The organism is Halomonas sp. GFAJ-1 (genome assembly GCA_002966495.1).
In the GTDB taxonomy this organism is placed as follows: domain Bacteria; phylum Pseudomonadota; class Gammaproteobacteria; order Pseudomonadales; family Halomonadaceae; genus Vreelandella.
Map to the genome: position 1 here is coordinate 1,266,042 of CP016490.1, position 230,686 is coordinate 1,496,727.

Genomic DNA, 230,686 nt, shown 5'->3' on the forward strand with positions numbered 1-230,686 from the left:
CGCGAATCACGCCCTGCTGGCGAGCTTCTTGCCAGGGCACGTGGTGGGCGTGGCACCACGCCTGAACGCACTGGTCGCGCTCAAAGCTCCAGGCGTTGCCGGTCTCTTGGTGGGAGTGCAGCACCAGTTCGCCGTAGTGGGCTTTGAGCGCGGCCAGGCATTCCACTATATCGCCCTGCCACAGGCAGAGCGGCAGGCCCAGCGTGTTGAGTGCTTGGGCAAGGTCTACCAGCGAATCGGCGGCAAACTGCCAGTGGCGCAGGGCGCTGTCGGGTGCTTGCCACTGCCCAGGCTCGATGGCAAATAGCGGCAGCACTGGGCCTGCCGCTGCGGCGTTGGCCAGCGGTGCGTGATCGTGAATGCGTAAATCGCGTTTGAACCAAACGACCTGAAGGGGTGCCTGAGCCATTAGCCGTAACGCCTGTTCGTCACTTATCTATTCGTTATGCAGTGATGACGTTACCATCAAGCGATTGTTTGCGTAACCAACTGAGTCACACCCACCCACAGGAGAACCACTATGTATATCGCCATGAACCGTTTTCGGATTGCCCCAGGCCGCGAAGAGGATTTTCTAGAGGTATGGCGCAACCGCGATTCCCACCTGGACGAAGTGCCGGGCTTCAAGCAGTTTCAAATGCTGCAGGGCGAAAGCCAGGAAGACCACACCGTATTTATCTCCCACAGCGTGTGGGAATCCGAAGAGGCCTTCCGCGCTTGGACGAAGTCAGACGCCTTCCGCAAGGCCCACGCCAATGCCAAAGCGCCGGAGGGTATCTACTTAGGGCCGCCTAAGTTTGAAGGGTATGAGGTAGCGCTTACATAGTCCGGACACAGGCGGATTGTTTTATCGCCCAGTCAGAAAAAGGCCAAGCCAACAGAAAGCAGCACGCTATAGAGCAGTGTTGAAACGGCTGTTTTCTTCAGCATGTTGGTCAGAATTTTGCCATCTCGGGTATGGCGTAACATTCTGGCCGCATCAGTGAGCGGCTTGGCCACGAGTAGGCAGCTCCACCCCAGCAGTGGCACTGGCTGCGCCACTAGGTAGATCAAGGTGAGCAGTAGCGCTAACCCGAGCAACGCCCAGTGATACAAAATCGCGCCTTCGCGGCCTAGCCTTACCGCTAGAGTGATCTTGTCGCAGCGTGCATCGCTTTCGATGTCGCGCACGTTGTTCACGTTGAGAACGGCAGTTGCCAGCAGCCCGCACGTCGCGGCTGGAAGAAAGGGCAGCCAGTTTAGCGTGTGGGTATGCAGGTAGTAGGTGCCTAATACCCCGAGCAGCCCGAAAAACATAAAGACTGAAATGTCCCCTAGCCCACGGTAGCCATAAGGGGCGCCCCCTAGCCCAACGGTGTAGGTCACCGCGGCCAATAGAGCAGCGGCGCCTAACAGGATGAAGACGAGAATTTGCCCCCACTGATTCCCAAAAGCGGCGACCAGTAACAGTAGCCCCAATAATGCGGCTACGATTGCCGCGACGACCATGCCGCCGCGCATTGCTTTTGGAGTCAGTAAGCCAGAAGAGACAGCCCTTACCGGGCCGCTACGTTTCTCGTCGTCAGCCCCTGAGGCGGCATCGCCATAGTCGTTGGCTAAATTAGACAGCACCTGAAGGGTGATTGCGGTTAGTAACGCAAGCACCAGCACAGTGGGGTTGAAAGCCTGTGAGTGCGCTGCAAGCCCACTGCCCAGCAGAATAGATGCACACGCCAGTGGTAGCGTTCGCGGGCGTGCGGCTAATACCCAGGCATGGTGCGTGCTGTGCTTAGCGATTTGATCCATTACGTCGATATTCCTATGGGCTTTCGTATGAACTGTTTTATGAACTGTTTTATGAACTACGTCTGTTTAAAAGGCGGTTAGTGGGGCAGTTAACGACCGGTTAGGTAAGTAGCAGCAGCCAGGGTAGGCCTATGACTAACCAAGCCACTAGGAAGATTAGCCCGAAAATTGCCCCAAGGCGCCAGAAGAGCGCACTAGGCAAGTAGCCGCTGCCGTAGTAAACCGGGCTTGGCCCTGTGCCGTAGGGCGTGAGAATGCCCATAAAGCCAAGGGTGGGCAGCAGCAGTAGCACAAACAGCTGCATATCCAGGCCAGCGATGCCTGACGCCGCTGCCAAAATAACCGGTAATAGGGCCGTTACGTGAGCCGTAATACTCGCAAAGAAGTAGTGCAACGCGTAAAACAGCACCACCAGCGCCACCATGGCGACCATCGGGTTAAAGTGACTTACCTGCCCGCCGACCACATTCCCAAACCAGCTCACAAAGCCCACTTGGCTTAGCCCGCCTGCTAGCGCCACCAAGGTGGCAAACCATACAAAGGTATTCCAGGCGGCATGGTTATTAAGAATATCATCCCAGGTGACGATGCCGGTTAGCAGCATGCCGCAGATCACTACCAACCCAACCAGCGAGGCGGAAATAATGCCGCCGCCAAAAATCCACAGCAGCAGGGCCGTTACGACCATTACGACCAAGAGAATCTCGTTGCGGGTGAGCGTGCCTAACTGCTTTAGCTCATCTCTGGCCCAGTCAGAAATTTCATGGCCCGCTTTTACCTCGGGGGCGCATAGCCAGTAGCAGAGCAGCGGCACTAATAACAGCAGCAAAATGCCGACCGGGGCAATCGCCATAAACCACTGCCCCCAATTAATTTGGATGCCGGTTGTGCTTTCGGTTAAGGCAACGGCTAATAAATTGGGGGCCATCGCGGTTAGAAATAGCGAACTGGTAACGCAGGTAGAGGCCAGCGCTGTCCACATCAAAAAGCTACCCATACGCTTCATGCTAGGGTCGTTAGGGTGCGAATCATAAAGCGGTGGCAGGTTGCGAATCACCGGATAAATGGTGCCTGCACTGCGCGCCGTGTTGGAGGGCGTAAAGGGGGCAAGAATGGTATCCGAGATCATTACCGCGTAGCCAAGCGTCAGCGTGCGCTTACCCATAGCGTTGACCAACCAGAGAGAAATACGCCTGCCAAGGCCGGTTTTTTCGTACCCCAAGGCAAACATAAAGGCACCGAAGATCAGCCAGACGGTGGAGTTAGTAAAGCCCGATACCGCCCAGGAAAACGCTTGGTTAGCGGGATTAAAGCCCTCAGCAGCCAGCTGCTCTGGGGAGAACAGTACCCAGCGCGAGAGCAGCGCAATAAGGGTAACGCCTATTAGCCCAATGACCGCACCGGGCAAGGGTTCAAGAATCAAGCCCACCACACAGCCAAGAAAGATAGCGAAGAAGTACCACGCATGGGGCGCGACTCCATCAGGCGTGGGTATTAACGCAACAATAATGGCGATAATAAGCGGAGCGAATAGCTTCCACCGAGGCGTGGAGTGAGTAACACTGTTCATGCTGCCTCTCTTGTCTATTTTCTAGATATTTTTTGCTAGATATTTTTTGATAGGAAAACCAAGCCAAAACATCTCTGTTACGTAGCTCATTAGGAATTGCTAAAAAAATTGCCTTATTAGTTAAGTTATCTAGCTCAAATACTTGGTGTTGTTAGTGATTAGTTTTTCAGTGCTTTCATAAAAAGCATTAAAAACAGTTTTTAAATCTTTATTTTAGGTTTTTTTAGCACTCGAGATTAACAGTTAACTATTTATAGAGTAGATGCTGTGTCACTAAGGTAAAGTGATATAAAACTTATTTCTGCCTTTGTTGATATATGTCAATAGCCCTTTAGAGTTATGCCAAGGGCAACGTGCGGGTATGGTAAATTCAAGTAAAGAAGACATTGCTCAAGTGCGTCACTCTTAATGTGGTGTTGCTTGGCTAACGAAAGGAAATGTTATGCAGCAGCGAGATTTCGATATCGTTATTGTGGGAGGGGGAGGAGCGGGTTTGCGCGCGGCCATTGGTGCGGCTGAGCAGGCCAAAGCCCAGGGTACTCCCCAGCGTATTGCGCTGCTGTCTAAAGTTTACCCAATGCGCTCACACACCGTGGCCGCAGAAGGCGGTGCTGCTGCGGTTACCAGTGCGGAGGATTCACACCAAGCTCACTTTGATGACACCGTATCTGGCGGTGACTGGCTGGTGGAGCAGAACGTCGCCGACTACTTTGTCCATCACGCTTACCAAGAGCTGGTGCAGATGGAGCGCTGGGGCTGCCCCTGGAGCCGTAAAGACGATGGCCAAGTACAGGTGCGCCGTTTTGGTGGTATGAAAACTGCCCGCACTTGGTTTGCTGCCGACAAAACCGGCTTCCATATGCTCCACACCCTGTTTCAGACCTCGCTGAAATACCCTGAAATCGAGCGTTTCGATGAGTTCTTTGTGCTTGATCTGGCGGTACACGACGGCGCGGTCATTGGCGTGATTGCCCTGCAGATTGCCACCGGCGAACTGACCCTGCTACGCGCTAAAGCCGTGGTGTTGGCTACCGGCGGTGCTGGGCGCTTGTTCCGCTTCAATACCAACGCGGGCATTGTCACTGGCGACGGCATGGCAATGGCTTACCGTCACGGCGTGGCGCTGCGGGATATGGAGTTTGTGCAATACCACCCCACTGGCCTGCCAGGCTCCGGTATTTTGATTACCGAAGCGTGCCGGGGCGAAGGCGGTATTCTGCTCAATAAAGAGGGCTATCGTTACCTGCAGGATTACGGCCTTGGCCCGGAAACCCCGCTGGGCAAGCCGGAAAACAAATACATGGAGCTGGGGCCACGGGACAAACTCTCCCAGGCATTTTGGCAGGAGCAGCAGGCAGGACGCACCGGCAAGTTTGGCGACAGCGATGTGGTTTATCTAGACCTGCGCCACCTAGGTGAAAAGACCATCCTAGAGCGCCTGCCGTTTATCTGCGAACTGGCGAAAGCCTATATCAACGTCGACCCAGTAAAAGAGCCAATCCCCATTCGCCCAGCGGTTCACTACACCATGGGAGGGATTGAGACCAATCCTCAGTGCGAAACCTCTATTGCTGGGCTCTATGCGGCTGGGGAGTGCGCTTCAGTCGGTTTACACGGTGCTAACCGCTTAGGCTCTAATTCACTCACCGAGCTATTGGTGTTTGGCCGTTTGGCCGGTGAGCAGGCCAGCCAGCGCGCAGCACACACCGAATGGGCCGATATGCCCCTGCTGGAAGCTCAGGGCGACCGCCAGCAAGCCAAGCTGCGGCAGCTCTGTGACGGAACCGGAAGTGGTGAGAACTGGGTAGAACTCAAGCACGCCATGGTGCAGGCCATGGAGAGCGGCTGTGGTATTTATCGCACCGAAGAGGGCATGCGTCATTCTCTGGAGACCATGCGCCAGCTACGGGCGCGCTTTACTAAGGTGCGCGTTAACGATACCAGCAAGATCTTCAATACCGAGCTGCTGGAATGCCTTGAGCTGGAGTGCGGCCTGGATATTGCCGAAGCCTCTTGTTTAGGCGCGCTTGAGCGCCGTGAATCCCGCGGCGCCCATCAGCGCCTGGATGAAGGCATGCAAAAACGCGACGACGTTAACTACCTCAAGCATAGCCAAGTGTTCTACCAAGGCGAAGCGAATGCCGAGCTGCGCTGGCAGGATGTGGATGTACGGTTTTCCGCCCCGGCTGAGCGGGCCTATGGCGATGCGGGCAAAGGGGCAAAAGCATGAACACCGAGCAGACCAGCACCAAGCGTGTTAGCACTAATAACATTCGCACCAAGCAGGTCAGCGTCAAACGTTACCTGCCCGACAGCTCGGCTGAACCCTATTGGCAGCAGTTTGAGCTGCCGGTAGACGACAGCACCTCGCTGCTGGATGCCCTTAACCATATTAAAGAGCAGCTTGATAGCACGCTGAGCTATCGCTGGTCCTGCCGAATGGCGATTTGCGGCTCTTGCGGGGTGATGGTTAACGGCATTCCCAAGCTCGGTTGTAAAACTTTCCTACGCGATTATGAGGGTGAAATACGCATCGAGCCGTTAGCCCACTTCCCCGTGCAGCGGGATCTAGTGGTGGACATGGAGATTTTCCTTGAGCACTTGGCAGCGGTTAAACCCTATTTAATTGATGACAACCCAGTAAAACCTTACGACCCAAAGGCGCCGGAAACTTATCGACAGTCCCCCGAGCAGCTCGCCCGCTACAAGCAGTTTGCCAACTGTATTAACTGCGGCCTTTGTTACTCGGCTTGCCCGCAGTTTGGGCTGAACCAAGAGTTTCTCGGCCCGGCAGCGCTAACCTTGGCCCACCGTTACAACCTGGACAGCCGCGACCACGGCAAGAAGCAGCGCATGGCACAGCTTAACCGTCACGAAGGGGTATGGAGCTGCACCTTTGTCGGCTTCTGCTCCCAGGTATGCCCAAAAAACGTTGACCCGGCCGCCGCGGTCAATCAGGGCAAGGTGGAAGCGGCTAAGCACACGCTCATTGCGCTGTTTAAAGGCTAGGGGAAGGAGAGAGTATGGATAAGTTATCACCGCAACGCTTGCCGCCGCTGAAACGTAACTGGTGGCTCAAGCACCGCTTTTTTAAGCTCTACATGCTGCGCGAAGCCACGGTACTGCCGCTGGTGTTTTTCACGCTCTGTTTACTGGCCGGTATAGTCGCCCTGCTACAGGGGGCGGAAAGCTGGCAGGGGTGGATCGCCTTTATGGGCTCCCCCATTGTTCTGCTGCTAAACCTTGTTGCGCTGGTGGCTAGCCTGTTTCACGCCGCCACCTTTTTTGTGCTGTTTCCGCGGGTAATGCCGTTACGCATCGCGGGGCGAAGCCTGCCTGATCAAGCCATTGTCGCGGCACAGTGGGCCGGGGTCGTGGCAGTGGTGGTGCTGTTTATCTGGCTATTAGGGAGTGCATAAGATGAGCAAGCCAAGCATGGATAGACCCAGCATGAACAAACAGGGTACACCGCATAAACAAGCCTTTGATGAGCCGCTCTGGTGGGGGCTGTTTAGCGCAGGCGGCGTCTGCTTTGCGGTTATTCTGCCTGCCGTGATTTTATTTATTGCCGTATTACTACCTCTCGGTTTGCTGCCCCCCGAGGCGCTGAGCTACGAACGGGCATCCGCACTGCTGTTCAGTGTGCCGGGCTTTCTGTTTGTTGGGGCGGTCGTCTGCTTGCCGCTGTTTCATGCTGCCCACCGCCTACGCCACGGGCTGTTTGATATCAGCGTGGGCAAGGACGCGCTTAACAAAAAGCTGATGTACGGGAGTGCCGCGCTGCTGAGTATTGTCGCGCTAGGGATGGTAATAGTAGGGATGTTGGGTTGAATATCTTCTCCTCCTCATCGAGGCCAAGTGCATGAATATATTTATTTTTGTGAAAATGATTGAATAATTTAGCAGTTAGGTGGTGCTGGTGGCGGCAAATAGCGTTCAAGTAACTGGGCCGCATGTAGCACCTTGAGGTCTTGATATTTCCCCGCCACTAAGTGCAAACCTACCGGCAGCCCCTGTTTATCTAGCCCGCAGGGAAGGGAAGCCGCGGGCTGCTGGGTTAGGTTGAAGGGATAGCTGAACGGCGTCCAGTCCATCCAATCTCGATAGTGCTTGCCCGGTGGTACGTTGTGGCCCGCTGTAAAGGGTGCAATGGGCATCGTAGGCGTTACCAACAAGTCATAGCGTTCGTGAAAGGCGGCCATGTGGGCGGTCAATTCGCTGCGCTTACGCCGGGCGGCTAGGTAGGCAGAAAGCGATACGCCTTGCCCGCGCCGTGCAATCTCCAGAAAGCCAGGATCGAGCGCTACCTGTTGCTGTTCGTCGAGTTTTTCGAGTGCCTGCGTGGCCCCAGCAAACCAGAGCGTATTAAACGTTTTAAGCGGATCGCTAAAGCCAGGGTCAGTGCGTTCTACGGTGGCACCCAATGCTTCTAAATAAGCGATGGCTTCCTCAACTCGCTGGGCAATATCCGGAGCGACGTCTACGTAACCCAGGTTAGAGCTAAAAGCGATTCGCCAGCCTTGAAGGCTCGCTGGGGGCGGCGTGAGCCAGTCTGGCCCTGTTGGGTTTCCAGCGTAACCATCCCGGGCATCGGGCTGGGCCATAACGCTGAGCATGAGGGCGCTATCACCTGCAGTGCGTGTCATGGGCCCTAAATGAGACAGCGTGCTCATGGTGCTGGCAGGCCACTGAGGCACCCAGCCGAAAGTGGGTTTAATACCAAACGTGCCGGTAAAGCTGCACGGAATACGTATGGAGCCACCCGCGTCGCTGCCCTGATGAAGCAGGCCCAGGTTAAGCGCCGCGGCAGCCCCCGCGCCGCCAGATGACCCTCCCGGCGTTAGCTCAGTATTCCATGGGTTGCGGGTGATGCCGTGCAGCGGGTTATCGGTGACGCCTTTCCAGCCAAATTCAGGCGAGGTGGTTTTGCCAACCACAATGGCCCCGGCATTGCGTAGGTGACGGCTAATGGGCGCATCTACCTCCCAGGGGCCATCCGGAACCGTGGTGGTGGAACCCAGCCGTGTAGGCAGGCCTTTGGTTAGGGTTAAGTCTTTAATCGTCACTGGAATGCCGTCTAGCGAGCCGCAGGGAGTGCCTGCTTGCCAGCGTCGCGCGGATTCAGCTGCTAAACGGCGGGCCTCTTTACCGTTAATACAGGTGAAGGCATTCACCTTGGGGTTATCTCGCTCAATACGCGTTAAGCAGTCCTCCACCAGCGTTTCCGGCGAGAGCGAGCCCTCGCTGAAACGTGCCAATGCATCAGTTGCCGTCAGGGTTTCATAGGTATCCGCCATGGTTACTCCTCACTTTTCACACCGGCCGCATTGAGCATGGCGTGCAGTAAGACGTTACAGCCTGCGTGTACGTGCTCGGGGGTGGCGCTTTCGATCTCGTTATGGCTAATGCCATCTTTGCAGGGAATAAAGATCATGGCGGCGGGGGCGACACGGCCAACAAACATCGCATCGTGCCCGGCTCCGCTGATGATATCCATGTGTGACAGCTGCAGCTTTTCAGCGGCTTGTCGCACGCTATCCACGCATGCTTCATTGAAATGCTCAGGCGCAAAATCTGCGGTGGGGGTGAGCTCGTATTCCAGCCCGTGACGTTGGCAAATGTCTTCAACGGCGGTAGTCACCGCTTGGCCCATAGCGATTAGGGCTTCGGGTTCCCAGTGGCGCATATCCAGGGTCATTTTGACTTGGCCGGGAATCACGTTGCGCGAACCTGGGTGTAGCGTCATACAGCCCACTGTGCCGCGCCCGTGGGGTTGGTGCTCATGGGCAATCCGGTTGAGTGCTTGGGTGACTTCTGCGGCCCCCATCATGGCATCCCGGCGAAGGTTCATCGGGGTGGGGCCCGCATGGGCTTCAAGCCCTGTGAGGGTTAAATCGAACCACTTCTGACCAAGCCCTCCGATAACGACGCCAATGGCGGTGTCGGTATCTTCGAGAATGGGGCCTTGCTCAATGTGAGGCTCGAAATAGGCTTTGATCTCGTTGGGGGAGACCTCATCACTGCCGCGATAATGAATCGCGTCTAAGGCATCGCTGACCGTGACACCATCGGCGTCGGTGCGCGCCATCATGGCGTCAAACGCCAGCTCACCGGTGAATACGCCAGAGCCCATCATACAGGGGGGGAATCGGCAGCCTTCTTCGTTCGTCCACGCGACCACTTCAATCGGCGATTGCGTGGTGATGTTGTGCTGGTTTAGGGTGCGAATTACTTCAAGGCCAGACATGACACCGAAGCAGCCGTCGTATTTGCCGCCGGTGGGTTGGGTATCTAAATGACTACCTGCCATGACTGTTTTGGCTCTGGGGTCGCTACCTTCACGCCGGGCAAAAATATTGCCAATATTATCGATGCGAATCGTGCAGCCCTCAGCACGGCACCACTGAATAAACAAGTCGCGGCCCTGGCGCTCTAAGTCGGTCAGCGCTTGGCGGTTCACACCGCCCTTCGGTGTGGCCCCTAGCTTGGCCATCTCCATGAGCGACGCCCAAAGGCGATCGCTGTCAGTATGTAGGTTGGACTCTTTGATGGGGGTAACGTAGGTATTCATCTCACTCTCCTCGCAAAGTTAAACGGATGTGTGTTCCGTTAGTAAGTCATGTAGCTTGGAACGGTGATTCTGATTATTGGATGAGTCATTGCTGACCAGCATCTGCTCAGCCATTTCTGCTTCCAGCGCACTCATGTGATGTTCAGCATCGGCCATGTGCTCGGCCATGATCTGTCGCACATGCGGGGCATCTTCAGCGCGGTAGGCATCCACTAGCTGGCGGTGGTAATCCTGATTGGCGTGGTCGAACTTCTTTCGCTCCGGGACGTACGCTTTTTTAATCACCACCAAATCGCGCAGCATGTCGTTTAAGAACTGGCACATAAACGTGAGCAATGGGTTCGGGCAGGCGCGAGCCAGCAGCTGGTGAAACTCCAGCTCTAGAAAGCGCTGGTGTCGGTGATCCTCTTCATGACTCGCGCAGCAGGCGCAGGCCGACATATTGGCTTCCAGCTGTTGGAAGTCCTGCTCAGTGAGCTTACCCACCACGGAGGCCGCCAGTTCTACTTCCAGCAGTTTGCGTAACTGATATACCTGCTTGCCATCCAATTGCTGGAAGTGCAGGAAGTTACGCAGCATGCGGCTGGCAGGCTCCATGCTAGGCTGATTAATGACTGCGCCTCCTTTAGGCCCGGTTTTTAATGTGATGAGCCCCTCAACCTCTAAGATCTTGAGCGCTTCGCGCACGGTGCCCTTAGCGCTACCGTAAAGCTCCATCAGCGCTTTTTCGTTGGGCAGCCGATCTCCTTCTCCCAGTGACTCTGCGGCGATCCAGCGCTTAATGTCATCGCTAATCAGCTCGGCAAGCTTGGGTCTGCGCGGTGAGGTTGAAACAGGGGCTTGAGTCATCAACCCACTCCTTATTGGTGGTTAGCGGTACTGGTGATTTCTTGCGTATAGGCGGGTAAGCGCTCGGGGTGGTATTCGGCATCATAGTCATGGCGTGCTTGGGTAAAGCGTTCCACAACCGCTGTATCGCGGCGATGCAGTGCGTGGCTTAGCCCAACAAATAGCGCAGTGTTCAGTAATAAACCCCAGATACCTGCATGGTATCCAAACGGTGCGCTTAGCGGGCCAAAGGTCATGAGTAGCACGCAGGCAACGCCCGCCCACAAACCCGCCAGTGCAGCAGTGGGGTGAGCTTTTTTCCAGGTGATGGCCCCTATGGTGGGAATGATCAACTGCGCGGTACCCGCCAATGCTGCAATACCAATCGTGACCAATACGCCTGGTACGGTAAGAGCCATGACATAAGCCACTAACGAGAAGCCTACCAGCGATAAACGTCCGATATATACAATGCGCGCTTGGCTAGCATCACGATCGATATAGCGTTTGTAGATATCCATCGTCACCACGGTGGATACGGCGTGGATCTGCGAGTTGGCGGTGGACATAGCAGCTGACGCACCCGCTGCCATGATCAGTGATGCGAGTAGGTAAGGCGCATACTCCATCAGCATAATGGGCAAGATCTGATCAGGGTTTGCTATGTTGGGCTCAAGCAGCACGCCTGAGTAGCCAGACAGCACCGAACCGATATAGGCAAAGGCCGCCAAACCCAATAAAAACGGCATCAAGTTAAATAGCTTGCCGTGTTTAACCGAGTACATGCGTAGCCAAATTTGAGGGCCCATAAAGGCACCAATAGCGGTAATAGCAAACAGCGAGAACCACATGGAGTAGCCCATTGTGCCGTTAGGCCCAGGCAGCGTGAGATGGTCAGGAGAGGTTTGCTGAAGCTGACTAAATAATGCTGTGGGGCCACCTACCTGGGTGGAAATGTAGTAACCGGCATAGAGCATGCCGAAAAATAGCAGTGCGCCATAAATAACGTCAGTCCAGGCGATAGCACGGATACCACCAATCCATACGTAGATAATAATAATGAAGTAAAACAGCAGCGCGGCGAGCCAGAAAGGAATCAACCCACCTGAGGCAACCTCGATTAAATAAGCGCCGCCGGTTAGCTGGATCTGGAGATAAGGTACGGTGAAAATCAGCGTAATAGCGGCAACGGTAATGCGCAGTGCCTCGCTATTATAAAAATCGCCAATTAAATCTGAAGGTGTTAAGTAATTGAAACGTTTGCCTAAAAACCACACCCGTTTGCCTATCCAGTAATACATAAAGCCAAACAGGAGGTTCCAGGCCAGCGCTGTGAGAAAAACTGGCCCGTTGGTATAAAACGTGGCATTAGAGCCGAGGAACGCAAACGCGCTCCACCAGGTTGCCGCGACGGTGAAGAAGACCGCGATACTTCCCATGGCACGACCTTGGACAAAAAAGTCCTCGCTGGTTTCTTGCGATTGACGTGCCGATAAAACCCCTACCATCAAGGGGATAATCATAAAAGCTGCAATAATTAATAAGCTGCCAGTCATGGTTAATCCCCTTGGTTACAGCTGTTTAGCTGCGTGGATAGTGGATGGTTCGGGGCTGCCCCAATTGGTGAAATAAGCCACCAAAAACAGCGCCGTTAATGCAAACCACCAGAACAAGTTCCACACCAGAAGGAAGGGGAGACCCATCACCATGGGCTCTATGCGGTTAGCCAGCATAATGATGGGGCTTTCCAGCATAAAAAAGCTGAAAAGCATGCCGCTATAAATAGATAGCTTTAAGGGTGTTAAGTATTTCATAGCAAGATAGCCCTTTGTTTATGTTGGATTTGTGAGCATGAATGACAGTGCACCCAGCCAATAACAGCGCTGTTGGTGCGCATGTGCTATGCGGGTACTGCTTAGGCGTGTTCCACTGATTTTTTGTATTTATTCGTATAAATATAAGAATTAGGCGTTTTAAATCGCTACGTCAAGGTGGGTAAGCGCAATTTGGTTCTCTGTTACGTATAAATTATCTAACGTGAACAAAAGAAAAGCATAATTTTATAAACGTGTTTGGTGGCGCATGCTGTGGCTATGTCTCATAGGGCCGGAGCTGGACACCATGTTTAGTTTAAAAAGCAATACAATCTCGCAATCCTCAGAGGGGGCTATTGAAGACCGCCCCTCCCATTCTGCGCTGAATCAGCACTACTGGATGCCGTTTAGCGCCAACCGCGACTTTCATGCGAACCCGCGTGTTATTACCGGGGCGGAAGGGCGCTATTACATTGATGACCAGGGCCGTAAGTTATTCGATTCGCTTTCCGGACTATGGACCTGCGGCGCGGGCCATAACCGTGAAGAAATTCAAAAAGCCGTGGCGGCGCAGTTAGGCAGCCTCGACTTTGCCCCTGGCTTCCAAATTGCCCACCCGTTGGCGTTCAAACTGGCGGAAAAGATCGCCAGCTTAACGCCTGCTGGGCTGGATCACGTGTTTTTTACCAACTCAGGTTCAGAAGCCGCCGACACCTCGGTCAAGATGGCCAAGGCGTACTGGCGGCTCAAAGGTAAGCCGGAAAAAACCCGCATGATTGGCCGCGCTAAGGGCTACCACGGGGTGAATATTGGCGGCACCAGCCTGGGTGGTATTGGCGGCAACCGTAAACACTATGGCCAGTTGATGGACGTCACCCATCTGCCCCATACCCTTCAGGCGGACCACGCCTTCACCCGTGGCCAAGCGGAAACCGGCGCTGAGCTTGCCGATGCACTGCTGGAGCAAATTGCGCTACACGATGCCTCCACCATAGCGGCGGTGATTGTAGAGCCGATGTCAGGTTCTGCAGGGGTGATCGTGCCACCCAAAGGCTATTTAGATCGGCTGCGCGAGATTTGCACCGCCCACGATATTTTGCTGATTTTTGACGAGGTTATTACCGCCTTTGGGCGCAGCGGCGCAACCACCGGCGCTGAAGCCTTTGGCGTGACGCCGGATATCATGAACGTGGCCAAGCAGATCACCAACGGCGCGATCCCCATGGGGGCGGTGATTGCCTCTAGTGAAATTTTCGACACCTTTATGCATGCAGGCGGCCCCCAGCACGCCGTTGAGTTCCCCCATGGCTATACCTATAGCGCCCACCCGGTGGCTTGCGCCGCGGGTCTGGCGGCGCTTGAAATGATGGAGCGTGAGAACTTCCCCTCTCAGGTCAGCGCCATTGCGCCTACCTTTGAGCAGAAGCTGCATGCCCTGAAAGGCCGCAACCATATTGTCGATATTCGTAACTACGGCTTAGCCGGTGCGATTCAGCTAACGCCCCGGGATGGCGACCCAACAATTCGCCCCCGCGATGCCCACATGGCGCTCTGGGAAGCGGGCTTCTACGTTCGTTACGGCGGCGACACGCTGCAGTTTGGCCCCCCCTTCGGCACCACCGAGGCTGAGTTAGAGCGGCTGTTCGATGCCGTAGCCACCACCTTGGATTCATTAGCATAAGATGCGTTAGCGTCACCTTCACTGCCATAACCTGTTTTGGAGTTACCGTATGAGCGTTGTTTCCCACCTGATTAACGGCGAGTTAGTTGAAAGTAAGCGCACGCTGGAGGTCACCAACCCCTCAACGGGCCAAGTGATTCGCCAAGTCGCTGATGCGGATGCCGCCGATGTAGAGCGTGCCATTTCCGCTGCCCAGGCGGCCTTTCCCGCCTGGCGCGATACACCGCCTGCCAAGCGTACCCAAGTGATGTACCGCTTTAAGCAGTTACTGGAAGAACACGCCGACCGCTTGGTGCAGTTGGTCAGTGAAGAGCATGGCAAGACGGTGGAAGACGCCATGGGCGAGCTTAAGCGCGGCATCGAGAACGTCGAGTACGCCTGCGGCGTGCCGGAGCTATTAAAAGGCGAGTACTCCCATAACGTGGGGCCGGGCATTGATGCCTGGTCTAACTTCCAGCCGCTGGGCGTGGTGGCGGGCATTACCCCGTTTAACTTTCCCGCCATGGTGCCGCTGTGGATGTACCCGATGGCGATTGCCTGCGGTAACACCTTTATTCTGAAACCTTCCGAAAAAGACCCATCGGCGGCCATGGCCGTGGCCGAACTGCTGCAAGAAGCGGGGCTGCCTAAAGGTGTGATGAATGTCATCCACGGCGGGCGCGAAGCGGTGGAAACATTGCTAGATGCCAAGGCGGTTAAAGCCATTTCGTTTGTGGGTTCCACGCCCGTGGCGGAAGCGATTTATTCCCGTGGCTCGGCGGCGGGCAAGCGCGTTCAGGCCTTGGGTGGGGCGAAGAACCATGCGGTGGTTCTCCCGGACGCCGACCTGGAGAACGCCGCCAATACGCTCATGGGCGCCGCCTACGGCAGCTGCGGCGAGCGCTGCATGGCGATTTCGGTGGCGGTATGCGTAGGTGATGAGACCGCCGATCGGCTAGTTGAAACCCTGCTGCCTAAAATTGCCGAGCTCAAGGTGGGTCCCGGCACCGATAAGGGCTTGGATATGGGGCCGCTGGTCACCGCAGAGCATCGCGATAAAGTGCTCGGCTTCATCGAAGATGGTGTTAACGCCGGGGCAACGCTGGTTGCCGACGGCCGCAGCCTGAAAGTGTCCGGTCATGAAGAGGGCTACTTTGTCGGTGGCTGCCTGTTCGATAACGTCACCGCTGAAATGCGCATTTATCAGGAAGAGATCTTCGGCCCGGTACTCTGCGTGGTGCGGGTTGGCAGCTTAGATGACGCCATGCAGCTGATCAACGACCACGAATACGGCAACGGCACCTGCCTGTTTACCCGCGATGGTGAAGCTGCCCGGCGCTTTACCGATGGCATTGAAGTGGGCATGGTGGGGGTAAACGTACCGCTACCGGTGCCTGTGGCCTATCACAGCTTTGGTGGTTGGAAACGCTCGCTGTTTGGGGACCTCCACGCCTACGGGCCAGACTCAGTGCGCTTCTATACCCGCCGTAAAGCGGTCTCCCAGCGCTGGCCTTCGGCGAGTGAAGCCACACGGGCGGAGTTCTCGTTTCCTACTAACCAGCGTTGACGCCGCAGGCTAACTGCGCCATCTTCTCTGCACCACCGCTGGGCGGTGGTGCATTTTTTTGTGCGTATTTTTCAGCGGTCAGGGTCGCAAGGGACGAGCAGCGTGGCGAGAACACAGGACGAAATCCGGCAAACGAACGTAAAAAAGATTCTACAAGCGGCGGAGCAGCTGTTTGCTGAGAAAGGTTACGCCGGTGCCTCGATGGGAGAAATCGCCCAACTGGCAAATATTCCCAAATCTAACGTGCACTACTACTTCTCTACAAAGAAAGCGCTTTACCAAGAAGTGCTGCTGGCGCTGTTAGAAGTGTGGAAGCAAGACGCGCTCTGTTTCGAGCTATACGATGATCCTCGCGTAGTGCTCACCAGCTACATTCGCGCCAAGATGAATCACTCCCGCTACCGTGCCCACGGCTCCAAAATCTGGGCAGCGGAGGTCATGCAGGGCGCTCCGATTCTGAAAGATCGCCTGCGCGATAATCTTTATGAATGGGCCAAGCTGAAAGAGTCGAAAATCCGCGAATGGATCGAGTCCGGCCAGATTACCCCCGTCGAGCCCTCTTACCTGCTCTATATGATCTGGGCCTCCACCCAGCACTACGCCGACTTCGACTATCAAATTGCGTTGCTGAACGACGATAAACCGCTGGACGATTTGCAGTTTGAAAAAGCCGTTCAGTCAGTGACCACGGTAATTTTAAGAGGCATTGGGCTGACGGCTTAGCCCTGTAACGATGGCTTTTCTTGAACAGTACGCCAAACGCACATCCCCGCGAAGTAAACAGAGGTCAAGCCTAAGCCCCACAGCGCCCAGACGGCGTGATCAGTGCTTGAGAGAATTAACGAGGTCGTGCACACACACCACAACAGCGTGACGGCGATATTGAGCGGCATAAATAGACGCACGCGAAACGGGTGCAGAAACTTCATTTTGGTCACGGTCAGCACCGCCAGGACGAGGATCGCTGCAAACGTGATGAAGGGGGGTAAATCAAGAATATAAAAATAGGCCGCGGCAATATTCCAAGCGGCGGGAAAGCCAACGAAGTAATTATCCTGGCTTTTCATATCGACGTTGCAGAAGCAGAACATCGACGATAGAAGAATAATAAAGACGGAGATCAGCCCTAAATAGGGTGGCAACTCAATGAAGTAGTAAATAAACAGAGCGGGAATAAACGCCCAGGTGAGGTAATCAATCACCATATCCAGCGTCGACCCATCGAAGTGGGGCAGTACGGACTTCACCTCATATTTGCGTGCCAGGGTGCCATCAATCCCGTCGATCATCATCGCCGCCCCTAGCCAGAGTAGGCATGCGACGGGATTATTGTCGATCAGTGAAAGCAGCGCCATTGTGCCAAGCAGCACCCCGCTGGCGGTAAATACGTGCACGCTCCACGCCTTATATATCGAAGCGCGGGATTCGGTATTTGAAGAAAGCGATTGGACCACGGTAACCCCAGTGGGAACGCGTCGTCCCCTTGCTGTTAGATGGATTAATAAGCGTTTAAAAGACGATACACTACTATAGTTAAATCGTCAGGAAATACACGGCGCAGCACTAAGCGCTGTGTCGAAACATTGCTACGGTAAGTTAGCGCAAAAAACAGGAGAGTTAGCGCATGACCCACGTCCGCTCTGCCACGATTCATGATCTTGATGCATTAACCGAGCTGTTAGATGGCTATCGGCAGTTTTATCAACAGCCAAGTGATATTCAAGCAGCGCGTGACTTTTTGCGCCAGCGCTTTGGGCAGGCGGACTCCCGCATTTTGGTGAGTGAAGGCGTTGATGGCGCGCTCACAGGGTTTGTTCAGCTCTATCCAGGTGTTTCCACCGTAGGCTTGAATGCGCGCTGGACGTTGAACGACCTCTTTGTGCTGCCTGAGTGTCGTGAAAAAGGAACGGGCCGAGCGCTCATGGAAGCCGCCACCCAGCTTGCCCGTGAGCATGGCGTGGCACGCTTGATATTAATGACCCAGGTAGAGAATGAGCGTGCACAACACCTTTATGAATCGCTGGGCTGGCAGCGCAACACGGCGTTCTACGGCTATTTACTGGACGTTAACGCATAACCGTCTAGAAACGCCTTGAGCGGGTGTTCATTGGCATTAGCCAAGCCACTGGGGCGTGGTGATTTTGGCTGGCTCGCGCTGCATGATGATCTCGCCCTGGCGTACCGAAAGCAGCACTTCGCCCTGGGTGCGTAGCACGCTGTAATCATCTTCGCCGTCCAGCAGGTTGAAGCTGGCGGGTTTGCCGACCTCAATACCGTAACGCTCCTCAATATTCATTGTGCGGGCGCTGTTGTCGGTAATCAGCGAAAGCGCCTGGCTGAAGTCCTGATAGCCCATCATTTGGCAGATATGCAGGCCAAAATCGAGCGTTCTCAAAAGCTTGCCATTACCCAGCGAGTACCAGGGGTCAAAGATGGAATCCTCGGCAAAGCAGACGTTAATGCCCGCTGCGTTGAGCTCTTTTACGCGCGTCACGCCGCGCCGTTTCGGGTAGGTGTCAAAGCGCCCCTGCAGGTGAATGCTTTCGGTAGGGCAGGATACGAAGTTGATGCCCGAGCGTTTGAGCAGCAGAAACAGCTTGGAGCAGTAGGCGTTGTCGTAGGAGTGCATGGCGGTGGTGTGACTGGCGGTCACGCGGCTGCCTAAGTCGTTAAATAGCGCTTCGCAGGCCAGCACTTCTAGAAAGCGTGAATTGGGGTCGTCAATTTCATCGCAGTGCACATCCACCAAGCGGTCGTACTTAATCGCCAATTCGATCACTCGCTTCATGGAGGCGACGCCCAGCTCCCGGGTATATTCGAAGTGAGGAATACCGCCGACAACGTCAGCGCCGAACTCCAATGCCTCTTCCATCAGCTTTTCGCCGCCAGGGTAAGAGAGCAGGCCATCTTGTGGGAAAGCGACGACTTGTATGTCGATTTTATCTTTCAATTCATCGCGCAAGCCGCATAGGGTTTTAAGCCCGATCAGGCTCGGGTCGCTGGTATCGGCGTGGGTGCGCACAAACTGCACGCCGTTGCTAATCAGCAGGTTGAGCGTTTTAAGTGCCCGCTCGCGAATATCCGCTTCGGTCAACATAGGCTTACGTTCGCCCCAGCGCTCAATACCTTCAAATAGCGTGCCGCTCTGGTTCCAGTGTGGCTCGCCTGCGGTGAGTGCAGCATCCAGGTGGATATGCGGCTCGATAAAGGGGGCGCAAACAAGCTTGCCACCCGCATCAATCTGCCTATCGTCTGCCTTCAGTGGCGAATCTTGTACGGTAATGGCGCTGAACGTACCGTTCTCAATCTCAAGCCGATAAAGTTCAGGGCGCTGGCGAATGCGGGCGTTAATGATCTGCATGTGAATGCTCACTTAGTGCATAGCTGTTAAAAAGACGTATTGCTTAGCGTAGCGTGCTTTAAGCGTAGCAGCACAGCGTTGACCGCCCTCGTGAGATGAGGGCGGGGGTTGATCGGCTAACAGGGCGATTAAGAGGCGACGCGGAAAGGGTTACGCGGGTCGTTGTCCCAGGCGAGGAAGGGCTTGCCGGTCTCTTGAGGTACCATGGTGATGCAGTTTTCTACTGGGCAGGTGATTTGGCACAGGTTACAGCCTACACACTCATCCTCGATTACCTCGTAACGGCGTGCGCCGTCCTGCTCGGTGAGTTTGGCAATCGACTGGTGGGAGGTATCCTCGCAGGCGATATAGCAGCGGCCGCACTCGATACACAGATCCTGGTCGATGTGGGCAATGGTCTTGAAGTTGATATCCAGGTGTTTCCAGTCGGTGGTTTGGGGCACTGCCTTGCGGGAGAACGCTTCAATTGAGTCGTAGCCTTTCTCCGCCATCCAGCGGGAGAGGCCGTCTTTCATCTCTTCCACAATCCTGAAACCGTTCAGCATCGCCGCGGTGCACACCTGCACGCTGCCAGAGCCGAGGGAGATAAACTCCGCCGCATCGCGCCAGGTGGAAATGCCGCCGATGCCGGAAATTGGCAGCGTTGCGGTGGCGGGGTCGCGGGCGATTTCCGCCACCATATTCATCGCAATGGGCTTAACCGCGCTGCCGCAGTAGCCGCCGTGGGTGCTCTGGTGGCCCACGGTGGGCATGGCGACCATGTTGTCCAAGTCAATGCTGGTGATGGAGTTGATGGTGTTGATCAGCGACACCGCATCCGCGCCGCCACGCAGCGCCGCCTGAGCACCTACGCGGATATCGGTGATGTTGGGTGTAAGTTTCACAATCACCGGCTTGGAGTAGTGCTTTTTACACCAGTAGGTGACTTTTTCGATCAGATCCGGGTTTTGGCCCACCGCGGCGCCCATACCGCGCTCCGGCATGCCGTGGGGGCAGCCCAGGTTAAGCTCGATACCGTCGGCACCGGTAGCTTCCACTAGCGGTAAAATGTACGCCCAGGCCTCCTCATTGCAGGGCACCATGATGGAGACGATCAGTGCGCGGTCTGGCCAATCCTTTTTCACTTGGGTGATCTCTTGAAGATTGATCTCCAGTGAACGGTCGGTAATCAGCTCGATATTGTTAAAGCCGATGACCTCGCGGTTTTTGCCGTAGTGGGCCGAATAACGTGAGGAAACGTTCACCGCCGGCGGCTCTTCGCCGAGGGTTTTCCATACCACGCCGCCCCAGCCCGCTTCATAGGCGCGCACCACGTTATAGGCTTTATCCGTTGGTGGGGCCGAGGCCAGCCAGAACGGGTTGGGGGCTTTGATGCCGGCAAAATTTACCGAAAGATCAACGCCATTAACCACGCTGTCGCCGCTGTTTTTCTTGCCGGGTGGGGTAAACGGTAAGGTGCTCATGCGGCCTCCTGCTTGGCGGTAAGCGCTTGATGAATGGCGTGGGCCGCCAGTTTGCCGTGCTGCACGGCCTGTACGGTCAGGTCTTGGCCGGGTTGAACGCAGTCGCCCCCGGCATATACGTTGGGCATCGAGGTTTGGAACATCTCGTTAACGTGAACGCGCTCGCCGTCGCGGGCGAGTTCTGCCGCCGTGGCATCATGCAGGCTCTTCGCGTCAAAGCCCTGGCCAATGGCCTTGAAGATCGCATCAGCAGCAATCTCAAACGTCTCACCCGTGGGTGCTAAGCGTCCTGCCTGCTCAGAAGTGTTGGCAAAACGCATGCCTGCCACTTGCCCTTGCTCATTCAGCAGTATCTCATCGGGCTGCGCCCAGATGACCATGCGCACGCCGTTGGCCTTAGCGATCTCTTGTTCGTGATCGGTAGCGGACATCGCGTCTACGCCACGGCGGTACACGAGGGTTACTTCGCTGGCGCCTAAGCGGGCCATTTGAGTGGCCATATCAATCGCGGTGTTACCTGCGCCAATCACGATGCAGCGCTTAGCGACCGCAAGAGTGCCCAAGTCATCGGTTTGGCGCAGGGTTTTGATGTAGTCCACCGCAGGCATCAGGCCAGGGGCGTCCTCACCGGTAAGCCCTAACGCTCGGCTGGCACCAAGACCTAACCCGAGAAAAACGCTGTCATACTGCTGGTGCAGGGTGTCGAGGGTCAGGTTATCGCCCAGACGCTGGCCGTACTGGATGTCGATGCCACCGATTTCGAGCAAAAACTCGACTTCCTTGCGGGCGAAGTCGTCGGTCATTTTGTAGCGGGCAATACCGTACTCGTTGAGACCACCAGGCTTCTGTTCGGCTTCAAATATCGTTACTTGGTGGCCCAGCATGGCGAGGCGATGGGCGCAGGAAAGCCCAGCAGGACCCGCCCCCACCACGGCAATATGGCGGCCAGTGGTGGCGGCGCGTTTGAACGGGTGGCTCTCAAACTGCATGTTGTCGGTGGCGTGGCGCTGTAATAAACCGATGAGCACCGGCTGACACTCGGCATCATGGTTACGCACACAGCTGCGTTCGCAGAGGATTTCCGTGGGGCACACGCGGGCGCAGCTGCCGCCCAGAATGTTGGCCTCCAGAATGGTTTCAGCCGCGCCGTTGATGTTGCTTTCGCTGATTTGGCGGATAAAGCTTGGAATGTCGATTTCCGACGGGCATGCTTCCACGCAGGGCGCATCATAGCAGTAGAGGCAGCGCTGGCTTTCGATGATGGCTTGGCGCGGCGTTAGTGGTGGGTGCAGGTCGCTAAAGTTATGCTTCAGCGCCTCAGGGTCGTAGGTGCCGACCTCTTTTGCGCTGGGTAAATGATCAAGTGAATGGGTCACGGTCGTTTCTCCATTGCTCTGTTCTTTAGTGAGGGCGAGTTAGCGTGTTACCGCGACGGGCGCGTTTAACTCAGCGCGTTTGGCGAGCAGTTCAAATACGCCGGGGTAGGCGGGGCGCTCTAAGTAGCGGCCTGCACCACGCTCGGCGTGTAGCTCGCCGTCGCGCCATGTCCACTTGCCTTGGCTGATGGTGTGGCGGGCGATGCCGCGCACCGTTTTGCCCTCAAAGATATTGAAGTCGACGTTCTGGTGGTGGGTTTTGGCAGAAATCGTCCGCGTACCGTTCGGGTCCCAGACCACAATGTCGGCATCGGAGCCGACCTGAATCGCACCTTTGCGCGGGTAGAGATTAAAAATTTTGGCGGTATTGGTGGAGGTCACAGCGACAAACTCCTGGGGCGAGAGCTTGCCGGTGTTCACGCCCTCATCCCACAGCACCGCCAAACGGTCTTCCACCCCGGCAGTGCCGTTGGGAATCTTGGTGAAGTCATCTTTACCGGCGGCTTTCTGCTCTTCGCAGAAGCAGCAGTGGTCGGTGGCGGTGGTTTGCAAATTGCCGGATTGCAGGCCATGCCAGAGCGCTTCTTGATGGCCTTTGGGGCGGAAGGGCGGGCTCATGACGTGAGCGGCGGCGGTTGCCCAGTCGGGGTGCTGATAAACGCTGTCGTCGATCACCAAGTGACCCGCTAAGCATTCGCCAAACACCGGGTGGCCCTGTTGGCGGGCGTAGGCGATTTCGTCTACCGCATCTTTGGTGGAAACGTGGACGAGATAGACAGGGGCGCCAAGCGTGCTGGCAATGCGAATCGCACGGCTGGCGGCTTCGCCTTCCACTTGGGGTGGTCGAGAAAGCGGGTGGGCTTCCGGCCCGGTAATGCCCTGGGCCAATAACTTCTGCTGCATGTGGTAGACCAGCTCGCCATTTTCTGCGTGAACAGTGGGCACGGCCCCTAGCTCCAGGCAGCGAGAAAAGCTCTCTACCAGAATGTCGTCGGTGGCCATGATCGCGCCCTTGTAGGCCATAAAGTGCTTGAAGCTGTTAACGCCGTGTTCGCGCACTAGCGTACCCATCTCCTCTTTAACGCTCTCGTCCCACCAGGTAATTGCCACGTGGAAGGCGAAGTCAGTCGCCGCTTTTTCCGCCCAGCCTTGCCAGGTTTCAAAGGCTTCCAGCAGCGACTGGCCGGGGCTTGGAATGACAAAATCGATAATCGTGGTCGTGCCACCTGCCATGGCCGCGGCGGTGCCGGTGTAGAAGTCTTCGCTAGCGACGGCGCCCATAAACGGCATCTGCATATGGGTATGGGGGTCAATGCCGCCGGGCATGACCAGCTGGTCGCTGGCATCGACGATCTCGCAGCCTTCAGGGATGTCTAGGTCGGTGCCAATGGCGTGGATTTTGCCGTCAACACACAGCACATCTGCGCGGTAGGTATCAGCGTGGGTGACAACGGTGCCGCCTTTGATCAATAGGCTCATGGTTTGCTCCTGCGTAACGTTGACTAAGAGGGCTTATTCGCCGTCGGTGAGGCGGGTGTAGGTCTCAGGGCGGCGGTCACGGAAGAACTGCCAGTTGTTGCGCACCTCACGCACCATGTCCAAATCGATCTCGTGTACCAGCAGCTCGTCTTCGGTTTCGCTGGCCTGGGCCTCGATTTTGCCGCGCGGGTTAACGATGTAGCTGGAACCGTAGAAGTCGCCGATGTTCCACGGCGCTTCAGTACCCACGCGGTTAATAGCGGCAATAAAGCAGCCATTGGCGGCGGCGGAGGCGGGCTGTTCAAGCTCCCACAGGTATTGGGAAAGCCCGGCCACAGTGGCGGAGGGGTTGAAAATTACCTCGGCGCCGTTGAGCGCCAGCGCCCGCCAGCCTTCGGGGAAGTGACGGTCGTAGCAGATATAAACGCCGATTTTGCCGTAAGCCGTATCAAACACGGGCCAGTTGGATTTGCCCGGCTTAAAGAAGAATTTTTCCCAAAAGCCCGCTACTTGGGGGATATGGGTTTTATGGTATTTGCCCAGGTAGCTGCCGTCGGCATCGAATACCGCAGCGGTGTTGTAGTAAACGCCGGTCTCGGTCTCTTCATAGATGGGCACGATGATGACCATGCGGTGTTTGGCCGCCAGCTTCTGCATCATTTGGCAAGTGGGGCCTTCCGGCACCCGTTCGGCGGCGGCGTACCACTTTGCATCTTGGCTAGGGCAGAAATAGGGTTGGTTAAATACTTCTTGAAAACAGAGTACCTGCACGCCTTGTTCGGCGGCCTGCTCAACCAATGGCAAATGCGCTTCATTCATCGCGTCACGAATGGCGGCAGGTTCTAAGTCAGTGGTGGTTTTAAGGCCCATCTGAATTAAGCCAATCTTCATTTTCTGCATGTTACAGCCCTCTCTTCTCATACGCGCCAACCGCATGCGGGCGCATGTCGGTTCGTTTCCGGTCATGTGAGGAGTCGTGGATTAACGCCTCTCAAACGATGGCTGCGTGGCGTGCAGTGGTGCTCCCCTTTGCTTTTTGTAAAGCATAAGATGGAAGCGATTATTGTTGTTTTATAAAAGTTGTCATATTTGACAGCTTTTTGAACATAGACCGTTATGGTGTGCTATTTCAAGATTTTTTTGAAATTACTTTAACTCTTTGATTTGTTAAATGTTTTATGAGTTTTATGGGTTTTTTGACTAAATTGGTGACTGCCTGCACTGTAATGGTGTTTTTATTTTATTTTTATAAAACAATGTCTTGATAACTTTTTTACATTTTTTGTGAGATTTTGAAGCCTCGTTTTGGTGCGTTTTTTTATGAAAGAACTACGCTAATTAGTGGTTTGTAAAACCATAAGGCGAATAATAACAATCACGCTAACAGTGTCTGTATGTCTGTCAGATAAGTCAGCTTCTTGATCAATAAGTTAATAGCTTAGTGGCTGGTTTAGGCACGCTTATTGCTGCACATAAAGCGATACCGTGAATACAACGGGCAACAGCACTGCTGAGGAGAACACTATGACCGAGCGAACCTCCCAAATGGTGGATAGAGAGGGGCTAATTGAACTTGATGTCGAAAACGATGTTCGTGATAGCCCACGCTTTAACGAGGATATTGCCCCCACAAAGGCGGCTGAAAGAACCTGGAGTAAATGGAACATTGGCGCGCTATGGGTAGGGATGTCGATCTGTGTACCGACCTATACGCTGGGGGGGGTACTCACCGCCTATTTTGGCTTAAGCGTAGGGGAGGCACTGTTTGCTATCCTTCTGGCCAATATCATCGTGCTGATTCCGCTCACCTTAAACGCTTTTCCTGGCACGAAATTTGGCATTCCCTTTCCCGTCGTACTGCGCTCATCGTTTGGTATTTTAGGCTCTAACGTGCCGTGTTTAGTACGGGCGTTAGTAGGCTGTGGCTGGTTTGGTATCCAAACCATGTTTGGCGGTCTCGCTATTCACCTGCTGCTCTCTGCGTTAATTCCTGCCTGGGCAGCCTTGGGTGGCGTTGGTGAAGTGATCGGCTTTTTTGTCTTTGGGGCGATGAATCTGTATGTGGTGATTCGTGGCGCTGAATCGATCAAATGGCTGGAAACACTGGCCGCGCCGTTACTGTTGGCGGTGGGGATTGGGCTGATGATGTGGGCATGGCCGCATATGTCGATGACAGAGCTGCTGGCTCAGCCGCCATCGCGCCCTGAAGGTGCGTCGGTTTATGGTTACTTCTTTGCTGGCTTAACCGCTATGGTAGGTTTTTGGGCCACGTTGTCGCTGAATATTCCCGACTTCAGCCGTTTCGCGAAAAGCCAAAAAGACCAAATTGTAGGGCAAGTGATGGGCTTGCCGCTGACCATGTTCTTCTTTGCAGCACTTGGGGTGGTACTCACCGCTGCATCTGAGTCACTGGTGGGGCAAACCATTGCTGATCCGGTCAACTTGATTGGCATGATCAACAGCCCTTTCTGGGTGGTGCTGGCGATGGTGTTTATTATTATTGCGACGCTTTCCACGAATACGGCCGCGAACATTGTATCGCCTACTAACGACTTCCAAAATATTGCACCTAAGTGGATAAATCAGACGCGTGGCGTGCTGATGACAGGGGCGGTAGGCGTGCTGCTGATGGGTTATGACCTGTTACAAAAAGCAGGCGTGATCACCCAAGGCGTATCCTTAGAGCAGATGTACGCTAACTGGTTGCTTGGCTACTCCAGCTTGTTAGGCCCTATTGCAGGTATTATGGCAGTTGATTACTTTTTGATTAAAAAGCAGCGTCTAGACGTGCCCAGCCTCTATATGGATAACCATGCGTACCCTGCGGTGAATGTAGCGGGATTTATCGCTTTCGGTGTGCCTGTGGTGCTGACGTTGCTTTCACTATTAACCGGCACTATGAACTGGTTCTATGACTACGGCTGGTTTACTGGCTCAGCGTTGGGCGCGATTGTTTATTATGTTGCAAGCCAAGCGTTAGCCACCTCATCTCAGGTGGGTCCTACGCCGCTAGACGCAAGTGAAGTGATAAAACAGCCATAAAACGTTACTAACGCTTGGTCAGCAAAAACAGCGCCCGGCCTTTGGCTGGGCGTTGACGGTTTAGTCTGGCTGTTTGAGAAAGCTTAAAAATGCATTAACCACTCGGTTGGGGCGGCGGTCGCGGCGGGTGATTAACACAAAGGGCGTTAGATAGTGGAGGGTGGCTGCATGGAGCGTGCGCATTTTGCCTGCGGCGACCCATTGGGCGGCAACGTGTTCCGGTAAAAAGCCGATAAAGCGTCCGGTGAGAATCAAAAAGGCAGCGCCTTCGCGGTCGGAAGCCGACGCCTGTAGGTTAAGCGAGTCGTGGGCTATACGCGCATCGCTGGGCAGTGGGTAGCGGGGGGTGATGGCGGGCGCAAGGGCAATCTCTGCAGCGCTTATGGCGTCGTCAGGCTGTTTATAAAGCGGATGATCGGCTGAGCAGTAAAGGTAGGAGGGCTCATCATAAAGTAGGCGAGTTTCCAAACTGGTGGGCAGGTTCACCGCAGGCACCACGCCAACCTGCAAGTGGCCGTCCATTACTCCTCGGATGACCGCATCCGAAGGCTCCATGTGAATATTAACCGTAACGCTGTGATGGGGGGCGGTCAGCTTCGCCAGTGCATGGGTAACGTGCATGTCGGGCAGCGTTACTAAGTTGTCGGTAATGCCGATATTCAGCTCACCTTTGATGCTGTGGTGCAGGGCGTTAACGTCGCTTTTAAACGTCTCCAGCGCCGTCAGAAGCGTCAGGCCTGCCTGATAAATCTCTTTGCCCTCTTCGGTTAAGCTGAACCCTCCGCGCCCGCGCTGGCAGAGTGAAAAGCCTAAACGGCCTTCTAGGTCGTTCATGTGCTGGCTAATGGCTGAGCGGCTAATCCCCAGGGCAGTTTCGGCCGCGGTAAAGCCGCCGCACTCCACCACGGTTTTAAAAATACGCACCAAGCGTATTTCATAGTCGCTCATTTGGCCTAGAGTGGGCATGGTGCTTTTATATCCTTGAAGAAACCTAGCAAAATTAGCTCTTTAATGGCTCTATTACATTGTAAACTAAGCCTATATCCAATTTAATCGTAGATAGAGCTGTACGCTTAACGTTATTCAGTGGGCTATTGTCCCTGTGCAAAAGAGGGCCTGCATTCCCGTTGCGAACATAATTATAAGGATTTTAAGGCACCATGCCGCAGAGTTTGCCGCCGTCATCGTCTTTGTCTTCCAACGCTTTTCCTTTATACCGGCGTCAGCGCTGGGGGAGCATTGCGCTTTATTATGCAGCCATGGTGGGGCTGCTGGTGCTGTTTACGTGGGTATTAAGTGATCAATACCATCAAGAGGTCAACGCCTCCCGAGATCGCAGTGCGACCCGTGCGGAGCTGGTAGGGGAGTGGGTAAGCACCACGTTTTCCCTGAGCGATCAGGTGTTAATGGATGTCTCTCAGTTGCTAGAGCCTCCCATGCCCCCTTTTCCTACTGAACACCGCCATTTTGAGTCGCTGCTTCAAAAGCGCCGCGATAGCCTGCCGATGGTCGAAGAGATAAGCATCATCGATGAGCATGGGCAGCTACTGGTCAGTTCGAACTTGAGTCATCCTCCCGGCTTTGATACCCGTGGCACGGCGTTTTTCCAGACGTTTCAACAATCGCCGCGGCTTGAGCAGCTGGTGACCCCTCTCTATTGGTCAGCCTTTTCACGCGACTACCACATTTCCCACGTGCGTCGACTGCGGGGCTTAGAGGGACACTTCAGCGGGTTGGCGGTGGTGCAAATTGCTCCCCGTGTTTTGGACAGCGCTCTGCAGCGCTTAAGCATGGGAGCGGGTGAGAGCATCGCCATCATTGATACCCAGGGGCAATTAGTGGCGCGCCGTCCAGGGTTAGATGATCAGACTGCGCTGGGGACGCCTATTGATCACGCGCGTATTACCCAGTTTTTAAACAGCGCTATGCCTCGCGAAAGCATGCGCATCGTCTCGCCGCTGGAAGGCGATGATCGCTTGTTCTGGCTGCACCGCGTTGAGGGATTGCCGTTTGCCGTGGTGGTGGGTGAGAGCATGCAGCAGGTGCTGGCGGGCTGGTGGCAGCGGCTATGGATACTCAGTGCCATTTTGGTGTTGATTGGCCTGCTGGGGGGTTGGGGCTTGCGCCACTATCTCAACCGCCTACAGCTTGAAATGCAGCTTTATCAGCGTATGCAGGAGCGAGAGCTGGCACGGGCAGAGGCGCAGCAGCGAGAAGCGCGGCTACAGGCGTTAGTCTACTCCATCCAGGATATGATCTTTGTGTTTGATAGCCAGGGGGGCGTGATCTACGTTCACGCGATTCATCAGCACCGGCTGCTTAAGAGTGTTCATGACATTACCGGAAAACACTACAGTGATGTGTTGCCTGAGGAGGTGGCGAAGGCATTTTCCAGCGTCTTTTATCGCGTACGGCGCCATCGGCGTGCTGAGGAGCTTGAGTATTCGCTGACATTTGAGGACGAAGTGAGATATTTCGCCGCCACTGTCAGCCCGTTAAGTGATGCTAGCGGTGGTTTTGATGGGGTGCTGGCGTTGGTGCGAGATATTACCCAAGCGAAGCTGGATGATGTGCAGCTACGCATTGCTGCGACTGCGTTTCAAACCCACCTGGGGATGCTGATTACCGATGCCCAGGGGTGCATTTTAAAAGTTAACCGAACCTTTACGCGCATTACAGGCTACCAAGAGAGCGATGTGTTGGGGGAAAACCCGCGCATGTTCAGCTCAGGCCGTCACGATGCTGATTTTTACCGCACGCTGTGGGGTAATGTCGCTAAATCAGGTAGTTGGGAAGGTGAGGTTTGGAACCGGCGTAAAAATGGCGAAGTATTTCCTGAGTGGCTCACCATCAGTGCGGTTAAAGATAATGACGGTGTACTGACACATTATGTCGCGACGCTTAGCGATATTACCGAGCGTAAAGCGGCGGAAAAAGAGATCCACAAGCTAGCGTTTTACGACCCGTTAACCGGGCTTGCGAATCGCCGTTTGTTTAAGGATCGCTTGGAAGCCATGATGAATGCTCGCCCGCGGAACCCGCATCACGGCGCGCTGCTATTTATTGATTTAGATAATTTCAAGCAGGTCAACGACACCCTGGGCCACTACGCCGGTGACCAGCTGCTTCAGCAAATGGCCTCGCAGCTGCAGGCGGTACTACGGGAAACAGATACCCTGGCGCGTTTAGGGGGTGATGAGTTTGCAGTGGTGATTGATACGCTCAACGAAGATGCTGAGCAAACGGCGCTGCTGGCGGAGGGAATTGCCCAAAAGCTGCTGGTCGCTATTCGTCGCCCGGTACTGCTGCGCGATGAGACTGTGATGGTCACCGGGAGTATTGGTATTACGGTGGTGGATGGCAGTGCGCCAAGCGTCGATGACTATCTGCAGCAAGCGGATATGGCGCTATTCCAGGCCAAAGAAGCCGGGCGCGATACGCTGAGCTTCTTCGACCCCGCCATGCAGTCAGAGCTGGTGCAGCGTGCGCGGCTTGAGGCAGACCTTCGCCATGCCTTGGCCAATCAGCAGTGGCGGTTGCACTATCAGCCCCAAGTCGACCGCGACGGCGTGCCAACGGGGGTAGAAGCGCTGCTACGTTGGCAGCACCCTGAGCGCGGCATGGTGTCGCCCGGGGTGTTTATTTCACTACTTGAGAGCACGCGGTTAATTAACGAAGTAGGCGACTGGGTGCTGGAAGAGGCGTGTTGCCAGCTGGCCGAATGGGCGCAGCAGCCGCAGTACGCACACTTGGAAATGGCTGTGAATGTGAGCCCACTGCAGTTCCGTGAGCCAGATTTTCTCGCCCGCACCCAAGCTGTTTTGCAACGCACTGGCGCGCCGCTGGAAAAGTTGAAACTTGAAGTGACTGAAAGCCTGTTTTTAGAAGCCCGCGATGATGCCCGGGCTAAAATGGAAGCATTAAAAGCACTCGGTGTACGCTTCTCTCTGGATGACTTTGGCACCGGCTACTCATCGCTTGCGTACCTGGCAAAACTGCCGCTGGATCAGCTGAAAATTGACCAGAGCTTTGTGCGTGAAATTCTGCAAAGCCCTGCCAATGCGGCGATCGTGGAGAGTACCATTGCACTGGCCAAGAGCTTAGGGCTTGACGTGATTGCTGAGGGCGTAGAAACCGGCGAACAGCAGCGCTGGTTGGCCGAGCACGGCTGCTACTGTTATCAGGGGTATCTGTTTGCACGGCCGATGGCGTTGTCTGCGTTAACCCAATGGGTCAGCCAGCAGAAGGGGTAGCTGAAGGCGGGTTGCTAGCGCGTCGGGAACAATCACTTCCAGGCGGGAATCCTGGCGCCAGGCGCAGCCCTCTACACTGAGTTTACCGTCGGCGCGATTAAGGCGCTTCCAACCGCTGTCGGTATGAAACACCCCTTTTACCCGAGCCGCCGCGGGGAGTTCGCCCAACCACGCTGCTAAGCGGTCGAGGTCAAAGCGCTCACTCGGGTGCCAGCGCACACCGGTACTGGTGTAGCCAAGGGCGCTAGCGGTTTCTTGCTGGGGTTTGCCAGGCGGAGGTAGAAAGTCAAAAAAACCGCCTTCTAGACTAGGAGGAGAGGTGGGCTGTTGATGGGCCACGGGTACGTCGGCACGCGTCGAGGTGGCTTTACCGCTGTTAAGTAATCGGGAAATAGGCAGTTGTCCGGCGTTAGCGTGGTGAATCCATTTGCGCGTTGGCCAAAGCGCGTTGGCGAACTGCTGAGCATTTTCAAGCTGCTCTGGGGCTGACTGTTCTCGCATGGTAATCACCACCGCGTCGGCCATGGCCAACTGGTCTTGAAACGTTTCGTGGGCGCGCACGCGCGCTTCATCCAGGCGGCGAGGGTCGAGCGTGGCGATAATGTCGTGGACATCCACGACGTCTTGAAACGCCTCGCCTCGCAGTAGGTCAAGTAGGCCCGCGGGATGTCCCAGCCCCGAGGGCTCGATAATCACGCGGTCAGGTTTGCTGCGCGCCAGTAGGTTTATCAGCGCTGCCTGGAGCACAAACGACAGCTGGCAGCACAGACAACCGCCGGGCAGGCCTTTCACTACCACATCCTCACGATGGTCAAACATCGCTTGATCAATGCCAATTTGACCAAACTCGTTGACCAGAATCGCCCACGTTTCATCCACAGGCTTTTGTTCAAGCAGGCTGTGGATAAGCGTGGTTTTTCCGCTGCCTAAAAAGCCGGTGATGATATGCACCGGTACTTTTTTTAAAGCTGCCACGCCCTAGCCCCCCGTCATGTTCATAAAACGTACCACCTGAACGTCGCCATCGGTGGTGAAATGATGGCGTTCAGGCTTCAGCGGCAGCGCATTGATAATAGCCGTTTTCAGTGCCTGCATATCCCCTGGATAGCGGCGCAGTACAGCGCGTAGATCTACCGAGTGCTCGTTGCCCAGACAGAGCAGCAGGCGCCCTTCAACGGTGACGCGAACACGGTTGCAGGTGTCGCAAAAATTGTGGCTGTGGGGCGAGATAAACCCCACACGACTTTCGCTATCGGCCATTTTAAAGTAGCGCGACGGGCCGGGCGTCTTTTCTGTGGTGGGGATTAGCGGATAGCGCGTTTCAATCAGTGCCTGTACATCGTCGCTGGAGTAGAAGGTCTCTGCCCGGGAGTGGTCAGAAACGTCGCCCAACGGCATCTCTTCGATAAAGCTAATATCGAGACCTTCCTCACGGGCGAAGGTGACGAGGTCGAGCACTTCATCGTCGTTACGGCCTTTTAAAATCACCGCGTTGAGCTTAATGCGCTGGAAACCAGCCTCTTTGGCGGCGTGGATGCCGTCAATCACTTTGGCTAAATCACCGGTGCGGGTGAGCTGCTTAAAGCGTTCCGGGTCGAGTGAGTCCAGGCTTATGTTCAGCCTGCGCAAGCCTCCCGCAAACAACTGTTTCGCGTGTTTGCGTAGGCTGGCGCCGTTGGTGGTCATGGTGAAGTCGTTAAGCCCTGGCAGCGTGCCTATTTCATCCACTAACTGCTCAATGCCTTTTCGTACCAGCGGCTCGCCGCCGGTGAGGCGGATTTTCTCAACGCCTAACTCGGTAAAGGCGCGGGCTACCATCGCCAGTTCTTCCAAGGTGAGCACTTGCGCACGAGGCAGAAACACCATCTCCTCGCTCATGCAGTAGACGCAGCGGAAGTCGCAGCGATCAGTGACAGAAATCCGCACGTAGCTGACACGGCGGCCAAAGTCGTCAATCAGTTGTTTGGCAATCTGTGGATCGGTCATTGCCACCCCGTTAGTGGTTGAATGGATACCGTTTCACCAGGCTGAGCACCTGCCTGATCATCGCCCAGCTCAATCAGGCAGTTGGCCGCTACCATCGAGGTCAAAATACCCGACCCCTGAGCGCCGGTCGTGCGCACGTGCAGTGTTCCCTGCGAGTCGCAGCGATACACGCCACGTAAAAAATCGGTGCGCTGCAAGCGGCTTTTTAGCGGCGTTTCCGCAATGGCCGTTAAGCGCGCAGGTGGTGAAGGCATTTGCCCTTGCAGGCGTTGCAGCAGCGGGACCACAAACTGGCTAAAGGTTACCATGACCGCCACCGGGTTGCCGGGCAAGCCAATAAACGGCGTGTGCGATTGGCCAAGCCTGCCGCAGGCCATGGGCCGCCCTGGGCGCAGCGCCACCCGCCAGAAAGCTAACTGCCCAAGCTGCTCTAACGCTTGGCGAGTGAAGTCGGCATGGCCGACGGAAACGCCGCCGCTGGTAATCACTAAATCGCTGTTTTCGGCAGCGTCTGCCAGCGCATGCTGAATGACGGTTTGATCATCGGGCAGAATTCCTAGGTCGACGACCTCAGCGACTTGTTCGGCGAGTAGGCCCATCAAGGCAAATCGGTTGGTGTCGTAAATAGCGGCGCTGGGTAGCGCCTCGCCAGGGGGCGTCACTTCATTACCGGTGGAGAAAATTGCTACCTTGGGGCGTTTAAAGACCGCAACGTTGGCATAACCCAGCGAGGCAACAAGCCCCAAACTAGCGGCATCAAGGCGAGTGCCCGCGGCCAGGGCAACTTCGCCAGCAGCGATATCTTCCCCTGCTTGGCGAACGTGCTGGCCGCGTAACACCCGCTCAGGCGCATCAATCACCACGCAATCAGGGTGCTCTACTAGCTGCTCCCGCATAACGACGGTATCAGCGCCTGCGGGTAGCGGGGCGCCGGTAGTAATGCGCACGCACTGGCCTACACGCACTTGGCCTGCAAACATGTGCCCCGCAAAGGCGTCGCCTGCAATGGGCCAGCGGGTCTGGCAAGGCGTTGTTTCGGGCCAAGCAAGCGCTACCCCGTCCATGGCAGCATTGGTGTTTTGCGGCACATTAATAGGGGCGGTGATATCGACAGCGAGTCGCCTGCCATAGGCCTGACTGAGCGCGATGTACTCACTCCCCACTGGGCGCTCAACCAGTGTCATAAGCGCTTCCCGCGCGGTGTCAACGGGGAGCATCTGTTCGCCTAGCTCAAAGCACGACAGGCTCATAGTCTCTCCTGGGGGGCAGTCGCTAGCGCTAGCTCCAAGCGATGTTTTTCTTCCTCAGTATTTAAGTTGGCAAACGCCTCAGGGCAGTCGGACATATCCACCTTGCACCACGCGTGGCGGGCGAACCAGCGGTCGATTTTGCGCTCGCCCTGGGCAAGGGCGTCGGCAAGGTCGTCAGCTAACGAGGTGCGCAAGAGGACGACAACCGGGTGAAGGCGCTCACCGTCGAAGGCGACGGCGATATCCTGCTCGCCGCTTTCCGTCATAATGCCCGCAAGCATGCGCGGCACGAGGTCGTTGGGTAGAGCAGGGGAGTCGCAAGGGGCGACCAGAAGCCAGGGCGTTTTAGCCGCCCGTAGCCCGCTATAAATGCCCATCAACGGCCCTTTAAAGCCGCCCTCTGCATCTTCTATCACCCGGTTAGCGAATGGCGCGTAGCCGTCACTATTGCGGTTGGCATTAATCAGCAGCTCAGCCACGCGGCCTTCCAAGCGCTTTGCAACATGGGCCACCAGCGGCAGCCCGGCGAAGGGTTCAAGACCTTTGTCGCGGCCACCCATCCGGCGACCTTCACCGCCGGCCAAAATCATGCCGGTTATGTCGTGTGTTGCGATCATACGCCCGCCTCCTTTGATGTGCGCGCAGTCGGTGGTTTGTCGGGGATGGCGTCAAGGGTTAAACGGCCATTAGCATTGATCGCCTGAAAGTTTTTTCCCTTAGCGCGGCCAATCAGCATCACGCCGAAGCGCTCGGCCAGCTCCACGCCTTTTTGGGTGACGCCGGAGCGTGAGACCAGCACGCTAATGCCCATCTGCGCTACTTTTAGCACCATCTCGGAGGTCAGGCGGCCCGTGGTGTAAAAAATGTCGGCGTTAGCACTCTCCGCTTGCTTAAGCCACTGGCGGCCTGCCAAGGTGTCTACGGCATTATGCCTGCCAACATCCTCGACAAAATCAAGCACCTCGGTTTGGCGGCATAGCGCACAGCCGTGTACCGCGCCTGCGCTGCGGTACGTCTCGTTGTAAGCGTTAAGATTGCTCAGTAGCTGGTAGAGCGTTGACTGCGTAAGCAGTGTTTCAGGCAGGGTGGTTAATGAGGTTTGGGCGAGCAAGTTGCCAAACACCGTTCCTTGACCGCAGCCGGTGGTCACCGTGCGCGTACTTAAACGCGCCTCTAAATCTTCCGGCAGGTGGCGTGTAACCACAACGGCCGCTTCCACTTCCCACTCCACTTGAACGGCGGTTAAGTCCTCGGCCGAGCGCAGCAGCCCCTGATTACGCAAATAGCCCACCACCAGGGCTTCTGGGTCGTCTCCCAAGGTCATGAGCGTAACGATTTCGCGTTTATTGAGGTAAACCGTCAAAGCGCGCTCGGCGGCAATCGCCTGCTGGCGTGTTTCGCCATAGGCATCCATGACGTTGATAGTGGTGGTCGCTGGTAACCGGGCTCGGCTTAATTGAAGGGCGGGCATCCGCAATCCTCGCTGGTACTTAATCAAGCGCCTGAACAGCAATACCTGAAAAACAGTACCTAAAAACAATAATAGTTGAGTAAAACACTCTGAGTTGACGATGATGGCGCTCGGGGGGCTTACTTGTCTACCCATTCTAAGTCTAAGGTAATTAGCTAAGAGGTCTCCCGCTATGACGGATAATTTACGCGCATTGAGTATTACCTTGGTCGCTGAGCCTAAACAGGTGAAGGGTTTTACCCTGACACAGTGGCGCATTGCTAGCCTAGCGCCCGGAGATCAGGGCGAGTGTGTGCTAGCGCTTCAGCTTTCGATGACTGAGCGTGCTGCCTACCGCTTTAATCTAACGTCGGCTTCTCCTCGGCTATTCGTACGGGCAGGATTTAGTGGTCAAACGCCTAAGCCGGATGCCATCACCGCGAGCCAGGATGTGGCGGCCGGCTGGCTGGATGGCGAGCAGCAGGTGCTAGAAGCGCCGATGCCCATGGCGATTCAGGTATGGATTGAAAATTACCTTGCCCGCCATGGCGAGGCGCCACTGGAAATGCGTAAGAAAAAACGTAAAGGGGCCGGGCGAGCAAAAGAACTGCCCACCAAGGAGCAGCCGCAGTGAGCCGATTAGAGCGCTGGTCGCGCAAAAAGCGCGGTGAAGAAGTTGATGAGCAACCGCTGGAAAGCGCGGCATCAGCAACAGTGGAAGAACGGCCCCGGGAGAGCGCACCGATAAACGATGGCGCAGAAGAGCAGGCTGCGCCCAGCGAGTTGTCATCACAGCAAGCGGTTGATGAGACGCCCGCACCGGGCAGCTTGGACCATACGTTACCTGACCCTGATGCGTTGCCCCCAGGCAGTGACTTCAGCGTGTTTATGGCTTCTGGCGTTAGCGCTGCGCTACGTCGTCGAGCGCTCAAACGGCTATGGGCTACGGGTAACTACAACGTGCGTGATGGCTTAGACGACTACGATGCCGACTACCGTCAGCAACTCAAGCCCATGGCGAGTGAGCTAGCGAGTAAATTGCGGCGTTGGGCCAATAAGGCAGAAGAGCACGTCGCTACTAATGAAAATGTCGTAGATGAAACGATCACAGAGGAAGAAAAAACGGGTGTGGAAGAGCATTCAGCTGCGTTGAATGCCTGTGAAGATGAGGAGCATTTAGCGCAAAATGGCGGTCTAGACGACCAGTCTGATAGAGTAAGTGCCCCATCAGGAGCAACACACGAAAAACAATAAAATTATTTTTATACAATGGGTTATGAGTATATAGATGGCTTAGCGTTGACGTTTCAGTCGCTAAGAGAGTGGCAAAAAAGACCATAGGCCCATACGCTCAAGGAATAGAAAGCGTTAAGATAAGCGTCTGAAATTAAAAAATGACATTTCATTATAACAAAAATGACTTTCTGACCGTGAGCATGCATGAATCAACGTATCCAACTGGCGTCGTTAGACGACCAGCGCAATGTCGCCGCCCGTGAGGCGGTGCGTCAGCGCATCTCGTGGCCGGCCAATTTAACGCCGGCTAATGTGACCTACCATAGTCGTGGCCATGTGCTGTTAATTGGCAGCGCTCATACCGCGTACTCGGCCGCCCGCCTTTTACAAGGTCGCGGTCTTGCTTCGCTGACCCTGCTGATGACGGATGAGCCTGAGCAGCAGAGCGCGCTTACCGTCGGCAGCGAGCCATTAATAGAGCGCCGCTTCTCCATTGAACAGTTGCAGCAGCTCCACGTTTCGGGCCACTTAGGGGCTTTTCACGTTGAGCTTCGTCCCGTTGAAGGTGACGTACTTAACCTGGCCCAAGCGCTGATTGAGCGAAGTAACTTTGACGTGGTGTTGGACATGACCGGGGCCGAGTGTTCGATTAACACGCCTCCCTGGGAGTTGCCGCCGCCTGGCTACGTGGCGCTTGATTGGGCAACGGCCAGCAACCCTGGTGAAGTGCTAGACAGTGTTGCTGAGCTAATTGGCGAGTTTGATAAACCACGTTACTTTCAGGTCAATAGCGACCTGTGTGCCCACTCATCCAGCGGTAATATCGGCTGTACGCGTTGCCTGGATGTTTGCCCTGCAGACGCCATTTCCAGCTATAAAGGGCGGATCGAGTCGCGCATTGAAATTGACCCCTTTCTTTGCCAGGGCGTTGGTAGCTGTACCAGCGCCTGTCCTACCGGCGCCATTGAGTTTCGCTTGCCAGAAACCCGCCGGCAGCAGGACACCTTGTCGACATGGCTGGCCGCCTATCGCGAGGCCGGTGGGCAAGTGCCGGTAGTGCGCTTTATCACCCAAGACTCCCTCGACGCTGAACGCCAAACGGGCGTCGTCACGCCGGGCTTCATATTGGATGCGCCTCTTGAAGAGCTTGGCGCTGCGGGTCACGACCAGTGGCTCACCGCGCTGGCCAGTGGTGCCGCTGAAGTGCGCATCCATCTGCACGAAGCAATGCCTCCACGCTTAAGCGCTTTTTTAACTGATCAGCTTACTCAGGCCCGTAGCCTGCTTGAAGCGCTGGGTCATGATGCCGCGCGTATCCAGCTCATTGAGCCAGGCGATAGTGACGCCCGCGATGCGCTACCCGTCTTAACGCCGCTAACCGATGCTGCACTGGCCTTGCCTGAACCAGATAAGCGCCAGCGGTTAAATCGTGTGCTGGAACACTTAGCCACGCTTGGAACACCCAGTGGCGAACGCCACCCGATGCCAAGCGGTGCTGCTTATGGTGCTATCGAAGTAGATAGTGTCGCCTGTACGCTCTGCTACGCCTGTGTTAGCAACTGCCCAACCCCTGCGTTGAGTGCCGGTGGCGATACGCCTTCGCTTAGCTTCCGCGAAGCGGATTGTGTGCAGTGCGGCTTATGTGAAAAGGCCTGCCCTGAAGACGCCATTAGCCTGTTGCCTGGATTTTTAGCCGCTCCTGAGCGGCATGTGCGGCATGTTTGCCATGAAGAGGCGCCGTTTGAGTGCATTAGCTGTGGCAAAGCCTTTGCAACGGCCAGTACCGTGGCGGCGATTAAACAAAAACTCGCCCACCACCCTTACTTTGCTGGTGAGGCGATGGCACGTTTAGAAATGTGTGAAGACTGCCGGGTGAAGGACGTTTGGAAAACCATGATCCGCGACCCTGACGCGCAATTAAAGGTGTAAAGCCATGAGCCATGCGATGCCCACGCTGAGTGATTCAGAGGCACTGAGATCTGATATTTATCAGCTACTAGCCAGCTTATTGCGCCAAGCGCCGGACACAGAGCTGCTGCAATGGTTGGCAGCGCTTGAGATCGAGCAGGATGGCAGCCGACTGGCAGAGTGCTGGGCGGCGCTATCAAGCACTGCCCGTGACACTACGCCTGAGGCGTTACAGCGTGCTTATTTTCGCCATTTGGTGGGCGTCATTCAGGGCGAGATAGTCCCTTATGGCTCCTGGTACTTAAACGGCGAGTTAATGGAAGCGGCGTTGGTGGCGCTGCGCCACGACCTGCGCGCATTAGGCTTTGAACGTCGCGAGTCGGTCCATGAGCCAGAAGATCACCTAGCCGCTGTATGCGAAGTCATGGCAATGCTGGTGGCCTCGCAGAGCCAAGAGCAAGGCTACTTTTTTCAGCAACATATCAAGCCCTGGGCCGGTAGCTGTTTTGCTGACCTTGCCAAGGTAGACACCGCTTTCTATGCAGCGCTTGGGCAGTTGGGTGGCGCTTTTATGGAAAGCGAACAGGCTAGCTTGAGTGATCAAGCGGCCTATCAGCCGGTTCGTATTGTTGAGCCATAAAAAGAAAGGGCATGAAAGAGGAGACCCCCCATGCAAACGTCACATAACTCTGAGCGCCGCCGGTTTATCAAGACCGTAGGATTAGGAACCGCTGCCGCGGGCGCGGCCGCTGCTGTGGGCCATGTAACCTTGGCTCAAGCTGATAACAACAAGCCGGTGGAGAGCGAAAAAGCGTCAGTTAATTACCGTGAGACTGACCATGTTCGTGCTTACTACGCGTCGCTGCGCGACTGACGGCTAAAACGCCAGGAGAATTGCCATGCGTCTAACACGCAAAACAACAGCCCCCAAGGCCCCAGGTCTTGGAATTTCCCGCCGTCAGTTTTTGCAGCGCACGGGTGTCGCGACCGGTGGCGTGGCGGCCGTAGGCTTTATGGGCGCGCCGATGATGCAGCGTGCCGAGTCGGCCCAGAAAACCCCGGTGCTGGACTCCCCTGTAGAGACTAAGCGCACTATCTGCACGCACTGCTCTGTAGGCTGTGGCGTTTATGCTGAGGTTCAAGAAGGTATTTGGACAAAGCAAGAACCTGCCTTTGACCACCCCATTAACCGTGGTGCCCACTGTGCCAAGGGTGCTTCGCTGCGCCAGCATGGCCACTCCACCCGCCGTCTGAAATACCCGATGAAACTGGTGTCAGGTGAGTGGCAGCGCATGAGTTGGGACGATGCGGTCAACGAAATTGGTGACAAGCTGCTTGAGCTGCGCGATGAGCACGGCCCGGACAGCGTTTACTGGCTAGGCTCGGCCAAGTTCAATAACGAGCAGGCGTATTTAATGCGCAAGCTCGCCTCCATGTGGGGCACCAACAATACCGACCACCAGGCGCGTATCTGTCACTCCACCACGGTGGCGGGCGTGGCGAACACCTGGGGTTACGGGGCGATGACCAACTCGCTCAACGATATGCAAAAAAGCAAATCCATCCTGTTTATTGGCTCTAACCCGAGTGAAGCCCACCCGGTGGCGATGCAGCACATCTTGATTGCCAAAGAGCGCAATAATTGCGACATCATCGTTGCCGACCCGCGCTTTACCCGCACGGCGGCGAAAGCCAATAAGTACGTACGCCTGCGCCCCGGCTCGGACGTTGCCTATATCTGGGGCTTGTTGTGGCACATTTTTGAGAACGGCTGGGAAGATAGCGAGTACATCAGCCAGCGCGTTTACGGCATGGACGAAGTCCGTGCTGAGGTGGCCCAGTTTACGCCCAGGGTCGTAGAAGATATCACCGGCGTGCCGGAAGCAGAGATGTTCGATGTGGCCAAGCGGTTGTCGGACAACCGCCCTGGCTGCGTAGTGTGGTGTATGGGGGGTACTCAGCACACTACCGGGAACAACAATACCCGTGCGTACTGCATCTTAGAGCTGGCGCTGGGCAACATTGGTAAATCTGGCGGCGGGGCCAACATTCTGCGCGGCCATGACAACGTGCAAGGGGCTACCGATCTTGGCTTGGGCAGCGACTCTCTACCTGGCTACTACGGCTTGGCTGAAGGCGCCTGGGAGCACTGGTCAACCGTATGGGACGTTGACTATGAGTGGCTGAAAGAGCGCTTTGATGACACCGAATATGCCGATGGTAAACCCATGTATACCAGCGGTATTACGGTATCCCGCTGGGTGGACGGCGTGCTGGAAGAGGATGAAAACATCTCCCAGCGGACCGCGCTAAAAGCAATGTTCTACTGGGGGCACGCGGTTAACTCGCAAACCCGCGGCGTTGAAATGCAAAAGGCGATGCAGAAGCTTGAGATGATGGTCATCGTTGACCCTTATCCCACCGTTGCATCCGTTATGCACGACCGCAGCGACGGTGTTTACTTGCTGCCTGCGGCTACCCAGTTCGAGACTACCGGTAGCGTAACCGCCACCAACCGCTCCATCCAGTGGCGCGATAAAGTGATTGAGCCGCTGTTTGAGGCTAAGCCCGACCACGAAATCATGTACCTATTCGCCCGCAAGCTGGGCTTTGGAAATGAGTTCGTTAAAAACTTTGAGATGAACGGCAACGAGCCGCTTATTGAAGACGTACTGCGGGAAATCAATCGCGGCATGTGGACGGTGGGTTACACCGGACAAAGCCCTGAGCGGCTCAAAGAGCACCAGAAAAACTGGCATACCTTCAGCTTTGAAAACCTGCGTGCCCAGGGCGGCCCCGCTGACGGTGACTACTATGGCTTGCCGTGGCCCTGCTGGGGAACGCCGGAGTTTCGTCACCCTGGCTCACCCAACCTGTATGACACCAGCGTGCCGGTCATGGAAGGCGGCATGGGCTTCCGTGCCCGCTTTGGCATTGAGCGAAACGGCGTCAACCTGCTGGCCGAAGGTTCGGCACCTGTCGGTGGAGACATCGACGATGGCTACCCCGAGTTCAACGATCAGTTGCTGAAAGACTTAGGCTGGTGGGATGACCTGACCGACGTTGAGAAAGTGGCCGCTGAAGGTAAAAACTGGAAAACCGACTTCTCAGGCGGTATCCAGCGGGTAGCGATTGAGCACGGCTGCGCCCCCTATGGCAACGCCAAAGCGCGCGCTGTGGTGTGGACCTTCCCCGATGAAGTGCCAAAACACCGCGAGCCGCTTTACACCACGCGCCGTGACTTGGTTGAACGCTTCCCCACCTGGGACGACTTCGACTCCATTATGCGTCTACCTACGCTGTATAAAACCATTCAGGATCGGGATAACAGCGCCGACTACCCAATTATCCTGACCTCAGGCCGGCTGGTTGAGTACGAAGGCGGTGGTGAAGAGACGCGCTCCATGTCGTGGCTAGCGGAGCTCCAACAAGAGATGTTTGTCGAGATCAATCCGGCCAATGCCAACGACATTGGTGTGCGGGATGGCGATGATGTCTGGGTAGAAGGTGCAGAAGGCGGGCGGGTAAAAGTTAAAGCCTTAGTCACGCCTCGCGTTGATCGTAACGTTGCGTTTATGCCATTCCACTTCGGTGGCATGTTCCAGGGCGAGAGCCTGCGCGACCGTTACCCGGACGGCTCTGATCCGTACATCATTGGTGAAGCAGCGAACACCGCCACCACCTATGGCTACGATCCGGTGACACTAATGCAAGAGACTAAGTGCACCATTTGCCGCATTGAGCGCGCCTGAGGCTTGAAAAAAGGCCGACCGACCTGACAGCACGGCGGTGCGGGAGCCATCCCGCACCGGCATGAGGAGAACACCATGGCTCAAATGAAATTTATGTGTGACGCCGAGCGCTGCATCGAATGCAACGGCTGTGTCACCGCTTGTAAAAACGCTAACGATGTCGAATGGGGCATTCAACGTCGTCGTGTCGTCACGCTGAACGACGGTGAAGCAAGCGAGATGTCTATCTCAGTGGCCTGCATGCACTGTGATGACGCCCCCTGCATGGCCGTTTGCCCCACCGACTGCTTCTACAAAACCGATGACGGCATCGTGCTACACGATAAAGACCTGTGCATTGGCTGTGGCTACTGCCTGTACGCTTGCCCCTTCGGTGCGCCCCAGTTCCCCAAACAGAATGCCTTTGGTGAACGTGGCAAGATGGACAAATGCACCTTCTGCGCTGGCGGCCCTGCTGAGAGCAAAGAAGAGGAGTATGAGAAGTACGGCTCTAACCGCATTGCCGAGGGTAAGCTGCCGCTATGTGCAGAGATGTGCTCTACCAAGGCGCTACTGGCGGGTGACGCCCAAGACGTGGCTGATATCTTCCGTCAGCGTGTAGTGCATCGCGGCCACCCAGACGGTGCTTGGTCTAATAATCCTCAGGCCAGTGCCGATAACTTAGCCTATGATGCTACCCGTAAAGGGTGAGGAGGCGTGTCATGAACCTGTTGACTGCACAGGCACCCGTCAGGGTGCCGCGCTCAGGTAAAGGGCTCGCCCTGGGCATTTGGCGCTTGGTGATGGTAGCGCTGGTAGTGATGCTGAGCCTTGGGTTCACCCAGGTAGCGGTGGCCCAGGCGGAACCTGACCGCGAAATGAGAACCGCTGCCCCCGGCATTACGGCTGATCAATGGCGCCAGGTGCGTAGTGGCGAGACGGATGCAAATTTCCGAGATTCTCGTCATGACAGCAACTACAACCTGATCAATGCCAGTGGTGAAACATGGCGCACGCTGCGCAACCGCTGGGTGTCGCCATTTGGCCTAATCGCAGTGTTTGGCATGGTGAGCATTATCACGCTGTTCTATCTGATCATCGGCCGTAAGGAATTAGCAGAGCCGCGTACTGGCCGCAAGCTGTTCCGCTGGTCACTATTTATGCGCTCGTTGCACTGGACCGTGGCCACCCTGTTTATCACCCTGGCGTTGACCGGTTTGAACTTACTGTACGGCAAGTTCGTATTCCGGTCGCTTTTCGGTGATGCTTTTTGGGGGTGGATGATTTCGGCCTCGAAAGTGTTACATAACTACCTGGGGCCGCTATTTGGCATTCTGCTGGTTGTACTGCTAGTGAAGCTGCTTAAAGATAACATTCCCAAAAAGCACGACCTGCAGTGGTTCAAGCAGGGCGGTGGGCTTGTAGGAAAAGGCCATCCGGATGCAGGTTTCGCTAATGGCGGGGAAAAAGCTTGGTATTGGTTGCTGGCTACCGCAGGCATTGTGGTGGTTGTTAGTGGCTTTGTACTCGACTTTCCTAACTACGGCCAAAGCCGTGACACCATGCAGTGGGCGAATATTATCCATGCGGTGGGTGCCCTTGGCTTAACCGCAGTAGCGCTTGGCCATATCTACATTGGCACGGTGGGTACCGAAGGGTCGCTTGAAGCCATGACCACGGGTTACGTGGATGAAGCTTGGGCGAAAGAGCACCACAACCTTTGGTATGAAGAAGTGAAGGATCAAGCAATCTCGGAAGAGGAGGTTGCTGCTCGCAAGTCGGGTGACAGCAGCAGTGACGTTTCAGCTTCTCGACCTAGCTAGCGACGTATAGTAATGCCCTTTGACACCGCCTACGGGCGGTGTCTTTTGTTATGCTGCCCTTAACGCACTTTAAAGAGAAATCAACATGGCAACATTTGACGAACTGGATACTACCGCGCGTACCGAAATTGAAGCAGCCGCTTTTCGCCGCCTACTGAAGCATTTAGACGACAACAAAGACGTGCAAAATATCGACCTGATGATCCTGGCTGACTTCTGCCGTAACTGCCTCTCCAAGTGGCTGGTCACGGCGGCAGAGGAGCAGGGTACTTCGCTTGAGATGGAAGCCGCCCGCGAGTACGTGTATGGCATGCCCTATAGCGAGTGGAAAGCGCACTACCAAGGTAAGGCAACGCCCGAACAGCTCGCTGCGCTAGAGGCGCGTCACGCTCAGAAGAAAACCCAGGAGTAGCCCATGGAAAGCATGGTGGCGTTAAACGTAGCGGTGTTAACGGTGTCGGATACGCGCACGGAAGAGACCGATCGTTCGGGCCAATTCCTAATAGAGCGGCTCACCGGCGCGGGCCATACCCTGGCTGAAAAGCGCATTGTGCAGGACGATGTGTATCAACTTCGCGCGGTGGTGGCCCAGTGGATTGCCGACCCTGCGATTCAGGTGGTGATTACCACGGGGGGGACAGGCTTTACCGGGCGCGACTCCACCCCCGAGGCTATCTCGGTGCTGCTGGATAAGCGCATCGAAGGCTTTGGTGAGCGCTTTCGCCAATTGAGCGGCGACGAGATCGGTAGCTCCACGATTCAAAGCCGCGCTTTGGGTGGGTTTGCCAACGCCACTGTCGTGTTCTGTTTGCCCGGCTCAACCGGTGCGTGCCGCACCGGCTGGGACGGCATTCTGGCCGAGCAGTTGGATAGCCGCCATAAGCCGTGCAATTTTGCCAACTTAGTGATTCCAGGCCGGGGGCAGCATGGCTGATTTACAGCCGATCGAAACAGCCCTTGAGGCGCTGCTGGCAGGGGTGGTGCCGCTGGAGGCTGAGCCAGTGCCGCTAGTGCAGGCGGCGGGTCGCGTGCTGGCCGACGTTGTTTATGCCCAGTTGGACGTGCCGCCGTTTGATAATAGCGCCATGGATGGCTACGCCTTGCGCGCCGCTGATGCGGGGCAATGGCTGCCGATAAGTCAGCGCATTGCCGCAGGCACCCAGGCCCAAACGCTTGCGCCCGGCAGCTGCGCACGTATTTTTACCGGCGGTGAGATTCCTGCTGGCGCTGACTGTATGGTGATGCAAGAGCGCGTAGAGATTGACGGTGAGCGCGCACTGATTCCAGCGGATATTCCGGCGGGGGACAATGTGCGCCGTCAGGGGCGCGACGTGCAAAGTGGTTCTGTGCTGCTAAATGCCGGTGAACGGTTGGAAGCTGCTGCATTAGGTCATTTGGCCGGGCAAGGCGTCACCGATGTGAGCGTACGCCGTCGGCCCCGTGTGGCATTACTCTCCACTGGCGATGAGATTGTTGACCCCGGCACACCATTAAAGCCCGGTCAGCTCTATAACTCTAACCGGCCAATGCTCAAGCGGCTGTTAGAAAACTTTGGGGCTGACGTCGTGCAACTGGTTAGCGTGCCGGATGACTATGCTCAAACCGTTGAACTACTGCGCCAAGCGGGGCTAAACGCTGACGTGGTTATCAGCACCGGTGGTGTAAGCGTGGGCGAAGAGGATCATGTCAAAGCCGCGCTGGAAACGCTGGGCCAGCTCGATATGTGGAAGCTGGCGATTCGCCCTGGCAAGCCGCTGGCACTGGGCCGTTTGCCCCGCAACGATGGCAGCCACGCACGCTTTGTAGGGCTTCCTGGGAACCCTGTGTCTAGTTTTGTAGGGGCATGGCTATTTTTGCGGCCACTAATGGGCGCACTGCTTGGCTGCCCTACTTTAAAAGCACTGCCCAATATGACTGCTAGCGCTGGTTTTGCCACCTCAACCGGCCCCCGCGAACACTATATGCGCGTGACGCTAAACTTTACGCCAAGCGGTGTGACGGCCAAGGCTTTTGACGATCAGAATTCCGGCGTGCTTTCGTCGTGCATCAACGCCGATGCCTTAGCGGTGATCCCGCCTAATAGCGAAATCGCTAAGGGCGATAAGATCCGCTGTTTATGGTTGGCAAGTTAGGGGATGAGAAGGCTAAGGAGTCAGCTTGCGCGCGTCCAACAGCAGTACGAGTTGCTGCTGTTCAAACGTAAAGCCGCACAGCGCCATTGAAAACCGTCGGGAACGCAGCAGCTTAGGTAGCGGGTAAAGCGTGTTGGCAGGCAGTTGCCGAAGGGTAATGTCGCCGCTTACGCCTAGCTGCCAAGTGCTGTTTTTTTCGCTCCTTACTTGAGCGTCGCGCAGGGTTAGCCAGCGGCTAGGTGGCGTAGGTTGGTCGCGCCCTTCATAAAGCAACGAGTGGGCGCTGGCGCTGCGCAATGCCGTCGGTTGATCGGCCATGGCGATAACATGACACGCTTCTAGGGCGGCACGGTAAGGCCCTACGCGAAACAGCACCATAGCCACCTGAGCTTGCTCGTCATGATCTTGATGCTGAAGCACGTTAACCCAGCCCCTGCTGGTAGGCGTTGAATAGCGCCTCTGGCTCAAGCAGTGCAAGCGCTTGGCGATCATCTATCTGCCACAGCGCGCTAACATAAGGGTGCAACGTGCTGGGAAGCGTTTCGGGAGGCGCTTGCAGCATGCTTTGGGCCACGTCGCACACATCGTCTAGCTGTTCTATTCGCACGCCGCTGCTCATGCCCGCTGCGTTGACTAACAAAATCATGCCGTGGGTTGGGTTCTCAGGCGTGGGCAGGCCGAGTAGCTGATGCAGGCTAATGACAGACTCAATGTGGCCACGCAGGTGCAGTACGCCTTCAGTAGAGACAGGTAGCCCCGGTACGTAATAAACGGGCTGATCGCTGGGTAAAATCTCGCTCACTGCGCTGCCGGGTAGTGCAAAGCGCTGGCCATTGAGCCGAAAAAGCACTAGCTGCTGGGTGGGCTCATCAACATCGACCACTGTATTAGCATCGCCGTGTGCCGCTAACGCCTCTTCCAAAGAGTGGCTGTCGCGTGGCGTTTCAGCGCTCATCGGCTTGCTCCATTGATACGACGACCTGATTGCGTCCCTGGTCTTTGGCAAGGTAGAGCGCCTGATCAGCGCTTAAACGCAGTGACTCGGTAGAAGGCTGCGCGGGGAAGCTGCTGATACCTGCGCTGAAGGTGCAGCGAAAGCGGACATCACCGGCGTGGAAATCGACCAGTGCAAAATCCTCGCGCAAACTATTAATTAATGTGGCGGCCTTCTCGGCGTTGATACCTTTTAGCAGCACAACAAATTCTTCGCCGCCGTAACGGCCGATAATATCTGAGAGCCGCAGGCGGCTCTTTAATAGCCTTGCCAAGGTGATAATCACTTGATCGCCCGCCAAGTGGCCGTGGGTATCATTCACATGTTTAAAGTGATCAATATCAATCATCGCCATGGCGTGCTGGCTGTTTTCGCGGTGTGCTTGGGCGAGGGTTTTATTGATGAGCTCGGTGGTAGTGCTGTGGTTATACAAGCCGGTCATACTATCGCGGGTCATTAATGAGCGCAGTAGGCGTAGGCGTTCAGCGCGCAGCCGCACCGCCGAGACCAGTTCCTCTGCCTGTACGGGCTTGGTAAGAAAGGCTTCAACACCCGCGGACATCGCGGAAATTTGCTTTTGGCTGTCGGTTTCACTAGAGAGATAGATGATCGGTAGCCCTAGATACTCCGGCTGCTGACGAATAATCGTCGCCAGCTCTTCCCCTGAACACACCGGCATATACACATCGACCAGCAGTAAGTCGGGACTAAAGCGCTCCATCGTAGTGAGTGCATCGGCGGGATGGTGAACTTGATGAGCCATCATGCCGCCCTCTTCAAGCAGTAAGGCATGGTAGGCAGCTACTTCAGGCTCATCATCCACCACGAGTACCTTTAGCGGCTCTTCCGCCGCCGGAGCGGTGAGCTCATCCACCGCCAACATAAGATCCAGCGGCTTCACTGGCTTTATGAAGTAGCCGTCGCAGCCTGCGCGAACGGCGCTCAGGCGTGAATGAAAGTCGCTGTGGGCCGACAGTACGATGGCAGGCAGCGGTTGGTCGGTCAATTTGTTGAGGCTGGCCAGGGTTTCCGTGCCGGCTGTCTGGCCTTGGGGGAACTGCACATCCATGATCACCGCGTCTGGCCGACGAGTGAGCACGGCGTTAAAGAACGTTTCTGTGTCGATAAAGTGCACGACCTCATGACCAAAACAGCGGAGATGGTGGATTAGTTGATCGACCTGCTCGGGCTCATCGTCGCACAAGTAAATTAACCGCTGGCGCTTATTGCGCATCGGCTCCACTTGGCCGGTCAGCTCAAAGCTGTGCACCGCGGACAGCGCTTGCTGCTGGCCATTATGCGAACGCAAGTGTTGCTGTTCGCGCCCCAGCTTATGTAGCAGCTCGCTGATATAGGTGTCGATATCAGCACGCAGAGGAGAGGAGGTGAGCGACTCCTCAGCCTGGTCTGCTAGCTGGGCAAGCCGCTCAAAGCCCAACGACCTCCCGGTTCCTTTCAAACTATGAAAGAAGCGGTGCAGCTCCGGCGCGAGTCGCGTTTGCTCTTCGGTCGAGGCGCGGCTCTGCTCCCACAGCTTGGCGGTGTGCGCTAAGCGGGCTGGAAGCTGCTCAATAAAACGCGCACGCAGCTGATTGAGCTTTTCGTGCAGCGAAGGGGCGGGCTGAGACATCAGACTACCTAAGTGATTGGTCGAAAGCGGCGATCCGTTCCATTTTATCCATTCCATCGCATCTAACATTGTTTCGGAGCATGCTTAGCTGTTGAGTGCCTGTTGAACGGCGGCTTCTAGATTACTTGCCAGCTCGGCATCTTTACGCAAACAGGCGTTCAGGCCCGGTGTCTGGCGTAGTGCTTCATCCGGGGTGTCCCCGGTAAGTAAAATAAACGGCAGGTGATTGCCTTGCTCGCGCAGCATCGCTAGCAGTACTGTGCCGCTGACAAGGGGCATGTGCATATCGCTGACAATCAGTTTGATATCGCTGTGAGAATCTAACTGCTCGACGGCGTCCATTGCATCATTGGCCATCAGAGTATTATGCCCTTGCGATTCAAGCAGTGCCGCCGTCATTTCACCCGCTAGCGGATCGTCGTCTACGACCAGAATATGCATCCATGACCTCTTGAGTGTTGTGTAAGTAACCCGCGCTTTAACCCAGCAGGGCCTGGAGAGTTTCTACTAAATTGTTTTGATCAAAACTGCCCTTGACGATATAGGCATCGGCACCAACCTCAATGCCGCGTCGCCGATCAGACTCTTTTTCCCGCGAGGTGATAATAATAATCGGCCGATAACGATAAACCTCATTTTCGCGCAGTCGGGCAGTCAGCGCAAAGCCGTCCATTATTGGCATCTCAACGTCGGTTAGTACTGCATCAAATGGCTCCGCCAGTGCTTTGGCTAACCCATCGCGACCATTTTCGGCCAGCGTAACGTGGTAGCCCCACGCTTCGAGTACGTCTTTCTCTATTTCCCGGGTATTCAGTGAGTCATCGACTACCAAAATGCGCTTCGCGAGAGTGGATGAGGGACGCTCATTACCAAGGTGCTGGACATTGTGCCGGGTAGCCTCCAGCAACGCAGGTATGTGCAGTAGGCTCACCAGCGCATTACGCCCCATGGAAACCATGCCCGAGACCAGCGGTAAGTGACGTAGATGCACCGGGAGCGGCTTAATCACCATATCGCGCTCATCAATCAGTGAATCAATTATCAAGGCGAGCTTCTGGTGTCGCTGGTGGACGACCAGCAGTAAGGTATTATCGGTGTCGGACGTTGTCTCAGGTAGCTCAAGCAGTTGGGCTAGTGATACCACCGGTACAAATTCATTGCGCAAAATCAGCGTGCGCTGTCCAGCAGCATCAATGAATGAGCCAGGTGAACACTCCACCAGCTCGGATACGTAAGGCGCGGTTACCCCTAGGGTGACACCGCCAACGCTGATCAACAGCACGCGCATCATGGCCAGTGAGAGTGGCAGGCGCAGGGTAAAGCGCGTGCCGCTGCCGCGTTCGCTGGTAAGCTGTAAGTCGCCGTTAAGCTCGTCCATAACCGTGCGCTTGACCACATCTAAGCCCACGCCGCGCCCAGAAAAGTCGGTAATCATGCTTTTAGTAGAGAAACCCGGCAGGAAAATAAGCTCCAGGGTTTCCTGCTCACTCAGTGTATTCAGCTGCTCTTCACTGACGAGCTGTTTGGCAAGCGCTTTCTGACGCACCGCGTCTAACGCAATACCTGCGCCATCATCATGCATCTCAACCATTACCCAGTCCGCATCTTGCCACGCTTCAATCACCAGCTTCCCCCGGGGTGATTTACCCGATGCCACGCGCTCGGCAGGTGGCTCGAAGCCATGATCCAGGGCATTGCGCAGCAGGTGAATGAGCGGGTCTGACAAGCGATCAATCATCTGGCGATCAAGCTCTATTTCGGCGCCTCGTAAGCGGCAGTCGACCTGTTTGCCGAGTGATTGAGCCAACTCACGGGACATGTGCGCGAGCGGATCAAACACTACGCTTAGCGGTAGCATGCGCATTTGCAGTGCCCGGTCGTGCAAGTCGTTCATCAGCGAATCGTGACTTAAAACGCTATCTTTCAGCTCACGGTGAAAAGCGTGAAAGGGCGCCTGCTGCTCGGCAGGGAGCGTGGTGCTTAACGCGCGGGCTTGGTCAACCAAGGTATGTAAGTGGTGGTGGCCGGAAAGTACTTCACCCATCAAGCGGATAACATCGTCTAGCCGGTCCAAACGAACCCGCACCGTATCGCTGAGGCGTAGTTCGCTCTCGGTGGTCAGCGCAGTGGAAGTCGAAGGTGCTGAAGGCGTAACAGGAAGCGGGGGTGCAGGTGTGCTGGGCAGGGGTTGGGTTTGAAGAGCCGCCTGTTCAAGGGCGTTACACAACGCCTCATCCGTGGCCGGTAAGTCATCGCCTGTTGCCCCTTGGGCTAGCTGACTGACAAAGTCAGAAAGCCCATCAACGGCTTGGTTAAGCAGGCTGGTAACTGTCGGCGATGCGGTTAGGGTGCCGTCGCGCAGGGCGCTGAGCAGTTCTTCCGTGCTATGCGCCAGTGCCGTAATGGGCGCCAGCTTTAACATACGCGACGAGCCTTTGAGCGTATGCGCTGCGCGAAACAGCTCATTGATCTGCTCTCGGTCAGCATAGCCCTGCTCTAATGCACTTATCCCTTCGCGTAAGCGCGGCAGGTGGTCGGCGGCCTCTTCCACAAAGCGCTGAATAAAGCGGCGAATATCCAGCGCCATGTTAACTCACTCCCTGTGAGAGGTGAGGGGATGCCAGCGTGGTGCTGTCCGCTTCTAAATAACGTTCGGCAAGGAAGCGCGCATCGCCAGGTGGCAGCGGTGGGACGATAGTGTCTAACCCGCCGCTTGAGGTGGGCGCAGTGGTCAGCAAACGCACCACCGCGGCATAGCGTTGCTTGCGTTGTAGCGGCTCGTCGGTCAATTCACCCTGGCGATACAGTTCAGCTAAGTAGAAGTGCGCTGGCCAGCACTCTGGGGCAACGTAAATAGCCCGTTTAAAATAGTCGTAGGCCACATGGGGCTTTTGCTGCCAGCGGGCGACTAGCCCGGCTAGTACTAGCGTATCGATTGACCACGGCTGTTGTTTAAGAAGCGCCTCAAGCAGCGTTGCGGCCTCGTTAAAGGCATTTTGATTGAGCAACTGATGGGCGGTATGCAGCTGATCAGCGGTGCTATCTGCTTGTTCGCTATCCGCTGTTTGGGCAAGAGGCGCATCGGGCGCTAAATCAGTGCTGCTTGCTAGCCCTAGCGTTTCACGGGCGCTCTCACGGATGTCACTACTGTCATCAGCCTTTGCGCGCATCGCAAGCATGGGCGGCTCAAGGGGAGCCGTTGGCACTGCGGCGGATTGCTCAGCGCGGCGAAAGTAAAATATGCCCTGATCTTCGACCAGCTCAAAAACGCCGAGATCGTTACCCAACGTTTCGGTAACACCGCAGAGTAAGATGCCATTCGGGGCCAGCAACTGGCTCAGCTGATGGTGAATACGCCGCCGCGTCTGCGGGTCAAAGTAGATCGATACATTGCGAAACAGAATCACATCAAAGGGGCCGCCTGGATGGCTTTCATGGGCGTTTAAAAGGTTAAACGGACAAAAAGTTACCCATTGGCGAAGAGATTCGTGAAGCTTAAAGCGGCCCTGGAAAGGGCTAAAGTAACGCGCTTTGAAGTCGGGTGAGAGCGCGCGAAACGCCATGCCGCCATAAATCGCCTGGCGTGCCTTGGCGAGAATTTGGTGATCCAGGTCACCGCCGGTGAGAGTAAACAGCGATTTAGCGCGCTCGCCAAAGCGCTCAAACAGCATCATCGCTACGCTATAGGGCTCCTCGCCGGAAGAACAGCCTGCGCTAAAGATGGATAGCGGTGGCCCCCTTGCCGCTAAGCGCTCAGGCAGATAGGTGCTAACCAACCAGTTCAAGGCATCCGGTTCACGGCAAAAATAGGTTTCGTTAACCGTTAACTGGCTGACAAAGTGATCGAAGAGCACTGTGTCGCTGGTTAATTGTTTAAGAAGCTGGGTGTTATCCGCTAGTCCTGTGAAGGCTTGTAAGCTGGCGACCGCTCGTAATAGCCGAGCTTCGGCCAAGCCCTCTAGGTGTAAACCGCAGCGCTGATGCACAAGGGCTTTAAAGGGCGCTAACGCGCTCATGCTAGAGGCTCCGGTCGGTTGTTATTTAGGGAGCCGCGCACATCGCGCAATAGACGTCCCGCCAGGCTATCTAGCGGTAGCTCATACTGAATAACACCCGCTTTAACGGCTTCCTGGTTCATGCCATAAATAACTGAGCTGGCTTCATCTTGCGCGAAGGTGGTGCCGCCTGCCTGATAAATAGCCCGCATGCCAATAACGCCATCGCGGCCCATACCGGTCAGGATAATGCCGATGGCATCTCTGCCGTAGACCTCTGCGACACTCTGCAACAGCACATCGCAGCTAGGATGATACAGAGAGCTTTGGGGGCTGGGCTGAAGCTGGAAACGGTGGCGGGGGGAGACACATAAATCACGCTCTGAAGGTGATAGGTAAATGTGCCCAGGCTGAATCTGCTCGCCCTCTTTGGCAACACTGATCGGCATGGCGCATAGCGATGCTAGCCATTCAGCCATACCATCAATAAACCCATGGCTGATGTGCTGGGCGATCACAATAGGCGCTGGAAACCTAGCCGGTAGCGTTCGCAACAGGCGCACTAAGGCTTGCGGGCCACCGGTCGAACAAGCGATCGCGACGACGTGTTGAAAGTTCCGCGGCACGCCACTTGAGGCCGCGGGCAGGGTAGGCAGGGTGATAATGGGAGCCGGTGTTGTGACGCGCCGCCGTAGGCGAGTAATCACCGCAACACCCGCAAGCAGGCGAACACGTTCCAATAGGCGATCTGCGTCGGCCCCTTCTAATGTGGGTTTAGGCATTACTTCAAGCGCACCCACTTCTAAAGCCTGATAAGCCGTTTGAGCATCGGAGCGGTCACTGACCACCAGGATGGGCACGCCCCTGCTATACATAATCTCTTCAATAGCGCTTAGGCCGTCCATCACCGGCATGTTGAGGTCCATGGTGATCAGCTGCGGTGCAAGGCGTTTGACCAGCTCTACTGCTTCGCGGCCGTTAGTGGCTTCACCTACGACCTCAATATCATCGGCTCGGCTAAGGATATCGCGTAGCACGTCGCGGGCTACTTGGCTGTCGTCGGCAATGACTACCCGAATTACACTCATCCGGTATCCTTATCAGCGATCTTTATGGGTAAGGGTGAACTCCTGCACCAGCGCGTTAAGCTCTGTCGACATTTGAATCATATCTTGGCTGATATCGGTAATGCTGCGCACCGAATGGGCATTGCGTGAACTGGCTGTGTCGATGTCGCGCAGCGCCATGACCACCTGGCTACTGGCAGTTTTTTGTTGCTGAGTAGAGAGCGATATCTGCTGGGCGGCACTGCTGGTTTGACTGGCCGCTTTGAGCAGTGCTTCAAGGTCCTGGGCAGTGCTCATGCTGGCTTCAACGCCTTGCTCGATGGAGGAGGCGCCTTTTTCAGACGCCACAACTAAGCGATTAATAGCCGTCTGAATATCATCGGTGTGCGCTTCGATTTCTTGGGTAGAGTCGGTCACGCTGTCAGCCAAGCGGCGTATCTCGCTGGCCACAACCGAAAAGCGTCGGCCCGATTCCCCCGCGCTGGAGGCTTCCAGCGCGGCATTAAAGGCGATCAGCTTGGTCTGGGCGGCTAGCGTATTGATCAACTCCATGACTTTATTGATCTGCTTAGATTTAGCCCCCAGCGTCATGATCTCGGTCAGGCTCTGCTCGCTGTCGCTGCGGATATCCTGCATTTTTGACTGTAGAAGCTGCATGGCCGCACTGCCTTTGCGGCTGCGCTCCAGAGTTTGGTTGGCAACGTCGACCACTGACTGGGAGTGGTCAGCGATTTGGGTAGATGAGGTAGAAAGTTCTTCCATGGTGGAGGTGATTTCAGCCACCGAAGAGGCCATCTCTTCGACGGCTGCGGCCATGGTTTGGCTTGCTTCATTGTCAATATCGCTGCCGTGCACACCGGAAAGGCCAGCGGTTTTTGCCAGCCGATCGGCGACGTGTGTTAGCGCCATTGCGTTCTTGGCCACCGCCGCAATGGCGCGGGAGAGACGCTCAAGGAGCTCGTTAGTTTGATGGGCTAAGTCGCCAAGCTCCGCTTTGTCGTCGGTGCTGACGCGCCGCGAGAGATCTAAACTGTGGGTGATATCTTTCAACTGGCGCTGGAAATCAATGAGTGGACGAATAAGACTGCCGGTCAGCGGATAGAGAATCAGCAACCCAACAAGCAGTATGAGTAAACCTACACCGCTAGATTCCAGAAAGCGCTCACGCGTGGATGCCAAGTACGCCTCTTTATCGACCTCAACCATGAGGTAGCGCTGCAGCTCGGGCAGCCAGCGTGTGTTAACCAGCAGTGTGCTGCCATCGCGCTCAATTTCGTGAACCTGGCGCCGTTCATCGGGCTGCAAGCGCTGGGACATTTGATCGGGCAGAGGTTCCGATGTTATTACGCCCTCACCGCTGTGAATGAGCAGTTCACCTTCGGCGCTGATAAGCGAAGCGCGTCCGGTATTCCCTAAGCGGAAGTCACTAATCAAGCTGGCCATTTGGGAGAGATCAAGCCCCGCTCCAGCCACTACCAGCGGTCGTCCGTTGGCGGCATCGACGGCACTGCGGTAGTTAACATACACAAAGGCATCTTCGGGTGAAAAAGTATCGCTATCTAAATTTAACTCGTAAGCGTTATCGCTTTCAGTAAAACGGTAGTACCAATCATCGTCACTGCCTGGCGGCTGGATAGTACGTTGCAGGAGTTCGCCATTGCGCAGTTGGAAATAGTAACCGCGGCCCTGGTGCTGAGCGGCGATAAACAGTAGCTCGGTGTCTATCTGTTCCATCAGGCGCATAAGGTAGCGGGTAATATCGTTTTGTTGTGCTTCAGGTAATCCGTCGCTAATCCACTGTTCAATAAAGTAGCTATTGGCAAGGCTTTTGGAAATGGCCAGATCCTGGCTAAGGTTAAGGTTTATATGCGCAGCTAATCCTTCGATCTGTGCCGGTAGCTCCTGATTAAGCAGGTTATCAAGCCGCGCCTGGCTGTGGGAGCGCGCTTGAAGATAGAGCGCTAGAAGCATTGCCAGCGCTAAGACGATCCCAAAGGATGAAAATAGCCGAAGCCTTAAAGGTAGGGATTTCCAGCGCGCCATCATGTTCGCCGTTGCTCCAAAGTAGATGGTGGCCCTGAAGACGCAACGGCATTTAGCATTAACGCTGTTAGGCAACGCTCAGGGTATAGAAGATGAAGGGTCGATGGCCCCTCTACTCGCGGAAGTAATACTCCCGGTAGTATCAATCAGTAATACCAACGATTTCAGCTTTTTTAGGGAGCAATGTCCAGCGCTAATAAGTTGAATTTGGTACTTCTGTTTATACGATCGCGTGGGGAATAAAGCACGAGGTGTCTTTGGTGATGCGGCCCATATCTTCACGAATGCCCATGCCGCAGGCGCGGTCACCCACTACCCAGCTACCGACTAGGGCATGATTGTCACCAAAGCGCGGCATCGGGTGGTAAGCCTGACGAATCCAGGGGCTGTCAGTGTAAGGGCCATCTACGGCCTCGCGCTGGCCTGATGGGGTAATCAGCTCTATGTTACTGCCTTCCCGAGAGAAGAACGGTTTGCGCACCCAGCCCGCTGGTAGCGGTGGGCTGTTAGCATTTTCGAAAAAAGCCGGTAGCAGGTTAGGGTGGCCCTCAAAGTGCTCCCAAAGCAGCGGCAAAATACCTTTATTGGATAGAATCGCTTTCCAGGGAGGCTCGAACCAGTGCGTGTCGAGCAACGGCAGCTGTTGGCCAAACGCATCGTCAGCCATCTCTTCCCAGGGGTAGAGTTTGAAGATCGCTGTAATGGGCTGGTTGTCTAAATCGACAAAGTGAGTGGCACCAGGCTGCAGGCCTATATCATCGGTATAAATAAAGGGTGTATTCAGCCCCGCTTGAAGGGCAATATCTTGCAAGTAGCTCACCGTTGCACGCTCTTCATCGCTGCCTTTTACGCAGGAGAAGTAGAGCGTACGCCTTTCCAAGCGGTCGCCTAAATGGGCCATGGCGTTGATTAAGCGCTCTTGAATCGAGTTGTACTGGTCTGCCTGACGAGGAAGAATGCCCTGCTCAATGGCTTGTTCAAGCCATACCCACTGGAAAAATCCCGCTTCATAGAGCGATGTGGGCGTATCGTAATTTAGCTCTAACAGCTTCGCTGGGCCGTTACCGGTATAGGCAAAGTCCATACGACCATACAGGTGCGGCTGGCCCGTTTTCCAGGAGTTATGAATGGTGTCCCACATAAACTCAGGAATCGCTAAGCGCTGCATCAACGCATTGGAGTGGCAGACTTTGTCGACCAACTCCATACACATTTCATGCAGCGCTTCAGTTGGAGCCTCGATGTCCTGTTCTACCTGCTCCAGGGTGAACTGGTAGTAGGCGTCCTCTTTCCAGTACGGTGCACCATCAATGGTGTGAAAATGAAACCCTAGCTCGTCGGCTAGGGCTTTCCACTCTTTACGTTCAGGTATATCTACCCGCAGCATAGCAATCCTCGAATACTGGCTATGAACCCCAGGAGGCTGAACGTGTGCCCAGACCGCGTCGTGTCGTTGCTTGGCGGTTCTGAACCACCGAGCTACGCATGGCCTCATTGCGCTGATTAACACGCTGGGTTGCTTGGGTGGAGGCGGTATTCCAATTGCCTTGGTTTTGGCGATTACGGTAAACCGGTTCTTGATAGACCCGCTCAATAGAACGACCACGGTTGGTGTTCGACAACATGCTGCCCATCATGTAACCCATCATGGCGGGCATAAACCAACTGCCGCCACCGCTAGTGGCTTGGGCTTGTTCCTCGGTAGGTGCTGTGCAAGCGCCTTCGCCGTGCTCTGCTTCGCAGGCTTCTAGTGTGTCAAAGCGGGGAACAGACTCAAGCGATGCAGCGTGAGCATCTTCGCAGGCGCTGCGGGTATAAACGTTAGCAGCAACGCACTCCTCAACACTTTGAAAGCTTCTGGGTTCATCGAAGCTGACCTCGGTTACGTGCTCATCAGGCGCTGATTCAACACAGGCAGTTAAGCCAAACGCGCTGGTGCCCATCATCGCCAGGGTCAGGCGAGCGCTGCGCTTGCGACGGGGTAAATGTGCCGGGTGGTTATGTGTATCCAATGTCACTCTCCTTTACCACGTCATTGAGGCTGCGTTGATCAAGCCGACCGCAATGGAAACGCTGCCTACCAACGTGCCGTAGGCTTGGTGGCCTTCGTTAATATGCTGGGAAAGGCTTTCGCCCTGCTGACGCAGAAACAGCTTCAACCCAAAGAAAGTCGCTAACTGAACACCAAAGGCAATAATGCCCCAGAGAATAAAGTCGATATAGCTGACAGAGTTCGCCATGGCGCTATACAGCGGAATGGTAAAACCCAGAATAGAGCCGCCGTAGGCGCGGGCGGCAGCAGCGTTGCCTTCACGAATCAGTGTCCACTCGTGGTGTGGCGTAATGCGGCTATAGCAGTACATAAAGGCAACTAACAGCCCAAGAGCGCTGATCAAGTAGCCAAAAAAATGGGGTAAACCTTGTAAGTAGTGAAACATGGCCGGTGTCTTCCTTGTTAAGTGCGTCGTATCGATTGCCCCATTGTGTCATAGCATTCCGCTTAATGGGTGGCTCTTAGGGATGTTTGATTAAATAGTGATCGGGAAAGAAGTCTCGCAAGTACTGCTGGATCTCGTGCGCTAAAGTCAGGCGGTTTCATCAAGAGGGCGCGGCGTATTTATGCGAGTATGGGCCGCTGAAAAATCTAACTGAGTATATGCAATGCTAGATAGCCTAAGCCACAGTGTTCTGGCGGGTCAGCTCTTTGGCTTGGTGGCGCTGGTGATATGCGTAGTGGCTTTTGCCAGCAAAAACGACAACAGATTATTAGGGCTGCTGATCTCCGCCAATGTGGCCTTTGCGCTGCAGTTTGTCTTTTTTGGAAGTTGGACGGCGGCCGCGCTCACCGTAATGGTGATTGTGCGAATTGTGCTGGCCCGACGCTATATGGGTAGCAAAGCCGTTATGGTGGGCGTGCTGCTGGCCAGTGGTATTGCTGCCGCTTTCACTTGGCAAAACTGGGTGGATGTTCTGCCCATGGCGGCCATGGTAATGGGAACCGTTGGCATGTTTTTGCTGCGCGGCATCGCCATGCGGGTATGCCTAGGGCTGGCCGCCTTAGCGTGGATGCTGAACAACCTGCTCATTGGTGCGATCGGCGGAACTATTGCGGAAGGGCTGATTGTGATCACCAATATCGTCACCATCATTCGTTTAGTGCGGGCCAAGCGCAGATATCCTGAAGTATTCGAAGATCCAGATGGGCTTGATCCCATCACTACGAAAAACCGCCCGACCTAGCATCGCCCAGCAGTCAAGATAGCCTGCTGCATTAACGCTACTCGCCTTCCTGCTGCGCCAGAATAACTGTCAGAAAGCCCTCGCCGTAATCTGCCAGCTTGCGCGCGCCAATGCCGGAGATTGCCCCCAATGCCTCCAAACTCTGGGGTTTCTGTTCGATCAGTTCGGCAAGGGTGGCGTCGTGGAAGATCACATAGGCGGGCACGCCCTGGGCTTCGGCAAGCTCCCTGCGGTGCTGGCGCAGTGCCTCCCACAGTGGGCCGTGGCTGTGCGTGGCAGAGACTTTGCTGCCCCGCCGAGCGGCTTTAGCCTTACTGGGTTTGTTGATTGGCTTGCGCAGGGTGAGGTCATGCTCGCCGCGCAGTACCGGCTTTGCGTTAGCAGTCAGCTTGATGCCGCCATGGCCCTCCATATCCACGCTTAAAAAACCGCTAGCAATCAGCTGCCGAAAGAGCGCCTTCCATTCGTTGGCAGAGAGGTCTTTGCCTATGCCGTAGGTGCTGAGTCTGTCGTGGCCAAAGCGGGTGATTCGTTCGTTGCTTTTGCCCAACAGTAAATCCACCAGATAGGTCACACCAAAGCGCTGCTCGGTGCGGTAGACGCAGGAGAGCGCCTTTTGTGCCGCCACGGTGGCGTCCCAGGTCTCGGGTGGGGTGAGGCAGTTGTCGCAGTTGCCGCAGGGCGCGTCTAAGTGATCGCCAAAGTAGTGGAGCAGCGCCTGGCGTCGGCAACTAATGATTTCACATAGCCCCAGCATAGCGTCGAGCTTCTGCTGCTCAATGCGTTTTTGCTGGTCAGCGGCGCTGGAGCCCTGCTGCATCTGGCGCAGGGTGATTACGTCCTGAAGCCCATAGGCCATCCAGGCATCGGCGGGCAGGCCGTCGCGCCCGGCACGGCCAGTCTCTTGGTAGTAGGCTTCGATACTCTTGGGCAGGTTGAGGTGCGCCACAAAGCGCACGTCTGGCTTGTCGATGCCCATGCCGAAGGCGATAGTGGCGACGATTACCACGCCATCTTCACGTAGAAAGCGGGTTTGGTGGTGCTGGCGCTGCTCGGCGGGAAGCCCCGCGTGGTAGGGCAGCGCGGTGAGCCCCTGGCGTTCCAGCCAAGCGGCAGTCTCCTCTACTTTGCGCCGGGAAAGACAGTAGACAATGCCTGCCTCGCCATTGTGGTGCTCGCGAATAAAGCGCAGCAGCTGTTCCTTGGCGTTGCCCTGATTTTCGGCGATATGGTAGCGAATGTTGGGGCGGTCAAAGCCGCTGTTGTATAGCGCCGCGTTTTGAAGCTGCAGGTGCTCCATGATATCGCCCCGGGTGGGCACGTCGGCGGTGGCGGTCAGGGCGATGCGCGGCACCTGGGGAAAGCGCTGATGCAGGTGGGAGAGCTGGCGATACTCCGGGCGAAAATCGTGACCCCACTGGGAGACGCAGTGGGCTTCATCAATGGCGAACAGCGCGATCTGGGTCTGTTCCAGCAGCATCTGCATGCGCGGCATAGCGAGCCGTTCGGGGGCCACATACAAAAGATCCAGCTCGCCCGCCCGCAGGCGATTTTCCACATCAACCGCCTCGTGATAATCGAGGCTTGAGTTGAGGTAGGCTGCCCTAACCCCGTTCTGTTCCAGCGCTGCTACTTGATCCTGCATCAGCGCGATCAGCGGCGAAACCACAATCGCGGTACCTTCGCGCAGTAGCGCGGGGATCTGATAGCACAGCGATTTGCCACCGCCGGTGGGCATCAACACCAGCGCATCGCCACCAGCAATCACATGCTCAATAATTGCCTGTTGCGGGCCGCGAAAACTGTCGTAGCCAAAGACCTCCTGCAACACCTTGAGGGCTGCCGGATGGGCGTCGCCGTGCATCAATGCTCTCCTTGTCGCGTGCGTGAGGGAGAATTGTCGCACGAAACCCTAAGGAATTTTGCCTAGCGAATCCCCGCTCTTAAGAACGACTGCACGAACTGGCGCTGAAAGAGTAGAAAAGCGATGAGCAACGGGGCAATGCTTAACAGCGTGGCGGCGCTAACGGTGGCCCAGTTAACGCCGGTTTCGGGCGCTGAGAAAACCCCTAAGCCTACCGTTAACGGACGACTCTCTACCGAATTGGTGACCACCAGTGGCCATAGAAAGTTATTCCAGTGGTGGCTGATCGAGACAAGCCCGTAAGCAAGGTAGGTGGGTTTGGCCAGGGGAACGTACACCTTCCAGAGAATTTCTAGCCAGTTACAGCCTTCAATACGCGCAGCGTCTTCAAGCTCCCTGGGTATGGTTTTAAACGTCTGACGCAGCAGGAAAATACCGAAGGCGCTGGCCACGTAGGGCAATCCAATGCCAGTGATGGTGTTGATCAGCCCCAGCTCGCTGGCGATGCGGTAGTTCTCGACAATCAGCACTTCGGGGAACACAAACAGCTGAATTAGCACCAGCATAAACAGCACGTTTTTGCCTGGGATGGGAAAACGCGCAAAGGCAAAGGCTGCCAGGGTGCAGACTACAAACTGAGCAAAAACAACGCCGGTAACCAGGGCAAACGTGTTCAGGTAGTAGCGGGCAAAGGGCGCCTGCGCCCAAGCGTTTTTAAAGTTATCCAGCGTAAGGGGGGCAAATAAGTCGAAGCGCACCATATAGGCCGGGGGATGAAAGGCGGCCCAGAACGCATACAGTAGGGGAAATACCCAGATAATCGCCAGCAACCATGCTGCCACGGTTTCCAGCGATGGAATGGAGAGGTAACGATAGCGGGACGCATAGGTTTTTGAAGGCGATAGGGTTGAACTCATTGGTAATGGGTCCTGCGGTCTAAAATCGTGAACTTAAGCGTGGCAACGACGGCGAGTACCAGCAAAATGACCACTGTAATAGTGGCCGCCGTGGTGCGGTCAAAGAACGAAAACGCATTCTCATAAACGTAATAAAGCAGCAGGTTGGTGGCGTTATTGGGCCCACCTTTAGTCAAAATAAACAGGTGATCGACGACCCTTACCGCATTAATCAAGGCGTTAATGAGCACGAAAAGCGTGGTGGGCATTAACAGCGGAAAGGTGACTCGCCAGAAGAAGCTCCAGCGGCTGGTGCCTTCAAGGTCGGAAGCCTCTTTAAGCTCGGGGGCAATACCCTGCAATGCCGCTAAGTAGAAAATCATAAAAAAGCCGGCTTCTTTCCATACCGACATCACAATCACTGACCCCAGCGCCATGCTGGGATCGCCAAGCCAGTTAACCCCAGAAAACCCTAATGCGCCGAGCAGTTTATTAAATAAGCCAATCTGTGGGGCGTAGAAGAACATCCAGATATTGGCAGCGGCGATCATGGGCAGGATGGTGGGCGTAAAGTACGCCATACGCACAAAGCCGCGCCCCGGAAGTTTACCGTTAACGAACAGCGCCATGCCCAGTGCCAGTGCAATGGACGTCGGAATCGTACCCACGGCATAAATTAAGTTGTTGCGCGCTACCTTCCAAAACGTGGGGTCATCAAACAACACCTGATAGTTTTCGAGCCCCACAAATTCGGCGGGCGCACCGCGAAAGCCGGGCAAAAACAAGCTGTTGATAACGGTTGTGATCGTAGGCAGGTAGGCGAACGTGGTTAACAGCACTGCGGCAGGCAGTAACAACAAGCCGCCATATAACTGCATTCGCCGATAAGAGGTTAAGTTCATAGGGGTGTACCGCAGGAGAAAAAGCCGGGGCGTACCCCGGCGAGCATGGCAATCGGGCAAGTGTTACAGCGCTAGTGCACTCAGCGTGCGTAGCGACGAAGCACGCCATCGGCTTCTTGCTGCGCTTGGCTTAGCGCTTCTTCCGGCGACATCTGGCCGGTTAGCGCGGCTTGCACGGCGTTGTCCAAGGCGCGGCGCACGCGGCCCCCCTGGTAGGTGGAAAGCTCCGCAGTACCGTGTTCGAGCTGGTCACGGGCTACCGCTGCTGGTGAGAACTCTTCCACGTAGCTTTGCAGCGCGTCGGTCTCATAAGCGGCAGAGCTAACGCCCATATAACCCGTCTCAATGGACCATGCAGCGGCGCGCTCGGGGTCTGTCATCCAGCGAATAAAGGTCATCGCTGCGCGCTGTTCTTCTTCGGTCGCGTCTTCAAAAATATAGAAGTTGCCGCCGCCGGTGGGGCTACCCCGCTGGGTATTCATGGGCAGCATGGCGACGCCAAAATCAAAATTGGCCTCACTCCGCACGGCGGTTAAGTTCCCCGTGGTGTGCCACATCATAGCGGTGGACTCTTCAAGGAAGTTCTGGCGCAACGTGCCCCACTCAATGGTGCCGTCGGGCATGGCATTGTGCTCAGTGGTTAGCGATACCCAGTATTCAAGCGCTTCAATGGCCGCCGGATCGTCAAAGTAGACCTCGGTGCCATCTTCGCTCATTAGACGATGGCCGTTTTGAAAGGCGAAGGCCTGAAACATCCAGTAGGGGTAGCCAGTGGAAGGTACCATCACGCCCCACTGATCGCCGCCGGAGGCTTCACGCACGGTAGCGGCCATGTCGGCCATCTCTTCCCAGTTCTCGGGAGGCATATCGGGGTCTAGGCCCGCGGCTTCAAAGGCATCTTTGTTCCAGAACAGCACGATGGTAGAGCGCTGGAAGGGTATGCCGTAGGTTTTGCCGTCTAGCTGGCCGTTTTCCATCAAGCCAGGATAAAAACTATCTAGCCATTCGCGCTCTTCGTCAGTTTCGATTAAGTCGTCGAAAGCGACGATGGCATTCTGCTCAATCAGCTCGTAAAGGTCGATGGAGAACAGTACCGATAGTTGCGGTGCATCACCGGCCTCAATGGCCGACATTGCCCGTACGCGGGTGTCGTCGTAGTTACCGGCGTAAATCGCTTCCACATTAATCTCAGGGTGTTCGCTCTCAAACTCAGCGACCAAGTTGTCGATGACATCCGTGAGTGCACCGCCCACCGAGACGGGATAGTACATGGTGAGATCAATGCTATCGGCGTTTACCTGAGCGGCGCTTAATAAGCCCGCTGCCAAAGCAGTCATTGCAAAAGGGGTACGCAAACGCATAAGAGACTCCGCAAGTGTCAGTACTGAACCAGGTTTAGCGATCAGTGTTGGAAAGAGCCCACTGCCGGTGGGCGAGGAACAGCTCGAGAGGCGTTGGGTAAAGCGTGTGGCGTTATGTCATCTCGGCGCAGGCCGTCACTGCCAAACAGGTGAGCGTGTTGGCTTGCCCAGCGAAGGCGACAGGGCTGACCCGCTAGCGCGTGTTTACCGCTCATGCGAACCCTCACGGTATGACTGCCAACGGTGACATGGGCAATCGTATCGGCACCCAGGTACTCATCGCTGACAACTATGGCGGGTACACCTGTGGTTGACGTGGTGCTTAGCTCAATATCTTCTGGGCGGACACCCAAGTGACCACCTGCCGCTTCCATAGGGGCTACTGGCGTGCTGGGTTCGCCTTCGATCACAGCACCATTCTCGCCTAGCAACAGTGGCAGCAGGTTCATGGCGGGGCTGCCAATAAAGCTTGCCGCAAAGGCACTAGCGGGGCGGTTATAGAGCTCGTCAGGCGAGTCATCCTGAACGATTTTGCCGTGCTGCATTAAAATAACGCGATCGCCCATGCTCATGGCCTCGACTTGATCGTGAGTAACGTAGATAACCGTCATGTTCAGGCGGCTTTGCAGCGCTTTGATTTCCCTGCGCATATCGCTACGCAGCCGGGCGTCCAGGTTGGAGAGTGGCTCGTCCATCAAGCAGATCGGGTGTTCAGAAATAACCGAGCGCGCCAACGCAACCCGCTGGCGTTGGCCGCCGGAAAGTTGGGCAGGTTTGCGGTTCAGGTAGTCGGTTAAATCGACCAGCTCGGCGACTTTCGCCAGCCGCTGACGCTGTTCATCTTTGGGCACTTTGCGGCTGCGCAGGCCAAACACGATATTGTCGGCCACGCTTAAATGCGGAAACAGCGCGTAGGATTGAAACACCATGCTGAGCCCGCGATCACCGGGCGGTAGGCGCGTAACGTCGCGTTCGCCAATATGAATGTGGCCGTCGCTGGCTTCTTCCAAGCCTGCGATCATGCGTAGCGTGGTGGATTTACCGCAGCCTGAAGGGCCCAGCAGAATCACAAATTGCCCGGGGGTGACGTCGAAGGAAATGTTATCGACAGCGGCGGTTGCACCCCAGCGCTTGCTGACACTTTCCAAGCGGATTCGCGATTGATTTGACATGGCACACCCATCACCGGCTGCTAGCTGTAATGGGTAAATCTTGTTATGAAGATGTTGCCGTTGTGTGACGCTTGTGTGGCAGGTGTATTACGTGAGCGGCATTAAGCAAAAACTCACTTGGTAATTTTGATGCCGTAGTGCTGCAGCCGCCGCACCACGCTGGATTGGCTAATGCCAAGTCGCTTCGCAATGGCGTAGGTGCTGGGGAGTATGTTGCTGAGTTCTTCAAGGGTTTCCCGTTCCAGTCGAGCAAGATATTGCTTAAGCGTTTCGTGGGGTTCAAGTGTAACTGCCTGTGCGGGTGAAGCGTTCGGTAAATTGACGGGGAGCTGCTCGGCGTGAGGGAGCACGGCGGGTTCCTCGATCTGGTCGGTGGGGCTTGAGAGCCAGGCTCTTTCTAACCAGTTTTCCAGCTCGCGGACGTTACCCGGCCATTCGCTGCCCATCAGCGTCGACCAAACGCGGGTATCAAGAATTTTTCGTCGGCCATAGCGCTGGTTGAGCCGATTTAACGACGCTTCAACTAGATCAGGGATATCCTCCCGGCGGTCACGTAGTGGTGGCAGGGTGACCGGGATGACATTAAGTCGGTAGTAAAGATCCAGACGAAACAGTCCGGCTTCTACCTGTTTTGCCAAGTCTTGGTTGGTGGCCACTACCAAACGAAAGTTGACCTTGCGAGCACGGGTGTCACCCAGTCGGGTCAAGCTGCCGTCTTGAATCACTTTGAGCAGCTTGGTTTGCATCAACAGCGGCAGTTCACCAATTTCATCCAGAAACAGCGTACCGCCTTCGGCCTGCTCTAATAGGCCCGCTTTTCCCTGCCGCGCGGCCCCGCTGAAGGCGCCGGGTTGATAGCCAAACATCTCCGACTCAAATAAGTTTTCAGGTATCGCTGCACAATTAACGTCAATAAAGGGGCCATCACAGCGCTGGCTCCAGCGGTGTAGCTGCTTGGCGAACGCCGTTTTACCTACGCCGGACTCCCCTAGCATCAGCACATTGGCATCCGATGGGGCGACCCGCTTAAGCAGTAGCGCTATTTCGCGCATTACGCTGCTGCGCACCTGCAAATTGTCTAAGGCGTCATCCAACGCCTGCTCCTCGGCATCCGGGGCTGCCTGGCTGCGTTTTAAGTGTTCGCTAAAGCGTTTTTGCAGCAGCGCGTATTCGTCCTGCAATAGTTGCAGGTCGGTTAAATCCCGCGAGCGGCTAATAATGCGTTCCAGCTTGCCATCGACGAACACAGGGTAGGCTTCGGCAATGACTCGGCGACCTGTCCCGGTTATCTGCATAAGCTGTGCAGGCTTGCGGGTGCGCATCACTTCCAGGGTAATAGACGGTTTAAGCACGCCGGCCGCTTGTAGCTGATGAACACTGCTGGAGAGAAGCTCTTCCCGCGAAACGCCGTAAACCGCTTCAGCGCCTGGGCTAATATCGACTATTTGCCCATCGCCACTGACGATAAAGAAGTGGTCGTTGGCGGTCTCCACGATGGTTTGCAGTACGCGCTTGTCTATTTCACTCATTTTATTTCTCAGCTCTCTCGTTCTATCTCACTCATTAAGTGCCACTCACGTGAAGCCAATGATGTCGGCTCTTTTTTAAGTCATTTTTGAATTATTGATGCATAAATGAATTGTATGGGCGCGCATTCGATTCATTTTTGCATCAATTGGCTGGTAATCCTACCTGTTTAGGGCATCTACGACTTGGCATGGTCTGTGCAATGTTTAAAAGAGATAGCTAAGGCAGTGCCTTAGTTAAAGATGCGTCAACCACGCCAGAGCGTCACAACAAATCCAAGGAGATGTTTATGTCGGAGTTTAATCAGCCCCTAGGTGGCAACACCATGCCACGCTTTGCAGGCCCCGCCACTATGATGCGCCTGCCTACCCAAGCCACTGCCGAGGGCTTAGACGCTGCGTTTATTGGCATCCCCATGGATATCGGCACTTCCAACCGCCCGGGTACACGCCTTGGCCCGCGTCAGATTCGCGATGAGTCGCGTATGTTGCGCCCCTACAATATGGCAACCCGCGCCGCGCCGTTTGAAAGCTTACAAGTGGCGGATATCGGTGACGTACCTATCAATACCTTCCACCTGCCGAAAAGCGTCGACATCATCACCGCCTTCTACGATGACGTGCTTAAGCACAACTGCATTCCGCTAACGCTGGGCGGTGAACATACGCTGACGCTGCCGATTCTGCGAGCCATGGCCAAAAAGCACGGCCCGGTGGGGCTGATTCATATTGATGCCCACGCCGATGTTAACGAGCACATGTTCGGCGAGCCGATTGCCCACGGCACGCCATTTCGTCGCGCTCAAGAAGAGGGCTTGTTAGCCCACGGTAAAGTAGTGCAAATCGGTCTGCGCGGCACTGGCTATGCCGCTGAAGATTTTGACTGGTGCCGCGATCAAGGCTTTCGCGTCGTGCCCGCCGAGGAGTGCTGGTACCGCTCGCTAGCGCCGTTGATGCAAGAAGTGCGTGAACAGATGGGCGATATTCCGGTGTATATCAGTTTTGATATTGACGGCTTAGACCCCTCTGTTGCCCCCGGTACCGGCACTGTTGAAATGGGTGGCCTGACGTCTGCTCAAGGATTGGAGATTGTGCGTGGTGCCGCTGGCCTCAATATCGTTGGCTGTGATCTGGTAGAAGTGTCACCTCCCTATGACCCCAGCGGTAACACCGCCTTGATGGGCGCCACGCTGCTGTATGAAATGCTTTGCGTACTGCCGGGCGTTAAGCGTAGCGATTAATGCCAACCGAATAGCTAACTCATAAATAGCTAACAAATAAAAAAAGCGCCGACCTAACAACGCCGCCAGCCCACCTCCAATAATCACTTCCAATGGGTGACCCCTATGTCGTATAGCAATGATAAAGCGGAGCAGCCGTCCCCTCCGGCACCGATACCCCGCGCGCATTTACTGAAGTTTCTGATTCCTTCATTGATTGGGGTGCTGCTGTTTCTAATCCCCTTTCAAGTGGGTGACTCCATTAATATTGGTATGGGCCTGATGGCCGATGGCCTGCAAACCCTGCTGGGCTCGGCGCTGCCTGCCATTGCCGTGGTGATACTCTGCTTGTCCGTCGTGGTAACGCTGTACGCCAAAATCGCCCAGCCTGCCTGGATAAAAAGTGGCCCCTTTCACGATATGTTTGATGTAGGGCCTATTTGGGTGGTGATGCGCGTACTAGGCGCCATTTTTGTCCTGATGACCTATTTCCAGTTTGGGCCAGAGTTCGTCACTGCTTCCTTTACCGGTGGCGTGATGCTCAACGATTTGGCGCCGGTGCTGCTGACGTTCTTCTTCTTTGCGGCGGTGCTGCTGCCGTTTTTGGTTGAGTTCGGCTTTATGGAGTTTATCGGCACCATGGTGCGTAAACCGTTTAGGGTGATTTTTAATCTGCCTGGGCGTAGTGCTATCGATGCCACAGCTTCGTGGATGGGCTCGGGTACCGTAGGTGTTTTGATTACGGCTCAGCAGTACGAGCAAGGCTATTACAATGGCCGCGAAGCGTCGGTGATTGCCACCAACTTTTCGGTTGCCTCTATCGCTTTCAGCCTGTTGGTGATCAACTTTGTCGGTATTAACCACCTCTTTGTGCAGTTCTACTTTACGGTGGTGGTGTCCGGGCTGATCGCCGCGGTCATCGTGTCACGAATTCCGCCGCTGTCGCGCAAAACCAACGACTACTATGAGCCGGTCGGCTGTCAGTTAAGCGAAGAGCGTCACGACAATGTAGGCCTGTTCCGCTACAGCCTTTTGCAAGCTACCCGCCGGGCAGGCAGTGCGCCGGGGCCACGGGAGCTAGCCCGCCTAGCGCTACTCAATGTCATTGATATCTTCCTCACGCTGCTGCCGCTGGTCTTTGCAATCGGCACTGTTGCGCTGATTTTGGCCGAATTTACGCCGCTGTTTACTTGGCTCTCTTACCCGATGGTGCCTGTGCTGGAGCTGCTGCGTATTCCTGAAGCTCAGGCGGCGGCCCCTGCTACGCTGGTAGGGTTTGCCGATATGTTCTTACCGGCGGTATTGGCGACCAACATCGAAAGCGAGCTGACCCGCTTCGTGATTGCTTGTCTTTCCATGACGCAGTTGGTGTATATGTCGGAAATTGGCGCGCTGCTGCTCAAGTCGAAAATTCCCATTAAGTTCTGGGAACTGGCGGTCGTTTTCCTACTGCGGACTGCCATTACGCTGCCGATCATTGCCTTTATGGCCCATACGTTTTTCTTCTAAGGGGCCTGCAATGAACGCTAATGCAAAGAACTCTGATGCAACGAACGCTGATGCAAAGAAAAATCGTGCAACCATGACCTGTGCTGAGCTACTGATTCGCTTGCTGCGCGATACTTACGGGGTGCGTACCCTGTTCGGCATCCCCGGCGTGCACACGGTGGAGCTGTATCGCGGCTTGGAAGGCAGCGATGTAAGGCATATCACCCCGCGCCATGAGCAAGGAGCGGGGTTTATGGCCGACGGTTATGCCCGCGCCAGCGGCCAGCCTGGGGTGTGCCTGATTATCACCGGGCCGGGGATGACCAATATTGCCACCGCCATGGGCCAAGCCCTGGCGGACTCTATCCCCATGCTGGTGATCTCCAGCGTGAACCGCCGTGACACCCTGGGCTTAGGCCAGGGGCGGCTGCATGAGCTGCCCAGCCAGCAGCAGATGATCAGCGGTGTGGCGCGGTTTAGCCACACGCTGCTGGATGCCAATACGCTACCTGACGTGCTGGCCCGCGCCTTTGCTATCTTCAATGGCGCGCGTCCAGGCCCGGTGCATATCGAAATTCCTATCGACCTGTTCAATGCACCAGTCCATCTGCCGACTAGCTGGCACGCGCCCACGTTATATCGGGCAACGCCTGATCCAGATGGGCTCGCTGAAGCCGCTCGCTTGTTACACGCAGCGAAGCAGCCTTTAGTGCTGTTAGGCGGTGGCTGTGTTTCAGCGCCAGCGGCAGCGCGGGCATTGATAGACAAACTCGATGCTCCGACGGTCACCACCATTAATGCCAAAGGGCTGCTAGGCCGCGACCATCCGCTGGACTTGGGCGCGAATGCGGCGCTGCCCGCGGTACGTGAACTGGCGGCCAACGCCGATGTGATTCTGGCCATAGGCACCGAGCTAGGTGAAACCGATTACGACGTAGTGTTTGATGGTGGCTTTCACCTCAACGGCACGCTGATTCGTATTGATCTCGATCCTGAGCAGTTGGTGCGCAACCAGCGTACAACGCTTGGCTTAGTGGGCGATGCTGGGCGTAGCCTGGAACTGTTGCTAGCTCACTTCCCTGACCCATTGAAGCGGAACGGCGTTGAGCGAACCGCTGCAGCTTTGAGCGCTTTGAATCTGGCAAACGATCCTGCCTTTAGCGACTTTGTGCCGCTTTATAAAACCCTGGCTGATTATTTGCCTGAGGCGATTTTGGTGGGCGATTCCACCGCTCCGGTATATGCCGGTAACCACTTGGTTAGCCAGCCAGCACCAAGGCGCTACTTCAATGCATCTACCGGCTACGGCACCTTGGGTTATGGGTTGCCGGCGGCGCTGGGAGCACAGTTGGCGCAGCCGGATCTGCCGGTGGTGGCACTGGTGGGTGATGGCGGCGTGATGTTTACGCTTTCGGAAATGGCAACGGCCGTAGAAGAGCGCCTGCCCGTGGTGATTGTGCTATGGCACAACGCTGGTTACGAAGAGATTCGTCGCTATATGGATGCCAACGGCGTGGCCCGCTTGGGTGTGGATATTCAAGCGCCCAACTTCCTCACCCTGGCCGAAGGCTTTGGTTGCCCCGGCGTACGGGTAGAAAGCTCCGCTGAACTTGCCAAGGCGCTCGCCAACCGCGAAACCAACGGGCCGTTAATGATCGAAATTGACGCCGCGGCCTGGCAAAAAAGCCTGCTAAAACCAGGAGATAATAATGAAGAATAATAGCGTGTTGGGCCAAGACACCCTCTCAGCGGATAGCGTTGAGCACAGCCTTGGACTACCGGGAACCTTTGCCCTGTGGCTGGGGGCTAATGTGGTGGTTACTACCATTCTTACCGGCATGTTTTTGGTGCCCGACCTAACTTTTCAGCATGCCATGCTGCTGATTGTCCTGGGTTCAGCGATCGGCATTATTCCTTTGGTGTTAATCGGTGTAATGGGGCAGCAAACTGGCATGACGACCATGGTGCTGGCGAGGGGCACGTTTGGCCGCAAAGGCGCTAATTTCCCCGCCTGGGTTAATTTGCTAGCGCTCATTGCGTGGAGCTGGATTCAAGCGCTTTTAGCAGGCATGAGCCTGGATTACGCGGTTGAAAGTCTCACCGGTTACTCCAATGTGGCGCTGTTTACGGTGCTGTGTGAGTCGCTGGTCGTATTGATCGCCTTACGCGGTCATTTAGGCATCGAGAAGGTAGAGAAAATAGCGGCGGTTCTGATGGTAGGGCTGTCGGCCGTAGTGCTTTTTGCGCTGAGTCGTCACTATGATTTACCCAGCATTACTCAGATTCCTCCTGAAGGCGTGCTAGGCGGTGGCGTGGTGTTCGACATTGTGGTGGCGACCGCTTTTTCTTGGATACCATTAGCCGCGGATTACAACCGTCACTGCCGCTCGCTGAAAGCTGCCGTTGTGGGTACGTGGGGCGGTTACGTTACTGCCACATTAATTGCGATGGGGTTGGGGGCCACGGTGTCGGCACTCTCAATTACGGTGGGTATGGAGCAAACCTATGACCCTACTGCACTGCTCAGCGGATTTGGTTTCGGCCTGCCCGCCGCCTTGGTGATTTTCTTTTCGGTACTGACGACCAACGTCATGTGTGTCTACAGCGCAACGCTTTCATTTATGAGCGTGCGGCCTAAAGTACCGTTTTGGAAACCGGCATTAATCATTGGCGTGGTATCTGTAGTAGGCGCGCTGATCCCCGGTATTCTTGACCAGTTCCAGACCTTTCTATTAATTATTGGCAGCGTGTTTATTCCGGCCTTTTCCCTGATGATCGTGGATTACTACCTGCTGGGTCGCCAGCGCTATACCTCGGCACAGTTAATCCAGGATGAAAATAGCCTACCCGCCTTCAACTGGCTGGCGCTCGGCAGCTACGCAGTCGGGGCGTTACTGGCTTACTACTGGAACTGGGTCGCACCGCTGGACTTTGGCGCGTCGCTGCCGGTTTTCGTGATTACGGGGGCGCTCTATTTTGTAGTTAGTAAGGTTGCTTTCGCGAAGCGGGTAGCCGTATGAGCCTTCAGCGCATCAATGAACAGCAGTGGTACCGTACCGTCCCCAAGGCGGACGGTATCACCCTGATTGACGAACCGTGGATCAAACCGTTTTATCGCTGCAATATCTGGCATGTGCAGGGCAGCAAGCGGGGCATGGTCGTGGATTTTGGGCTGGGGGCCGTGCCGCTGCGTCAACACGTGGCGCTGCTTAGCGAGCGTGATCTTTTGGCGGTAGCGAGCCATACGCACTTTGATCATATCGGCGCCGCCCACGAGTTTGGCTGCTGTCATGTACATGCCGACGAGGCAGAGATTCTTGCCTCACCCGACAACGCGCGCACCCTGGCAGAGCAGTTTCTTAGCGATGAGATGTTTGAGGCGCTACCCGCAAAGCCATACTCCCACGCGGGCTACCGCATTACGGCGCCGCAAATGGTATGCCCGCTAGAGGATGGCGAGATACTGGATTTAGGCAATCGTCAGTGGGAGGTGATTCACACGCCGGGGCACTCCCCTGGGGGGTATCGCCTTGTGGGAAGCCGCAACCCAAACGCTGATTTCGGGCGATCTGATTTACGATGGCCCGTTAATCGAAGACCTCTGGCACAGCGATCTTACCGACTACGCTGCCAGCATGCGCAGGCTGCGTAAGCTGCCCGTTCGCACCGTGCACGGCGGCCATTTCCCTAGCTTTAGCGGCCAGCACCTAACCCAACTTATCGATGATTGGCTTCGCCAACACGATCTTTAAAGGAGCCACGGCAATGCCCATAACCTCCCAGACCGATTACCCTTCGGTGGTTGACCACCAATTCATCAACAATCAGTGGGTGCCCTCGGCGGGCACCCGCCTGCTTGACGTGATGAACCCCTATCGCGAAGTGCGGATTGCTCAGGTAACCGCCGGGGATGCGGCGGATGTCGACGCCGCGGTAAAAGCGGCTCAGCAGGCGCAGCCCGCTTGGCAGGCGCTGGGCGGTGCTGCACGTGCAGCGTATCTCGATGGATTCGCTGATGCGCTGGAGGCCCGCCGAGACTCAATTATCACGCTTTCAGCGACCAACAACGGTAAGCCGCTCGCAGAAGCGGAGATCGATCTCGACGACGCGATTGCCTGCTATCGTTACTACGCCGGGCAGGCCAAAGCGCTAGATGCCCGCCAGGGCGAGTTAGTCAGCGTAGACATGGAGGGCGTTGAGGCGCGCACGTATCACGACCCCGTTGGCGTCGTGGGGCTGATCGCGCCGTGGAATTTCCCGCTGGTGACCAGCGCCTGGAAGCTGGCGCCTGCGTTGGCGGCCGGCTGTACCGCGGTGCTCAAACCGTCGGAAGTGACGCCGCTCCCCGAGCGGGTGCTGGCAAAGATAGCCTTGGAAATTGGCCTGCCCGCAGGTGTGCTCAACCTGCTGAATGGCGACGGTGAGGGCATTGGTGCGCCGCTGACCAACCATCTTGGCGTGGATAAAATTTCCTTCACGGGCAGTAACCGCGTTGGCGAAGCGGTCATGCAAGCCGCCGCCGCTCGCACCGCCAGCGTCTCTCTAGAGCTAGGTGGAAAGTCTCCGATCCTAGTGATGGAAGATGCCGACCCAGACCAGGCCGCTGACTGGGTAATGGCGGGTATTTACTTCAATGCTGGGCAAATTTGCTCTGCGACCTCACGGTTATTGGTGCATGAAGACGTAGCAGAAGCACTCTATACCGCCCTTGCCGAGCGGATGGATGCGCTAACGCTAGGCGACCCACTTGCTGAAGGCACCGACTTAGGGCCTTTGACCAGCGCCAAGCAGCGTGATGCCGTGCAGCGCTATTTGGATATTGCTGAACAGGAGGGGCTTTCAGTCGTGCGCGACGGCAAACACCGCACGCTACCCGCTCAAGGCTACTTCCTCGCGCCCACGCTTTACCGTGACGTGCCGGTCGAGAGCCGTTTATGGCAGGAAGAAATTTTTGGCCCGGTGCTCTGCGGTCGCAGCGTGGCAAGCGAAGCCGAGGCTATCCAGCTTGCCAACGACAGTGCCTATGGTTTGGCGGCAACGGTAATTAGCGGTGACCCTGAGCGGGCAAAGCGTATTGGCCGCCAGCTTAAGGCAGGCAGCATTTGGTATAACAGTGAGCAGCTAGTGCTACCCGAAACCGGCTGGGGTGGCTTCAAGCGCAGCGGCATTGGTCGTGAGCTTGGCCCCTGGGGGCTAAGTGCTTACCTGGAAGTGAAGCATATCGTAGGGCCTGCATAAGGCGAACGCGTCAAATCAGTGGGCTTTATCCTCCTTTAGAGGTTGAGATAAAGCCTGTTTCAATCTCTAAGACGTTGCGGGGCAACGTCTTAGATCTCGATTTTGGTGGGGCATGGGCTTGGCGGGTTCACGTTAAGCACGCTTCTTAGATGATGCCCGCTTGGCGCAGTTTGGCGCGGGTTTCGTGATCAATGCCCAGCTCATCCAGCACGTCGTCGGTATGCTGACCAAGCGTTGGGCCGCCGTCGCCAATTCGCCCAGGGGTAGCGCTAAGCTTTGGCAACACGCCGGGTACTTTGAGCGTTTTGCCGTTGGGGCGGGTAAAAGTTTGAATCATCTCCCGCGCTAGGTAATGGGGGTCAACGGCAATATCTTCGGCGGTATACGGATAGCCTACTGGCACACGGGCACCGTCCAGCGCCTCTAAGATGGCCTCCCGAGGGCGCTCTTCAGTCCAGGCCTGAATAGCGGCATCAATCATCTCGGCGTGCTGGCTGCGCCCATCGTTATGGGCCAGTGCTGGGTCGCAGCCGAGATCATCCCGGCCAATGACACTCATCAAGCGTTTGAAGATGCTATCGCCGTTACCGGCAATCAGCACGTAATCGCCGCCCTGACAGCGGTAAGCGTTGGAAGGGGTAATGCCGGGCAGGGCGCTGCCGCTGGGTTCGCGAACCTGGCCGCCGGCATCGAACTCCGGCAGCAGGCTCTCCATCATCGCAAACACCGATTCATACAGCGCCACGTCGATCTCTTGACCCAGGCCACTGCGGTTGCGCTCCTGGAGTGCCAGTAGGGTGCCGATGACCGCGTAGAGGGCAGAAAGGGAATCGCCAATGCTTACGCCCACGCGTACCGAAGGCTCCCCCGGTTGGCCTGTGAGGTAACGCAGCCCTCCCATGGCTTCGCCAATGACACCAAAGCCGGGCTTGTCGCGGTACGGTCCTGTCTGCCCGTAGCCGGATATATGCGCCATGATCAGCCGGGGGTTGAGTTTTGAGAGCGCTTCATAACCCAGTCCCCAGTTCTCAAGCGTGCCGGGGCGGAAATTTTCAACTACCACATCGGCCTCGGTGGCAAGCTGGCGTACCAGACGTTGGCCCTCTTCACTGCGTAAATCCAGGGCCACCGAGCGCTTGTTGCGGGTCTGGACGTGCCACCACAGCGAGGTGCCGTCTTCAATTATTCGCCACTTGCGAAGTGGGTCGCCGGTACCGGGCGGCTCAATCTTAATCACATCGGCACCGAATTCACCCAGCAGTTTGGTGGCGAAAGGCCCGGCAATCAGTTGGCCGAGCTCAAGCACTTTTAAGCCCTGTAGCGGAAGCTGGCGCGCTTCGGAAACATTCATGAAGGCCTCTCTCTGTGCGACTAATGATGATGCTGAAACGGGTGGCTTGGCTGCCAAAACGATGGGGTATTGAGAAGAGAGAAATAGGTTTACTTCGCCCCATCATATAATCTGAGCCAGGGGCGAAGCATATTACGGGTGGAGATTACCCATCAGCATTAATGCGCTCAATAATGCCAGTGAGTGCACTTTCAGCTTGGTCGTTATCTATTTGGCAGGTTCCCGCATTTAAGTGCCCGCCGCCGCCGTAGCTAAGGCATAGCTCACCAATATTCGTGTGGCTTGAGCGGTTGAGTATCGATTTACCAATCGCCAGCACGGTGTTCTGCTGCTTAAGCCCCCACATAACATGAATAGAGACATTGCACTCGGGGTATAGGGCATAAATTACAAAGCGATTGGTGGCGTAAATCGTCTCTTCGTTACGCAGGTCTAGCACCACTAAATTGCCATGTACGGTGGCGCAGCGCTGAATCTGTTCTTTCGCTAATTGTTCGTGCTCACGGTAGAGCGCTGTGCGTTCTTGAACATCATCAAGGGCGAGAATCTCGTCGATGGTATGTTCACGGCAGTAGTCAATCAGCTTCATCATCAATTGATAGTTGGAAATGCGGAAGTCGCGGAAGCGACCCAGGCCCGTGCGCGCATCCATGATGAAATTAAGCAGTACCCAGCTCTGAGGGTTTAAAATTTCCTCTTTGTTAAACTGAGCTGAGTCGCCTTTATCAACGGCTTCCATCATATCGTCCCATCGGGCGGGAAAGGCGTCATGGCCGCCGTAATACTCCCAGACCACACGAGCAGCGGATGGCGCATCGGCGTTAATGATGTGGTTGTCTGCCCGCTCCACATTACGCACGGTCTCGCTTAAATGGTGGTCGAAGGCCAAGTGGCAGCCGGGTACATAGGGCAGGTTGGTTGTGATGTCGTTGGCATCGATATCAATCTTGCCATCCTGCATATCTTTTGGATGCACGAAGGTGATTTCATCAATAAGGCGTAGGTGCTTGAGCAGTGCACCGCATACCAACCCATCAAAATCGCTGCGGGTAACTAAACGAAACGTGGAGGCTTGTTGCGTAGGCATGGTTTTTCTCATGACGATGAAGGTCAACAAAAGATACCAGTAGTCACTAAGGGTTAAAACAAACCATCCAGGCTTATCGTCGCTTGCTCCAACGGTTTAGCCAACGTACAGCGGAGTATCTTGGCATGGGCACCTAGGCCCCATGTGTCATTAGTAAACAATTAAAAGCGCCTTAAACATTAACTAGGCGCAGAGTTGGCACAGTGTTTTTGTTTTTAAACTATTGATTTTTATAATTTATATTTTTTATTGGCACTTTTGGGTATGGCCTGTGCAATGACTTGGGTAAGAGCGAAATGTCAGGAAGGCATGACGCTTTTACCAAGAAGCCATATGAGGAGGCATGATGATGAAGAAGGATTCTTTAAAGAAACTCGGCATCCTAGGTGTATCTTTCGGCCTGATGGCCAGCCCATTAGCTTTCGCTGGAATGGAAGGCAATGACGAGTACGAGCCGACTCCGCAAGAAGAGACCATGCAGGACGATCAAGGCTCTTTCAACTCTTACGACACTGAGCATGAGCACGACGCGACTACTGAGTTTGAAGAGGAAGAGCAAGAATTTACGTATGAAGAGGACGATGAGCAGGATCAGTGGGAAACTGAGGAAGAAGATGATACCGCTTGGTAATCTCTAACCTGCTAAAGGATTAATCGCTTCAACGTCTCATGGATGAGATAAAAAATGCCCCGCCAGCTGCGGGGCATTTTTGGTGCGCGCGTTACCTACCCTCTGTGTGCTGTAAATATTATCGATAGCAGGTTTTAAAGCTCATCCCATTTTCCATCCAGGCATAGCGATAGCAGATATCGCTAATTAACCCATATTACGGGTATAGTCCTCCTCCTTATTTATTAGCTGCGGTTAGCGCAGTGTTTTATAGGTCGTACAGAAAAAGAGAAGAGAGCCATGGAGCAGGAACAAACACCGCGCTGGTGGGCGGTGGTCGCCGTGATGACCGGTATTTTTCTATTGGTGACTGCAGAACAACTGCCGATTGGTTTGCTTTCTCAAGTCTCTTATTCAATGGGGGTTACGCCGGGCATGGCGGGGTTGATGGTGACGGTGCCTGGCGTGGTTGCTGCGTTTTCAGCGCCTTTACTACCCGTCGCTGTAGGGCGCTTAGATCGACGCATCATGCTCACGGTACTCATGGTTGTCATGGTGGTGGGGAGTTTACTCTCGGCGTTTGCGAGCAGTTTTGGTCAGCTGTTGGCCGCCCGTGTGCTGGTGGGACTAAGCATTGGTGGCTTTTGGGCCGTTGCAGGCGGTATCGCACCACGCTTAGTGCCTGAAGCTCAGGTGCCTAAAGCGATGACAATGATTTTTGGTGGCGTTGCGGCGGCATCGGTGCTCGGCGTGCCATTAGGCACGCTGCTGGGGGACTACAGCAACTGGCGTGTGGCCTTTGGAGCGTTAGGGGGCTTTAGTTTATTAACGGCTATTGCGCTATGGTGCTGGCTGCCGCCACTACCACCGCGCGAGCCGGTGCGCCTGCGGGTGCTTGCTCAGCAGTTTAGCAATCGCGGCGTGCGCGTGGCGGTCTTAACCACGGGTTTTGTGGTGGTTGGGCACTTCGCGGCTTACACTTTTATCAGCCCGATTCTGCAAGAAATCAGTGGGATTTCTCAACGCCATGTGGGCAGCCTACTGCTGCTTTATGGAGCAGCGGGCATCATGGGTAATATAGCGGCGGGTATGTTTGCTGGGCGTCACCCTTATCGCGCCGTGCTGGTTATTCCTAGCCTGTTGCTAATTGTCGTAGCCGCTTTTCCACTGTTAGGCGGGCAGCCGAGCAGCGGTGTGATGCTATTGATGGTGTGGGGAGCGGTATTTGGCAGCGTCTCGGTCAGTATTCAGACGTGGATTATACGTACAGCGCCAAACACCGAGGCGGCCACTGCGCTAATGGCGTTTACGTTTAATATGTCGATTGGCCTGGGGGCCATGTTGGGTGGGCAAGTGATGGATAGCACTAGCTTACCCATTGCCATGTGGATAGCGTCTGGCTTGTTCTTAGTCGGCGCATTACTGGTGCTGAGGACACCCAGCACGGTGGTAGGCGTAAAAGCTCGCTGAAATGGCCGTGCTGTTTTACACGAATAAACATTAAAAAAGCCCTGGTCGTTTGAAATGACGAGGGCTTTTTCATAATTGCGAAGAGGGTTTAAGCCGGTAGGTGATGCCTAGGCGTTAAGGGCGTTCAATCGCCAGCGCAACGCCTTGCCCGCCGCCAATACACAATGTCGCGAGGCCTTTTTTGGCGTCACGCGCGATCATCTCATGCAGCAGAGTAACCAGCACACGGCAACCGGAGGCGCCGATCGGGTGGCCCAGGGCAATCGCGCCGCCGTTGACGTTGACCTTGGACGTATCCCAGCCAAGCTCTTTGTTTACCGACAGTGCTTGGGCGGCAAAGGCTTCGTTGGCTTCAACTAGATCCAGGTCGTCCAGGCTCCAGCCCGCTTTTTCCAAGCAGCGGCGGGTGGCCGGTGCGGGGCCAATGCCCATAATCGCGGGGTCAACGCCAGCGTTCGCGTAGGCAGCAATGCGCGCTAGTGGCTCAAGGCCAAGTTCTTTGGCTTTTTCTGCGGAGCAAAGCATGACGACGGCTGCGCCATCATTGAGTGATGAAGCGTTACCCGCGGTCACGGTACCGTCTTTTTTAAACGCTGGGCGCATGCCGCCAAGCTTTTCAGCCGATACTTCGCGTGGGTTTTCGTCGGTATCAAACACCACCGGATCGCCTTTGCGCTGTGGAATTTCCACCGGCACGATTTGCCCTTTGAACTTGCCCTCTTTGATGGCGGCAGCTGCTTTCTGCTGAGATGCAGCAGCGAACTCGTCCATGGCTTCGCGGGTGATGCTGTATTTCTCAGCCAGGTTCTCAGCGGTAATGCCCATGTGGTAGTTATTGAAAGCGTCCCACAGGCCGTCGTGAACCATGGTGTCGATCGCTTTCCAATCACCCATTCGCTGGCCGTTACGGGAATTAGGCAACACGTGGGGCGATGCGGACATATTCTCCTGGCCGCCGGCCAAAATGAGCTCGGCATCGCCACAGCGGATCGCCTGGGTGGCTAGGTGAAGCGCTTTCAAACCGGAGCCGCAGACTTTATTAATCGTCATGGCGGGAACAGATTCAGGCAGGCCTGCTTTAATCACCGCTTGCCGTGCCGGGTTTTGGCCAACACCTGCGGTAAGTACTTGGCCCAGCAATACTTCGTCAACTTGATCCGGAGAAACGCCGGTGGAGGCGAGAATATCTTTGATCACTAAGGCGCCCAAGTCGCTCGCGGGAATACCTGCGAGGGACCCACCGAAAGCGCCTACGGCGGTGCGGCGTGCCGCAACAATGACTACTTCTTGCATAAAATGACTCCTGGAGTAAATAACAGACACTCTGAAACCAGTTGCCTGATAGGCGTACTCTGCTAGCCGTATCTCTCAGCCGTATCTTCAGCATAGGGGAAGGTTGTGCGTTGCGGCAATACGCAATTTTGGGTAAATAAAAACGGGCCGATCAACGGCCCGTTAATAAGTGCGCTTACTCAGTGATTCTGTTTAAGCTAACTGCACAGGAATGGCGTTGCTGGTATGGCTAACGTGATTGCCTTCTTGCAGATACACCAGTGCGGGCTGGTGGTTGTCCAGCTCAGCGTCGGAGTAGTGAGCATAGCTGCAAATAATAATACGATGCCCTGGGGCCGCTAAGTGCGCAGCCGCGCCGTTAATGGAAATTAGCCGGGAGCCCTCTTCACCGCGAATAGCGTAGGTAGTGAAGCGCTCACCGTTTTCTACGTTATAAATTTGAATCTGTTCGTTTTCGCGAATCCCCGCCATATCGAGAAGGTCGCCATCGATAGCGCAGGAGCCTTCGTAGTTGAGTACCGCGTGAGTAACGCGAGCCATATGCAGCTTGGCTTTGAGCATAATGGTATGCATGGTAACTCCTAAATAGTGAAGCTAGCCTAGCGGCTAGCGTCAGTAGTCGTGCTTGGCAGCTGCACGCTGAGGTTGTCGATAAGCCGGGCAGGGCCTAGCTTCGCGGCAGCTAGCATTACCGCTTGGCGCGTGGTGGCGGTTACTGGGCCAAGGGTGGTATCGCGCAGCTCAAGGTAATCGGGCGTAAAGCCGGCATCATACAGGGTCGTTTTGCCCTGTTGTAGTACCTGTTCGATGGATTCGCCGCGTTCCAGCGCGTCCCTAAGTGTACAGAGAGTGCGATAGAGCATCGGAGCCGTGGTGCGCTCTTGCTCGTTTAGGTATCCATTCCGCGAAGAGAGCGCCAAGCCGTCCTCGGCACGCACAATAGGCACGCCGATAATCTCAATGGGCATATGCAGGTCGCTCACCAGCTTACGAATCACTGCTAGCTGCTGGTAATCCTTCTCGCCAAAGCAGGCAACGTCTGGCTGTACGAGGTTAAACAGCATGCTGACGACGGTAGATACGCCGTCGAAATGCCCAGGTCGTGAGCCACCGCACAGGCCTTCGCCGACCTCTGGTACGTGTACTTTGGTTTGAGCCGTCAAGCCGTTTGGGTAGAGCGCGCTAACCGTCGGGGCGAACAACATATCGCAGCCTGCATCGCTCAACTTTGCGTGATCTGCCTCAAACGTGCGTGGGTATGCATCAAGGTCTTCACCGGGACCAAACTGCATGGGGTTCACAAACAGGCTGGCGACTACGATGTCGGCAATTTGGCGGGCCCGCGCGACGAGCGCCAGGTGGCCTTCATGCAGGTTGCCCATGGTGGGCACCAGTGCAATGCGCTGGCCGTCTAAGCGGTGCTCGCCTAGAGCGCTACGTAGTTCGTTGATGTCTCGTAAAGTACGCATAAGAGAAGTTTCGTCGTTCACAGGCTACAAAAGTGAAAACACCGCTTAAAAACAGTGTTCCGGTGCTGGGAAGGCGCGAGTTTTGACCGCTTCATGGTAGTCCTGAAAAGCGTTCTGAATGCTATCTGCGTCGACCATAAAGTTTTTCACAAAGCGTGGTGTGCGACCGTGGGTAACGCCAAGGACATCGTGCATTACCAGAATTTGCCCATCGGTATCGGGGCCTGCACCAATGCCAATGACCGGTACGTCCAGGGCCTCGGTAACCGCTTTGCCTAAGCTTGCCGGGACGCACTCAAGCAGAATTACCGAGGCACCTGCTTCAACCAGCACTTTGGCATCGTTGATAATTTGCTCAGCCTGGGCGGCTTCGCGGCCCTGCACTTTATACCCGCCCATTTGATAGACCGTTTGCGGCGTTAAGCCGAGGTGCGCGCAAACCGGCACGCCGCGACGAGTGAGTTCGCGGATGCCTTCAGCCATCCATGCCTCGCCTTCTACTTTGACCAGCTCGGCGCCCGCGCGCATCAAGGCAGCCGCATCTTCCAGCAGGCGTTCAGTAGTGGCATTGCTCATAAACGGCAAATCAACCATGAGCAGGCTGTGCCCTTTGCCACGCGCCGCACAGCGGGTGTGGTAGCAGATATCGTCGATGGTTACGGGGAGGGTGCTGCTGTGCCCTTGCAAGACCATGCCTAGGGAGTCGCCCACTAGTAAGACATCAATGCCTGCATCGCTGGCAGCATGGGCAAAGGAGGCATCGTAAGCGGTCAGGCAGCTGAACGTTTCGCCGGCGCGTTTGTACGCCTGCAGAGTGCTCAGGGTGACGGTTTTCATGGCGTGCTCTCGTTTTCTACGTGGGGCCGATACATCACTAAGGAAGCCGACCGTTATTAACGCTGCATCCTTGCATGCGTGAAGTGGCGTAACCGGTAATTGTTACCTGAATGGGGGCGTGGTGTCGAGATTTGTGTCAGCTGGTAGCAGTGACGGTGACACTTTTGGGGGCTTCAGCGTTAGATATGCGTTTTATAGCAGAGTGATCTAATTGAGTAAGCCATTTATCCAGCGTCTGCTGGTGCAGCATCAGCGGTTGTTCGGCAGCAGCGGTGGATACTTCCGCTAAAGGTACTAGAACAAAGGCACGTTCGTGCATATGCGGATGGGGTACCCGCAGTCGTGGGCGCTCAATCGTCTGCTGCCCGTAGAGTAGTAGGTCTAAATCCAGCGTGCGGGGCCCCCAGTGACGTAAGCGCTGGCGGCGATGGCGCTGTTCTAACGCTTGAAGCTGGTCTAGCATCGCCAGGGGGGAAAGCGCTGTTTTGATAACCGCCACGGCATTAATAAAATCAGGCTGGTCTTGCGGCCCTAATGGGGGCGTTGCATAGAGCGATGACTGGGCCACTAGCGAGCTGAGAGGCAGGCCACCGAGTTCGTCAAGGGCTTGGCGTACCTGCGCGACCGGGTTTTCCAGGTTGCTGCCTAAGCCGATATAAGCAAGCGCCATCGGGATGCTCACGGGTCAGTTTTGCGTGGCTTGCGGCGTTTTTTACGGCGGCGGTCACCTTGGCTTGCCGGGTCGCTGCCAACTTTTTGCAGCAGCCGGCGCTGTTCGTGTTCATCACCATGCTGGAACGCGGTCCACCAGTCGCCCAAGCCACGCGGTATTTCGCCCGCCTGTTCACGCAGTAATAGCAAATCATAAGCGGCACGGAAGCGCGGGTGCTCGCGGGTCTGAAAAGCGCGTTTGCCACGGCGCATGGGCAGGCGTGCCTGTAGTTCCCAAATCTCACGCATCGGCATCCCAAAGCGCTTGGGAATTGAGATGTGTTGAAGCTGACGAGAGACCACTTCTTGGGAGGCAGTTTGCAGCGCAGGAATGGCAGGCATGCCTTCGCGCTCAAGCTCTGCCTGGCGATGTGCCACCGGTGCCCACAAAAATGCGGCGAGCAGGAAGGCCGGCGTAACTGGACGGTCTTCCGCAATGCGCTTATCGGTATTGGTAAGTGCTTGTTCAATGAGTTCTTCGGCCCAGGCCGCGTCCGCCATGGCTTCTTCCGCTTCAGGGAAGAGCATGCCAAACAGGTTGTAATGGCTGAGTAGGCGGAAGGTGACTAACCCATGCCCCGACATAAACAGTTTCAGCACCTCATCAAACAGACGGGCAGGCGGAATCTGTAGCAGCAGTGGCGCTAGGTCAAACATCGGCTCTTCGGTCGCCGGGTCGATGGTGAAATCTAGCTTGGCAGCGAAACGCACGGCTCTTAGCATGCGCACGGGGTCTTCTCGGTAGCGTGTTGCCGGGTCGCCAATCAGACGCAGGGTGCGTGATTTAATATCCTGGGCGCCATTGGCGAAATCATGAATAGTGAAGTCGGCAATGTTGTAGTACAGCGCATTGACGGTGAAGTCGCGGCGTAGGGCGTCCTCTTCAATATTGCCCCACACGTTATCACGCAGCAGTAGGCCCGCATCGGACTGCTGGGCGATATGGTCGCCGTGCTCGTCCTGGGGCTTGCCACGGAAGGTGGTGACCTCAATCACCTCACGGCCAAACCGCACGTGCACAATGCGAAAGCGTCGACCAATCATGCGTGAGTTACGGAACAGGTCGCGCACTTGTTCTGGCGTAGCGTTCGTCGCGACGTCAAAATCTTTAGGCATTTTGCCTAGCAGTGCATCGCGAATGCAGCCACCTACCAAGAAAGCATCGAATCCGGCGCTGTTAAGGCGATGTAGAACTTTTAAAGCGGCATCGCTGATCTGCTGACGAGAAACAGGGTGCTCGGAGCGCGGGATAATGCGGGGGCTGAGAGGCTCAACGGCGCTCTCTGGGGAATCGAGCAGGGATTTCAATTGCTCTCCCGGGCTATGTAAGAAACGGGTAAATCCTTTGAACATGCGGCGATATCGACTCGCAGGGTATAGAAAAAGTGGCTGTACAATTAGCAGTAAGTTGCTGAGTGTAGCCGACCCCTTAAGGCTTGCAAAGCGTCTATGGTGGGTTTGGTAGATGCTAAGGCCTATAAACGCAGAAAGGGGAAGCTAAGCAAGCCTCCCCTATAAAGCAGACAATCAGCGTCCATGCTGCTGTTTTTCTTCATGATGGCACATCGCCCTGAATACGCACCGCAGTCGGTAGGCGTAAGAACCAGTCTGATTCCGACCGCCTCGTATTCAAAACAATAATCCAACCGCGAACTTTGTCTACCCGGCTTATTGTTGTTGGCTCCGGGGTGTACACACGACCTGCTGTTATTTTTGTTTGGTTGCAGGTAACTCGTTGTACGTCGCGTCCATTTGGGCACTTGCTGGCGTTGTTATTGTTATTCGCTGCGCTTGTTCTATCTATCTTTTGCTTAGCGCAAGCAAGTTGTGAGACACAAGCCTGTTGTTTTTGTTAGTGCTGTTATCTCTACCTGGCCCTGTTGTTTTTGTTTTGGCTCAGGTCGGGGCGGTGTCATGTTGTTTTTGTTAGCGACTTACCGCGCTGCCCAGTTTGTTTTTCTTACCCAGTAATAGTGCACTCACCGTGCCACTCATTGGATATGTCATACATTTCATAAACTTGGCGTTTTAGCGTGATGCCAGGGAACTAATAGCAACAGAAAGTGTTACCCCGCTTGCGAGGTTTTTTAACGGTGGTTGTGTGGGAAGGTAACAGTCGTGAGGTAACGATTTTTGGATGTTTCTTATTAAAATCAGTGTATTAGACATTGGTCGTAGGCGCAGGCATTGATGCCGCTGTGAGCACTGCCTAACTAGGTCGGCGGGCGGTTTTCTTGCGTGGAATGCCCAACCGCTGGCGGCGCTCCCAAAGATTTTTTCGGCTAATGCCAAGCTTTTGTGCCAGTTCTGTTTCACTCATTTGATCCTGGTGCTCTAGCACAAAGTGCTGAAAGTAATCTTCTAGAGAGAGATCGTCCTCTTCGGTAGGCGTTTGGACGTCGTTGCCAACGGGCGCCGGATGGACGGTGGGTGGGTGGGGGCGGTTAGTCACTGGCCCTAGGCCAAGATCATCTGGGTGAATCAGGTGCCCTTCAGCCAGAATGACTCCGCGTTCTAGTGCGTTCTCCAACTCCCGTACGTTTCCGGGCCACGGGTAGTCCTGTAAATCTTGGCGCGCTGCCCGCGATAGCCTTAGCCCTTGGCGCTCGTGGCGCTTACAGGCTTTGTCTAGCAGGATATCGGCGATTTTTAGGACGTCTTCTTCGCGCTCACGTAGGGGCGGCAGTTCGATCTGCATCACGTTCAGGCGGTAGTAAAGGTCAAGACGAAACTCGCCGCTTTTTGAGAGTGCGCGTAAATCCCGGTGGGTAGCGGCGATCAGGCGGACATCCACATGGCGGGTTTCGACAGAGCCGATTTTACGAATTTCACCTTCTTGCAGTACGCGTAACAGGCGTGCCTGGGCATCCAACGGTAGCTCTCCAATTTCATCAAGGAAAAGCGTACCGCCGTCGGCGGCTTCCACTAGCCCAGTGCGGGCAGCGCTGGCGCCGGTAAAGGCGCCTTTTTCGTGGCCGAACAGTTCCGACTCAATTAGCGTTTCAGGAATTGCCGCGCAGTTAACGCAGATTAGGGAGGCTTTTGCGCGTTTGCTTTGCTGGTGAATGGCGCGGGCCACTAGCTCTTTGCCGGTACCAGACTCCCCTTGGATCAGCACGGTAACATCTGCCGGTGCGGTTTTGCGGATGCGGGTGTACACCTGCTGCATGGCGGCGCAGTTGCCAATCATGGTCTGGCGCCCACCCCCTTCGTCAGTAATATCCGGCGGGGTGCCTTGCTGCATCGACTGCTTGTGCAGGATACGTTCAACAGTTTCTAACAGCTCGGTGTGATCAAACGGCTTTGCTACGTAGTCCACGGCCCCCTGTTTTAGGGCATCTACGGCAGAGCGCATGCTGGCGTAGCTGGTCATAATAAGCACCGGCGCAGGCGCTGCCGCCGTGATCAGCGTAGTGCCCGGCTCCCCTGGAAGGCGCAGGTCGCTGATGATGAGGTCAAATTCGTTAAGCGGCAGAGCAATTGCTTCTTCAGCGCTGGCGGCTTCGCTCACGGTATAGCCATGGCGGTCGAGTAAGCGTTTTAGAGCGCTGCGAATAATCGCTTCATCTTCAACAATCAGTATCCGGGGCATGGGGTGAAAGATCATCCTGTTGGTAGAGCGGTAGCCAGAGGGTAATGGCGGTGCCGCAAGGCTGGCCGGGAGGTGGCGAGGCCACGTCTATTTTGCCTTGATGTTCGTTAATAATTTGATACGCCAACGATAGTCCAAGCCCAGTGCCTTCACCCGCAGGCTTAGTGGTCGTAAACGGCTCGAAAAGGCGATCTTTAACGCTGGGTGCAATGCCGTGACCATCGTCGCTTACGCGCCACCAGGCATGGCTGGCGTCTGTACCCGCTTCAATGCGGATATTGCCTTGCGGCTGGCAGGCATCCCTGGCGTTACTTAGTAAATTAACCATTACCTGAGTTAAGCGCTGGTCATCGCCGCGTACCACGATATTGCCAGGGCAGTGGTTAGTGAAGATAACATCCTCTCCTGAGCGGGCTAAGTGGATCAAGTGCAAGGCGTCTTCGCTAATAGTCTTAAGTGTCACGGGCGAAGCCGGCAGTGGCACGGTTTGACGCCCGCCGTGAGCAAAGCCTACCAGTGAGTTGACGATTTTAGTAACCCGCTGGGTAAGCTGTTGAATTTGATCCGCGGTTTCCAGTAATGCGGGATCCTCGGTATCGTAGCGCAGGTTTTGTGCCAGCGATGAAATGCCGGTAATGGGATTGCCGATTTCATGGGCAACCCCTGCGGCAAGCTGGCCGATAGAGGCTAGCCGGGCCGCGTGCACCAACTCATCTTCGAGCCACTTCATCTCAGTGTGGTCTTCCACCAGAATAACGCTGCCGCCCCGGCTGTCGTGGCCACTAAGCACCGCTTGATGCAAGGTTAGAAAGTAGTCTCTACCGTGCAATGCTACCGCTTGCTTGTACAGGGGGGTATGGGTGGCGCTAAGCACGCTGCCCAACAGGGTAGGCCAGGGAGCTGGCAGGCTATCTCGGTGGGAGCCAATCACGCTATCACCGCTAATGCCCGAGAGTTTAGAGAGTGCTTGGTTCCACATAAGTAGCTCATCGTCATCCCCCAATACGCATAGCCCGACGGGTAGCTTGGCCAGGGTTTGGCGGTGGTGGCGGCGCAGCCCGTCAAGCTCGCGGGCAAGTCCCGTTAAGCGTGAGCGGTAGGCTTCAAGTCGGCTTTCAACAAAGTGGATGTCATCGGTAAGCGGCGCGTCGTTGTGGCGATAGGGAAGGTAGCGATCAACGATATCCCTGGCTACGGATGGCCCCATTAGGCCGGAGAGGTTGGCCTGAATCCGGTCGCGAAGGCGGCGCAGTGCGTAGGGGCGTCGCTCCTGAGGGGTAAAATTAAGCGCCTTTAGGGCACGCTCAACTTCACGCTCAGCAGCTTCATCCCCCACTGCTTGAGCAAGATGCGCGGTAAAATCACCGGCCGTCGCAGCTTCTAGCGGCAAGCGCTTGGAGCGGATGACAGCATCTACCGAACAGGCTTCAGCCGCTGAACGCTCGCCCTCTGAAGTGCGGGTAAACAGTGATACCAGGATGAGTAGCAAAATATTAACGGCAAGGGACGTTAGTGTGACGTTATACCAGTGTGGCGAATCGGTCGGCAGTGAATGCATGAAAAAAAGCGTTGTCACCGAGATATCAAAAAGCAGTGGCAGCCAAACGCCCGCTAGCCAGACTGAGATACCGCCAATCAATCCTGCCACCATGCCTTTACGATTAGCGCCTGGCCAGTAAAGCAGCGCGAGCATCCCAGGTAGGCATTGGGCCATGCCCACAAAAGCGGTTAATCCAAGGTTAGTGAGTGAGTGGTAGCGGCCAACACTTTCGGCAAATAGCCAGCCCCCGAAAATAACGGCCACCACTAATCCGCGTCTAAGCCAAAGTAGCCAGCCGTATAGATCGTTTTGTGCTTCGGGGGGGCGTGCGACGAGTACCACGTGATTAAGCAGCATGCCGGAAAGCGCCAGCGCAATCATCATCATGGTGCCGCTGGCGGCCGCTAAGCCGCCAATAAACGCCAGCGCCCCGACCCACCAGTGCTCTGTCATGACATAGGCTGCATAAGCGGCCATAGGGACTGACTCATTGGTGGACTGCGCTGCCCACCAAATGAGCGGTACCGGCAGTGCCATCAGCAGTAAAAATAGCGGTAGCGACCAACTGGCCTGCAGCAGCGTATGGCGGGAAAGGCTTTCGGCAAAGGTGATTTGAAAGAGGTGCGGCATCATAAAGGCGGCGGCAAAAAACAGCAGTAGCAACGTGCGCCATTGCGGTGCTTCCAGCTGTGGGGTCGCGGCCTGAGCCGCTGCCCCCGGGCCTTCTAGCCACTGTTGTAAATCTTGTGGGCCATCAAACACCCACCATAGCGCAATAGCGCCTAGCCCAAGCATGGCTAAAAGCTTAATGATGGATTCAAAGGCAATCACGCTAAGCAGCGTATCGTGGCGGTGTCGGTGGCTATGCCGTGCGCCGAACAGCACGGCGCAGCCCGCAATCACGGCGCAGAATAAGAGGGCCACCGCCGCGCTAAAACGGCTATCGGTTAGCAGGTGTATTGTATCGCTAAGGGTTTGTACCTGAATGCCCAGCAGCGGCATTACCGCCAGGAGGCTAAGCAGAGTGACCACAGTGCCGACCCAGCGCGAGCGAAAGCGAAAAGCAAACAGATCGGCCAGTGACGAGAGCTGGTAAGTGCGAGTGATGCGTTGAATAGGCACGAGCAGCACAGGCGCAAGCAAAAAAGCGCCCGCAGCGCCCAGATAGTAGGCTAAATAGCCAAACCCCGCTTTGGAGGCGAACTCAATACTGCCGTAAATGGCCCATGCGCTGGCATAGACGCCTAGCGCCAGGGTATACACCACGGGGTGACGGGTAACGCGTACTGGCACCCAGCCGCGCTCTACGGCCATGCCACAGCTAAACAGGAGCGCGAGGTAGCCAAGGCCTAGAAGCAGTACACCGAGTAACTCAACGCTCATCTAACTTCCTCTTTTGCTCTAGCCACAGCGTTAGCGCAATCAGGCCGCCCCAGATAGCAAACGGTCGGTACCAGGCGATACTGGGGTCGCCCCAGCCGTCCATGAGCAGTGGCGAGAGCAGGTAGCCCCCAAATACAAGAAACAGCATGATGCGATAAACGTACATGTCAGTGCTCCGAGGGTAATGCACGGTGGTGGAAAGGCCTTAACTGCTCAATCGACCAGTGTGCTATTGCCCAGTTTAACTGCGTTTCAGGGGCTTCCTGGGCCAGCTCGGCGGGCGGTGCTTGGTCAAGCGCTTGAAGCGCTTGAAATAGCTGGCGACGAATATCATCATCACGCTCTGCCAACGCGGGGGCCATATTCTGCTTAGAGAGCTTTTGGCCTTCATCCGTCACGATCAGTGGTAGGTGGAGATAGCGCGGTGTCGGTAAGCCAAGTGCTTTTTGTAGTTGGCCTTGCCAAGGGGTGTTGTCCAGCAGATCGTAGCCCCTGACGACATCGCTAATCGCCTGCTCGGCATCGTCCACCACGACGGCAAGCTGGTAGGCCCAGAGGTTGTCTTTACGCTTTAAGACCACGTCGCCCTGTGTGGCGGGATCGAACTGCTGGTGGCCAAATAAGCGGTCGTGCCACGTAATGGGGCGTTTGGCTAAGTCGCTGCGTAGTCGCCAGGCGACGGGCTTGTTGGTCTCGCGCTGCCCGTTGCGGCACCAGCCAGGATAAATCGCGAACGCTTGCCACTGCTTACGTGAGCAGCTGCAGGGGTAGGCCAAGCCCTGCGACATCAAGCAGTCTAATGCGTGCTGATAGGCAGCCTGGCGGCTGTGTTGCCACGTTACCTCTTCGTCCCAGTGCAGGCCAAAGGCTTCAAGCTGGCGCAGAATAGTGCTGTCGGTGCCCGCTGGACAGCGGGGTGGGTCGATGTCCTCAATGCGTACTAGCCACGTTCCCCCCGCTGCTCGGGCATCTAGAAAGCTGCCTAAGGCTGCGACTAACGAGCCAAAGTGGAGAGGCCCTGATGGCGTGGGAGCAAAGCGCCCCCGGTAGCAAGCGGTCTGTATCATGGGTGCCAATAGCAATTTCAATTAAATGACCAATAAAAACGGGCACCCTAAAGGTGCCCGGCTTTTATTGTAGCGTCTAGTGCATTACCGCTGACGACATTAGCCGCCGAGCTGTTTTTCTTTAAGCTCTGCCAGTGTTTTACAATCAACGCACAGCGTTGCCGTGGGGCGAGCTTCAAGGCGACGAATGCCGATTTCTACGCCACACGCTTCACAGAAGCCGTAGTCGTCTTCATCGATTTTGTCGATTGTCTCGTTAATCTTTTTCAGCAACTTACGCTCGCGGTCCCGCGTACGCAGTTCAAGGCTAAAGCCCTCTTCCTGGGTAGCGCGGTCAGCGGGGTCGGCGTAGTTGTTAGCGTCTTCCTGCAGGTGGCGTACAGTACGGTCCACCTCTTCCATGAGATCCTGTTTCCAATCCAGGAGCAGCTGCCGAAAGTGCGCAAGCTGCTTCTCGTTCATATACTCTTCACCCGGCGCTGGCTCGTACGGGGTAAAGGACTTGGACGCTTCCGGTTTCTTTTCCGCTACTGGCATGGGAGTGCCCCTTACGTATGTGACTGCTGATCGACCATGAGCGTGTGTCACGATCTCACGCCAAAGGGATGCTTGTTTAGCTGAAAACTGACCGTGTTGCAAGCATAATGATCGGTCTTATACTAAGGTATTACAGTTTATTTGGCCTCGCCCATGCTTCTCTACTGGGCCTTTATAACTGCGTTTTTATGGACATAAGGTGAAGGAGACACTATGGCCTGGAATTCCCGCGTGAGTCATGTCGCACCCTTTCGCGTGATGCACTTATTGGAGATGGCTCAGGCCCGCGAGGCCCAAGGCCATGATGTGATTCACTTGGAGGTGGGGGAGCCTGATTTTGCGACGCCTGAGCCTGTTGTGGCGGCGGGCCAGCAAGCCCTGGCCACAGGCAAAACACGCTATACACCGGCGGCTGGTTTAGCGACGCTGCGCGAAGCCATTGCAGGCCACTACGCCGAGCACTTCAATGCCAGCGTTGATCCTTCGCGTATTCTGGTAACCCCTGGAGCATCAGGCGCGCTGCTGTTGGCCAGCCAGCTATTGGTAGAAACCGGCGACCGGGTTCTTATGGCTGACCCCAACTATCCCTGTAATCGCCATTTTATGGCCTTGGCAGGGGCGGAGGTGGATGCCATACCGGTAGGTCGCCAGAGCGGCTGGCAGTTGAACGCCCCGCTGATTGAGAAACACTGGCAAGAGAAAACGCGGCTGGCGATGCTGGCAAGCCCGTCGAATCCCACCGGCCACACGCTCGGAGCAGAAGCGCTAACGGCCGTCTTTAAAACGGTAGCGGCCAGAGGTGGCGAGGTCATCGTTGACGAGATTTATCAGGGTTTAAATTACGACGATGCGCCGTTGTCTGCGACATCGCTCTCTGATCAAGCCTTTGTGGTTAACAGCTTTTCAAAATACTTTGGCATGACCGGCTGGCGCTTGGGCTGGCTGGTGGCGCCGGAACATGCGGTAGAGCCGCTAACCCGGTTAGCGCAAAACGTTTTTCTGGCTGCGCCGACGCCTTCCCAACATGCCGCACTTGCCGCCTTTACGCCTGAATGCCGAGACATTCTCGAAACACGCCGTGCAACGCTAAAGCAGCGCCGCCAAGTGCTGCTTGATGGGTTAGCGCAGCTGGGCCTAGCGCCCGATCTTCCTCCTCAAGGGGCATTTTATCTATGGCTAGACATCTCCCGCTATAGCCGAGATAGCCAAGCGTTTTGCGAGCGGTTACTGATAGAGGAAAACGTCGCTATTACCCCTGGCATTGATTTTGCCCTTGAAGGCGGTGAACACCACGTGCGCATTGCCTTCACCAATGATGTGGCGCGGTTAGAGGAGGCTGTGGTGCGGATTGCCCGCTTTGTGAGTCGATTATGATCGCCTATGAGGGGTTAGAGCCCGGCGTACTGCTGCGCCGCTACAAGCGCTTTTTGGCGGATGTACGTTTGGAAAGTGGCCAAGAGGTAGTCGCCCACTGCCCGAATACTGGCTCAATGAAAGCCGTCAATGTGCCGGGCTGTCGGGTGTGGCTTTCGCCCAGCGACAACCCAAAGCGCAAGCTGGCCTGGACCTGGGAGTGGATTGAGTTGCCCCAGTTAGATGGCACCACGGCGCTGGCCTCGGTGCATACCGGGCGGGCAAATCGTATTGTGGAAGCGGCGATTGAGGCAGGCGATATTACGCCACTGGCGGGCTATCAAACGCTCAAGCGGGAAGTGAACGTTGATGATGCTCGGCTCGATTTTCGTCTGGACGACCCAGAACGCGGTGTGGCCTATGTCGAAGTAAAGCAGGTAACGCTGAAAGAAGCCGATGGTCAAGGCTACTTTCCCGACTCGGTAAGCGTTCGAGGTACCAAGCATTTGCATACGCTAACAGCGCTTGCTGAGCAGGGCGAGCGGGCAGTGCTGCTATTTTGCGTCGCCCATGAGGGTATTGCCGATGTAGCACCGGCTGCCCATATCGACCCTGTTTATGCGGCAGCGCTAGCCAAGGCGGTGAAGGCGGGGGTAGAGGTGTTGGCCTATGGCATTACGCTACAGTGGAGCGCCGAAAAACCGGTCGCGGTGCGCTTAACGCGGCGGCTACCGGTTCGGCTGTAGGGCTTACCGCTCGATATAGAAACGCTGGATAAAGTTGACCGATTCAGGCGATTCATTACGGTCGTAGCGCACGTCGAGTTCAAAACGCATGGCCTCGTCATGACGCATGGTGAACGGGGCTAAGTGATAGGTCGCATCCCCGTCGTGCACGGTGCGAAAGCTCAGCGGCTCTTGGGTGCCGGTAAGGCCGCTGACATAACCCTGTATGCCCGCACTCACTGGGCGAGTGCTGCCGTCGTCCCTACGCTCACGTACGCTTACATTAACCAGGCCGCGGTTAGCGCTGCGCTGGATGTTGTGTGCCTGAGCAACGTCCGGTGTCAGGAAGCTAGTGCTTACAGCGCTGTAGTGGATCTCGTAGTCACCTACCTGAACGAACTGCTCAGCGCTGGCGCTGGTAGTGACCATTAGTGTTGCAGCTAAGCTGACGCTGAGTAGTAGGCTGCGCAACATGGCAAGCTCCTCCTGCTATTTTATCTAAGCCGCGCTTAGCGGCGACGTACTCTGAAAATCGCGATTTCACCGAATAAGTTAGGCCACCATTTGGATGTCCAGTGGCCTCGATGGTCGCCAACGCCCACCGCACGGTCAACAATCACTAGCCCTTTTTCCCGGCACAGGTGTTCAAAGTCGTTGAAGGTTGATAAGTGGATGTTAGGGGTGTCGTACCAGGCGTGAGGCAGTGACTTGGAAACCGGCATGTAGCCGCGCAAGCCAAGATGAACGCGGTGACGCCAGTAAGCAAAATTAGGAAACGTAATAATGCCCTCTTCTGCTACCCGTAGCATTTCATCAAGCATTTTATCGGGGCGCCGAAGTGCCTGCAGCGCTTGAGTCATGATGACTTGATCATAGCTGTTATCGCAAAAGCTACCCAGGCCATCATCCAGGTTATGCTCAATCACGTTAACGCCACGGGCAACGCACTGAGTGATGCCTGCTGGGTCGATTTCCAGCCCGTAACCAGTGACGTTTTTTTCCTGCGCCAAACTCTCCAGGAGCTGCCCATCGCCACAGGCTAAGTCTAATACGTGAGCCCCCTGGGGAACCCAGTCGTAAATCAGTTCTAAATCAGCGCGCATTATCGTATCTCCTCTTCAGTCGTTTCATGGATCGCTAGCTCATGGGCAACGCGACCCATAAAGGCGCTGAACAGGGCGTGATAACGCGGTTCGGGGAGTAAAAAAGCATCGTGCCCGTGAGGGGATTCGATATTGGCATAGCTGACGGATTTGCCAGCGCGGGTTAAGGAATCGACTAATTCGCGGGAACGAGACGGCGGAAAGCGCCAGTCGGTGGTAAAGCTAACGATCAAGAAAGGGCATTGAGCAGGGGCTAGCGCGCTGGCTAAGTCGCCTGCATGGGCGGCAGCGGGGTCAAAGTAATCCAACGCCTTGGTCATTAACAGGTAGGTGTTGGCGTCAAAAGCGGTAGAGAAAGTATCGCCCTGATAGCGCAGATAGGACTCCACCTGAAACTCAACATCAAAGCCAAAATTCAGATCATTACTGCGCAGGTCGCGGCCAAACTTGCTACCCATGGCGTCTTCTGAGAGATAGGTGATATGCCCCACCATACGCGCCAGTTTTAAGCCCCGCTTAGGTACAGTGTCGTGTTCGGCATACCAGCCGTCGAAAAACTCAGGGTCCGAGCGAATCGCTTGCCGGGCAACCTCGTTAAAGGCGATATTTTGTGCAGACAGCCGCGGCGTCGCCGCAATTACCACGGCGTTGGCAATGCGTTCTGGGTAGGTAATCGCCCACTGCAGCACCTGCATGCCGCCTAGGCTGCCACCCACCGCCGCTGCCCAGCGCTTAATGCCAAGGCGGTCGGCTAGGCGCGCTTGGCTGGCTACCCAGTCGCTGACGGTGACCATAGGGAAGTCTGGCCCCCATTGGCGGCCCGTTTCCGGGTTATGGCTCACCGGCCCCGTACTGCCATGGCAGCCGCCTAAGTTATTAAGCGACACCACAAAAAAGCGGTTGGTGTCGATGGATTTTCCAGGGCCAATGTGAGCATCCCACCAGCCAGGTTTACGGTCATCGGTGCTGTGGTATCCCGCTGCATGGTGATGGCCTGAGAGTGCATGGCAAATTAATACCGCGTTAGTGCGTTCGGCGTTCAGCGTGCCGTAAGTCTCATAAATAAGCTCGTATTCTGGCAACACCTTGCCGCAGGCAAGCGACAACGGCGTGTCGAACTTGGCGACGTGGGGCGTGATAAGGCCAACAGAGTCTGCTGGCCGCTCGCTAAACGCGAGAGTGTCTGAATCAGGCATCGAAAGCGCTAGTCCTGCAAAAATAAGTCCTGCTGAAAATAAGTCCTGCTGAACTTGGCGTTAAAATTAAAGGCCTACCAATGACCCTGGCATGCCAGCAGCGCGTATTAATGACCCCACCACTAAGCCATCTATAATGTTAATGGCGATGAATACGATGATCGGCGATAGGTCAATCATTCCCAGAGGCGGAATAACTTTGCGCACAGGCGCCATAATGGGCTCAACCAGCTGCATTACCAGTAGTGCGCCAGGGTGGCTAGCGTTGGGCGCTACCCAGCTCAGGATGATCATTACGATCATGGCAAAGAAGTAAATCTTCAAAATAGCATTTGCCAGCGCGGCAACGCCTGCAATTAACACCCCTGGGATGGGCGGCATACCCATACCAATCACCATGAAGATGGCAATAATGCTGGCTACTTTAAGCACAAAGCCTGCCGCCAGCGTTGCCAAATCAAAGCGCCCGCCCACCGGGCCTAAAAAGCCTTGGAATAGGCCAACAACCGGCTGGGTTATTTTGACTACCGACTGGCTAAGCGGGTTGTAGTAGTCCGCTCGCGATGCCTGCAGTAGAAAGCGCAGCATCAGTAAGAATAAATAAATGTTGATCAGGGTGTTCACTAGCATTAACCCGGCACTACCCACTTGGTTGCCCATGGCTGCGTCTCCGTTGCGTTAAATTTTGCTTAGCTTGCGCTGAGTTCCTTGGCCATTGCCTCGGCGCGGTCGGCGCAGGCTTGCATGGCATCGGCAATGGTGGTGCGCAGCTGCGCATCTTCCATGTGTTGTATGGCGCGTTCGGTAGTGCCCCCCGGCGACATCACATTTTGTTTAAGCGTGGCGGGGTCTTTGTCACTCTGCTGCGCCATAGTGGCAGCACCTAAAGCAGTTTGGATGGCTAGGCGTCGTGCAGTGGCAGCAGGCAGGCCAAGCTTGACGGCGGCTTCTTCCATCGCCTCAAACATTAAAAAGAAGTAGGCCGGCGCGCTACCAGAGACAGCGGTGACCGCATCCAGCAGGTGTTCATCTTCCACCCACTCGACAATGCCAACCGCTTCCATAAGTTGGGTAGCCAGCGTGCGCTGGGCATCGCTAACAGCCTTGTTGGCGTACAGGCCGCTTGCGCCTATGCCGACGAGCGACGGAGTGTTGGGCATGCAGCGCACCAGCGCAGTGTTTCCGCCTAGCCATTGGTTAATAGTGTCGGCATCAAGGCCAGCGGCAATTGAAATAACCAGTGGAGCTTGCTGTTGCACGCTTTCGCTCATGGCGTCACAAACGTTGCGCATAATTTGCGGTTTAACTGCGAGTACGACCACATCGGCATCTTTAACCGCAGCGTTATTATCGGTCTGGGTATTTACCCCTAGGCGCTGCTTTAATGAGGCAAGCTCGCTCTCGTTAGGTGCTGTTGCGGTAATGTCTGAAGGGGCAACGCCGCTTTCGATAAGGCCGCCGATAATGGCTCCGGCCATATTGCCTGCGCCAATGAAGGTGATCTTGCTCGCCATAGGGGTATCCTGTGTTGAAAAGGGGCCGCACTCAGCGGCAATGTTTGTAAGAGTAACGGTTGGTACCATCAGAGTGCACTAAGCGCTTCACCGGGCACCAAAAATAGCCGTTCCTAAGCGTACCAGAGTGGCGCCCTCTAAAATGGCCGCTTCTAGATCATCGCTCATTCCCATGGAGAGCGTGTCCAGAGGCGTCTCTGGCAGCGCGGATTGCAGTTCTATGAGGAGTTGGTGCAGCTCCGCAAAGGGTGCCCGTTGCGCAGAGAGGCTATCAGCGGGGGCGGGAATTGCCATTAAGCCTCGTAGCTGAAGCCGTGGTAGCGCAGCAACCTCATGAGCCAGTGCTGCGACCTCTTCGGGCATAACGCCTGATTTAGACGCCTCACGGCTGATATTAACCTGTAGGCAGATATTGAGCGGTGCGAGATGCTCTGGACGCTGTTCACTTAAGCGCTTGGCGATTTTTAAGCGCTCGACGCTATGCATCCAGGCAAAGTTTTCTGCCACTGACCGAGTTTTATTGGACTGTAATGGGCCGATGAAATGCCACACGATATCGTCTAAGTCGGCTAGCTCGGCCTGTTTTTCCAGCGCTTCTTGGAGGTAGTTTTCACCAAACTCCCGCTGACCAAGCTGCCAAGCCTGCCGGATCAGTGAGGCCGGTTTGGTTTTGCTCACCGCTAGCAATGCCGCACTGTTAAGCAGGCGGTCAGCGTTTTTTAGCGCCCGGTGCAGACGCTCACGCGCAGTGGCGAGTGACTCGGGGAGTGCGATGTCTGTCATACTCAAGCACCTTACCGCAGCTGGGAAAAGAGAGATGGATATTACCGAACTGCTGGCATTCTCGGCAAAGCAGAATGCATCGGACCTGCACCTTTCTGCGGGTTTGCCGCCCATGATACGTGTTGATGGCGATATTCGTCGGCTTAATGTACCGGCGATGGATAACAGCGAAGTCCGGCGGTTGATCTACGACATCATGAACGATCAGCAGCGCCGCGACTACGAAGAACACTTGGAAACCGACTTCTCTTTTGACGTGCCAGGAGTGGCGCGTTTTCGGGTCAATGCGTTTAACCAGGCGCGAGGTGCTGGGGCGGTTTTTCGTACTATCCCTAATGAAGTGCTTTCGATGCAGGCCCTGGGCCTAGGCGAGGTGTTCGAGCGCTTAGCCATGCTGCCCCGTGGCTTGGTACTGGTTACCGGGCCAACAGGGTCGGGTAAAAGCACCACGCTTGCCGCGATGATTGACTACATCAACGACCACCGCTTTGAGCATATTTTAACGATTGAAGACCCGGTGGAGTTTGTTCATGCCAGTAAGCGTTGCCTGATCAATCAGCGCGAAGTGCACCGGGACACGCGTAGTTTCAACAGCGCATTACGCAGCGCCCTGCGTGAAGACCCGGACGTTATTTTAGTAGGTGAGCTGCGCGACCTCGAAACAATGCGCTTAGCGCTAACCGCTGCTGAAACAGGCCATCTAGTATTTGGAACCCTGCATACTACTTCTGCAGCAAAGACCATCGACCGAATTATTGATGTCTTCCCAGGGGAAGAGAAATCCATGGTGCGCTCAATGCTGTCGGAGTCGCTACAGGCCGTTGTGTCGCAAACGTTGCTAAAACGCCAAGGCGGCGGGCGCGTAGCGGCTCACGAAATATTGATTGCCACCGCCGCTGTTCGCAATTTAATCCGTGGAGATAAAGTGGCACAGATTTATTCGGCCATTCAAACCGGCGGAAACTTGGGCATGCAAACCTTAAACGCGTCGCTTGCAAGGCTAGTAAAAGAGGGCGCGGTGAGTATGGAAGACGCTCAGGCGCGGGCAAAAGGCACGCTTTCACTGGGGGATGAATAAGTAATGAGCGAGCCCAAAAGCGGTATGACGGCCTCCCAGTGGTTGCATCAGTTGCTGGCTATTATGGTTGAGCAGCAGGCGTCCGACCTGCTGATTTCGGTCGGCGCGCCGGCAAGCTTAAAAACGCCCCAGGGGTTAGTGCCCCTGGGGCGGCAGCCGCTTTCCTCAAGCCAAGTGCGCAGCCTGGTGGTCAATGCGATACCCGATATGCAGCGTGAGCGGTTTGCGTTAGAGCACGAGGCGAATTTCGCCATAAGCCTTGAGCAAAAAGGCCGCTTTCGGGTCAGCGCTTTTCAGCAGCGTAATGAGCCTGCCATGGTGGTGCGCCGCATTGCTCAAGAAATTCCCACACTCACGGCACTGGGTGTGCCCAGTCAGCTCGCTGAACTCGCTAACGCCAAGCGCGGGCTGGTACTGGTGGTGGGAGGAACGGGCACGGGTAAATCGACCACGCTAGCAGCCATGATTCAAGAGCGTAACGTCTCGGTGGGTGGGCATATCATCACCATCGAAGACCCTATTGAGTATTTGCATCCGCACCAGCGCGGTATCGTCAATCAGCGCGAGGTGGGGGTAGATACAGAGTCGTTTGAAGTGGCGCTCAAGAATACGCTTCGCCAGGCGCCCGACGTGATTCTGATTGGTGAGGTGCGCACCCGGGAAACGATGGAGCACGCGCTGACCTTTGCTGAAACAGGGCATCTTTGCCTTGCCACGCTACACGCTAACAATGCTAATCAAGCGTTGGAGCGCATTCTCCACTTCTTTCCTCACGAAAGGCATGAGCAAATACGGATGGACTTATCGCTCAACCTTCGTGCGGTGGTGGCGCAGCAGTTGTTGCCTACTCAGCAGGGCGGTCGCTGTGCGGCCATTGAGATTATGCTTTCGTCACCGCGCGTGGTGGATCTGATACGCAAAGGCCGCATCGACGAGTTGAAGTCGGCCATGGCAGCGTCCCGAGACGCAGGCATGCAAACCTTCGACCAAGCGCTCTACGCGCTCTATCAAGCGGAGCAAATCAGCCAGCAGGTAGCGTTGGCCCATGCCGACTCGGCAAACGATTTACGACTGATGATTAAGCATGGCGACGCGGCTGCCAGCGGCACACCGTTGGCAGCGCAGATATCTCCCCATTTGGCGCTGCGTGATGGGGATGATTACTGATGCTCAAAACGGGTAACGCAACCTTAACGCGCATACACGCCGCCCAGTACTCGCGGGCCGCTGGCGCCGGTAACGGATGGTAAGTTGCCCGGCAAATGGTTCAGGCGCTGGTGGGCAAGCCAGGCAAAGGCGCCGGCTTCAATCCAGTCCTCTGGCCAGCCGTACGCGCTGGGTGACGTAAGGGCTGCGTTAGGTAAGTGATACGCGAGCCGCTTCATTAAATACGAATTATGCGCTCCCCCTCCGCCTGTAATTAATGTGGTGCGTTGGCGGCTTAGCGGCAGCTGCTGAATACCCTGTGCAACGCTCACGGCGGTAAGCTCTGCCAGCGTTGCCTGCACATCTTGAGGCGCTTCGTTTCCAGTTAGCTGGTTTTCCAGCCACGGTAAATGAAATAGCTCTCGGCCAGTGCTGCGCGGCGGCGGCTGATGGAAGAAAGGTTCTTGAAGCAAGCGTTCCAAGAGGACGTTATCGACGTTGCCGCTGGCGGCCCAGTTGCCGTTGTCATCAAAGCGCCCTGGGTGGTGCTTTGCGAACCATGCATCTAGCAGTACATTCGCCGGTCCTGTATCAAAACCGACCACGGGCTTGGCAGAGTCGCTGGGTAGCCACGTTATATTGGCAAAGCCACCTAGGTTTAAAATCAACTGCTCACCCGCTTGGCGACCAAAGAGTGCTTGATGGAACGCGGGAGCGAGCGGCGCGGCCTGACCGCCTGCGGCTAAATCGCGGCGGCGAAAGTCAGCCACAACGGTACAGTCGGTTAATTCTGCTAAAAGGCTTGGGTTATCAAGCTGTAGTGTGTAGGCAGGGCCGCCATGATGGCCATGGGGGGCGTGCTCTATGGTTTGCCCATGGCTGCCAACGGCGCTGACTTGGTCGGGCGACATGCTTTGCTGGGCCAGTAGTGCTTTCACGGCGTTTGCTTGAAGTTGACAAAACGCAGCTTCTGCCTCTGCTAATTTGGCAAAACTCACGTGCTCTGCGTGACACAGCGTTAGCAGCAACGATCGCAATGTTTCTGGCATAGGTGCTGCATGGGTACCCATCAACTTAGGCTGTGAGTCGGGTGCGATGGCGACGAGGGCCGCATCAACACCATCCAAGCTAGTGCCTGACATCAAGCCAATATAGTAACGCGGCGAAGCAACGGGTGTTTTCATAAAGTGACTCATTTGAAACGATTTGAAGGCTCAACCAAGACCGTTGGGCATGGTAACATCGTCGGCTATTTATCATCTGGCGGCTCTTAAAAGAGCGCGCATTTTGTGGAGAGAGGCAATGAGTGAGGTGGATCAGACGCTAGCGCTGCTAGCGCGGGGTACGCACGAAATCCTGGTTGAGGACGAGCTGAAGAAGAAGCTGGCCTCTGGCCGTAAGCTGCGTATTAAGGCTGGCTTTGACCCCACCGCACCTGATCTACACCTGGGGCACAGTGTCTTATTGACCAAAATGCGCCAGTTCCAAGATCTGGGGCATACGGTTATCTTCCTCATTGGTGACTTTACGGGGCGCATTGGCGACCCTACCGGTAAAAACGTAACGCGTAAGCCGCTGACCGAAGCCGATGTAAAAGCCAACGCGGAAACGTATAAAGAGCAGGTGTTTAAAATCCTCGACCCTGAGAAAACCGAGGTGCGTTTTAATGCTGAATGGTTTGGTGAACTTACTGCCGCCAAAATGATTGAGTTAGCGGCGCAGAGCACTGTGGCTCGGATGCTTGAGCGCGATGATTTTGAAAAGCGCTATAAAGCTAATCAGCCAATTGCCATTCATGAATTTCTCTACCCCCTCGTGCAAGGCTACGACTCAGTGGCCCTTGAGGCAGACGTGGAGCTGGGTGGTACTGACCAGAAATTCAACCTACTCATGGGCCGCGAAATTCAAAAGCACTTTGGTCAAGAGCCGCAGGTCGTTATTACCATGCCGCTGCTTGAAGGCTTGGACGGCGTGCAGAAGATGTCCAAGTCATTGGGCAACTATGTCGGTGTCGATGAAACGCCAGGGTCGATGTTCAATAAGCTCGTCTCTATGCCTGACAGTTTGATGTGGCGCTACTTCGAGCTGCTCTCTTTGAAATCCAACGAAGAGATAGAAACGCTTAAGCAGAGTGTCGAGCAGGGGGCGAACCCTCGTGATGTGAAAATGGAGCTGGCCCGCGAGCTAATTGCCCGCTATCACGGTGATGAAGCCGCTGCGAATGCCCACAAGTCGGCGGGTAACCAACTGGCTGACGGTGAATTGCCGGAAGACCTGCCTGAGGTAGAAGTAGATTTCGAAGGTAGTGAGCAGGCACCCATTGCAGCAGTGCTCAACCGCTCTGGCCTCACCAAGAACAGCGCTCAGGCCAAAGACATGCTGAAAAACGGCAGTGTCAAAGTGGATGGCGAGGTGGTTGCTCAAGACACAATGTTGGCGACTAATAAGGTGTACGTTATCCAGGCAGGCAAGAAGCGTTACGCCCGTGTGACGCTTATTTGAACTTTTTGATAATTTTTCTCTCTAAAGCCCTTGCCAAGTCGGCAGCGAATCCGTAAAGTACGCATCCGCTGCCGGGGACGCCAAGCGTTACCAGCGGTGAATGAAGGTGAAAACCTTCGGTTTGTCAGTAGGTTAGAGCGGTTGTATGGCTCGCCTCGTTCGCTGAATCCAGTCATTGAAAATAGCGGTTGACAACCACCAGGAAATGCGTAGAATACGCCTTCCTCGCTGAGGCAAGCCAATTCAACGGCAAGCCAGTTATTAGCGAAACGCTCTTTAACAATTTGATCAGGTAATTCATGTGGGCGCTTGCCGATGAGGGTGATAAATCACCAAATATCAAGGCAAGCGGTCATGAAAACGTAAGTTTGAATGAATTCGTTTGAACCTTGAGCCAAGTTTGATGCGCTTTTGTTGCTTTCGGCTAGTCCTTAAGCAACGAGTAAGCATCACAATGATTTTAAACTGAAGAGTTTGATCATGGCTCAGATTGAACGCTGGCGGCAGGCCTAACACATGCAAGTCGAGCGGTAACAGATCTAGCTTGCTAGATGCTGACGAGCGGCGGACGGGTGAGTAATGCATAGGAATCTGCCCGATAGTGGGGGATAACCTGGGGAAACCCAGGCTAATACCGCATACGTCCTACGGGAGAAAGGGGGCTCCGGCTCCCGCTATTGGATGAGCCTATGTCGGATTAGCTAGTTGGTGAGGTAATGGCTCACCAAGGCAACGATCCGTAGCTGGTCTGAGAGGATGATCAGCCACATCGGGACTGAGACACGGCCCGAACTCCTACGGGAGGCAGCAGTGGGGAATATTGGACAATGGGCGAAAGCCTGATCCAGCCATGCCGCGTGTGTGAAGAAGGCCCTCGGGTTGTAAAGCACTTTCAGCGAGGAAGAACGCCTAGGGGTTAATACCCCCTAGGAAAGACATCACTCGCAGAAGAAGCACCGGCTAACTCCGTGCCAGCAGCCGCGGTAATACGGAGGGTGCAAGCGTTAATCGGAATTACTGGGCGTAAAGCGCGCGTAGGTGGCTTGATAAGCCGGTTGTGAAAGCCCCGGGCTCAACCTGGGAACGGCATCCGGAACTGTCAAGCTAGAGTGCAGGAGAGGAAGGTAGAATTCCCGGTGTAGCGGTGAAATGCGTAGAGATCGGGAGGAATACCAGTGGCGAAGGCGGCCTTCTGGACTGACACTGACACTGAGGTGCGAAAGCGTGGGTAGCAAACAGGATTAGATACCCTGGTAGTCCACGCCGTAAACGATGTCGACCAGCCGTTGGGTGCCTAGCGCACTTTGTGGCGAAGTTAACGCGATAAGTCGACCGCCTGGGGAGTACGGCCGCAAGGTTAAAACTCAAATGAATTGACGGGGGCCCGCACAAGCGGTGGAGCATGTGGTTTAATTCGATGCAACGCGAAGAACCTTACCTACTCTTGACATCCTGCGAACTTGTGAGAGATCACTTGGTGCCTTCGGGAACGCAGAGACAGGTGCTGCATGGCTGTCGTCAGCTCGTGTTGTGAAATGTTGGGTTAAGTCCCGTAACGAGCGCAACCCTTGTCCTTATTTGCCAGCACGTAATGGTGGGAACTCTAAGGAGACTGCCGGTGACAAACCGGAGGAAGGTGGGGACGACGTCAAGTCATCATGGCCCTTACGAGTAGGGCTACACACGTGCTACAATGGCCGGTACAAAGGGTTGCCAACTCGCGAGAGTGCGCTAATCCCGAAAAGCCGGTCTCAGTCCGGATCGGAGTCTGCAACTCGACTCCGTGAAGTCGGAATCGCTAGTAATCGTGAATCAGAATGTCACGGTGAATACGTTCCCGGGCCTTGTACACACCGCCCGTCACACCATGGGAGTGGACTGCACCAGAAGTGGTTAGCCTAACGCAAGAGGGCGATCACCACGGTGTGGTTCATGACTGGGGTGAAGTCGTAACAAGGTAGCCGTAGGGGAACCTGCGGCTGGATCACCTCCTTAAACGATGCATCATCCTCGCGGTAAGCGCTCACAATGAATTACCTGATCAGAATGCTGTTGATGAGCAGTGATAAACGCTCTTTCACCTTAAAAAAGAAGAAAAGACCTTTCTTTTAGACCTTTCTTTTTCGTTTAACGTTGAAAACACGACCCGTTTATCACTGCTTATAGCAGTCGCTCTTTAACAATGTATATCATGCTGACATAAACGCTTCGTAGAAGTGTTTATACGTAATTGTTTTGTGATACGTCTCAAGCGTATCCGGCAATCGTTATTATTGCGAAATCCAGACTCCTTCGGGTTATAGGGTCAAGCAATTAAGCGCACACGGTGGATGCCTAGGCAGCCAGAGGCGATGAAAGACGTGGTAGCCTGCGATAAGGCTCGGCGAGGTGGCAAACAACCTTTGACCCGGGCATTTCTGAATGGGGAAACCCACTCATCATAAGATGAGTATCTTACGCTGAATATATAGGCGTAAGAGGCGAACCAGGGGAACTGAAACATCTAAGTACCCTGAGGAAAAGAAATCAACCGAGATTCCCCTAGTAGCGGCGAGCGAACGGGGACCAGCCCTTAAGCATGTGACTGATTAGACGAACGCGCTGGGAAGCGCGGCCGTAGCGGGTGATAGCCCCGTAGTCGAAAATCTGATCATGTGAAATCGAGTAGGTCGGGGCACGAGAAACCTTGACTGAAGACGGGGGGACCATCCTCCAAGGCTAAATACTCCTGGCTGACCGATAGTGAACCAGTACCGTGAGGGAAAGGCGAAAAGAACCCCGGAGAGGGGAGTGAAATAGATCCTGAAACCGTGTGCGTACAAGCAGTAGGAGCAGACTTGTTCTGTGACTGCGTACCTTTTGTATAATGGGTCAGCGACTTATATTCAGTGGCGAGGTTAACCGTTTAGGGGAGCCGTAGGGAAACCGAGTCTTAACTGGGCGACACAGTCGCTGGATATAGACCCGAAACCGAGCGATCTATCCATGAGCAGGGTGAAGGTTGAGTAACATCAACTGGAGGCCCGAACCAGGATCTGTTGAAAAAGATTTGGATGACTTGTGGATCGGAGTGAAAGGCTAATCAAGCTCGGAGATAGCTGGTTCTCCTCGAAAGCTATTTAGGTAGCGCCTCACGTATTACCGCCGGGGGTAGAGCACTGTTTCGGCTAGGGGGTCATCCCGACTTACCAACCCGAGGCAAACTCCGAATACCGGTGAGTATCAGCGTGGGAGACACACGGCGGGTGCTAACGTCCGTCGTGAAAAGGGAAACAACCCAGACCGTCAGCTAAGGTCCCCAAATCCTGGTTAAGTGGGAAACGATGTGGGAAGGCTCAGACAGCTAGGAGGTTGGCTTAGAAGCAGCCATCCTTTAAAGAAAGCGTAATAGCTCACTAGTCGAGTCGGCCTGCGCGGAAGATGTAACGGGGCTAAACCAGGTACCGAAGCTACGGGTGCATTCTTAGGAATGCGCGGTAGAGGAGCGTCGTGTAAGCCGATGAAGGTGAATTGAGAAGTTCGCTGGAGGTATCACGAGTGCGAATGCTGACATGAGTAACGATAAAGGGAGTGAAAAACTCCCTCGCCGGAAGACCAAGGGTTTCTGTTCGACGCTAATCGGAGCAGAGTGAGTCGGCCCCTAAGGCGAGGCCGAAAGGCGTAGTCGATGGGAAACGGGTCAATATTCCCGTACCGGACATGATTGCGATGGGGGGACGGAGAAGGCTAGGTGAGCCAGGCGTTGGTTGTCCTGGTGAAAGTGAGTAGGCCGAGGTGCTAGGAAAATCCGGCACCTTAAAGCCGAGACACGAGATGAACTGACCACGGTCAGGAAGTCACTGATGCCACGCTTCCAGGAAAAGCCTCTAAGCTTCAGATCATGTGCGACCGTACCCCAAACCGACACAGGTGGTCAGGGTGAGAATCCCAAGGCGCTTGAGAGAACTCGGGTGAAGGAACTAGGCAAAATGGTGCCGTAACTTCGGGAGAAGGCACGCCGGCGTAGGGTGATGAGACTTGCTCTCTAAGCCCGAACCGGTCGAAGATACCAGGTGGCTGCAACTGTTTAGTAAAAACACAGCACTCTGCTAACTCGTAAGAGGACGTATAGGGTGTGACGCCTGCCCGGTGCCGGAAGGTTAAATGATGGTGTTAGGCTTCGGCCGAAGCTCTTGATTGAAGCCCCGGTAAACGGCGGCCGTAACTATAACGGTCCTAAGGTAGCGAAATTCCTTGTCGGGTAAGTTCCGACCTGCACGAATGGCGTAATGATGGCCACGCTGTCTCCACCCGAGACTCAGTGAAATTGAAATCGCCGTGAAGATGCGGTGTACCCGCGGCTAGACGGAAAGACCCCGTGAACCTTTACTATAGCTTCACACTGGACGCTGATGTTGCCTGTGTAGGATAGCTGGGAGGCTTTGAAACCCGGACGCCAGTTCGGGTGGAGCCAACCTTGAAATACCAGCCTGGCATCATTGGCGTTCTCACTCAGGTCCGTTATCCGGATCGAGGACAGTGTGTGGTGGGTAGTTTGACTGGGGCGGTCTCCTCCCAAAGAGTAACGGAGGAGCACGAAGGTACCCTCAGCACGGTCGGACATCGTGCAGTGAGTGCAAGAGCATAAGGGTGCTTGACTGCGAGACAGACACGTCGAGCAGGTGCGAAAGCAGGTTCTAGTGATCCGGTGGTTCTGTATGGAAGGGCCATCGCTCAACGGATAAAAGGTACTCCGGGGATAACAGGCTGATACCGCCCAAGAGTTCACATCGACGGCGGTGTTTGGCACCTCGATGTCGGCTCATCACATCCTGGGGCTGAAGTCGGTCCCAAGGGTATGGCTGTTCGCCATTTAAAGTGGTACGCGAGCTGGGTTTAGAACGTCGTGAGACAGTTCGGTCCCTATCTGCCGTGGGCGTTGGATGTTTGAGAAGAGCTGCTCCTAGTACGAGAGGACCGGAGTGGACGACCCTCTGGTGTTCCGGTTGTCACGCCAGTGGCATTGCCGGGTAGCTATGGTCGGACAGGATAACCGCTGAAAGCATCTAAGCGGGAAGCCCCCTTCAAGATGAGACATCCCCGAGGACTTGATCCTCCTAAAGGGCCCAGCGAGACCAGCTGGTTGATAGGCACGGTGTGGAAGCGCTGCAAGGCGTTGAGCTAACGTGTACTAATGGCCCGTGAGGCTTGACCCTATAACACCCAAGGGGTCTGGTCGTAGTAATAACGAGAACCGGATACGCAGCAGCAAGCCAAGGCGCTTGCTGACAAGAGACGATCACAAAACACGTCATCGACGACATCAGCATGATGTACATTAAAAGTTACGCCTGACGACCATAGCGAGCGTGAACCACCTGATCCCTTGCCGAACTCAGCAGTGAAACCGCTTAGCGCCGATGGTAGTGTGGGGTCTCCCCATGCGAGAGTAGGTCATCGTCAGGCACTTATTAAGAAAAATCCCCCGGGGCTGATGCCTTGGGGGATTTTTTTTGCTTAGAAATATTAGTTAAATATTAGTTAGCCGCAAATAAAAAGCCCTACTGCGAGCAGCAGTAGGGCTGAAAAGGTTCTAACAGGGAGCGCTTGGATTAGCGGCAGATCGCTTCCAGTGCCTCTATTAAGCTATCCATTTCATCATCGGTACCGATGGTGATGCGCAGGAAGTTGTTGAGTATGTCAGTGTTGAAGTGACGTACCAGTACTCCCCGTTCGCGAAGGCCTGCAAACAGCTGTGCGCCCTCAAATTTGTCATGCTGAGCTAGCAAAAAGTTGGCTTTTGAAGGTAGCACCTCAAAGCCGAGGTGCTCAAGCCGTTGGCGGGTGCGTTCGCGTGTGGCAATCACATTATCCCGGCAGGCGTTAAAATGCTGTGTGTCTTTAAGCGCCTCAATTCCCACTAAACTCGCCAAGCTATCTACTGGGTAGGAGTTAAACGAGTCTTTCACTCGCTGTAGGCCCTCAATCAGCTCAGGCGAACCAATGGCGTAGCCTAGCCGTAAGCCTGCTAGGCTACGGGACTTTGAGAATGTTCCAGTAACAAGTAAATTGGGATAGCGGTTAATTAAGGCCACCGCACTCTCTGCGCCAAAGTCCACGTACGCCTCGTCCACTAACACCACGCGATCTCTCACTCGCTTGAGCAGTGCTTCGATAGTCTCAAGGGAGTGGGCGTGTCCGGTGGGTGCGTTGGGATTAGCAAAAATAACGCCGCTGCGCTCGGAGGCGTTGGCAAGGGCATCGGTGTCAACTTCCCACTTAGCGTTCAGCGGGTGCTTGCGCAGCGTGATACCGTATAAATTGGCGTAAACAGGATAGAAGCTGTAGGTGATTGACGGTACGTCTAACGGCGCGTCGTGGCAGAAAAAAGCCTGGAAGGCAAAAGCCAGTACTTCATCAGAGCCATTGCCTACGAATGTTTCCTCTACGCTTACGCCATAGGTGGTGGCAAGGGCTTCACGTAGCGCTCTTGAGGTGGGGTCTGGATAAAGACGCAGGTGATCAGTGGCGTACTCACGCAGCGCTTCGCTCACCCCAGGGGCAGGCGGGTACGGGTTTTCATTGGTATTCAGCTTGATGACACGTTCACGGGGTTGTTCACCCGGCACGTAAGGGGTTAATTCCCTAACGGCGGGACTCCAGTATTGGCTCATAAGGGTAACCTGATTATCCTAGCAGTAATGGCAACATGGTCGCCTGATGGCTGTCAGAGCGCAAGCATTCCAATATCGGAGGGCCATAACCTCTCATCCATCTTGACTAGGGGTGGGCGTTGCACCTTGTAGCGGTTATGCTGTCATAAGCGCGCGAAAAAAATGTATGTCCAACACGATAAGGAGACACCCAATGCAATTCAGGAGTTTGCTAGCCGGTTCGGCTATGTTGGCACTGCTGGTGGGCTGCGCAGCTGGCCCAACGGAACAGCGCGAAGAGGCAGGTATCAGCGGATCACAGGTTAACTACCAGGGCACACTGCCGTGTCGTAACTGTGACGGCATCGACCTAGATGTACACTTGACGGGCGAAGAGGCGAGCGCTCCGGAAGAAAGGACGTTCACGTTAGACGCAACTTACCGTAACCATCCCCAAACACCCCCGGATGAAAACTATGCGGGCAACTGGGAAGTGCTGAGGGGGACACCTTCTGATCCAGATGCCACGGTATATGAGCTGACGCCAGATGGCGATGGTCAGATCTATTACTTCATGCGTATTGATGAGCGCACGCTTGAGCTAATTGACCCTGAGCGTCGTCGTTTTGAAAATGGAGAGATGCTGCAATTACAGCGTCAGTAGTGCGAATGTAACGTGTAAAGGCGGCCACTGGCCGCCTTTTGTTTTTCTGCCCGCAGAGAATTCGACAGGAGCAAAATGGCGGTGGCGAAAGCGAAAAGTGCCTTTGTATGTACCGAATGCGGTGCTGAGTATCGAAAGTGGCAGGGCCAATGCAACAGCTGCCAGGAGTGGAATACGCTTAGCGAGATTCGTTTGGCCAGTGCGCGGCCTGGCAGCGGTGCTGCCACCGGCAGGAGTGGTTACGCAGGCGACTTATCCCGGGACGTCGTAGATCTGAGCAATGTAGATCTAAGCGAAGTGCCACGCTTGTCCTCAACCTTTGCCGAGTTTGATCGTGTCTTGGGCGGTGGTTTGGTGCCTGGCTCTGCAGTACTGCTGGGGGGCAACCCTGGGGCAGGTAAGTCCACGCTGCTGCTTCAGACGGCCTGTAAGCTGGCTCAGCAGCGGCGTATTTTATATGTCACTGGTGAAGAGTCGCTTTCTCAAGTTGCCATGCGAGCACACCGTCTGCAGTTACCCACTAGTGGGCTGCAAATGCTGGCTGAAACCAGCGTCGAAACTATTTTGGCCGTGGCGGATCGCGAAAATCCTGAGATTTTAGTCATCGACTCTATCCAAACGATGCACCTTGAAGATATCAGCTCGACACCGGGTGGGGTGGCTCAGGTGCGTGAGTCTGCGGCTGCCTTGACGCGCTTTGCCAAGCAAACCAATACCGTCCTGCTGCTGGTAGGCCATGTGACCAAAGACGGCACTCTCGCGGGGCCTAAAGTGCTTGAGCATATGATTGATGCTTCGCTACTGCTTGAAGGCGGTGCCGACTCACGCTTTCGTACTCTGCGTGGGCAAAAAAACCGCTTTGGTGCGGTGAATGAGCTAGGCGTCTTTGCGATGCTGGAGCAAGGCTTAAAAGAGGTGAAAAACCCCAGCGCGATCTTTCTTTCTCGCCCGGAGCAGCAAGCGCCAGGTAGCCTGGTGATGGTGGTTTGGGAAGGCACACGGCCTATTTTGGTTGAGGTACAGGCATTGGTAGACGAGTCTGCACTGGGTAATCCTCGCCGCGTGGCGGTAGGGGTAGATCAAAATCGCCTAGCAATGCTACTGGCGGTGCTTAATCGCCATGGCGGACTATTTACGGGCGACCAGGATGTCTTTCTCAATGTCGTGGGTGGGGTGAAGGTACTTGAAACCAGTGCTGACCTTGCAGTGCTGCTCGCAGTGGTCTCTAGCCTACAAAACCGCGCCCTGCCCAAAGAGCTGGTGGTATTTGGCGAAGTGGGTTTGTCAGGAGAGATCCGCCCTGTGCCAAGCGGCCAAGAGCGTATTTCCGAGGCGGCAAAGCACGGATTTTTACGCGCTATTGTGCCCCGGGCCAATGCGCCAAAACAGGCTCCAAAGGGGATGGAGGTTATCCCGGTCGATAAATTGAGCGATGCCCTAGACGCGCTCTAGCGTAAGCTATGCTGAATGTGATGGCTTTGTTGAGTAACGGCTACGAAGCTAATGTAAGGATTAAGTTAAAGAATAAGGAGAGGCATCATGAGCACGATTCGGTTAACCCAATATAGCCACGGAGCGGGCTGCGGCTGCAAAATTGCCCCTGACATACTGGACAGCATACTTGCCAAAGCGGGGCCAGGGGCTGGCAATAAGCGGCTAATTGTGGGGAACCAGGGGCGTGAAGATGCCGCGGTGTATGACCTGGGCGATGGCCGGGGCATGATCGCAACGACCGACTTTTTTATGCCCATTGTCGATGACCCCTTCGATTTTGGTCGGATAGCCGCCACCAATGCGATTAGCGATGTTTATGCCATGGGCGGCACACCGGTCATGGCGCTGGGTATTTTGGGCTGGCCGTTGGATAAGCTCAGCCCTGAAATTGCCGGCGATGTAATAGCCGGTGCCCAGGCAGTCTGCCGTGAGCTGGGTGTTGCTCTGGCAGGGGGCCACTCGATAGATGCCCCAGAGCCAATGTTTGGCCTAGCGGTCAATGGGTTGGTAGACCTCGCTAACTTAAAACTCAATAGCCAGGCTAAGCCCGGCGATATGCTGTTCTTAACTAAATCCCTAGGGGTTGGGTTATTAACCACCGCTGAAAAACGTGGCTTATTGGAAGCGGGGCATCACGGCCTTGCCCGTGAAACAATGCTCAAGCCTAACAATATTGGTATTGATCTAGCCAAGGTGAAGGGGGTCAATGCGATGACCGATGTGACCGGCTTTGGCTTAGCAGGGCACTTGGCAGAAATGTGCAGTGCCAGCGGGGTGATGGCTCAAATTGACTTTCGCCGCCTTCCACGTCTAGCCGAAGCTGAAGCCTATCGTCGCCAGGGGGCGGTGCCCGGAGGTACGCAACGTAACCGTGACGCCCTTGGGAAGGCGCTGCCTGCGATGGACGACCCCCACTGGCAGTGGCTATGCGACCCACAAACCTCGGGCGGTCTGCTGATTAGCGTTGATCCGGCCTGGGAGGACGATGTTGAACGTATCGGGCGTGATCATGGCATAACCCTAGTGCCCTTTGGCGTGATGAAAGCACCCCAGGGAGACGCGCAAATAGAGGTTATTGGATGACCCTCCCTACCATCCCAGCATCGTTAGATCTTATTGGGGAAGGCCAGCCGTTAATTGATGTACGCGCCCCGGTAGAGTTTTCCCAGGGCAGCCTGCCCGGTGCGGTTAATTTACCGCTAATGGTCGATGAAGAGCGTCACCAAGTGGGCCTTACTTATAAACAGCAGGGTCAGGCTGCTGCGATTGCGCTAGGAGAATGCTTGGTCGGCGGGGAGGCAAAGCAAGCGCGTATTGCCGCTTGGCAGGCCTACCTTGACCGCTACCCAGACGCCGTTATTTATTGCTTTCGGGGCGGGTTACGTTCGCAAATTGCACAGCAATGGCTAGCGGAAGCAGGTGTTCAAAGGCCGCGTATAGACGGTGGCTGGAAAGCGCTGCGCCACAAGCTCTGTCAGCGCATAGACGCCGCCGCTGAGCAGCCTATTTTAGTGGTTGCGGGGCTCACCGGCTGCGCCAAAACACAGCTGATCAACCAACTGCTTAATGGCATTGATTTAGAAGGATTTGCCAAGCACAAAGGCTCCGCGTTTGGGCGTCAGCCGGAAGAGCCCGCCACCCAAATCGATTTTGAGCACGCCTTAGCCAAGCGTTTAATCGGGTTGCCAGATAAGCTGGTGGCAGAAGATGAGTCGCGCCAAATTGGCAACGCTAATATTCCACTAACGTTTTGGCAAGCACTGCAGAAGGCACCGCGTATCCGTATTGAAATGCCGTTGGACTGGCGACTGGATCAGTTGCGGCGAGACTATATTGAAGCCCTTGAGCAGGGTTATACCGCCCATTATGGGCAACAAGAAGGGTGGCAACGAATGCAGAACCAATTAGCCAACGCCCTTGAGCGTTTAGCTAAGCGGTTAGGCAACGCCCGTTTACAGCGGTTGCAGCGGCTACAGCGTATGGCCTTCAGTGCTCATGCAAAAGGCGATGTGCAGGCTCACGAGGCGTGGCTTGCCCCGCTGCTCACCGAATATTACGACCCGCTTTACCGCTATCATCTTGAAAAGCAGCGCGATAGCTTGCCCGTTGAGCTGCACGTGGGTGACTGGGAGAGCTGTTTAGACGCCGCTAAGCAGTGGGGCGTGGATCAGTAGAGTGCTTAGCGGCGGGGGCTTTGTCTCTGACGGGTTATTTAGGCGGCTTTCAGCCACTGAGTCATCACGCGATCAAGCAGTGGTGCTAAACGGATAAAGCGGGTGGGATCTTCGAATATTTGTTGGTCTGTTTGGATAAAGTAGCCAGTAGCACCGCTTTTTGGTTGGGGACGTTGAGCGTGTTCAAGCAGGGCTGCTACGCTAGCGCGCGTAACTTCTAAGTGGCACAGAAGGCCCACCACGCGCCCTGCATCCCACGAAAACCCTTGCAGCGGTGCCGCTGCACTCCCCCCTAGCGGCAGCGCCTCATCCGGCAGGCTAAATACATAGCGGTGCCATAAAAACGCTTCGAACTGCTCAGGTAAGTCGATGGTGCTCTCTGGGGCCAGGATGATCTGATGCCAGCCAGTTTCAGGGTAGGTGCCGGGCGCTACCACCGCGCCGAGAGCCTCCGCTGTCCACAGTGCTCCCAATCCGATACCCAGCAAGGGTTTTTGGCCATCCAAATAGCGGTTGATCAGTTTCTTTTCGGCTTTAAACCAACGGGGTGGCTCACTTAACAACTGCTCTGGGCCATCGAGTACAATAAGGGCATCGCATTCACCAAGGCGTGGTGTAAGTTCGCCCGCATAAAGATGAAAGACGGTGTAACTATGACCCATGCTCTCAAGCCAGTCGGTAAGACGAGCGGGGCCATGGTCAGGGCCGTGCTGTAGCAGATGAATATGCATAATAATCTCCTCGCCGGCCGGCACATCAAACGCGGTGGGGCTTCCCGTCGCGACTATACGACGATAACGTATAGCGTTCATTTCACCAATATCGTGAATCAGGAAATCAGCATGGTGGCTAAACCTTTAGGATTTTATCAGCGGCTGCAACTCTTGCCGTTGCCCGCTCAGCAAGCCTTTATGGCCGCACTTTGCGAGCGGCTGCTGCCCAATTATGCGCTGTATGAGCAAACCACGGGCCATGGCGACGGCCACACGCTGCGTACAGTGCTCAGTTTAGTATGGGAGCGCCTAAGTGTACCCAACGCTAGCATCGACTTTGCACGCCAGGCAGAAAAACTAGCCGAATGTGAGCCGCCGGAAGAAGACGACAGCTTTGGTGCCCGCCGGGCGTTAGATGCCGTGGTCTCGCTTTCTGCACTGCTTGATACGCTGCAGGGCGAATCCGCCGAAGCCGTGCTGGATGTTAGCCGTACTTCTCGGGCTGGGGTGCGTGCTTTTATTGAGCTGACCGAAGGCGAAGAGGATGCCCAGGCGCTTGCGCTGATTATTCGCGACCACCCACTCATGGCGGATGAAAATGACTACCAGGATGCAGTGCTTGAGGCCGTAAGTGAGCCGATCACCAAAGCATCGCTCAAAGAGATTCGTCAGTTGGGTCGCAACGGCGGTATTAGCAACTTAGGGTTGTCACTCAACGAAGAGGACGAGTAGCCGGTTGATTAAAAGCGCCAGCCTGCCACTACCATCATGCCTGCAGTGCCAAAAACGATAAGATCCGATTCAAAATGCCCCCACTGTATGCCAATGCTAGGCAGTGCAGCTGGGGCAATTTCATAACGGTTAAAAGGGATTTTGTCGCGATACTCACCTTTATAACCGCGCAGCAAGCCACCCGTTAGTTTGGCTCTTAGCTGAATGTTCTCGGTTAACTGGCCCAGCGGGAATTCACGGCCACCGTAGAAGTACCACGTTGGCTGGTCGAAGGAGTTTTTAAACCACGCAGCCCCGGCTAACCAACGGTCAGGGTTGTGCAACTCAATACTCACTAAGTTTTGTTGATTCGTGTGTTCTGGGTCTGGATCGAAGTGGCGCGTTAATAGGCTGGTTTGTACCAGCATATGATCAAGTTCCAGTGCGGGGGGCCAGTCGGGCATAGAGAAGGCTGAGGCAGTCGCACTCAGCCAAATTCCTGCCAACCCACCTATCCATGGATAAGCGCGGGGCATGACAAACTCCTAGAGCCGCATTTCAATGCCGCGTTCCGCCATATAGCGCTTTGCTTCGGGAATTGTGTATTCACCAAAGTGGAAAATGCTCGCTGCCAGCACCGCATCAGCACCGCCTTTGAGTACACCATCGACAAGGTGATCCAAGTTGCCCACGCCGCCAGAGGCAATCACCGGTACGCTCACCGCTTCGGAAATCGCATGGGTAACCCCCAGGTCAAAGCCAATTTTCGTGCCATCGCGGTCCATGCTGGTGAGCAACAGTTCGCCTGCGCCAAAGTCGACCATTTTTTTGGCCCACTCAACGGCATCCAGCCCAGTAGGTCGCCGTCCACCGTGGGTAAAAATTTCCCAACGGTCTGGTTCGCCGTCTTTGGAGACCTTTTTAGCGTCAATGGCGACCACAATGCACTGACTGCCAAAGCGCTCAGCGGCTTCCCGAACAAACTCTGGGTTGGTCACTGCGGCGGTATTGATTGAGACCTTATCGGCGCCCGCGTTCAGCATGGTGCGAATATCATCGCAAGTACGAATACCGCCACCAACAGTGAGGGGAATAAACACTTCGCCAGCGATGCGTTCGACCATTTCAACCGTTGTCGCGCGGTCTTCGTGGCTGGCGGTAATGTCTAAAAACGTAATTTCGTCGGCGCCTTGCAGGTTATAGCGCTGAGCGATTTCAACGGGGTCGCCTGCATCGCGAATACCTATAAAGTTAACGCCTTTCACCACGCGCCCAGCATCTACATCCAGGCAGGGAATAATGCGCTTGGATAAGCTCATTTGTGGCCTCCCGTCAGTTGATCGCTCAAGCGCTGGGCGTCTGCTACATCTAGGCTGCCTTCATAAATGGCGCGGCCGGTAATGGCGCCTAGAATGCCGCTATCCGCTACGTCGCAAAGCGCGTGAATGTCATCCAGGTTGGTTACGCCGCCTGAGGCAATCACCGGCAGGCCGCCTTCGCGGGCAAGCGCGGCGGTGGCTTCAACGTTCACGCCCTGCATCATGCCATCCCGGGCGATGTCGGTATAAACAATGCTGGAAACGCCGTCGTTAGCAAACCGCTTGGCAAGCTCGGTTGCCTTAATAGATGAGACTTCTGCCCAGCCGTCGGTGGCCACATAGCCATCTTTAGCATCTAGACCAACAATAATGTGGCCGGGGAAAGCGCGGCACATTTCACTAACGAACTCCGGCTCTTTAACAGCTTTTGTGCCAATAATGACGTAAGAGACACCCGCGCTGAGGTAGTGCTCAATGGTTTCAGCGGTGCGAATACCGCCGCCAATCTGAATGGGTAGGTTAGGGTAAGCGCGGGCAATGGCGGTGACCGCATCACCGTTGACCGGCTTGCCTTCAAAAGCACCGTTGAGGTCTACCAAGTGAAGGCGTCGAGCGCCCGCTTCAACCCAGCGGGCAGCCATTGCTACTGGGTCATCGCCGTAGGACGTTGAGTCTTCCATGCGGCCCTGTTTTAAACGCACACACTGGCCGTCTTTGAGATCAATCGCGGGAATTATCAACATAGTGAAACCTCTCAGGGCGTCCAGGTGACAAAATTTTCTAGCAGGCGAAGGCCTGCACGGGAGCTTTTTTCTGGATGGAACTGCACAGCAAAGGTGGCGTCTCGGCCAATCGCCACGTGGGCGTTAACGTTGCCATACTGGGTGGTGCCGAACATCTGAGCGTCGTCAGCTGCATTTACGAAGTAACTATGCACAAAGTAGAAGTGCTCGTAATCGTCAATGCCTGCCCATAGCGGGTGGTCATGGTGCTGGGCAACAAGGTTCCAACCCATGTGAGGGACTTTTAAGCGCTGGTCATGCTCGTCGCGCATATTGGCTGGAAAGCGGTCAACGCTACCTTGAAAAAAGCCTAGGCAGTCTACGCCACCATTCTCTTCGCTGCGCTCCATCAACATCTGTTGACCAACGCAGATGCCCAGCAAGGGTTTAGCTTGGCGGCTAAGAATATCGTCCACTAAACCACGCAGTTCGGTGCGCTCAAGCTCGCCGACACAGTCGCGAATGGCGCCCTGGCCGGGTAGCACTAGGCGCGTGGCGCCAAGAATGCGCCGTGGGTCGCGGGTGATAATCACATTTTCATGGGTGACGTGTTCAAGCGCCTTTGCCACAGAGTGCAGGTTGCCCATTCCATAATCGATTACCGCAATGGTCATGAAGCGCTCCTTATTGTTGCGGGCAAGCAGCCACTAGCAACCAGACCGTTAGAAAGCGTGCTCAGCATTATAAGCTTCCTTTGGTAGACGGCATTTGGCCCGCCATGCGTGGGTCTTCTGCCACCGCCATGCGCAGCGCACGGCCAAAGGCTTTAAAAATAGTTTCAGCCTGGTGGTGAGCATTAAAGCCTTTTACATTGTCGATATGCAGCGTGACACGCGCATGGTTCACAAAGCCCTGGAAAAACTCCCAAAAGAGTTGAGTATCCATCCGGCCAATAGTATCCCGGGTAAAGTCGACATTCATGAAAAGCCCTGGACGGCCAGAAAAATCAATCACTACCCGAGAGAGTGCTTCATCAAGCGGTACATAGGCGTGACCGTAGCGGTAAATGCCGCGTTTATCGCCGATTGCTTGGTGAAACGCTTGGCCTAGGGTAATGCCCAGGTCTTCAACCGTGTGGTGGTCATCAATATGCAGGTCACCGTTAGCCTGAATATCGAGATCCACCATCCCATGTCGCGCCACTTGATCAAGCATGTGGTCAAGAAACGGGACGCCGGTTTCACAGCGCAGGCGGCCTTCGCCATCAAGGTTGACGCTGACCGTAATCTGCGTTTCGTTGGTGTCACGGCTTACCGTGGCAATACGCGCTGACATGTTGCATCTCCTGCGCTGGGGCGCACTCTGAGGGGGTGTCGGTGGCTAGTAGGCGACTTCACCGCCGTATAATCAAGGCATAACCTTCGGCCAAAGCGACCATTATAGAGAATCGGCGGCCCCATCCGCTACAATGCGCGAAATGTAGCCGCCTTTTGAGGCGGTAAAATAGCAGCCTTGCTGCGTTGGCAAAGAGGATTTCACCATGCCGGTGACACTGCAGTATGTCGACCAGGCCCGTTGGGAAGCTGAAGAACAGGTGCGGATCGACTTGGTGCGCATTTACGAAGATGCCCCTCAAGAACGTATGCCTGCCCCAACGGTCATGCCTTTCATAGAGCAGTATTTAAAAGAGCCACGTTTTTTTGCCTGCGCACATTTCAACGACCGCTTGTTAGGCGCAGTAGCCGTACAAGATGCCGCTGACCGTGCGTGGTGGCTTTCTCAGCTGTGTGTACGAAAAACTACCCGGCGCCGAGGGGTAGGCACACGGCTAATGGCTTTATTAGGCGAGCAAGCAAAACAAGAGGGGCGGGTTTTGCGTATCGCCACCACAACGCTTCCGCTTGCTGACCGTGTTCTGCTCTCTAAAATGGGTTACCGGCCAGTGGCCAGCGAGCAGCCCCCCGAGCCAGGCGCCCCGGCCACCAGCGACTTTGTTGAGCTAGACCCACAAGGAAAAGGGTAAATGAGACAGCTATTACGTATTTTGCTGGCGGCGATTGGTATTCTCGCCATCGCCGCAGTGGCGGCTGTGGTGTATGTCACCACTTTTTTAGACCCAGAGGACTTCAAGCCCCGTTTAACCACTGTTGTGGAAGAGCAAACGGGGCTTAACCTGTCACTTGAAGGCCCGATTAGTTGGTCATTTTACCCACGTATTGGCGTTAGCGTTGAGCGCGCGCGCGCGTGGCTGCCAGAGCAGTCGCCCGATGATGCTTCCTTTGCTGCCATTGAACGCGCAGAGGTGAGCGTTGCCTTTGCGCCATTACTAAGAGGTGAGATCGCCGTTGATGGGTTAACCCTCGACGGTATGCGGCTCAACCTTGAGCGTAATGCAGAGGGTGAGGGTAACTGGCAGCCGCTGCTTGACCGCTTAGCTGAACAAGATAACGACGCTGCTGAAACCGTGCTGGCGCCAGCAAGTGCTGGCCCCCATGCTGATGCGGGCAACCTTTCCGTGGTACTTAATATTGCAAACGTAGAAGTAAAAGGCGCCGACATTCGCTTCCGTGACGAGCAAAGCCAAGCACTGTGGCGGGTGCAGCCCCTTAATATTTCCGGTAGCAACGTCAATCCTGTGCGCTCGTTTCCATTAAAAGCGATGTTTACCCTCACCAAACACAATCGTTTGGATGCGGAAGCGTTAGAGCGTACGCCCGAGCTAACCAGTGAGGTGAGCCTGGAAACTCGCCTGCGGTTGGCGTTAGATGAAGAGCGTTTAACCTTTGAAAATACCCAGCTAACCACACGCACTCGGCGCGCTAATGAGAGCGACCCACAGCAGCTAAGTTTAAAAGCGTCGGAAATGGTTGCCCGCATGGGCGAGCAGCAACTTACCATCAATGAAGGTGTGTTAGAGGCCGGGCTGCGTCACCCGGAAAACTGGCAGGGCAGCCTTGCGCTTTCCCTTGCCTTTGGCTTGGAGAGTAACTGGGGCGCACAAACGGCTCAGTTAAAAGATGCTCAGCTTACCGGGCCAGATGGCCTACGGGTGAGTGGTCACTTGAATGTTGAGCAGTGGCTGGAGGCGCCGCAGTATCGGGGGCAGCTGACCGCCGCGCCCTTCACTCTGAGGCCTTGGCTCTCACGGGCAGGTATTACGCTTAATACCACCAATAAAGCAGCGCTTAGTGATGTGGCGATGACCAGCCCGGTTGAAGGCAATATGCAGCAAGTTTCCCTGCCTCGCCTCTCCTTAGTAGTGGACAGCAGTACCTTCACCGGCGCCGCATCCGCAGCGCTTGACGGCACGCAGCTAAACTTCAATTTAGAAGGCGACCAACTCAACCTGGATCACTACTTGCCAGGGCGGGTGACGGCTCAGCAAGCCAGCCGTGGTTTGCTGCGTAAAGCCTTTGCCCAAACAGAGGGCGCACTGCTGCCCCAGGAGTGGCTGCGTACGCTGGACTTGGAGGGCGACCTGCGCCTTAGCCAACTCCAATTGGCTGGGCTAACGTTTGATGAGCCGCGCCTTCAGCTACGGGGTGCCGATGGCGTTCATCAGCTATCCGCATTCGAGTCGCGCTTTTATGGCGGCGAACTCAATGCCACTGGGGGGCTTGATGCCAGTGAGAGCAGGCTCCAATGGCAGTTCTCCCCCCGTATTGTCAACGTGCAGGTTGCGCCACTCATTGAAACCTTTAGTGAGGGCGATTCGCCGCTGCGTGGGCGCTTCAACTTGGAAGGTGCGCTCACCACCCAAGGCAATACCCGCGAAGTGCTTACCAGTAACCTTAATGGCGAGCTAACCGCTAGGCTAAATGATGGCGCAATTTTAGAAACCAATATCTCCCGGGAAATGTGTGAACTTGTGGCCCAGTTAGAGGGAGAAGGCACGCTACGTGACTGGCATACCGATACACGCTTTGAGCGCTTTGATGCCACTCTGAACGTGCGCAATGGCGTAGTGGCTAGCGATGATCTGCTGATCACGTTGCCAGGTATCAATGTCCAGGGTGAAGGTGAGTTCAACCTTACGAGCATGGATTTCGTTACCCGCGCGAATGCTCGTTTGGTCGACACTGCCGACGCCGCCTGCCAAGTGAACCCGCGTTTAGCAGACCTGCCCCTTCCCATGCTATGTGAAGGCCACATAGGGGATGACAAAGCCCAATGGTGCCGCTTTGACCGTGACGCCTTCCAAGCTTCGGTAGTGGGCCTGCTGCGTGATGAAGCCGGTAGCCGAGTGTCCGAAGAGCTTGAAGGGCGGTTAGGCGACTCCCTAGACCGTATTGATGAGCGCCTAGGAGAAGGCGCTGGCCAGGAACTGCGAGAAGGTATTCGCCGCCTGTTCAACTAAACCTTCAGGCACCGTCTGAAGATGCAATAGATGCTGCGCCGGCCCTAATCATGCCGGCGCTTTTTTTCGTAGTTATCGTCCCAAGGAATTCGTATGGCTGATATTCCGACGCCGTGCATAGAGGCGGAAGCGTTCCAACGCCGCTTGCTCAACTGGTTCGATCAGCATGGCCGTCATGACTTACCGTGGCAGACGCCGCGCAGTGCCTACCGGGTGTGGGTATCAGAAATTATGCTGCAACAAACCCAAGTTGCCACGGTAATACCCTACTTTGAACGGTTTATGGCGCGCTTTCCTACCTTAGAGGCGCTAGCGAAGGCGCCCCAAGATGAGGTACTGCACCTGTGGACGGGGCTTGGCTATTACGCCCGTGCCCGCAACCTGCATAAAGCAGCCCAAGTCGCGCTACACGAGCATAGCGGCGCGCTACCCACTGAAAGTGTTGAGGCGCTGATGGCGTTGCCTGGCATCGGCCGTTCTACCGCTGGCGCCATCATTGCCCAAAGTACTGGCCAACGAGCGGTGATTTTAGATGGCAACGTCAAACGCTCGCTCACTCGCCTGCACGCTATTGCCGGATGGCCAGGTAAGCCCGCGGTTGAGCGCGAACTTTGGGCCCTTGCCGAGTACTACACGCCCAAGACACGCCTAGCTGACTTTACTCAAGCAATGATGGATTTCGGCGCAACGCTGTGTAAGCGTAGTAAGCCGGACTGCCCGCTTTGCCCGTTTAACGATGTATGCCGTGCCTATGCCCAAGGCGAGCCGCAGCGATTTCCTGAATCCAAGCCTAAAAAAGCCCTGCCTCAGCGTGAAACCATCATGTTAATGCTGAGCGACAGAGAAGGGCGGGTGTGGCTAGCACAACGGCCGCCTAGCGGCCTGTGGGGCGGCTTATGGAGCCTACCTCAATTTGAGACACACGCTGCGCTGAACGACTGGTTAGAAGACCATGTGGTAGCCCCTGAGCGCCATGCAGCGCTGCCGAGCTTCACTCATACGTTTAGTCATTTCCGTCTCGTTATTACGCCACAGCCGGTCAGTTGCGATAGGCTAGGCGGTATTCGTGAAGACGGCGTATGGTATGACGTCAATCACCCACCTTCGCTAGGTTTAGCCGCACCGGTAAAAGCGCTGCTAAGCCAGCGGGTGCCGTTTGCCCTAGACCCAACGCCGGGGCCATCGCGCTAACGCTACGTGCCTTTACGCGTTGTACACGGCCATTATTTCCTTAACACCATAAGTAGGAGCACCTCATGAGCCAGATGGTTTTCTGCCGCAAGTACCAAAAAGAGCTGCCCGCGCTCCCATTTCCACCGCTACCAGGTAAGCAGGGCCAAGAGATCCAGGCCACGGTTTCCAAACAAGCGTGGGAAGAGTGGCAGGCGCTACAGACGCGCCTAATCAATGAAAAGCACTTAAATATGTTGGAACCCGAGGCGCGCGCCTACCTGATGGACCAAATGCAGCGCTACCTGGATAACGAAACAACCGACCAAGCAGAAGGCTACGTGCCACCCACGCAAGCCTGATGCAATAAGTACTATGCGACTTCGCTGCTAACAAAAAGCTCTAAAAGCCACGAATGGCGTGGCTTTTATTCTTTTATCACCAGAAATAAGACTGCCCTAACCGTGTGACTAGAAAGAAAGTTTCACAAAGGTGTTGACGAAAAGCGGCGTTTTTAGTTTAATACGCACCGTTGGCAGCGGCCAGATAGCTCAGTTGGTAGAGCAGGGGATTGAAAATCCCCGTGTCGGCGGTTCGATTCCGTCTCTGGCCACCAAATGTTGGGGTATCGCCAAGTGGTAAGGCACCGGTTTTTGGTATCGGCATTCCCAGGTTCGAATCCTGGTACCCCAGCCATTGCTAACAAAATTTCTTGTTGACTGACTAGCTTAAACGTAAACCAGTCAAATTCTCAAGAAAACGTGAAGCGCCGACATAGCTCAGTTGGTAGAGCAACTGACTTGTAATCAGTAGGTCCCGGGTTCGACTCCTGGTGTCGGCACCACTTAAAGTGGTTATAAAGCAAAGCGTTAGAGATAATGATCAAGCCGCCTTAATAGGGCGGCTTTTTCGTATGTGCGAAATACGCTTCTACTGTTCGTGTACTCTGTATCCCCTTGTTTCCCCATTGCTAGGCCTCTTCCACGCCAAGAGGCGACTCCTGCTTATATTCCCTCGAACGAGACTGCGCGCGCCTCTATACGCCGCTGGCAAGTGTGTTATCGTCTAAGCCAACTACGGGCCTAATTGGGCATTCTCAAATAAAAAACGATGCGGCTAAATAAGCCCCGATATAGAGAGGGCACGCAGCACGTTGAAGAAAACGGGAACGGATACCGACTAGCCCAAAGGGTTGTGGATAGATGGTTCCAGGGAGGAAGGGATTGTGGATAAAAGGGAGCAGGGATAATGGGTGCTGAAGATGCAATGAAGGAAATCTTTTATACGGTAATTAAAATGGTTATCCCACTTACTGGGATAGCCATTTTTTATATCTGGTTGGAAAGTAAGCTTTTAAAAAAATGGAAAAATAAACGCAGGGGGCGCAAGTGATGGAAGGGTTTGATCGGGGATTTGCAAGCATACTACGTGAGCTTGAGGCTGGATTACAGCAAGCCATATATTATGCGATTTTTATTGATCTGGTTTTGTTATTGGCGCTTGGTGTTTTTATATGGTGCTGTTGTGTATATGTGATCAATTACAAATTTTTTGTAGAAGAAGATATAATAGTAAAGAGAGCCGAAAAGCAGTATTTTTCTGCTAGAGCTGAAAGGGAAAGGCTTGAGGCTAAGCGGTTGAAATTGGAACTGGGACTTGCAGATGATTTAAACAAGATGCAGAGGGGGTTGTATGGTGAGTGAAAAAAGCCTTACTAATGTTCTTGAATGGTGTGTCAGGTCTTTAACGCCAGGAGGAGTTTTTTTTAAAACCGAAAAGAATGAAGAGGTTAGCTTAAAGAGCTGTTTGGAATTGATGCTTAAAAATTTAAATTACCTGAATGAAAATGATGGTTACGAAGATTGGGAGTGGCTTAAGAGTAGTTTCAAGGACAAAATTGAGCTTAGTGTTTCAAATAACATGGATCAACAGTATGCAAATTGGGAGGAGGTCTTAGACTTTTGTTTGATTTTTGTTTTTGAAATACATTACATAACTGGTAATGATGAACTAGAGTCTTTGTTAGACAAGCTTTTGAGTGCCAGAGAATACTATTTAAAGAATTGCAAAAATAAAAAGTCGGTTGACTATTTTGATAAGTATAATAGTGGTGTAAGAAAAAGTTTAGATCTTTATAGAAAGGCTCAAGCATCGGAGTCAATAATTAATAATGAAATAAGCAAGAGATTAAAAGAGCATAAAGATAAAGAGGAAGAGTTAAGTTATCATCTTGATTATTTGAAGAAAAACTTGTCAGCGCTGAAAGGGGAAGCTAGCTTTTTATCCTCGTCAAAAGTATTTAATAAGATGGAGGGTAATGCTAGGGCTAAAGAAAATAAAGCATTATGGGCTTCTTTTGCTTTTGCCATGATAACTATTTCTTATCTTTTATTGATTGCAATTTATTTGATTGATAATGATAGCTTCTCCTTTTCATTAACCGCTGATAGTGCTCCGGGTAGGTTAATGTTTTGGGAGGAGGTTAGGCTGTTAGATATTAAGCTGCTTATGATTTCATCGACCTTTGTTTTTTTGGGAATCTATTTTTTTAGAGTTTTTTTGTCTATCTATCAAGAAAATAATAAATGGCTTAAGGAGCTGGAGTTGAAGTCGGCAATGTCGTTTTATATAGAGGGGCATGCTAAGTTTGTTAAAGAGTATGGAGGTGACTGTGATAGCAGTATAAGTAAATACGAGGATTTTATTTTTGAAAGTAGGAGTGTTGATTACTCTGATGTTAATAGCCCTAGACCGACTGATACGCTGAAAGATGTAGGCCAAGTGGCTGAAAAATTGGTGAAAGCAGGTAGGGGATAAAAGTGTCCACACAAATATGCTTTAGTGTGCTAAAACGACTGTTAAAGGCTGTGTAAGTGTTTGATTTTTATTTTTAAGATGCTGCTGTGAGTAAGCAGGTGAGGTTTTTGCAGTCAGTAAGCCTCGGCTCCCGGTGTCGGCACCACTTAAAGTGATTATAAAGCAAAGCGTTAGAGATAATGATCAAGCCGCCTTAATAGGGCGGCTTTTTCGTATGTGTCTACAGCGTAGACACTGCCGAAAGATTTAGTCTGGCGGCTTCTTCCAGGCAATCCGGTGCAATGTGGACATATCGCCTGCCCATGGTGATCGACTAATTCCTTAGTATCTGCTGAAGTACCAGCATGTTGCCATGCTCATTTGTGGTAAGAGGCGCACGTGAACAAGCCCTGGGCGGAGCGATGAAGTGGTGAATAGAGCTATTACTAGCTATGTTTTTGAGTGTTTTGAAATGGATAACTACAGGTCATTAATCCAAGCAGCTGAGCATGACAGTCAGCCAGAATTAGTGCGCGTGAGTAAGTGAAACCTTCAGGGGTTATGGCAGTCAGGCTAGCCGAACATCTTGAGGAAACCACTGAGCCGTTTTTACAGCGTTAAGAAAACAGTGTTTTGAATGCTAAAGGCTTAGACTAATCTGCTAGCTTTATAACGCTGTACGCTGTTTTGGATGACGAATATTTGACCAGTGCCTCGGTGTTTAGTGTTGGGGTTTTTCATGATTAAAAATTTTTTATAATCATTATTTTTTCTTAATAAATTATGTTGATGATAAAAAGTGCTTAGTATTAAAATTCCCGTTAAGGCAGTTTGTATGTTATTTTTAATAATGTAAATCATCCCTTGCTGTTTTAGCTATGTTTGACTATATTTTCTGATCGTTATTTTAATTTATGTTTTATGTTCGTGGATATATTTATTTGATGTATGGTTTTTGTCTAAATACAAGGAAGTGTAGAAATGGATAAAGTAACAGCAGATGAGTATAAGTGGCCAGGTGATGAAAATAAAGGTGCCAGGTTAGCAGGCTTAGGTGGCGACAATTTAAATATTCGTTTAGAGAAAGTTCTTAGCCTTTACGGCCCCCTTAATGAAGAGTCCATAGAAGCCCTGTCCCGCGTGTATAAAAGAGACGTGGAGCTAAAAAAGAACCAGAAGGTTTTTTCGTTATGTAATGAAAAGTCAGATCTTTTTTTAGTAAAAGAGGGCTGGGTTAGCTTGGCGCATGCTGCAATTAAAAGAGGTCAAGATATATGTAATATATTTATGCCCGGCGACATTATTGGGCTGCGTGAGAGTTTTTTTGATAATCATGATGTCGCGATGTTGGCATTAACTAACTGTAAGTTAGAAAGGTTTTCTGTGAGTGACTTGCATCAGCTTTTTAGGGAGCGTGATGAAGTGAGGGAAGCTGCTACCTCTTATGTGCTTGTGAATGACAATATTTCAATCGAACGGCTTAGAAGCTGCACACATCACCGGTCAGAAGAGCGCGTAGCGCATTTTTTACTTGAAGTTTATGAAAGGTTTAAATTTAAAGGGTTGTTAACCAGTAATGTTTTTTCATTTCCCGTGACGCAAAATGTAGTGGGGGAGCTTCTTGGAATGACCAGTGTTCACGTTAGCCGCTGTATGACAGCGCTGGAGCAGAAAAAACTCATTCGTAAAACGCGCAGTAGCATCAAGATAATACAGCCCGAGGAGATGGCAAAAATTACAGATTTTGATAAGGCGTTTGTTTATGGGCATGTGTGTTTGCATTAATGGTTAAGGTAGGGCACTTTGAGAAAGAATTAACCGTTGTTTCGCTGTGGTCTATTGGTTTTCAGATGATAGGTGTATTTTTAATTTTTGTTAAAGTGATTGGGGTTGTGTTTTAAGTGTTTGTTTTTAAACAGTTTTTTAGCGATCTTTTGCGGCCCGCTATTAATTAAATAGTTGATGTTATAACTTGGGTTATAAAGCGGCTACGTGTAGGTTGCAAGCTTGCTTGTAATGGCTACATTAATCGTTGTGCTAAGTTTTCATGAAAATCAGCTTATGCACAACGGAAGTCGTTTATGTTTTAACGGTATTACATTTGGCCTGAAATTTAATCATACAAGGAGTGGATTAGGTTTTGTACGAAAAGTTGGCTCGCAAGCAACGGTCGATGCACGCCACGCATACCATCGCCTTAAAGCTACTTGCCAGCTTTTCATAGCGTGTGGCGATCCGGCGACATTCTTTAAGCCAGCTAAAGCAGCGTTCTATCACATTCCGTTGCCGATATTTCGGTTTATCGAACCGTCTAGGTAGCCCAGGCCGGGTTCTTCGGTGCATATTGCGCTGAGCAATCACGGGTTTCATGCCGTGCCTGTCGCAATAATGACGCAGCTCATCGCTGTCGTATCCTTTGTCAGCCACCACATAGCGACTACGTTTGCGAGGACGCCCGACGCCACCTGGTAGATGAATGCTCTCTAATGTCGCAACGAAGTGACGAGAATCTGCCTCTTGACCAGGAGACAGTGTGAACGCCAGTGGCCAGCCATGACGATCACAAACCAAATGAATTTTGGTTGTTAAACCGCCGCGGCTACGGCCGAGCGCGTGGTCTAGCGGTTCTGTTGAACCCCCTTTTTACCGCCTCCAGCGGCAGCGCGTGTGGCTCGCACGGAAGTGGCATCGATCATCCACGTGTCTAGATCCATAAGCCCATCTTCACGTAACTTAAGCTGCAAGCGAGAAAGTACCGCTTCAAAGGTGCCGTCATCACGCCACTTGCGGAACCGGTCATAAACCGTCGACCAAGGACCATATCGCTCGGGTAAATCACGCCATTTAGCACCAGAGCACAGTACCCAGAAGACACCATTGAGCATTTTCCGGTCATCCCGCCTGGGTCTGCCCATGGTTTGAGGAGGAGCCACGATATCTTCGATCTGTGCCCAGCCGTCATCAGAAATCTCGTAACGTCCGACCATTGTTTTCCCCTATGCTGCTTTTGCATAGGTAAAGTTAGCAGATAAGGCTTTTCGTACAAAACCTAGATGACAGTCAGAAGCACGCCCTTCAACGCGGTCACCGCTCACAAGCAGTACAGCGAAATGACCGACATGCCATCCGCCCACAGCATAAAGGCGCATGATAAGTATCCTACGCGCTTATCCAGCGCTCCTGCGTCCCTTACCCTGCCGCGTCGCGATAAGGTGGTAAAGGGACGTCATTTAGCTGGTCCATTGACCCAGGCTCAATTAGATGAGTTTGAGCGACAGGGATTTTTATTTATCCCTGAGCTTATTAGTGGTGACGAGCTGGAGTCATTACGCCAGGAAATGAAGGCGTTAATGAACAACGATGAGTATCGTGACAAGGACTTCAGCATTACCGAGCCAGAGAGCCACGAAATTCGCTCGCTGTTTGCGGTACATTTGCTTTCTGAGCGCCTGGGTAATCTTGCACACGACGAGCGCGTAGCTGGGGCTGCCCGTCAAATTATTGGCGATGACCCCTACGTGCACCAGTCGCGGATAAATTACAAGCCAGGCTTCGCCGGTAAAGGGTTTAATTGGCACTCTGATTTTGAAACCTGGCACGCGGAAGACGGTATGCCGGATATGCACGCCGTCAGTGCTTCGTTGATTCTGACTGATAATCACGAGTTCAATGGCCCGCTGATGTTGATTCCTGGCTCGCACCTGCAGTTTGTGCCTTGCCTGGGTGAAACCCCAGAGGACAACCACAAAAGCTCGCTAAAAGCGCAAGAGGTAGGTGTCCCAAGCTCTGAGGCGTTAACGAAGCTAGTGGATGAGCACGGCATTGAAGCCCCAAAGGGTAAAGCGGGCGGCTTATTGCTGTTCGATTGCAACACGCTGCATGCGTCAAACGCGAACCTTTCACCAGATCCACGCAGTAATGTGTTTTTCGTGTTTAACCGCCCCGATAACCGCTGTATTAAACCGTTTGCGGCGCCAAAGCCGCGCCCTGACTTTCTAGCCCACGGGCTAGAAGGCCGCTAGCTGCCGGGGCGGATAGCCAGCAGCCAAGTAAAAAGCCAGCGTTAGGTTGTGGAACATACGTATAGGTGGGGTAGACTAATGCGCCTGTCGTTGCGAATGCGGCACGCATAATGAGAAGGAGAGTACCCGCCATGCGTTTTGTTCCACAATTTACCGATGGCCAGGAGTTTCCCCACGCGCTGGGTAAAGTCGTATGCGTCGGCCGCAACTATGCCGACCACGCCAAAGAGCTGGATAATCCTATTCCCAGTGAGCCACTGCTATTTATTAAACCAGCGACGAGCGTTGTTGATTTAACCAAGCCGCTGGATCCGCCTTTTTCTAGGGGTGATGTACATTACGAAGTCGAGTTAGCGCTTCTCATCGGTGAAACGCTTACCCATGCTACCCACGATGAAGCTGAGCGGGCGATTACCGGTATCGGTCTTGCTATGGATCTCACGCTGCGCGATGTGCAAACGCAGCTAAAAGAGAAAGGCCACCCCTGGGAAATCGCCAAAGCGTTCGATGGCGCTTGCCCGCTTTCGCCGTTTCTTCCGCTAAGCCGCGTACCTAACTGGAATGCGCTGAGTTTTACGCTGGAGCTTGATGGGGAGCAGCGTCAGCACGGTGAAGGCGCCGACATGATTTTTGCTATCCCTACCTTGGTAGCGGAAATGAGCCGCCACTTTACCTTGGAGCCAGGCGATATCATTCTCACCGGTACGCCTGCTGGCGTGGGTGTTTTGCCACGTGGTGCCAAGCTACGTTTAACGCTGACCGGTGGTCTGGACATTACCACTAGCGTGGTAGAGTGAGTCGCTAAGTGATGAGCGTGTGAGCGTTACCCCTCGACGCGCTAGCTAATTGAGCCACCCCATCAATTAGCGATAGAAAACGCCCCGGTGCTGTATCCAGCGCCGGGGCGTTTGGTTTTAAAGCGCGTTCTTGAAGGAGTACTAAGAGCGGTACTAAGAGCGGTACTAAGAGCGGTACTAAGAGCGGGTTGGGGCTGCCTCACTCCAAATACGTATAGCCCTCAAGTCCTTCATTTAAGCTAGCGGCAAAGTGTGCCTGCTCCTGGGGGGAGAAATTAGCCGCCTCAAGCTGCGCAAAGAGTTTTCGCTTAAGCACTTTAGCGTCAAAGTTGACGTAAGCCAGCACATCGGCAACTGAATCACCGGCCTGGGCGTTAGAGGTCACCCAGTTGCCATCGGCATCAAGCGCAGCATCAACCGAGTCAGTATCGCCAAATAAGTTGTGCAGGTCGCCGAGAATTTCTTGATAAGCCCCCACCAGGAAAAAGCCAATCCAGCGCTCATCTTCACTCTTCCACTCTGGTAACGGCAGCGTGCTTTCCACGCCTTGGCCATCCACATAGCTGTCGATACGGCCATCGGAGTCGCAGGTAATATCCTGGATAACGGCACGTCGCGTTGGCGCTTGATCTAACCCGCTTAGCGGCAGCACTGGGAAAATTTGCTCAATCCCCCATACGTCAGGCACCGATTGGAAAAGCGAGAAATTCACAAAAAGTTTGTCGGCCAGTTTTTCAGCTAACTCATCCAAAATTTCACGGTGAGCGCGGTTGCGGGTATCCAGCTGGCCCCGCAGCCTTGCGCAGGCAGCCATGTAGAGCCGCTCGCCTATTGCACGGGCGTTGATGTCGCTTAGCCCTAGCACAAAGCGGTCTTGAAGCTCACTCACGGCCTGCAGCAAGTCGTGCCATGCCTCTACGAGTACTCTCGGTTCTTGAACCTCGGCCAGCTGCTCAAAAACTCGCCACAGGGCTTCTACCTGTGGGTCATCCTGAGGCGTTCGCTCCGGGGGGGTATCATCGATACGCTCTTCGCCAATGACGTTGGTTACCAGTACTGCGTGGTGCGCGGTCAGCGCGCGCCCTGACTCACTGATCAAGTGAGGCTGGGGCAGGTTGGCTTCTTGGCACAGCTGGGCAAACGCGTTCACGACGTTACGGGCATATTCACGCATGGAGTAGTTGGCTGAGCAGTAGCTGCGCGAGCGAGTGCCCTCATAGTCGATGCCCAGACCGCCGCCCACATCCACGGTATCAATAGGCGCGCCCAGGGTAATCAGGTTCTGGTAGAAGCGCGCACACTCACGCAAGCCGCGTTGAATATCGCGGATATTGGCAATCTGAGAGCCAAGGTGGAAGTGAACCAGCTGTAGGCTTGCCAGGGCATCCTGGGCACGAAGCGTTTCCACAACCTCAAGAATCTGGCTCGCGGTCAGGCCAAATTTAGACTTTTCGCCGCCGGTATTTTGCCACTTGCCTTTGCCCACCGAGGCAAGCCGTGCTCGTAAACCAATGCGCGGCATAACATCTAGTTCACGGGCTTCTTCCAGAATGACCGTTAACTCAGAGAGCTTTTCAACCACCAGGTAAACGCGGTGCCCCAGCTTTTCGCCTAACAGGGCAAGGCGGACGTATTCACGGTCTTTATAGCCGTTGCACACAATCAGCGAAGAGCCGCCGTCTGACAGGGCAAGCACGGCCAGCAGCTCTGGTTTGCTGCCGGCTTCCAGCCCTACGCGGCCATTGCCACGCTCTGCGGTGGCTAAAATTTCCTCTACCACGCGGCGCTGCTGGTTAACCTTGATGGGGTAGACCGCGGTGTAGCCGCCCTGGTAATCCGCATCTTGCATGGCGGCATCAAAGGCGCCGCAAAGTTGCTCTACCCGATCGTGGAGAATGTCGCTAAAGCGTACCAGTACCGGCAAACGTAGCCCGGCTTTTTGAAGCTGGCGCACCAGACCGCTAATGGGCAGCGCAGGCCCTGCTGCATCGTTGCCAAGCGGACGTACTAACGCTTGGCCGAGATCGTCTACATCAAAGTAGCCGCTGCCCCACTGGTCAATATTCCACGTGCGACGTGCGCGAAGCGCGGGGCTGCTACTGGTGACCGTTTCGCTCATTAAGAAGCCTCTGGAAGCGGTAGCGCACCTAATAAGATGCGTGCCTTTAAAATAGTTCGAAAACGCGCAGGGTCGTGGGGCGTTAAGTCGTGGGCCGGCGGGTCCACATACACCACTAGCAAACGCGAAAGCCAGTAGCGTAGCGCCGTCATGCGCAGCATGGTTGGCCACAACGCTTTTTCATCGGCGGTGAGCGGTCTACGCGCCTGATAAGCGCTAAGAATCGCATCATGGCGCTCTACATTTAGCGAGCCATCCGCATTAGAGGCCCAGTCGTTAATCACAATCGCTAGGTCGAACAGCAAATCCCCGGTGCAGCCATTATAGAAATCGATGATGCCGCCCAGCTTATCGCCGTCGTAAAGCGTGTTGTCGCGGAATAAATCGCCGTGCAGCGCGCCCTGGGGTAGTTCGCCATGCTGGCTAAAGGCACTCTCGAAGTCATCCACTTCATCCTTCATCAGCGCCTGGTCTTCCGGGCTGAGGTAGGCGAGTACCTTGTGGTGTACTGCCCGAAGCCAATGCAGGTCACGGGGGTTCGGGCGCTGGCCTTGAAAGCGCTGAGACACCCCGTGTAAACGGCCAAGCGTGTCGCCCAGTACTTGGCACTGGGTGATGTTTGGTGCTTCAGGATGACGGCCTGGTAGGCGCGGGAACAGCAGCGCAGGCTTGCCCGCTAAACTGTGCAGCGCAATGCCTTCACGGTCGTGTATGGTGCCGGGCACCGGTAAACGGTGTTCATCCAGGTAATCTAATAAATCGACAAAAAACGGCAGCTCTTCATGCTCGCCTTGTTCAAACAGGGTTAGCACCAATTCGCGACGGTCGGTGGTGACAAAAAACGTCGAATTTTCCGTGCCGCCCGCAACACCCTGAAGTGAAACGAAGCTACCTACATCAAACTTTTCCAAAAACGCGGCGACCTGTGCGTCGCTAAGCGGGGTGAATACAGCCATTTGAGTCTCGCCCAGGTTGCTAAGCCCATTATTGTAGCGGCTTGCCGCGTCAGTTGGCAGCGTTGTTACGCTTTCAAAGCGGTTATTAGCAGTGGTTGTTTCTGCATCGGCTGCTATGAACGCGTATCATAACCGGCAGACTTTTTACCTGTTTTGCTAACAATGGAATTTGGTTATGGCCCGTGCCCCAATCGTGCTTGTTGATGGCTCTTCCTACCTGTACCGCGCGTTTCATGCGCTGCCGCCGCTAACCACCTCTAACGGACAGCCGACCGGTGCGGTGAAAGGCGTTATCAATATGCTGAAGCGGCTGATCAAGGACTACCCTGAAAGCCCCATGGCGGTGGTATTTGATGCGCCGGGTAAAACCTTCCGCGATGAGATGTACAGCGAGTACAAAGCGCATCGCCCGCCGATGCCTGATGAGCTGCGCAGCCAAATTAAGCCGCTGCACGCCTGTGTGAAAGCGCTGGGCTTGCCGTTGTTATGCATAGAAGGCGTTGAGGCAGATGACGTCATTGGCACGCTAGCGCACCAGGCAACGCAAGCGGGGCGCGATGCCGTCATTTCTACCGGCGATAAAGATATGGCGCAGTTAGTCAATAGCCACATCACGCTGGTTAACACCATGAAGGATGAAACCCTGGACGAGGCGGGTGTGGAAGAGAAGTTTGGCTTGCCTCCCGCACTGATTATCGATTTTCTCGCCTTGATGGGAGATAAGGTTGATAACATCCCTGGGGTACCGGGAGTGGGCGAAAAGACTGCTATTGGCCTGCTACAAGGCATGGGCGGTGGGTTAGACACTATTTATGGCGATTTAGAACGGGTGAAAACGCTCACCTTCCGGGGTGCGAAAACCTTGCCTAAGAAGCTAGAAGAGCACCGAGAACAGGCGTTTCTTTCGTATCAGCTGGCGACCATTAAAGTCGACTGTGATCTGCCGGTCGGTTTGGATGATCTGGATATCGCCCACCCTGACCGGGAAGCGCTGGTTGAGCTTTATAAAGAGATGGAGTTCCGCCAGTGGCTGAGTGAGCTGCTGGAAGGTAACGACGCAGGCGTGGATGACGTAAAAGGTGGCGAGCCAGTACCTGAAGGTAAGTATGAGAGTATGCCTGACGATAGCCCCGTCGCCGCGCCTGCTGAGCGTCACGACCACGTTATTGTTGAGCAGAGCGAGTTTACAACCTGGCTCGATCGCCTGAACCGCGCTGAGCGTTTCTGTTTTGATCTGGAAACCACCAGCCTCAACTACATGGACGCCGAGATTGTTGGTATTGGCTTGGCGCTTGAGGCTGGTGAAGCGGCGTATATTCCGCTAGCCCACGACTACCTGGATGCCCCCAAACAATTAGACCGCAAAGCGGCTCTGGCCGCGCTAAAGCCGCTGCTGGAAGACCCAAACAAAACCAAAATTGGCCAAAACCTGAAGTACGATATTTCGGTGCTGGCCAATTATGAGATTGCCGTAGTAGGGCCATTGGCCGACACCATGCTGGCCTCCTATGTGCTCAACTCTACCGCCACACGGCATGATATGGATTCGCTGGCGCTGAAGTATTTGGGCGAAAAGACGATTTCATTTGAGGACATCGCCGGTAAAGGGGCAAAGCAGCTCACCTTTAATCAAATTGCTCTAGAGCAAGCGGCGCCTTACGCCTGCGAAGATGTTGATATCACGCTACGCCTTCAGGAAATCCTGAGGCCCCAGGTCGAACGGGAAGGTCGCCTAGCCGACGTGCTGGACAACCTTGAGCTACCGCTGATCAACGTGCTGTCACGCATCGAGCGCAATGGCGTTGCGCTCGATGCTGAACGCCTACACGCGCAAAGCCAGCAGCTTGAAAGCCGTATTCGTGAACTGGAAAGCCAAGCGTTTGAATTGGCAGGGCGTGAGTTTAATCTAGGGTCGCCCAAACAGTTGGGGCAGATCCTGTTTGAAGAGCAGAAGATTCCGGTCATCAAGAAGACGCCGAAAGGGGCACCCTCCACGGCGGAGGCAGTGCTTGAAGAGCTGGCGCTGGATTACCCGTTGCCCAAAGTGATTATGCAGCACCGTGGCCTTGCCAAGCTGAAATCTACCTACACTGACAAGCTACCGCGCCTGCTCAATAAAGCCACTGGCCGGGTGCACACCAGCTACCACCAAGCGGTTACCGCCACTGGGCGGCTGTCATCGTCTGATCCGAACTTACAAAACATCCCTATTCGTACTGAAGAGGGGCGCAAAATTCGTCAGGCGTTTATCGCTCGCCCTGGCTACCGCATTGTCGCGGCCGACTACTCGCAAATTGAGCTGCGTATTATGGCGCATCTTTCCGAAGATAAAGGGTTGCTAGACGCATTTGCCGATGGGCGCGATATCCACACGGCCACTGCCGCGGAAGTCTTTGGTACCTCGCTAGACAAGGTATCAGGAGACCAGCGGCGCAGCGCCAAAGCGATTAACTTTGGTCTGATTTATGGCATGAGCGCCTGGGGGTTATCACGTCAGCTGCATATTGACCGCAACCAGGCGCAAACCTATATCGACCGTTACTTTGATCGCTATCCCGGTGTGGCCCGCTACATGGACCGTATCCGTGCACAAGCCGCAGAAGATGGCTTTGTGGAAACTGTGTTGGGTCGGCGCCTGTATCTGCCGGAAATTCAGTCGCAAAACCGCAACCGCCGTCAGGGTGCCGAGCGCACCGCGATTAATGCCCCCATGCAGGGGACGGCCGCTGATATTATCAAACAGGCAATGATCGACGTGGATGCCTGGCTGGCCGAGGGCGAGTTTGATGCGCTTATGGTCATGCAGGTACATGATGAGCTGGTGTTTGAGGTGGCCGAAAAACAGGTCGATGCGTTTATCGAGCAGGTGCAACAACGCATGCAGGGAGCAGCAGAGCTGAAAGTGCCGCTGATTGTGGAGGCAGAAAGTGGTGCTAACTGGGATGAGGCACACTAGCCTTTCAACACACCAGGCCCTGGGTAATCGCTAGGCATAACGCAAATCACCCGCAGCTAAGCTGCGGGTGATTGTTTAGCGTTGGACTATCCTAATCCTGCGCCTAACGATAGGCGGCTAGGCTTAGCGCCAATCAACACGGTCAAAAATGCGAATTGCTTCCGGGTTGTTTTCACCCAGGATGCTGATGTTGATATCGTCTTTAGCAAAATCGCCCCATGATTCTAGTACCGGGTTTTTCTTGATGCCTCCAACGACTGGGAACTCGTAGTTACGCTCAGCCAACACTTCTTGCGCGCTTTCTGACGCTAAGAACTCCAGGAAGCGAATGCCGTTTTCTGCATTCTGGGCGTTAGCTACTAGGCCTGCACCACCAACGTTAATGTGGGTGCCGCGGTCGTCCTGGTTGGGGAAGATGACCCCCACTTTGCGTGCCGCTTCACGGTCGGATTCGCTATCCGAGTGTAGTAAGCGAACGTAGTAGTAGTGGTTGGCAATCGCTAGGTCACACTCGCCACTGGCAACCCCGAGGATTTGGTCGGTATCGCCACCTTCAGGAGAGCGCGCTAAATTGCTCACAATACCCTTTGCCCACTCTTCTGCACCCTCTGCGCCGTGGTGCTCAATCATTGAAGCAAGCAACGACTGGTTGTAAATATTGTTCGATGAGCGGATACAAACCTGGCCCTCAAACTGGGGGTCGGCTAGGTCTTCATAGCTAGCGACGTCGCTGGGGTCAAAATTTTCGCGGTTGTAAAAAATGACCCGTGCACGCTGGCTGAAGCCAAACCACTTGCCTTCCGGGTGGCGCATGGACTCGGGGATGCGCTCATTAAGTTCCTCAGAATCAACGGCTTGGAAAAGACCGTCTTGCTCGGCACGCCAAAGACGACCTGCATCCACTGTCAGCATTACGTCGGCGGGGCTGGCGATGCCCTCGCGGCGCATGCGTTGCATCAACTGGTCAGAGTCACCTTCCAGTACGTTCACTTTAATACCGGTTTCTTCTGTGAACGCACTATAAAGAATCTCGTCTGAGTCGTAGTGGCGCGCTGAATAAATATTGACCTCATTGGCCAATGTACTACTAGCGAAGGCAGCGCCCGCCATGATGGCAGCGACAGAGACGGAAAGGCGTGTTTTGTTCATTAAAATACCTCTGAATGCTTATGAGAATAAGTTGCATTATCGTGATGGGTATTCAAGCGCTTCTTAGCGTCGGCGTCAAGCTAAATGGTAACTAAAATCATTCAATGTATGGATGAGGCGTGCATCTCATCGCAATAGAAATTAGAATGCAAATAACTTTCAACCGTGTTCGTAACTGTATTGCGTTAGCAATACGATGGTCGAACGAAACGATGGTCGAATAAAGCAATGGTGAAAAAATGACGGCAACTGTGTCACTTACCGATGTTGCGGCCCCCGCACCGGCCCTGTCTCTGCGAGAGGTCCATCATACGTTTGCGACTAATCAAGTCGTCAAAGGGATAGATTTAAACATCGCCCCAGGGGAGGTGGTTTGTCTATTGGGGCCGTCGGGCTGTGGGAAAACCACCTTGTTGCGCATTGCTGCGGGGTTGGAAGTGCTACAGGACGGCGCGGTTAGCCTGGATGGAAATCCCATTGCTGCGCCCGGTAAGCGCCATGTGCCGCCGGAAAAGCGTAATGTCGGCCTCGCCTTTCAAGACTCGGCGCTGTTCCCGCACTTAAGCGTGCTGGAAAACGTTACCTTTGGCCTTAAACACCTGCCCAGCCGCGAGCGCCGCGCGAGGGCGGTAGAGTTGCTTACTCAGCTGGGTATGGCCAACTACATTGAAACTTACCCGCATATGTTGTCGGGTGGTCAACAGCAGCGCGTGGCGCTGGCGCGCGCCTTGGCACCTACGCCAAAGTTAATGCTGCTGGATGAGCCGTTTTCAAGCTTAGATGCCCGGCTGCGGGATCGCATTCGCGACGATACGCTTCACGTGCTTAAGAAGTTGGGGTCTGCCACCTTGCTGGTTACCCACGATCCTGAAGAAGCCATGTTTATGGCGGATCGTATTGCGCTGATGCGTGATGGCAGAATTATCCAAACCGGCACCCCGCGTGAGCTTTATTGCGCACCGATTGACCCGTTTGTGGTGACGTTTTTTGGGGAGGTTAACGAGCTAAGCGGCACGGTTCACGATGGCAAAGTGCAGACCCCGGTGGGTGCGGTAGACGCCAGTTGGCTGGAGGAGGGGAGTAAAGCGCAAATCATGATTCGCCCCGAAGCGCTGCGCATTAAAGAGCGCGACCTACCTGCTGAGGCCCACAGCCACAGCCACGTGGTGATGGCAAAACTGCTGGGCCGTACTAGCTTAATTCACCTATGTGCCCACTGCGAAGATGGTCAGGAAGCGCACTTACACGCCCGCGTGCCCGGGGTGTTTCTTCCCCAGGAGGGCCAGCCGATTGATATCGACTTGGACCACTCCCAGGTGTTTGTCTTTCCTCGCTAACCCATTCTACTGGGCTACCCAGCCCACATTACTCAGCTTGGCTGCCGGGCCGTGCCCGGCGCATTGCCAAGCTGAGTAGTATGACCGGCAATATCCCCACCACCACAATGGTAAGTGACGCCGTGGATGCTTCTGCTAAGCGCTCGTCGGAGGCTAGGCTGTGGGCGCGCACGGCTAGCGTATCGAAGTTAAACGGACGTAGTATCATCGTAGCGGGAAGCTCTTTCATCGCGTCTACGAACACTAAAATACCCGCCGCCAGCAAGCTGCTGCGCATTAAGGGAGTATGTATCTTGCGCAGCGTGCCGCCAGCGGTCTGACCCAAGGTGCGCGAGGCCGCGTCCATACTCGGCGTGACTTTCCCCAGGCTTGCTTCTACGGCATTGAACGACACCGCTAAAAAGCGTACTACATAGGCATAAATTAAAATAAACGCCGAGCCGCTAAACACCAGGCCGATGATTTTTCCGTAGTGCTCATGTAGCCAAGTATTAAGGGTGTTATCCAGCCAGGCGAAGGGAATCAAGATCCCCACTGCCACCACCGAGCCTGGGATCGCGTAGCCCATGGCGGCCACGCGGGTGAACAGCCGGGCGCTTGCTGAGTTGTGCAATCTAACGCCGTAGCTAAGTAGCACCGCCATGCCCACCGCGATTAAAGCCGCCACCAGTGAGAGGCTTAGGCTGTTGGTGGCGAAGCGAATAAAGCGGGTACCAAATAGCGTGTCGCCCTGGTGAATGGCTAAATTCAGCAAGATGCCGCTGGGCAGTAAAAAGCCGATCACGATAGGCAGTAAACACACCATGGTTGCGCCAAACGCACGCCAGCCGCGTAGCTGGTACTCTGGCAACTGCTGGTAACGGTTGGTGGTGTGGAAATAGCGGCGTTTACCACGGGAGTAGCGCTCAAGTAGCACCAGCACAATCACAAAGGTAAGCAGACAAGCCGCCAACTGAGCGGCAGCCACCGGTTCACCTAAGCCAAACCATGTTCGGTAGATGCCGGTGGTAAAGGTATCCACGCCAAAAAACTGCACGGCGCCAAACTCATTGAGTGTTTCCATCAGCACCAACGATACTCCGCCCACTAATGCGGGGCGCGCCAGCGGCAGGGCAACGCTACTAAACAGATGCCATGGGCCGCGGCCTAACGTGCGGCCCACATCCAGCACGCACACCGACTGTTCAAGAAAAGAGGCGCGTGCGAGCAGGTAGACGTAGGGGTAGAGCACAAAGGTGATAAGTGTGGCGGCCCCGCCTAGCGAGCGTATATTGGGAAAGTAATAATCGCCGAACTGCCAGCCAAACCACTCGCGCAGCGCGCTTTGCAGCGGCCCCGCTACCTGCAAAAAGTCAGTGTAAGCATAGGCGATCACGTAGGTGGGTACCGCCAAGGGGAGCAGTAAGGCCCACTCAAAGATCCTCTTGCCAGGGAAACGGCACATTACCACCAGCCAGGCAGAACTAGCGCCGATAATCAGCGTACCCAGCCCTACCCATAGCACCAGCCAAAAAGTATTAGAGAGATAGCGGGGAAGCACGGTGCTGGCAAGATGCTGCCACACGCCCTCCGTGGGTACCAGGATATGCCCAAACACCACGAGGATAGGCAATGCCACCGACAGGGCTATTAAAAATAGCGCAATCGACCAAGGGTTTAGCGAGAGCGTAAAACGCGAGGCCAATCCTGAAAGTAGAGCCAGCGGTGAACGGCGAGCAGGTAGCGACACGTCGTTGTCTCCTAGGTCGAGGCGGGCAATGACCGCATTGCAAATGCGAACGTCAATGCGAAAAAGTTACGGGTGCAAATAGTATCACTTGCGCATGTTGGCTGCAGCTAGCCTTCCATGGATAATAAAAAACCCCCATGGAAGAGGGGGCTAAGAAGTTAGGGGAGTAAGGCAAGTAGTGGTCAGAACATAAAAATGAGCAGTATGCTAATAACCGACCATTAAGCTAGGTAGGCCTGTCACCAACCAAGGGAAAAAGGCCATTAACGTGCAAGCGAGCAGTATGAGCGCGACAAAAGGAATCACTGCTTTGTAAAGGTCGACGATCTCTATGCCGGGGGGAGACACGCCCTTTAAGTAGAACAGCGCATAGCCAAATGGCGGCGTTAGGAACGAAGTTTGTAATACTACAGCGACCATCACTACAAACCAGAGAGGGTCGACACCCATTTGCTGAACGATGGGCAGCATAATCGGGAAGCTGAGTAGCACAATGCCTGTCCAGTCTAGGAACATCCCCAGAATAAACACTAAGAACAGCATCATAATCAGCGCGCCGGTGGTGCCACCCGGCATGGCTAGCAGCAAATCTTGAATTACCTGCATACCGCCGCCGCGCGAGAACACCCCGGTAAATGCCGTGGCCCCTACCAATACCAGCATGACCATGGTGGTGGTCTTGCCAGCCTCAATCAGCGTGTTGTAGCAAGTTTTGATCTTACGGTCGCCAAAAATCATAAACAGGATAAAGGCGATAAAAACCCCAATGGCGGAGGCTTCGGTGGCAGTAGCGATGCCGGTGAACAGCGCGCCTAGTACGCCTAAGATTAATGACATGGGAGGAACAACATACTTACCCAGCATAATCAGCAACTGCTTGGTGCTCACTTCCGCACGCTCCTCCTTAGGCACTGGTGGGCCGTAAGAAGGCTTAAAATGGCAAATAAGCAGTACGTATAGGGCGTACATAACGCCGAGCATTAAACCCGGAACCATTGCGCCAGCAAACAGCGCGCCAACAGAAACAGGCGAGTAGCTAGCCATTAAAATCAGCATTATGCTGGGGGGGATAAGGATGCCCAAACAGCCGCTGGCCATAATGACGCCGGCACTTAGCTCTTTGTTATAGCCATACTTAAGCATCGGCACTAAGGCAATCATGCCCATCACCGCAATGGATGCCCCAACGATACCGGTGGTCGCCGCCAGCAGTACCGATACAATAACGACCGTCAGCGCCAAGCCACCCCGCAGGTTAGCAAGCAGCAAGCGCATGGCATCGAACATCTTCTCCGTGACGCCTGAGTCGTTAAGAAACCTCGCCATTAATACGAATAGGGGAATAGCCACGAGGACATAGTTGTCCATGGCATTACCAAAAATATTGTTAATCAGCGTGCCCAGTACGCGCTCACCCGGGCCTAAGAACGCGCCGATCACGGCCACGCCGCCGAGTACAAAGGCCAACGGATGGCCCATAAAAAGGCCGATGAGCAGCCCGCCAAACATGACTAGCGCCAGCAGTTCAGGGCTCAGGTTCATACTGATTTCTCCTCGCGCAGTTGCATAATCGCACGCAACACAATGGCAATTGCCTGCAGCAATAGAAGTGCCGCGGCTACCACGATGACGCCCTTAACAGGGTATACCGGGATCGACACCATGCCATAGGTGGTTTCACCACGGCTGAATGAGCGTTCAAAGAAGCGCCAGCCGAAGGTCAGTAGCATCCAGATAAAGGGAACAAAGAAGACCAGATAACCGATTACCTCAACTAATGCTTGGCGCTTACGGGACAGCAATCGCTTGATGACGTCTACTTCAACATGGGCGTGGTGGCGTAACCCATAGGCAGCCATCAGCATGAAGTGGGCACCAAACAGCATTTTGGTTACATCGAACGCCCAGTCGCTGGGGCGGCCAAAGAAAAAACGCGACGCAATGTCATAGAGGACAATCAGGGTAATGATGGCAATTAACGGTGCGACAATACGGCCAAACAGCTCGTTAATTGCATCAATTGCCTTGGCAATTGCATTCATGGAAGCACTCCGCAGTCAGCACAAAAAAACCGCCCCGGTGATCGGGGCGGCGTAGAAGCGTCTTACAGGCAGGCTTCTATTTCTTCCAGAGAGGGCAGGTTGTCCATCGTGCGGCTCATGTTGAACGGCACGGTGACATCGCGCCATACGGCGTACTCTTGGAGGTAGGTGATCATGGAATGGTAAACTTTGGCATGGTCGGGGTGCTCGCAGGCACCGCGTACAATAACATCGTTGGTGATATCTTGGATGCGCGCCAGGTCTTCTTCTGAGAATTGGTTAATGGTGACGCCAGCATCTATAAACTTCTGGGTAGCATCGGTAGACTCGCGTTCAGACCAAGAGAGTGACCAAGCCATGGTGGCGTCTGCTGCGATCCGGAGCTTTTCTTGCGTCTCTTCAGAAAGCGCATCCCACGCATCTTTATTAATCATGACGCCGAAAACGCTCGCTGACTGGTGCCAGCCTGGCGTGGCCCAGTAGTCGGCCACTTCTGCAAAGCCTGCTTTGAAATCAACGCCCGGCGTTGAGAACTCGCCAGCGTCGATAACGCCACGCTCAATCGCTTGGTACACTTCGCCGCCGGCCAGTGTTACCTGGGAACCGCCTAGTTGCTCAAGTACGCGGCCTTGGTCACGGCCAGATAAACGCAGTCGCTTGCCTTCTAAGTCGGCAAGGCTCTCAATGGGGGTGCGCCCCATAAAGCCTGATTCGTTGTTGGTAATGCCGTAAGGTAAATACATCATGTCGTACTGGCCGTAGATTTCTTCATACAGCTCACGACCGCCCCACTGCTGAATCCAGTTTAGGTAATCTACGCCGTTAAATAGGCTAGTAGTGGTCGCAAGGGGTGAGAAAGCAGGGTTTAAGCCCGCCCAATACCCTGGCCAATCGCCTGCAGCTTCGATACTGCCTGTTTCAGTGGCATCAAACACCTCTGTGCCAGGCATCAGCGTGCCGCCAGCCCGGAAGTTGATTTGCAGCTCATCCCCGGCCAGTTGGTTTACTAAATTAGCCCAGTGCTGATCGATTTTAATAAGATCCAGGTTGTCGGGCCAAGTGGAGGTCATTGTCCACTGTTCTTGTGCCTGAGCGGTAGTGGTGAGTGCGGCGAAGGCAACGCCAGCCGCGAGGCCTGTAAGGGCGAATTTTGCCATTTTTTTCATGATGATTTCCTGGTTTGGCGTACGGATTTATTAGTGTTTGATACCTGGAGACAGGAAAGTAATGAGCGGTAGGTGACGTTTACGTAAGCGATGCCCCTGTCCCGCTACAGACGTAAGCTATCATAATCTACCCGCTGCGGCGCAATATCAGTGTTTAATAGAACAAACGCCATGCTTATTAGTTGCTTGGTTGTAATTGTTAAATTTAACAAGCATTTATGACGTCACCATGGCAGTAAGAAGAAGAGTTTTAGCGTTGAAAAGCAGTGTTTTCAATACCAAAGTTGTAAGCATAACGCCCGTTTGGAAGCTGATATGACCTCATTGAGTACTACGCGTCCCCGTCAGGTTCATGCACTGGCTTGTCACGCAGCGCGCTTGCAGCGCCGCCGCTGGCGGCAGCTCGTGTGGTTATTTGGGCCGCCAAACGAGTGCCGTCAGCAGGCCCTGCAGCTTTGGCAAGCCGCACCTTGGCAGTCGCCGCTTTGGGTAGGTGATGTACAGGAAGCACCGGTTACTCCCTGCGTAACAGCACGCAAGGCGCGTACCCGGCTAGGTGCCGAGCATCAACTGATGGTGATTGATGCCAGCGGTGCCCAGGGGCTAGACCCGGATGCCTTGGGCGCATTAGCAGGCACCGTGACGGCAGGCGGTCTGTGCGTTGTGATCACGCCCGCGTGCTTTGGTCGTCATCCTGACCCTGATTACGCCCGTTTTGCTGATCACCCCTGGCACTGGGAGTCCCTTACTGCGCACTACCTAGCGCGTATGGCGCGTTTGCTGTCATCTCCCGGCATTATTCACTGGTCAGTCGATGGCGGGTTGAAGCTACCTAAGCTATCCGCCAGCGCACAGCGTATTGCTTATGCCGATGACGCCGACTGCCTAACGCTAGATCAAGCCAGGGCCGTTGCCGGGTTGGTGGGGCTTAAGCGGCGCCGACCACTGGTGATTACTGCTGACCGGGGGCGCGGTAAAAGTGCTGCGTTGGGGATTGCTTGCGCTCGGCTGTTGGCCAAAGGCGTAGCACAGATTGTGGTGACAGCCCCCCGGTTAAGCTCCCTGGAAAGCTTTTTTGCCCGGTTAGAAGCGCTCTGCCCCGACGGTCTGCGGGAAGCGCCAGGTCGCTTTGTGATGCCAGGCGGTGCCGCCGTGGATTTTTTACCGCCAGATTTGCTTACTGAGTCTGTTAACGACCAGCGCCTTGGCGGTGACGGCAGCTACCTGCTGGTTGATGAAGCCGCCGCCATTCCTGCGGCGCTACTAGGGCAGTGGCTGGCTGCGTTTCCGCGTATTGCCTTTGCGACCACGGTACATGGTTACGAGGGCTCAGGGCGAGGCTTCGCTTTGCGCTTTCGTGAAGTGCTCAATCACCAAGCGCCTCAGTGGCGAGCAATTGAACTCACGGAGCCTGTCCGCTGGTCGTCATCAGACCCTCTTGAAGCGGCGATTCAGCAACTACTGCTGTTAAAGGCGCCTCTGCCACAAGCCAAGCAGGGCGAAGGAAGCAGTGTTCTTTTGGTTCAAGCCGAACTCGCTCAGCAAGAGCCCCGGCTAGAAAAGTTATTCGGCCTTTTAGTGCAGTCACACTACCGCACCACCCCTAGCGATGTACGCCAGCTATTGGATGGCCCAGGCACGGGGCTTCGTATCATCACCCATGACGATGAGCCTCAGGCGGTGCTAGTTACCCGCGAGGAAGGCGGTTTTGCAGCGGTGCTTGCTGAGCAGGTGGCGCGTGGCGAACGCCGTCCCCAGGGGCACTTGCTTGCCCAGTCGCTGGCAGCGCACAGTGGAAGCAGGGAAGCGCTGACCGCCCGTTGGCGTCGGGTATCACGAATTGCGACTCACCCTGAGCGACGACGGGAAGGGCTCGCGGGACGGCTTTTAAAAGAGGATACCGCTGACGCCGCTCAGCAAGGGGTCGCGCTATATGGCGCTACCTTTGGCGCCGAGGCGTCACTGCTACGCTTTTGGCTGGCGTTAGGATTTGTCCCTGTGCGGCTGGGCGTTACCCGCGAAACAGCCACCGGAGAGTATGCAGTGATGGTGGCGAAGGCGTTAAATGCGGAGGGTGAAGCGGTGCTTAAAGCGCTGCAGGATCAACTTGCATCTTCATTACCGAGCCTCTTGGCATTTGAATTGGCCGCGCTGCCTGCCGCTGTGCTGGTGCTTTTATTACCGTCGTTCCAGAGCGAGCCACTTAACCAGGTTGATAGGCAGGCCGTTGACGACGTTGCGTATGCTTACCGTGACCCCGCGCTTGCCCGGGCGGCGTTGCAGGCGCTGGCCCGGGAAGCAAGCCGCTGGACGTTGGATGAGCAGGCAAGCTTAGCCCATCAGCAGCTGGCCGCCTGGGCGTTTCAGAACCAGCCCTTGGCAAAAGCTCACGGCGAGGCGATTAGACGACTGCGTCAAGCCGTGCAGCGCATACTTAGTCAAGAGGAATAGGTAAGTAGATAGCTGAGGCGGGGGAGGCAGTCAGATCATATATAGTTGAACAGATAGAAAGCACACGCTTTCCTGACGTGGTTCAGAGCGTTAGGATAGATCGGTTATCGATAAATAAGAGCTCCCATGAACGCACATTTAGAAGCGCTCGCACCAAACCTTGTTTGGCGCCACTTCCGTACGCTATGCAACACGCCGCGCCCCTCTGGTCATGAAGCCGCGCTGGTAGCTACCCTTGAAGCCTGGGCCGATGCCCAAGGGCTTGCCCACGACCGTGATGCCTTTGGCAATTTGCGGCTTCGCAAGCCGGCCTCGCCGGGCTGCGAGCAGGCGCCGGGGGTGGTGTTGCAGGGGCATTTGGATATGGTGGCCCAGGCCAATGCTGGCAAGGAACACGACTTTACCCGCGACCCAATCAGCACCTACGTTAATGAGGGGTGGTTACATGCCGATGGCACTACCCTGGGGGCTGACAATGGGTTGGGTGTGGCGGCGATTCTTGCCGTACTAGAAGATCCGGCGCTTACCCATGGGCCGCTTGAGGCGCTGTTTACCTTAGAAGAAGAAACCTCCATGGGGGGCGCATTAAACCTGGCCGAGCATTGGTTAGAGGGTTCACTGCTGCTCAACCTGGACAGCGAAGATCGTGGCCAAGTCTATATTGGCTGTGCAGGTGGCGCCGATGTTGTGGTGGATGCTCAGCTACCCAGCGCCGAGCTGCAGGAAGATGAGCAGGTGATATCACTAGCGCTGACCGGCCTAAAAGGCGGTCACTCGGGTATGGATATTCATAAGCCTCTGGGCAATGCCAACCGCTTGCTGGTACGGGGGCTACGCGCGCTGGAAACCTTTGATGTACGGCTTATCAGCTATCAAGGTGGCACCTTACGCAATGCGATTCCCCGGGAGGCATTTGCCCAGGTGGCCCTACCTGCCGACGATATAGAAGCGGCGTTAGCCGCAGTAGCAAGCTTAGAGCGTACCTTAAAAGCAGAGCTTGGGAGCGGTGACAGCGGCCTAACGCTAACGGCCCAGCGTATAGCGCCTCCTGAGGCAGAGCCGCTCACCCGAGATGCCAGCGCTATGCTGCTCGCCACCCTACATGCGGCCCCCTGTGGTGTTGAGCGTATGAGTGCCGACGTGCCGGGCGTGGTAGAGACCTCGAATAATCTGGGTGTGCTGAGTTTGGAGGCCGGGCGTTTTCATCTATGCGCGCTAGTACGCTCGCTGCACGATAGTGCGACGGAGGCGATGGCCGACCGCTTTCAAGCGCTGTTTGGGCTGATGGGCGCACGGGTGAAGGTGGAAAATGGCTATCCTGGCTGGGCGCCTAACCCAGAAAGTGAGCTGCTGGCGACGTTTAAACAGCGCCATGCTGAGCTTCTTGGCCGTGAGCCTGAGGTAAAGGTGATTCATGCGGGGCTTGAGTGCGGTATTTTAGGCAGTAAGTATCCGCATCTGGATATGATTTCGTTCGGCCCGCTGATTCGCGGCGCTCACTCCCCAGATGAGCGAGTGGAGCTGGATTCAGTGGCGGAGTTTTGGGACATGCTGCGTGCGCTGATTGAGCAATTAGCGACGGCGCGTTAACGGCTTCGTTAGTCCGCCACAAAAAAAACGGCACCGCGGAGGTGCCGTTTTTCGTGTTTAGCTTGCGATTAACGCTTACTTGCCTAAGTAAGCATTCAGCATCCACACCGTTTTTTCCTGCTCACGGATGTAGTCGCCCGCTTGGGCAGCGGTGCCTTCGTCGTCAGCATCTGAGGCGAGCGACAGCAGCTCGCGCTGGAGCTCAATTAGCGTTTGGAATCCAGTCAGCACCCCTTTCACGCAGGTCTTGCCGTCGTGCACATCTTTATCTTCCTGAATGTGCGATAGCGTTATGTAGTCGCTATATGCGTGCACCGGCTTATGGCCTAGCGTAAGGATACGCTCGGCTACTTCGTCTACCTTGGTGAGGAGGTCGGTGTAGAGCTCTTCGAATTTAGCGTGCAGCTCAAAAAAGTCGCTGCCTTTTACGTTCCAGTGATAGCCACGGACGTTCATATAAAAAATTTGGTAGTTGGCCAGCAGGTGGTTGAGTTTTTCGGCGAGTTGGCTGGCGCTGCCTTCGTGCAGGCCAATGCTATTGGTGTCGGTCATGTGATGCTCCTCCATGGTTGGAGCCGCGTTAGTATTTAACGGCCATCAAATCATTTGATTTAGCTTAAGACGCTTGCCTTAAGCTGCAAAACAAGTTTTTTGCATCGCGGCAATAGCGCCATAACATAGTGCTGGCAGCAAGCTGATACAGCTTGCGTCTAGCTTAGAGATGCAGGCGCTAGCCCGGTTTTTCAAGGGTTAGCGCTCAGCTAAGATATATCTAGTCATCTATGGCCTATCTCGCGCTATCCATAAGCGAGCAATGCTCTCGCAGCGCGCCGCTAGTAACTCTGCGGTGCGCGGTAGGGCTTGCTCAAGACTCATAGGGCCATCTGCCAGGGCAAAGGCGGCGGTGACGCCTTCTTCAAAGCAGGCCTGCCAGCCATCGCCTAAGCTACCGGCTAAAATAATTACGGGCTTACCCTGCCGGTGTGCTGCGCGGGCAACGCCAATCGGCGTTTTTCCAGCAAGGCTTTGGCCATCTAAGCGGCCTTCACCGGTGATGACCAAATCAGCCTGAGCGAGCAGCTCAGAAAGCTTGGCTTGCTGCATAATCATTTCAATACCCGGCGTGAGCGTGGCATTGAAAAACATGCGCGCCGCAAACCCCATGCCACCGGCAGCCCCTGCCCCTGCAAGCGCTCGGTCATCGCGGTCAAGCGCGTCTGAACATATATCAGCGAAGTGACTAAGGGCACGATCCAGCTGCGCGACGTCATCATGAGAAGCGCCTTTTTGTGGGCCAAACACGGCGCTTGCTCCCCGTTCGCCCAGCAGGGGATTGTCTACATCCACCGCCGCCTCAACCTGGAGTGTGGCAAGGCGCGGGTCCAGCGTTGCAAGGTCCAGGGTAGCCAGTTGCTGGAGCGCTGCTCCCCCAGGGGGCAGTGGGGAACCCTGCTGATCCAGCAATTGAGCACCTAACGCTTGCAGCATGCCTGCACCTGCATCGTTAGTGGCGCTACCGCCGAGCAGCAAAAGGGCCTTTTCGGCGCCCGCATCTAAAGCAGCTGTAAATAGCTCGCCTACGCCGTAGGTAGAGGTGTGCAGGGCGTTTCGCTCTTGAGCAGATAGATGTTGTAGCCCGCTGGCTTCTGCCAGTTCGATAAACGCGGTACGCTGTTGGCCGAGCCAGCCCCAGGAGGCTAGACGGGGGCGCCCCAAGGCGTCTTGTACGGTTAACTCGCGCCGCTCGGCGCCGGTGGCGGCAATCAGGGCTTCAAGGCTGCCTTCGCCGCCATCGGCCAGTGGGCAAACCGTTAGCGTGACGGCTGGCGTTGCGCGCTTGACACCGCTGGCCATTGCCCGAGCTGCCTGTTCAGCGCTCAAGGCATCTTTAAAGCTATCGGGGCAAAGCAGTACATTCATCGCACAACCTCCATAAATGATGGTCTCTAAAACGCTGTCTTTGAAAAACGTCTGTGAAAAACAGTCTCTGAAGCGCAATCTTTGAAACACTGCCTTTGAAATACAGTCTTTGAAACACGCTATCTAAACTATTGTCCCAGTTTGCTGCTATTTAGTGATCGCTGCTGGCGAGCTTAGCGTGCTACCCGATGCCACACCAGCCATGACGACAGTTAGAGGAACTAACATGAAGATACTTACTCTGGGTATGAGTTGTCTGCTGCTGTTGGTGGGCTGTCAGACCCTACCTGATCGGCTGCCACAAGCCGATCCTGCCCCAGCGGCATCGTGTTACTTTCCTGTAGGCTCGGCAGCAGTGCCACAGGCAACAGGGAACGGGCAGGATCATGAGGCGTTGGCGCAAGAAGTGCTGGCCCAAAGTGTTGCAGTGTTGGAAGCGTGGGGCTTTGAGCTTGCTTCTACGGATATCCATTTGGGGCTAGTAAGTGCTAGTCGCCAGCGAGACCTGATTGGTTATTACGATCCTTACGATAACGCCTATGGGTACGGGCGTGGCATGCGGGTATTTGGAGGTATCGGGTTGGGTGGGCGTGGCGGTTCCAGCATCGGTTTAGGGGTTGGGACAGGGTTTGGTGGTGGCGTCGGCCAGCGGCCGGTTGAAGTCGAGCGGGTTTCGCTGTTAGTAAATGACGGTTATGTGCGCATTTCGCGGGATATTCGCCGTTATGATCACTTAAGGGATCTTCGCGAGTCCTATAGCGCTAGTAACAATGATTTTTGCCAGCGCTTCCAGGCAGCGCTATCGCAATCCTCTAGCATTGAGAGCGCGCCATGAAGAGACTTCGCTGTATGTTAATCGTCAGTGCCCTGCTGGTGTTGGCTGGCTGCGCTACCCAACAACCGGCTGAAACCCGAGAGCTTCGTTACGCTGCGTCAACAGAGCAGACATTTCGTCAGGCCGTAGAGCTGATGATGACCCAAGGGTATGTGGTCAGGCATGCGGATTTAGCCTTAGGGCGTGCGGAAGCCTCCCTTGCCCGCTGGCCGGAGTACCGATTACAGCTCCAGGTTAGCGAAGAGGGTGGCGGCAGCCGGGTACGCGTCTCAGCCCTGCGGGGAAACCAACCGCTGCCGCCCTACTTGTTGGATCCATGGCTAGTCGAGCTACAGAATAAGTTGGGAGAAGCACCGTGACAGCAGTAACACCCAGGCTTACCGATCTAAAAAGTAAAGGACGCGCCTGGCGTGGCGCGTTAGCCATTGGCTTTGCTGGACTCTGTATAAGCCCAAGCGTGTTAGCCCACCCTCACGGTTGGATAGATCTAAATGTGCGGGTGGTCACCGATGATCAGGGAGTAGTGAGCGCTCTGCATCAAACGTGGCAAATGGATCCTTTCTACAGTTTGGTGGTGTTTGAAGAGCTTCAGCAGGTGCAGGGAGCGGATCTTGCGCAGGGGCTTGACCAGTTAGGTAGTGAAATTCGCAATAACCTAGCTCAACAGCATTACTTCACTGAAGTGCGTATTGATGGCAAGCGCCAGTCTCTAGGAGAGGTAACTGAATATACAGCGCTGGAGCGCGATGGCCGCTTAACCTTTATGTTCATTTTGCCCTTGTCCTCGCCTCAGCCGCTAGCGGGCCATACGCTTGAGTACCAAGTGTTTGACCCTACCTACTACCTTGAAGTAGTGCATGACGAGGAGGACGGCTCTCCTTCTAAGCAGGCGCTCATCCTGCACGGAGAGCCAAGCTGCGAGTTAACTATCATACCTGCAGACCCTGACCCAGAGCTGGTGATGCAGGCGGCGCTGCTCGATGTTGATGAGCAAGCAGAGCCAGGATTGGGCAGGCACTTTGCCGAAACAGGACGCGTCATTTGCCCCTAGCCAGTGGCAGGGGGAGTCGTGTATAAAGTGTTACTTTATAACATTTGCTGGAGGGTGTGATGCCATTAACGCGGCACCGCATTATATGGGTAGCGCTTGGCCTTTTAGGGGCAGCGCTGATTGTTTTTGTCGTGCAGAGCAATTTTCAGGGTGCCAGTTTTCAACTGCTGTCTTGGCAGCGGGATTTACACCGTAGCTTAACGTTGGCGATTACCGAACTTTCCCGCACACCTACCACGGCTACCTGGCTATCGTTGCTGGGAGTTAGCTTCGCTTACGGCGTCTTTCACGCGGCGGGGCCGGGGCATGGTAAAGCAGTATTGGCAACTTATTTAGCCTCTCATGGAGGTGCCACCCGTCGGGCATTGGGGCTCTCCTTTGCTGCATCGCTACTGCAGGGGGTGACGGCGATTGCCATGGTGGCGGTGCTGGTACATGGGCTGGGCTGGGTTACCCGCCAAGCCATGGGAAGCGTGGTATGGGTAGAGCAGGCAAGCTTTATATTGGTAGCAATGTTAGGCGCTTGGCTATGCTGGCGAGCCATTAAGCAACTGCGCCGTGCCTACGCAGTTAGTCATCATGATGCTGTTGAGCACAGCCACCGCCACAGCCATGACCATGCGCACTGCTGTGGCGGTGCTCACCATATAGAGCCACAGCAGGCGCTTGATTGGCGCACTGCGCTTATGACTGTAGGGGCCATTGGTATGCGTCCCTGCACGGGGGCAGTACTGATGCTGGGGGCGGCAAGCCTGCTAGGGCAGTTCTATGTAGGCGTCGCTTCGGTCATCGCTATGTCCCTGGGAACAGGAATCACGGTTTCCTTTTTGGCGATTGCCAGCATTGTGGCCAGGGGGTGGGCTGCTAAGCGCCTGCAAAAACAGCGTAGCCAGCAGGTGGCCGAGAAAGTGGCTGGCTGGGTAGCGCTCACGGGCGGTGCTCTTATCATTGCGCTAGGCGTGTCGCTTTCTCTCGCAGGTGCCGCCCAGCCAGCCAGTGGACCGCTGTTAAACGACCCTGCCCCGCGGCAGGGGCCTTCGCTATTAGGCCGCTAGGGTTGTAGTGGTGCAGTACAAAACACGACATGCCTATTGGTTTAGCGTTGCGTTGAGCCCATGAATTTGAGCGAGTAGCTGCTCACGGCGCTGGCCCTGCAAGTTTAAGCTATAAGGCTCAGGCGTGCCGTTGCCCCATACAGGAGCAGGCCAGCTTGCATCATCTTGGTAACGTACTACCAAATGAAGGTGCAGCTGGCTGACGACATTGCCCAGCGTGGCTATATTGAGCTTGTCGCCGTGAAACGCGCCTTTCATTGCCTCACCAAGCGCTGTTGCCTCACGCCAAAGTTGCGCTTGGTCTTGGTTAGATAGTTCAAATACCTCGCTGACTGATGGGACTCTTGGTATCAGAATAACCCAGGGGTAGCGGGCGTCGTTCATTAACACGGCGCGGCACAGAGGTAAGTCGGCAAGGGGCAGGGTATCTGTCGCTAAGCGTGAATCGAGATCAAAGGTATCCAAAGGCGTAGTGCTCCAGGCAGCCAAGTGATGATTAGCATCATAGCAGCTGCTTATGGCGCCGATACAAGATAGGGCTGCAAACTAGGCGCAACAGGCAAAACGCTGTTACGCTAACATTACTCCTACGCGGTAACGCGGCCTAAGGAGCTTCGCTACGTTGACGGTAGGTCAACTGACTGACTTGTTAAGGAGAACACCCATGAAAAAACTCATCGCTACCAGCTTTATTTTGCTCATCACCGCAGGTGCGTTGGCGGGCTGTAATACGATGGCAGGCGCAGGACAGGACGTACAGGAAGGCGGAAAAGCCGTTCAGGATGCAGCGAGTTAATGCTCTAGATAGCGGTATTAGGCAGGGTAAGGCTATAAAAGCGGGCTGGGCATTATTGCCTGGCCCGTTTTGCGGTGGGTCACCACGGTTTAACAAGGAAGATAATGTATGGTTAACGTATTTTGCGGCTCAACGAAGAGACGGTTTGGAAGCAGCTTTGCCGTGCTGTTAGCGGCTTCATTACTGAACGCCTGTGCCAGCGGGCCCGAGCCTGTTAGTGCGCCGGCACCGCCTCCGCCCACCGTTGGCCAGAGTGAAGTAACTACCAATGGAGCTAGCTGCAATAGTGACGTCGTGAAGCACGTCATAGGCGAGCCATTTAACGACGCCAATGTCCCTCAGCTACAAAGCGAGAGCGGTGCTCGCCAAGTTCGGGTGCTACGCCCCGACAGCGTAGCCACCATGGACTACCGGGAAGATCGCCTGAATATTCACTTAGATAGTGACGATACCATCGAAGCGTTGCGCTGCGGTTAACGCAGAATTAGCACGACACAAGCGGCGGTGAGTAGGCCCATGGAAATATTGAATGCGCGCCATGCCCCGTCGCTTCTGATCCGCTGTCCAATCGCCGTGCCAAAGGCTGCCCATAGAGCAATGCAGGGCAGCGCCACTAGTTCCGCAAACCCGGCCAGCACGAGTGCGTTGAGTACTGGCTGGCCGCTCTCAGGTAGAAACCCCGCCATTAACGCCAGCCCCATTACCCAGGCCTTTGGGTTAGCAAACTGAAACATTGCCGCCTGCCAAAAGGTTAACGGCACTCCCCGCTGACTCCCTTCAAGATTAGGTGGCGGCGCGGTGGCTATTTTCCACGCGAGGTAGAGCAAGTAGGCGCTACCCACCCAGCGCAAGGTCGTTTGCACCAGAGGGAAACGCTCAAATAACACCCCGAGCCCTAGTGCGATACTGGCAAATAACAAAAAGCAGCCGCCTAAAATACCCCACATATGCGGCATAGTGCGCCGAAAGCCAAAGTTAGCCCCCGAAGCGGTTAGCATAATATTGTTAGGCCCAGGCGTTAGCGTCATCGACATCATAAAAAGCGCAGCAGGGCCAAGAATTAACCACTCGTTACTCATAACGACCCTTCCAGCGTTGGCGACGCACCTGCTCTTTGAGCATCTCGATAATGTCGTAGAGCACCTGCTCGGTGACGTGGGCGCTGCCTTCATCGACGGTTAGCCAGCTTTCGAAGCCGCTTTCTGCAGTCTTTTCAACGAGCTGGCGGAATTCAGTCGAGTGAATACCCAGTGCCAGCTCATCTACAAGGCGCTGCGCTACCCCGCTGAGCGATGCCTGCATGGCATTGGATGCCGTTTGCCCCATGGGTAGGCGGTGCAGCTTTTGGATTTCAGGGCTTTCCCGCAGGGTGCGGCTTACCAAGTCATCAATAGCCTTCATAATGGCGGTGCGATTCTGTTGATAGGCTTGACCGACCGTGCCTTCTAGACGTTGAGCAATTTCGTGAATGAGCTGGTCTTTACGGGGCATGATAACCCGGTCGATGACTTGCTCGGTGAGTGAGTCGCTGGCAACAATCTGCTGTTGCACATTGCCTAATAGGCGCAGGGCAATCCGATCGGAGAGTTCTTCCAACAGAATATCGTAGTATTTGGCGGCAAACTGATAGCTCTTCCAGCGGGTGACGTCGATTAACCTCAGTCGGTGCAATCTATTCAGTAGCGACACCACCCTCAGGACACGCAGCCAGCGGAAACCGCTTAGCGGAATACAGCCAAGCACGTCGTACCAATGAACAAAGGGGTAGAAAAACCAGCGGTGGTAGCGCCGTTCGGCAATGGCTACCGCCCAGCCCAGCAGTACGTCGGCCACAAAAAAAGCCACAAAATAGAGATCAATAACCGTAAAGCGGCTGTGAATTGTTGTGTCGTAGAAATCGTGAAAACCGGGTGCAATGGAGGCGATCGCTTGGTTGATCGTGTCAATTAGGAACAGTGAATCAAACAGCAGCAGGCTCAGGTTAATAATAACCGCCGCAAGAATTAAAAAATCCCAGCCGATATGCGCATACTCAACGGCTTTAGGCAGGTGTGGGTAGCGCTCCCTGGCGGGCATGAAGACTCCTTGTCATCGCATTAATGAGGTAACAGTAGGCTAGTGGTTTAGCTGATGATGCTGCTGCGTTAACAGCTCTTCCTTTTCTGCCTGTTTGCGCAGCTTTTTTCGCAGGGCTGCTTTGTCATAGCGAAGTTTTTGCAGTGATGTTTCCAGCGCTAAAGGCGGTACTTTGGCGGGCTTTCCGTCGGCATTGACCGCCACCATGGTGAGATAGCAGCTATTGGTGTGGCGAATCAGCTTCTGGCGAATATCCTCTGCCACGACTTTAACCCCTACCTCCATAGAGGAGCGCCCTACATGGTTGACGCAGGCTAAAAAGGTCACCAGTTCGCCCACGTGGATAGGCTGCTTAAAAAGTACCTGATCCACGGAAAGTGTGACCACATAGTGACCTGAATAGCGGCTGGCGCAGGCGTAGGCCACTTCATCAAGCTTTTTAAGAATAGCACCGCCATGCACTTTGCCACTGAAATTAGCCATATCCGGCGTCATTAGTACGGTCATGGAGAGTTCATGCTGGCCGGGCAGGGCGCTATGTTCAAGGTTGGGCGTTTCAGACATAGAAAAACCTTACGGGCTGAAAAGGCCCGCCCAATTGGGCGGGCGGTGGATGTGGGCAGGTCCGTTTTAGCTAATCTCTAATCTCTAATCTCTAATCTCTAACCTCTAACCTCTAACCACAGGTGTTAGCACGTCGTGCTTAACATCTAGAACTTACCGTTAAAACTGACAGCAAGATCTGCCAGCAAGAGCTTAGAACCAGACTAAGCCAACGGAAATAATAATGCCGGTAATAAACAGCTGAATCAGGCAGAAGCCCATAATGTCTTTGGCTTTTAAGCCCGCAATCGCCAGTACCGGTAGCGCCCAGAAGGGTTGCAGCAGGTTGGTCCAGGCATCACCCCAGGCAACGGCCATGGCAACACGGGAAATATCGGCCCCTAACGCTTCCGCTGCCGGTAGCATAACCGGTGCTTGTACCGCCCACTGGCCACCACCGGAAGGTACAAACAGGTTAACAATCCCGGCGCTAAGGAACGACCAGAACGGCAGCGAAGTGGCGGTAGCAAAAGAGACTAGCCACTCTGACATGCTTTGTGCCAAACCCGACTGCACCATAATTGCCATAATGCCAGCGTAGAACGGGAACTGAATCACGATACCCGCCCCGCCTTTAATCGCTTCATTTAGGCTGTTAAGCAGGTTTCGTGGCGTACGATGCAGCACAATGGCTAAGAATAAAAACAGGAAGTTGACGATGTTTAGGTTTAAGCCGCCGTCACGTAGTAAGAAGTGGTCAAGCAGGAACAGCAGTCCCGGTACGCCTACTAACAGGGCCAGCGGGATGCTGTTTTCGAGCTTTTCTGCCGGACGGGTAATACGGCCTTGCGTTTCTGGTTCATCGTCGAGCAGCTTGGTATCAATATAAACGCTGTCTTTTTCATCTGGCAGCATCATGCGGTTGACGAGCGGAACCGCGATAAACAAGCAAAGCACAATGGCTAAATTAAAAAAGGCAAAAATGGTGGAGCTAGTGCTTATCACCCCGATCTGGTCAGCGGAGAAGTGGCCCTCGGTCGCGATAGTGAGCGGCACTGAACCGGCTAGACCGCCGTGCCATACCACAAAACCTGAGTACGCACTGGCGACCAGTAAGCGGTAGTCGACGCGAATCACGCGGGCCAACTCTTTCGCAAACAGGGCACCGACCACCAGCCCAAAACCCCAGTTAATCCAGCTGGCAGCAAGCGACACCAGGGTGACTAAGATAATAGCGCCACCCGGGCTTTTTGCGGTGCTGGCAATTTTTTGCAGAAAGCGTTTGATAGGGGGGGAGCTGGCCAGCATAAAGCCTGTCACTAACACCAGCAGCATCTGCATGGAGAAGGTGAGTAGGTTCCAAAAACCGTCGCCCCACATGCGCAGAACGGCCAAGGGTGTCTGGCGCTCTACGGCAATGGCAGCAACCGCTGCGATCAGCGTTAATATCAGTACAAAAATATAGGGGTCAGGCAAATAGCGCTCGACCAGTTTAACCGCTGGCTTGGATATGAATTTTAGCATGGGATGCTCGCTATAATCGTTATTAGGAAGTGCGACGCTAATATACGTGGGCGTGCCGTGTTTTTCATCTCTCGCTGGGCAGCATACACCGGCGCCTAAAATTACGTTAGCGCAGTCAGAGCCGAGCGAGCGTTGCAGGCTTCAACGGTCGCTTAATTAAGGGGATTCCGCGCGCCAGCGAGTCTGACGATAGTGGCAATAATAGCCGATAAGCACGGCAGAGCGCGCCAAGGTAAAGAGGGTGAAGGCGAGCCAAAGGCCGTGGTTGCCTAGCCCCTGGGTCAACCACCAGGTAGGCAGGTAAATAGCCAGGCCAATGAAAATGCTGTTGCGCATTTCACGCACGGCAGAGGTGCCGATAAATACCCCGTCAAGCAAGTAACTCCATACGGCCAGTAGGGGCATGGCGACCATCCAGGGTAAGTAAATAGCCGCAGTGCTACGAACCTCGTCGAGCCCTGTGAGCAGTGCAATGAGGGCGTTACCGCCTACGGCGAAGGCCAGCGTTGCTACGGCGGCGGTCCAGAAAGAGAATCGGGCGGTAGCACGCACCGTGTTGGCAAACGCCTGCCAGTTGCGCCGCCCGTAGTCGCGGCCCACCAAGGACTCTGCTGCGTGGGCAAAGCCATCCAGTGCATAGCTGGTGAGCATAATAAACTGCAGCAGTACGGCGTTGGCGGCGAGCACCGTGTCGCCCTGGCGCGCTCCCTGGGCGGTAAAGAAGGCCATGGCAAACAAAAGGCCTAGGGTGCGCACAAAGAGGTTAGCGTTGACGTTGAACAGCGCCGAGTAAGCCGATAGCACCAGCAGCCGCTGGCGCTGAAAGGTGCCCTCTAAATGCCCCAGCTGGTGCAGCACTAAAACGGCGCCAAACGCGAGGGCGCTATAATCAGCAATCACACTGGCCAGCGCAACACCGTTGCTGGTCATGCCTAGCCCGATCACAAACCATAGGTCGAGCACGATATTAACGCTGTTGGTGAGCAGCAAAATCATCAGCGTGACTCGAGAGTTCTGCTGGCCTAAAAACCAGCCCAAAATCGCGTAGTTAGCCAGCACTGCTGGCGCTGACCATAGGCGGATTTCGGCATACTCCCGGGCCAGCGGTGTTGCTGCTTCGCTGCCGTCTAGCAGCCAAAGTCCTAACGAAATAAGCGGCGAACCCAGTACGATGAGTAGTGTGCCAATAACACCCGCCATGATCAGCGATTGACCTAGTAGGTTGCGCACATCACTGTCGCTTTCGCGGCCTATGGCCTGGGCGACCAGCCCCGTTGTGCCCATGCGTAAAAAGCCAAAGCCCCAATAGAGGAAGCTAAATAGCGTAGCGCCGAGGGTGACCCCGGCGAGATAGCGCGAGTCGGGCAGATGCCCAACCACGGCGGTATCCACCAGCCCCAGTAGGGGGACGGTGATATTGGAGAGGATGATTGGCCAGGCGAGGGTCCAAATACGCACGAGGCGGCGTTAGGCAGCGGTGATAATGCGGTACTTCTCCATTAGCTGCTCTTGGGTCTCGGCGCGTTCTGGATCCAGGGGAATACAGTCTACCGGGCAGACTTGTTGGCACTGCGGCTCATCAAAGTGCCCCACGCACTCGGTGCACAGGTTCGGGTCGATGACGTAAATCTCTTCGCCTTGAGAAATCGCGTCATTGGGGCATTCGGGCTCGCAGACGTCGCAGTTAATGCATTCGTCGGTGATCATCAGGGCCATGGGCATACCTCACGAATGGCTGGCTACTCGGGTAGGCCAATACCCGAGTGTTTTACTCAACAATGTCGATAGCTATGTAGTGTAATGCTTACGCAGCGCCTCTGCGACCTGCGGGTGAACCAGCGGTGAAATATCGCCGCCCAGCTTGGCGATTTCTCGCACGATGGTCGACGAGATATACGAGTTCTCTACCGCCGGGGTGAGAAATACGCTCTCAAGCTCGGGGTTTTGGGCGCGGTTCATATTCGCCAGCTGCAGTTCGTACTCAAAGTCTGAGACCGCGCGGAGGCCGCGCAGAATAATTGTCGCCCCTTGCTCGTGCATCATGGTGGTCAACAGTGATGAAAAGCCGATGACCTCCACGTTAGGCAGCGACGCGCAGACGGTTCTGGCCAGCGTAATACGCGCCTCAAGGTCTAGGCTAGGCCGTTTGCCAGGGCTTTCGGCCACAGCGATAACGACCTTATCGAACATCCGCGCGCCGCGCTCAATCAGGTCGAAGTGGCCATTGGTAATGGGGTCAAAGGTGCCTGGGTAGACCGCGATATTAACGCGTTGGGCGATCATTCCGGTGCCTCCTCGTCAAGCTGGCCGAAAGGGTTGTCAGCGGTAAGCGAAACCGCCTGAGCATAGCCTGGGATATGAATGCGGTCGGCGTGGATCTCAAGCTCAGGGCCTTCTAGTACGGCCTCGCCGAATTGGTAGCGGGGGGCGAAGTGCCCCTTATCTGCCTGGGCCAAATAGGCAGCTGCGTTGGCTCTTACCGTCTCGCGCCGGGTCTTCCAGGCATCAATGGCAGCGCTGCCATGGCGCTTAGTCAGTAGCCGCTCGGTGACTTCAGGCGATAACACAACGCCGGTTGCATTGTTGCCACCAAACCCTTTGGCATTAATAAAGGCTGCATCCGCCTTAAACGCTTGAGGGGTAGTGGAGAGCCGCAGCCGGTCGGCGTAAACATCGTCGGCCACCGCATCCAGCGTTGGAATGCCCGGTAGCAAGCCGTGGGCAAAACTGCCCAGCGCGCTTGCCAACTGGTCACCCGCCGCAGAGCCTTGAGAGTGGCCGATAAACGCTTTAATCGCCACAATTGGCCAATCGCTTATGCCATTAGCCCGAGCGATTTCATCAAGCACGTGGGATTCGGTTACGCGGTTTTTCGGCGTGCTAGTGCCGTGTGCGTGCAGAAAGGTGCGCTCTTTGAGTGCTTTATCCCCTAGCATGTCTTTCACTAATGCGACGGCTTTGCCCAAGGTGATGTAGTTGCCAATGCCGGGCGCAGAGATTGAGCGCTTAAAGCCGTCGGCATTGACGAAGACATCTGGCACGGCGCCTAAAATGTCTGCGCCTAGCTCAAGGGCAAGCGCGTCGTCCATTAGCAGCACGAACTGGCTAGCTTCCGCCATGGTAAAGCCGCAGTTGCGGGCAAATGGACGGCAGGCGCGCTGGTAGTCAGCATCGGTGAGTAGCTCCAACGCGTCCAGGGCTTTGAGGCTTGCGTCATCCGCCAGCGCCCCCATTGCACGGAAACCTTCAATGATTTCAGGCGTAATCGGCGCGTCGGCTGTGCCGACCATCACCACCCGTCGGCGGCCTGAGCGAATGTCATCAATGCCCAAGCGCAGGTTATAAAGAAAACTGGCACAGGCACCCAACGCTGCGCCAGTACTGCCTACGCTGCCGAGTACATAGGCATTGAGGAAGTCGGCGGGCATCTGACCATAGCCCAGTGGCATCTGCTTGGAAGTGGCGCGCTGGCCACTGACCAAACTTTTTAGCAGTCCACCCCAACCTTGGTCATCTAGCTGGCCAATGGAGTTGCCGGCATATACCGCAATATGGTCGGGGTTTAGCTGCTGGCGTAGGTCTTCCCACGATAGCCCGCTGGCGCCTAGGCAGTCGCTGGCGCCAAATACGGCCATCGATAGCCCACGAGGGTGGTGCACGCTGCGGTAAAGGCTTGCGGGATCAAAGCCACTGGGCAGTTGCGCGGCGGCGCGTACTTTGGGCTCATGGGCATCGGGCAGCAGTACGTCAAGCGTTCCTGCGGGCACGGTCACTTCGACTTCCCGAGCATCAATATCCGTTATTTGCCAGTGGGCAGGTAGGTTTTCGGGAAGCTGACGTCGGCGCAGCGTGAAGCGCAGCGGCTCTGCTAGCACCATGCTTGCCGGGCGGTTGGCAGGTAAGCCGGGTGCGAGAAAGCGCGGGTCTTCATTGCGGCGGATCAGGGTGTGGTTAAGCACCTGCTCGCGCAGCGTAAGCGCTGGGTCGTTTAGGGGCTGGCCTGTACTGTCTTGCCAACCGTTCTCAGAATGTTCAGCAAGGCGCATAAGCGCTGCCAAGCCTTCCAATGTTTGGCGCTGCTGGTCAGCTGGAAGAGCATCAAGTACGGTGCGGCGGAAGGCCTGGTGGCCCGAGGTTCTGCCGGCGGGATTGATGCCGCCCATGCCGACAATCACCGGTAAGTGTGACAAGCCGGGTTCCTCGTGGTGCGGTGGTTGTTAGTAACAGTTATTGGCAAATGCACAACCGAAAAGCTGTTCATTCACACTTAATAAGTAGCTCGAGAGTGATCATAGCACCGGGCGTGCAACGGCGTCATGCCGGACGCGCCGGAGACTGCTAGAATCACGCCTTTTCCAGCAGGGGGTGGCATGCAGCATAATTCGCGACCGGTAGTTTCTAATCAGCCAGGCCCGCATCACGATTTGACTCGTCGAGTGGCCCGTGCGCTGGCGAACCCGCTGCGCAAACCCATTGCAGCCCATACCCAGCAAGCGTTTGAAGAGGTTCAAGCCTGGTATCAACAGCGTCAAGCGCCGCTGATTTTAGACGCAGGCTGCGGTGTCGGGTTATCCACCCGCCGTTTGGCTGAACGCTTTCCCCAGCATGCTGTTATTGGTGTTGACCGTAGCGAGGATCGCCTAGGGCGTGACCACGGTGACTTGCCCGCTAATGCGCGGTTGGTGCGGGCGGATTTAGTCGACTTTTGGCGCTTGGCCGAGCGGGCAGGTTGGGCGCCTGAGCGCCACTACCTGCTTTATCCCAACCCTTACCCGAAAGCGGCACACTTAAAAATGCGCTGGCACGGGCACCCCGTGTTACCTACCTTGTTGGCGCTAGGCGGCGCGTTGGAAGTGCGTTCTAACTGGCCGCTTTATGTAGAAGAGTTCGCCCTGGCGGTGGCTCAAGTGACGGGACGACAGGCAGCGGTTAGTGTGTTTTCCCCCAACGGTGACTATTTGACCCCTTTTGAAGCCAAGTACGATCAAAGTGGTCAAGCGCTATGGCGTTTATGCATTGAACTGGAGCGGACATGACCTTTGTGTTTCTAACGCTGGCGATCATGGCAGAGGTGATGGCAACCAGCGCGCTAAAAGCATCAATGGGGTTCACACGCCCCCTCCCTAGCCTGCTAGTAGTGGTAGGCTACGGCGTAGCGTTTTATCTACTGAGTTTAGTACTACGAACACTGCCGGTGGGTATTGCCTACGCCATTTGGGCGGGCCTGGGGATTGTGCTGGTTACCCTGGTAGGCATAGTGGCCTTCGGTGAAAAACCTGATTTACCTGCAGTCATTGGCATTAGTCTGATTGTGGCCGGTGTGGTCACGCTGCAAGTTTTCTCCAAAATGAACGTGCATTGAGGTAGCTGAACGTGACGTACTGTATGGGTAAATACCGTGTTAAGAGCCGAGCTAAACGCTCGCGTACTTCACCTGCGGGCTGGCTGCGGGCGATGATTGTAGCCAGCGTCGCCACCGCTACCTTGGGTGTTAGTAGCGCGCTTTTTGCCGACTTTAGCCGCTTAGGTCAGCTGCAAAATAAAGGCTTTTCGATCAGTGCTGAAGCACGCCTACTAGATGTGGATGCCGGCAGTAATGACTTGCTGGGAAGCCTTAACCCCGAACGTCAGCTCTCTCCCGCGTCGGTTACTAAAGCGTATCTGGCGGCAGCGGCGCTTAATCGCTATGGCCCTCAACACCGCTTTACCAGCCAACTGGTGAGCGCGGGCACTGTTGATAGCGGCGTGCTGCGCGGCGACCTTGTATTTGAAGGCGGCGGTGACCCTGGCCTGACCACAGAGGATTTATGGCGCCTTGTGCAGCGCCTTCAGCTTTCTGGGGTGCGCGAAGTTGACGGTGCGCTGGTGATTAGTCAGTGGCGCTTTGGCCCAGTGGAGTGCCTTACCACCGACCGCTGTAACGCGCGTACCCGGGTAGCGAATGCTTACAGTGCTCCGCTTACCTCTGCTGGGGTTAACTTTGGCACCTGGTGTGTCAATGTAGCGCCGGCTAATAGCGCAGGAGAGCCCGCCCGTGTGGGGCTATGTGACAGCCCGCAACCGTTGATTGCGATCGATAATCAAGTGGTGACGCGGCCAGCCAATAGCGGTACGGAAATTAGCGCTGAACGTATTACCGATGAGCGCGGCGATGTGATGCGCCTGACGGGGCAAATCTCGACCAATGCTGCTGCCAGGGATGTCTACCGTGGTGCAGGGGACGCTGCAGAAAAAACCGCCCAAGTACTGCTGAGCATGCTAAACCAGGCGGGAATTACGGTACGCGACCCTTGGCGGGTCAGCAGCACGCGGCCCGCCGGCGCGCAGCGTTTAGCGGCGGTGGATAGTATGCCGCTGCAGGAACTGCTGCTGCGCACCATGAACTACTCCAATAACTACATGGCCGACGTGCTGGCGCTTAACTTAGTGGAAACACCCCAGGCACAGCTGCGGCAAGCGGGGCAAGCCATCGAAGCCTACGCCCAGAGCTTGCCAGGGCACGGCCCACTGACGTTTTCCAGCGGCAGCGGTTTAACCACCGACAACCGCACCTCGGCCCAAGGCGTGAACGTGATGTTGGAGGATATGTTTCACCAAAGCGCGCTGTTCCCAAGCTTTGTGGCGTCTTTTCAATCCCCTGCCAACGGCGTAATGCGTTTTATACGCCGAGGCTCACCGACCTTCCAGAACAACGTTATGGTTAAAACCGGTACGCTAAACCAACCCTTTGCGGTGCGTGCCATTGCTGGGTATTTCCGTACCGCCCAGGGGCGATGGGGCGTTTTTACTGTGTTAGTGAACGGCAGTGGTAGCACCCCTTATCTTAGTTGGTCTGAGGTGCTCGACCCACTGTCGCTGGATTTGGACGCAATGATACTGGCTAACTAATGATGAATTATTTGCAGGGTGGGGAGCGTGCATGAAGCCAAGGCATACCGGGTTAACCCATTTAATGCATTCCACACGCTATTCGTGGAAAGGCCTTAAAGCCGCATTTAGAAACGAAACCGCCTTTCGTCAAGAGGTAGTGATTACTGCCGTATTACTACCTTTAGCGTGGTGGATCGCAGACACGTCAATCAGTTGGCTGCTGCTGGTAGGCAGCCTGTTTCTGGTACTGATAGTGGAGCTGCTTAATAGCGCCGTTGAAAACGTGGTCGACCGTATAGGGACCGAGCATCATGAACTTTCAGGGCGGGCGAAGGATATAGGCTCTGCAGCGGTGATGCTTTCGCTGATAATGGCGGGGCTAACATGGGGCGTGCTTGGCTGGCAGAAATTCTTTGGCTAAGGTTTTGATAGTTTAAATAATAATTTAAAACGCTTGTTAGCGAGGTAGTTATGCAATTGAACGATGCGTTTTTACCTAGAGAAGTGCTGCCGTCGCCGCTTAAGCCGATTGCACAAAAAGCGTGGCAACGGCTGAGTGAGTCCCTGAGTCAAGCAGATAATGTGGCGGAAATGACCAAGCAGCCGCTGCCCTCTAGCATCTGGGAGGCGCTTTCTGTGCCACGTCGGGAAGCCCTTGCCAAGGTACTTAGCGTATCGACATTTGCCTTAGACACCTTAACGCGCTTTCCTCACTGGCTGGTGGAGCTGGACGTTGCCGGTGAGCTTGATGCTGCACCGAGTAAAGATGCCCAGGCGCGCTGGTTGGAAGAAGCGCTGGAAAATGCTGACGATGAAGAGGCGATGCACGGCGTTATTCGCCGTTTTCGTCGTGCCCGAATGCTGGGTATTGTTTGGCGCGACCTTAATCGCCCCGCTGGCTATAGCATGTGGGATACCGCCCAATCAGTATCGTGGTTAGCGGAAGTCTGTATTGAAGCCGCGTTGGCGTGGCTAGAGCACTTCTACGCGCCACGTTGGGGGCTGCCAGCCCCACGGAATGACGGCGACCCCCAGCGGCTGGTGGTGCTGGGGATGGGTAAGTTAGGGGCCGGTGAGCTGAATTTATCCTCGGATATCGACCTGATTTTCGCATTCCCCGAAAAAGGCGAAACCGAAGGGGGGCGTAAGCCCCTAGCGCATCAGGAGTACTTCACCAAGCTTGGGCAGCGCTTGATCGCCGCGCTGGATGCCATGACTGCCGACGGTTTTGTCTTTCGAGTCGACATGCGTCTGCGCCCCTTAGGCGATGGCGGTCCCTTAGTGGGTAGTTTCTCCATGCTCTCCAGCTACTATCAAGACCAGGGCAGGGAGTGGGAGCGCTACGCCATGCTAAAAGCGCGCCCCGTTGCCGGCGATTTAGAAGCGGGCGATGAGCTTTTAGCAAGCCTTCGGCCGTTTGTTTACCGCCGCTACCTGGATTTTGGTGCGATTGAGTCGCTGCGCGAGCTAAAAGCGATGATTAATCGCGAAGTTAAGCGCAAAGGTATGCAGAGCAATATCAAGCTGGGGCCGGGCGGCATACGTGAGGTAGAGTTCGTGGTTCAGGCGTTCCAGCTTATTCGCGGCGGCCGGGATACCGAGCTTCAGGTGAGTTCGCTAAAAACAGCGCTGAACCGCCTTCCGGCATTAGGGCTATTACCTCAAGGCGTGGTCGACGAACTGCTGCCGGATTACGCCTTCCTGCGGGATGTGGAGCATGTTCTCCAGGCACTCGAAGACCGCCAAACCCAAATGCTGCCAACCGATGACGTTGACCGGGAGCGCGTGGCCTTCGCCATGGGGCATGAAGATTGGCCAGGGCTAGTGGCACAGCTAGATGAAGTGCGCCAGCGGGTGCGTCAGCACTTTGATGCGGTGATTGCTGACCCCGAGGAGGACGTTGAAGAGGGCAGCGACGAATCAAGCCTTAGCCTAGATCAATGGCGCTTAATCTGGCGTGGTGAGCTAGAGCATGAGGAAGCGCTTGCCCCCTTGGCTGAGGCTGGCTTCAAAGAGCCTGAAAAAGTGCTCAAGCGTCTGCATAGTCTCTACCACTCCCGCCAAGTGCAGAGCATGCAGCGTATTGGTTTTGAGCGTCTGGATGCCCTGATGCCGCTACTGCTGGATGCCGTGGCGGAGAGTGAAACGCCGGATACCGCGCTTGCCAGAGTGCAGCCGTTGATTGAGTCAGTGTTGCGCCGCACAGCATACCTAGCTCTGCTGCGCGAAAACCCCCATGCGCTTGAGCATTTAATGCGCCTGTGTTCGGCAAGCCCATGGATTGCCGAACAGCTGGCCCGCTACCCGATTCTGCTGGATGAGCTGCTCACCCCAGAAACGCTCTATACCCCCGCAGACAAAGAACGCCTTGCCGATGAACTGCGCCAAACCCTAAACCGGCTGCCGGAAGACGATGATGAGGCTCAGCTAGAAGCGCTGCGGGTATTCAAACACGCGCAAATGCTTCACGTTGCCGCTTCTGATGTGGCGGGAACCCGCCATCTCATGAAAGTAAGTGATTACTTAACCTATATCGCTGAAGTGATTTTAGATGCGGTACTGGCCATGGCATGGAAACACGTTACCCGTAAGCACGGGGTTCCTAAAGGGCTTAATGCTCAAGAACCCGCGTTTTTGATTATCGGCTACGGCAAGCTAGGAGGGATTGAGCTTGGCTACGGCTCTGATCTGGACCTGGTGTTTCTCCATGACAGCGATGGTAAGGGCAGTACTGATGGCCCTAGGCCGGTGGATACGCCGGTGTTTTTTGCTCGCTTGGGGCAGCGTATTATCCACCTATTAACGGCGGTCACTCCGGCTGGCAGCCTCTACGAAGTAGACATGCGCCTACGTCCTTCAGGCAACGCCGGGTTGCTGGTAACGTCGCTTGCCGCCTTCGCCGAGTATCAGCGCCAAAATGCCTGGACCTGGGAGCATCAGGCCCTGGTACGCGCCCGGGTAGTTGCCGGGAGCACAGCCTTAGCAGAAGCCTTTGATAAAGTGCGTGGCGATATCCTTTGCCGCGAGCGAGACCGTGAAAGCCTACGCGGTGATGTGGTCAGTATGCGCCATAAAATGCGCGACCATTTAGGCACGAAAGGGCCAGGGGCAAGAGGGCAGGCGACGGCAGATGCTGCGAGTGATGATGAGACAGCGCAGTTTGACTTGAAGCACGACGCTGGCGGCATGGTGGATATCGAGTTTCTCTGCCAGTACGCCGTGCTGGCGCTGGCGCATCAAACACCGTCGCTAATTACGTACAGCGATAATATACGAATTTTAGAAACCCTCTCGGCGAGTGGGCATATCTCTCAAGCAGAGGCTGATCAGCTACGTGAAGCCTATCTGGCTTACCGAAGCCGCACCCACCGCGTCGCGTTGACGGGAGAAAAAAACACCGTGAAAGCAGGCGAGTTTAAAGACCCGCGCGAATTTGTTATTGCACTTTGGCAGCGTTTTCTAGAGACATGATTGGCGGCCTAGCACTTTTTAAGTAGCATCAGCAGGGGAGTTAGCCTGATAACAAATTATTCCGAATAACGATAAGGAACACTGCGATGCTGGCACTGCGCGACGTGACTGTTCGCCCGGAAGTGACGCATTTATGACAGGGCATATTCTTGCAACGCTGCTGCCGGTGTTTCTTATTGCGGGTTGTGGTGCGGCTTATGGGCGCTTCCGCACGCCGGATATTAGAAGTCTCAATACCCTCAATATGGAGCTTTTTGTACCGCTTTTGGTCTTTGCGGTACTCGCCGACCGCCAGGCGCCGTTGGCAGATTATGCATGGCTTGCCACCGCCGCGGTGGCCGTTGTTTTAGGCTCTGGGCTGCTGCTGTGGCCCGTTGCTAAATGGCTGACGCTGGACTTAAAAGTATTCCTGCCGCCGATGATGTTTAACAACTCGGGCAATATGGGGGTGCCGCTGCTGGTGCTCGCTTTTGGGCCAGAAGCGCTTCCTGCGGCGGTTGTGGTGTTTATCGTCGAAATGCTTCTCCACTTCTCGGTAGGGCTTTATATGCTCGACCCGCGCACGTCGCTGTGGCGGCTGCTGCGCATGCCGATTGTCGCGGCTAGCGTAGCGGGTTTGGCGTTTAACGTGGGTGGGGTGCCGCTCCCCAGCTGGCTGCTGGAAGCGATGCACATGCTGGGAGGGGTGTGTATACCATTGATGCTGTTTGCGCTGGGCGTACGCTTACTAGAGATTGACTTTAGTGACTGGCGCACGGGGCTTCTGGGCGCGGTGCTTTGCCCGCTCTCCGGCGTCGTTATTGCGCTACCGCTCATGTGGTTGTTGCCCCTTAACCCGCTACAAACTGCGGTATTGCTGGTGTTTGCAGCGCTACCCCCAGCGGTGCTTAATTACTTGGTCGCCGAGCAGTACAAATTGCAGCCACAGAAAGTGGCGTCGTTGGTACTGATTGGTAACTTGGGTAGCTTGATCGTGATGCCATTGACGCTGGCTGCGGCGTTTGCCTGGATTTATGCGCCGCTTTAATAGCGACGCTTTAAAGCCAGGTATTAACACGCTGAGTATGAATATGGCGACAAAATAGATCGCGCGTGGTCAGAAGACGCGCTAATAAAAAGCGTGGTGTTCGCAACGAGTGAAACGTTAGCGACGATGAGTTTCGTCTTTAACTTCATAACTGCCTTCAAGCGCATCATATTGATTGGGCTGATGCCGCGAACTAGCATAACCACTACCGATATCCTGCGCTTGGTCAGCACGCATTTGCTCCATTCGCTTTTTCATCTTATGGCGAACAAAAGGCATCATTGCCCAGCCAATCAGCAAGAAGAACAAGCCGAGCAGCACGCCAACAATCATCAAGGCGCCAAACGCAAGCCAAGTGAGCAGTAGCTTTAAATTGCCCAGTAAGCCTGTAGGCTGCGTTTGAGTTGCCCTCGCACGCCATTGATTGGCAGCCTGCCAAGCAGCGTTACGTTGGTCACGATTCATCTGTGGCATGTAAGCCTCCATCGTTCATTTGCCTCATTGGAACATAGAGGCGCTATCAAGTTCACTGCTAGATGATCCACCCATCAGCACACATGCGATTGCGATGCTCAAATGTTAGGATTTACCTATACGTGCCAGACAGATGTGCATAATGCTTATCTAATAAGGAGGTTCTATGACAAGTCATGGAGGAAAGTCGGTGTTTGTCGCGTCAGCGATTATCATTTTCGGCTTAGTTGTAGTGGGGGCCGCTTTTCCTGTGGGCTTTGGTAATGCGGCGGAATCGGCATTAGCCACGGTGACTGAGCTGTTCGGTTGGTTTTATCTCTTCTCGGTATTTGGCTTTGTCATCTTTTTATTCGGATTAGCGCTGAGCAAATACGGCAAAGTGCGCCTTGGGCCCCAAGATAGCACCCCAAACTACACGTTTTTCTCCTGGATAAGCATGCTGCTGGCCGCGGGGTTTGGTGTGGGCTTAGTGTTTTACGGCATGGCAGAACCCATGAGCCACTATATCAACCCGCCCTATGGGGATATGCCTGCTGAAACCGAAGCCGCCGCGCGATATGCCATCCAGTACAGCTATTTTAACTGGGGCATTCATCAATGGGCTGCCTTCGCCGTGGTGGGTTTAATCATTGCCTATTTTCAGTTTCGTAAAGGGCAGGCGGGGCTTGTCTCCTCGGTGCTTTCATCGGTCACTGCAAAGCATCCCCGGGTTCGCCCTTACGCTTCCTGGTTGGATGTGTTTGCCGTCGTTGCCACGGTGATGGGGGTGGCGACCTCTCTTGGGTTAGGTGTTCTGCAAATGAACGGCGGCCTTAACGCGGTCTTCGGCCTACCAGAGAATGGCTTTTGGCAGTTTGTTATTCTCTTTGTGATGTTCTGTGCCTATATGCTTTCTACGTGGTCGGGGCTTGATAAAGGGATTAAGCGGCTGTCGAATTTAAATATGATCCTGTGTATTGGCTTAATGCTCTATGTGCTGGTAACGGGGCCGACCATTGCCATTCTTGAAACCATTACGCTTGGCATTGGTGATTACCTACAAAACTTCATCGGTATGAGTCTCCGTATTTCACCTTATAGCGATAATGAGTGGGCCAGTAGCTGGACAATTTTCTACTGGGCCTGGGTCATTGCATGGTCGCCGTTTGTTGGCACTTTCATTGCCCGTGTTTCCCGTGGTCGGACTATTAAAGAGTATGTATTTGGCGTATTACTGGTTCCACCGCTGCTGGCCTGCCTATGGATGGGCGTATTTGGCGGTGCCGCGCTGCACATGGAGCTAAGTGGCGACAACGTGGGGCTTGCCGCTGCCACCCAAGCGAATATCACTGTTGCCCTGTTTGAGATGTTCGAGCTAATGCCTTTCTCAAACGTGCTATCGGTCGTGGCGATGCTGCTGATCTTTATTTTCTTGGTAACCTCGGCGGATTCAGCGTCCTATATCGTGGCGCAAATGACGGATAACGGCTCGATCAATCCGCCGTTGTATAAACGAGTGATCTGGGGGGTATTAATTGCCGCTATCTGCTTCACGCTTATTGTGGCGGGCGGCTTATCAGGGCTGCAGTCGGCTGCAGTGCTTTCGGCACTACCGTTTACGTTTATTCTGTATATGATGATAGTAGTGCTAATACGTGAGCTGCGGGCCGACCGTAAAGCGATGCTGACCCAGCTCTATCGCCGCCATGGTGAAACGCCGGTTGGCGCAGACGCGTTTGAAGCCGAACAGTTGGGTGAAGAGGAGCGTTTACGGCGCTCGCCAAACGTCATCAATCGGCGCATCAATAGCTAGTCCTTAATAACCAGCCTCACTTGTGGGAGAGCGCACACATGGAACGAGCGTGCTAATGGCCCGGCAAGTACGTCACGGCGCAACGCGCCGGTCGTCTAAAAACGTGGCGTTTGACCGCTGGCTAGATCGGGTTGTCACCGTTGCTGTTGTGACTTCCATAGTGATCGGGTTAGCTGCCGTTGTTGCGCACTGGCTTTTGTGAAAACTGTCTGTTGTGAATACCGAACGTTGCAACGACTAACGCCCGGCCTAGCCGGGCGTTAGTCGTTGATTGTGCTCGAGCGGCAGTCCGTTGCCTGTCCCCCCCCTTTAGAGAGAGTCATCAATGCTGCCTGCTACTGCTGCACCGGTTGCTTCCTATGCATCGCGCCGCGAAATTTTTGGCTGGGCGATGTTCGATTTTGCCAATCAGGCCTATACCTTACTTATTATTACCGTTGTTTTTGGCGAGCTATTTACCACGGTGATTGTAGGCGACCGGGGAGACGGTTTTCGGCTTGCCAACTTTCTATGGAGTTTAGGGCTGGCCATCAGCTATTTGATGGTAGTAATAACAGCCCCATTGTGCGGTGCGGTGATGGACTACCGTGCTGAAAAAAAACGCTTTTTGCTCATTAGTTATCTTGCCACGGTGATGACGACTGCGATGCTCTATTTTGTGGAGCCAGGCTTTGTTGTGGCGGGGCTACTGCTAATTGTGCTCTCTAACTACGCGTACTCCATGGGAGAGTCCTTTATTGCAGCTTTTTTACCAGAGCTTGGGCCGCCGAATGCGCTGGGTAAGATTTCTGGTTTTGGTTGGGCATTAGGCTACATAGGTGGCCTCTTTGCTGCAGGGTTCACGCTGGCAGTGCTTGGCGAAGCCACGCTAGAGAATTTTGAACGGATACGCTGGGTAGGGCCTTTTGCTGCCGGTTTTTTCTTATTAGCTGCCATTCCGACGTTTTTATGGCTTAAAGAGCGGGGAACGCCGCAGCCTCGCGGCGTTGCCTATGGCCGCATCGCTAAACAGCGCGTACTATCGACGCTTCATGAACTCCGCTATTTCAAAGACTTAAGCATTTTCTTGGTGTCGCTGCTGTTTTCGATGGCAGGGGTCTACATCATTATTGCCTTTGCCTTTATCTATGGCGCCCAGGTCATTGGTTGGGATGAAAGCGTCCGCAATATCATGTTTATTATTGTACAAATTACCGCTGCTGCGGGGGCGCTCGGGTTTGGGTTTCTTCAGGACAGGCTGGGTGCCAAGCGCACGTATCAAATGACGCTGGCACTATGGGTAACGGCGATTGTGGCTATTTGGGCCACCCCAGAGTTAACTGTTTGGGCAAACAGTCGCTTTGGCTGGCAGTGGCAGGCGCAGCACGTGTTTTTAGTGGTGGGCTGTTTAGCGGGCCTAAGTTTAGGGTCTAGCCAGTCCGCTAGCCGGGCGCTTGTCGGGTTGTTTTCGCCACTGGCGAAATCAGCCGAATTTTTTGGTTTCTGGGGGTTGGCGAACAAGCTGGCGGGTGTGCTGGGGATTGTCATGCTCGGTGTGTTGCAAACGCTCATTGGTCTGCAAGCGTCTATTCTATTGTGTGTGGGACTATTTATTATCGCCATGCTGATTTGTGCAAGCGTTAATGAACGGCGAGGGCGCGAAGCCGCGCTCGCATGGAAAAGCGCATAGAAAAGCGTAAAGCCTAAGGAGGCGCATGACTTCATACACAGCGCAGCGCGGTGGTATCGTCATGATGCTGCTTTTCTGGGTGCTGCTTATCGGAGCAGGCACTTGGTTGGTTGACGGTGGCTTTGACAACATCATGACACCCAACGCCTATGTTATGAATGCCACGCCTGACGGTGGCCCTGTCACCCTAAAACGCACGCGCTCGGGGCATTTTGAGGCGCCAGGTGAGATTAACGGCAAACCGGTGACGTTTTTGCTGGATACCGGCGCTACCTACGTTGCAGTACCTCGGGATTTAGCCGCTAGCTTAGGCTTAGAACCAGGCCGCAGTGCCTGGTTTAATACGGCGAATGGGCGTGTCGAAGGCAGCTTGACCATGTTAGATGAAGTGGCTTTAGGCGGTATACGCGCAAACAATGTTCAGGGGTCGATTAGCCCAGGTATGGAGCGCGATACGGTGCTGCTTGGGATGAGTTTTTTAAACTTGCTGGCGATTGAAATGCGTGACGGTGAAATGGTGCTGAGCCTACCGTGACGTTGGATCAAACTTGTCAGCGGCGATATGTTGTGATTAGCTGGAAACTCATGGATGCCAACACGCTAAGGAGTTGCTATGGGTATTGAAGTAGGTGGTTTATTAGGTCTTGTTTGGCTCATTATTGTGATTTGGGCCGTGGTTAAGGTTGCTAAAAGCTCTGCTGGCGGTATAGCGAAGCTGTTATGGATCTTAGTATTGCTGTTTTTCCCACTGGTTGGTTTGATTGCCTGGTTCTTGCTTGGGCCCAAAGGGTAGCGAGTTGGACGCTGCTCTGTTTAGGCAAACACCACTAAAAAAGGCAGGCTCTAATGAGCCTGCCTTTTTTAGTGGTGTTTTTTCGTTACCTAAACATGGAGTTACGATAGGGTTGCTTAGTGAGTTAGTCAGGTAAGTTATTGCTGCTGGGAGGCGCTTTGTAATGCCCAGGGATCTTTAATTTTTCTCCATTGGGCAAGTCGCGCACTTGGGTGGGTACATAAATGCGCTTGATGACACTTTTAGTTTTGCCACTGTCCATCGCTCTCTCCTCCCGTCAGATTGTCGACAGTTAGTCTTAACTCACATTAGCGCTTGACGATGGAATAATCAAGGTGCTCCTGAACGGTTCAACAAGATAAGCAGGAAGAGGCAGGCGTTGGCGTGGTTTTGAGGTATCCTGAACACTACCACAACCTACTTTTAGCAAAAGAAAGTGGGTGTTTACACATACGACCTAAGCGGAGTGAAGAAAAAGGATGACAGATCACTTGGAGCAGCAATTTCAAGCACTTGGGTCACAAGAGCCAGCGGTGCCTGACTATCCTGATCAGGATCACGTGCTGATTATTGAAGATGACCAGCGCTTGGCGGAACTCACTCGTGATTACTTAGAGGCCAACGGCTTTCAAGTCACGCTAGAGTCCGACGGCGCGAAGGGTGTTGATCGCATTTTAACCCTGCAGCCTGATCTCGTCATTCTCGACTTAATGCTGCCAGGGGAAGATGGGTTAGCTATTTGTCGGCGTGTGCGGCCTAATTTTGCCGGCCCTATCATGATGTTGACCGCCCGCACCGATGATTTAGACCAGGTGCTGGGGCTAGAAATGGGGGCGGATGACTATGTGCCCAAGCCGGTTCAGCCGCGGGTACTGCTGGCCCGTATGCGTGCCCTACTGCGGCGTGCTGATGGCCCCTCCGCCGATGGCGAAATGCGCCTTAAGTTTGAGAATTTGGAGATAGATAACGCGACCCGAGAGGCGTGGTTATCTGGCGAGCGTATTGACCTAACCAGCGCAGAATTTGATCTCTTGTGGTTATTAGCCCGCAATGCTGGCCGGGTACTGACCCGAGAAGAGATCTTTAGCGATTTGCGTGGTATCAAATACGATGGGCAAGATCGTTCAATTGATGTGCGTGTCTCGCGTATTCGGCCCAAAATTGGCGACGATCCCAACCAGCCTCACCGCATTAAAACAGTGCGTAGCAAAGGCTATCTTTTTGTTAAAGACAGTTAATTAGAGAGGTTCGCCTTATGCGGCGAGTGCTCAGCCACGGCTCTTTTTTAAGGTTCTATTTACTGCTGGGGCTAGCGTTGTGTGTGGTATTCCTGATTGCTTTGGGTGGGCGCTCGTTTATTGAGCAGGTTCGCCGTGAGGATTACCGGGAGCAGCTCGCCGCACTGCCTATGTCACTAATGACCCAGCAGCTTGCTGATTTACCCGTGGCGCAGCGTGAAGAGCGCCTTGGCCGATTCTCTGAAACACTGGGAATGCAGCTATCGCTACGCTCGCTGGAAGACGCTGAGCTTGGCTATTTTGAGCGAACTCGCATAGAGCGGGGCAATGTGGTGGTAGCGGAATCGCCATGGCGGCTTCGCCAGCGGCTACCCTCAGGCAACGACGAGGGTAGCTGGATGCTGGAAGCCACCCTGGTGGCGTGGAGCGAGCGGCAGTGGCAGGGCAGTCTTGTGCTGTTGGGCGAGTGGCTTGCTGACACGCCCGCCAATGAGCGGGCAACCGCTATGGCATCGTTACGAGCAGGCAGTTGGCCACTCACGTTACTCTCCACGCTGCCTGACGACCTAACGCTCGAACAGCAGTTTCAACTAACGCTGGGCGGGGTTCTTACGCGGCTTGCGACCGATAAACTGGCAATCACCTTACTCTATCAGCTACCTAACGAAAGCCAGTGGGTGCAGGCTGGCCCCATCTCCCGTGGCGATACGTTGCCAGTGAACCTGCACTTGCCGCTATTAGTCGGCTTAATGATTGTACTTAGCCTCATTGTCTACTTAATTATGCGCAGTATTGAAGCCCGGATGGCACGCCTGGAACTTGCGGCCACGCGGATTGCCAGCGGGCGTTTAGAAACCCGCGTTAAAGTAGAGAGTGGTGACTTTTTAGGTCGTGTCGGCATGGCGTTTAACGGCATGGCAAATCAAGTACAAACCTTACTGCGTGGGCAACAGGAGATGATCCGCGCCGTTTCCCATGAACTGCGCACGCCCGTGGCGCGTATTCGCTTTGCGGTACAAATGGTTGAAGATATGACCGATCAGCCCGCTATTCGGCGCCAACTCCAGGGAATTGACGCCGATATCGCAGAGCTTGATGAGCTTGTCGATGAAATCCTCACCTATGCCCGTTTAGGCGGCGAAACCATTAATGGCGCTGAGTTAGAGATGGCGCTGGTCGAGTGCCGAGCAATGGCTGAGCGCGTCATTGATACGCTGTCGCCGCTGCATAAAGGGTTGAGCTTAACCCTTGATCCTGGCGATGATATTGAGCTGTACGCTGAACCCCGCTACCTGCAGCGGGCACTGCAAAACCTGGTAGGTAACGCGTGCCGCTATGGCAAATCCCAGGTAGTGATTCGCCTGTGTGGTGAGCCTAACCTCGTGCGTATTGATGTTGAAGATGACGGCCCCGGTATCCCCCTTGAAGCACGTGGCGATATTTTCAAACCTTTTGCACGGTTAGATGATAGCCGCGCCCGCAGCTCCGGTGGCTATGGGCTGGGGCTCTCCATCGTCCAGAAAATCATGGCGGGTCACCGGGGGAGTGTCACCATCGATACCAGCCCTACCCTGGGGGGCGCACGCTTTACGCTGCTGATTCCTCGTCGCGATTTGCCGGCTTAATACCGGTTAGCACAGCAAAGGAGGTTTCCCGGGCGGTGCGTAAAAAGTCCTGCATCCATGGCGTGTCTAGGTTGTCTTTACGAATCGCGGCGTATAGCGTGCTCCAAATACCGTTTTCACCTAATTTAACGGCGCACACGTAATCGCGCTCTAAATACTCGGTGAGCGCCCAGTTCGGCAGCGCGCAGACGCCGCGCCCACTGGCCACTAGCTGCATCATCATGATGGTTAGCTCGGCGGTGCGAATCTCTTTCGGCCGTACATTGGCGGGGGATAAGAACTGGCTAAAGACATCCAGCCTGGCGTGTTCTACCGGATAGGTGATCAGCGTCTCTTCGGCAAGCGCTTGGGGTTCGATAAACGCCTGTCCCGCAAAATCATGCTGTCGTGCAACGGCCAGCAGCCCCTCGTAACGAAAGAGTGGCGCATAGTGAATGCCCTCTAGCGGCTGGGGGTCAGCGGTAATCACCAAGTCCAACTGCTCGCGGGCAAGTGCGGGCAACGGGTCGAAGTGGTGGCCGCTGGGAATATCAATCTCCACTTCTGGCCAGTGATCGCGAAAATAATCCACCGTAGGCATCAGCCACTGAAAACAGCTATGGCACTCAATGGCCATATGCAGCCGCCCCTGTTCCGTGCCTGCTAAGCGGGCTAGGTCCCGCTCAGCTTTACGCACCGCAGGCAGAATCTCATCAGCCAACGCCAGAAGACGCAGCCCTGCCCGGGTAAATTCAACGGGGCGGGTTTTACGCGCGAATAGAGGGCTGTCTACTCGGCTTTCCAAGTCTTTAAGTTGGTGCGATAAGGCCGACTGGGTGAGGTGTACGCGCTCAGCAGCCTCTACCAGGGAGCCGGTTTCTCGCAGAGCAAGCAGCGTTCGCAGATGGCGTAATTCAATCATTGTGATTTTATTTCATTTTGGGTATTAAAAACTTTAGTTTGATTCACCTTTTGTAGGTGGTCAGACTGTGAGAAGTCATTCACGTTGGAAGGATTCATCATGACAGTTTCTCATATTCTCGGCTATCCCCGCATTGGCGCTCAGCGCGAACTCAAGAAAGTAACCGAAGCCTACTGGAGAGGTGAGGTAACCCGTGAAGAGTTAGAGGCAACAGGACAGGCGCTGCGTCTGCACCATTGGCAAACGCAGCAAAACGCTGGCTTGGATTTTGTTAGCGTTGGCGATTTTGCATTCTATGATCAGGTGCTTAATGTTTCAGTGATGCTGGGCGCCGTGCCAGGGCGCTTTGGCGCTCAAAAAGAGGTCTCTGCGGGAGACGTAACGCTAGACACGGCCTTTCGCATGGCGCGTGGCCGTGCGCCTAGCGGCAAACCTGCGGCCGCCTGCGAAATGACCAAATATTTCGATACCAATTACCACTACCTGGTGCCGGAACTGCATGAAAGACAGACGTTTACGCTGGCTTCTCAGCGCTTGTTTGACGAAGTGGAGGAAGCCCTGCAGGCAGGCTTTACGCCCAAAGTAACCCTGACCGGCCCGCTGACCTGGCTGTGGTTGGGCAAAACCAAGGGCAGCGACTTCGACCGCTTAACGCTGTTGGATAGCGTGCTGGAGGTGTATAGCGATATTTTGTCTCGCCTGGCGACCCAGGGCATTGAGTGGGTGCAGTTGGATGAGCCTGCGCTGGTGCAGGATTTGCCCCAAGCGTGGCAACAGGCGTTTGAGCGCGCTTATCATCGCTTGCAGTCGGCACCGGTTAAGGTACTGGTCGCCACGTATTTTGGCGCGCTGGGCGACAACCTCTCATTAACTACCCGCTTACCCGTGGCAGGACTGCATATTGATGCGGTTCGTGCGCCCCAGCAGATTGACAACGTGATTGATCGGTTAAACCCGCACCAAGTGCTTTCTATTGGCTTCGTGGATGGGCGCAACATTTGGCGCGCGGATTTAGCTGCACTGCGTGAACGCTTACTGCCCCTAAAAGTACGCCTTGGACAACGGTTATGGTTAGCGCCAAGCTGCTCACTGCTACACGTACCGGTAGACCTGACTCAGGAAGCTGAGCTAGATAGCGATTTAGTGAGCTGGCTGGCCTTCGCGCGCCAAAAGATTGATGAAGTCGTTACGTTGGCACGTCTCGTCGATAATTGTGCCACTGCCTTAGACGAGCAGCGGGTGAGCGAAGCAACACGGGCCTTAGATACTCGCCGAGAGTCCGCGCGCATTCACCAGCCGTCGGTAAGCCAGCGTCTAGCGGCGATTACCAAGCAGGATAGTCAGCGTTGTTCTCCGTACGCGCAGCGCGCTGTGGCTCAGCGGCGGTCGCTGGCACTGCCGCTGTTTCCCACCACCACGATAGGCTCTTTTCCACAAACGAATGATATTCGCGCGGCACGACGGGCATTTAAAGCAGGTGAACTTAGTCAAGCTGACTACGAAGCGCGTATGCGTAAAGAGATCGCCTACGCCGTTGAGCGACAGGAAGCGTTAGGGCTAGATGTGCCGGTGCACGGCGAAGCCGAGCGTAACGACATGGTGGAGTACTTCGGCGAGCAGCTAGAGGGCTTTGCCTTTACCCGCCTTGGTTGGGTGCAAAGTTACGGTACCCGCTGTGTTAAGCCGCCGATTATTTTTGGTGACGTCACGCGTCCGACGCCGATGACCGTCCGCTGGAGCGAGTTCGCCCAAACTCTGACCCAAAAACCGATGAAAGGGATGCTTACCGGGCCGGTCACCATCTTACAGTGGTCGTTTGTTCGCGATGACCAGCCCCGGGCCACTACCTGTCGACAGATCGCCTTGGCGCTGCGCGATGAGGTGGTGGACCTGGAAAAAGCCGGTATTCAGGTGATCCAGATTGACGAGCCAGCGCTACGCGAAGGGCTGCCGCTGCGTCAGCAAGAGTGGCAAGGCTACCTGGATTGGGCCGTGGAAAGTTTTCAGCTAAGCGCTGCAGGCGTGGCTGATAGCACACAGATTCATACCCACATGTGCTATTCGGAGTTTAACGACATTATCGGCGCCATTGCGGCACTCGACGCCGATGTGATCACCATCGAAACCTCCCGCTCAGATATGCAGCTACTGGATGCGTTTCAGGACTTCGCCTACCCGAATGAAATTGGGCCAGGAGTGTATGACATTCATACTCCGAATATCCCCGAAGTGAGCTGGATGGTTGATTTGATGGAGAAAGCCTTGGAAAAGATCCCCGCCGAACGGCTGTGGGTGAATCCCGACTGCGGTTTGAAAACCCGTGGGTGGGCAGAAGTAGAGTCGGCTTTGGCTAACATGGTGGAGGCCGCCAAGATATTAAGACAGCGCTACGCTTAAAGAGCGAGCATTGGTGAAGAGTGAGTATTGATGCATTACCCCGCTGCACTAGGCAGCGGGTTTTTTTGATGGGGTTTGTAGATATACAGCTAGCTTTTTGACGCGTAGGCGTAGAGCAACGTTTCTTGAGCGCTAATGGCATCGCTGCTACCAGGATCCTGTAGCTGATAGCTGCCGTCGCTCTGCAGTAGCCAGCTTTGGCAGTTATCGACCAGGTAGGTTTCTAAGTCTTTACGAACCCGGTTGGCGAGCTTCTTATCCAGCAGCGGGAAGCAGGTTTCAACTCGGTGGAACATATTGCGCGACATAAAATCAGCGCTTGAGCACCAGATTTCCGATTTGCCGTCGTTGTGGAAGTGAAACACCCGGGTATGCTCCAAAAAACGACCAATTATAGAACGCACGCGAATATTCTCCGAGACGCCTTCAATGCCTGGTTTAAGGCAGCACATTCCACGGATAATCAGGTCGCACTCCACCCCTGCCTGGGATGCACGGTACAGCGCTTTAATCAGCTTGGGTTCTGTCAGTGAATTGCATTTGATAATGATATGACCACGCTTGCCCTTGCGGGCTAACTGGGCCTCACGGTCGATCATCTCTACCAAACGCTCGTGCAGGGTAAAGGGTGCATGGAGCAGGGTATCGATTTTTCGTGCACGGCCCATACCGGAAAGCTGCTGAAAGACTTTGTGCACGTCGGCACACAGTGCTGTGTTCGAAGTTAGCAGGCTGTAGTCGGTATACAGTTTGGCGGTTTTAGCGTGGTAGTTACCGGTTCCCAAGTGGGCATAGTAGCGTAGCTCGTTTTTTTCTCGGCGTACGATATGCAGCATTTTAGCGTGAGTTTTATAGGCCATAATGCCGTAAATCACAATGGCTCCAGCTTCTTGTAGCCTTGCAGCTAGCTGTAGATTGTCCGCCTCGTCAAAGCGCGCCCGTAGCTCTATCACCACAGTGACTTCCTTGCCGTGGCTAGCGGCTTCCACCAGGGCACTCACAATAGAAGAGTCGGCGCCGGTTCGGTAAAGCGTCTGCTTAATGGCCAGCACGTCCGGGTCGCGGGCAGCCTCGCGAAGGAGGTCCTCAATTGGCGAAAAGGCTTGAAATGGGTGATGCAGCAATATGTCGCTTTTAGCGATAGCGCTAAACAGGCTGCCGCCCTTGAGCACTTTGGGCACGCTGGGTGTGAAAGGCCGATACAGCAGTTCTGGGCGGTCAACATCGCCGAGTACTGCCATCATGCGGGTTAAGTTAACGGGCCCTTGTACCCGGTATAGGTCATTGGTTTCCAACTCAAATTGGCGCAGTAGAAAGTCGGCAAGATCATCGGGGCAGTTGTCGGCTACCTCCAAGCGTACGCCACTGCCATAGCGGCGGGCCAGCAGTTCGCCGCGTAGTGCCGAGGCAAGGTCGGAGACCTCTTCCGGGTCAACGGTCATATCTGCATTCCGCGTAAGCCGGAACTGGTAGCAACCGCGTACACGCATGCCAGGGAACAGCTCCTCGGCATGAGCGTGAATCATGGAGGATAAAAACACATACTCCGAAAAGCCCTCAGCGCAAAGTTCTTTGGGCAGGGCCATTAAGCGAGGCAGCGAGCGAGGTGCGGGAAGTATCGCCATTCCCCCCGCACGGCCAAAGGCGTCTTTACCCTCTAGCTCAACAATAAAATTAAGGCTTTTATTCACCAAGCGGGGAAAAGGGTGGGAGGGGTCCAGGCCGATAGGGCTAATCACCGGCATGATTTCGCGCTCAAAAAACGCCTGTACCCAGGCTTTTAGGGCATCATCCCACTGATCTCGGCGGCGAAAGCGTAGCCCCTGCGCCTCCAGGGCAGGCAGCAGCACCTCATTTAAAATTTGATATTGGCGCGCAATCTGCTGGTGGGCAATCTCGGAGACTTCTACCAGTAGCGCTTTAGGCAAGCGGCCGTCGGCGGCGGTGGTATCATCGCCCAGTGCTAGCTGATGCTTTAGGCCCGCAACGCGAATTTCAAAAAACTCATCCATGTTGGATGAAAAAATCAGCAGAAACATTAGTCGGTTAAGAAGCGGGTGCGCGTCATCCAGCGCTTGTTCCAACACGCGAATATTAAACTGCAAATGTGAAAGTTCGCGGTTGAAATAGAGCTGCGGGTCGTCCAAGTCGGCTTCCGAGTGGGACTCCCGTGCCTGCACACCGGTGGGCGTTCGATTGATGCGCAGTGGCAAGCTTTCCCCTTCGCCACTGTATGGCTCAGTAGGCGTTAATGGCATTGAATCTGATAGTTGGTTGTCCATAGCTGCCCCGCGTAAATGACCTATCTCAAGCATAGCGTGTTAACGCTTATTTACGGCAGTATGAAGGGGGTAGATGACAAACAGGTGTCACCTGTTTGTCATCTTAGCAGCGTAACTAGGGAAGTGAGAGGTTAGCGCTGTAGCAGGCGAGCGGCCTCAAGGGCAAAGTACGTTAATATTCCGTCGGCGCCGGCGCGCTTAAAGCACATCAGCGACTCAAGTATCACGGGTTCAGCCTCTAGCCAGCCGTTATCGAAGGCGGCGCGATGCATGGCGTACTCACCGCTTACTTGGTAGGCAAACGTAGGCACTTGCAGCTCGCTTTTGACACGGCGTACTACATCTAGGTAAGGCATGCCGGGTTTGACCATCACCATATCGGCGCCTTCAGCGATATCCATGGCAACCTCATGAAGTGCTTCATCGCTGTTGGCAGGATCCATCTGGTAAGTACGCTTATCCGCTTTGCCCAGGTTGGCAGCGGAGCCGACAGCATCGCGAAAGGGGCCGTAATAGTGAGAGGCATATTTGGCGCTGTAGGCCATAATGCGCACGTTGTGCAGGTGCTCCTGCTCCAGAACCTGACGGATGCCGCCAATGCGACCATCCATCATGTCGGAGGGGGCCACAACGTCGGCACCCGCTTCAGCGTGGGAGAGCGCCTGCTTGAGTAAGGTGTCTACGGTGCGGTCATTCAGCACATAGCCCTGCTCATCAATGATGCCGTCCTGACCATGAATGGTATAAGGGTCGAGGGCAACGTCGGTAATAATACCAAGCTCTGGTAGCGCCTCTTTTAGGGCACGTACGCAGCGCTGCACCAAACCGTTCGCGTTATAAGCTTCTTCCGCCAGTTCGCTCTTCTGCTCCTTGCCCACTACGGGGAAGAGTGCCAGCGCCGGAATGCCGAGGGCATGAGCTTCGCGGGCCTGTTCAATGAGCAGGTCGATGGATAAGCGCTCAACGCCTGGCATTGAAGCGACGGCTTCACGCTTGTTTTCACCCTCTAGCACAAACACCGGGAAAATAAGATCTGCCGGCGTTAACGTTGTCTCCTGCATCAGGCGACGTGAGAAGTCGTCACGGCGCATGCGGCGCATACGAGTGGCGGGGAAGTGACGGGTGCTTGGTATACTCAAAGGAGTTCTCCGCAAAACGCTAACATAAGGGTGCCCGTAGGCTTACAGTGAGTATATCAGCCATAACCTGCGGCGAAAGCCGCCTTGTGGCGGTTAGGCAGACTGACTAGAGTGAAACGTTTGCCAAGTCGCTAGGCAAGTGGTGAAAATAACGGCGACCATAAGGAGATAGGCATGACCAAACAGGTAGCAATCGTATTAGCAGGCTGCGGCGTTTTTGATGGTTCAGAAATTTACGAAACCACACTAACCCTGCTGCGCCTGGATCAGTTGGGCATTGGTTACCGCTGTTTTGCGCCGGATGTGGAGCAGCACCATGTGATTAATCATGTAACCCAGTCACCTGTTGAGAGGGAGGCGCGCAACGTACTGCAAGAGTCGGCCCGGCTGGCCCGAGGCGAGATCAGCCCTATCACCGAGCTAAATGCCGATGAATTTGACGCGGTGATTGTGCCCGGTGGGTTTGGTGCCGCTAAGAACTTGTCTGACTTTGCTACGCAAGGCGACAGCATGCAGGTGCTGGAGAGCCTAAAAGATGCGCTAGCGGGCTTTAAACAAGACGCTAAGCCCATTGGCCTAATGTGCATTGCACCGGTGATGGTGCCCCGTCTGCTGGGTGAAGGCATCGCAGTGACTATCGGCCATGACCCCGCCGTGTCAGGTGCCATCAGTGCTATGGGTGGGCTACACCGCAGCTGTAGCGTCGAGGATATTGTCGTGGACTTAGAGCATCGCGTCGTCACAACACCTGCCTATATGCTCGCCACGCGGATTAGCGAAGCCGCCACGGGTATCTTTAAATTGGTTGATCGTATTGATGAAATGATGGAGTGAACGAACGCTCGCCGCGGTTGAGTAAATAGAGCAAAAAACCCCTGCCATCTAAGATGGCAGGGGTTTTTTAGTGAGCGCTTATGGGTAGTTAGCCGCTATTCGTTCTCTTCATCGGCAGCTTCGGTCTTGCGCTTGCGCACTAGGCGGCCAAACAGCAGCCCCACTTCATAGAGCAGGTACATGGGGATTGCGAGAAGGCTCTGGGAAATAATATCGGGGGGCGTTAATAGCATCCCCACGACAAAGCAGCCCAACACAATATAGGGCCGTTTTTTGGAGAGACTTTCAACAGTGGTAGCGCCTGAAAGAATCAGCAAAAAGGTGGCAATGGGGATTTCAAAAGCGACACCAAACGCAAAAAATAGCTTCAGCACAAAGTTAAGGTACTGATTAATGTCGGTCATTACCGCGACATTTTCTGGACCTGTTTGGGTGAAGAACTCAAACAGCAGCGGAAACACCACGTAATAAGCAAATGCCGCGCCAGCGTAAAACAGCGCAACGCTAGACACCAAAATAGGAATCGCCAGCGCTTTTTCATTATCGTATAGCCCCGGCGCCACAAACGCCCACGCCTGGTGGAGCACAAAGGGGATAGCGATAAACACAGCGACCACTAAGGTCAGCTTAAAGGGGGCAAGGAAAGGAGAGGCTACCTCGGTAGCAATCATCTGTGACCCTTCAGGTAGCAGGGCCATTAATGGATCGGCAACAAAGGTATAAATATCATTAGCAAAGGCATAAAGACCGAGGAAGATCACCAGAATGACGACCACGGATTTTATGAGGCGCGTTCGCAGCTCTATTAGGTGCTCAATAAGCGGGGCTTGGCTTTGCTCGTTACGCGGCTCCTGTGAATCGCCAGACATGCTCATTGGTGATTGCTATCCTTTTTAACATCGGCCTTTTTAAGATCAGCCTTTTCAAGGTCGGCGGTGTGAAGATCCGTGCTATTAGCATCCTCGCGTACCGTTTGTAGGGCGTCGTCTAACCGGGCGCTGGCGCTGGCGACTCGCTGTTCAGTTTCATGCTGCGCGGCGGGCGTTGAGGTGTTGGCCGGGGATGAGTCGGCAATGCTCTCAACGTCCTGCTTCACTTTCGTTAAGCTGTCATCGAGCCTTTTTTGCTGCTCGTTAAGCTTTTGGCGCAGCTCTTCTGCTTCCAGCTGGGCGCTAATTTCACGCTGCATACCGGATACCGTTCGCTTGATCTTGCCAATCCACATACCCGCAGTACGCGCCGCTTTTGGCAAGCGCTCAGGACCGAGAACCAGCAGCGAGACGATGCCAATAAGCATGAGTTCAAGGAAGCCGATATCCAGCATGGGTTATTTGCGCTCTTGGTTGCTGTCTACAGGGCGGCTCTCTTCCGCTTGTGCCGCACGCTTCTCTTCGGCCTGCACATCGTAAGTGTTGCCAGCCTCTTCATGGCTTACCTTTGCCTGGGGCTGATCAGCGTCTTTTTTCTCGCCGTCTTTCTCTTCTTCGTGCATCGCTTTTTTGAAGCCTTTGACTGCACCACCTAGGTCGGTGCCCACATTACGCAGCTTTTTAGTGCCGAAAATCAGGATAATAATGCCCAGAACAATCAGCAGCTGCCAAATACTGATACCACCTAACATATGCATTTCCTCATCGGTGCAGGTTAACGTTGTGTGCGAGACGCTTTTTCGTCGTGACCAGAAATACCCAACCGCTTTGCTAGCTCATCGAGTACGCACTGGTGATCCAGGTCTAAGTGCGACAGCATCACCAGGCTATGAAACCACAGGTCGGCGGTTTCAGCGATCAACGCTTTACGTGCTTGCTCGCCACCGTGTTCGGCATCTTTTGCTGCGAGCAGCGTTTCAGTCGCTTCTTCGCCAACTTTTTCGAGTATCTTGTTCAAACCCTTATGATGCAAGGAGGCAACATAAGAATCTTCTGCTGACGCATGGCGGCGCTGCTTCAATACCTCGGCTAAAGCGTCCAATACGGGCGTTTGGTTAGCGGTTGTGCTCATGGTGTTCCTTGTTGAATCGGCAGGGCATTTTAGTCTCGCTGGCCGGCGGGTTTTACTGCCACAACAGCAGCAGTAGCCCTAGGCCAGCTGCGGCTAATACGGGCCACTCTTGGGTGGCAGCCCAGCTGCTAAGCGGTTGCCACGCTAAGGCAATTGCCACCAGAATCAAACCCACCCGTAGCCGGTACTGGCGTTTACCTTGGCGTGTTAACTGGCTGTGCATGTTACTCAGAGTGCTGACCTGTTGATGACGCTGGCGGTGCTCATGCTCCATACGGCTTAGCGCTTGGTGGGCTAATACCGGTAGCTCCGGCAGTTGGTGGGAAAGCTCTGGCGCTTGTCGCTTTAACGACTCCCAAAGGCCGCTTACGCCTGCACGGTCTTTCATCCACTGCTCAAGGTAGGGCTTTGCGGTGCTCCATAAATCCAGGTCAGGATAAAGCTGGCGGCCCAGCCCTTCGATGTTAAGCAGCGTTTTCTGCAGTAGCACCAGTTGGGGCTGAACTTCCATATTAAAACGTCGGGCGGTTTGGAACAGCCCCAAAAGCACCTGCCCAAACGAGATGTCCTTTAGCGGCTTCTCAAGAATAGGTTCGCAAACGGTACGAATGGCGGCGGCAAACTCATTGGCGCGAGTGTTTTCGCCCACCCAGCCGGACTCAATATGAAGGGCGGCGACTTCATAGTAATCCTGGTGAAAAAACGCCAGGAGATTTCGCGCCAGGTAGTCTTGGTCTTCCCGGGTTAAGCTGCCCACAATGCCGCAGTCGATGGCAATATATTGCGGATCCTCGGGGTTGTCACAGTTAACAAAAATATTGCCGGGGTGCATGTCAGCGTGGAAAAAATTATCGCGGAACACTTGGGTAAAAAATAGCTCTACGCCACGTTCGGCGAGTTTTTTTAGATTGGTACCTTGGGCTCTAAGTGTCTCTAGGTCGGCAACCGGTACGCCACGGATTCGCTCTTGCACCATGACATGCCGACGGGTGAAGGGCCAATAGATGGTAGGCACAAACAGCAGCGGCGAATCTTTAAAATTGCGCTTTAGCTGTGAGGTGTTGGCGGCTTCTTTGTAGAGGTCGAGTTCGTCAAACAGCGTGGCTTCATAGTCGCGGATGACTTCCACCGGGCGTAGGCGCTTGGCTTCGGGCACTTTAGCGAACAGCTTGGCGACCTGATACATCAGCGCCATATCCTGGCGCATAATACGGTCGATGCCGGGGCGGATAATTTTCACCACCACGTCTTCGCCGGTGTGTAGCGTGGCTGCGTGTACTTGCGCAATCGACGCGGAGGCCAGCGGCGCCCGATCAAATGCCGCAAACGCTTCGGTCAGCGACATATCCAGCGCTTTCTCCACCCTTGCTGCGGCCTTTTCGCCGGGGAAGGGAGGCACTTGGTCTTGAAGTCGCTTTAGCTCATCGGCGACGTCCTCGGGCAGCAGGTCCCGCCGCGTGGAGAGCATCTGGCCAAATTTAATAAAAATTGGCCCTAGTGCTTCAAGCGCCAGCCTTAACCGTTCGCCTCTAGAGCGCTGACCAACGGGCACTAAACGCAGTGGGGAGAACCACATCAGCGTGCGTAGCCACAGCGGCAGGCGTTCAATGGGAATCAAGGTGTCTAGGCGGTGGCGGGTAATTACCCAGACAATTTTGAACAGCCGCAGGCTCATGGGCGCTGCTCCTTGGTGTTTACGGGCGCGCTTGATGACGGCGGTGGCGCCAGCTGGCTTAGGCGGCGCTGAAGGCGATTAAGCCGCGCCTCCAGGCGGTCGGTAGCCACCTCAAGTTCGGTTAAATGGTCGCGTAGCACGCTGCGCTGCTGGCGGCCAGGCAATAGGCGGGCTTCTTCAAATACGTATTCCGACACATCTTGAAGTAGCTCGTCTTTGGCCCGTAGCCCCCAGCGGGCGGCGCGACGTATGCCTTCAGCCAGGGAGTGAGCCGGTAGGTCGCCTAGCCAACGGGCTAACTCACCTTCCCAGTCGATATCCAGGTCAAGCAGCAGGTCACGGGTAGCTTCTACCAAATGAATGCGGCCACGCACGGAGAGTTTGCCATCAAACATCAGCCGCTCGACAGAGGCGCCGCTAAGCCACTCTGAAAGGGTTTCCGGGGTAAGCTCGACAATGGCGTCTACGTCTGTCTCATCCAGCTCGTCACCCCGTAGCAGGTCGATACCGGCATGGTGGTAGTGAAGCACCAGCTGCAGATGAGGCTTTTCCAGCCTCACCAACAAACGGCTGCCCGCAAGTTGAGCCAGCCGGGTAGGGGCTGCCGGGTCACGGGCGAGGAGGGCGTTCAACGTGCGTTCACATCCGGCCAGCAGTAGGGTCGGGGTTACCAGCATGCTGACCTCTTGTTCAGTAACGTCATGGTTTACAGTGACTTCATAGTTTGATGCCACGGTGAAGGGCAACGATGCCGCCGGTCAGGTTGGTATATTCAACCCGTTCAAGGCCTGCGGTTTCCATCATCCCTTTCAGCGTTTCTTGGTCAGGGTGCATACGAATAGACTCCGCCAGATAGCGATAGCTTTCGCCATCGCCCGCCACTAGCTCACCCATTTTGGGCAGCAGACGGAAGGAGTACTCGTCGTAGGCTTTGGACAGTAGCGGGTTATCGGGCTTTGAAAATTCAAGCACCAACAGCCGGCCACCGGGTTTTAGCACCCGGGCCATGGAGCGCAGCGCGGCGTCTTTATCGGTAACGTTGCGTAGGCCGAAGGCGATAGTGATGCAGTCGAAGCTATTGTCGGGAAACGGCAGGCACTCGGCGTTAGCCTGAACGTACTCAACGTTGCCGCCTACGCCGTTATCCATCAGCTTGTCTCGGCCTACTTTCAACATGGACGCGTTGATGTCAGCAAGCACCACTTTGCCACTGGGGCCGACCAAGCGTGAAAACTTAAGCGTTAGATCACCGGTGCCGCCAGCAATGTCTAACACCTGGTGGCCAGGGCGAACGCCAGCGCGCTCAATGGTGAGTCGCTTCCAAACGCGGTGAATGCCCATGGACATGAGGTCATTCATAACGTCGTAGCGAGCAGCGACTGAGTGGAATACATCAGCTACCCGAGCGGCTTTCTCGTCAACGGGAACTTCTTGGTAACCGAAATGGGTAGTGCGTTTATCCGTGGGGCTCATGGGGCTGTAGCTCCCGAGTTCGAGGCGGTAATAATCGACCTGGAGGTCGTCGCATTAAAAAGGTTGGCGATATTGTAGCCTTCTCTGCCCCAATTTGTCTGTGCTTCACCTGGGGCGCAGCGTCACAGCTGTTTAAATTGAATGCTGGCTGGTTCCCGTGAGGCGCCTGCCTCTTCTAACCGTTGGAGATAGTTCTGCCAGTAGGCATCCTGGTGCTGGGCAAGATCAAACAGGTAGTTCCAGCTGTACAGGCCGCTATCATGTCCATCGTCAAAGTGTAGCTTCAACGCGTAATTACCCGCTTGGGTAATATTTTGTAGGCCGACATCTTTTTTGCCGACTTGAAGCACTGCCGTATCGCCGCCGTGGCCGCGCACCTCGGCAGAGGGAGAGTAAACCCGCAAAAACTCGACCGGCAGGCGGTAGCTGTCGCCGTTGGCGTAACCAAGTTCCAGCTCGCGGGCCTGCTTATGGTAGTGAACCCGGGTGGGGGTGGGAGCGTTCATGGATGACATTACCTCTTTACGGCGTCGGTGGTGGACATCATGACCGCTGCTTGGCCGTTGCGCACTTGCTCAAGCAGCGATGATGATGGCGCCTACCAGGCGTGCTCAGTTACGGATTACAAAATATAGCGCGACAGGTCTTCGTCCACCGCCAGTTCACCCAGTTGGGCGTTGACGTAATCAGCATCGATAACCAGGGGGCTATCCATATCACCGCCTTTAAACGAGGCTTCCTCCAGCAAGCGCTCTAGCACTGTGTGCAGGCGGCGAGCGCCGATGTTTTCGGTGCCTTCGTTGACCTGCCAGGAGATCTCGGCAATACGTTCGATACCGTCTGGCGTGAACTCGATATCCAGCCCTTCCGTCGCCAGTAGTGCCTGATACTGCTTGGTGAGAGAAGCGGATGGCTCGGTGAGAATCCGCTGGAAGTCGCCCGGTGTTAGGGCGTCTAACTCAACGCGAATCGGCAGACGGCCCTGCAGCTCAGGAATCAGGTCCGAGGGGCGCGACAGGTGGAAGGCGCCGGAGGCGATGAACAGTATGTGGTCGGTTTTCACCATGCCATACTTGGTGGATACGGTAGAGCCCTCAATCAGCGGCAGTAGGTCGCGCTGTACCCCTTCGCGGGAGACTTCGCCACCGCTGGACTGGCCGCTGCCTTTAGCGACCTTGTCGATCTCATCTAGGAACACAATGCCGTGCTGCTCAACAGCTTCAACAGCGCGGGCTTTGATCTCTTCTTCATTGACTAGCTTGCCCGCTTCTTCATCGCGCAGCAGCACCAGCGCTTCTTTCACCTTCACACGGCGCTGCTCGCGTTTTTGCTGGCCCATATTGGAGAAAAGGCTCTGCAGCTGGCTGGTCATCTCTTCCATTCCCGGCGGGGTCATGATGTCGATGCCCTGGCCCTGGGAGGAGACCTCAATATCGATCTCTTTGTCGTCAAGCTGGCCTTCGCGCAGCTTTTTACGGAAGACTTGACGCGTGCCGTTATCCTCGCGAGGCTTATCCTCTTGACCGCGGGGAGGCGGTAGAAGGGCGTCTAGCACGCGATCCTCCGCGGCGTCTTCGGCGCGGTGTCCCACTTCTTCTTTGGCGTGCTCGCGCACCATTTTAATGGCGGCTTCCATTAAGTCGCGGATTATCGATTCAACGTCGCGGCCGACGTAGCCCACTTCGGTAAATTTGGTGGCTTCAACTTTAATAAACGGTGCACGGGCGAGTTTGGCCAAGCGGCGGGCAATTTCGGTTTTACCTACGCCGGTGGGGCCAATCATCAATATGTTTTTTGGCGTGACTTCAGGGCGCAGGTCGTCATCGAGCTGCATGCGACGCCAGCGGTTACGCAGAGCAATGGCGACGGCGCGTTTAGCGTCTTGCTGACCAATAATATATTGATCCAGGGCGTGAACAATTTCGCGGGGTGTCATCTGGGTCATAAAGTTGGCCTCAACGGTCGTTGATGTTCAGCTCTTCAAGCGTCACGTGGTGATTGGTAAATACGCAGATGTCACCGGCGATTTGCAGGGATTTCTCGGTAATGTCGCGGGCGGAAAGCTCGGTGTTTTCGAGCAGCGCTCGGGCGCTGGCCTGGGCATAGTTACCGCCAGAGCCAATCGCAATAATGCCGCGCTCAGGTTCGACGACATCGCCGTTGCCGGTAATGATCAGCGAGGCGCTGTGGTCGGCGACGGCCAACAGTGCTTCAAGGCGGCGCAGTGCGCGGTCGGTGCGCCAATCTTTGGCAAGCTCAACGGCGGCTTTGGTGAGGTGGCCTTGGTACTTTTCTAACTGTGCTTCAAAACGCTCAAACAGGGTAAATGCATCAGCGGTGCCACCGGCAAAACCTGCCAGCACTTTGCCACGGTAGAGGCGGCGTACTTTACTAGCATTGCCTTTCATCACGGTATTACCCAGTGAGACCTGGCCGTCGCCTGCGAGGGCAACGTGGTTACCGCGGCGTACGGAAACAATCGTGGTCATGGAGATAACTCCTTGGGGGGAGGCGTGCTCCCGATGACTGATGGGCCGACTACAGCGGCCGCAAAAAAAGCGATTCCCAACAAAATGCGGGCGGCTGATAAAAAATCAACCGCCCGCACAATAAAGCCGGTAGATAAAGCGTGTTTGGGCCGTCTCTAGGTGATCGGCTTGCTAGTTTTGCAGCTGAATCAGCAGCGGCTCTATACCTTGGGTGCTCATAAGATCCTGGGCACGGTTCAGCTCCCGGGTATCTTCATAGGGGCCCACTTGAACGCGGTGCCATGTGTCGCCCCCGGCCTGCACTTCGCTAATTTGCGCAAGCAGGCTCAAGTTACGAAGGCGGCTGCGCAGCTGCTCGGCGTCGCTAAGCTCACGGAACGAAGCGGCCTGCAGTACGTAGCGATTGGGCGTGCTGGGGCTGGCGGGCGCTTGTTGGGTCGCGGTGATTTGTTCCTCCGGACGCATGTTGGCTGCAATGACCTGGGCAATCGGGTCGTCGCCAGGACTGCTATCCGCGGAGCTTTCGGCTGGCTGTTCGGCGACTTCTGGCCGGGTAACCGTAGAGGGCAGTGTGACGCCAGGCGCGATAACCTCGGTTTCAGGCAGCAGCGTATAGAACTCAAAGGTGGGCATTGAGGGTTCTGCCGCGCTCTCTGTTTGGCGCGCAGCGCTGCGTTCATCGCTACTGGATGGTTTGGGGAGCACGGTGGCCTGGGGCGTTGTCGTGCTCGGCTCTTGCCAAGGAGCGGTGCCGTGCTGGTGCTGCGCTAGGAAAAAACCAACGGCCACCCCTGCCAGCCCCCAAAGCCAGCCGGGAGCACGCCACCCACCGCCGGAGCGGTTAGTGGACTTGCGCTGCGAGGTGGCGCCGCGGCGGGTGGGCTTTTTGCGTGGGCTGGCCATAGCTTACATCTCCTCTGGGGCGCTAACCCCCATGAGATTAAGCCCGTTCCGCAGCACCTGCCGGGTGGCGAGGCCAAGCGCTAAGCGCGTATTGCGCAGGGTGTCGTCATCCACCATGACTTTGACCGCGTTGTAGCAGGTGTGGAAGTCGCCGGCTAAATCCAGCAAGTATTGGGCGACCTGCTGGGGTTCGCGGTTTTTGGCGGCGTTTTCAACCACTTCCGGGTAGCGAGCCAAACGGTTAAGTACGGCTTTTTCCTGGTCGCTATCCAGCAGCGCCAAGTTGGCCATGGCGAGGCCATGATCAAAGGGGTTGCCTGCATCCTCAGCTTTGCGCAGTATGCTGCATACCCGGGCGTGGGCGTATTGGATGTAGTACACCGGGTTGTCGTTTGATTGGGAGCGAGCCAAATCAATATCAAACGTCAGCTGCGAATCCGCCCGGCGAGCCGCCAGGAAGAACCGCGTCGCGTCGCGGCCTACTTCATCAATCAGGTCGCGCACCGTCACATAGCTACCGGCGCGTTTGGAGAGTTTTACCTCAACGCCTGAGCGGGTCACCATGACCATCTGGTGCAGCACGTAGTCGGGCCAGCCTTTAGGAATACCCACTTCCAGGGCCTGCAGGCCAGCGCGGACACGGGTCACGGTGGAGTGGTGGTCCGCGCCTTGCTCGTTAATCACGGTTTTAAAGCCGCGCTGCCACTTGTTGAGGTGGTAGGCCACATCGGGCAGGAAGTAGGTGTAACCGCCCTCGCGCTTGCGCATTACACGGTCTTTGTCATCGCCAAAGTCGGTGGTGCGCAGCCATAGGGCGCCATCTTCTTCATAAGTGTGGCCGTTGGCGACCAGCTTTTCGACGGTGGCGTCCACTTTGCCATCTTCATAAAGCGATGACTCCAAGAAGTAGACGTCAAACTCAACGCCAAAGGCTTTAAGGTCTAGATCCTGCTCCCGGCGCAGCCAGGCAACGGCGAAATCCTGAATAGCGCTCAGATCGTTAGCATCGCCTTTGGCGGTGACTTCACGGTCGTCGGCAGTCACTGTTTTGCCTGCCATGTAGTCGTTGGCAGCATCGATGATGTATTCACCACGGTAGCCGTCTTCCGGCCAGCTGGGGTCATCGGGCCCGAGCCCTTTCGCGCGTGCCTGTACGGAAAGCGCTAGGTTTTTGATCTGGGCGCCAGCGTCGTTGTAGTAAAATTCGCGGGTCACATCGTAGCCAGTGGCTTCTAATAGGCGGCATAGGCAGTCGCCAATGGCCGCCCCCCGGCCGTGGCCCACGTGCAGCGGGCCCGTGGGGTTGGCAGACACAAACTCCACCTGCACTTTTTCGCCTTTACCAATCAGGCTGCGGCCAAAGGCGTCGCCGCTATCCAGCGCTTGGGCAACGATTTGCGCCGCGGCATCAGCGGCGGCAAAAAAGTTAATGAACCCTGGGCCTGCAATCTCAGTTTTTTGAATCGCGTCGCTAGCGGGGAGAGCCGCCACCAGGACGTCGGCCAGCTCACGGGGTTTCATGCCCGCGGGTTTGGCCAGCATCAGCGCCAGGTTAGTGGCGTAGTCACCGTGGGCTTTATCTTTGGTGGGGTCGACCTTAATGGCTGGCTGTAAATCGTCGGGCAGCACGCCTTGGTGCTTAAGCGCGGTCACCGCGCCTTCGAGCAAATAAATAATCGTGTCTTTCATGTAAATATCCGGGTGTCGTCGATAGCGGCGTGTGCATGCGCGCAGTTTTGCGGCGTCAAAGCGGCCATTATCGGCAATTGGCGCGCAGTTTCAAAGCCGTATTACTGAGTAGGGTAGCGCAGACGGTACCGGGTGCAGCGCTGTTAAGCGAGGGTTTGCGGGTCAATATCGATCGACCAGCGCACTTTGCGCGCCTCGCGGTTGGCCTCAAGCCACTGAACTAACCAGTTGGCAGCGGCGTGCCGCTGGCTGCGTTTGTCTGCGGCCAACATTATATGAAGGTGGTAACGGTTTTGGCGCCGCTCCATGGGGGCGGGCACTGGGCCTAAACAGCGTACCGGCAGCGCTGCTTCCTTTAACCACTGGCGAAGTGCTTGGGCGGCCTGCTGTGCCAAGGCACGGGCCGCCTCTTCTTTAGGGCTCTCAAAGCGCAGTAGCGCCATAAAGCAGAACGGTGGCAGCTTAGCGATGCGGCGCTCTTCTAGCAGGCTGCGTGCCAATGCGCTGTAGCCGTGTTCGGCAAGTTGGCCCAAGTGCGGGTCATCCGGGTGCAGGGTTTGAACTAACACCCGCCCGGGGTGAGCGGCGCGGCCAGCGCGACCGGCAACCTGTTCCAGTAGTTGAGCGCTGTGCTCCAGAGCGCGGAAGTCAGCGGCGTAAAGGCCGCCATCCGCATTGACCACGACCACCAGGGTCACATGGGGCAGGTGGTGGCCTTTGGCGAGCATCTGGGTGCCCACTAACAGGCAAGGCTCTCCGCGCTGAATCTCTTTAAGTATTTGCTCAAAGCTCTCTTTTTTGCGCGTGCTGTCGCGATCAATGCGGTGAACGGTAACCTTAGGAAAAAGCCCTTGCAGGGTTTCTTCGGTACGCTCGGTGCCGCTGCCCAGCGCGCGCAGGTCGCCGCTGCCGCACTCTGGACAAGCGTCTGGCAGGGCGCGACGGCTATCGCAGTGGTGGCAGGCCAGCAGCGGTGGCTGACGATGCAGCGTCATACGGGCGTCGCACTGGCCGCATTCGGCCATCCAGCCGCAGCTATGGCAAGCAAGCGTGGGGGCAAAGCCGCGACGATTAATGAACACCAATACCTGCTTGCCCGCATTAAGGGTGCTCTTTATGGCTTTAATGGCGCCTGGCAGCAGCCCGCCCTGGCGGCGCTGGTGGCGTAGGTCGATAAGCTCAAGCTTGGCAGGCGGATGACGACTGGGGCGCTGGGTCAGTCGCAAATGGCGATACGTGCCGCAAAGCGCTTGCTGCAAGCTTTCAAAGGAGGGCGTGGCACTGCCCAGCAACAACGGAATGTTGTGGTAGTGCGCTCTTGCAACGGCTAGGTCGCGGGCGTGGTAGCGCAGCCCATCATGCTGTTTATAAGAACCATCATGCTCTTCATCGACAATAATGGCACCGGGGTTAGCAAGTGGGGTGAAAATTGCTGAGCGGGTGCCAATGATGACCAGCGCGCGGCCATTGGCAGCGGCTTCCCACACATCAAGGCGCTCATGGTCGGTCAGCCCGGAGTGCAGCGCCACCACGGGCACGCGAAAACGGCTTCTAAAGCGCGCCAGGGTTTGGGGCGTTAGGCCGATTTCGGGCACCAGCACCAGGGATTGCTTCCCCTTGGCGGCCAGCGCCTCAATGAGCTGTAGATAAATTTCGGTTTTGCCGCTGCCGGTAACCCCCTCCAGCAGGCAAGGGTGGTAGCTATCGAGTTTTTCATGTAGCACGGCCAGCGCCGTGGCCTGTTCGCGATTAAGTGGCAGAGAGGGAGAGGCCAGTAAGCTGCCAGTGGTAGGTTTGGAGGCGGTTAAAATCATCTCTTCGGCGCGGGTGAACCCTTTTTTTTGCAGTGCTAATAACTGGTCGCGGGTAAAGCCGTGGGCGCTGATAGCGCGCGCTGCCAAGCCGTGCGGATGCTGACGTAATAAGGCATAAAGCTCGGCTTGTTTGGGGGCACGCTGCAGGGGTGATGCATCAGGCGTTTCAATGGGTAGCCAAAGCGTTTGCGTTCGCCCTGCCATGGGATGCCCTTGGCGTAGCCTGGCGGGCATAGCCAATTGCATGGTGTCGCCCAGGCTGTGCTGGTAGTAACGAGCGGTAAAGTGGCACAGCCACTGCCAATCGCTTGGCAGTGGCGCGTCATCAAGTACGTCGCTAATAGCACGCAGCTGCGAGTGAGGCAGTTCGCTGCTGTTCGCCAGCGCTACGACAACGCCGACTACCTCCCGGTGGCCAAACGGTACGCGCACCCTAAGCCCCGGCTGCCAGCCCACTTTAGGTGTCTGGCGGGCGGGTAAATAGTCAAATAGACGCCGTAACGGCGACGGTAGGGCAACTTTAAGCACCTGGCAGGAGGCTTGAGTTGGCTTTTGTGAGCCTCCCAGGGAAGAAACGGAATCGGGCAATTGGCCTCCGGCGTTAAGTTTGCTAAAATGCGTGGCCGCTTCGAATCTGTCAGATCGAGCGACTAACCGGTTAGTAGTTTTTTCACACCCGTATGCGGTGCCTGGCAACGGATCAGGTGGCGGCATACAGCTCATGAGGCTCAAGATGAAACAAGGTATCCACCCGAATTACAACACGGTCACCGCTACTTGTTCTTGCGGTGCAAACTTCCAGGTTGGTTCTACCTCTGGTCAGGACTTCTCTCTGGACGTGTGCTCCAACTGCCACCCGTTCTATACCGGTAAGCAGAAGCAAGCGACCACTGGTGGCCGTGTAGAGCGCTTCAACAAGCGCTTTGGCGCTGCTGTTAAGCGCGGCTAATCCTAACGGATTTGCGCTTCGCAGGCACGTTATGTGCTTTGCGCAAAAACCCACGCTTCGGCGTGGGTTTTTTGTTGGGTGTCGAAATGATAATAGCGTGAAGATACCTCTTATAAGCAGTCTTAAAATGCTGCGCTGCATCAATAAGCAAACCTTTATGGCTGGTGGCTTGATGTATAAGTTGCAGCAAATGGCGGATAAAAGTTACGAACGTGAGTTAAAAATCGCTAAAACGGCCGTTTTTCTGTCAGGTTGACTATGCGCTTGAGACCCTTGGGTTTTTTCTATATTCTGAAGTGACTTAACTATTTTAGGCTAATTGGACCCTGACCATGACGGATGCAAACAAGCAAGCGGCTTTGGATTATCACGCTAAACCGATCCCCGGTAAGCTTTCTGTGGAGTTAACCAAGCCCACCGCGACTGCGCGGGATTTGGCGCTGGCCTACAGCCCGGGTGTTGCTGAGCCGGTGCGTGAAATTGCCCGCGATGCGGAAAATGCTTACCGTTATACCGGTAAAGGGAACCTCGTCGCTGTTATTTCCGACGGTACCGCGATTCTGGGTCTGGGTAATTTGGGGCCGCTCGCAAGTAAGCCGGTAATGGAAGGCAAAGGCGTACTGTTCAAGTGCTTTGCCGGCATTAACTCGGTGGATATCGAAGTTGACGCTGAGAGTCCGCAGGCGTTTATTGATACCGTTGCCCGTATTGCCGATACCTGGGGTGGCATTAACCTGGAAGATATTAAAGCGCCTGAGTGCTTTGAGATCGAAAAGGCCTTGATCGAGCGCTGTAACATTCCTGTTTTCCATGATGATCAGCACGGTACCGCGATTGTGACCGCGGCGGGCATGCTGAATGCTCTGGATATTGCGGGCAAATCGATTGAGAACGTGAGAATCGTCTGCATGGGCGCAGGTGCTGCCGCCATTGCCTGCATGCGGTTGTTGGTGTCTTGTGGCGCTAAAAAAGAAAACCTAGTAATGCTTGATCGTCGTGGAGTTATCCACACTCACCGCGACGGCATCAATGAGTATAAGGCGCAGTTTGCCCTCGATACCGATATGCGCACGCTAGACGATGCCATTGACGGTGCTGACGTGTTTATTGGTCTGTCTGGTCCTGGCCTGCTGTCCGCTGATCAGGTGAAGAAAATGGCCGCCGACCCGGTTATTTTTGCGTGCACCAATCCTGATCCGGAAATTCATCCAGACGTTGCCCGCGCAGCCCGCCCAGACGTGATTATGGCCACTGGCCGCTCAGACTACCCCAACCAAGTTAACAACGTGCTGGGTTTCCCGTTTATCTTCCGCGGTGCCTTGGATGTACGCGCTACGCGCATTAACGAAGCGATGAAGCTGGCCGCCGTGCACGCCCTGAAAGACCTGGCCCGTGAGCCGGTACCCCAGGAAGTGCTGGATGCCTACGAGCGTACTGAAATGAGCTTTGGTCGTGAGTACATTATTCCAACACCGGTGGATGTTCGCCTGCTAGCGCGTATTTCCTCTGCTGTCGCCCAGGCAGCCGTTGAATCCGGCGTGGCGCGTAAGCCTTACCCGGCTCACTACCCGCTGCAAACCATTAACGACGTTTACGGCAACTAAGTAACCGTAAGTCGCTGCTATACGCGTTAAGCCTACGCCCGCTAATCAGCGGGCGTAGTCGTTTTAGGGCATGTAAAAGGGACTGAGGTAAAAAGCTTTTAGCTATGCGGGTAGCGGGTTAGCCCTTCTTGGGCGGTAGACGCCACTAAGCGGCCATCGCGCTGGTAAATATGGCCGCGTGCCAAGCCGCGGGCGCCGCCTGCCCAGGGGGAGTCAATGACGTAAAGCAGCCATTCGTCCAGCCGTGTATCCTCATGCAGCCATAGCGCATGATCGAGGCTGGCGATGCGCAGTTTGGGGTCGGTGTATTTAATGCCGTGGGGGATTAACCCCGTGGTGAGCAGGTTAAAATCAGATGCATAGGAGAGCAGATGGCGGTGCAGTGCCGGGTCGTCAGGCAGCGTGCCACCTGCTAAACGAAACCACAGGCACTGGCCTGCAGGCGCGCCATTATCCGGATTTTCCGGTAAGTGTAAAAATTCAATGGGGTGGCCAGGAAAGCGGGCATGCTTAACATCACCGCTTTCAATCAGCGCCTCGGGAGTAGGTACTTTGGGCATTGCACGCTGGTGGCTGATGCCCTCTTCCTCGCTTTGAAACGAGGCGCTACAGAAGAAGATAGGCCGGCCTTTTTGAATCGCCGTCACCCGCCGCGTGGTGAAGCTGCCGCCATCGCGAATGGTATCAACTTGGTAGACAACCGGGCGATGGGGGTCGCCTGGGCGAAGAAAGTAGCCGTGCTGGGAGTGGGGGCGGCGTTCATCGGGTACGGTGCGGGCCGCCGCCGCTAGTGCTTGGCCTAATACTTGGCCACCGTAAAGCTGAGGGAAGCCCAAATCTTGGCTTTGGCCTCGGAATAGCGTCTCTTCGAGGGTCTCCAACTCTAGTAAACTTACCAGCGTATTCAGCGCATCATTCATGCTCAGTGTCCTTGGTGCTGTCTGTTGTGCCGCCGATGACCGAAAGCGTACCTAGTGCGGCTATCGAATTATTAAAACGATCGTTTTGCTACCTTAGCGGAGTTTGCCTTGATACGCAGCGATGAATTTTACATGCACCGGGCGCTTGACCAAGCGCATTTGGCCTATGCAGCAGGTGAGGTGCCGGTGGGCGCTGTGGTGGTGGACGCCCTGGGCGATATTATCGGGGTGGGTCGAAATGCGCCGGTGGCTAGCTGCGACCCCAGTAGCCATGCCGAAATTTGTGCTCTGCGTGAGGCAGGGCAGCAGCTGGGCAACTATCGTCTGGAAGGCTGTACGCTGTTTGTGACGCTAGAACCCTGCATGATGTGTGCAGGGGCCATGGTGCATGCACGCTTAAGCCGCTTGGTATACGGCGCGGCGGAGCCGCGTTCCGGCATGGTGGAATCGAAAGCCAACTTGCTGGCCCAGCCCTGGTTTAATCATCAAGTAGCGGTGACGCGCGGTGTTCTGGCAGCACCTGCTAAAAAGCTACTCAAGCGCTTTTTTATCGAGCAGCGAGCGTCCTCTGGTAATAAATAGGCGTTAAACATCTTCACGAGCATTAAGCGTGCCCCGCTCAATGCGATTGCGCCCGCGGTGTTTAGCATTGTAAAGCGCTTCGTCGGCGGCTTGCATCATACGCGCCATATCTGGATTTTCGGGAAGTGGTCGATATCAAACAGGACTAAGCTAGTGGGACGTATCGCTTGGGCAGTCTCCATCTGTTCCAGAAAATAGCGACGATTGGCAATGCCGGTTAATTCATCATGGCGCGCTAGCCACTCAATTTCTTGCTGTAGCTTGCTGTGTTTTTTGATCTCTTGTTGAAGCGCGGCGTTACTTTTTTGCATTGCGCTATGTTGCTGTCCTAAGCGCTGAAACGTTTAGAGCACGAGATAGAGTAAATAGGCAAGGATTAAGCCAATGACTAAGCTGATTGAGGGTAGTCGAGGTAATTGGCTAATCAGGTACTGGCGCCGTGGTTGATAAGAGAGGGTCAGTGACTTATCTAGTAAATAAATGGAGTAGTGGTATGCCCAGTGGCCTGGGTCGGTAGAGTCTCCATGTTCTGCCAACACATGAGTGTCGTTGTACCACTGTATGGCCCCTTGGTTTGCAGGCAACTGCGTAAACAGTTTCTCAGCAAATAAGGGCAGGCTGACAGCCATGGCTGCTGCGCCTAAGCGCACTCGATGGCGTAGCAGGAGTGCTAATGCGCTCAGTTGCAAAGCCAGGGTCATGAATAGCGGTGCTTGGAAGCGCTCAACGCTGCCAGGGTATATCCAAGCAGCCAGGGTTTCCCAGCGGGCCGTTGTTACCCAGTTTTCCGGTAGTAGGTAGCTGATAAGTCCCGGTAGCAAAACGCCAATCGTCCCAGAGCTGAGCAGGCTTGCAAATAGTCAGCGATCTTTTTGAGCGCATAGCAGGCCTAGCGCTAACAGCACGAGTGCTATTGAGCTAACGCTGGGTTGCATTACAACAAGCGTAATAGCAAAGCAGGCTGCAGTGACTGATAGCCAGCGCTCCGCTTGTGCAATGGGCATAGAGACTGCTTCCTCGTATCAATTAAGCGGCGGCACAAGCTCGAACAATAGCGGCGACTCATCGTTGATAGGCGTTTGCCCTAGTTGGAAAAACTGGAGCCGACTACGCTCAACATACTCAATCATTTCGTAATAGCGGCGTATGTTGCGCACATAGATGACCGGCTCGCCGCCACGGGCATAGCCGTGGCGGGTTTGGCTGTGCCACTCGCGCTGCTGGAGAAGCGGCAGCGCGGTGCGTACCTCTTGCCAGCTATCAGGGTCTCCGCCGAGGGTTTCTGCGATCCTGCGAGCGTCATAAAGATGCCCAAGCCCCACGTTGTAAGCCGCCATGGCCATATAGAGCCGGTCATCACCGGTAATGCTTTCCGGCAGCCGGTCTTTAATGCTGCGTAGGTAGCGTGCGCCGCCGTCGATACTTTGTGCTGGGTCCGTGCGGTCGGCAATGCCCATCTCGCTGGCTGTTGGGTTGGTAAGCATCATCAAACCACGCACCCCGGTAGGTGATACGGCATCAGGGTCCCAATGGGACTCCTGATAGCCCACGGCAGCCAGAAGTTTCCAATCAAAGCCTGTTTCCTGAGCTGCCTGTTTAAAAAGCTCGGTGTAGGAGGGCAGGCGCTCGTTTAAGTGCGCTAAGAAAGTGCGCGTTCCCACGTACTCAAGGTAGTCATCGTGGCCGAAGTAGCGGTTAACCAGCTGCTCCAGCGTGCCGTCCTCTTGGAGCGTTTGAAGAAATTGGTTGGCGGCTTCCAACAGCCCCAAGCCTCGACTGCTGGGCACTGCCCATGCCATTGACAGCGGCTCGTCGAGAAAAAATCCCCGTTCCACATTAGGAAAAAACAGCCGGTTAAGCCGGAACTGGTGGTCAAAAATGAGCGCCGCATCCAGCGTGCCGTTTTCAACTTGGGCAAGCAGTTCGGCAACTTCTATCTCATGAGACTCTTTCCAACTAAGTGCCGGGTAGTCGCTTTGTAGCGCCAACAGCGCTTGGCTGGTGCCTGCGCCGCTAAGCGTGCCAAGTTCAATGCCGACTAAATCCTCGGGGTGGGCAATTCCGTGTAGACCGCGTCGATACACCACCAGTGGCTGCATCTGAATAATGGGGCGGGTGTAGTGGATGCCTGGTGAGTCGGGCAGTAACGGCAGTCCCGCCGCGCCTAAATCGCCTTGCTCGCGCACCGCTGGCAGTACGCTTTCGGGATGATGGCTGGCGTTTAGATTTAAGCTGACGTCCAGGTGGTCAGCAAACCGCTGCATTAACTCGTACTCAAACCCGGTAGGGCCTTGGCGGCCCTCGTAATAGGTTGTTGGCGTATTACGGGTATGAATAGTAATAAAGTCTTTTGCCTGTATCTGGGTTAAATGCTCGCTTGGCGGCACCCAGGAAGGCGGGGTAATCATTACCAGTAAAACAGTGATAGCTAACGCCCTATAGGTGCTTAGGGAGGTAACAAAGTGTCGGTAGATCAGCGTTAGCATGGCGTCAGTTCAGCGTGAAACATGCTGTCACGATACCCAGCCTTTAAGAGGCTGTCACCTTGTTGATTTCGTGTGGCCGACGCTTTCCAGTATCATAGGCACTTATTGGTATCATAAAGAGGGGTCGCATTGCGGCCTGGTGATTTCCTGCTCGAACTCTTCCTGCTTTAGAGGCTCCCAGATATGCTCGAACTGCGAGGCGCACCCGCCCTTTCTGCCTTCCGCCATGAACGGCTGTTAACGGTGTTGCGTGAACGTGTTCCGGAGGTGGAGGCGCTATCCGCCCATTACGTCCACTTCATTGATCACCACGAAGAGCTCGATAACGCCACTCAAGAGCGTTTAGCTCAGCTGCTCGACTACGGTAGCCACGAAAGCCAAGACGCCCCGGAAAACGCCCAGCGTTTTCTGGTGGTGCCGCGCTTAGGCACTCAGTCTCCCTGGTCCTCTAAAGCAACCGATATCGCCCATAACTGTGGGCTGGGTCAAATTAGCCGCATTGAGCGAGGTATTGATTACCGAGTAGGGCTACGCGGAGACGTCAGCGCTGACACCCTGCAGGCAGTCGCCGCACTGCTACATGACCGCATGATAGAAACCGTGCTGGACGATGCCGCCGACGCCGCCAAACTGTTTGCCCATCACGCGCCAGCCCCCCTTGGCAGTGTGGATATTTTAGACGGTGGCCGCGACGCCTTAGCAACGGCTAACCGCGAGCTTGGCCTGGCCCTGGCAGAAGATGAAATTGACTACTTAGTGGCTGCGTTTGTTGAGCTTGGCCGCAACCCAAGCGATGTCGAGCTGATGATGTTTGCCCAGGCAAACTCTGAGCACTGCCGCCATAAAATCTTCAACGCGGACTGGGTAATTGATGGTGAAGCGCAGCCCTATTCGCTGTTTAAGATGATTAAGAATACCTTTGCGTCCTCGCCGGATAACGTGCTTTCCGCCTACAGCGACAACGCGGCGGTGATTAAGGGCAGCTACGGTGGACGCTTCTTCCCCACGCCGCTAACGGGTGCCGAGGGCGAGCGCGCTAGCTACGATGCTCACCAAGAGCCGATCCACATTCTGATGAAGGTGGAAACCCACAACCACCCCACGGCGATTGCGCCATTTCCAGGGGCAGCGACAGGCTCAGGTGGTGAAATTCGTGACGAAGGCGCCACCGGCATCGGCGGTAAGCCCAAAGCGGGTCTCTCGGGCTTTACGGTTTCTAACCTGCGTATTCCCGAATTCGTGCAGCCTTGGGAAGCCTTTGATTACGGCAAGCCCGAGCGTATGCAGTCGGCGTTGCAAATTATGCTGGATGGCCCGATCGGTGGCGCAGCGTTTAATAACGAGTTTGGCCGCCCCAACCTAACCGGCTACTTCCGCACCTACGAGCAGGATACGCTGAGTGAAGGTGGCATTGAGCGCAGGGGGTTCCACAAGCCGATCATGCTGGCGGGTGGCTACGGTAATATTCGCGCGCAGCACGTGCAAAAGGGCGAAATTCCCGTTGGCGGTAAGCTGATTGTCATGGGTGGCCCTGCCATGCTGATTGGTTTGGGCGGCGGTGCGGCGTCCAGCATGGCATCAGGTGTTTCAAGTGCCGATTTGGACTTTGCCTCGGTTCAGCGGGAAAACCCGGAGATCGAGCGTCGCGCTCAAGAGGTCATCGACCGCTGTTGGGCGTTAGGTCTTCAAAACCCCATTCGCTTTATTCACGACGTAGGTGCAGGGGGGCTTTCCAACGCGCTGCCAGAACTCGTCAAAGATGGTAACCGCGGCGGTCTGTTTGACCTGCGCGCGGTGCCCAACGCTGAACCCGGCATGAGCCCGCTGGAAATTTGGTGTAACGAAGCCCAGGAGCGCTATGTACTGGCGGTGGCGCCGGAAGATTTAGCTACTTTCGATGCGCTGTGTAAGCGCGAGCGCTGCCCCTACGCGGTAGTGGGCGAGGCTCTTGAGCATCATCACCTAGAAGTGCGCGACGGTCATTTTGACACCAAACCCGTCGATCTACCGATGAGCGTGCTGTTTGGCAAAGCCCCCAAGATGACCCGCACATTTGAGCGTCAAACGCCTGAGCTTTCCGGTGTGATGCTCGACAACCTGGACCTACGTGAGGCGCTGGACCGGGTGCTGCGTTTGCCTGCGGTGGCCTCTAAAAGCTTCTTGATCACCATTGGCGACCGCTCCATTACCGGCCAAGTGGCCCGTGACCAGATGGTTGGCCCGTGGCAGGTGCCGGTGGCTGATGTTGCTGTTACTACCGCAAGCTTTGACACCCATGCCGGTGAAGCGATGGCCATGGGCGAGCGCCCACCGGTCGCGCTGATTAACCCCGCCGCCAGCGCCCGTTTGGCCGTTGCCGAAGCGATTACCAACTTAGCCGCCGCGCCCATTGCCAAGCTATCCGATATTAAGCTCTCGGCTAACTGGATGAGCGCCGCGGACCACCCTGGCGAAAACCAAGCGCTATTTGAAGCGGTGCATGCAGTGGGTATGGAACTCTGCCCAGCACTAGGCATTGCTATACCCGTGGGCAAGGACTCCATGTCCATGCGCACCGCTTGGCAGGACGATGCTGACGAGAAGAGCATCACTTCACCGCTCTCCCTGGTGGTGACGGGGTTTGCGCCGGTGACTGATGCGCTTGCCACGCTGACCCCGCAAATCAATGTGGAGCAAGAAGAGTCTGACTTGATCCTGATTGACCTGGGGAATGGCCAAAACCGCTTGGGCGGCTCGGCGCTGGCGCAGGTGTATGGCCAAGTAGGCAACGAATGCCCCGATGTGGACGACCCCGAAGACCTAAAAGCGTTTTTCGAGGTAATCCAGGGCCTCAACCGCGACGGTAAGCTGTTGGCCTATCATGATCGCAGCGATGGCGGCCTACTGGTCACGTTGCTGGAAATGGCCTTTGCTGCCCATGCGGGCCTTGAAATTAAATTGGACTGGCTGATCGACGAGCCGGTGGAAGCCTTTAACGCGCTGTTCTCGGAAGAGCTAGGCGCGGTGATTCAGGTGAACCGGGCAGACACTGAAGAAGTGCTGACCCAGTTTGCCATCGCGGGTATTGAGACCTGCGGCGTTATTGCCCGCCCCCGCTACGACGACCAAGTACGGGTCACGCTGTTTGAAGAACCGTTATTAGAAACCACCCGCCAACTGACTCAGCGCACTTGGACTGAGACCAGCTATCGTATGCAGGCGCTGCGGGATAATCCTGAGTGCGCAAAGAACGAATTCGACAACCTGCTTGACGCTCGCGACCCTGGCTTAAGTGCCGCGCCCAGCTTCGATATTAACGACGATATCAGCGCGCCGTTTATTAACACCACAAAACCTGCGGTTGCGGTGCTGCGCGAGCAGGGGGTTAATGGCCAGGTTGAGATGGGCTGGGCCTTCCACAAAGCGGGCTTTGATGCGGTGGATGTGCACATGAGCGACATCCTGGAAGGCCGTGTTTCTCTTGATGAGTTCAAAGGGCTCGTCGCCTGTGGCGGTTTCTCCTACGGCGACGTGTTGGGTGCCGGCGGCGGTTGGGCGAAGTCGGTGCTGTTTAACGAGCGCGCCCGGGAGCAGTTTGCCGCGTTCTTCACCCGCGACGATAGCTTCTCGTTAGGCGTATGTAACGGCTGTCAGATGCTTTCACAGCTGAAAACGCTGATTCCCGGCGCTGAAAACTGGCCGGCGTTCGTACGCAATGAGTCCGAGCAGTTTGAAGCACGGGTCGCTATGGTGCGGGTAGAAAAGAGCCCCTCGATTCTATTGGCGGGCATGGAAGGCTCCAAGCTGCCGATTGCCGTGGCCCACGGTGAAGGCCGCGCCGAGTTCCGCGATACCGCGCACCTGCGCACCATGCAGTCCAGCAGCCAGATCGCGCTGCGTTATATTGATAACTACGGTCAGGTGACTACCCGCTACCCGGCTAACCCCAACGGCTCGCCGTCGGGCATTACCGGTTTAACCACGCCAGATGGCCGCGTCACCATCATGATGCCTCACCCGGAGCGAGTGACCCGCGCAGTTACCAACTCCTGGCGCCCCGCTGAGTGGACCGAAGATGGTGCGTGGTTGCGCCTGTTCCGTAACGCCCGTGTGTGGCTGGGTTAAGACCTGTCATTGCTTGTGAAAAGCGGCCTGCGGGCCGCTTTTTGCTTATGACAGAGACGTGGTTGCGGTGACAGCTGGGGTGAGATGAAACGTTTGTTTGAAAATGGGCCGCCCTCGCGCCACACTCAGTTCACAAGAGCAGGGTCGCCAATGGGTGGCGAGCCAAAAAATTCTGGGAGTTGGAATGCATCAAACCTTCAATGAGCGCGTGACGTTGACCTTCGTTGACCATGTGGCCGAGGTTATGTTGTCGCGTCCTGACCATCACAATGGCTTGGATTGGGCCATGATCGACGGTCTGCTGGCGGCACAGCAGCACCTAACCGAGCTTGCGGGGCTACGTGCCGTGATCTTGAGCGGCGATGGCGACAGCTTTTGCGCCGGCCTCGATATGGCGTCGATCATGGGTGAGGCAGAGCGGTTGCCTACTCTGCTGGCACCCGACGCTACGGGTGTCAATCCGGTGCAGCGCTTGGCCATGGGGTGGCGTGAGCCGGGCGTGCCCGTCGTCGCTGCCCTGCACGGGCACGTTTACGGGGGTGGGCTGCAGATTGCCTTGGGTGCTGATATACGCATTCTCCACCCGCAGGCGCGTCTCGGGCTGCTGGAGATTGATTGGGGCATCATCCCCGATATGGCCATAAGCGTGACCGGAGAGTGGCTGCGTCAGGATGTGCTGTATGAACTGGCGATCAGCGGGCGCAAGGTGTCAGGAGATGAGGCTTACCAGCTTGGGCTTGGCACTCGCCTGAGCGAAACGCCGCTGGCGACGGCGCGGGATACCGCCGCGCTAATTGCCTCACGCTCGCCTCAAGCCGTGGCGGCGGCGCGTGAGCTATTTACCCGAGGACCAGCCTTGGGTCACCGGGATCGGCTGGCGCTCGAAGCCCATTTGCAGCGGCAGCTATTGGCCAGCGCTGAACAGCGCGAGGCGGTAAGCGCACGAATGGAGCGTCGACCCCCGCGTTTTGACTAACATACCTCACTTAAACGCTTCCGCTGGCTCTGGCTCGCCACCCAGCCTGCGCCCCTACCAAACGGAGGCCGTGCAGCGGGTAGTGGAGCACTTCCGTGCGACCAGTGCGCCAGGAGTAGTCGTGCTGCCCACCGGCAGTGGTAAGTCGCTGGTGATTGCCGAGCTTGCAAGGCTTGCCCGTGGGCGCGTGTTGGTGCTGGCGCACGTGCGCGAGCTGGTAGAGCAAAACCACGCTAAATACCAAGCTTACGGGCTTGCGGCGGATATTTTTAGCGCCGGGTTAAAGCGCAAAGAGGCCAGCCGCCAAGTGGTCTTTGGTTCGGTGCAGTCAGTGGTGCGTAACCTTGAACGCTTCACTGACGCCAGCTTTACGCTGCTGGTCATTGACGAGTGCCACCGAGTCTCGCTGGAGAAAGACGCAAGCTATCGCCAGGTGATTGATCATCTTCAGCGTCAGAATCCGCAGTTGAAAATTCTTGGTTTAACCGCCACGCCGTTTCGCTTAGGGCAGGGGTTTATCTACCACCGCCACCACCATGGCATGGTGCGTGGTGATGACGCGTGCTTCTTTGCCGACTGCGTATTTGAACAGCCGCTGCGGCTGATGGTGAAGCAGGGCTTTTTGGCCGCACCCAAACGGCTGGATATGGCCATTGAGGGCTACGATTTTTCTGCTCTTGCACCCGCCGCTGGGGGGTTATTCCGCGAGGAGGAGCTTAATCGCGTGGTGGCGGGCAGCCGCGCTACGCCCGGCATTATTGCCCAGGTGGTTGAGTACGCTAAAGAGCGTCAGGGCGTGATGATTTTTGCCGCCACCGTGGCCCACGCCGAAGAGGTGATCAGCTACCTGCCCGCGGAGCAGGCAGCGCTCATTACCGGAGCGACGGCCACACAGGAACGCACCTCGATCATAGCGCGGTTTAAAGCCCGTGAGCTGAAGTTCCTGGTAAATGTCGCGGTGCTGACCACTGGCTTTGATGCCCCCCATGTGGATTTAATCGCTATTCTGCGGCCCACTGAATCGGTGAGCCTCTACCAGCAGATGGTGGGGCGGGGGCTGCGGCTTTCACCAGGGAAAGCCGATTGCCTGATTCTCGACTACGCGGGCAATCCGTGGGATCTCTATGCGCCCGAAGTGGGGGAGCCAAAGCCTGATAGCGATAGCGAACCGGTGCAGGTGGCGTGCCCGGCCTGCGGTCATGCCAACCTATTTTGGGGTAAGCGCGACGGAGAGCTGGTGATTGAGCATTTCGGTCGCCGCTGTCAGGGGTTAGTCGAGCAGCCTAACTTGCCTGTTAGCGAGAGCAAGGGTGGCCGGGGCGCAGCTTCGGGCGTCTATAAAAAGCAGTGCGACTTTCGCTTCCGCTTTAAAGTATGCGATAGCTGCGGTGCTGAAAACGATATTGCCGCCCGCCGCTGTCACGGCTGCCAACAACTGCTGGTGGACGCCGACGATAAACTGAAAGATGCGCTCAAATTAAAAGACGCTAAAGTGCTGCGGGTCAGCGGTATGCAGTTAGAGGCGACCACCAATGGACGGGGCTTGCCGCGCTTAAAGGTCACCTACTACGACGAAGATGGTGTGAGCCTTGCCGAGTGGTTTGCACTGGAAACCGCCGCTCAGCGGCGGGCGTTTTACGCTGTCTTTTTACGCGACCACCTGCGTGCCCCAGGCGCCAAGTGGCAGCCGATGACGCCGAATGAGGTGGTTGATGAGCAGTGCCGCCTGCGCTACCCGGATTTTGTGGTGGGCCGTAAAGTCGGGCGGCACTGGCAGCTTCGCGATAAGCTATTCGACTACCAAGGCCGCTACCGCAAGGCCGCCGAGGCGGGCTAGGGGAATGTTCGCCTTCCTGCGGCGCTGTTACACTGGCGCCATCATTTAATGCCTGCATAACCGAGGGGTTCGACCCGCGTGAGCGAGACGCCAAGCGCCATCGTTGACCATTTTGATACCACAACCGCCGAGCCTGTGGTGCAAGCGCTTGGGCGGCTGTTTGATGAGCCCATCACTCAGTTGCCGGAAGATCTCTATATCCCACCGGAAGCGCTGCGGGTGTTCTTAGAGGCTTTTGAAGGGCCGCTTGACCTACTTCTCTACCTGATTCGCCGCCAGAACCTGGATATTTTGACCATCAATGTGGCGACCATTACCCACCAGTACATCGAGTACGTGGAGCTAATGAAGTCTATGGAGATTGAGCTGGCCGGAGAGTACCTACTCATGGCGGCCATGCTGGCGGAAATCAAATCCCGCACGCTGCTGCCCCGCCCGCCAAAGGCAGAGGGTGAAGATGAAGAGGACCCCAGGGCTGAGCTGATCCGTCGCTTACAGGAGTACGAGCGCCTTAAAGAAGCTGCCGAAGCGCTGGATACGCTGCCTCGGATAGGGCGCGACTGGTTTAGTGTCCAGGCCGGGCTGCCCCCCTTGGACACGCGGGTGATTCACCCGGAGGTAGGGCTGGATGAGCTGCTAGGGGCGCTTTCCGATATCATGAAGCGTGCTGAGCTTGTCCAGGCCCACCAGATCAGTCGCGAGGTTCTTTCTACCCGCGAACGCATGCTGAAAATCATGGCGCTGCTTAGCCACGATGATGCCCAGCAGCGCTACACGCCTTTCGAGGCTTTATTTACTCTGGAAGAGGGGCGTGCCGGGGTGGTGGTGACCTTTATGGCGATTTTAGAGCTTGCCAAAGAAGCCATGATCGAAATTGTCCAAAACGCACCGTTATCGCCCATTCACGTGCGTGCACGGCGCGCAGCCTTGCCAGATGGGGAGGAGAGTGCATTTGAAGACGCCGATGAAGAAAGTGGCGCTTTTGAAGAGTCCGCGTTTGAACCTAGCGAGGAGTCCCGGTGAGAGACACCACGTTAGACGATATTATTGAAGCGGCGCTTTTAGCCGCAGGGGAACCCCTCGCCGTTGAACGTCTTGAAACGCTGTTTTTGGCCGATGAGTGCCCATCGAGAAAGGCGCTGCGGGATGCGCTGGCGCGGCTTGCGCTTCGCCATGATGCTGGCGCGCTGGAGCTGGTTGAAACCGCCTCGGGTTTCCAGTTGCGTATCCGCCCACGGCTGGCACACTGGGTGTCTCGTTTATGGGATGAGCGCCCGCAGCGCTACTCGCGGGCGCTGCTGGAAACGCTGGCGCTCATTGCCTATCGCCAGCCGGTGACCCGGGGTGATATCGAAGAGGTGCGCGGGGTGAGTGTCAGCAGCTCGATTATGCGTACGCTGATGGAGCGCGGTTGGATACGCGTAGTGGGGCACCGTGATGTGCCCGGTCGCCCGGCAGTGTACGCCACTACCCGCAGCTTTCTGGATGACTTCGGCCTGAAAACGCTGGATGCGCTGCCACCGATGCACGAGATAGCGAGTTGGCAAGAGCCGCTAGAGGATGACACTCAACTTACGTCAGCAGTGGCTGAGAAGGGCGAGCCTGACAGTGGCGCCCCCGAGGAGCAGAATACGTCTCAAACACTGGACGAAACGCCAGAAACCGTGCAGGATGCGCCACCCCAGCCAGAAGCGATAACTACGGCTGAGACAGCCGATAACCACGCCGAGAAGGCGTTAACCCAGCCGCTAAGCTTTGCCGATTTAGAGGCGCGGCTTGCGGCACGTGCGCAGCGCAGCGACGACAGTGCCCGCACGCAGACCAACGATGTGAGGTCAGACGACCATGAGTCAGAGCAATAACACCACGCCCCCCACCAGCGAAAAGCTGCAGAAAGTGCTGGCCCGTGCAGGGCTTGGCTCCCGCCGTGAAATGGAAACCGCCATTGCCGACGGCCGGGTAAAGGTGAATAGCCAGGTAGCGAAGTTAGGCGACCGAGTTGAAGCCCGTGATAAGGTTAGTTTCGATGATCGGCCAGTAACATTGCGGCCTGAAAATGAAGTGCCGCGTCGGGTCATTATGTACAACAAGCCCGAAGGCGAGCTGTGCACGCGTAAAGACCCGGAAGGCCGCCGCACGGTATTTGAGCGGCTGCCGCGCTTAAAAGGCGAACGCTGGATTGCGATTGGTCGCTTGGATATCAACACCAGTGGCCTGCTGCTGTTTACCACCGATGGCGAGCTTGCTAACCGCTTGATGCATCCCTCCACTCAAGTGGAGCGTGAGTATGCGGTACGGGTGATGGGCGAGGTTAAACGCGAGCACATTGTGGCCATGGTAGATGGCGTAATGCTCGAAGATGGCCCCGCGCGCTTTACTGACGTACAGGAGTTTGGCGGCGAAGGCATTAATACCTGGTTTCACGTGGTGATTTTGGAAGGGCGTAACCGTGAAGTGCGTCGCTTATGGGAATCTCAAGAGCTGACGGTTAGCCGCCTTAAGCGCGTTCGTTACGGCAATATCTTCCTGGATAAGCGCGCCAAAGCCGGAGAGTGGGTAGAGCTTTCTCAGGACGAAGTGGATGATTTGGCAACCCTGGCGAATTTAGAAACTCGCAAAGTGCCTGAGCTGACTCCAGATGAGAAAAATCGCTGGAGCCGCGACAAGAACAAGCGTCGCCCGGTTCAGGCCATGCGTAAGCCCAAGCCTAAGACCAAGCATCGTTAGTAGCGCTAAAGTAACGGGTGTTTATAGGCTAAAGATAAAAAACGCTTGCCATCGATAAGCTGTATCCGTACTATATGCATCCGTTCGAGGGGGTCGTTAGCTCAGTTGGTAGAGCAGTTGACTTTTAATCAATTGGTCGTAGGTTCGAATCCTACACGACCCACCATTTCGAACGGCTATAGCGCATTAAGTAATGTAATATTTATTACTTAGCGATTATTAATATAGCGCTTATCAATATGGTTTTAAGTAAAAGAGTGAGTCAGCGTAGTTACTGCTTATTAAATACTACGTAGCAAAATTTGGGTCGTTAGCTCAGTTGGTAGAGCAGTTGACTTTTAATCAATTGGTCGTAGGTTCGAATCCTACACGACCCACCAAATTCAACGCCCTTGGTAGCTTGCTGCCAAGGGCGTTTTGCTATGCAGTGGGCAGCCCTCGAAACGAACTTTCTGCTTGCAGTAGGCAACAATTGTCCACCACAATAGTCCAAGCTTTAGCTATCGGTGACACCACGATAGCGCTGGCCGCATTATTGAGGCCAGAGCGGCGAGCCACCGCGAGAGACGCAGCGGCACGTCGCATCGAGAGCGGCGCGTGCGGAGTGCATACGCCGTGACTGATGTTTAACAGGGGGATTCCCTGTTTGTCACAGTGGTAGACACGATGACTATTATGACTTCCCAAGCTGAGCTTGATGCTCCGCTCCCAATTCCGTACTGCCCCACCCGTATTCCTGCGGAAGATGAGGCGCGGGTTGCTGAAATTAAGCAGTTGCTTAACGCCCACAATGCGGTGTTGGTTGCGCATTACTACACCGATGATGCTATCCAACAACTGGCTGAAGAGACCGGCGGCTGTGTCGCTGACTCCCTGGAAATGGCCCGCTTTGGCGCTCGTCACGATGCGACGACCTTGGTTGTTGCAGGCGTTCGTTTTATGGGGGAGACGGCAAAAATTCTTTCGCCAGAAAAACGCGTGTTAATGCCCACCCTAGAAGCGACCTGTTCGCTAGATATTGGCTGCCCAATTGATGAATTTAGCGCTTTCTGTGATGCGCACCCGGACCGCACGGTGGTGGTCTATGCCAATACGTCTGCCGCTGTAAAAGCGCGGGCCGACTGGGTGGTCACATCGTCTATTGCAGTAGAGGTGATTGAACACCTTCAGGCGAAAGGTGAGAAAATTCTCTGGGCACCGGATAAACACCTTGGTGGCTATATTCAGAAGAAAACCGGCGCCGACATGCTGATGTGGGATGGCGCCTGTATTGTTCATGAAGAGTTCAAGGCCAAAGGTATTGAGGATCTGAAGCGTCTCTACCCTGATGCTGCAGTGCTGGTGCATCCCGAGTCACCGGACGCCGTCGTCAAGCTGGCGGATGTGGCGGGGTCGACCTCCCAGTTAATTAAAGCAGCCCAAACGCTGCCTAATGAGCAGCTGATTGTGGCTACTGACCGCGGTATCTTCTTCAAGATGCAGCAAGCGGTGCCGGGCAAGACGCTGTTTGAAGCGCCTACCGCTGGCAATGGTGCGACCTGTCGTAGCTGCGCCCACTGCCCGTGGATGGCCATGAACGCCCTGGATAATTTATCAGGCGCACTGCGCCACGGCAGCGGTGAAATCTTTGTGGATGAAGCACTGCGTCAGCAGGCGTTAAAGCCGCTAGAGCGCATGCTAAGTTTTAACGCCTGACTTTTAACACCTAACTTTTAACGCCTAAGTTTGAATAGCGACGTCAGTCGCCTGGGGCTTGCTGAGTGCTGAAAGGTTTGTGCACGCAACGCCTTTACAACGACCCGACCCGAACCGCCATAGGTAGTTCGGGTCGTTTTGTTTCTTTACATCAAAACTTATCAAGCGCTTCACGGTACCCAATAAACGCTTCCCGCCGCTGTTCAATACGCGCTAGCGCTTGCTGGTCATTCTCCTGCTGAGCCGCATCTTTGGCGATGCTGAGCTGGCGAATGCCACGATCTATTCTGCCGGTGAGCTGAAGATGTTCAGCACGGGCCAGGTGCGCCCAGCCATTATCGCCACTGCGGCCCGCGGCTTCAGCAAGCAGGCTAAACCCTTGCGGGTTTTCCGGGTGGCGTGCGGTAATGTCTCTTAGCAGACTGTAAGCGGCTTCCGGATTTCGCTGTAACTGTGCTTCAGCCAATACTAACTGTGCGGGTAAATAGCTTGGTGATAGCCTTAGTAACCGTTGGCTGCGGGTAATGGCGTCGTCATAGCGCTGAGCATCAAGCGCTATGCTGGCGGCAGATGCAGGTAGCATGCTGTAATCAGGCAGTTCACGGGCTAATTGATCAAGGGTATTGAGGGCGCTATCCGTTTGGCCGTTATGCGCCGCAATGAGGGCGCTTAGGTAGCGCTGTGCGGGTTCTTCTGCGCCCTCCTGGGCAAAGCGGGAAGCAGCCTGCTGAGGGTTATTGCGGTTAATGCTTAGCAGTGCTCGTGCGCGCATCATGTCGTACAGCGTATCGCTGGTGTAAGTATCGGCAACCTGGAGCTGGGATGCACGGGCCTGGGCATCACTTAAGCGGCTATCAGAGACAGGGTGGGTCAATAAGAACTCTGGCGGTGAGCCTCCCTGCAAGCGCGCCATGCGCTGCATAGCACCAAACATACGTACCATAGCCTCCGGGTCGTAGCCTGCATTTGCCATGGCTTGAAGGCCAATCCGGTCGGCCTCTTGCTCAAAGCGGCGAGAGTAGCTGAGCTGGTCTTGAATCAGTGCTGCCTGGGACCCCATGGCAGCGGCAATGCCCGCGTCGCCACCGCCGCTTGCGGCAATCAACATGCCCGCCAGCATGGCGGCCATGGCGGGCAGCTGGGTCTGCTCAGCGCGGGCGCTGCCTCGGGCATAATGGCGCTGGGAAAGATGGCCAAGCTCGTGAGCGAGTACTGACACGAAAGCGCCTTCATCTTCGGCAAAAGCAAACAGCCCCGAGTTGATGCCTACAACACCGCCGGGAACCGCGAACGCATTCAGTGAGCGGTTGTCGACCATGACGATAGTGGTTTGCAGGCTGCCGAGTTGACTGTGGGGGGCAAGGCGGGCGATCAGGCCATGCACGTAGTCGCTAACGATAGGATCCTGCCACTGGGGGGCGTGGGCGCGAAACTGACGCAGCCACGCTCGGCCCAAACGATACTCTTCATTGCTCACTGAGGTGGCTGCACCGCCAAGACTAGGCAGTTGGTAATCATCGATGGCGTGGCCCGAAGGGCTAACGGCAGCCGTGCTAAGCGCAAAGAAAAGCGCAAGGGCCCAGCGTGGGTAAGCAGTGCGAAGGTGCGACATGGCATCCTCATGAGTGAGTCTGACGTAAAGTATTATGCGCAGTGAACAGCGGTGTGACATTGATTCAGGCAGGGAAGTGCCGTTAAATCAAATCCACAGCGGGCATCGCGAAAAAATAGTTTATGCAACAATGCCATATTTAGGCGGCATTTTGAGGGAGAGGTTATGGCTGGGCAAACCCCCGATTTAATACTGGATGCGAGTGGGCTGCACTGTCCGCTTCCCTTGTTAAAGGCAAAACAGGCGCTTTCAGGTCTTGCGCCGGGTCAACTGCTGGAAGTCCGTGCGACCGATGCTGGCGCGTGGCGGGATATGGCATCATTTACCGACCAAAGCGCCCACGTGCTAGAGCAGCGTGAGCAGCGCGATGATGTTTACTTTTTTTGGATACGTAAAGCAGGGAATACACACTCATGACCATGCGCACTATTCTGAAAAGTTGGATTGATCGTTACTTTTCAGACGAAGAGGCGTTAATTCTTCTGCTGGTGCTGGTAGCGGGCTTTGCGGCCATTATCTGGTTTGGCCGAATGTTGGCACCGTTTTTTACGGCGCTCGTGTTGGCGTTTCTGTTGCAAGGCGTGGTGAACGTGTTAACGCGGCGAAGTGTGCCGCATTTGTTATCCGTGATTATCGTTTTTCTAGGCTTTATTGGCGTGTTGCTAACGCTGGCCTTTATTTTGATGCCGCTTATTTGGAACCAGTTGGTAGGGCTCGTACAGGAAACGCCGCGCATGTTTGCCAGTGGCCAAGGGTGGTTGGATGAGCTGCAGGCTCGCTACCCAAACTTGATTACACCTGACCAAATGCAGAGCTGGATTGGCGTTGCCGGGCGTGAAATTAGTCAGGTGGGTCAGCGCGCGTTGACCCTTTCGCTGGCTTCTCTGGGTAACGTGATGTCGCTGATTATCTATTTGGTATTGGTGCCCATCCTGGTTTTTTTCATGCTTAAAGACCGTGAAGCGTTAGTCGGTTTTACGCTCTCGTTACTGCCGCAGAAGCGCACGCTGCTAACGCGTATTTGGCATGAAATGGACCATCAGATTGCTAACTACATACGCGGTAAGTTTATCGAAATTATCATTGTCGGCAGCGTGGCTTTTTTTACCTTCGCTTTCTTTGGCCTGCCTTATACGGCGCTGCTTGCGGTGTTAGTCGGGCTGTCAGTGCTGGTTCCTTACATTGGCGCGGCGGTCGCCACACTACCAGTGGCGGCAGTTGCAGGTTTTCATTTCGGTATCAGCGAGCAGTTTGCCTATGTGCTGGTGGCGTATGGTGTGATTCAAGCATTGGACGGTAACGTGCTGGCGCCCGTGCTGTTTTCAGAAACTAACAATATCCATCCCGTTTCGATTATTGTCGCAGTGCTGTTTTTCGGCGGTATTTGGGGCTTTTGGGGCATCTTTTTTGCGATACCGCTGGCAACACTGCTTAAAGCGTTGGTGTATGCGTGGCCGAGAGGTGTTGAAGAGCAGGAGGAAAATCGTTTACTGAATCATTCGGGGCAAGAGTTGCCTAAAGATTGATCGCGCTCTGCCTATTGGGCAGAGCGCAAGTTGCCAGAAAGTAGAGGAGCGCTTAGTGCCCGGCGTGCAGTGCTTCAGCAGCGGCTAGCACTTCATCCACATGGCCGGGGACTTTCACGCCGCGCCACGCTTGGGCGAGTTTGCCCTCACTGTCGATTAAGAACGTGCTGCGTTCAATTCCCAAATGCTCTTTGCCATACATCTTTTTTAGCTTGATAACGTCGAATAGCTGACAAACGTTTTCATCTTTGTCAGAAATGAGCTCGAAGTTAAAGTCTTGCTTGGCTTTGAAGTTCTCCTGGGCACGGATGCCGTCCCGGGAAACGCCGATAATGACCGTATTGGCCGCATCAAACTGGCTTTTACGATCGCGAAAGTCGCCCCCTTCGGTGGTGCAGCCCGGCGTGCTGGCTTTTGGGTAAAAGTAGATGACGACTTGTTTGCCCTTGAGCTCCGAAAGCGTGATGGTAGTGTCGCCCGTGGCAGAGGCGGAAAAGTCGGCTACTGGCTGGCCAAGTTCAATAGACATACAGACTCCTTTTTGAGGTAACGTTCAAGAGGGATTACACGCAAGTGCAGCCCGCCTGTCAAAGCGGATCACCCTGGTTAAGCAAACTCACTGCGCTTTACGCTGTACAGGCTTGAGTCGCCTGAGTACCATTTGCTGGTTATGGGCGGGGCTGACCATGCTCCTCAAGGTATCAATGCTGCGTTTTAGCTCAATGAAGTTCATTGCGTCGCACGTGGCAGGTTGATTTCAACATTTTGCAGGTGAGGGAAAAAACGGATGATCACAGGCAGCATTGTCGCCCTGGCGACGCCGATGAAGGTCAATGGCGACATCGACTGGGAGGCGCTTCGTCGTCTGGTGAACTTCCACCTCGACAATGGTACCGATGCCATTGTCGCAGCGGGCACCACGGGCGAACCCACTACCATGTCCTTTGCCGAACACTTTGATGTGATTCGTAGCGTGGTAGAAGAGGTGAATGGTCGAATTCCAGTCATTGCGGGCACTGGCGCCAACGCTACATCTGAAGCGGTAGAGCTGGCGCGTTATGCCAGTGAAGTAGGCGCTGACTACTGCTTGTCGGTTTGCCCCTACTACAATAAGCCCACCCAGGAAGGGCTCTACCAGCATTTCAAAGCGGTGGCCGAGGGCAGCAAATTACCCGTAATTCTGTATAACGTGCCTAGCCGCACCTGCTCTGACCTCTACAATGAGACCGTTTTGCGCTTGGCCGAGGTGGATAATATCATCGGCTTGAAAGACGCCACGGGGAACCTTGAGCGCGCAGAAGATCTAATTAGTCGCCTGAAAGGCAGTGGCTTTATGCTCTACTCAGGTGATGACGCTACGGCGTGTGACTTCATGTTGATGGGTGGGCATGGTGATATTTCCGTTACCGCCAACGTTGCCCCGCAAGCGATGCACGATTTATGTGCCGCAGCTATTGCCGGTGATGCTGATAAAGCTCACCAGCTCAATACGCGTTTGATGCCGCTGCATACTAACCTGGGAATCGAGTCCAACCCGATTCCGGTTAAGTGGGCGTTGCATCGCATGGGCTATATGGACGCAGGTATTCGTTTACCGCTAACGTGGTTGTCGGAAAAGTATCATGGCACCGTCAGCGAGGCGCTGCAGCTTGCGGGCGTTGTAGAGGTGTAACCCGTCGCGATACCCCTTGCTACCCGGCGTAAGGCCCTTGGGCCTGCCGGGTATCTAATTTGTTGACTGTTAAGGTGGCTTGATGAGCCCTGTGCTTAAAAAACCTGTGCTTGAAAAACGTGTGCTTAAATGGATACCGCTGGCACTGGCAACCGCTGTTGTGCTCGCTGGCTGCGCGCGGGATGGTTATTACCATGACCGTAACCTGGATTACACCGAAGTAGCGCCTGCCCCGCCCCTGGTGCTGCCCGAAACCCGTAATACTCAGCGTTACCGTGATGCGATGCCGGTGCCACAGGCAGCGACCCAAGGCACGCGGATTGAGAGAGCGGCAGACATTGCGCCACCGCAGTCGTTGACGATTGGAAGCGGCTTAGAACCCGATTATGTTGAGCGTCGTCAGGTAGGTAGGCAGTCGTGGTTGGTGGTAGCCGCTGAAACCGGCGCCGTATGGCCGCAGTTAGAAGCCTTTGCACACAGCCGGCAACTAGGTGTACAGCAGAGCAACGCCAGCCAAGGGGTAATTGAAACTTCTCAGGCGACGCTGCGTTTGCAAAGTGCGCTACGTGCAGGCAGCAGCGAAGTACGCTGCGAGCAAGGCGGACAAACGCAAGCTAGCTGTCTTGACGCATTAGAGCAGTATTTGGGCGCACGCAGTGCATCAGCCAGCGCGTCTTCTTCCTGGACAGCCCAACGCCTTTCCAGTCAGCAAACCCTGCAGGTACGCCAACAAGACGATGAGTGGCAAGTGGTGATTCCCCAGCCAGCTGATCGTGTTTGGGCAGAGCTAAACCATTATCTGGCACTCGATTTTAGCGTTGAAGGCCAGCGTGAGTTGATCGACACCTCTGCGGAAAACTACGAGTTTTTAGTTGAATATATGACGGAAAGCGAGCGTGGTCGTAATCCGCTGCAAATTGTTTTCAGCCAAGATGTGCGCCGCATGTCGCAGGAGATTCGTCTTGCCCTGCAGCCTGATGGCGACAAGACCATACTGCGTGCGGTCAATGCCAGCGAGCGCAGCTTCAGCGCCGACGATCAGCGCGAGTTGCTTGAGCGTGTCTCCGGCTACTTACGTTAATTTTTGATGTTGCATCCTTTTCGGAGCCCCCATGGAAAAGCGCCAAGAACTCTATGCCGGTAAGGCAAAATCTGTTTATACCACCGACGACCCTGACCTGCTGGTGCTGCACTTTCGGGACGATACCAGCGCCTTTGACGGCAAGAAGAAAGAGTCGCTAGCCCGCAAAGGCATGGTGAACAATATTTTTAATGCCTTCATTATGGAGCGCCTGCAAGAGGCAGGGATCCCTACGCATTTTGAGAAACAGCTTTCCGACACGGAAAGTCTGGTGAAAAAGATGCAGATGATTCCGGTGGAGTGCGTAGTGCGCAACATAGCCGCCGGTGGTTTGGTGAAGCGTTTGGGTGTGGAAGAGGGCGTTGCGCTCAATCCGCCCACCTTTGAACTGTTCCTAAAGAACGATGAAAAGGGCGACCCGATGATCAACGAATCATTGGCGGAAACGTTTGGCTGGGCGACCCCAGAGCAATTAGCAAAAATGAAGACGCTGACCTTCCAGGTAAACAACATACTTAAGCAATTGTTTGCTGACGGCGACATGCTGCTAGTGGATTACAAACTTGAATTTGGAGTGTTCAAAGACGAGATTGTACTGGGCGATGAGTTCTCGCCAGATGGTTGCCGCCTGTGGGATGCCAATACCCGTGAGAAGCTGGATAAAGACCGCTTCCGCCAAGGACTAGGCGGCGTTATCGAAGCCTACGAGGAAGTAGGTCGCCGTTTGGGGATTACCTTTCCCGCATAGCCCCCGCTAACTCGGAAATGTGTCAACTGCCACCACCTCTAAGGTGGTGGCACTGTTTTTAGCATCTAAGTCTTTAGAACTTGAATTTTGAGAACCTGAATTTTGAGAACCTAAGTCTTTAATATCGGCGTTTTTAATACCTGGGTTGTTAATACCTGGGTTTTTAACATCTGAGTGTCTACTGGCTGAGTTTTGAAGCGCTGGATTTATAACAGCGCGGAACTTCACATCTACATCGCGTAGGCGCACGCCGTAAAGTCGTTCGCTGTGTGCGTCGCGCTGGTAGGCGGGGCGTGGATCCTGTCCTAGTACCTGTTCAATTAAGGCATAGAGTGAAGCGCTATCGGCACGGGCTGCAAGGCTTTCCTTTGCTGCTTGGCTGAAGTGGACCGGAAGTAGGTCGGGTGCATGCGGCGCAAAGCCTGCTCTTGCATCGGGCCGCGCCTCTGCCCAGGGCAAGTAGGGTTTAATGTCCACCACAGGGGTGCCGTTTACTAAATCGCAGCCTTCAAGTTGCAAACGCACCCCGTGGGACGTATCGACTCCTGTAAGTGCGATAAGCGAAAGGCCTAATCGATTAGGTCGGTGGGTGCTACGGCTGGCAAATACGCCGACTTTACGGTTCCCCCCTAAGCGAGGGGGGCGCACTAAGGGTGTCCAGCGTGTGGGGCTTTGGTGAAAAATAAAGGATACCCAAATATGGCTAAACGCCTCTAGGCCACGCACGGCTAGCGGGTCGTTGAACGGCGGGGTAAGCACTAAGTGTGCCTCTGCTGCGGGTGCTAACCCTGGCTGGCGGGGCACGCCGAACTTATCGGGATAGTCACTTTCGATGTGGCCGATTGGCGTGATCGAAAAATGTTCGCTGTGCGGGCCATCATCCATCACACTGCCTTTTGTTAGAGTAGATTGAAAAGTAGTGACCGTAGTATAAAGCAGCCTGTTGGCCTAAGCCTGCTTGAATGACGCATCGAACGATAGTTCAACAGTCCAGAGGTAACGCATGACGAAAACTGAAGAGTCTAAAGCGCCTGCCTCGAATACGCGTGTTGTGTATCGCGCAGCTTTGGCGCGGGATGCTGCTGACCAAGCCGAGGTGTTTTATCACGCAGTAATGCAGGGAGCTGCTACCCATTATGATTTGGGTGAGCGGCGTGCCTGGGCGAATGCGCTGCCCCGTGAAGCGAGCGCTTGGGCTGCCCGTCAAGCGCTTTACACCACGTTAGTGGCTACCTGTGATGGGCGCTGTGTGGGGTTTTTAGAACTGGATTTAACCATCGGGCGTATCGAAACACTGTATGTATGGCCTTCGCTGGCTGGGCAGGGGATAGGCACCACGCTGCTTATTCACGCCGAGCGTTTTCTGTTGGAGCAGGGCCAGTCCCACGTTGAAATCGAAGCCAGCTTGGTACTCTATGAGCGCTTGCTTCGCCGAGGATTTAACGACCACGGCGAGCAGTGGGTAGAGCGTAGCGGTGAGTTACTTAAGCGTTACCGCATGACGAAACAGTTAAACGCGGTGGAAACCTAAGGTGCTTAGACGTTAAAGGTTTGGGTAATGCGCATGGAAAGGTCGATGGACTTCACGTCTTTGGTCAGTGCGCCGCTGGAAATGCAGTCTACACCTGTCTCAGCAATGGCTTTTAGCGTCGTGGCATCCACATTGCCTGATGCCTCCAGGGTTGCTCGACCGCCATTAATCTCCACCGCCACATGCAGGTCTTCCAAGGCGAAATTGTCGAGCATAATAATGTCGGCGCCAGCGGCCAATGCTTGGTCAAGCTCTTCAAAGGTTTCCACTTCGACTTCTACTGGAATATCGCTTGCCAGCTTGCGGGCCTGAGCAACGGCGGCTTGGATGCCACCACAGGCAGCAATGTGGTTCTCTTTGATCAAAAACGCATCCCACAAGCCGATACGGTGATTATGACCGCCGCCACAAGTGACGGCATACTTTTGCGCAAGGCGCATGCCGGGTAGCGTTTTTCGGGTATCGAGCAAACGAACGCCAGTGCCTTTAATCAGGTCGACGTAGCGGTGTGTTGCTGTTGCCGTGGCCGAGAGCGTTTGCAGCACATTAAGCGCTGCGCGTTCGCCGGTGAGCAGGCTGCGGGCGGGCCCTTCCAGCTCTAAAAAGTACTGCTCTGGAGCGAGCTGGTCGCCATCCGCCGCCTGCCAACGCAGGGTGACGCGGCTATCTAAACGGCGAAATATTTCATCCACCCAAGCAACGCCGCATAGCACTGCTGCCTCTCGGGACATCACTTTTGCCGTGGCCCACTGGTTCTCTGGAATTAACTGCGCGGTAATGTCGCCTGGGCCAACGTCTTCGGCTAGCAGGTGCGCAGCGCTGGAGCGGATCTCTTCGGCAAGTGCGTTTTGATAATGCATGGTGGATTCTCTGGGCGTCATCAAGTGTGAACCGCATTATAGTGAAAGTAAGCGTCAACGTAGAGGAGCATGTGCCCGTAATGAATAATGAAGCCATTGGCGGCGACTGGGGATCGGCGAGACAGGTGGCGTCGCCAAACTGCGATGCCCGACCAACCAACGAGGTATCGCTACTGTTAGTCCATGCGATTAGCCTTCCTCCAGGCCAGTTTAGCGGTGGTGCTATTGAAGCGCTGTTTACCAATCAATTAATACCTGATGAGCACCCCTTTTTTGCTGAGATTGCCCACCTGCGCGTTTCTGCGCATTTTTTAATTCGTCGCGATGGTCAATGTGTGCAGTTTGTTGATACGGATCAGCGCGCTTGGCATGCCGGGCGTTCACGCTGGTGGGATAGGCGCCAACATGGATGGCGAACTGCATTAAATGATTTCTCAGTAGGAATAGAGCTGGAAGGGGATGACATAACCCCTTTCACCCAAGCACAGTATCAAACGCTGGTGGCCGCGACCCATTGGCTTATGTCGCGCTACCCATTATTGGATCGGTCGCGCATTACCAGCCATGCGCATGTCGCACCGCTACGAAAAACGGATCCTGGGCCAGCGTTTGATTGGGCTTATTTTTATCAGCAGCTAGGCCCAAAGAGCTTGCTTTAACGTTGGTTAGTAAATGTGCTTAGGAAAGTGGAGAATTAATTAAGTACTTCACCTGTAAGTAAAACAAACGGTAGTTTGGCTACATTTTTGCGCGCCAATTAGCTGCGACTAAAGCATGGTTTTTTCCTTATGTTGCGGTGCAGTAGTTTGTTTTCGATGGACTTTTCCCTTGTGTTGGAATTGGCAGAGTGCCTGCTTTGCGGTATCTTCGCATATACAAAAGGCTAACTTTTACGACATTTTTGTAGCTTTACTACATTTAAAAGCATGTAGCTTATTGAATGTAGAACGAAAATCCCTGCACGACGCACATGCGTCGGCTGTTTATTGGCTTGTGGTGGCTAAACACCGCAGCTGCCCCAGGCCCCTTGGGTTAGCGGGGCTCATTGTCATTTATCGTCATTCGGAGAGACCTCTATGAGTCTGGAGACAAGAGAAGATCTCGATACAGTCGAAACCACGGAGTGGCTGGACTCCCTGGAATCGGTACTGGATCGTGAGGGCGAAGATCGTGCCCGTTACCTGATGACCCGCCTGGCGGATCGCCTGCGCCGGGATGGGATGAAGGTACCCTTCTCGGTGACGACCCCGCACCGCAACACGATTCCGGTTCACCGCGAAGCGCCCATGCCTGGCGATTTGTTCATGGAGCGTCGTATCCGCTCTTTGATTCGCTACAACGCCATCGCCCAGGTGATTCGTAACAACCGCGCTAACCCGGGTCTGGGTGGCCACATTGCCAGCTTCATGTCATCAGCAACGCTTTATGACGTTGGCTTTAACCACTTTTTCCGCGCCGCTAAGGATGACTTTGCGGGCGACCTGATTTACATCCAGGGGCACGTGGCGCCGGGCATCTATGCGCGCTCCTACCTGGAAGGGCGCCTGTCGGAAGAGCAGATGGACAAGTTCCGCCGCGAAGTTGACGGCGATGGCCTCTCCTCGTACCCGCACCCGTGGCTAATGCCGGACTACTGGCAGTTCCCCACCGTCTCCATGGGCCTTGGCCCCATTCAGGCGATCTACCAAGCCCACGTGATGAAGTACCTGCATCACCGTGAGCTGAAAGACATGCACGACCGCAAGATCTGGTGCTTCATGGGCGACGGCGAGTGCGACGAGCCGGAATCTCTAGGCGCGATTTCCCTGGCCGGCCGTGAGAACCTCGACAACCTGATCTTCGTGATCAACTGTAACCTGCAGCGCCTGGACGGCCCGGTCCGCGGTAACTCCCGCGTGATGGACGAGTTCGAAGGCGTGTTCCGCGGCGCCGGTTGGAACGTGATCAAGGTGGTCTGGGGCCGTCACTGGGACCCGCTGTTCGAGAAGGACAAAAAGGGCGTCCTGCAAAAACGCATGGACGAAGCGGTCGACGGCGAGTACCAGAACTACAAGGCCAACGGCGGCTCCTACACCCGTGAACACTTCTTCGGCAAGTACCCCGAAACCGAAGAAATGGTCAAAGACCTCTCCGATGAGGATATCTGGAAGCTCAACCGTGGTGGCCACGACCCGTTCAAGGTCTACGCGGCCTACCATGAAGCGGTTAACCAGACCAACGGCAAACCCACGGTCATTCTGGCGCACACCGTTAAAGGCTACGGTATGGGCAGCGGCGATGGCGAAGCAGCCAACGAAGCGCACCAGGTTAAAAGTATGGAGTACGAGGCGCTGCGTAAATTCCGCGATCGCTTTGGCATTCCGCTCACCGATGAACAGCTTAAAGACGTGCCCTACTACAAGCCGGAAGAGGACTCCCCCGAGCTTAAGTACATGCACCTGCAGCGTGAGCGCTTGAATGGCTACCTGCCAAGCCGCCGTAGTGATTTTGACGCGCTGGAAATACCGGCCCTTGAAGATAAAACGTTTGCCTCGCAAATGGGCGGCTCCAAAGGCCGTGAAGTCTCCACCACCATGGCGTTTGTGCGGATTCTCAATGGCTTGGTGAAGGATAAGGCCCTTGGCAAGCTGGTCGTGCCGATCATCCCTGATGAAGCGCGTACTTTTGGTATGGAAGGCATGTTCCGTCAGTTAGGTATTTATACCGCTGAAGGCCAGAAGTATGAGCCGGTGGATAAAGGCCAGATCATGTACTACCGCGAGGACCAGAAAGGTCAGGTCCTTGAAGAGGGTATTACTGAAGCGGGCGCCATGTCTGCCTGGATCGCTGCGGCGACCTCCTACAGCAACAACCACGTGACGCTGCTGCCGTTCTACATCTACTACTCGATGTTTGGCTTCCAGCGCATTGGTGATTTGGCCTGGGCCGCCGGCGACCTGCAGGCCCGTGGCTTTATGGTCGGTGGCACTGCCGGGCGCACCACGCTCAACGGTGAAGGCCTGCAGCACCAGGATGGTCACAGCCTGATTCAGGCATCGACCATCCCCAACTGCCGCAGCTACGACCCGACCTATGCTCATGAAGTGGCGGTTATCGTTCAGGATGGTCTGAAGCGCATGTTCACTGACAAAGAGAACTGCTTCTACTACCTGACGGTGATGAACGAAAACTACGAGCACCCCGCACTGGAAAACGTACCCGCCGACGATATCGTCAAAGGTATGTACCTGCTCAACGAAACCCAGGGTGACAAAGGTCGCGTTCAACTGCTGGGCTCCGGCACTATCCTGCGCGAAGTCGAAGCGGCCGCCGAGCTTCTGGCCAACGACTGGGGCATTGGTGCTGACATTTGGAGCGTCACCAGCTTTAACGAGCTGCGCCGCGAAGCGCTGCTGCTGGAGCGCGAAGCCTTCTTGAACCCCGATGACGAGGCCGCCAAGCCCCACGTCACGAAGTGCCTGGAAGGCCGCGATGGCCCGGTCATTGCCTCCACCGACTACATGAAGCTGTATGCGGATCAGGTGCGCGCTTGGGTACCGGGTGACTACACTGTTTTGGGTACCGATGGCTTTGGTCGTTCGGATACCCGCGAGAAGCTGCGTTACTTCTTCGAAGTTGACCGCTACTTCGTAACGGTAGCAGCACTGAAGGCGCTGGCTGATCGTGGCGAGCTTGATCGCAAGCACGTCGGCGAGGCGCTGAAGAAGTACGGCATTGATGCCAACAAGCCCAACCCGCTGACCAGCTAAACCGCAGCCCGGCGGGCAGACGCCCGCCGGCTCGATCCGATTTGGAAGGAGCGCGACCTTGAGTAGCGAAATCATCAAAGTTCCCGATATCGGTGGCGATACCGATGTCGAAATCATCGAGATTGCGGTGTCAGAAGGTGACGTCATTGAAGCAGAAGACACCCTGATCACCCTAGAATCCGACAAAGCCAGCATGGACGTCCCCGCCCCGAAAGGCGGCAAGGTGCTCAAAGTGCTGGTCAAAGAAGGCGATACCGTCTCCGAAGGCGACGACATCGTTGAGCTGGAAGTTGAAGGCGGTGGCGAAGAGAAGCAAGAGACTTCGTCTGATAGCCAGCCTAAAGACGCGCCAGTAAAAGAAGATACACCTAAAGAAGCCTCTCAAGAGCAGAAGCCTGCGGCTAAAAAAGCAGCTGGTGGTAAGCAAACGGTTGATATTAAAGTGCCGGACTTGGGCGGCTCTGACAGCGTTGAAATTATCGAAGTCGCGGTCAGCGAAGGCGATGAGGTTAATGCCGAAGACACCCTGATCACCCTGGAGTCTGACAAAGCCTCCATGGACGTGCCGAGTCCTTACAGCGGTAAGATCGTGGCGTTCACCGTCAAAGAAGGCGACACGGTATCTGAAGGCGATGTCATCGGCAAGATGGAAATCGCCGGTGAAGGTGACGACGCAGAAGATGCTGCTGATGAGCAGACATCCAGCCAAGCCAGCAGCGAGCCACAAGCGGCTGAGCAGGATGACGAGCCAGAAGAAGCCGTTAGCGGCGAGCCAGAGCGCAAAGAGATTCGCGTGCCGGATCTTTCTGGCTCTGCGGACGTGCCGATTATTGAGATCGGCGTGGCCGCCGGTGACGAGATCAACGAAGAAGACCCGCTGATCACCTTGGAGTCTGATAAGGCCTCCATGGATGTGCCTAGCCCCTACAAAGGTAAGCTGATTGAGCTAACCGTAAAAGAGGGTGACACCGTCTCTGAAGGTGATGTGATCGGCTATATGGAAGTGGCGGGTGCCAAAAAAGCGGCGCCCAAAAAAGCGGCACCAGAAAAGGCCTCGCCAAGCAGCTCGCGGCAGTCGAGCGCTAAACCTTCTGAGTCTCCGGCGGGAACGCCTAGCCCGGAAGCGCAGATGGCGGCCCATAAGCCACGTGATGGCAAGCTGGTACACGCAGGGCCCGCGGTGCGTATGCTGGCCCGTGAGCTGGGTGTTGACTTGGAACTCGTCAAACCGAGTGGGCCAAAAGATCGCGTGGTTAAAGAGGATGTGCAGACCTATGTGAAGCAGGTTATTGCCAATCAAGGTAAAGCACAGCCTGGCGCGGCAGCTGCCACCGGTGGCGCTGGTATCCCGCCGATCCCGGAAGTCGATTTCAGCCAGTTTGGTGAGGTGGAAGAGAAGCCGATGGGTCGCCTGCTTAAAGCAGGGGCGACAAACCTGCATCGCAGCTGGCTCAACGTGCCCCACGTGACCCAGTTTGACGAAGCCGACATTACCGAGCTTGAAGCCTTCCGCAAAGCCATGAAGGCCGAAGTAGAAGCCCAGGGCGCAAAGCTCACGCCGCTGCCGTTTATGGTCAAAGCCTGTGCCTTTGCGCTGCGTAAGTTCCCCCAGTTCAACGTCAGCCTTAAAGGCGATGGTGAAACCCTGGTGTGGAAAAACTACGTGCATATCGGTATCGCGGTGGATACGCCGGACGGCCTGATGGTGCCTGTGGTGCGTAACGCCGATAAAAAATCCTTGGTTGAGATTGCTAAGGAGATGGCGGAGCTAGGCAAGAAGGCGCAAACCAAGAAACTTAAGCGTGATGACATGACCGGTGGCTGCTTCACCATTTCGAGCCTGGGCTCGATTGGTGGCACAGCATTTACGCCGATTGTTAATGCGCCGGAAGTAGCCATATTAGGCGTGTCGAAAGCGCAGATGAAGCCGGTCTGGGATGGTAGCACCTTCCAGCCGCGTTTAATGATGCCGCTGTCGCTCTCCTACGATCACCGGGCCATTAATGGTGCGGATGCGGCGCGCTTTACCGCCTTCCTGGCGGATGTGTTAACCGACATTCGGCGGTTATTGCTGTAAACGTTTTATGAAGCAAGTTACATGCGGCGCCCACTAGGGCGCCGCATGTATTTATAGCCACCCGATTTGCCAGAAAAGTAGGGGTTACCAAAGTACAAGGAGTCTCCACTTTACTGTTTTCGTTTAAAAAAATATTAAAAAAGCGTCTCTCAGGCTTTTGGAGAGTTGTGTCGCCTGAAAGGCACGGTTATTGTCGACTTATAATTTTATTCTATTGCCATCATTCAAGGAGCAGTGCCATGCGTTTAATCCTGTTGGGTGCCCCCGGCGCGGGGAAGGGAACTCAAGCTCAGTTTATTTGTGAGCAGTATAAGATTCCCCAAATTTCCACCGGGGATATGCTGCGTACGGCTATCAAGGATGGCACTGAACTGGGCCTGAAAGTAAAAGAGATTATGAATAGCGGTGGTCTTGTATCAGACGACATCATCATTGATCTGGTTAAAGAGCGTATTAGCCAGCCCGACTGCGCCAATGGCTTTCTGTTCGACGGCTTCCCCCGCACGATTCCCCAGGCCGACGCCATGAAAGAAGGCGGCGTTAAGCTTGACCACGTGCTGGAAATTGCGGTTCCCGATGAAGAGATTGTTAACCGCCTAGCCGGTCGCCGCGTACACCCGGCATCAGGACGCGTGTATCACGTTGAGCACAACCCGCCTAAAGAGCAGGGTAAAGACGATGTCACGGGTGAGATGCTGATTCAGCGTGAGGACGATCAAGAGTCCACCGTGCGTAATCGCCTATCGGTATATCATGACCAAACCGCTCCGTTAGTCGACTACTATCAGCAGTGGGCCAAAGAAGATCCACAAACCGCTCCCCAGTACCACCGTGTTGAGGGGATTGGCAGCGTTAATGATATTACTCGCCAAGTAAAAGAAGCGCTAAATTAAGCAATACCTGCCCTTTGATAGTCAGCTGGTGGCCCGCTTTATGTGGGCCATCGTCGTTAAGGCTGTGCAGAGGTATAATGCCCCTCTATTTCTACTGAGTGCGACACTGCTATGCCATCACTCCTACTCGCGCTGGATGCCTCCTCTAGCGCCTGCTCAGCCGCGCTAATACGCCAGCAGGGATCGCAGCGTGAATGTATAGCGCGGTATGAACTAACCCTTCGTGCCCACACGCGCCGACTGATGCCCATGGTGGATGACGTATTAGCAGAGGCGCAAGTTTCTCCCCAGCAGCTAGATGCGGTAGCGTTTGGGCGGGGACCCGGTTCGTTTACGGGTTTGCGCATCGCAGCAGGCACCGCCCAAG

Annotated in this window: 200 protein-coding genes, 5 tRNA genes, 3 rRNA genes and 2 pseudogenes (2 of these 210 only partly in view); 103 read left to right on the forward strand and 107 right to left on the reverse strand. The window is 55.1% G+C overall.

What is annotated here, in order from left to right; translation table 11 throughout:
• On the reverse strand, positions 1-409 hold the 5' end (the start) of the coding sequence (locus BB497_05775) for a deoxyribodipyrimidine photolyase (GenBank protein AVI62250.1). Its footprint begins 1,172 nt before the window's first position; 409 of the gene's 1,581 nt are visible here — the first part of the coding sequence; its start codon is at positions 407-409; its stop codon lies off the left edge, out of view.
• Positions 410-520: 111 nt separating this feature from the next.
• Between BB497_05775 and BB497_05780 the strand changes: the two genes are divergently transcribed.
• Complete coding sequence (locus BB497_05780) at positions 521-826, forward strand: antibiotic biosynthesis monooxygenase (GenBank protein AVI62251.1); 306 nt, start codon at positions 521-523, stop codon at positions 824-826.
• A gap of 32 nt (positions 827-858) precedes the next feature.
• Here the strand turns inward: BB497_05780 and BB497_05785 are convergent, their stop codons facing one another.
• Together BB497_05785 and BB497_05790 are read right to left on the reverse strand one after the other, a co-directional pair.
• Positions 859-1,785 carry a 1,4-dihydroxy-2-naphthoate octaprenyltransferase gene (locus BB497_05785; protein ID AVI62252.1) on the reverse strand — a complete coding sequence of 309 codons (927 nt, stop codon included), beginning with the start codon at positions 1,783-1,785 and terminating at the stop codon, positions 859-861.
• Between the two features lie 100 nt (positions 1,786-1,885).
• Positions 1,886-3,355, reverse strand: coding sequence for an anion permease (locus BB497_05790; GenBank protein ID AVI62253.1), 1,470 nt, complete (start codon positions 3,353-3,355; stop codon positions 1,886-1,888).
• A gap of 442 nt (positions 3,356-3,797) precedes the next feature.
• Between BB497_05790 and BB497_05795 the strand changes: the two genes are divergently transcribed.
• The 4 genes from BB497_05795 to BB497_05810 are packed head-to-tail and all read left to right on the forward strand — an operon-like array spanning position 3,798 to position 7,186.
• The gene (locus BB497_05795; GenBank protein AVI62254.1) at positions 3,798-5,585 is read left to right on the forward strand and encodes a fumarate reductase (quinol) flavoprotein subunit; all 1,788 of its coding nucleotides are present in this window, start codon (positions 3,798-3,800) and stop codon (positions 5,583-5,585) included.
• A complete protein-coding gene (locus BB497_05800) occupies positions 5,582-6,364 on the forward strand; it encodes a fumarate reductase (protein ID AVI62255.1) in 783 nt (260 codons plus the stop codon). Before BB497_05795 ends, BB497_05800 begins: the two co-directional genes overlap by 4 nt.
• Before the next feature lie 14 nt (positions 6,365-6,378).
• Positions 6,379-6,774, forward strand: coding sequence for a fumarate reductase subunit C (locus tag BB497_05805; protein AVI62256.1), 396 nt, complete (start codon positions 6,379-6,381; stop codon positions 6,772-6,774).
• A gap of 31 nt (positions 6,775-6,805) precedes the next feature.
• Positions 6,806-7,186 (forward strand): fumarate reductase, encoded by a 381-nt coding sequence (locus BB497_05810; GenBank protein AVI64274.1) that lies wholly within the window; start codon positions 6,806-6,808, stop codon positions 7,184-7,186.
• A 68-nt stretch (positions 7,187-7,254) separates the two neighbouring features.
• Here the strand turns inward: BB497_05810 and BB497_05815 are convergent, their stop codons facing one another.
• Genes BB497_05815 through BB497_05835 form a run of 5 tightly spaced genes read right to left on the reverse strand, consistent with a single transcriptional unit; the run spans position 7,255 to position 12,568 of the window.
• Positions 7,255-8,652 (reverse strand): amidase, encoded by a 1,398-nt coding sequence (locus BB497_05815; GenBank protein AVI62257.1) that lies wholly within the window; start codon positions 8,650-8,652, stop codon positions 7,255-7,257.
• 2 nt (positions 8,653-8,654) lie between these two features.
• Complete coding sequence (locus tag BB497_05820) at positions 8,655-9,926, reverse strand: Zn-dependent hydrolase (protein ID AVI62258.1); 1,272 nt, start codon at positions 9,924-9,926, stop codon at positions 8,655-8,657.
• An 18-nt stretch (positions 9,927-9,944) separates the two neighbouring features.
• Positions 9,945-10,775: a GntR family transcriptional regulator gene (locus tag BB497_05825; GenBank protein ID AVI62259.1), complete on the reverse strand. Its 831-nt coding sequence runs from the start codon at positions 10,773-10,775 to the stop codon at positions 9,945-9,947.
• 11 nt (positions 10,776-10,786) lie between these two features.
• Positions 10,787-12,310: a sodium:proline symporter gene (locus BB497_05830; GenBank protein ID AVI62260.1), complete on the reverse strand. Its 1,524-nt coding sequence runs from the start codon at positions 12,308-12,310 to the stop codon at positions 10,787-10,789.
• Positions 12,311-12,325: 15 nt separating this feature from the next.
• Positions 12,326-12,568 (reverse strand): hypothetical protein, encoded by a 243-nt coding sequence (locus BB497_05835; protein ID AVI62261.1) that lies wholly within the window; start codon positions 12,566-12,568, stop codon positions 12,326-12,328.
• A gap of 307 nt (positions 12,569-12,875) precedes the next feature.
• Between BB497_05835 and BB497_05840 the strand changes: the two genes are divergently transcribed.
• The 3 genes from BB497_05840 (at position 12,876) to BB497_05850 (ending at position 16,518) form a co-directional block, all read left to right on the forward strand.
• Positions 12,876-14,249 (forward strand): omega amino acid--pyruvate aminotransferase, encoded by a 1,374-nt coding sequence (locus BB497_05840; GenBank protein ID AVI62262.1) that lies wholly within the window; start codon positions 12,876-12,878, stop codon positions 14,247-14,249.
• 49 nt (positions 14,250-14,298) lie between these two features.
• Entirely contained in the window at positions 14,299-15,795 is a 1,497-nt protein-coding gene (locus tag BB497_05845) for a methylmalonate-semialdehyde dehydrogenase (acylating) (protein AVI62263.1), read from the forward strand.
• Between the two features lie 102 nt (positions 15,796-15,897).
• Positions 15,898-16,518 carry a TetR family transcriptional regulator gene (locus BB497_05850; protein AVI62264.1) on the forward strand — a complete coding sequence of 207 codons (621 nt, stop codon included), beginning with the start codon at positions 15,898-15,900 and terminating at the stop codon, positions 16,516-16,518.
• Here the strand turns inward: BB497_05850 and BB497_05855 are convergent.
• On the reverse strand, positions 16,515-17,189 hold the full coding sequence (locus tag BB497_05855; GenBank protein ID AVI62265.1) for a phosphatidylcholine synthase: 675 nt from the start codon (positions 17,187-17,189) through the stop codon (positions 16,515-16,517). The two genes, BB497_05850 and BB497_05855, sit on opposite strands and share 4 nt — an antisense overlap.
• A 230-nt stretch (positions 17,190-17,419) precedes the next feature.
• Here BB497_05855 and BB497_05860 point away from each other — a divergent pair, with 230 nt between their 5' ends.
• Positions 17,420-17,872 (forward strand): GCN5 family acetyltransferase, encoded by a 453-nt coding sequence (locus tag BB497_05860; protein ID AVI62266.1) that lies wholly within the window; start codon positions 17,420-17,422, stop codon positions 17,870-17,872.
• A gap of 36 nt (positions 17,873-17,908) precedes the next feature.
• Here the strand turns inward: BB497_05860 and BB497_05865 are convergent, their stop codons facing one another.
• The 5 genes from BB497_05865 to BB497_05885 form a co-directional block, all read right to left on the reverse strand.
• Entirely contained in the window at positions 17,909-19,156 is a 1,248-nt protein-coding gene (locus tag BB497_05865) for a cytosine deaminase (GenBank protein ID AVI62267.1), read from the reverse strand.
• A 128-nt stretch (positions 19,157-19,284) separates the two neighbouring features.
• On the reverse strand, positions 19,285-20,619 hold the full coding sequence (locus BB497_05870; GenBank protein ID AVI62268.1) for a dihydropyrimidine dehydrogenase subunit B: 1,335 nt from the start codon (positions 20,617-20,619) through the stop codon (positions 19,285-19,287).
• Entirely contained in the window at positions 20,616-21,995 is a 1,380-nt protein-coding gene (locus BB497_05875; protein ID AVI62269.1) for a dihydropyrimidine dehydrogenase, read from the reverse strand. The genes BB497_05870 and BB497_05875 overlap by 4 nt, the downstream gene beginning before the upstream one ends.
• Positions 21,996-22,034: 39 nt before the next feature.
• Positions 22,035-23,474, reverse strand: coding sequence for a dihydropyrimidinase (locus BB497_05880; GenBank protein ID AVI62270.1), 1,440 nt, complete (start codon positions 23,472-23,474; stop codon positions 22,035-22,037).
• A gap of 33 nt (positions 23,475-23,507) precedes the next feature.
• Entirely contained in the window at positions 23,508-24,374 is an 867-nt protein-coding gene (locus BB497_05885) for an acyltransferase (GenBank protein AVI62271.1), read from the reverse strand.
• Between the two features lie 624 nt (positions 24,375-24,998).
• Between BB497_05885 and BB497_05890 the strand changes: the two genes are divergently transcribed.
• On the forward strand, positions 24,999-26,516 hold the full coding sequence (locus BB497_05890; protein ID AVI62272.1) for a nitrate reductase: 1,518 nt from the start codon (positions 24,999-25,001) through the stop codon (positions 26,514-26,516).
• Positions 26,517-26,576: 60 nt separating this feature from the next.
• Here BB497_05890 and BB497_05895 read toward each other — a convergent pair whose 3' ends face one another.
• On the reverse strand, positions 26,577-27,482 hold the full coding sequence (locus BB497_05895; GenBank protein ID AVI62273.1) for a LysR family transcriptional regulator: 906 nt from the start codon (positions 27,480-27,482) through the stop codon (positions 26,577-26,579).
• Between the two features lie 293 nt (positions 27,483-27,775).
• Here BB497_05895 and BB497_05900 point away from each other — a divergent pair, with 293 nt between their 5' ends.
• Positions 27,776-30,769, forward strand: a complete 2,994-nt coding sequence (locus BB497_05900) for a diguanylate cyclase (GenBank protein ID AVI64275.1) — start codon at positions 27,776-27,778, stop codon at positions 30,767-30,769.
• Here BB497_05900 and BB497_05905 read toward each other — a convergent pair.
• Genes BB497_05905 through BB497_05925 form a run of 5 tightly spaced genes read right to left on the reverse strand, consistent with a single transcriptional unit; the run spans position 30,737 to position 35,476 of the window.
• Positions 30,737-31,744, reverse strand: a complete 1,008-nt coding sequence (locus BB497_05905) for a cobalamin biosynthesis protein P47K (protein ID AVI62274.1) — start codon at positions 31,742-31,744, stop codon at positions 30,737-30,739. The two genes, BB497_05900 and BB497_05905, sit on opposite strands and share 33 nt — an antisense overlap.
• Positions 31,745-31,747: 3 nt before the next feature.
• On the reverse strand, positions 31,748-32,755 hold the full coding sequence (locus BB497_05910; GenBank protein ID AVI62275.1) for a cyclic pyranopterin phosphate synthase MoaA: 1,008 nt from the start codon (positions 32,753-32,755) through the stop codon (positions 31,748-31,750).
• Entirely contained in the window at positions 32,752-34,005 is a 1,254-nt protein-coding gene (locus tag BB497_05915) for a molybdopterin molybdenumtransferase MoeA (protein ID AVI62276.1), read from the reverse strand. The genes BB497_05910 and BB497_05915 overlap by 4 nt, the downstream gene beginning before the upstream one ends.
• Positions 34,002-34,622 carry a molybdenum cofactor guanylyltransferase gene (locus BB497_05920; protein ID AVI62277.1) on the reverse strand — a complete coding sequence of 207 codons (621 nt, stop codon included), beginning with the start codon at positions 34,620-34,622 and terminating at the stop codon, positions 34,002-34,004. Before BB497_05920 ends, BB497_05915 begins: the two co-directional genes overlap by 4 nt.
• Complete coding sequence (locus BB497_05925; protein ID AVI62278.1) at positions 34,619-35,476, reverse strand: formate dehydrogenase family accessory protein FdhD; 858 nt, start codon at positions 35,474-35,476, stop codon at positions 34,619-34,621. The genes BB497_05920 and BB497_05925 overlap by 4 nt, the downstream gene beginning before the upstream one ends.
• A gap of 172 nt (positions 35,477-35,648) precedes the next feature.
• Between BB497_05925 and BB497_05930 the strand changes: the two genes are divergently transcribed.
• From BB497_05930 to BB497_05980, 11 genes are all read left to right on the forward strand, one after another.
• Positions 35,649-36,089 carry a hypothetical protein gene (locus tag BB497_05930; GenBank protein ID AVI62279.1) on the forward strand — a complete coding sequence of 147 codons (441 nt, stop codon included), beginning with the start codon at positions 35,649-35,651 and terminating at the stop codon, positions 36,087-36,089.
• The gene (locus tag BB497_05935; protein AVI62280.1) at positions 36,086-36,709 is read left to right on the forward strand and encodes a hypothetical protein; all 624 of its coding nucleotides are present in this window, start codon (positions 36,086-36,088) and stop codon (positions 36,707-36,709) included. Before BB497_05930 ends, BB497_05935 begins: the two co-directional genes overlap by 4 nt.
• Positions 36,710-36,895: 186 nt before the next feature.
• Positions 36,896-38,620 (forward strand): 4Fe-4S ferredoxin, encoded by a 1,725-nt coding sequence (locus BB497_05940; protein AVI62281.1) that lies wholly within the window; start codon positions 36,896-36,898, stop codon positions 38,618-38,620.
• A 4-nt stretch (positions 38,621-38,624) separates the two neighbouring features.
• Positions 38,625-39,239, forward strand: a complete 615-nt coding sequence (locus BB497_05945; GenBank protein ID AVI62282.1) for a molecular chaperone TorD — start codon at positions 38,625-38,627, stop codon at positions 39,237-39,239.
• A 30-nt stretch (positions 39,240-39,269) separates the two neighbouring features.
• Positions 39,270-39,473, forward strand: coding sequence for a twin-arginine translocation pathway signal (locus tag BB497_05950; GenBank protein AVI62283.1), 204 nt, complete (start codon positions 39,270-39,272; stop codon positions 39,471-39,473).
• Between the two features lie 25 nt (positions 39,474-39,498).
• The gene (locus BB497_05955; protein ID AVI62284.1) at positions 39,499-42,351 is read left to right on the forward strand and encodes a formate dehydrogenase; all 2,853 of its coding nucleotides are present in this window, start codon (positions 39,499-39,501) and stop codon (positions 42,349-42,351) included.
• Positions 42,352-42,426: 75 nt separating this feature from the next.
• Complete coding sequence (locus BB497_05960) at positions 42,427-43,041, forward strand: formate dehydrogenase (protein AVI62285.1); 615 nt, start codon at positions 42,427-42,429, stop codon at positions 43,039-43,041.
• 11 nt (positions 43,042-43,052) lie between these two features.
• On the forward strand, positions 43,053-44,153 hold the full coding sequence (locus tag BB497_05965) for a formate dehydrogenase subunit gamma (GenBank protein ID AVI62286.1): 1,101 nt from the start codon (positions 43,053-43,055) through the stop codon (positions 44,151-44,153).
• Between the two features lie 85 nt (positions 44,154-44,238).
• Complete coding sequence (locus tag BB497_05970; protein ID AVI62287.1) at positions 44,239-44,565, forward strand: deoxycytidine triphosphate deaminase; 327 nt, start codon at positions 44,239-44,241, stop codon at positions 44,563-44,565.
• A 3-nt stretch (positions 44,566-44,568) separates the two neighbouring features.
• A complete protein-coding gene (locus tag BB497_05975) occupies positions 44,569-45,087 on the forward strand; it encodes a molybdenum cofactor biosynthesis protein B (GenBank protein ID AVI62288.1) in 519 nt (172 codons plus the stop codon).
• A complete protein-coding gene (locus BB497_05980) occupies positions 45,080-46,285 on the forward strand; it encodes a molybdopterin molybdenumtransferase (GenBank protein ID AVI62289.1) in 1,206 nt (401 codons plus the stop codon). Before BB497_05975 ends, BB497_05980 begins: the two co-directional genes overlap by 8 nt.
• 12 nt (positions 46,286-46,297) lie before the next feature.
• Here the strand turns inward: BB497_05980 and BB497_05985 are convergent, their stop codons facing one another.
• The 11 genes from BB497_05985 to BB497_06035 form a co-directional block, all read right to left on the reverse strand.
• Positions 46,298-46,705 carry a hypothetical protein gene (locus tag BB497_05985; protein ID AVI62290.1) on the reverse strand — a complete coding sequence of 136 codons (408 nt, stop codon included), beginning with the start codon at positions 46,703-46,705 and terminating at the stop codon, positions 46,298-46,300.
• A 1-nt stretch (position 46,706) separates the two neighbouring features.
• The gene (locus BB497_05990; GenBank protein AVI62291.1) at positions 46,707-47,240 is read right to left on the reverse strand and encodes a chemotaxis protein; all 534 of its coding nucleotides are present in this window, start codon (positions 47,238-47,240) and stop codon (positions 46,707-46,709) included.
• Positions 47,230-48,909: a response regulator gene (locus BB497_05995; protein ID AVI62292.1), complete on the reverse strand. Its 1,680-nt coding sequence runs from the start codon at positions 48,907-48,909 to the stop codon at positions 47,230-47,232. The genes BB497_05990 and BB497_05995 overlap by 11 nt, the downstream gene beginning before the upstream one ends.
• A gap of 84 nt (positions 48,910-48,993) precedes the next feature.
• Positions 48,994-49,350 (reverse strand): response regulator, encoded by a 357-nt coding sequence (locus BB497_06000; GenBank protein ID AVI62293.1) that lies wholly within the window; start codon positions 49,348-49,350, stop codon positions 48,994-48,996.
• Positions 49,351-49,387: 37 nt separating this feature from the next.
• On the reverse strand, positions 49,388-51,496 hold the full coding sequence (locus tag BB497_06005; GenBank protein ID AVI62294.1) for a hybrid sensor histidine kinase/response regulator: 2,109 nt from the start codon (positions 51,494-51,496) through the stop codon (positions 49,388-49,390).
• Between the two features lies 1 nt (position 51,497).
• The gene (locus BB497_06010) at positions 51,498-52,925 is read right to left on the reverse strand and encodes a methylase (protein ID AVI62295.1); all 1,428 of its coding nucleotides are present in this window, start codon (positions 52,923-52,925) and stop codon (positions 51,498-51,500) included.
• Positions 52,922-53,992 carry a chemotaxis response regulator protein-glutamate methylesterase gene (locus BB497_06015; GenBank protein AVI62296.1) on the reverse strand — a complete coding sequence of 357 codons (1,071 nt, stop codon included), beginning with the start codon at positions 53,990-53,992 and terminating at the stop codon, positions 52,922-52,924. Before BB497_06015 ends, BB497_06010 begins: the two co-directional genes overlap by 4 nt.
• Positions 53,993-54,004: 12 nt before the next feature.
• Positions 54,005-56,017 (reverse strand): chemotaxis protein, encoded by a 2,013-nt coding sequence (locus BB497_06020; protein AVI62297.1) that lies wholly within the window; start codon positions 56,015-56,017, stop codon positions 54,005-54,007.
• Between the two features lie 217 nt (positions 56,018-56,234).
• Positions 56,235-57,401 carry a hypothetical protein gene (locus BB497_06025; GenBank protein ID AVI62298.1) on the reverse strand — a complete coding sequence of 389 codons (1,167 nt, stop codon included), beginning with the start codon at positions 57,399-57,401 and terminating at the stop codon, positions 56,235-56,237.
• A 19-nt stretch (positions 57,402-57,420) separates the two neighbouring features.
• Entirely contained in the window at positions 57,421-58,026 is a 606-nt protein-coding gene (locus BB497_06030; GenBank protein ID AVI62299.1) for a hypothetical protein, read from the reverse strand.
• A gap of 12 nt (positions 58,027-58,038) precedes the next feature.
• Positions 58,039-58,452 carry a hypothetical protein gene (locus BB497_06035; protein ID AVI62300.1) on the reverse strand — a complete coding sequence of 138 codons (414 nt, stop codon included), beginning with the start codon at positions 58,450-58,452 and terminating at the stop codon, positions 58,039-58,041.
• 223 nt (positions 58,453-58,675) lie between these two features.
• Between BB497_06035 and BB497_06040 the strand changes: the two genes are divergently transcribed.
• Complete coding sequence (locus BB497_06040) at positions 58,676-59,254, forward strand: hypothetical protein (GenBank protein ID AVI62301.1); 579 nt, start codon at positions 58,676-58,678, stop codon at positions 59,252-59,254.
• A 37-nt stretch (positions 59,255-59,291) separates the two neighbouring features.
• Here BB497_06040 and BB497_06045 read toward each other — a convergent pair whose 3' ends face one another.
• The 6 genes from BB497_06045 to BB497_06070 all read right to left on the reverse strand — a co-directional run bounded on the left by BB497_06045 (position 59,292) and on the right by BB497_06070 (position 66,978).
• The gene (locus BB497_06045) at positions 59,292-61,118 is read right to left on the reverse strand and encodes an ATP-dependent DNA helicase RecQ (protein ID AVI62302.1); all 1,827 of its coding nucleotides are present in this window, start codon (positions 61,116-61,118) and stop codon (positions 59,292-59,294) included.
• Positions 61,119-61,180: 62 nt separating this feature from the next.
• Positions 61,181-61,978 carry an ABC transporter permease gene (locus tag BB497_06050; GenBank protein AVI64276.1) on the reverse strand — a complete coding sequence of 266 codons (798 nt, stop codon included), beginning with the start codon at positions 61,976-61,978 and terminating at the stop codon, positions 61,181-61,183.
• A gap of 53 nt (positions 61,979-62,031) precedes the next feature.
• Entirely contained in the window at positions 62,032-62,916 is an 885-nt protein-coding gene (locus BB497_06055; protein ID AVI62303.1) for an ABC transporter permease, read from the reverse strand.
• Between the two features lie 80 nt (positions 62,917-62,996).
• Positions 62,997-64,277, reverse strand: coding sequence for an ABC transporter substrate-binding protein (locus BB497_06060; GenBank protein ID AVI62304.1), 1,281 nt, complete (start codon positions 64,275-64,277; stop codon positions 62,997-62,999).
• Positions 64,278-64,318: 41 nt separating this feature from the next.
• Positions 64,319-65,449 carry an ABC transporter ATP-binding protein gene (locus tag BB497_06065; protein ID AVI62305.1) on the reverse strand — a complete coding sequence of 377 codons (1,131 nt, stop codon included), beginning with the start codon at positions 65,447-65,449 and terminating at the stop codon, positions 64,319-64,321.
• A gap of 113 nt (positions 65,450-65,562) precedes the next feature.
• Entirely contained in the window at positions 65,563-66,978 is a 1,416-nt protein-coding gene (locus tag BB497_06070; protein ID AVI62306.1) for a histidine kinase, read from the reverse strand.
• A 287-nt stretch (positions 66,979-67,265) separates the two neighbouring features.
• Between BB497_06070 and BB497_06075 the strand changes: the two genes are divergently transcribed.
• The 6 genes and pseudogenes from BB497_06075 (at position 67,266) to BB497_06100 (ending at position 74,921) form a co-directional block, all read left to right on the forward strand.
• Positions 67,266-68,216, forward strand: a complete 951-nt coding sequence (locus BB497_06075; GenBank protein AVI62307.1) for an agmatinase — start codon at positions 67,266-67,268, stop codon at positions 68,214-68,216.
• A 105-nt stretch (positions 68,217-68,321) separates the two neighbouring features.
• On the forward strand, positions 68,322-69,704 hold the full coding sequence (locus tag BB497_06080; protein AVI62308.1) for a hypothetical protein: 1,383 nt from the start codon (positions 68,322-68,324) through the stop codon (positions 69,702-69,704).
• A 73-nt stretch (positions 69,705-69,777) separates the two neighbouring features.
• Complete coding sequence (locus tag BB497_06085) at positions 69,778-71,403, forward strand: hypothetical protein (GenBank protein AVI64277.1); 1,626 nt, start codon at positions 69,778-69,780, stop codon at positions 71,401-71,403.
• Positions 71,393-72,703: an allantoin permease gene (locus tag BB497_06090; GenBank protein ID AVI62309.1), complete on the forward strand. Its 1,311-nt coding sequence runs from the start codon at positions 71,393-71,395 to the stop codon at positions 72,701-72,703. The genes BB497_06085 and BB497_06090 overlap by 11 nt, the downstream gene beginning before the upstream one ends.
• Positions 72,700-73,435 (forward strand): annotated as a pseudogene (locus BB497_06095) (MBL fold metallo-hydrolase). Before BB497_06090 ends, BB497_06095 begins: the two are co-directional and overlap by 4 nt.
• Positions 73,436-73,448: 13 nt before the next feature.
• A complete protein-coding gene (locus BB497_06100; protein AVI62310.1) occupies positions 73,449-74,921 on the forward strand; it encodes an aldehyde dehydrogenase in 1,473 nt (490 codons plus the stop codon).
• 145 nt (positions 74,922-75,066) lie between these two features.
• Here BB497_06100 and BB497_06105 read toward each other — a convergent pair whose 3' ends face one another.
• Together BB497_06105 and BB497_06110 are read right to left on the reverse strand one after the other, a co-directional pair.
• The gene (locus tag BB497_06105) at positions 75,067-76,272 is read right to left on the reverse strand and encodes a formyl-CoA transferase (protein ID AVI62311.1); all 1,206 of its coding nucleotides are present in this window, start codon (positions 76,270-76,272) and stop codon (positions 75,067-75,069) included.
• A 145-nt stretch (positions 76,273-76,417) separates the two neighbouring features.
• The gene (locus tag BB497_06110; GenBank protein AVI62312.1) at positions 76,418-77,359 is read right to left on the reverse strand and encodes an exopolyphosphatase; all 942 of its coding nucleotides are present in this window, start codon (positions 77,357-77,359) and stop codon (positions 76,418-76,420) included.
• Between the two features lie 349 nt (positions 77,360-77,708).
• Here BB497_06110 and BB497_06115 point away from each other — a divergent pair, with 349 nt between their 5' ends.
• Positions 77,709-77,990, forward strand: a complete 282-nt coding sequence (locus BB497_06115) for a hypothetical protein (GenBank protein AVI64278.1) — start codon at positions 77,709-77,711, stop codon at positions 77,988-77,990.
• 279 nt (positions 77,991-78,269) lie between these two features.
• Positions 78,270-79,439 carry a transporter gene (locus BB497_06120; protein AVI62313.1) on the forward strand — a complete coding sequence of 390 codons (1,170 nt, stop codon included), beginning with the start codon at positions 78,270-78,272 and terminating at the stop codon, positions 79,437-79,439.
• Positions 79,440-79,553: 114 nt separating this feature from the next.
• On the opposite strand, the gene BB497_06125 is transcribed toward BB497_06120, so the two are convergent.
• From BB497_06125 to BB497_06170, 10 genes are all read right to left on the reverse strand, one after another.
• On the reverse strand, positions 79,554-80,732 hold the full coding sequence (locus tag BB497_06125) for an acetyl-CoA acetyltransferase (GenBank protein AVI62314.1): 1,179 nt from the start codon (positions 80,730-80,732) through the stop codon (positions 79,554-79,556).
• Positions 80,733-80,924: 192 nt separating this feature from the next.
• The gene (locus tag BB497_06130; protein ID AVI62315.1) at positions 80,925-81,305 is read right to left on the reverse strand and encodes an aspartate 1-decarboxylase; all 381 of its coding nucleotides are present in this window, start codon (positions 81,303-81,305) and stop codon (positions 80,925-80,927) included.
• A gap of 26 nt (positions 81,306-81,331) precedes the next feature.
• Positions 81,332-82,201 (reverse strand): pantoate--beta-alanine ligase, encoded by an 870-nt coding sequence (locus BB497_06135; protein ID AVI62316.1) that lies wholly within the window; start codon positions 82,199-82,201, stop codon positions 81,332-81,334.
• 45 nt (positions 82,202-82,246) lie between these two features.
• A complete protein-coding gene (locus BB497_06140; protein AVI62317.1) occupies positions 82,247-83,038 on the reverse strand; it encodes a 3-methyl-2-oxobutanoate hydroxymethyltransferase in 792 nt (263 codons plus the stop codon).
• 136 nt (positions 83,039-83,174) lie between these two features.
• Positions 83,175-83,708 (reverse strand): 2-amino-4-hydroxy-6-hydroxymethyldihydropteridine diphosphokinase, encoded by a 534-nt coding sequence (locus tag BB497_06145; protein AVI62318.1) that lies wholly within the window; start codon positions 83,706-83,708, stop codon positions 83,175-83,177.
• Positions 83,709-83,716: 8 nt separating this feature from the next.
• The gene (locus tag BB497_06150; GenBank protein AVI62319.1) at positions 83,717-85,102 is read right to left on the reverse strand and encodes a poly(A) polymerase; all 1,386 of its coding nucleotides are present in this window, start codon (positions 85,100-85,102) and stop codon (positions 83,717-83,719) included.
• Between the two features lie 856 nt (positions 85,103-85,958).
• Positions 85,959-87,341: a Fis family transcriptional regulator gene (locus BB497_06155; GenBank protein AVI62320.1), complete on the reverse strand. Its 1,383-nt coding sequence runs from the start codon at positions 87,339-87,341 to the stop codon at positions 85,959-85,961.
• Positions 87,319-90,264 (reverse strand): ATPase, encoded by a 2,946-nt coding sequence (locus BB497_06160; GenBank protein ID AVI62321.1) that lies wholly within the window; start codon positions 90,262-90,264, stop codon positions 87,319-87,321. The genes BB497_06155 and BB497_06160 overlap by 23 nt, the downstream gene beginning before the upstream one ends.
• A gap of 167 nt (positions 90,265-90,431) precedes the next feature.
• A complete protein-coding gene (locus BB497_06165; GenBank protein AVI64279.1) occupies positions 90,432-91,331 on the reverse strand; it encodes a tRNA glutamyl-Q synthetase in 900 nt (299 codons plus the stop codon).
• Between the two features lie 99 nt (positions 91,332-91,430).
• Positions 91,431-91,868 (reverse strand): RNA polymerase-binding protein DksA, encoded by a 438-nt coding sequence (locus BB497_06170; GenBank protein ID AVI62322.1) that lies wholly within the window; start codon positions 91,866-91,868, stop codon positions 91,431-91,433.
• Between the two features lie 213 nt (positions 91,869-92,081).
• Here BB497_06170 and BB497_06175 point away from each other — a divergent pair, with 213 nt between their 5' ends.
• A complete protein-coding gene (locus BB497_06175; GenBank protein AVI62323.1) occupies positions 92,082-93,242 on the forward strand; it encodes an aminotransferase in 1,161 nt (386 codons plus the stop codon).
• Positions 93,236-93,967: a sugar fermentation stimulation protein SfsA gene (locus BB497_06180; protein ID AVI62324.1), complete on the forward strand. Its 732-nt coding sequence runs from the start codon at positions 93,236-93,238 to the stop codon at positions 93,965-93,967. The genes BB497_06175 and BB497_06180 overlap by 7 nt, the downstream gene beginning before the upstream one ends.
• Positions 93,968-93,970: 3 nt before the next feature.
• Here BB497_06180 and BB497_06185 read toward each other — a convergent pair whose 3' ends face one another.
• The 6 genes from BB497_06185 to BB497_06210 all read right to left on the reverse strand — a co-directional run bounded on the left by BB497_06185 (position 93,971) and on the right by BB497_06210 (position 98,542).
• A complete protein-coding gene (locus tag BB497_06185; GenBank protein ID AVI62325.1) occupies positions 93,971-94,420 on the reverse strand; it encodes a hypothetical protein in 450 nt (149 codons plus the stop codon).
• 35 nt (positions 94,421-94,455) lie between these two features.
• Positions 94,456-95,049, reverse strand: coding sequence for a methionine biosynthesis protein MetW (locus BB497_06190; GenBank protein AVI62326.1), 594 nt, complete (start codon positions 95,047-95,049; stop codon positions 94,456-94,458).
• On the reverse strand, positions 95,049-96,245 hold the full coding sequence (locus tag BB497_06195) for a homoserine O-acetyltransferase (GenBank protein AVI62327.1): 1,197 nt from the start codon (positions 96,243-96,245) through the stop codon (positions 95,049-95,051). Before BB497_06195 ends, BB497_06190 begins: the two co-directional genes overlap by 1 nt.
• A gap of 66 nt (positions 96,246-96,311) precedes the next feature.
• Complete coding sequence (locus BB497_06200; protein ID AVI62328.1) at positions 96,312-96,905, reverse strand: hypothetical protein; 594 nt, start codon at positions 96,903-96,905, stop codon at positions 96,312-96,314.
• Between the two features lie 29 nt (positions 96,906-96,934).
• Positions 96,935-97,759, reverse strand: coding sequence for a pyrroline-5-carboxylate reductase (locus BB497_06205; GenBank protein AVI62329.1), 825 nt, complete (start codon positions 97,757-97,759; stop codon positions 96,935-96,937).
• Between the two features lie 87 nt (positions 97,760-97,846).
• A complete protein-coding gene (locus tag BB497_06210) occupies positions 97,847-98,542 on the reverse strand; it encodes a YggS family pyridoxal phosphate enzyme (protein ID AVI62330.1) in 696 nt (231 codons plus the stop codon).
• 34 nt (positions 98,543-98,576) lie between these two features.
• On the opposite strand from BB497_06210, the gene BB497_06215 reads away from it, so the two are divergent.
• Together BB497_06215 and BB497_06220 are read left to right on the forward strand one after the other, a co-directional pair.
• Positions 98,577-99,620 (forward strand): twitching motility protein PilT, encoded by a 1,044-nt coding sequence (locus BB497_06215; protein ID AVI62331.1) that lies wholly within the window; start codon positions 98,577-98,579, stop codon positions 99,618-99,620.
• Between the two features lie 24 nt (positions 99,621-99,644).
• Positions 99,645-100,787: a type IV pili twitching motility protein PilT gene (locus tag BB497_06220; GenBank protein AVI64280.1), complete on the forward strand. Its 1,143-nt coding sequence runs from the start codon at positions 99,645-99,647 to the stop codon at positions 100,785-100,787.
• A gap of 23 nt (positions 100,788-100,810) precedes the next feature.
• Here BB497_06220 and BB497_06225 read toward each other — a convergent pair whose 3' ends face one another.
• Positions 100,811-101,950, reverse strand: coding sequence for an anhydro-N-acetylmuramic acid kinase (locus BB497_06225; GenBank protein ID AVI62332.1), 1,140 nt, complete (start codon positions 101,948-101,950; stop codon positions 100,811-100,813).
• Positions 101,951-102,068: 118 nt separating this feature from the next.
• Here BB497_06225 and BB497_06230 point away from each other — a divergent pair, with 118 nt between their 5' ends.
• The 4 genes from BB497_06230 to rrf all read left to right on the forward strand — a co-directional run bounded on the left by BB497_06230 (position 102,069) and on the right by rrf (position 108,713).
• Positions 102,069-103,268 carry a tyrosine--tRNA ligase gene (locus BB497_06230; protein AVI62333.1) on the forward strand — a complete coding sequence of 400 codons (1,200 nt, stop codon included), beginning with the start codon at positions 102,069-102,071 and terminating at the stop codon, positions 103,266-103,268.
• A 462-nt stretch (positions 103,269-103,730) separates the two neighbouring features.
• A 16S ribosomal RNA gene (locus BB497_06235) occupies positions 103,731-105,268 on the forward strand.
• A gap of 296 nt (positions 105,269-105,564) precedes the next feature.
• A 23S ribosomal RNA gene (locus tag BB497_06240) occupies positions 105,565-108,479 on the forward strand.
• 118 nt (positions 108,480-108,597) lie between these two features.
• A 5S ribosomal RNA gene (gene rrf, locus BB497_06245) occupies positions 108,598-108,713 on the forward strand.
• The 16S, 23S and 5S rRNA genes sit together here, the layout of an rRNA operon.
• A gap of 146 nt (positions 108,714-108,859) precedes the next feature.
• Here rrf and BB497_06250 read toward each other — a convergent pair.
• A complete protein-coding gene (locus tag BB497_06250) occupies positions 108,860-109,876 on the reverse strand; it encodes a histidinol-phosphate transaminase (protein AVI62334.1) in 1,017 nt (338 codons plus the stop codon).
• A gap of 238 nt (positions 109,877-110,114) precedes the next feature.
• On the opposite strand from BB497_06250, the gene BB497_06255 reads away from it, so the two are divergent.
• From BB497_06255 to BB497_06270, 4 genes are all read left to right on the forward strand, one after another.
• Positions 110,115-110,564 (forward strand): copper resistance protein, encoded by a 450-nt coding sequence (locus BB497_06255; GenBank protein ID AVI62335.1) that lies wholly within the window; start codon positions 110,115-110,117, stop codon positions 110,562-110,564.
• 81 nt (positions 110,565-110,645) lie between these two features.
• Complete coding sequence (locus tag BB497_06260; GenBank protein AVI64281.1) at positions 110,646-112,016, forward strand: DNA repair protein RadA; 1,371 nt, start codon at positions 110,646-110,648, stop codon at positions 112,014-112,016.
• Positions 112,017-112,103: 87 nt separating this feature from the next.
• Complete coding sequence (locus BB497_06265) at positions 112,104-113,141, forward strand: selenide,water dikinase SelD (GenBank protein AVI62336.1); 1,038 nt, start codon at positions 112,104-112,106, stop codon at positions 113,139-113,141.
• Entirely contained in the window at positions 113,138-114,232 is a 1,095-nt protein-coding gene (locus BB497_06270; GenBank protein AVI62337.1) for a tRNA 2-selenouridine(34) synthase MnmH, read from the forward strand. The genes BB497_06265 and BB497_06270 overlap by 4 nt, the downstream gene beginning before the upstream one ends.
• A 38-nt stretch (positions 114,233-114,270) precedes the next feature.
• Here the strand turns inward: BB497_06270 and BB497_06275 are convergent, their stop codons facing one another.
• Positions 114,271-114,963 (reverse strand): glutamine amidotransferase, encoded by a 693-nt coding sequence (locus tag BB497_06275; protein AVI62338.1) that lies wholly within the window; start codon positions 114,961-114,963, stop codon positions 114,271-114,273.
• Between the two features lie 111 nt (positions 114,964-115,074).
• On the opposite strand from BB497_06275, the gene BB497_06280 reads away from it, so the two are divergent.
• A complete protein-coding gene (locus BB497_06280; protein AVI62339.1) occupies positions 115,075-115,677 on the forward strand; it encodes a hypothetical protein in 603 nt (200 codons plus the stop codon).
• An 8-nt stretch (positions 115,678-115,685) separates the two neighbouring features.
• Here BB497_06280 and BB497_06285 read toward each other — a convergent pair whose 3' ends face one another.
• The 5 genes from BB497_06285 to BB497_06305 form a co-directional block, all read right to left on the reverse strand.
• A complete protein-coding gene (locus BB497_06285; protein AVI62340.1) occupies positions 115,686-116,192 on the reverse strand; it encodes a hypothetical protein in 507 nt (168 codons plus the stop codon).
• A 9-nt stretch (positions 116,193-116,201) separates the two neighbouring features.
• Positions 116,202-116,975: an imidazole glycerol phosphate synthase subunit HisF gene (locus BB497_06290; GenBank protein AVI62341.1), complete on the reverse strand. Its 774-nt coding sequence runs from the start codon at positions 116,973-116,975 to the stop codon at positions 116,202-116,204.
• Positions 116,972-117,718, reverse strand: a complete 747-nt coding sequence (locus BB497_06295; protein AVI62342.1) for a 1-(5-phosphoribosyl)-5-[(5-phosphoribosylamino)methylideneamino]imidazole-4-carboxamide isomerase — start codon at positions 117,716-117,718, stop codon at positions 116,972-116,974. Before BB497_06295 ends, BB497_06290 begins: the two co-directional genes overlap by 4 nt.
• 11 nt (positions 117,719-117,729) lie before the next feature.
• Positions 117,730-118,371, reverse strand: coding sequence for an imidazole glycerol phosphate synthase, glutamine amidotransferase subunit (locus tag BB497_06300; protein ID AVI62343.1), 642 nt, complete (start codon positions 118,369-118,371; stop codon positions 117,730-117,732).
• Positions 118,372-118,438: 67 nt separating this feature from the next.
• Positions 118,439-119,032, reverse strand: coding sequence for an imidazoleglycerol-phosphate dehydratase (locus tag BB497_06305; GenBank protein ID AVI62344.1), 594 nt, complete (start codon positions 119,030-119,032; stop codon positions 118,439-118,441).
• Between the two features lie 205 nt (positions 119,033-119,237).
• On the opposite strand from BB497_06305, the gene BB497_06310 reads away from it, so the two are divergent.
• The 10 genes from BB497_06310 to BB497_06355 all read left to right on the forward strand — a co-directional run bounded on the left by BB497_06310 (position 119,238) and on the right by BB497_06355 (position 127,805).
• Positions 119,238-119,720 carry an acyl-CoA N-acyltransferase gene (locus BB497_06310; GenBank protein AVI62345.1) on the forward strand — a complete coding sequence of 161 codons (483 nt, stop codon included), beginning with the start codon at positions 119,238-119,240 and terminating at the stop codon, positions 119,718-119,720.
• Positions 119,721-122,054: a membrane assembly protein AsmA gene (locus BB497_06315; GenBank protein AVI62346.1), complete on the forward strand. Its 2,334-nt coding sequence runs from the start codon at positions 119,721-119,723 to the stop codon at positions 122,052-122,054.
• Between the two features lie 93 nt (positions 122,055-122,147).
• The gene (locus BB497_06320; GenBank protein ID AVI62347.1) at positions 122,148-123,245 is read left to right on the forward strand and encodes an A/G-specific adenine glycosylase; all 1,098 of its coding nucleotides are present in this window, start codon (positions 122,148-122,150) and stop codon (positions 123,243-123,245) included.
• 65 nt (positions 123,246-123,310) lie between these two features.
• The gene (locus BB497_06325; protein AVI62348.1) at positions 123,311-123,586 is read left to right on the forward strand and encodes an oxidative damage protection protein; all 276 of its coding nucleotides are present in this window, start codon (positions 123,311-123,313) and stop codon (positions 123,584-123,586) included.
• 178 nt (positions 123,587-123,764) lie between these two features.
• A tRNA-Phe gene (locus BB497_06330) sits at positions 123,765-123,840 on the forward strand.
• Positions 123,841-123,845: 5 nt separating this feature from the next.
• Positions 123,846-123,920, forward strand: a tRNA-Gln gene (locus tag BB497_06335).
• 72 nt (positions 123,921-123,992) lie between these two features.
• Positions 123,993-124,068 (forward strand) — tRNA-Thr (locus tag BB497_06340).
• A gap of 547 nt (positions 124,069-124,615) precedes the next feature.
• The gene (locus BB497_06345) at positions 124,616-124,927 is read left to right on the forward strand and encodes a hypothetical protein (GenBank protein ID AVI62349.1); all 312 of its coding nucleotides are present in this window, start codon (positions 124,616-124,618) and stop codon (positions 124,925-124,927) included.
• On the forward strand, positions 124,917-126,041 hold the full coding sequence (locus BB497_06350; GenBank protein ID AVI62350.1) for a hypothetical protein: 1,125 nt from the start codon (positions 124,917-124,919) through the stop codon (positions 126,039-126,041). The genes BB497_06345 and BB497_06350 overlap by 11 nt, the downstream gene beginning before the upstream one ends.
• Positions 126,042-127,001: 960 nt before the next feature.
• Positions 127,002-127,805 carry a Crp/Fnr family transcriptional regulator gene (locus tag BB497_06355; protein ID AVI62351.1) on the forward strand — a complete coding sequence of 268 codons (804 nt, stop codon included), beginning with the start codon at positions 127,002-127,004 and terminating at the stop codon, positions 127,803-127,805.
• Positions 127,806-128,638: 833 nt separating this feature from the next.
• Here BB497_06355 and BB497_06360 read toward each other — a convergent pair.
• Complete coding sequence (locus BB497_06360; GenBank protein AVI62352.1) at positions 128,639-129,007, reverse strand: transposase; 369 nt, start codon at positions 129,005-129,007, stop codon at positions 128,639-128,641.
• A 66-nt stretch (positions 129,008-129,073) separates the two neighbouring features.
• On the opposite strand from BB497_06360, the gene BB497_06365 reads away from it, so the two are divergent.
• Together BB497_06365 and BB497_06370 are read left to right on the forward strand one after the other, a co-directional pair.
• Positions 129,074-130,042, forward strand: coding sequence for an ectoine hydroxylase (locus tag BB497_06365; GenBank protein AVI62353.1), 969 nt, complete (start codon positions 129,074-129,076; stop codon positions 130,040-130,042).
• Positions 130,043-130,173: 131 nt separating this feature from the next.
• On the forward strand, positions 130,174-130,839 hold the full coding sequence (locus tag BB497_06370; GenBank protein AVI62354.1) for an isomerase/hydrolase: 666 nt from the start codon (positions 130,174-130,176) through the stop codon (positions 130,837-130,839).
• 199 nt (positions 130,840-131,038) lie between these two features.
• Here the strand turns inward: BB497_06370 and BB497_06375 are convergent, their stop codons facing one another.
• Positions 131,039-132,958, reverse strand: a complete 1,920-nt coding sequence (locus tag BB497_06375; GenBank protein ID AVI62355.1) for an arginine decarboxylase — start codon at positions 132,956-132,958, stop codon at positions 131,039-131,041.
• Positions 132,958-133,914: a homoserine kinase gene (locus tag BB497_06380; GenBank protein ID AVI62356.1), complete on the reverse strand. Its 957-nt coding sequence runs from the start codon at positions 133,912-133,914 to the stop codon at positions 132,958-132,960. Before BB497_06380 ends, BB497_06375 begins: the two co-directional genes overlap by 1 nt.
• A gap of 175 nt (positions 133,915-134,089) precedes the next feature.
• Between BB497_06380 and BB497_06385 the strand changes: the two genes are divergently transcribed.
• Entirely contained in the window at positions 134,090-136,870 is a 2,781-nt protein-coding gene (locus tag BB497_06385; GenBank protein AVI62357.1) for a DNA polymerase I, read from the forward strand.
• 123 nt (positions 136,871-136,993) lie between these two features.
• On the opposite strand, the gene BB497_06390 is transcribed toward BB497_06385, so the two are convergent.
• On the reverse strand, positions 136,994-138,019 hold the full coding sequence (locus BB497_06390; protein AVI62358.1) for a Fe(3+) ABC transporter substrate-binding protein: 1,026 nt from the start codon (positions 138,017-138,019) through the stop codon (positions 136,994-136,996).
• Positions 138,020-138,258: 239 nt separating this feature from the next.
• Here BB497_06390 and BB497_06395 point away from each other — a divergent pair, with 239 nt between their 5' ends.
• Positions 138,259-139,356 carry an ABC transporter gene (locus BB497_06395; GenBank protein AVI62359.1) on the forward strand — a complete coding sequence of 366 codons (1,098 nt, stop codon included), beginning with the start codon at positions 138,259-138,261 and terminating at the stop codon, positions 139,354-139,356.
• Between the two features lie 28 nt (positions 139,357-139,384).
• Here the strand turns inward: BB497_06395 and BB497_06400 are convergent, their stop codons facing one another.
• From BB497_06400 to BB497_06415, 4 genes are all read right to left on the reverse strand, one after another.
• On the reverse strand, positions 139,385-141,085 hold the full coding sequence (locus BB497_06400) for an iron ABC transporter permease (protein AVI62360.1): 1,701 nt from the start codon (positions 141,083-141,085) through the stop codon (positions 139,385-139,387).
• Between the two features lie 207 nt (positions 141,086-141,292).
• Complete coding sequence (locus BB497_06405) at positions 141,293-142,627, reverse strand: C4-dicarboxylate ABC transporter (GenBank protein AVI62361.1); 1,335 nt, start codon at positions 142,625-142,627, stop codon at positions 141,293-141,295.
• Positions 142,624-143,127: a C4-dicarboxylate ABC transporter permease gene (locus BB497_06410; GenBank protein AVI62362.1), complete on the reverse strand. Its 504-nt coding sequence runs from the start codon at positions 143,125-143,127 to the stop codon at positions 142,624-142,626. Before BB497_06410 ends, BB497_06405 begins: the two co-directional genes overlap by 4 nt.
• Before the next feature lie 62 nt (positions 143,128-143,189).
• On the reverse strand, positions 143,190-144,293 hold the full coding sequence (locus tag BB497_06415) for an ABC transporter substrate-binding protein (GenBank protein AVI62363.1): 1,104 nt from the start codon (positions 144,291-144,293) through the stop codon (positions 143,190-143,192).
• 315 nt (positions 144,294-144,608) lie between these two features.
• On the opposite strand from BB497_06415, the gene BB497_06420 reads away from it, so the two are divergent.
• Together BB497_06420 and BB497_06425 are read left to right on the forward strand one after the other, a co-directional pair.
• Positions 144,609-146,744, forward strand: coding sequence for a hypothetical protein (locus BB497_06420; protein AVI62364.1), 2,136 nt, complete (start codon positions 144,609-144,611; stop codon positions 146,742-146,744).
• A gap of 126 nt (positions 146,745-146,870) precedes the next feature.
• A complete protein-coding gene (locus BB497_06425) occupies positions 146,871-148,334 on the forward strand; it encodes a cytosol nonspecific dipeptidase (GenBank protein AVI62365.1) in 1,464 nt (487 codons plus the stop codon).
• Between the two features lie 75 nt (positions 148,335-148,409).
• Here BB497_06425 and BB497_06430 read toward each other — a convergent pair whose 3' ends face one another.
• Both BB497_06430 and BB497_06435 read right to left on the reverse strand, forming a co-directional pair.
• A complete protein-coding gene (locus BB497_06430) occupies positions 148,410-148,886 on the reverse strand; it encodes a DNA starvation/stationary phase protection protein (protein AVI62366.1) in 477 nt (158 codons plus the stop codon).
• A gap of 228 nt (positions 148,887-149,114) precedes the next feature.
• Positions 149,115-150,254: a glycerate kinase gene (locus BB497_06435; protein ID AVI62367.1), complete on the reverse strand. Its 1,140-nt coding sequence runs from the start codon at positions 150,252-150,254 to the stop codon at positions 149,115-149,117.
• A 226-nt stretch (positions 150,255-150,480) separates the two neighbouring features.
• Here BB497_06435 and BB497_06440 point away from each other — a divergent pair, with 226 nt between their 5' ends.
• Genes BB497_06440 through BB497_06455 form a run of 4 tightly spaced genes read left to right on the forward strand, consistent with a single transcriptional unit; the run spans position 150,481 to position 153,195 of the window.
• Positions 150,481-151,089, forward strand: a complete 609-nt coding sequence (locus tag BB497_06440) for a hypothetical protein (GenBank protein AVI62368.1) — start codon at positions 150,481-150,483, stop codon at positions 151,087-151,089.
• Complete coding sequence (locus tag BB497_06445) at positions 151,086-151,448, forward strand: hypothetical protein (protein ID AVI62369.1); 363 nt, start codon at positions 151,086-151,088, stop codon at positions 151,446-151,448. The genes BB497_06440 and BB497_06445 overlap by 4 nt, the downstream gene beginning before the upstream one ends.
• Positions 151,445-152,140, forward strand: a complete 696-nt coding sequence (locus BB497_06450; protein AVI62370.1) for a hypothetical protein — start codon at positions 151,445-151,447, stop codon at positions 152,138-152,140. The genes BB497_06445 and BB497_06450 overlap by 4 nt, the downstream gene beginning before the upstream one ends.
• Positions 152,141-152,199: 59 nt before the next feature.
• Positions 152,200-153,195: a sodium:proton antiporter gene (locus BB497_06455; protein ID AVI62371.1), complete on the forward strand. Its 996-nt coding sequence runs from the start codon at positions 152,200-152,202 to the stop codon at positions 153,193-153,195.
• Between the two features lie 33 nt (positions 153,196-153,228).
• Here the strand turns inward: BB497_06455 and BB497_06460 are convergent, their stop codons facing one another.
• Positions 153,229-153,660: a histidine triad protein gene (locus BB497_06460; GenBank protein ID AVI62372.1), complete on the reverse strand. Its 432-nt coding sequence runs from the start codon at positions 153,658-153,660 to the stop codon at positions 153,229-153,231.
• A 199-nt stretch (positions 153,661-153,859) separates the two neighbouring features.
• Here BB497_06460 and BB497_06465 point away from each other — a divergent pair, with 199 nt between their 5' ends.
• Together BB497_06465 and BB497_06470 are read left to right on the forward strand one after the other, a co-directional pair.
• A complete protein-coding gene (locus BB497_06465) occupies positions 153,860-153,991 on the forward strand; it encodes an entericidin (GenBank protein ID AVI62373.1) in 132 nt (43 codons plus the stop codon).
• 108 nt (positions 153,992-154,099) lie between these two features.
• The gene (locus BB497_06470; protein AVI62374.1) at positions 154,100-154,468 is read left to right on the forward strand and encodes a hypothetical protein; all 369 of its coding nucleotides are present in this window, start codon (positions 154,100-154,102) and stop codon (positions 154,466-154,468) included.
• Here the strand turns inward: BB497_06470 and BB497_06475 are convergent.
• The 8 genes from BB497_06475 to BB497_06510 all read right to left on the reverse strand — a co-directional run bounded on the left by BB497_06475 (position 154,465) and on the right by BB497_06510 (position 162,297).
• On the reverse strand, positions 154,465-155,070 hold the full coding sequence (locus BB497_06475; protein AVI62375.1) for a lysine transporter LysE: 606 nt from the start codon (positions 155,068-155,070) through the stop codon (positions 154,465-154,467). The genes BB497_06470 and BB497_06475 overlap by 4 nt on opposite strands.
• Complete coding sequence (locus tag BB497_06480; GenBank protein AVI62376.1) at positions 155,063-156,067, reverse strand: preprotein translocase subunit SecA; 1,005 nt, start codon at positions 156,065-156,067, stop codon at positions 155,063-155,065. Before BB497_06480 ends, BB497_06475 begins: the two co-directional genes overlap by 8 nt.
• 39 nt (positions 156,068-156,106) lie before the next feature.
• The gene (locus BB497_06485) at positions 156,107-156,631 is read right to left on the reverse strand and encodes an acyl-CoA thioesterase (GenBank protein AVI62377.1); all 525 of its coding nucleotides are present in this window, start codon (positions 156,629-156,631) and stop codon (positions 156,107-156,109) included.
• Between the two features lie 192 nt (positions 156,632-156,823).
• Positions 156,824-158,134, reverse strand: coding sequence for a short-chain fatty acid transporter (locus BB497_06490; protein ID AVI62378.1), 1,311 nt, complete (start codon positions 158,132-158,134; stop codon positions 156,824-156,826).
• 156 nt (positions 158,135-158,290) lie between these two features.
• The gene (locus BB497_06495; GenBank protein ID AVI62379.1) at positions 158,291-159,592 is read right to left on the reverse strand and encodes an MATE family efflux transporter; all 1,302 of its coding nucleotides are present in this window, start codon (positions 159,590-159,592) and stop codon (positions 158,291-158,293) included.
• Between the two features lie 9 nt (positions 159,593-159,601).
• Positions 159,602-159,850 (reverse strand): ferredoxin, encoded by a 249-nt coding sequence (locus BB497_06500; protein ID AVI62380.1) that lies wholly within the window; start codon positions 159,848-159,850, stop codon positions 159,602-159,604.
• A gap of 72 nt (positions 159,851-159,922) precedes the next feature.
• Complete coding sequence (locus BB497_06505; protein ID AVI62381.1) at positions 159,923-160,417, reverse strand: pantetheine-phosphate adenylyltransferase; 495 nt, start codon at positions 160,415-160,417, stop codon at positions 159,923-159,925.
• Positions 160,414-162,297: a beta-ketoacyl synthase gene (locus tag BB497_06510; protein ID AVI64282.1), complete on the reverse strand. Its 1,884-nt coding sequence runs from the start codon at positions 162,295-162,297 to the stop codon at positions 160,414-160,416. The genes BB497_06505 and BB497_06510 overlap by 4 nt, the downstream gene beginning before the upstream one ends.
• 207 nt (positions 162,298-162,504) lie before the next feature.
• On the opposite strand from BB497_06510, the gene BB497_06515 reads away from it, so the two are divergent.
• The 6 genes from BB497_06515 (at position 162,505) to BB497_06540 (ending at position 169,502) form a co-directional block, all read left to right on the forward strand.
• Positions 162,505-163,170, forward strand: a complete 666-nt coding sequence (locus tag BB497_06515; GenBank protein ID AVI62382.1) for an SAM-dependent methyltransferase — start codon at positions 162,505-162,507, stop codon at positions 163,168-163,170.
• On the forward strand, positions 163,167-163,496 hold the full coding sequence (locus tag BB497_06520; protein ID AVI62383.1) for a multidrug transporter: 330 nt from the start codon (positions 163,167-163,169) through the stop codon (positions 163,494-163,496). Before BB497_06515 ends, BB497_06520 begins: the two co-directional genes overlap by 4 nt.
• 92 nt (positions 163,497-163,588) lie before the next feature.
• Positions 163,589-165,022 carry a D-alanyl-D-alanine carboxypeptidase/D-alanyl-D-alanine-endopeptidase gene (locus tag BB497_06525; protein AVI64283.1) on the forward strand — a complete coding sequence of 478 codons (1,434 nt, stop codon included), beginning with the start codon at positions 163,589-163,591 and terminating at the stop codon, positions 165,020-165,022.
• A gap of 31 nt (positions 165,023-165,053) precedes the next feature.
• Entirely contained in the window at positions 165,054-165,425 is a 372-nt protein-coding gene (locus BB497_06530) for a diacylglycerol kinase (protein AVI62384.1), read from the forward strand.
• A 50-nt stretch (positions 165,426-165,475) separates the two neighbouring features.
• Positions 165,476-168,475: a bifunctional glutamine synthetase adenylyltransferase/deadenyltransferase gene (locus BB497_06535; GenBank protein ID AVI62385.1), complete on the forward strand. Its 3,000-nt coding sequence runs from the start codon at positions 165,476-165,478 to the stop codon at positions 168,473-168,475.
• A 133-nt stretch (positions 168,476-168,608) separates the two neighbouring features.
• The gene (locus BB497_06540; protein AVI62386.1) at positions 168,609-169,502 is read left to right on the forward strand and encodes a transporter; all 894 of its coding nucleotides are present in this window, start codon (positions 168,609-168,611) and stop codon (positions 169,500-169,502) included.
• 117 nt (positions 169,503-169,619) lie between these two features.
• Here BB497_06540 and BB497_06545 read toward each other — a convergent pair whose 3' ends face one another.
• Complete coding sequence (locus BB497_06545) at positions 169,620-169,976, reverse strand: hypothetical protein (protein ID AVI62387.1); 357 nt, start codon at positions 169,974-169,976, stop codon at positions 169,620-169,622.
• Between the two features lie 166 nt (positions 169,977-170,142).
• Here BB497_06545 and BB497_06550 point away from each other — a divergent pair, with 166 nt between their 5' ends.
• From BB497_06550 to BB497_06575, 6 genes are all read left to right on the forward strand, one after another.
• A complete protein-coding gene (locus tag BB497_06550) occupies positions 170,143-171,768 on the forward strand; it encodes a glycine/betaine ABC transporter permease (protein ID AVI62388.1) in 1,626 nt (541 codons plus the stop codon).
• Positions 171,769-172,093: 325 nt separating this feature from the next.
• Positions 172,094-173,437: an ABC transporter permease gene (locus BB497_06555; GenBank protein AVI62389.1), complete on the forward strand. Its 1,344-nt coding sequence runs from the start codon at positions 172,094-172,096 to the stop codon at positions 173,435-173,437.
• 25 nt (positions 173,438-173,462) lie between these two features.
• On the forward strand, positions 173,463-173,972 hold the full coding sequence (locus BB497_06560; GenBank protein AVI62390.1) for a peptidase aspartic, CHP02281: 510 nt from the start codon (positions 173,463-173,465) through the stop codon (positions 173,970-173,972).
• Between the two features lie 78 nt (positions 173,973-174,050).
• Entirely contained in the window at positions 174,051-174,230 is a 180-nt protein-coding gene (locus tag BB497_06565) for a hypothetical protein (GenBank protein AVI62391.1), read from the forward strand.
• A 479-nt stretch (positions 174,231-174,709) separates the two neighbouring features.
• Entirely contained in the window at positions 174,710-175,468 is a 759-nt protein-coding gene (locus tag BB497_06570) for a DNA-binding response regulator (GenBank protein ID AVI62392.1), read from the forward strand.
• Between the two features lie 17 nt (positions 175,469-175,485).
• Positions 175,486-177,093, forward strand: a complete 1,608-nt coding sequence (locus tag BB497_06575) for a two-component sensor histidine kinase (GenBank protein ID AVI62393.1) — start codon at positions 175,486-175,488, stop codon at positions 177,091-177,093.
• On the opposite strand, the gene BB497_06580 is transcribed toward BB497_06575, so the two are convergent.
• A complete protein-coding gene (locus BB497_06580) occupies positions 177,056-177,994 on the reverse strand; it encodes an XRE family transcriptional regulator (GenBank protein AVI62394.1) in 939 nt (312 codons plus the stop codon). The genes BB497_06575 and BB497_06580 overlap by 38 nt on opposite strands.
• 99 nt (positions 177,995-178,093) lie before the next feature.
• On the opposite strand from BB497_06580, the gene BB497_06585 reads away from it, so the two are divergent.
• Positions 178,094-180,391 (forward strand): 5-methyltetrahydropteroyltriglutamate--homocysteine S-methyltransferase, encoded by a 2,298-nt coding sequence (locus BB497_06585; GenBank protein ID AVI62395.1) that lies wholly within the window; start codon positions 178,094-178,096, stop codon positions 180,389-180,391.
• Between the two features lie 89 nt (positions 180,392-180,480).
• On the opposite strand, the gene BB497_06590 is transcribed toward BB497_06585, so the two are convergent.
• Together BB497_06590 and BB497_06595 are read right to left on the reverse strand one after the other, a co-directional pair.
• Positions 180,481-182,673, reverse strand: coding sequence for an RNA degradosome polyphosphate kinase (locus BB497_06590; protein ID AVI64284.1), 2,193 nt, complete (start codon positions 182,671-182,673; stop codon positions 180,481-180,483).
• Between the two features lie 131 nt (positions 182,674-182,804).
• Positions 182,805-183,812 carry a delta-aminolevulinic acid dehydratase gene (locus BB497_06595; GenBank protein ID AVI62396.1) on the reverse strand — a complete coding sequence of 336 codons (1,008 nt, stop codon included), beginning with the start codon at positions 183,810-183,812 and terminating at the stop codon, positions 182,805-182,807.
• A 174-nt stretch (positions 183,813-183,986) separates the two neighbouring features.
• Between BB497_06595 and BB497_06600 the strand changes: the two genes are divergently transcribed.
• Positions 183,987-184,646, forward strand: a complete 660-nt coding sequence (locus BB497_06600; GenBank protein AVI62397.1) for an isoprenoid biosynthesis protein ElbB — start codon at positions 183,987-183,989, stop codon at positions 184,644-184,646.
• A gap of 95 nt (positions 184,647-184,741) precedes the next feature.
• Here BB497_06600 and BB497_06605 read toward each other — a convergent pair whose 3' ends face one another.
• From BB497_06605 to BB497_06665, 13 genes are all read right to left on the reverse strand, one after another.
• Positions 184,742-185,521, reverse strand: coding sequence for a twin arginine-targeting protein translocase TatC (locus BB497_06605; protein AVI62398.1), 780 nt, complete (start codon positions 185,519-185,521; stop codon positions 184,742-184,744).
• Positions 185,518-185,970, reverse strand: coding sequence for a twin arginine-targeting protein translocase TatB (locus BB497_06610; GenBank protein ID AVI62399.1), 453 nt, complete (start codon positions 185,968-185,970; stop codon positions 185,518-185,520). Before BB497_06610 ends, BB497_06605 begins: the two co-directional genes overlap by 4 nt.
• A 3-nt stretch (positions 185,971-185,973) precedes the next feature.
• Complete coding sequence (locus BB497_06615) at positions 185,974-186,267, reverse strand: preprotein translocase subunit TatA (GenBank protein AVI62400.1); 294 nt, start codon at positions 186,265-186,267, stop codon at positions 185,974-185,976.
• Positions 186,268-186,290: 23 nt separating this feature from the next.
• The gene (locus BB497_06620; protein AVI62401.1) at positions 186,291-186,647 is read right to left on the reverse strand and encodes a phosphoribosyl-ATP diphosphatase; all 357 of its coding nucleotides are present in this window, start codon (positions 186,645-186,647) and stop codon (positions 186,291-186,293) included.
• A gap of 52 nt (positions 186,648-186,699) precedes the next feature.
• The gene (locus tag BB497_06625; protein ID AVI62402.1) at positions 186,700-188,322 is read right to left on the reverse strand and encodes a ubiquinone biosynthesis regulatory protein kinase UbiB; all 1,623 of its coding nucleotides are present in this window, start codon (positions 188,320-188,322) and stop codon (positions 186,700-186,702) included.
• Entirely contained in the window at positions 188,319-188,999 is a 681-nt protein-coding gene (locus BB497_06630; protein ID AVI62403.1) for a hypothetical protein, read from the reverse strand. The genes BB497_06625 and BB497_06630 overlap by 4 nt, the downstream gene beginning before the upstream one ends.
• A 40-nt stretch (positions 189,000-189,039) precedes the next feature.
• Positions 189,040-189,795: a bifunctional demethylmenaquinone methyltransferase/2-methoxy-6-polyprenyl-1,4-benzoquinol methylase gene (locus BB497_06635; protein ID AVI62404.1), complete on the reverse strand. Its 756-nt coding sequence runs from the start codon at positions 189,793-189,795 to the stop codon at positions 189,040-189,042.
• Positions 189,796-189,917: 122 nt separating this feature from the next.
• Positions 189,918-190,301 (reverse strand): 1-(5-phosphoribosyl)-5-((5-phosphoribosylamino)methylideneamino)imidazole-4-carboxamide isomerase, encoded by a 384-nt coding sequence (locus BB497_06640; protein ID AVI62405.1) that lies wholly within the window; start codon positions 190,299-190,301, stop codon positions 189,918-189,920.
• Between the two features lie 116 nt (positions 190,302-190,417).
• Positions 190,418-191,740, reverse strand: a complete 1,323-nt coding sequence (locus BB497_06645) for an HslU--HslV peptidase ATPase subunit (GenBank protein ID AVI62406.1) — start codon at positions 191,738-191,740, stop codon at positions 190,418-190,420.
• A 10-nt stretch (positions 191,741-191,750) separates the two neighbouring features.
• Complete coding sequence (locus BB497_06650) at positions 191,751-192,284, reverse strand: HslU--HslV peptidase proteolytic subunit (GenBank protein ID AVI62407.1); 534 nt, start codon at positions 192,282-192,284, stop codon at positions 191,751-191,753.
• A gap of 171 nt (positions 192,285-192,455) precedes the next feature.
• Positions 192,456-193,187: a sporulation protein gene (locus tag BB497_06655; GenBank protein AVI62408.1), complete on the reverse strand. Its 732-nt coding sequence runs from the start codon at positions 193,185-193,187 to the stop codon at positions 192,456-192,458.
• A gap of 3 nt (positions 193,188-193,190) precedes the next feature.
• Positions 193,191-194,876, reverse strand: coding sequence for an arginine--tRNA ligase (locus BB497_06660; GenBank protein AVI62409.1), 1,686 nt, complete (start codon positions 194,874-194,876; stop codon positions 193,191-193,193).
• A gap of 143 nt (positions 194,877-195,019) precedes the next feature.
• On the reverse strand, positions 195,020-197,404 hold the full coding sequence (locus BB497_06665; GenBank protein AVI62410.1) for a primosomal protein N': 2,385 nt from the start codon (positions 197,402-197,404) through the stop codon (positions 195,020-195,022).
• Between the two features lie 19 nt (positions 197,405-197,423).
• Between BB497_06665 and BB497_06670 the strand changes: the two genes are divergently transcribed.
• The gene (locus BB497_06670) at positions 197,424-197,639 is read left to right on the forward strand and encodes a 50S ribosomal protein L31 (protein ID AVI62411.1); all 216 of its coding nucleotides are present in this window, start codon (positions 197,424-197,426) and stop codon (positions 197,637-197,639) included.
• 332 nt (positions 197,640-197,971) lie between these two features.
• The gene (locus BB497_06675) at positions 197,972-199,243 is read left to right on the forward strand and encodes a malate dehydrogenase (GenBank protein ID AVI62412.1); all 1,272 of its coding nucleotides are present in this window, start codon (positions 197,972-197,974) and stop codon (positions 199,241-199,243) included.
• A 98-nt stretch (positions 199,244-199,341) separates the two neighbouring features.
• Here the strand turns inward: BB497_06675 and BB497_06680 are convergent, their stop codons facing one another.
• On the reverse strand, positions 199,342-200,163 hold the full coding sequence (locus BB497_06680) for an acyl-CoA thioesterase II (GenBank protein AVI62413.1): 822 nt from the start codon (positions 200,161-200,163) through the stop codon (positions 199,342-199,344).
• Between the two features lie 132 nt (positions 200,164-200,295).
• Between BB497_06680 and BB497_06685 the strand changes: the two genes are divergently transcribed.
• Entirely contained in the window at positions 200,296-200,745 is a 450-nt protein-coding gene (locus tag BB497_06685) for a tRNA-specific adenosine deaminase (GenBank protein ID AVI62414.1), read from the forward strand.
• Positions 200,746-200,840: 95 nt separating this feature from the next.
• Here the strand turns inward: BB497_06685 and BB497_06690 are convergent, their stop codons facing one another.
• The 3 genes from BB497_06690 to BB497_06700 form a co-directional block, all read right to left on the reverse strand.
• Positions 200,841-201,056: a hypothetical protein gene (locus BB497_06690; protein AVI62415.1), complete on the reverse strand. Its 216-nt coding sequence runs from the start codon at positions 201,054-201,056 to the stop codon at positions 200,841-200,843.
• Positions 201,057-201,089: 33 nt separating this feature from the next.
• Positions 201,090-201,566: a hypothetical protein gene (locus tag BB497_06695; GenBank protein AVI62416.1), complete on the reverse strand. Its 477-nt coding sequence runs from the start codon at positions 201,564-201,566 to the stop codon at positions 201,090-201,092.
• Positions 201,567-201,767: 201 nt separating this feature from the next.
• Positions 201,768-203,231: a lytic transglycosylase F gene (locus BB497_06700; protein AVI62417.1), complete on the reverse strand. Its 1,464-nt coding sequence runs from the start codon at positions 203,229-203,231 to the stop codon at positions 201,768-201,770.
• 183 nt (positions 203,232-203,414) lie between these two features.
• On the opposite strand from BB497_06700, the gene BB497_06705 reads away from it, so the two are divergent.
• From BB497_06705 to BB497_06745, 9 genes are all read left to right on the forward strand, one after another.
• Entirely contained in the window at positions 203,415-207,335 is a 3,921-nt protein-coding gene (locus BB497_06705; protein ID AVI62418.1) for a phosphoribosylformylglycinamidine synthase, read from the forward strand.
• 103 nt (positions 207,336-207,438) lie between these two features.
• The gene (locus BB497_06710) at positions 207,439-208,311 is read left to right on the forward strand and encodes an enoyl-CoA hydratase (GenBank protein ID AVI62419.1); all 873 of its coding nucleotides are present in this window, start codon (positions 207,439-207,441) and stop codon (positions 208,309-208,311) included.
• A 70-nt stretch (positions 208,312-208,381) separates the two neighbouring features.
• Positions 208,382-210,148 (forward strand): ATP-dependent helicase, encoded by a 1,767-nt coding sequence (locus tag BB497_06715; protein ID AVI64285.1) that lies wholly within the window; start codon positions 208,382-208,384, stop codon positions 210,146-210,148.
• Positions 210,149-210,226: 78 nt separating this feature from the next.
• The gene (locus BB497_06720) at positions 210,227-211,171 is read left to right on the forward strand and encodes a chromosome segregation protein ScpA (GenBank protein AVI62420.1); all 945 of its coding nucleotides are present in this window, start codon (positions 210,227-210,229) and stop codon (positions 211,169-211,171) included.
• Entirely contained in the window at positions 211,168-212,010 is an 843-nt protein-coding gene (locus tag BB497_06725) for an SMC-Scp complex subunit ScpB (GenBank protein ID AVI62421.1), read from the forward strand. The genes BB497_06720 and BB497_06725 overlap by 4 nt, the downstream gene beginning before the upstream one ends.
• Positions 211,994-212,875: a 23S rRNA pseudouridylate synthase B gene (locus BB497_06730; protein AVI62422.1), complete on the forward strand. Its 882-nt coding sequence runs from the start codon at positions 211,994-211,996 to the stop codon at positions 212,873-212,875. Before BB497_06725 ends, BB497_06730 begins: the two co-directional genes overlap by 17 nt.
• A gap of 90 nt (positions 212,876-212,965) precedes the next feature.
• A tRNA-Lys gene (locus BB497_06735) sits at positions 212,966-213,041 on the forward strand.
• Between the two features lie 138 nt (positions 213,042-213,179).
• A tRNA-Lys gene (locus BB497_06740) sits at positions 213,180-213,255 on the forward strand.
• 286 nt (positions 213,256-213,541) lie between these two features.
• On the forward strand, positions 213,542-214,570 hold the full coding sequence (locus tag BB497_06745; GenBank protein AVI62423.1) for a quinolinate synthase: 1,029 nt from the start codon (positions 213,542-213,544) through the stop codon (positions 214,568-214,570).
• 151 nt (positions 214,571-214,721) lie between these two features.
• Here BB497_06745 and BB497_06750 read toward each other — a convergent pair whose 3' ends face one another.
• Entirely contained in the window at positions 214,722-216,182 is a 1,461-nt protein-coding gene (locus tag BB497_06750) for a peptidase M48 (protein ID AVI62424.1), read from the reverse strand.
• A gap of 165 nt (positions 216,183-216,347) precedes the next feature.
• Here BB497_06750 and BB497_06755 point away from each other — a divergent pair, with 165 nt between their 5' ends.
• Positions 216,348-216,599, forward strand: a complete 252-nt coding sequence (locus BB497_06755; GenBank protein ID AVI62425.1) for a recombinase — start codon at positions 216,348-216,350, stop codon at positions 216,597-216,599.
• The gene (locus BB497_06760; GenBank protein AVI62426.1) at positions 216,596-217,708 is read left to right on the forward strand and encodes an AI-2E family transporter; all 1,113 of its coding nucleotides are present in this window, start codon (positions 216,596-216,598) and stop codon (positions 217,706-217,708) included. The genes BB497_06755 and BB497_06760 overlap by 4 nt, the downstream gene beginning before the upstream one ends.
• A 52-nt stretch (positions 217,709-217,760) precedes the next feature.
• Here the strand turns inward: BB497_06760 and BB497_06765 are convergent, their stop codons facing one another.
• The gene (locus tag BB497_06765) at positions 217,761-218,237 is read right to left on the reverse strand and encodes a peroxiredoxin (GenBank protein ID AVI62427.1); all 477 of its coding nucleotides are present in this window, start codon (positions 218,235-218,237) and stop codon (positions 217,761-217,763) included.
• A gap of 258 nt (positions 218,238-218,495) precedes the next feature.
• Between BB497_06765 and BB497_06770 the strand changes: the two genes are divergently transcribed.
• The 3 genes from BB497_06770 to BB497_06780 all read left to right on the forward strand — a co-directional run bounded on the left by BB497_06770 (position 218,496) and on the right by BB497_06780 (position 221,209).
• Positions 218,496-219,380, forward strand: a complete 885-nt coding sequence (locus tag BB497_06770) for a 4-hydroxy-tetrahydrodipicolinate synthase (GenBank protein ID AVI62428.1) — start codon at positions 218,496-218,498, stop codon at positions 219,378-219,380.
• Positions 219,381-219,462: 82 nt separating this feature from the next.
• A complete protein-coding gene (locus BB497_06775) occupies positions 219,463-220,461 on the forward strand; it encodes a lipoprotein, NlpB (protein AVI62429.1) in 999 nt (332 codons plus the stop codon).
• Between the two features lie 31 nt (positions 220,462-220,492).
• Positions 220,493-221,209 (forward strand): phosphoribosylaminoimidazolesuccinocarboxamide synthase, encoded by a 717-nt coding sequence (locus tag BB497_06780; protein ID AVI62430.1) that lies wholly within the window; start codon positions 220,493-220,495, stop codon positions 221,207-221,209.
• A 210-nt stretch (positions 221,210-221,419) separates the two neighbouring features.
• Here BB497_06780 and BB497_06785 read toward each other — a convergent pair.
• A pseudogene (locus BB497_06785) lies at positions 221,420-222,094 on the reverse strand (tRNA-Thr(GGU) m(6)t(6)A37 methyltransferase TsaA).
• A 118-nt stretch (positions 222,095-222,212) separates the two neighbouring features.
• Here BB497_06785 and BB497_06790 point away from each other — a divergent pair.
• Positions 222,213-222,740 carry an acetyltransferase gene (locus BB497_06790; protein AVI62431.1) on the forward strand — a complete coding sequence of 176 codons (528 nt, stop codon included), beginning with the start codon at positions 222,213-222,215 and terminating at the stop codon, positions 222,738-222,740.
• A 5-nt stretch (positions 222,741-222,745) separates the two neighbouring features.
• Here the strand turns inward: BB497_06790 and BB497_06795 are convergent, their stop codons facing one another.
• On the reverse strand, positions 222,746-223,600 hold the full coding sequence (locus tag BB497_06795; GenBank protein ID AVI62432.1) for a nicotinate-nucleotide diphosphorylase (carboxylating): 855 nt from the start codon (positions 223,598-223,600) through the stop codon (positions 222,746-222,748).
• An 80-nt stretch (positions 223,601-223,680) separates the two neighbouring features.
• Here BB497_06795 and BB497_06800 point away from each other — a divergent pair, with 80 nt between their 5' ends.
• The 5 genes from BB497_06800 to BB497_06820 form a co-directional block, all read left to right on the forward strand.
• Complete coding sequence (locus tag BB497_06800) at positions 223,681-224,259, forward strand: N-acetyl-anhydromuranmyl-L-alanine amidase (GenBank protein ID AVI62433.1); 579 nt, start codon at positions 223,681-223,683, stop codon at positions 224,257-224,259.
• A 417-nt stretch (positions 224,260-224,676) separates the two neighbouring features.
• Positions 224,677-227,349 carry a pyruvate dehydrogenase (acetyl-transferring), homodimeric type gene (locus BB497_06805; protein ID AVI62434.1) on the forward strand — a complete coding sequence of 891 codons (2,673 nt, stop codon included), beginning with the start codon at positions 224,677-224,679 and terminating at the stop codon, positions 227,347-227,349.
• A 58-nt stretch (positions 227,350-227,407) separates the two neighbouring features.
• Entirely contained in the window at positions 227,408-229,426 is a 2,019-nt protein-coding gene (locus BB497_06810) for a dihydrolipoyllysine-residue acetyltransferase (protein AVI62435.1), read from the forward strand.
• Between the two features lie 239 nt (positions 229,427-229,665).
• Entirely contained in the window at positions 229,666-230,319 is a 654-nt protein-coding gene (locus tag BB497_06815; protein ID AVI62436.1) for an adenylate kinase, read from the forward strand.
• Positions 230,320-230,430: 111 nt separating this feature from the next.
• Positions 230,431-230,686 carry the 5' end (the start) of a tRNA N6-adenosine(37)-N6-threonylcarbamoyltransferase complex dimerization subunit TsaB gene (locus tag BB497_06820; protein AVI62437.1) on the forward strand. It continues 443 nt past the right edge of the window, so only the first 256 of its 699 coding nucleotides appear in the window; it begins with the start codon at positions 230,431-230,433; its stop codon lies off the right edge, out of view.

Bases quoted from the DNA above. Each gene is read 5' to 3' on its own strand.
- BB497_06120 (AVI62313.1), top strand. From the start codon at position 78,270: ATGGAGCAGGAACAAACACCGCGCTGGTGGGCGGTGGTCGCCGTGATG.
- BB497_06665 (AVI62410.1), bottom strand. From the start codon at position 197,404: ATGCCGCCACCTGATCCGTTGCCAGGCACCGCATACGGGTGTGAAAAA.
- BB497_06135 (AVI62316.1), bottom strand. From the start codon at position 82,201: ATGCGTACTTTACGAGACATCAACGAACTACGTAGCGCTCTAGGCGAG.
- BB497_05890 (AVI62272.1), top strand. From the start codon at position 24,999: ATGACCGAGCGAACCTCCCAAATGGTGGATAGAGAGGGGCTAATTGAA.
- BB497_05795 (AVI62254.1), top strand. From the start codon at position 3,798: ATGCAGCAGCGAGATTTCGATATCGTTATTGTGGGAGGGGGAGGAGCG.
- BB497_06390 (AVI62358.1), bottom strand. From the start codon at position 138,019: ATGAACAAAACACGCCTTTCCGTCTCTGTCGCTGCCATCATGGCGGGC.
- BB497_06365 (AVI62353.1), top strand. From the start codon at position 129,074: ATGACAGTCAGAAGCACGCCCTTCAACGCGGTCACCGCTCACAAGCAG.
- BB497_06565 (AVI62391.1), top strand. From the start codon at position 174,051: ATGGGTATTGAAGTAGGTGGTTTATTAGGTCTTGTTTGGCTCATTATT.
- BB497_06705 (AVI62418.1), top strand. From the start codon at position 203,415: ATGCTCGAACTGCGAGGCGCACCCGCCCTTTCTGCCTTCCGCCATGAA.
- BB497_05885 (AVI62271.1), bottom strand. From the start codon at position 24,374: ATGCAGAAAATGAAGATTGGCTTAATTCAGATGGGCCTTAAAACCACC.
- BB497_06600 (AVI62397.1), top strand. From the start codon at position 183,987: ATGACCAAACAGGTAGCAATCGTATTAGCAGGCTGCGGCGTTTTTGAT.
- BB497_05870 (AVI62268.1), bottom strand. From the start codon at position 20,619: ATGAGCACCTTACCGTTTACCCCACCCGGCAAGAAAAACAGCGGCGAC.
- BB497_06545 (AVI62387.1), bottom strand. From the start codon at position 169,976: ATGCCACAGATGAATCGTGACCAACGTAACGCTGCTTGGCAGGCTGCC.
- BB497_06610 (AVI62399.1), bottom strand. From the start codon at position 185,970: ATGCTGGATATCGGCTTCCTTGAACTCATGCTTATTGGCATCGTCTCG.
- BB497_06520 (AVI62383.1), top strand. From the start codon at position 163,167: ATGACCTTTGTGTTTCTAACGCTGGCGATCATGGCAGAGGTGATGGCA.
- BB497_06615 (AVI62400.1), bottom strand. From the start codon at position 186,267: ATGTTAGGTGGTATCAGTATTTGGCAGCTGCTGATTGTTCTGGGCATT.
- BB497_06040 (AVI62301.1), top strand. From the start codon at position 58,676: ATGCTAGATAGCCTAAGCCACAGTGTTCTGGCGGGTCAGCTCTTTGGC.
- BB497_06745 (AVI62423.1), top strand. From the start codon at position 213,542: ATGACTATTATGACTTCCCAAGCTGAGCTTGATGCTCCGCTCCCAATT.
- BB497_06770 (AVI62428.1), top strand. From the start codon at position 218,496: ATGATCACAGGCAGCATTGTCGCCCTGGCGACGCCGATGAAGGTCAAT.
- BB497_05980 (AVI62289.1), top strand. From the start codon at position 45,080: ATGGCTGATTTACAGCCGATCGAAACAGCCCTTGAGGCGCTGCTGGCA.
- BB497_06355 (AVI62351.1), top strand. From the start codon at position 127,002: ATGGATAAAGTAACAGCAGATGAGTATAAGTGGCCAGGTGATGAAAAT.
- BB497_05975 (AVI62288.1), top strand. From the start codon at position 44,569: ATGGAAAGCATGGTGGCGTTAAACGTAGCGGTGTTAACGGTGTCGGAT.
- BB497_06465 (AVI62373.1), top strand. From the start codon at position 153,860: ATGAAAAAACTCATCGCTACCAGCTTTATTTTGCTCATCACCGCAGGT.
- BB497_05900 (AVI64275.1), top strand. From the start codon at position 27,776: ATGGTGGGGCTGCTGGTGCTGTTTACGTGGGTATTAAGTGATCAATAC.
- BB497_06670 (AVI62411.1), top strand. From the start codon at position 197,424: ATGAAACAAGGTATCCACCCGAATTACAACACGGTCACCGCTACTTGT.
- BB497_06560 (AVI62390.1), top strand. From the start codon at position 173,463: ATGACTTCATACACAGCGCAGCGCGGTGGTATCGTCATGATGCTGCTT.
- BB497_06410 (AVI62362.1), bottom strand. From the start codon at position 143,127: ATGAATGCAATTGCCAAGGCAATTGATGCAATTAACGAGCTGTTTGGC.
- BB497_06045 (AVI62302.1), bottom strand. From the start codon at position 61,118: ATGCACGGCGACGCCCATCCGGCAGCCCTCAAGGTGTTGCAGGAGGTC.
- BB497_06210 (AVI62330.1), bottom strand. From the start codon at position 98,542: ATGACAGACATCGCACTCCCCGAGTCACTCGCCACTGCGCGTGAGCGT.
- BB497_06305 (AVI62344.1), bottom strand. From the start codon at position 119,032: ATGTCAGCGCGTATTGCCACGGTAAGCCGTGACACCAACGAAACGCAG.
- BB497_06080 (AVI62308.1), top strand. From the start codon at position 68,322: ATGTCGTATAGCAATGATAAAGCGGAGCAGCCGTCCCCTCCGGCACCG.
- BB497_06500 (AVI62380.1), bottom strand. From the start codon at position 159,850: ATGGCCCTGATGATCACCGACGAATGCATTAACTGCGACGTCTGCGAG.
- BB497_05860 (AVI62266.1), top strand. From the start codon at position 17,420: ATGACCCACGTCCGCTCTGCCACGATTCATGATCTTGATGCATTAACC.
- BB497_06310 (AVI62345.1), top strand. From the start codon at position 119,238: ATGCCGGTGACACTGCAGTATGTCGACCAGGCCCGTTGGGAAGCTGAA.
- BB497_06445 (AVI62369.1), top strand. From the start codon at position 151,086: ATGAAGAGACTTCGCTGTATGTTAATCGTCAGTGCCCTGCTGGTGTTG.
- BB497_06550 (AVI62388.1), top strand. From the start codon at position 170,143: ATGACAAGTCATGGAGGAAAGTCGGTGTTTGTCGCGTCAGCGATTATC.
- BB497_06525 (AVI64283.1), top strand. From the start codon at position 163,589: ATGATTGTAGCCAGCGTCGCCACCGCTACCTTGGGTGTTAGTAGCGCG.
- BB497_06270 (AVI62337.1), top strand. From the start codon at position 113,138: ATGACCCTCCCTACCATCCCAGCATCGTTAGATCTTATTGGGGAAGGC.
- BB497_05840 (AVI62262.1), top strand. From the start codon at position 12,876: ATGTTTAGTTTAAAAAGCAATACAATCTCGCAATCCTCAGAGGGGGCT.
- BB497_06575 (AVI62393.1), top strand. From the start codon at position 175,486: ATGCGGCGAGTGCTCAGCCACGGCTCTTTTTTAAGGTTCTATTTACTG.
- BB497_06285 (AVI62340.1), bottom strand. From the start codon at position 116,192: ATGCCCCGCGCTTATCCATGGATAGGTGGGTTGGCAGGAATTTGGCTG.
- BB497_05835 (AVI62261.1), bottom strand. From the start codon at position 12,568: ATGAAATACTTAACACCCTTAAAGCTATCTATTTATAGCGGCATGCTT.
- BB497_06110 (AVI62312.1), bottom strand. From the start codon at position 77,359: ATGCCTACGCAACAAGCCTCCACGTTTCGTTTAGTTACCCGCAGCGAT.
- BB497_06370 (AVI62354.1), top strand. From the start codon at position 130,174: ATGCGTTTTGTTCCACAATTTACCGATGGCCAGGAGTTTCCCCACGCG.
- BB497_06200 (AVI62328.1), bottom strand. From the start codon at position 96,905: ATGGGCAACCAAGTGGGTAGTGCCGGGTTAATGCTAGTGAACACCCTG.
- BB497_05810 (AVI64274.1), top strand. From the start codon at position 6,806: ATGAACAAACAGGGTACACCGCATAAACAAGCCTTTGATGAGCCGCTC.
- BB497_06620 (AVI62401.1), bottom strand. From the start codon at position 186,647: ATGAGCACAACCGCTAACCAAACGCCCGTATTGGACGCTTTAGCCGAG.
- BB497_06590 (AVI64284.1), bottom strand. From the start codon at position 182,673: ATGGACAACCAACTATCAGATTCAATGCCATTAACGCCTACTGAGCCA.
- BB497_06350 (AVI62350.1), top strand. From the start codon at position 124,917: ATGGTGAGTGAAAAAAGCCTTACTAATGTTCTTGAATGGTGTGTCAGG.
- BB497_05990 (AVI62291.1), bottom strand. From the start codon at position 47,240: ATGAGCGCTGAAACGCCACGCGACAGCCACTCTTTGGAAGAGGCGTTA.
- BB497_06070 (AVI62306.1), bottom strand. From the start codon at position 66,978: ATGAGTGAAATAGACAAGCGCGTACTGCAAACCATCGTGGAGACCGCC.
- BB497_06165 (AVI64279.1), bottom strand. From the start codon at position 91,331: ATGATACAGACCGCTTGCTACCGGGGGCGCTTTGCTCCCACGCCATCA.
- BB497_06690 (AVI62415.1), bottom strand. From the start codon at position 201,056: ATGCAAAAAAGTAACGCCGCGCTTCAACAAGAGATCAAAAAACACAGC.
- BB497_06220 (AVI64280.1), top strand. From the start codon at position 99,645: ATGACGGCCTCCCAGTGGTTGCATCAGTTGCTGGCTATTATGGTTGAG.
- BB497_06480 (AVI62376.1), bottom strand. From the start codon at position 156,067: ATGCCCGCCAGGGAGCGCTACCCACACCTGCCTAAAGCCGTTGAGTAT.
- BB497_06795 (AVI62432.1), bottom strand. From the start codon at position 223,600: ATGCATTATCAAAACGCACTTGCCGAAGAGATCCGCTCCAGCGCTGCG.
- BB497_05950 (AVI62283.1), top strand. From the start codon at position 39,270: ATGCAAACGTCACATAACTCTGAGCGCCGCCGGTTTATCAAGACCGTA.
- BB497_06570 (AVI62392.1), top strand. From the start codon at position 174,710: ATGACAGATCACTTGGAGCAGCAATTTCAAGCACTTGGGTCACAAGAG.
- BB497_06130 (AVI62315.1), bottom strand. From the start codon at position 81,305: ATGCATACCATTATGCTCAAAGCCAAGCTGCATATGGCTCGCGTTACT.
- BB497_06430 (AVI62366.1), bottom strand. From the start codon at position 148,886: ATGACCGACACCAATAGCATTGGCCTGCACGAAGGCAGCGCCAGCCAA.
- BB497_06710 (AVI62419.1), top strand. From the start codon at position 207,439: ATGGGCCGCCCTCGCGCCACACTCAGTTCACAAGAGCAGGGTCGCCAA.
- BB497_05800 (AVI62255.1), top strand. From the start codon at position 5,582: ATGAACACCGAGCAGACCAGCACCAAGCGTGTTAGCACTAATAACATT.
- BB497_05925 (AVI62278.1), bottom strand. From the start codon at position 35,476: ATGCCCGCCCTTCAATTAAGCCGAGCCCGGTTACCAGCGACCACCACT.
- BB497_06425 (AVI62365.1), top strand. From the start codon at position 146,871: ATGAACGCACATTTAGAAGCGCTCGCACCAAACCTTGTTTGGCGCCAC.
- BB497_05785 (AVI62252.1), bottom strand. From the start codon at position 1,785: ATGGATCAAATCGCTAAGCACAGCACGCACCATGCCTGGGTATTAGCC.
- BB497_06485 (AVI62377.1), bottom strand. From the start codon at position 156,631: ATGTCTGAAACGCCCAACCTTGAACATAGCGCCCTGCCCGGCCAGCAT.
- BB497_05960 (AVI62285.1), top strand. From the start codon at position 42,427: ATGGCTCAAATGAAATTTATGTGTGACGCCGAGCGCTGCATCGAATGC.
- BB497_06000 (AVI62293.1), bottom strand. From the start codon at position 49,350: ATGCATATTCTGGTCGTAGACGACGATCCGCTAGCGGGTGAAATGACG.
- BB497_06805 (AVI62434.1), top strand. From the start codon at position 224,677: ATGAGTCTGGAGACAAGAGAAGATCTCGATACAGTCGAAACCACGGAG.
- BB497_05995 (AVI62292.1), bottom strand. From the start codon at position 48,909: ATGTCTCAGCCCGCCCCTTCGCTGCACGAAAAGCTCAATCAGCTGCGT.
- BB497_06160 (AVI62321.1), bottom strand. From the start codon at position 90,264: ATGAGCGTTGAGTTACTCGGTGTACTGCTTCTAGGCCTTGGCTACCTC.
- BB497_06105 (AVI62311.1), bottom strand. From the start codon at position 76,272: ATGAATGTTTCCGAAGCGCGCCAGCTTCCGCTACAGGGCTTAAAAGTG.
- BB497_06530 (AVI62384.1), top strand. From the start codon at position 165,054: ATGAAGCCAAGGCATACCGGGTTAACCCATTTAATGCATTCCACACGC.
- BB497_05945 (AVI62282.1), top strand. From the start codon at position 38,625: ATGAGCCATGCGATGCCCACGCTGAGTGATTCAGAGGCACTGAGATCT.
- BB497_06655 (AVI62408.1), bottom strand. From the start codon at position 193,187: ATGGCCAGCCCACGCAAAAAGCCCACCCGCCGCGGCGCCACCTCGCAG.
- BB497_06555 (AVI62389.1), top strand. From the start codon at position 172,094: ATGCTGCCTGCTACTGCTGCACCGGTTGCTTCCTATGCATCGCGCCGC.
- BB497_06455 (AVI62371.1), top strand. From the start codon at position 152,200: ATGCCATTAACGCGGCACCGCATTATATGGGTAGCGCTTGGCCTTTTA.
- BB497_05825 (AVI62259.1), bottom strand. From the start codon at position 10,775: ATGACTCAAGCCCCTGTTTCAACCTCACCGCGCAGACCCAAGCTTGCC.
- BB497_06765 (AVI62427.1), bottom strand. From the start codon at position 218,237: ATGTCTATTGAACTTGGCCAGCCAGTAGCCGACTTTTCCGCCTCTGCC.
- BB497_06645 (AVI62406.1), bottom strand. From the start codon at position 191,740: ATGACCCAGATGACACCCCGCGAAATTGTTCACGCCCTGGATCAATAT.
- BB497_06215 (AVI62331.1), top strand. From the start codon at position 98,577: ATGGATATTACCGAACTGCTGGCATTCTCGGCAAAGCAGAATGCATCG.
- BB497_06345 (AVI62349.1), top strand. From the start codon at position 124,616: ATGGAAGGGTTTGATCGGGGATTTGCAAGCATACTACGTGAGCTTGAG.
- BB497_06015 (AVI62296.1), bottom strand. From the start codon at position 53,992: ATGAGTGTAATTCGGGTAGTCATTGCCGACGACAGCCAAGTAGCCCGC.
- BB497_05930 (AVI62279.1), top strand. From the start codon at position 35,649: ATGACGGATAATTTACGCGCATTGAGTATTACCTTGGTCGCTGAGCCT.
- BB497_06255 (AVI62335.1), top strand. From the start codon at position 110,115: ATGCAATTCAGGAGTTTGCTAGCCGGTTCGGCTATGTTGGCACTGCTG.
- BB497_06140 (AVI62317.1), bottom strand. From the start codon at position 83,038: ATGAAAACCGTCACCCTGAGCACTCTGCAGGCGTACAAACGCGCCGGC.
- BB497_06435 (AVI62367.1), bottom strand. From the start codon at position 150,254: ATGAATGTACTGCTTTGCCCCGATAGCTTTAAAGATGCCTTGAGCGCT.
- BB497_06280 (AVI62339.1), top strand. From the start codon at position 115,075: ATGGTGGCTAAACCTTTAGGATTTTATCAGCGGCTGCAACTCTTGCCG.
- BB497_06395 (AVI62359.1), top strand. From the start codon at position 138,259: ATGACGGCAACTGTGTCACTTACCGATGTTGCGGCCCCCGCACCGGCC.
- BB497_06205 (AVI62329.1), bottom strand. From the start codon at position 97,759: ATGGCGAGCAAGATCACCTTCATTGGCGCAGGCAATATGGCCGGAGCC.
- BB497_06475 (AVI62375.1), bottom strand. From the start codon at position 155,070: ATGAGTAACGAGTGGTTAATTCTTGGCCCTGCTGCGCTTTTTATGATG.
- BB497_06125 (AVI62314.1), bottom strand. From the start codon at position 80,732: ATGCAAGAAGTAGTCATTGTTGCGGCACGCCGCACCGCCGTAGGCGCT.
- BB497_06385 (AVI62357.1), top strand. From the start codon at position 134,090: ATGGCCCGTGCCCCAATCGTGCTTGTTGATGGCTCTTCCTACCTGTAC.
- BB497_06780 (AVI62430.1), top strand. From the start codon at position 220,493: ATGGAAAAGCGCCAAGAACTCTATGCCGGTAAGGCAAAATCTGTTTAT.
- BB497_06265 (AVI62336.1), top strand. From the start codon at position 112,104: ATGAGCACGATTCGGTTAACCCAATATAGCCACGGAGCGGGCTGCGGC.
- BB497_06100 (AVI62310.1), top strand. From the start codon at position 73,449: ATGCCCATAACCTCCCAGACCGATTACCCTTCGGTGGTTGACCACCAA.
- BB497_05865 (AVI62267.1), bottom strand. From the start codon at position 19,156: ATGCAGATCATTAACGCCCGCATTCGCCAGCGCCCTGAACTTTATCGG.
- BB497_06090 (AVI62309.1), top strand. From the start codon at position 71,393: ATGAAGAATAATAGCGTGTTGGGCCAAGACACCCTCTCAGCGGATAGC.
- BB497_05790 (AVI62253.1), bottom strand. From the start codon at position 3,355: ATGAACAGTGTTACTCACTCCACGCCTCGGTGGAAGCTATTCGCTCCG.
- BB497_06005 (AVI62294.1), bottom strand. From the start codon at position 51,496: ATGGCGCTGGATATTCGCCGCTTTATTCAGCGCTTTGTGGAAGAGGCC.
- BB497_05915 (AVI62276.1), bottom strand. From the start codon at position 34,005: ATGAGCCTGTCGTGCTTTGAGCTAGGCGAACAGATGCTCCCCGTTGAC.
- BB497_06700 (AVI62417.1), bottom strand. From the start codon at position 203,231: ATGCTAACGCTGATCTACCGACACTTTGTTACCTCCCTAAGCACCTAT.
- BB497_05845 (AVI62263.1), top strand. From the start codon at position 14,299: ATGAGCGTTGTTTCCCACCTGATTAACGGCGAGTTAGTTGAAAGTAAG.
- BB497_06075 (AVI62307.1), top strand. From the start codon at position 67,266: ATGTCGGAGTTTAATCAGCCCCTAGGTGGCAACACCATGCCACGCTTT.
- BB497_06225 (AVI62332.1), bottom strand. From the start codon at position 101,950: ATGAAAACACCCGTTGCTTCGCCGCGTTACTATATTGGCTTGATGTCA.
- BB497_06635 (AVI62404.1), bottom strand. From the start codon at position 189,795: ATGAGCCCCACGGATAAACGCACTACCCATTTCGGTTACCAAGAAGTT.
- BB497_06800 (AVI62433.1), top strand. From the start codon at position 223,681: ATGAATAATGAAGCCATTGGCGGCGACTGGGGATCGGCGAGACAGGTG.
- BB497_06065 (AVI62305.1), bottom strand. From the start codon at position 65,449: ATGTCAAATCAATCGCGAATCCGCTTGGAAAGTGTCAGCAAGCGCTGG.
- BB497_06420 (AVI62364.1), top strand. From the start codon at position 144,609: ATGACCTCATTGAGTACTACGCGTCCCCGTCAGGTTCATGCACTGGCT.
- BB497_06060 (AVI62304.1), bottom strand. From the start codon at position 64,277: ATGCGTTTGCGTACCCCTTTTGCAATGACTGCTTTGGCAGCGGGCTTA.
- BB497_06190 (AVI62326.1), bottom strand. From the start codon at position 95,049: ATGCGCGCTGATTTAGAACTGATTTACGACTGGGTTCCCCAGGGGGCT.
- BB497_06685 (AVI62414.1), top strand. From the start codon at position 200,296: ATGCACCGGGCGCTTGACCAAGCGCATTTGGCCTATGCAGCAGGTGAG.
- BB497_06415 (AVI62363.1), bottom strand. From the start codon at position 144,293: ATGAAAAAAATGGCAAAATTCGCCCTTACAGGCCTCGCGGCTGGCGTT.
- BB497_06170 (AVI62322.1), bottom strand. From the start codon at position 91,868: ATGCCAGTAGCGGAAAAGAAACCGGAAGCGTCCAAGTCCTTTACCCCG.
- BB497_05920 (AVI62277.1), bottom strand. From the start codon at position 34,622: ATGATCGCAACACACGACATAACCGGCATGATTTTGGCCGGCGGTGAA.
- BB497_06290 (AVI62341.1), bottom strand. From the start codon at position 116,975: ATGAGCTTATCCAAGCGCATTATTCCCTGCCTGGATGTAGATGCTGGG.
- BB497_06535 (AVI62385.1), top strand. From the start codon at position 165,476: ATGCAATTGAACGATGCGTTTTTACCTAGAGAAGTGCTGCCGTCGCCG.
- BB497_06010 (AVI62295.1), bottom strand. From the start codon at position 52,925: ATGAGCGCGTTAGCGCCCTTTAAAGCCCTTGTGCATCAGCGCTGCGGT.
- BB497_05955 (AVI62284.1), top strand. From the start codon at position 39,499: ATGCGTCTAACACGCAAAACAACAGCCCCCAAGGCCCCAGGTCTTGGA.
- BB497_06115 (AVI64278.1), top strand. From the start codon at position 77,709: ATGAAGAAGGATTCTTTAAAGAAACTCGGCATCCTAGGTGTATCTTTC.
- BB497_06660 (AVI62409.1), bottom strand. From the start codon at position 194,876: ATGAAAGACACGATTATTTATTTGCTCGAAGGCGCGGTGACCGCGCTT.
- BB497_06815 (AVI62436.1), top strand. From the start codon at position 229,666: ATGCGTTTAATCCTGTTGGGTGCCCCCGGCGCGGGGAAGGGAACTCAA.
- BB497_06680 (AVI62413.1), bottom strand. From the start codon at position 200,163: ATGAATGATGCGCTGAATACGCTGGTAAGTTTACTAGAGTTGGAGACC.
- BB497_05910 (AVI62275.1), bottom strand. From the start codon at position 32,755: ATGACCGATCCACAGATTGCCAAACAACTGATTGACGACTTTGGCCGC.
- BB497_06275 (AVI62338.1), bottom strand. From the start codon at position 114,963: ATGCATATTCATCTGCTACAGCACGGCCCTGACCATGGCCCCGCTCGT.
- BB497_05940 (AVI62281.1), top strand. From the start codon at position 36,896: ATGAATCAACGTATCCAACTGGCGTCGTTAGACGACCAGCGCAATGTC.
- BB497_06055 (AVI62303.1), bottom strand. From the start codon at position 62,916: ATGAACTTAACCTCTTATCGGCGAATGCAGTTATATGGCGGCTTGTTG.
- BB497_06490 (AVI62378.1), bottom strand. From the start codon at position 158,134: ATGCTAAAATTCATATCCAAGCCAGCGGTTAAACTGGTCGAGCGCTAT.
- BB497_06295 (AVI62342.1), bottom strand. From the start codon at position 117,718: ATGTTGATAATTCCCGCGATTGATCTCAAAGACGGCCAGTGTGTGCGT.
- BB497_05780 (AVI62251.1), top strand. From the start codon at position 521: ATGTATATCGCCATGAACCGTTTTCGGATTGCCCCAGGCCGCGAAGAG.
- BB497_06605 (AVI62398.1), bottom strand. From the start codon at position 185,521: ATGAGCATGTCTGGCGATTCACAGGAGCCGCGTAACGAGCAAAGCCAA.
- BB497_06515 (AVI62382.1), top strand. From the start codon at position 162,505: ATGCAGCATAATTCGCGACCGGTAGTTTCTAATCAGCCAGGCCCGCAT.
- BB497_06175 (AVI62323.1), top strand. From the start codon at position 92,082: ATGGCCTGGAATTCCCGCGTGAGTCATGTCGCACCCTTTCGCGTGATG.
- BB497_06155 (AVI62320.1), bottom strand. From the start codon at position 87,341: ATGCCCCGGATACTGATTGTTGAAGATGAAGCGATTATTCGCAGCGCT.
- BB497_06790 (AVI62431.1), top strand. From the start codon at position 222,213: ATGACGAAAACTGAAGAGTCTAAAGCGCCTGCCTCGAATACGCGTGTT.
- BB497_06630 (AVI62403.1), bottom strand. From the start codon at position 188,999: ATGCTGGTAACCCCGACCCTACTGCTGGCCGGATGTGAACGCACGTTG.
- BB497_05895 (AVI62273.1), bottom strand. From the start codon at position 27,482: ATGCCCACTCTAGGCCAAATGAGCGACTATGAAATACGCTTGGTGCGT.
- BB497_06405 (AVI62361.1), bottom strand. From the start codon at position 142,627: ATGAACCTGAGCCCTGAACTGCTGGCGCTAGTCATGTTTGGCGGGCTG.
- BB497_06540 (AVI62386.1), top strand. From the start codon at position 168,609: ATGACAGGGCATATTCTTGCAACGCTGCTGCCGGTGTTTCTTATTGCG.
- BB497_05970 (AVI62287.1), top strand. From the start codon at position 44,239: ATGGCAACATTTGACGAACTGGATACTACCGCGCGTACCGAAATTGAA.
- BB497_06300 (AVI62343.1), bottom strand. From the start codon at position 118,371: ATGACCATTGCGGTAATCGATTATGGAATGGGCAACCTGCACTCTGTG.
- BB497_06315 (AVI62346.1), top strand. From the start codon at position 119,721: ATGAGACAGCTATTACGTATTTTGCTGGCGGCGATTGGTATTCTCGCC.
- BB497_06380 (AVI62356.1), bottom strand. From the start codon at position 133,914: ATGGCTGTATTCACCCCGCTTAGCGACGCACAGGTCGCCGCGTTTTTG.
- BB497_06580 (AVI62394.1), bottom strand. From the start codon at position 177,994: ATGATTGAATTACGCCATCTGCGAACGCTGCTTGCTCTGCGAGAAACC.
- BB497_06230 (AVI62333.1), top strand. From the start codon at position 102,069: ATGAGTGAGGTGGATCAGACGCTAGCGCTGCTAGCGCGGGGTACGCAC.
- BB497_06760 (AVI62426.1), top strand. From the start codon at position 216,596: ATGACCATGCGCACTATTCTGAAAAGTTGGATTGATCGTTACTTTTCA.
- BB497_05805 (AVI62256.1), top strand. From the start codon at position 6,379: ATGGATAAGTTATCACCGCAACGCTTGCCGCCGCTGAAACGTAACTGG.
- BB497_06325 (AVI62348.1), top strand. From the start codon at position 123,311: ATGAGCCAGATGGTTTTCTGCCGCAAGTACCAAAAAGAGCTGCCCGCG.
- BB497_05815 (AVI62257.1), bottom strand. From the start codon at position 8,652: ATGGCGGATACCTATGAAACCCTGACGGCAACTGATGCATTGGCACGT.
- BB497_06585 (AVI62395.1), top strand. From the start codon at position 178,094: ATGACAGTTTCTCATATTCTCGGCTATCCCCGCATTGGCGCTCAGCGC.
- BB497_06360 (AVI62352.1), bottom strand. From the start codon at position 129,007: ATGGTCGGACGTTACGAGATTTCTGATGACGGCTGGGCACAGATCGAA.
- BB497_06085 (AVI64277.1), top strand. From the start codon at position 69,778: ATGACCTGTGCTGAGCTACTGATTCGCTTGCTGCGCGATACTTACGGG.
- BB497_06640 (AVI62405.1), bottom strand. From the start codon at position 190,301: ATGAACGCTCCCACCCCCACCCGGGTTCACTACCATAAGCAGGCCCGC.
- BB497_06025 (AVI62298.1), bottom strand. From the start codon at position 57,401: ATGCTGCGGGTAGATATACCTGAACGTAAAGAGTGGAAAGCCCTAGCC.
- BB497_06675 (AVI62412.1), top strand. From the start codon at position 197,972: ATGACGGATGCAAACAAGCAAGCGGCTTTGGATTATCACGCTAAACCG.
- BB497_05830 (AVI62260.1), bottom strand. From the start codon at position 12,310: ATGACTGGCAGCTTATTAATTATTGCAGCTTTTATGATTATCCCCTTG.
- BB497_06775 (AVI62429.1), top strand. From the start codon at position 219,463: ATGAGCCCTGTGCTTAAAAAACCTGTGCTTGAAAAACGTGTGCTTAAA.
- BB497_06440 (AVI62368.1), top strand. From the start codon at position 150,481: ATGAAGATACTTACTCTGGGTATGAGTTGTCTGCTGCTGTTGGTGGGC.
- BB497_06195 (AVI62327.1), bottom strand. From the start codon at position 96,245: ATGCCTGATTCAGACACTCTCGCGTTTAGCGAGCGGCCAGCAGACTCT.
- BB497_06375 (AVI62355.1), bottom strand. From the start codon at position 132,958: ATGAGCGAAACGGTCACCAGTAGCAGCCCCGCGCTTCGCGCACGTCGC.
- BB497_06730 (AVI62422.1), top strand. From the start codon at position 211,994: ATGAGTCAGAGCAATAACACCACGCCCCCCACCAGCGAAAAGCTGCAG.
- BB497_06150 (AVI62319.1), bottom strand. From the start codon at position 85,102: ATGTTCAAAGGATTTACCCGTTTCTTACATAGCCCGGGAGAGCAATTG.
- BB497_06035 (AVI62300.1), bottom strand. From the start codon at position 58,452: ATGTTTCACTACTTACAAGGTTTACCCCATTTTTTTGGCTACTTGATC.
- BB497_06625 (AVI62402.1), bottom strand. From the start codon at position 188,322: ATGAGCCTGCGGCTGTTCAAAATTGTCTGGGTAATTACCCGCCACCGC.
- BB497_06750 (AVI62424.1), bottom strand. From the start codon at position 216,182: ATGTCGCACCTTCGCACTGCTTACCCACGCTGGGCCCTTGCGCTTTTC.
- BB497_05820 (AVI62258.1), bottom strand. From the start codon at position 9,926: ATGAATACCTACGTTACCCCCATCAAAGAGTCCAACCTACATACTGAC.
- BB497_05965 (AVI62286.1), top strand. From the start codon at position 43,053: ATGAACCTGTTGACTGCACAGGCACCCGTCAGGGTGCCGCGCTCAGGT.
- BB497_06320 (AVI62347.1), top strand. From the start codon at position 122,148: ATGGCTGATATTCCGACGCCGTGCATAGAGGCGGAAGCGTTCCAACGC.
- BB497_06185 (AVI62325.1), bottom strand. From the start codon at position 94,420: ATGTTGCGCAGCCTACTACTCAGCGTCAGCTTAGCTGCAACACTAATG.
- BB497_06755 (AVI62425.1), top strand. From the start codon at position 216,348: ATGGCTGGGCAAACCCCCGATTTAATACTGGATGCGAGTGGGCTGCAC.
- BB497_06650 (AVI62407.1), bottom strand. From the start codon at position 192,284: ATGACCACGATTGTTTCCGTACGCCGCGGTAACCACGTTGCCCTCGCA.
- BB497_06510 (AVI64282.1), bottom strand. From the start codon at position 162,297: ATGGGCGGCATCAATCCCGCCGGCAGAACCTCGGGCCACCAGGCCTTC.
- BB497_05880 (AVI62270.1), bottom strand. From the start codon at position 23,474: ATGAGCCTATTGATCAAAGGCGGCACCGTTGTCACCCACGCTGATACC.
- BB497_06145 (AVI62318.1), bottom strand. From the start codon at position 83,708: ATGGCGCTTGCTTATATCGGCTTAGGCAGCAACCTGGAAAACCCGGTC.
- BB497_06470 (AVI62374.1), top strand. From the start codon at position 154,100: ATGGTTAACGTATTTTGCGGCTCAACGAAGAGACGGTTTGGAAGCAGC.
- BB497_06020 (AVI62297.1), bottom strand. From the start codon at position 56,017: ATGATGGCGCGCTGGAAATCCCTACCTTTAAGGCTTCGGCTATTTTCA.
- BB497_06505 (AVI62381.1), bottom strand. From the start codon at position 160,417: ATGATCGCCCAACGCGTTAATATCGCGGTCTACCCAGGCACCTTTGAC.